The following is a 230,686-nucleotide window of genomic DNA, read 5'->3' on the forward strand; positions in this document are numbered from 1 at the left end:
TCGATTGGTATGACTCAAATGAGTTAGAAAAATTCTATTGTGAAAATTGTGGATTTGAGATTTTCCAAACTAAAGAGCAAGAAAATGATAAAAATAAATTAGTTTCAGCATTTTATAAATATAGTTAACACTCACAAAACTAGTGGGTGTTTTTGTTTTATTATATAATTTATACACATGTATTATAAATTATATAATTTTGTTGCATTTTTCATTCCACCCAAACATGTCACTGGGTGGTTTTTGTTTATTTTCTTTTTATAAGGGTACAATCGAATAATAACTTATTTACTAAATAGTATTTCCGACAGCCCACTGTATAAGTGGGTCTTTTTTTATATGAAGAAACTGGATTAAGTAAGATAAATTTAAAGGATATTGTAGAAATAAAATAGTCATTGTTAAACTAAAAAAGTATTTCAATTATCTATTTCTATTTCCCGCCCATGGTACCAATATAGAAATTAAGTTGAGCGCCTAGAAAAAGATTTGAAGAAACTTAAAAATATAAAATATAAGTACATATAACACTAAATAGTTTTGTCACATTATAAATATGACCCACACATGTGATTTCGTGATATTTTGTATTAATAGGTTGTTGATTTTCTAATATGAACTTATATTAGAACTTAAAATATAGGGTATGTATAAGTAAAGTATTTCAATGAGGTGTTATTTTTGATTTTAAATGAAACTATAAATAGATATTTGAAACTATTGTCAGACGAAAATTCAGCAGAACTAATATATTATAAAGATAAAAATATCATATCAAAGTTCTTTTACAATTTATTTAAACATCCAAGAAATAAAAGTAAAGAATTACTATATTTAGATTCTATTGATGATGATGAATTTTATCAATTATTTTGTGCATATATTATAGGTAGTGATGTTCTAACAATACCAGATTGTTTAAACCATGATATTAAAAAAATAGGGGGCATAGGAGCGTTTTTTATAGAAAGTGTTGAAGTATTGAAAACTAGATTACCTATAAAACATGAGGCAGCAATTCACTTCAAAGATAAAGACTGTAATTTTGTAATTGAATCTCTTACAGCTTTTCAACATCAATTTTTATATACAGGTAGTTTTTTAGAAAGAAAATTGTTAATAATAGAACTTTTAAGAACTGATATTAATATAAATAAAATTCACGTAGATGTAGGAATTAGTCCATTTATATTATCTAAATTAAAAATGGATAATAACAGGTTAGATTATATAGATTGTACTACTTTAGAGAAATTATACGAATACGCAAAAGCCCACCTAAATAAATAGGTGGGTATTTTACGTGTCAAATACGTGTCATTTTAGTTATATTTCTTTAATTTTAGTTAGAAACAAAATGCTGTTATTTAGCGTATTTGAGCCGTTTTAATATGAATTAGAAAGTTAACTAATGCCCTCACTCTCCGTTAATTACATAATTTGAGCTTTCTTGAAACATCGAAAACCTGGATATAATGGGGTTTCGGTGTTTTTTTATATAAGCTTTCATAGAATATGTCAACAGCATGTCAAATTGGCATAAAAAATTAAAATATCCATGTCAAAATTAAGGTTTCGTAGACGTAAATTGAAATAGAGGTACTTTTAAATGGCAACTGAACACTAGAAGGGCACAAAAGTCTGATATGATTTATTAACTAAAGGCAGTAGAATATTTGGTAATAAAATGAGAGTGCGTTCAGTTGATGAAGGTATAAAAAGGTTGTTGAGTTAGTAGAACAAGATAGAAAAAAATAAAAATATCACTTTTACAAACAATGATGGAGTTGTATCGTAGTAATTTAAAACGATTAAAAATTTTGTGCTTTTCTTTATTATTATGACTAGAAAAACATCACTTTAAACCTACTTAAATGAATAGGTGGGTTTTTAATAATTTTGTAGTCTTAAAAATCTATCCAACTTTTCTCATTACTTAATTAACTACATTTTATATTGATTATAGTTTTGTAAAAGTTGAAATAGACTTTTTATTTGGAGATTCAATAAGTACAAGTTTATTATTCTCTTTTGCAATAATTCATGATATGCGATTATTTCATATTTTAAAGCTATTCCTATTTCTTTAATAAAATTTTCATTTTATCTACTTCTCCTTGTATGTTCTAACTTATTTTCAATATTTTTTTGAAATCTTTTATGTTCTCCTTGATTGTCTGAAATAATGCGACGTTATTTATATTATGTTACAAAAGAAGTATTAAATTCAGGAATCAATCCAGAATGGCTTTATTCCACAAAAGCAAACATGATTTTGAATGCAGCATATACTGGGGAGGGTAAACAATTTTTCTTCACAAAGGATATTGTTAAAGCTAGTAAAACTATTTCATTCTTTTAAGTTAGTACTATGAAGATAACAAACTCAGACGCACCACGTGAATATAAATACGAAATTTACTTCCATAAGATATCTGGCGAAAGACTTATACTATTATTACCATAAGGTTTATAGTTAATAGACAATCATTTGTATAAATACTATTAAAGTAGTAGTCGCAAATATCGCTGTAGTGTTGTACGAGATTTTAAAATACCAATGTATTATTTATTATATTTTCTTGGTTATTTTATTCTTTAAAAATATTTTGATTTTTATAATATAGGGTATTTATAATAAAGAATATCAATGAGGTGTTATTATTGTCTTTAAATATAAATATAAATATAAATAGTTACTTAAAATTATTGGAAAATGAAAGTTTAACAGAACAAAGATATTATCAAGAAAAAAATTATATATCTAAGTTTTTTTACAAGTTGTTTAAGCATCCAAGAGATAAAAGAAAAGAATTACTATATTTAGATTCAATTGATGACGAGTCGTTTTATCAATTATTTAGCGCATACACCATAGGCAGTGAATTACTAACAATACCCGATTGTTTAAATGAAGATATAATAATTTACGGTAATATAGACGATTTTTTCAAAGATAGAGTTAAAATTATGAAAGATAGATTGCCATTAAAACATGAAGCTGCAATCCATTTTAAAGATAAAGATTGTAATTTTGTTAAGGAGAGTTTACTTGCCTTTCAAGAAAAGTTTTCTCATCAAGATATATTTTAAATTTGTCGAAGCTTATTTGTGGTTTAATGCTTACGAAGCAATTGGTTTCTCAGGTACAAACGAACAAAAATTTAGAAATGCTTTTTATAGATACAAAATATTCTCAGAAAGGATATGGCACTAAAACACTACAGTATCTAATTGAGGTATTTAACTAGTTTATTTATATTAGGTAAAATAGCATATTCAATACAGAATATACATTATTTAAAAGTTGCTTGTTAGATTTAGTATTATGAATTTTATTTCTAGATTGTTTTTCATTTATAGTATTACAGCTAATATATTTATTTAGATACATTACTGTGTGGCTTTTTTATTTATGTAGCCTACCCACTTATTTTTGAAATCATATAAAGAATAAAATTCTTCATTATTACCAAGTACGTAACTATATTTGGCATTTAAAGTTTTTCCATAGAAGTTTTTGCTTAGACCTTTTTTGTTGTCGAAATAAAAAGAATCCCAGATTACATAATTGTTTTTATTTATTTTGACTTTTTTATTCAGTAGCGTTCCTTTTAAATCAGAAACATCTCTTTTATTAAAATAACCTATCCATTTATTTTTATTATCATATAGAGATAAATAAGTTTGTCCATTGTTATGTTTGTATATATATTTCGCTTTATAAACATTACCGAGTTTAATATGAGTCAGGGGTTTCTTAATATGAAATTGAAAATCGTTCCAAACGGAAATATTACTTTTGGATACAGTGACATCTTTGTTGTAGACATGACCAACTGGAATGTTTGTCCAATTTTTTATTAATTTCAAATTTGTATCATTTATTTTGGTGGCAAAGTTTAGCGGGCTAGAACCATAAGCATGTACTCCAATAATTTTCTTGTCTGTATTCCATACTGGACTGCCACTTTGTCCACCATAAGTATCTATATCATAATAAACATTAAAATTAGTAAATTTTTTTAATAGACCGTTTCCTTTATATGATGTCCAATTGCCTTTATCAGCAGGGTATCCAGCTGTTTCTATAGGTTCGCTTAATTTCATTTTGTTAGTTATTCCTAAAGAACCTGTTTGGTATCCAAGAGAGGTTTTTAACTTAATAACTGCTAAATCATGTTGAGAAGATTGAGAATTGATCCATTCTGGTAATACATATTTTTTATCTACTTTTGCTTTACCTATAGTAGCTTTGTTAGCTCTTGCTCCAGCATAAGCTGTTATTTCAGTAGCCCAACCACCAAGTCTTGAATCGTAAACGTTATGCGCTGCTGTAAGTATTGTATCAGGAGCAATCACAGTACCTGTACCAATATAAGTTATATTGGTAAATGTCATGTTTAAAAGTACTATAGTTTTATAGGGATAAGAGGTATAATTCTCTACTAATATACGGTCATCTTTGCCTAAAATTCTTTCTATATCAATTCCAGTGGCTTCTTCTATAGGTCTAAGGTTTTCTTGCGGTATCTCATAATCAACAGGTGTAGCATCTTTTATAGGTTTTGTGGGTTCAGTTATATATGTATCATCATTGTTTGTTGATGATGCACCAACACTTCTATCTTTTAAAACATAAGAGAGGAGCAATAGAATCGATATTATTAAAAGAGATCTCCTTATTAAATTTCTCATTATTTTAAATTCTCCTAAAAACAAAATTATAAAAGTAATATTCCTAAATTAATTAATCGCTGTATGTCACATAGATTAGTTTGTCATTGGTAAAATCAAATACTACTTTTAAGTCATTAAAGTATGCTTTCGTATCTAAGTTTTTAATTCTTGCAATTTTATAATCGTTCATAATTAACCAAGGTATATCATATTTTTGGATTTTTAAGGTTATATTTTCATAATTAGCATATATCCATTCAATTTTGTTCTTGTTATTTTTTATATCTATGGCATTTAATTCAAGCTCTTTTGTATCATTATAGTTGTAATCATGCACTTTAGTTATTCTCCTTTAATGAATTTATCTGAAGCCATAACAGCTAACAAATTATTTTGTCTTATGGCTTCTAATTTCATATTGAAAATTTGTGTAACGTACTGATCGGCGCTTCTAGGCACACTATTAAGTGTTTTTGAAAAATACTTCAACCATTCAATTTTATCTTCATATTTCATTTTACTAATTGCAAAATTTTTCTTTTGCCCGTGTCTAAATAACCGCGTAGTAAATTTTCCAGCAAATTGGTCCCGTGTTTTTTGATCTTTGTAAATTGGGCTTTTGTAAATGGTGTTATAAATTTCGTTAATTGTTGCAAAGTATTGTTTCCCTGTACTTTTCTGATGTGATAAATGTGTGCCATTATCAAAATTATTGACTACGACATAGTATTCGTAATCTGTTTTTATAGCATAATTCCTAGAGTTCATTAGAAATTCTATAGTGAATAGTTGATCTTCACCAGTTTGTGAAAATGTTTTAAATCTTAACTTATTTTTATCTATAATTGCTTTTTTAAACATTTTGAGTACAGATAAAGCATAGAACATACTATTTTCAATAATATTAGCTTTCGGAACATTTCCATTTTCAAATATAGCTTTAGGTACGCTTCTACCTTTACCTTTAACGCCGTATTTTCCAATAATCAAATCACTTTTATGTTTAATTCCATAATTATATAAGTCTTCTAAAGCACGCGGGTGTAAAAAATCGTCAGAATCTAAAAAGAAAATATATTGACCAATACTCATTTCAATACCTTTATTTCTTGGTTTGCTAGCACTACCACTGTTGAATTTTAGTCGTTTGAATTTAATTAACTTACTGTATTTTTTTGTATAGGATTTAATAATATTTAATGTATTCGAGTTATTTGAATGATCGTCTACAATTATTAGCTCATAATTGCTTTTCTCCATTGTTTGATTAATAACAGAATCGATTGTACGAGAAAGAGAACAATCGTTATTGTATGTTGGCATAACTATGCTTACTTTTTTAATTTTAAACGCCTCCTTTTTTACAAAGTTAGCAAAGAAGGCATTATTAGTATATGTAGTTAGTCGTTTTTTAAAATAAGTACAAGCAAAAATAATAAAAAAATAAGTTAGATTAACGAAAGTTATATATGGAAATAAAATATTAAATAGTAATACGATTTATTTTAATTTTAGGTTATGTAAGTAAATTTTTTATTTAGTAAATGATGTAAGCGGGTTAATAATATAGGGGGAGGTATATTAAAGGGTGTGTTGTACAATTGCTATAGTAGAGTTATAAATTAAAATATAGACTGACCATTGGTAAGATATTTAGAAGTTAATATTTGTTATAGAGTGGGTGACTAAAGTGAGTCTTATGTATAAGCACCAGCTCAAGCAATTGTTTTAAAGAACCAATAATTAATTTATTAAGTTAGCAGTTCTTAAGCAAGAGCTTTGGCGCTTGTATATATAATATTAAGTTAGTGATTCTTGTGTAAGAGCTTCAACAGCAAATTAAGAAAGTGGTATTAAAGTTTTCAATACAGTTAACTTTTCCAATAGAAAACGACGGATTTCGTTTTAAATAGTTAAGGTTTCTTTCAGTACCCATATAGCACAAATGCTTATATTTAACAAAAGTGATAGTTTAATTTAAGTATTTTTCTTTCATTTATAATTTCTTAATTATGATAAAAATTGTGAATTAATAGAAATGGATTTTTTGAATCACTGACTATAATTAAATATTTAACTTAGAAATATTTAATTATCTTGTTCGTTATTTAATACTTTGCCATTCTTAGCATCAATAGTCACTTCGTGTTTTTCTTTATCTTTTTTAAGGTCTAAATCATAAACAAGTTTCCCATCGTCTTTTGATAGTGACCACTCTTTGATGTCTCCGTCAAATTCTTTTTGACCTTTTTTAATGGCGTCTTTATAATCGATGGCTTCATTATAATTAAATGCTTCGTTATTATTAATTGAATCTTCGTTCTCTTGTTCTTTATTCAAGATTTTTTTATTTTTATCAGAGATAATAACTTCTGATTCTTTCTTATCACCTTGCTGTTCAATTTTATATGCCCATTCGCCATTGCTTTTTTCATATGAGATGCCTTTTAAATTTTGGTTGTCGTATGTTTCTTGGGCTTTTTTAATAGCGTCATCAGGACTTGTTTTGATTTTGTTGATAGCGATAACTTGGTTATCGGATTTTGTATCTTTTTTATTTTCAGATTTTGAATCACTGTCAGATGAACCATTTCCACAACTAGCTAATAATAAACTAGAAAACACTATTGCTGATAAACTTTTTAACTTCATCTGTTTCACTCCTTTATTATTTTTACAATAAATAATTACCCAACCTTTGATGTAGATAAAACATTAAAGGTGAAAATTTGATTATAACCAGTTGAATGAGTTGATTTAACTAAATTTTAAAATGAAAGTAACATTTATATTTTAAAATGATAAAAATAGTTAATAAATAGGAAAAATATTAAAAATCATAGGTGGTGTGCATGAATACTGTTAAATAAACATAAACACGTTATAATAATTATAACTGAGATGGAGGAATGACAGATTGGATTTTTGGTTGAAAACACAAGCTGAACAAAATAATAAAGAAATATTTATCGATGATGGTGTGAATCAAATTACTTTTGGAAAGATGTATGATAGAGCTAAAAGACTCGCTTATAGTCTAGAACAATTAGAATTAAGCAGAATAGGTTTATATATTAACAATACAATTGAATCCATAGTATTAATTAATGCTGCATGGGTAGCAGGTATAGAAGTAGCTATGGTCAATACGAGATTAACTAAAAAAGAAATGATTGCTCAAATGAAATCTATAGATGTAAGTACAGTCATAGCGATGGAACAGCTTCATTTAAGAGATATTAAAGTGATAGATTTTCAAACATTGCAGACTCAGGAAGGGTACGAATTCGAAGCGCCGTTCTCAATTGATCGTATCGCATCGATTATGTTTACTTCTGGTACTACAGGTCCTCAGAAGGCAGTGCCACAAACCTTTTACAACCATTATGCAAGTGCATTAGGTTGTAAAGAGAGTCTTGGATTTAATCAATCTACGAAATGGTTATCGGTATTGCCGATTTATCATATTTCTGGTTTGAGTGTAGTGTTACGAGCGTTAATTGAGGGTTTTACATTACGACTTGAAGCGAAATTTGACGCTGATAAAATGATGAAGATAATTAAAGAGGAAACACCTACACATATATCATTAGTACCACAAACACTAAAATGGTTAATGGACAAAGGGTGGCATCAACCATTCTCGATTGAAAAAATATTGCTCGGTGGAGCTAAACTAACCACATCGTTAATAAATAGAGCGTTAGACTATGGTTTACCGATTTATAATTCTTTTGGTATGACTGAGACATGTTCGCAATTCTTAACAGCAACACCAGAAATGTTGAAACTAAGACCAGACACGGTTGGAAAACCTAGCGATAATGTTGAAGTGAAAATTTCGCAGCCAAATGTTAATGGTCATGGAGAATTATTGATTAAAGGTGACAATGTCATGAATGGTTATCTTTTTCCAATGCATAAAAAAGATACCTTTGTAGATGGTTATTTTAAGACTGGTGATATAGCAGAAATAGATGAAGAAGGTTATGTCGTGGTATATGACCGTCGAAAAGATTTAATTATAAGTGGTGGAGAAAATATATACCCTTACCAAATAGAAACAGTCGCTAAAAAGCACGAATCTATCGAAGATGCAATGTGTGTTGGTGTTGAAGATGCTACATGGGGAGAAGTACCTTATTTATATTATGTTGCTTCAGAAGCTATAACCAATAAACATTTAATAGAATTCTTCCAAAATCATCTAGCAAAGTATAAAGTGCCAAAACAATTCAAGCGTGTTACTTCGTTACCTTATACATCAACAGGTAAATTGCAGAGAAAACATTTATAAAAGTAATAAGGAGTTTATATGAAAATAGTTGATATGCATCTATACCTCTATGACGAGCGCTTTAATACACCAATTATTACACCTAAAATAAAACTAGAAACACGTAAAGCATTGTTTGTAGCTTTAGTTACGGAAAATAATTCATATTACTATGGAGAGTGTAATGCGTTTGAAACTGATTGGTATACAAATGAAACGATTGATGATGCCCAAATACAAGTGAAAGATTGGTTCGAAAGTATTAAAGATATAGAGTTTTATACATTCGATGAAATATTACGTAGTTTAAAACATCTATCTAAATATCCGGCAACTAGAAGTATGATTGTAATGGCTTGCTATCAAATGTTTTTCAAATTAACAGATTTTAGCGTAGCCTATGGTGCAACAATTAGCGGTTTAGCAGAAGAAAATATTTTGCAATTATCCCAAACACAACCCCAACGTGTTAAAGTGAAATGGTCTGATTCAATTTTAAGTGATATTAAATCAATTAAACAATTACCATTTAAACCAGATATTGTTGTAGATGCAAATGAATCTATAACCGATTCGGAGATATCAAAGCTAACAACAATTGGGTATAATCAATTATTGTATATTGAAGAACCGTTTAAATCTTTAAATAAGCTAAATCAGTTTGATGCATACGAATTACCACCAGTTGCTATAGATGAAAAGGCAGACACGATAAATAACATATTAGAAGTTATAGATGATTTCGCTATAGACGTTGTTGTATTGAAACCATTTAGACTAGGTGGAATCGATAAAGTGATGGATACCATTAAAATTCTTAAGGAAAAAAATATAAAAATAGTCATAGGTGGTATGTATGAGTATGGATTAAGTAGATATTTTACTGCGATGTTAGCCCAATTTTCTAGTTATCCCAGTGATATCACACCAGAAGGTTATTATTTTGAAAAAGATGTGGTTGATCGTGCGGGTATATTAAAAGGAGACTCAATCTATTTTGAGCCTCCAAAGGTTAAAAGTACAAGATTAACACGAATTTATTGATTTTTTTTGTTATCTTTTTTCTTAAGGGGAACTGGGTCAAAGCCGCCTTTATGAAGCGGATGGCATTTTGAAATCCTTTTAATACCTAACCAAGTACCTTTTAATGCACCATACACCTGAATTGCCTCTCTGGTATATTCAGAACAAGTAGGATAAAAACGGCAAGTTGCGGGCGTCAAGGGCGATATAAATCGTTGATAAATATGAATGAGTCCAAGAAATATAGTTTTCATAAATTTTGCCTCCAACAAATAACTTAGCTTTAGCATAGTTAGTTTAACATAATAAGGGGAAGAGTGATGTATATGAAGTTTAAAGATAAAGATAATGACAACGTATATTTATCATATAAAGATAAAGAAGATATTGCTGACGGAAATCATGTACTTATTATTCCGAAATATAAAAATCAGTTGCTATTTACAAACCATAAATTACGTGGTGTTGAATTCCCAGGTGGTAAAAAAGAAGACGGAGAAACAAGTGAAGTAGCTGTTGCACGGGAATTATTTGAAGAAACCGGAGCAAAGATAGCGCAATGTGAGTATATTGCACAATATGAAGTACAACGTACGAATGGCTTATGTTTCACAAAAGATGTATTTATGGTAAATGTATCAGAGATAAGTGATCAAGATGATTATTTAGAAACAAATGGTCCTTTATTTTATAAGAATATAGCTGAGATCCCAGAGAGTAAAAAAAGTTATTTGTTGAAGGATGATGCGATTTTACACTGTTTAGAGAGAGTGATATCACTTGGATTTTATAAATAGAAAGCGTATGCCAATTGAATCAATACATCATATATTTGATGAAGTCACATATTGTGTTGATAACTTAAAAGTTCGAGGCTTAATAATGACGCCAAAAGAAGACGTAAAAAGAATTGTGATATATCTACGAGGTGGTAAGGGCCAAGTAGGTAAAGTACGAGCAGCTAGAATGATGCAATTTGCAAATACAAACACTTTAGTCTTTGGTCCATATTATAGAGGGAATAATGGTAGTGAGGGTAAAGATGAATTTTATGGGGCGGATTTAAATGATGTTATGGTTGCTATACGTATACTGCATCAAAAATACCCTTATGCTGCCATTCATATGGTTGGATTTTCCAGAGGTGGACTTCAGGGTTTGCTCACATTTCAAGATTTACCTATCTCAAGTTATATTATCTGGGGCGGAGTATCTGATATATACTTAATGTATGAAGAACGCGTTGACTTAAGAGGTATGTTGAAACGCATGATTGGTCATCCTAAAAAGCAAGCTGTTGCCTATCAGCAGCGAGATGCATTAGCTCAGATTACTAAGTCAAGCCCGCCTATACTTATTGTTCATGGTGGAAAAGATAAGCAAGTAGGCATTCATCATGCCTATCATTTAGCACAGCAATTAGAGGAAAAGGGAACAACTTATCGTACGTTTTATCAAATGTTAGAAGGTCATGTACCGAGACCATTGGCTCTAAAACAAACGCTTTGTGAAATTAAACAGTGGATGATAGATGTGGAAGAGAATAAAATATAATAGAGTATATCAAAAGAGAGGATTGGTTTCTAATACCCAATCCTCTCTTTTATATCATATAAATTAACAAATATTATTTAAACCCGCCACGTGTTGCTAGATCATCAACTTCTACCCCGAATTTTTCGAAGTTGTGATTGAAACGGTTAATTAAATCTTGAGCTTGCTCTCTATAGGCTTCTGGCTTACTCCAAGCATTAATAGGATTCAATAGCGTTTGAGGTACATCCTCAACTTCAACTGGAATATCTAAACCGAACATATCATCTTTAATATATTCAGCATCTCTTAATTGCCCTGTGATTGCTTGATTTACCATTTGTCTTGTGTAACTTAGGCTTATACGACGTCCTATGCCATATTTACCGCCAGTCCAACCAGTGTTTACAAGATAAACATCTACATCGTGTTGATCGATTAAGTTACCTAATAAATCAGCATAAACTTTAGCGTTTAGAGGTAAGAAAGGTGAACCGAAACATGTAGAGAATGAAGGTTCTGGCTCAGTTACGCCACGTTCTGTACCAGCTAATTTAGCAGTGAATCCACTCAAGAAATGATACATTGCTTGATCTTTGGATAGTTTTGAAATAGGCGGTAGAACACCAAAAGCATCTGCAGTTAAGAAAATAATTGTATTAGGATGAGCTGCTTTAGATGGTGTTACAATATTTTCAATGTGGTTGATTGGGTATGCTGCACGAGTATTTTCTGTGTATTGATTATCATCGAAGTCAACGTCACCATCTTCGTCAACAACAACATTTTCTAAAATAGTACCATATTTAATAGCGTCATAAATTTGAGGTTCTTTTTTATAAGAAAGGTTAATTGCTTTAGCGTAACAACCACCTTCAATGTTGAAAATACCATTTTCATTCCAACCATGTTCATCATCGCCAATAAGTTTACGTGTTGGGTCAGCTGATAGTGTCGTTTTACCAGTACCAGAAAGGCCGAAGAATAAAGCGACGTCACCTTTGTCTCCAACGTTAGCTGAACAATGCATGCTCATAATGTTATCTTTAGGTAGTAAATAGTTCATTACGGAGAAAATACCTTTTTTCATTTCACCAGCATACTCAGTCCCACCAATGAGGATAACTTTATGTTTGAATGATATGATGATAAATGTTTCTGAGTTTATGCCGTCAATTTCTGGATCGGCTTTAAAATGCGGTGCTGAAATAATTGTGAAGTTTGGTTTGATTTCTTGAGCTTCTTCTTTTGAATTAGGACGTATAAACATATTTTGAGCAAATAGATTATGCCACGCCAATTCATTTACAACAGTTAATTTCAATTGTGAGTCGTGATCACTACCGGCATAACCATTGAATACATATAGTTCATCTTTTTTGTCTAAATAGTTTAGAACCTTATCATATAATTTTAAAAATGTTTCTTCTTCAATCGGTTGGTTAATAGTACCCCAGTCAATATCATCTCTATAAGATGGCTCATTTACAATAAACTTATCTTTTGGTGAACGACCTGTATATTTACCTGTTCTAGCGTTAATTGCACCTAATTCGGTAAGTTCGCCTTCATCATTATCTAAAATCTTGTTATACAACTGTGTTGTAGATAATTGAAATAATGAAGATTTTTTGTCTAAAATACTTTCAATTTTGTTCGTATAAGTGTATGTATCTACAGCCATACTAATCCCTCCAACGCTATTTAGTTATTGTAAGCCTTTACAATTACAGAGTATAACACATATATATCAATAGTCCATACCAATTTAAAAGGAATTTTAAATAAATATTAATAAATGTAAAATTGACATTATATCGCTGATTCTGTACTATAGGACTTAACGGATTCTCTTATCCTGAGTGGCGGAGGGACATGGACCCAATGAAGCCCAGCAACCTCTTCTTAATACGAAGAAAGGTGCCAAACCGTTTGCAGACAAATATCGTCTGAACGATAAGAGCGAATGGACGTATAAGGGCCTTCTCTCTATTTATTGATAGTGTAGAAGGCTTTTTTAATGAGCTCAACAGAGAGAGAATTTTCGTAATTTAAAACTAAAGGAGCAAATTATGACTTACAATAGAAGATTATTCACTTCAGAATCGGTAACAGAAGGGCATCCAGATAAAATAGCGGATCAAGTATCTGATGCTATATTGGATGAAATATTGAAAGATGACCCAAACGCACGTGTTGCTTGTGAAACGACAGTGACTACTGGTATGGCGTTAATTTCAGGAGAAATATCAACAACAACATATGTTGATATTCCAAAAGTGGTCAGAGAAACAATTAAAGAGATAGGCTACACGCGTGCTAAATACGGTTATGATAGCCAGACAATGGCAGTATTAACGGCAATTGATGAACAGTCACCAGATATCGCTCAAGGTGTCGATACAGCTTTAGAGTATCGTGAAGACGCATCAGAAGAAGAAATCGAAGCTACAGGAGCGGGAGACCAAGGTTTGATGTTCGGTTATGCTACGAATGAAACGGATACATACATGCCTTTACCAATCTTCTTGTCACACCAACTTGCTAAACGCTTATCAGATGTACGTAAAGATGAAATATTAAATTACTTACGTCCTGATGGTAAAGTACAAGTAACTGTGGAGTATGATGAGCAAGATCAACCACATCGAATTGATACGATTGTCGTGTCAACACAACATGCTGAAGATATCGAATTAGCACAAATTCAAGATGATATTAAACAATATGTCATTTATCCAACAGTGCCAGAAGCACTTTTAGATGAGAACACTAAATTTTATATTAATCCTACTGGTCGTTTCGTTATAGGTGGACCACAAGGTGATGCAGGGCTTACTGGACGTAAAATAATTGTTGATACGTATGGTGGTTATGCACGTCATGGTGGGGGATGCTTTAGTGGTAAAGACCCAACTAAAGTTGATCGTTCTGCTGCTTATGCTGCACGCTATGTAGCAAAAAATATCGTTGCTGCTGAATTAGCAGACAAATGTGAAGTGCAACTTGCATATGCAATTGGTGTAGCTGAGCCTGTTTCTATTTCTATAGATACATTTGGTACAGGAAAAGTTAAAGAAAATGAATTGGTTGAGGCAGTTAGACAACATTTTGATTTAAGACCAGCTGGAATTATTAAAATGTTAGACTTGAAACACCCTATTTATAAACAAACTGCTGCATATGGTCATTTTGGTCGTACAGACGTACTATTACCATGGGAAAAGTTAGATAAAATTAATTTATTAAAAGATACAGTTAAAGCTTAACTAGAACAAAAAATTTTTTAACTTTATTCTCGAATGCTATGCGTTTATCTATTATAATTAAGTTACTGAACACATAAAGGAGCGTTTTTTGTTATGAATTCATTTGGACCATTAGAGATTGGTTTAATTGTGGCAATTGTTGTAGCAGTAATTTGTTTCATTTTATTTATCATTGCTTTGAAAAGTAAGAAGAAAGCACAACAAAAGGTAGAAGAACAATACAAAACCAGAGAACAAAAACTAAGCGATGAGCATGAAGAAGAATTAGAAAAAGAAAGAATAGAAAATAAAAAAACAGTAACAAAGCAAAAAGAAGAATATAATGCTACAGTTAGTTCGAAAAATAGAGAAATTGATGCATTGAAATTATTCTCTAAAAATCAAAGTGAATATGTAACTGATATGAGACTTATTGGTATTCGAGAAAGATTAGTAAATGAGAAAAGAATTCGCCCAGAAGATATGCACATTATGGCCAATATATTTTTACCTAAGAATGAATTTAATGATGTACAGCGTATTAGTCATTTAGTGCTTACGCGTACTGGTTTATATATAATTGACTCACAATTATTAAAAGGTCACGTATACAATGGTGTGAGTGCCGCACAATTTAAAGAACAACCAACAATGGAGCAAGTGTTTAACACGTTGGACCTTGATAGACAAGAACCACAAACTCTTGTATTAGATCAAAACGAAGATGAAAACTCATTATCTTTTGTTAATTATACGACTCATTTGAATGATATTGAGAAACTAGCTGGTGATATTCAAACAGAATTGAATTTAAAATTCACACCAACAACAATTTTATATTTCAATCCTAAAAATGAGGGTGATGTAACAATTTCAAACTATGCGCAAAGTTCAAATACCAAAGTGTTAGTTGGTCCAGAACAATTGGATGAATTCTTCAATAAATTTGTATTCCATGGTCGCATTCAATATAACGTTGAAGATTTACAACGTGTTATGGATGAAATTGAATCATTTAACTAAAGACACAAATTTCATATTTTGAGAATAAATAATGCTATGTAGTATAAACTGTCAACAAAAGTATTTAGACTTTTGTTGACAGTTTTTTTTGGATTATAAAACTTTAAAAATATTATCTGATACAGCCTACATATTTAATTTAGCCATAAATTAAATATACGATTGATGACATACGCTATAAAGAATTGCAAAAATAAAAATTAATTGTAAACATATAGGCATTTTTATTTATATATTTGGGAATATTGATTAGTATAATAATTAACAAAATAAAAAGGGGATTTTAACTTGGAAAATATTACATTTTATAATGGGAATGAAATGCCGATTGTTGGATTGGGCACATTTCGTGTGGAGAATAATGACGAATGTGCAGCATCAGTAAAACATGCAATTGAAAATGGTTATACACATATCGACACAGCAATGATTTATGAAAATGAAGATAAAGTAGGTCAAGGTATTGCTGAAGGATTAGCTTCAACAGGATTAAAAAGAAGTGATTTATTCATTACTTCTAAATTATGGCTTGATGATTACGGTCGTCAAAATGTCGCTGATGCATATGAAACAAGTTTAAACAAATTAGGTTTAGACTATTTGGATTTATATCTAATGCACTGGCCTGGAATTGATGAAGCACTGATGATTGATACTTGGCAGGGTATGGAAGACCTTTATAAAAATGATAAAGTGAAAAATATTGGTGTAAGTAACTTTAATATTGAACATTTAGAAGCATTATTAGCACAAGTTTCAATTAAACCAGTAATAAATCAAGTAGAATTCCACCCATATTTATTACAATCATCTTTAAATAGATATCTGGAAGTTCAAAATATTCATATGGAGTCATGGTCACCATTAATGAATGCACAAATTTTGGAAGATGAAACAGTAAATGAGGTAGCAAATGAAGTGGATAAATCACCGGCTCAAGTAATCATTAGATGGAATATTGAACATGGTGTTGTAGTAATCCCGAAATCGGTTACTCCTTCTAGAATAGAAGAGAATATTAATGTATTTGATTTTGTTTTAACAGCTGCACAAATAGAAAAATTAGATAACCTCAATGAAGAACGTAGAATTGGACCAGATCCTGCAAAATACAGTGGTCATTAAAGTATTATATAAAACTGTATTATTATTTAAGTGTTAATAATTAAATTAATGATTTAATGATATTTACTCGTTAACTTTGATTTAGTTAAATTTGCGATATAATATTACAAGCCTAATGAAATTGTCATTATTAAGCATGGACAATGTATATGACATAAAAAAGCCACAAAAACAATTTAATGGTTTTGTGGCTTTTTATAATGAACATTATTAGGTTTTCCGTTAAAGTATGTAACCTAATAAACAAGCTAAAAAGGAAACGCCGTATTGGAGTACAGAATAAATAATGAAATAAATAACTTTCTTTTTAGTCATTAATAGTTGGACGAGTTCAGATGATAAAGTAGAAAAGGTAGTAAGCCCACCTAATATACCAACGATTACAAAGGGCTCAATCCAATCTAACTTAAGCGATGTGCCTAATAGGAAACCAATGAGAAAGCTACCAACTATGTTAACGAAAGGTGTTGCAACTGGTAATACACCATTGAATTTGCGATTGCAAAAATTAGTAATAAAACCACGGATGACTGCACCTATGCCACCACCTAACATAATTAATAAACAGTTAATCATGAGCTACGTGCCCCCAATCTAACGCCGATATAGCATAAGAAAATTCCTAAAACATAACTACTGATTGCGTAAATAGCAACAGTTAGATATTCTTGTTGCTCAAATAAATGTATAAGCTCAAATTGAAATGTTGAAAAGGTAGTCATTGCACCCAACAAACCTGTAGTAATACCTTTTTTAAAAAGTGGATTATTCTTATAATATTGTATAGTTAGCGTCCCTAGAAAACCCATTAAAAAAGCGCCTAAAATATTAGCGATAAATGTACCAGTAGGAAATGTTGAATTAACATTCATAAATGAAAACAAGTATCTGAGTAGTGCACCGACAGCGCCTCCTACAAAAATATATAAATATTGCATTGTTGGCATGCTTCCTTTCTTAAAAACAGTGCAAGTTTTAGCAACATGGCATTGCTATTAAAGCTTATTTATTGTTTTTATAATATCAAATATAACTAGAAATTTAGAGTGTATTTGTAATTGAAATGTCCGGATTGTTTAAACTGAAGCATAATTTTATTAAATTAAAGATTCACTTTAACCACAATAACAGAGGCCAAGACATCAATTGGTGTCCTAGCCCCTTAATTAGAATATTATGCCAAATGTTGATAGAGAAGCAAGAATATGAATAATAATTACGACTAAAATAACGTATGGTAATATCTTACTTGCTTTTCGTATCCAATCTGACTCTTCGTGTAGATGTTTGATTGATTTATCAGCAAAAATAATGGAAATTATTAAAATGATAGCATTTATAATACTACAAACAAATATTAATTTTATCATTGAATTAAAATGCATGTTTAATAGAGGATTTCTTGTATTAAAATAAAAACTAATAATAACCAATAAAGTAGATAAATAAAAGTAAAGTTTTGAACGTGCCATTTGTACCTCCTAATGCAATTCATTTAACAATAATACCATAAATTTACAAAAAACTAATAGAATTTATATTTATATAGTATATTAACATATTGAATATGTGCTTATGTAGGGTTAGTTCCCTTAGTATAAAAAAGTTTAATATTACTGTAAAAATATTCTGATTTTAAGCAAAAAATTAGAATTAATTCTTTATAGGTGGTATAACTAAGTTGTATGGTTAATAACCGTTATCAAATAATTCTTTGTTGAATTATTTAATTAAGTCAGGAGGAATAAGTAATGGCAAAATTAAATGTTGAAGTATTTGCAGATGGTGCAGATATTGAAGAAATGAAAGCAGCTTATAAAAATAAACAGGTTGATGGTTTTACTACTAACCCAAGTTTAATGGCAAAAGCAGGGGTGACTGACTATAAAGCTTTCGCTGAAGAAGCTGTTCGCGAGATTCCTGATGCTTCTATCTCATTTGAAGTATTTGCAGATGATTTAGAAACTATGGCAAAAGAAGCTGAAATTTTAAAACAATACGGTAGTAACGTATTTGTTAAAATTCCAGTTGTAAACACAAAAGGTGAATCAACTATTTCTCTAATTAAAAAATTATCAGCAGAAAATGTACGTTTAAACGTAACTGCTGTTTATACTTTAGATCAAGTTAAAGAAATTACAGATGCTGTAACTGAAGGTGTGCCAACTTATGTATCAGTATTTGCTGGCCGTATTGCAGATACAGGAGTTGACCCAATCCCTATGATGAAAGAAGCTGCTGAAATTACCCACAGTAAAGACGGCGTGAAATTATTATGGGCTAGTTGTCGTGAAGTAATTAATGTTATACAAGCTGATGAAGTTGGTGCTGATATTATCACATGTCCAGCAGATGTTGTTAAAAAAGTAAACAACAATCTTGGTCGTGACATTAATGAACTATCAGTTGATACAGTTAAAGGATTTGCAAAAGATATCCAAAGTTCAGGATTATCAATTCTTTAATTGTAATAGTAAAATGAGTTTTATTTTAAATTTAAATATAACTAAAAAGGTGTCTGGGACATAAATATCTCTGACTAAAGAATAAACGTCAATTTCTATTAAAATTATATAGAAATTGACGTTTTCTTTGTTTTTATAAAATTTTGTAGCTCGTTGAGCTACTATTTTTCTTATGTTTAGTGCCATTAAGACAAAACCAAGCTCTCGTTTAACCTTATTTATTCCTCGAACCGACATGCGAGTGAAACCCAAAATAGCCTTCATAAATCCAAAAACTGGTAATACATCAATTTTTCTTTGACTATAGATTTTTTAGTTTCTGTTCCTGAAAGCTTTTGGTTAACTTGAGATTTGAAATATTCCCAATTATAATTCTTCATTAACTTTTTATTTATTTTCGAATGCAATTTCATACATTGATTTTTCAAGGGACAATTTGAACAATCATCGCACTCATAGAATTTAAAGTCTCTTTAGAATCCATATCTATCTTTTTTGTAAGTGTATCTTTTAAAACCGAGTCGTTTGTAATTTGGACAAACTATACATTGTACCGATTTTGTAACTTGCTGACGCCTAGGGGAATAGTATGAGTGAGAGACTACAGGCTCGAACCATACCCCAGGTAAGCATGCATGGTCAAAATCGTAAGATTTTAAATATAAAGAGGACCAATCCATATTAAGGATTAGTCCTCTTTTTTGAGATTGGGTATTTATGTCCCAGACTCTTTTTTACACATTAAAAATGTAAAATTTTGAAATATATCTGATATACTGTATATTATAAATTTTCTGGCTAAATAACTCCTTGTTCAATGTTATGATGCATGTAATGATTAGCTGGGAAGGAGTGAAGTAATGAAGATACAGCCACCTAATATTAATGGTTATTTAGAAAAGAAAGATTTAACTGATGTATTTGATGAAGTTGATGATCTAATAGAATTAGCAGAAATCTCAAATTCATCACTGGAAGAAAAAGTATTAGATAGGTTGTTAATATATGGATCAACTATCAAAGATTGTAGTTTTGCTAATTCAGATTTAGGGCGTACTGATTTTACAGATGTTGTATTTGAAAACTGTGATTTTTCTAATTCTCAGATGGATTATGGAACGATTCATAGGGTTACTTTTAAAAATTGTAGAATGACGGGAACATTATTCAAAAACATGAGATTAAGTCATATTACATTTGAAGAAGTAAAAGCAAATTTTATAAATTTAGTAGAATCGAAAATTGCTTCATTTAGAATCAATACAAGTGACCTAGAAAATGCTGAATTTCATAATACTCTGCTTAAAAACGTAGAATTTTTAAAATCTAATCTAAATAATATGTCAATCTATCAAACGTCATTAAAAAGTTGTGATATAAGTAAATCATTTTTTGGGAATATCACTGTTGGAAAAGATGATTTAATGGGTTGTAAAGTATCGAGTGAACAAGCCGTTCAAATTGCTAAGTTAATTGGCATCGTGGTCGTTGACTAAGTATAAAGAAATAAAATAGTGGTGATACATATTTATTCTAAAAACCGTCAAATTTAATTGAATCACTCTGATAATTGATTTATTATTTAAGGAAGTAACTGAAGTGATGCGAATGTGATAAAGGAGAACATTTCAAATGAAAGCAAATATCTTTGAGCAAAAAGTGAAAAAGCAGCTATGGTTTTTAAACAAAAAAGAGAAAAACAAATTAGATGAAGTGTTATCTAAAACAGTTGATTTAAATGAAAGCGATCAATTAAATCGTCCAGTCGCTTTCTCAAATCAATTTTTGAAGGAATATATTTTTAAAGAAAAAGTCGTTTCAAGCACGCAATTATTCGTATTATTATTAGGCATTTTAGGTACGTATATCATACTTATTGGTTTATTCTTGTTCGGTTTTTTGACAAGTTTGACTTCGGTACAATATTTTATTAAGCCAGAAGTCGAGCTATCAACTGTCACTGTTGTATTAACTTTGGTGGGAGCATTGCTATTAGTTATAGTCAGTTTATACATGATAAAAGTAGTAACTGGATATTTCACTAAAAAATTACTGGAATATAAACATAATAAAACCTTATAGTAATGAAACTATTTTAAAAGGTGAGAAAGTGTTAAACTTTCTTGCCATTTTTTATATATAAAAATATATGGGGCCTCTACAGTGATAAATGTACCATTATCAAAATAAATTATTGTGGATAAACCTTTGGATTTTAAGCCGTTAATAGTACAAGCATTGATATAATATTGTATAGGGGAACGTTGAGGTTTTACAGGGAATATTGTTGTTTGATAATCGATATAAATAGGTACTAACTTCTTAATCTTTAATATTCGTTTAGACTGTTCTAGCTGTACTTTATGTGAACGTTGATACTTTTCTAAAATGTAGTTAATAGTTTGATTAATTGGAGATGGATATATAAATTGATGTGTAGTGAATTGGCATATTGTAAGTATTTGTGGTCCTATTGCCGTTTTGAAATATAATATTTTAGTTAGATTAGACATGAATGTTTCACCTCATTTATTAAGATAATAATTTTTATACTTGCTTTTGACTCTATTTTGATAATTTTTTAATGTGGAAATTGAACAATTTAATTCTTTAGCTAATTCTTTTTGTTTATAACCGGCTAATTTTAATTGTAGCCAAAGTTGTTCTTTTTCTGATAATTGAGAAAGAAAATTATCATACAGGAGCCGAGCATCATCAAAGGGAGAATTAATATTAGAAATGTTATCTAATTCAAAAATGTTATATGTTTCAAAAGTATGTTGAGAACGAAAAAGATCGATAATAAAGAAATTGAGACGACGATATAAAAATGAATTTAAAGAAGATTTTTGAGGGATGTAAACTTTTGATAATTCCCACATTTTTATCGTGAGTAATTGTACATATTCATCATTATTGTACTTAATATTATATTTTTTTAGAAGAAAATAGATAATGTGTTTGAAATTTTTATATAGTTCATCAAAGTTCATTGTTAAACTCCATCGTTGTATATACAACATAAATTTCCGGATAGATTTATTTTATTGTGAAAAATAATAAATTTCATTTGCTAAATAGTAACATAAGGTGTTAAATAGAAGTCATAAGGTAGATAAATTTAAGTTTTATAACATTAACGCGTATTCAACTTAAAGATATAGCATTTAGAGATGAATATTATCTTCGGACAATTATCAGGAGGTTTGTATGGATTACGCACATTTAAATTTAGAACATTTTTTTGCGAAACATAATGATTTAGATATAATTAAAGATAAATCAGACTTTGTTATGATTAATAATATGACGAACGAAATGATGTATCGAGATGGTGAAATAGAAGGTGCAATAGATTTGAACCGTTATTATTATAAAAATAGATCTCAAGCAGCAAGTTTTATCATAATGGAATATCGTAAAAGTCAAGAGTAATGAAATTAAGATTTCATTACTTTTTTTTATGAATATGTGACAACAATCAGATTAAATTGTACGATTAAGTATTTAGTGTTAAACTTTATTATCAGATAGTCTCAATAGTAGTATTACATAAGATTAAAGAGGCTCCATTCCTAATTATTACCTAAGAGGTGTGAACATGACGAAGCATAAAAAAGGCTCTATATTATCAATTATTGGTTTATTGATAATCTTAGGTGTAGCTGTTGTTGTTGTCTTTTCAATGATATCAGATCAAATCTTTTTTAAAGATGTAAACGAACAAGAAAAAGTTGAAAACCTAAAAGTTACTTTAGATAAAGCATCTAAAAAGCAAATTGATAACTACACAAGCCAGCAAGTTTCAAGTAAAGATAATAAAAGTTGGAGAGATGCATCATCTACTGAGATAAAAGCCGCAATGAATAGTAGTGAGTTTATAGAGAGTGACACTCAAAAATACCAATTTTTAGAGTTGGATAAATACCAAGGAATTGATGAAAACAGAATTAAACGTATGTTAATTGATAATCCAATATTATTAAAACATTCAGATGACTTTATACAAGCAGCGAAAAATAAACATGTAAATGAAGTTTATTTGATTTCTCACGCGTTGCTAGAAACAGGATCAGCTAAGAGTGAACTTGCAAGTGGTGTAGAAATTGATGGGAAAAAATATTATAACTTTTTTGGGGTCGGTGCACTAGATGAAGATCCAATCAAAACTGGATCAGAATATGCCAAGAAACATGGTTGGGACACACCTGAAAAAGCCATAAGTGGTGGTGCAAACTTTATTCATGATCACTTTTTATCAAATAAAGACCAGAACACCCTTTATAGCATGAGATGGAATCCTAAAAATCCTGGTGAACATCAATACGCTACCGACATTAAATGGGCTGAAAGTAATGCAAGCTTAATGTCCAATTTCTATAATGATATGAAAACAGAAGGTAAGTATTATAAATACTTTGTTTATAAAGATGATGAAAAGCATAAAACGCAATAAATAACCATGTGCTAAGCATATGGTTTATCCTGTCAATGAAGTGTTAACTTTGTTGGCAGTTTTTTTATTTTTTATACTTGTTTTCGTAGTTTATTGATTTGTAAAAGGGTAACTATGTAGTTTTGGATATAATACTGTTTAGAATTGTATGGGGATAGGTATTAGTTGGTCATTTAGAAAAGCTGGCTTTCATATTCAGTTTCAATAGCTATAATAAAAAGCCAAGCGTCAACTGACGTTTGGCTATTCAACATTTTATAATAGCTATAATTAGGGATGTTCTAATTTATTTAGCTTTATTTTTTTGACTAATAAGAATAAAGAACATAAGCGTAGAGATAAATACTTTTAAAATAAATTTCATAGTGTCACTTCCTACTTAAGATTGTTTAAATTAATTGAGACTGATTAACATTTTAATAGTTATCTACTTTTCATCAAAATAATTATGTTTTTTTAAGAATGTTTCAGCTACAACTGCTGGTTCTTTTCCTTCACCATCAGCTTCATAATTTAATTTTTGCATTTGTTCTGTACTAATTTTATCATCGAGTTTCGAGATTGCTTTTTTGATTTGTGGATGTTCTTTGAGTAACTTATTTGGAGCAACTGCACTGGCATCATATGGTGGGAAGAAATTTTTGTCATCTTTTAATACAACTAAATCATACGCAGCTATTCTTCCATCAGTTGTATAGCCTAATGCCACATCCAATTTATTATTTTTTAACGCATCATACACAAGACCGATTTGCATAGGTTTAAGTGAATTAAAACCGAAGCCATAGTGTTTTTGGAAAGGCGCGTATCCATCCCCACCACGTTTAATCCAAGTTGTATCTGTACCAACATTGACTTTATCTTTAATTTTTTTTAAATCTGAAACAGTTTGTAGATTATATTTTTCTGCGGTTTCTTTTGTGACCATAAATGCGAATGTGTTTTCGAAACCATAAGAATTAAAAAATGTTTGATTAAACTTTTGGTTAAATAATTTTTTAGTAATCACCATAGCTTTACTTGTATCTGTAATAGGTTCTTGTTCAAGTACACCAACTAAATCTGTGCCAGTGTAACGAGTGCTTGATATATCAGCGTCGCCATTCATTAATGCATTGTGTTGTATTGTGGCAGACCCTAAATTGTTGATGATAGTGCCAGATGTTTCGCCTTTTGTATCATGTTCAATAAGTTCTTTTAACATATAAGCCATAATTTGTGATTCACTAGTAGCTAAAGCTGATATTTTAACAGTGTTTTTTGATTGGCCGCCGCCTAATCCTGGCAAATCGCAACTAGTTAGTAAAAAGGTACTTGCTAAAATGAAAAATAAAAATCTTCTTAAATGTTTCATTATTGAACTCCTTATATATATTAAAAAACTATTATTGTAATATATTAAGATTAACACACTTAGCAAAACATTATAACACTGCTTGATAAAATACTAGCAGACCATTAATGTGTAATATACACTAAAGGACTGGTATAATAAGGACAAATAATCTTAGTAAGGAAGTGTACTATGAGAATTGCCATTATTGGAATGGGCACTGCAGGTGTCACGCTTTTAAAAGAATTAGTGAAAAGTGACTCTTTTTCTAAAATGAATATTGATGTATATGACAATCCTATAAATATGGGTCAGGGTGTCCCTTTTCAAAATGATAGTGCAGAATTATTGATAAATCTACCGGCAGCACAAATGTCTTTGAATTTAGATAACCATAGAGAGTTTTATGAATGGTATGAAATGCAATCTACATTTAAATTTTCAAATCCAGAATACTTGCCAAGATTTATATTTGGTCATTATATGAAAGATTATTTACAGAAGTTTAATCATGATTACGACAATATACATACAATCAAAGAAGAAGTTAATGAAGTATTTATTGAGTCAGAAGTAGGGCAGACAGATGTGACATATTGTGTTTGTACTTCTAAAGAAATGGAAAATTGTAAAAAGTATGATGTTGTCTTTTTGACTATTGGTACTCTGTCATACCATGATCCATATGGCTTAAAGGGGATACGCGGTTATATTAAAACACCATATCCGACCTATAACACATTAAACGATGTACAAGATTCCGATGAAATCGCTATTATAGGTACAGGATTAGCAAGCTTAGATGTTATTCGTTATGTAACGGCACATCATCCTAAACTGCCTATTACTATTGCTAGTCGAAAAGGACGATTGCCAAGTGTAAGAGGTGTGATGCCTGACATCGACTTTGAATATGTAACTCCAGAAAAATTTAATGAGATAAAGCACAAGCATTTTGGCAATGTACCTCTAGATGAGGCAATAAAGTTATTCTTGAAAGATTGTGCATTACATAATATTGATGTCGAAACATTAATCCATCGTAGTCAAGGAGATTCAATTAAAGATTTAACTTATGATTTAGAACATGCTGATGAATTAGGGAAATTACAAAGTATACTTGAATTAACGAAAGAAAATTTAAATTGGATTTGGAATAGTTTAAGTAGAGAGGACCAAAAACGGTTTTTAACTAATTATCAGCCTATATTAAAAGAGAATTCAAATCCGATGCCGCCTCAAACAGCACGATTATTGATTGATCACATTAACCATGGCACGATTAAAATTAAGAGTGATTTAGAGGATGTTCAATATAATGATAATAAGTTCAACTTTAAATATAAAGATGCGTCAGTAGAACGGTATGATATTGTAATTAATGCTACAGGATCAAAGACACAACTTGCAGATTTAGATGGCGATGACCAACTCGTATTAAATCTCGAGAACAGACAGGTTGTACAAGCGCATCCACTTGGTGGAATTCAAATTGTCGCTGAAACTAATCAAATTATAAGTCCTCGCTATGGCACACTGAAACATATGTATGCGCTCGGCCAATTAACAAATGGAATTAATCAATCACGTAATGGCGTAATGATGATTGTAAAACAAGCTGTTAATGTAGTTGACCATTTATTAACTACAAAATAAAGGAGTTTACTATTTAGGGATAAATTGCACAATGATAAATTAACTAAATCAGTTGTGAATTAATCCTGACGTCTATTCATAATTTGACTAGACGTCACTGGGTTACAACTAATTTTTTTGTGCTTTAAATTGTAGTAATGTAAAGAATATAAAAAAACAAAACCGACTTAGATAATAAGAATTGTCATTTTCTCAAAAGTGTAGTACCATTATTTTGTAACTTATTCAAAGTTACCTGACTCAATCATCGAATACAATTTCATAAATATTCTTTCGGGGCAGGGTGAAATTCCCAACCGGCAGTAAATTAAGCCTGCGACCTGCATTTGTCGAAGCAAATGTGGCTGATCTAGTGAAACTCTAGAGCCGACAGTAAAGTCTGGATGGGAGAAAGAATGAAGTATAACTTGAAAATAGCACTTGTTAAGTGTTTATTTAGCATACACTTTTATTTGAATATGTATAAGTGTATATTTTACTATTGCTAAAAATGTTATATCAATATATATCCCACACCTGAAATGTTAAGTTCAGGTGTTTTTTTATTTTTTAGAGGTGATAAAATGAGTCATTATTTGAATTACGCTATTCAATTAGCAAAAATGGTAGAAGGCCAAACGGGCTTGAACCCACCAGTTGGATCTGTAGTAGTAAATGATGGCCGTATTGTTGGCATGGGAGCCCATTTGCAAAAAGGTGGTAAGCATGCTGAAGTACAAGCTTTAGATATGGCCCAAGACAATGCGCTAGGAGGAACTATATATATTTCGCTAGAGCCATGTACGCATTATGGTTCGACGCCACCATGTGTAAATAAAATTATTGAAGCGGGTATTAAAAAGGTTGTCTATGCAGTTAAAGACACAACATTACCCTCTGAAGGTGATGACATATTAGGACAGGCCGGTGTTGAAGTGATATTCCGTCCTCAATCAGAGGCAGAATCACTATATAGGGATTTCTTTATAGCTAAGAATGAATCTATTCCAGAGGTTACAGTTAAAGTCTCATGTAGTCTTGATGGTAAACAAGCGACTGATAAAGGTGAAAGTAAATGGATTACTAATAAAGCAGTAAAAAATGATGTCTTTCACCTACGTCATAAACACGAGGCAGTGTTGACAGGTAAAGGCACGATACATGCAGATAATCCACAATATACTACACGTATTGAAGAAGGTAAGCATCCTATAAAAGTCATCTTATCTAAAACTGGTGAAATTGATTTTAATTTAGATATTTTTCAATTAAGAAATGAACCAATTTGGATTTATACTCAAAATAAAAATTTAAAAACAAATATTGAACATGTAGAAATCATAGAATTAACTAATTGTTCAATTGAAAATATATTAAAAGATTTATATCAAAGAGGGATTGGAAGTGTGCTAGTAGAGGCAGGGCCTACAGTGACTTCGGAATTTCTTCAATCTAAATTTACGAACGAACTAATATTATATTACGCCCCGAAAATAATAGGTGGTTCTGGTAGTTATCAATTTTTCCAAAGTGAAAGTATTTTTAATCTATCAGAAGTACCACAGTTTGAAATTGTAAATTCACAAATGCTTGAGCAAAATATCAAACTAGAGTTACGAAAGAAGTGATCGTCGGTGTTTACAGGAATTGTTGAAGAAATTGGAACCATAAAAAAAGTATCAACGCAACAGTCCGTAGTTAACTTAAAGATTGAGTGCCAAACAATTTTATCAGATATGCATATCGGGGATTCAATCAGTGTTAACGGTGCATGTTTAACGGTGGTGGAATTTGATCATCAAAGTTTTTCAGTTCAAGTTATTAAAGGTACCGAGAATAAAACATATTTAAACCAATTAACTCAATCTGCTGAAGTGAATTTAGAAAGAGCTATGAGTGGACAAGGTCGTTTTGGTGGCCACTTTGTTTTAGGTCATGTAGATGAAGTTGCTAAAATCACACGTATACAAGCATCAGACAACTCTAAAATCGTTACTATTAAACCATCAACTGCACTAATTAAACAAATGGTTAGTCAAGGTTCAATTACTGTAGATGGTGTGAGTTTAACTATTTTCCAACTAAAAGAAGCTGAGTTTGATATTCATCTTATACCAGAAACAAGAAAATCAACAATTTTAAATCAGAAACGTGTTGGCGATCCGGTGCATATAGAAACTGATATGTTATTCAAATATGTTGAACGAATTATAAATACTAACGAATCGGAATTGAGCCCAGAAAAACTTAGAGCATTTGGATTTTAGGAGGGGTAATATGCAATTAGATAGTATAGAAAAAGCTTTAAAAGCATTAAAAAATGGTGACAGCATTATCGTTGTAGATGATGAAAATAGAGAGAATGAAGGCGACTTAGTAGCTATAACTGAATGGATGCATAATGACACTGTTAATTTCATGGCTACGCATGGTAGAGGATTAATTTGTGCACCTATCAGTAGTGATATAGCTAAAAAATTAGATTTAAATCCAATGGTTAATAATAATTCTGATATTTATGGAACACAATTCACAGTTAGCATTGACCACGTTGATACAACTACAGGCATAAGCGCCGACGAGAGAATGTTGACAGCAAGAGCTTTAATAGATGATAGTGTAAGTGGGAATGATTTTAATAAACCAGGTCATTTATTTCCATTAATAGCACAAGATGATGGTGTGTTGACAAGACGTGGACATACAGAAGCATCAGTTGATTTAGCTAAATTAACAGGTGCTAAACCTGCCGCATTAATTTGTGAAATTATGAATGATGATGGCACTATGGCAAAAGGTGAGTCATTAGAAACATTTAAAGAAACACATGACTTAGTAATGATTTCGATAGAAGATTTAGAAAAATACCGTAAGTCTGCTATTTCGAAATTAGAAGCAAAAGCAAAAGTGAAATTGCCAACGGATTATGGTGTGTTCGATATGTACGGTTTTACAACTTCAGATAGCGACGAAGAAATAGTGGCTATCGTAAATGGCGATATTAAACAAACTGAAAATGTACGCATACACTCAGCATGTTTAACAGGAGATATATTTCATAGTCAAAGATGTGATTGTGGTGAACAATTAGAAGCGTCTATGAAATATATAAATGAACACGGTGGAATTATTTTATATTTACCTCAAGAAGGTAGAGGTATTGGATTAATAAATAAATTAAAAGCATATGAACTGATTGAACAAGGTTATGATACAGTAACAGCAAATATTGCTTTGGGCTTTGAAGAAGACTTAAGAAATTATCAAAATGCTGCCCGAATATTGAAATATTTTGGCGTTGAAAGTGTTAATTTATTAAGTAATAATCCTAAGAAGTTTGAAAGCTTAGAGAACTACGGTATTGATATTACTAAACGTGTCGAACTTATTGTACCAACTAATAAATATAATCAAGATTATATGGATACAAAAAAAGAAAAAATGGGTCACTTAATATAAGGAGGAAAATATAATGAATTTTGAAGGTAAATTAATAGGTTCTGATTTAAAAGTTGCTATAGTAGTAAGTAGGTTTAATGATTTTATAACAAATCGTTTATTGGATGGAGCGAAAGACACTTTAATTAGACATGAGGTACCAGAAGAAAACATCGATGTAGCATATGTACCTGGTGCATTTGAGATTCCTTTAATAGCTAAAAAATTAGCAGAAAAAAGTGATTACGATGCCATTATCACTTTAGGTTGTGTGATTAGAGGTTCGACTTCACATTACGACTATGTATGTAATGAAGTAGCGAAAGGTATTTCTAAAGCAAATGATGTAACTAATACACCAGTAATTTTTGGAATTTTGACAACTGAAAATATCGAACAAGCTGTCGAACGAGCTGGTACTAAAGCAGGTAATAAAGGTTCAGAAGCGGCTGTTAGTGCCATTGAAATGGCAAATTTATTACGAGAAATATAAAAACCCTCAAGTATTTAAACGAGGATTGTGGTTAATAGTTGTAAATTTATACGTTTGAAAAATAAAATATATGAACAACACATGATGACTAGAAAACTAAATTACTTGTATTAAGTTATTTAGAAATCTAGCCAACAGTGGAAAAACGGGTATGTAATATCAATTTATTAAATTTAATGTTGCATACCCGTTATTTATGTTATTTCTTAAATATACGGTATATAAATGTTGTTGCTAGCCCAAATGATGCAACAGCACCACTAACTATACCAACTTTTTTAAGAATATCGGGTTTCATAACTTCTTTAAACATTAAGTTTAAATTTTGTGGTCTCTCTGCTAGTCTGCGCATAAAGTAACTAAACCAATCATCGCCATAAGGTACGTAGATACAGAAGTTATTACCTTCCCCAGCAATTTTTTCTGCTAAATCTGTACGGAAACCATACAACATTTGAAATTCGTATCGACTTTTTTCAATATTATTATCTTTAATAAATTGTTTCATGTGTCTGATGATTTCATCATCATGTGTAGCAATTGAAGTTACATTTTTTGAATTTAAAAGCCTTTTCTCCATCAAACGAATATAATTTTTATCTATCTCTTCTTTTGTTTGATAGGCTATAGTATCGCTTTCTTTATAAGCACCTTTTACCATGCGTAGTCTTAATTCTGGATATTTATCAATAAGTGCATCAGCTTTATATAAATATGCCTGAATTACAGTGCCCACATTTTTAAATTCACCTTTTAAGCGATCTAAAACTTGGGTGATATCGAATAGACTATCATACTTTTCAGTATCTATATTAATATGCATATTATCAAATTGATTAGCCTTCAATAATATTTCACGTAAATTGCGATAAGCAAGATCTATATCAAATTCTGAACCTAACTGACTCAGTTTAATAGACATATGACCATCTAAGTTATGATTATAAATTGCATACATCACTTCTATGATTTGGTCTTTTGCTTGGATTGCTTCACCTTCAGTTAGAACAAACTCTCCAAGGCAATCTACTGTAACAGTAATCCCCTTGTTATTTAAACGTTCAATTGTGTCCACCAAGGCAGTAATAGTATTACCCGCAACTACTTTATTTGCCCCGAGCATCGGCCCGATTTCCTTGGCGCTCTTATTCAAAAGCGGATTATTTGATAATCCGATAAAAAAATTCTTCACAATTGGCATATTAATTCCTCCTATTCCGCTTATAGCTATGTTTCATTAATAGTGTAGCATGAATCAAATAGCAATGAAATCGTTTACAATAAAATATATTACACTTTAAATTATTAAATATACTCATGAGTTCCATATTCAAGAGAATTATAAATTTAGTTGTAGGAAATAAACTCACTTATAGAGTTGTATTGTTATGTTTAAAATGGAAAAACTACATGATATTTTGATACAATATAGTTAATGAATTTAAAGTAGAAGGGGAAGTAAGGATAATGTGGAAATGGGAAACCGAAAATGAAGCCAAAGGTGTTGTTGTAATTGCACACAACATGCTTGAACATACAGGTAGATACGCATATGTAATTACAATGCTTCGCCGTAATGGATATCATGTAATTATGGGTGATTTGCCAGGACAGGGGCAAACTTCACGTTCAAATAAAGGACAAATTGATAATTTTGATGTATATCATGAGCATATACTTGAATGGATCCGAATAGCGAATGAATATAAATTGCCAACTTATGTCTTAGGCGTAGGATTGGGTGGTTTAATTGTTTTAAACTTGCTTGAAAAAGTGGAGGTACCAATTGAAGGCTTGATGTTACTTTCACCTTTACTTGAGTTTAAAAAAAGCAATAAAACTAGAAAAGATAAGATTATTTCGAATATAGGTAAACTTGCCAAAGATACTAGGTTTAAAGTTGGTATTACAGTTGAAGATTTAACTAGAAATTCGGAAGTAATCGATGAAACAAATAATGATCAACTTATGCTACAAAAAGTAACAAACCATTGGTATAAACAAATTATTGAGATAATGAAGGAAACAGTAAACCACTTAAAAGATGTGAAATCTTTACCATTGCTTTTAATGTATGGTACAGAAGATAAAGTAGCTGATGTCACGGCGATGGATTTAATAAAAGAAAAAATAACTACTGAAGAATTATATTTCAAAGCTTGGGATGGGTTATATCATGAAATACATAATGAGCCTGAAAGAGATGAAGTAATGAGATATATTTTAGCTTTCTTGAATAATAGTTCAAGTAACAATGGTTTCATAGTTCATGATGAAAATGAAGTGTCATAATAATCAAGAAATCTAAATAAAGGCCAGTTGCGAATACACATTTAATAAGAAAGCGTACCATAGCGTGCGTTTTCTTTTTTAATTTTGATTGTCGAACGAAAAAAATATTTAATTTGTGAAGTATATCACAAAAACGTTGCAATTTTTCTTGCTCCCTGTTATATTTAATTTGTGAAATAAATCACAATAAAAGTTCGTATACGTAAGGAGAGTCTTATTATGGAATATATTAAAAGTAATAAAGTAGTTTTAATTGGAGATGGCGCTGTAGGCTCTAGCTATGCATTCGCATTAGTTGCTCAGGGTGTAGCGGATGAATTAGTGATTATTGATTTAGCAGAAGAAAAAGTTAAAGGTGACGTTATGGATTTAAACCACGCTGCACCTTATGGTGGGTCACCTATAAAGATTAAAGCGGGTAGTTATAAAGATTGTGATAATGCAGACATAGTTGTAATTACTGCTGGTGCTGCTCAAAAACCAGGAGAAACAAGGTTAGATTTAATTGAAAAAAATACAAAAATATTTAAAAATATAGTTTCTGAAGTTATGGATTCAGGGTTTGATGGTATTTTTCTTGTAGCTACAAATCCTGTAGATGTTCTAACTTATGTAACAAGAGAGGTTTCAGGTTTACCAAAAGAAAAAGTCATTGGTTCTGGAACGATATTAGATACTGCAAGATTTAAATACGAATTGGCAGAAGAATTTGGTGTATCAGATAGAAGTGTCCACGGACAAATTATAGGCGAACATGGAGATTCAGAATTAGCAGTTTGGTCACAAGCAAATATTGCAGGTCAACCGCTATATCAATTACTTAAAGATGATCCCGAAAGACAACACAGAATTGAAGAAATTTTTGTTAATACTCGTGATGCGGCGTATGATATTATTCAAGCTAAAGGGGCGACATACTATGGTATCGCTATGGGCTTGGTTCATATTACAAAAGCTATATTAAATAATCAAAATCTCATCTTAACAGTTTCTAGTTATTTAGAAGGAGAATATAACCAAAAAGATGTCTATGTAGGTGTGCCTACAAAAATTAACCGACAAGGTGCGGTGAAAGTATTTGAAATACCTTTAAACGAGGAAGAAGAAAGTTTATTCAACAATTCTGTCAATATTTTGAAAGAAATGCAAAATAAAATATCTCATTTAATTGCATAATTCATAGTTTGAATTTAAACTGTATATAAGATTAATTTTATTAAAAATTCTAATATTTATTCAGTGAAGATTTTATATCACAATGAATGATGATTTTTATGAATTAATTTTACATGTTTAAACTTTATTCTATGATTGGGGGATTATTATATGGGGAAGACATTTGCTGATAAAGTTGATGGCGTATTGCAATTGGAATCGGTATTAAAAGAAATTGACGATATTTTTGCCAAAGTACAAAAGCAATACAAAATGTCAAAAGAAGAAATATTGATTCTTCTTACACTTTGGAAAGAAGGTTCAATGACTTTAAAGGAAATGGATGATTTTGTTCATATTAAGTCTTATAAACGTACAAGAACGTATAATGATTTAGTTGAAAAAACTTGGATCATTAAAGAAAGACCACAGAATGATGAACGTACAGTTATTATACATTTCAATGAAGATTTAAAAGATCAACGGGAAAGTCTTTTAAACTTCTTTAAAGAAGAAATTGATGGCAAATCAACAAGCATACAAAACAGTCTTAAATCTATCATTAATCTATAGGGAATAGTAAAGCCACAATGCCTAGGCATTGTGGCTTTATTTTTTTATAGATTAGGTATTGTGATACATATATTGTTTTGTATTTGCATGTGTCTTGTTATTATCTTTTTTCGATTGCGCAAATAAATGGTGGGTCATTTTGCTGATTTATAAATTGATACTGTAAAATATGAGCTTTGTTTTGGTCAAAGTTTTTCAAATAATTTATTACAGCATCACGTTCAATTTTTCCTTCTTCATGCCCTGGATATATTACCAAGATAATGATACCTTCTGATGATAAAATATCAAATATAGCTTCGATAGCTGCAATAGTACTATTCGGTAGTGTAACAACAGATTTATCTCCTTTAGGAAGATAACCTAAATTAAATATTGCAGCATTTACCGCTCCATGTGATTCAGCAGGTATATATTTCTTCACCTCTGAATGACTTACATGATGAAGTGTCACATTATCAAAATCTTTCGTTTTTTGCTGTGTATTTAGAATTGCAGCTTCCTGTATATCAAAAGCATGCACATGACCTTTTGCAACGTGTCGTGCTAAAAATAACGTATCATTTCCATTACCGCATGTAGCATCGATAACAATGCTCTCATCATGTGTGTGTTGTTTGATAAGCGTCTTGGCAAAAGGGAGAATGCGTTCTAATTTCATGATTTCACAGTGCTTTCGAAAAATTTACCTTGATAAGATGCTCTACGTGCTAGTTCGTTATCAATTTCATTTAAAACTTCCCATTTATTGACACTCCACATTGGGCCAACCATTAAATCAATCGGACCATCACCAGTAATACGATGAACAATCATTTCTTTTGGAATAATTTCTAATTGATCACAAACTAAGTTAGTATATTCTTCTTGCGACATAAATTCAAGCATACCTTTGTCGTATTGTTTGACCATTGGTGTGCCTTTAAGTAAGTGAAGTAAGTGAATCTTAATACCTTGGACATCCATTTGTGCTACTTCCTTAGCTGTTTCCATCATCATATTATAATCTTCACCAGGTAAACCATTAATAATATGTGTACAAATATTAATGTTATGCTTACGTAATTTGGCTATACCTTCATAATAAGTTTCCATATCATGTGCGCGATTAATTAGGTCTGAAGTTTCTTGATGGATTGTTTGTAAGCCTAATTCCACCCATAGATATGTACGTTCATTAAGTTCTGCTAAATACTCAACTACGTCATCTGGTAAGCAATCAGGACGTGTACCTATAGACAGGCCGACGACGCCCGGCTCTTTTAGTGCAGTTTCATATTTTTCACGTAATACTTCAACAGGTGCGTGTGTATTAGTGAATGCTTGGAAATATGCGATATATTGTCCGTCATGCCACTTTTCGTGCATTCTATCTTTAATTTGTCTAAATTGTACTTCGATAGGATCCACACGGTTTCCTGCAAAATCACCACTGCCTGCTGCTGAACAGAACGTGCAACCGCCATGTGCAACAGTGCCATCCCTGTTTGGACAATCGAAGCCCCCATCAATTGCAACTTTAAATATCTTTTGACCAAATTTATTTTTCAAGTGATAATTCCATGTGTGATATCTCTTATTCTCGAATGCGTAAGGGAAAAATTGCCCCATATAACATTTTCCTTTCTAAATTCATTCTAGTTAAAGATTTTAACATATTTTAGTGATATAGTGTTTAGAGTAAAATGAGAAATTTAAATTTAGAAGGGAGCTTAATGTTATGAATATGCCTAAATCAGTATGGTGGTTAGTTATTGGTATGGCATTAAATATCACAGGCTCAAGTTTTTTATGGCCGTTAAATACAATTTATATGAATGAACAATTAGATAAAAGTTTGACTATGGCTGGATTAGTGTTAATGATTAACTCTTTTGGTATGGTCATTGGTAATTTATTAGGAGGTAATTTATTTGATAGATTAGGTGGCTATCGGACAATTATGATCGGCACTGTTATCTGTCTGATGAGTACAACGTTACTAAATTTCTATCACGGTTGGCCGTGGTATGCAGTGTGGTTAGTGGCATTGGGGTTTGGTGGCGGCATGATAATACCAGCAATTTATGCATTAGCAGGTGCGGTGTGGCCTAACGGTGGTCGACAAACGTTTAATGCTATTTATTTGGCACAAAACCTTGGTGTAGCAATTGGTGCAGCTTCAGGTGGTTTTGTCGCAGAGTTGAGTTTTAATTATATATTTATTGCTAATTTATTAATGTATGTGGCTTTTGCAATTGTTGCAGTTACTCAATTTAATATTAAATTAGACGTGAAAGTAAAATCGAATGATGCGATGAGTTTGTTATCGAAAGCATATCGACCACAATTTCTAGCGTTATCGTTGCTGTGTGTTATGTTTAGTATATGTTGGATAGCATATATTCAATGGGAAAGTACCATTGCTTCATTCACACAAGAAATAAATGTTTCTATGAGTCAATACAGTCTATTGTGGACAGTAAATGGTATTATGATTTTGGTAGCTCAACCATTAATTTCACCTGTTATTAGGCTGTTAAAAGGTAATCTGAAATATCAAATGCTTGTAGGGATAATTATATTTATATTGTCGTTCTTTGTTACAAGTTTTGCTGAACAATTTTCAGTATTCATGATAGGTATGATTATACTTACATTGGGTGAAATGTTTGTATGGCCAGCGGTGCCGACTATTGCTAACCAACTTGCGCCTAATGGTAAAGAGGGGTCATTCCAAGGTTATGTTAATTCTGCTGCTACGGTAGGTAAAGCCTTTGGACCGTTAATTGGCGGCGTAGTGGTTGATACGTTTAATATGCAGGCTATGTTTTTAAGTATGATTTTCTTACTTGTTATAGCGCTAATATTTTTAATGATCTATGATAAAAGATTATCAAAGGAAATTTAATTTCTAACTATGACGAAATAAATGTTATAGTTTTGTGATATTGTAAATAAAAATTAATTGTAACTAATATCCGAGTCATAAATAAATGTCTCGGACTTAATGCGTTTAATTAATATTAAAAGAAGAGCACCTGAGCTAAGACTCATGTGTAAGAACCACTAACTCAATAAATTGAGAAGTGGTTCTTTAGTTTTACTCTTGAAATAAAAGTCTTTTTCAAATATGATTAGTAATGTATATGGAGTAGTAGCTTTAAGATTTATCTACAGAGAGCTAGGGTTGGTGGAACCTAGCGTTAAACTACAAGCGAACTTACCAGGACTTATAGATAAATGATGACATCTCTTACTATTTTATTAAAATGAGTGCACAGATAATGTGAAGTTGGGTGGTACCGCGGTGAAAATCGTCCCTATGTAATTCAATAATAGTTTGAGGTGTCTTTTTATTAAATAGGAGGAGAAGTAGTGAATTACAATCATAATGAAATCGAGAAAAAATGGCAGGATTACTGGGAAGAATATAAAACATTTAAAACAAGCGATAATTTAGGACAAAAGAAATTTTACGCTTTAGATATGTTCCCTTATCCTTCTGGTGCAGGACTACATGTAGGACACCCTGAAGGTTATACAGCAACAGATATCATCTCTCGTTATAAACGTATGCAAGGCTATAACGTTTTACACCCAATGGGATGGGATGCATTTGGTTTACCTGCAGAACAATATGCTCTAGATACTGGTAATGATCCTCGTGAATTTACTAAAGAAAATATTCAAACTTTCAAACGTCAAATCAAAGAACTAGGTTTTAGTTATGATTGGGATAGAGAAGTAAATACAACAGATCCTGAATATTACAAATGGACACAATGGATTTTTATTCAACTTTATAATAAAGGATTAGCATATGTAGATGAAGTGGCAGTAAATTGGTGTCCAGCTTTAGGTACAGTTCTTTCAAATGAAGAAGTGGTAGATGGCGTGTCAGAACGAGGTGGCCATCCTGTTTATAGAAGACCTATGAAGCAATGGGTATTAAAAATCACTGAATATGCAGATAGATTATTAGAAGATTTAGATGACTTAGACTGGCCAGAATCATTAAAAGATATGCAACGTAATTGGATTGGTCGTTCTGAAGGTGCATCGGTTACATTTGAAGTTGCTAACTTGAATGAAGATATAGAAGTTTTTACAACACGTGCAGACACGATTTATGGTGCTTCTTTCTTAGTTTTAAGCCCTGAACATGAGCTTGTAAATAAAATTACAACTGAAGATAAGCGTGAAGCTATAGAGACTTATCAAAAAGAAGCGGCTAAAAAATCTGACTTAGAACGTACTGGTTTAGCCAAAGGAAAATCAGGTGTATTTACAGGTGCATACGCCATCAACCCATTGTCTGGAGAAGAAGTTCCTATTTGGATAGCTGATTATGTGTTATCTACTTATGGTACAGGTGCTGTAATGGCAGTTCCAAGTGGTGATCAACGAGACTATGAGTTTGCGAAAGCCTTTGATTTACCTATAATTGAAGTTATCGAAGGCGGGGACATGACTCAAGAAGCATTTACAGGTGATGGTCCTCATATCAACTCTGGGGAGTTAAATGGCTTATATAATGAAGCTGCGATCGAAAAAGCAGTTGAATTATTAGAAAATAAAAACGCTGGTAGTAGAAAAGTAAATTACAAACTTAGAGACTGGTTATTTAGTCGTCAAAGATACTGGGGCGAGCCGATACCAGTTATACATTGGGAAGATGGTTCAATGACAACTGTTCCAGAAGATGAACTACCATTGTTATTACCTGAGACAGATGAAATTAAACCTTCAGGAACTGGAGAATCACCTCTTGCTAACATTGATGAATTTGTAAATGTTGTCGATGAAGCTACAGGCATGAAAGGTCGTCGTGAAACAAACACAATGCCACAATGGGCCGGTAGTTGTTGGTATTATCTAAGATATATAGATCCAAATAATGATAAAATGCTTGCTGATCCAGAAAAATTAAAACATTGGTTGCCAGTAGATCTATATATTGGTGGAGTAGAGCACGCGGTTCTTCATTTATTATATGCAAGATTTTGGCATAAAGTATTATTTGATTTAGGTGTTGTACCTACAAAAGAGCCATTCCAAAAATTATATAACCAAGGTATGATTTTAGGTGAAGGAAATGAAAAAATGAGCAAATCTAAAGGTAACGTAATTAATCCAGATGATATTGTTCAATCACATGGGGCAGACACTTTACGTTTATACGAGATGTTCATGGGTCCGCTTGATGCGGCGATTGCATGGAGTGAAAACGGCTTAGATGGTTCAAGACGTTTCTTAGATAGAATTTGGCGTTTATTAGTTACAGAAGATGATTTAATTACTAGTAAAGTGGTAAATACTAATAGTAAAGCGTTAGATAAGAGTTATCATCAAACTGTGAAAAAAGTTACAGAAGATTATAATTCATTAAACTTTAATACCGCGATTAGCCAATTGATGGTATTTATCAACGATTGTTATAAAGCTGATGAGATTTATAAACCATATATTGAAGGATTTATTAAAATGTTGGCACCTATTGCGCCTCATATTTCGGAAGAATTGTGGGCTCGTTTGGGTCATGAAGAAACAATCACTTATCAACCATGGCCGTCTTATGATGAATCATTATTAGTTGATGATGAAATCGAGATTGTAATTCAAGTTAATGGAAAAGTGCGTGCTAAGGTTAATATGTCTAAAGACATCTCCAAAGAAGCAATGGAAGAAGTTGCTCTCGGCAATGAAAATGTTAAATCTGAAATTGCTGGTAAGGACATTAAGAAGGTTATCGCAGTTCCTAAAAAACTTGTTAATATCGTAGCTAAATAATAAATAGGAGGAATTAATAATGGAATCTATTACAATTGATGAATTAAAAAGTGAAATTTTAAATGCTGATCCTGTTAATATCGTTGATGTAAGAACTAATGAAGAAACAGCGATGGGAATTATCCCTGGTGCAAAAACAATTCCAATGAATGAAATACCAGAGAACCTTAACCAATTTAATGAAAATGATACTTATTATATTATCTGTAAAGTTGGTGGCAGAAGCGCGCAAGTTGTTCAATATCTTGAACAAAACGGCATTAATGCAGTGAACGTTGAAGGTGGCATGGATGCTTGGGGAGACGAAGGTTTAGAATTAAAAAGTGTTTAATTTTTACAAGAAAATAAAATGAATAATCGCATGTATATCATTGTATAATAATGATATACATGTACTGAATTTAATTTATAAGTGCTTCAAAGCGGTCACATTAAAAAGTGTCTACTTTGAAGTGCTTTTTTAATGTGAACTTTTGGAGGAGATTTCTAACTTTGAACGATTGAAATATAATAGTTTAGAATTTGTAGATGTAATGAAGTGCATATAATAAAAAACAGCCCGAACATAAATATATGTAAAATGGACTGTTTAAGTGTTTATAAAAAATTATAGATTCTCTAATTCGAAGACGTTTAATACCTTGGTTGTTTTACCGGAAATTTAATCTTTCCTATAATATTTAAAGTTAAAGTGTTTGAGTTGTGGAATCGAACGCACTTGCATTAGTACCAGCAACATGTCCAGTGACCAATGCACTTGTAATGTTATATCCACCAGTATAACCGTGAATGTCTAATACTTCACCACATAAAAATAAGCCGGGGACAATTTTGGACATCATTGTTTTAGGTTGTATTTCCTTTAGTGAAACACCACCGCCGGTTACGAAAGCTTTTTCTATAGATAAAGTGCCATTGACGTAAAAAGTAAAACCTTTTAATAACGCTACAATATTATTAATTTGAGCATTGGAAATGTGATGTGCAGTTAAATCATCAGGGATGTCCGCCTGTTCGATAATAAATAATAAATAGCGTTCTTCAATTAAACCGTGTAAACTGTTTTTGATGTACTTGTCTGGTGTGTTTTCAAGTAAATCACGAATTTTTAGTTCTAATTCGTTTTTTGTTATTTCCGGAAAAGCATCAATTTGCATTTGTATCTCTTGTCGTTTTTGGTTTTTTTGTTCTTTATAAACGAATTGGCTGCACCTTAATGCAGCAGGGCCGCTAACACCAAAATGTGTGAATAACATATCCATTTGATGTGTTATTCTTGTTTTTCCATTCTTTTTTAATACTGAAAGTGCTACATCTTTTAAACTCAATCCTTTTAGTCGTTTGTTCTTAATGAAAGACTCAGCAGAAGTAATCGGCACTTCGGTAGGAAATAATTCAGTAATGGAATGTCCTAATTGTTCAGCAAATTTATAACCATCTCCAGTAGAACCGGTTTGAGGCACACTTGTACCACCAGTTGCAATGACTAAACTTTGGCTTTCAAAAGGTTGTTGATCATTAAGCGACACTTGGAAAGTTTGATTATCGGTGTATGAAATTGAAGCAACTGTGGCCTCTTCTTTAACTTCTACCTTATTTTGTTGCAAAGTGTGAATAAGTGCATCCACTACATCTTGAGCTTTATTAGAAACTGGGAACATACGTCCATGGTCTTCTTCTTTTAAAGATACGCCCCTAGATTCAAAAAAATGAATGATTGATTCATTGTCAAAAACTGAGAATGGGCTATATAAAAACTTTCCATTACCAGGAATGTTTTTTATAATTTCATCATAAGGAAGACGATTGGTTACATTACAACGACCGCCACCAGAAATTTTTAATTTGCGACCTAGTCCTTTTTTCTTTTCAATTAATAAAACACTATTGCTGAATTTACTTGCTGCAGCAGCTGCCATAAGCCCACTTGGACCACCGCCGATGATAATTGTTTGATACATTTCATTGCCTCCCTTTACTAAATAGTGTTATTTTATAGTTTATAGTAATATAGTTTTGAAAAAAAGTGGTTATAACGTTATTATTGAAGTTACGAGTGTAAAAATTTAATTTGAGATAGGAAGATCTGAATGAGTGAAAGTAAAGAATTAGTTAGGGGTACCTTTTTAATCACCCTTAGTATATTGATTACTAAAGTTCTGGGTGTAATATATATAATTCCATTCTACGCCATTATTGGTGGGGAAGAAAAATTGGCACCTTTTAACTATGCATATACGCCTTATAATATAGCAATTGCTATTGCAACTGCTGGTGTACCATTAGCGGCGTCTAAATATGTGTCTAAGTATAATGCTTTAGGTGCATATAAAGTAAGTGAAAAATTATATAAATCCAGTTTTATTGTTATGACCATTACAGGATTTATAGGATTTTTCATTTTATATTTATTAGCGCCAAGTATAGCAAGCATCACATTAGCTCACGAATCAGGAGCTAAAGGTGGATGGTCAGTCGATGACATTACATGGATTATTAGAATTATCAGTATGGTCGTAATATTTATTCCATTACTCGCTACATGGCGTGGTGTGTTCCAAGGTTATAAATCAATGGGGCCAACAGCAGTATCAGAAGTTATAGAACAAATTGCACGTATCTTATTTATTCTAATTGGAAGTTATTTAGTGCTTAATGTCTTTAACGGTAGTGTATTACAAGCTAATGGTGTTGCAACGTTTGCTGCAGCAATAGGTGCCGTAGCTGGTATCTTTACATTGTGGTACTACTGGAGAAAAAGAAAACCTAATATTGAAAAAATGGTTGCAACAGATGTTTCAGGCATAAGCGTTTCATATGGGAAAATGTATAAAGAAATTATTTCGTATAGTATTCCATTTGTTATTGTTAGCTTGAATTTCCCATTATTTAATTTAGTTGACCAATTTACACATAATGGTGCTTTAGATTTAGCAGGTGTACCGAGCCAATTACATGACTATTTCTTTACTATTTTAAATATGACAACTAATAAAATAGTGATGATTCCAACGTCACTATCAGCTGGTTTTGCAGTAAGTTTAATTCCATTTATTACAAAAACATACGAATCTGGTGAGTTAAGTGAAATGCATAGACAAATTAGAACTTCTTTAGGTGTGTTGATGTATATCACAGTACCAGCAAGTTTAGGAATTATGGCTTTAGCATTACCGTTATATACTGTGTTCTATAGTTATAATGTTGATGGAAGTCAGCTACTATTCTATTATGCACCAGTTGCTATTTTAATTGGATTGTTAAGTGTGACAGCATCCATGCTACAAGGTATTGACAAACAAAAACTGACTGTATTTGTAATTTTATCAGCAGTTGTTTTAAAAGTTATACTCAACACACCATTCATTATGGCTTTCCATACAGCTGGAGCAATTTTAAGTACAGCGATTGCACTACTGTTTGCTGTTTTATGTAATTTTTATATACTTAAAAAATATGTGGAATTTGATTTCTCAGAGACATGGCTACACTTTGGTAAAATATTCCTATATGGTTTAATCATGATGATTATCGTTGAATTATCTTCATTTATATTACAAATGTTGATTTCACCAGAATCTAAAATAGGTTCATTAACTATTTTAATTATAAGTGTAGTAATTGGTATGATTGTTTACGGAGGCATCACTATGAAGACAAAATTAGCCGATCAATTTTTAGGTGAAATACCAAATAAACTTAGACGTAAATTAGGGATTATTAAATGAGATTAGATAAGTTTTTAGCAAATATGGGTGTAGGTACACGTACCGAAGTTAAGCAATTATTAAAAAAGAAACAGGTAACTGTGAATGATAATGTAGAAACGTCACCAAAAAGGCAATTAAATCCAGATGTTGATATTGTAAAAGCAAATAATAGGCACATCCAATATATTGATAAAGTATATCTAATGCTAAACAAACCTAAAGGTTATATTTCAGCAACTGAAGATGACAAACAACAAACTGTCATTGATTTGGTCGATGAATATAAATACTTAAATGTTTTTCCGGTGGGACGTTTGGATAAAGATACAGAAGGTTTATTATTAATTACTAACGATGGGCAATTCAACCATGACTTAATGAGCCCAACAAAGCATGTTCCTAAAACATATGAAGTAATTTCTGAAAAAAATATTACAAAAAATGATATAAATGCATTTAAAGTGGGTATTGAGTTAAATGAGGGATTGGCAAAACCAGCGGAATTAGTGAAAAGTGATGAAACGTATAAATCATTTGTTACGATTCATGAAGGACGTTATCATCAAGTTAAGCGTATGTTTCATGCGATAAATAATGAAGTTTTAGAATTGAAACGTATTAGCATTGGCGACCTTCATCTTGATTTAACATTGGCACCAGGAGAATATCGTCAATTAAATCAGCAAGATTTTAAAAGTTTAGGATTAAAATAAAGAAGAGGTGTAGTTATTATGTCAAAATTATTTAAAGCAATTGTAGGCATCGGTGGAGCAGCCACAGCCGTTGTTCTCTCTAAAAAAGAAAATAGAGATAGATTGAAAGATGAGTACAGTAAATATAAATCTAACCCAGAATCTTATAAACAAAATGCTAAAGACATCGCAAGTCAAATAAGTTCTAAAGCTGGAGAAACATATAATGAAGTAAAACAAGATCCAAAGGGATATGCTTCAAAAGTTAAGCAAAATCCTAAAGGATTTATCAATGAACAAAAAGATCGCTTTAAAAATGTTAGTGAAAATGAAGAAGAGCATATTGAAGAAGCGAGATTTACTGATGAAGGCGCTGCTGATCCGTCAAACAACCTACGCGTTGTAACAGAAGAAGAATTAAAAAATAACAGTAACAAACATGATGAAAAATAAAATTTAAAATGTGTGCATGTATAGTTAGGGTATGAACAGTGTTATCTATAGTGTGTAATTAAAACAAATTATTCACATTAGCTATTACTTAACTTAATACATTTATCATAAGTTAATTAAATATTTAGTTAGCCATAGGGGCGAGAATAAGAAATCAAATTTTGATTTCTAGCTCGCTCCTTTTACTATATTAATACAGGTATTTTATATAGTAATGTATAGCGTTTAAACTGTTTTAATACAAATCATAACAGTTAATTTTTTGAATTATTAGACACATCTCACTGTAGTTTCTTCTCTAGTTCATGTAAAATATTAAATATATTAGTTATAAGAAGGAAGTTGATTGCAAATGTGGAGAGATAAAGTAAAAGCGTATGAAGGGCAAATTATCGAGGACTTGAAAGGACTTTTATCTATCGAAAGTGTAAGAGAAGATGATAAGGCATCTTCAGAGAACCCTGTTGGTCCAGGACCACGTAAAGCCCTAGATTACATGTACCAACTTGCAGAACGAGATGGATTTGGAATACATGATGTTGATCATATTGCCGGACGAATTGAAGTGGGTAAAGGTGAAGATCTTTTTGGTATCTTATGCCACGTAGATGTTGTTCCTGCTGGTGATGGATGGGACTCAGATCCATTCAATCCATTAGTTACTGATGACAAAATTGTAGCTCGCGGCACTTTGGATGACAAAGGCCCAACAATTGCGGCTTATTATGCAGTCAAAATTTTAAATGAAATGAATGTAAATTGGAAAAAGCGTATACATATCATCATTGGTACGGATGAAGAGTCAGATTGGAAATGTACGGATCGTTATTTCGAAACAGAAGAAATGCCAGTATTAGGTTTCGCTCCGGACGCTGAATTCCCAGCTATTCATGGAGAAAAAGGCATCAGCACGTTTGATGTAATTCAAAACGACAAAGCTGAAGATCAAGATGAACCTGAATACGAATTACGTTCATTTAAATCTGGTGAAAGATATAATATGGTTCCAGACGAAGCAGTAGCACATGTTGCGGTTAAAGAAAATATGACGGATGTAATTCAAAATTTTGAACAATACTTAAATGACAATCAAATTGATGGTGAAAGTGTTGTTGATAGTGGTGTATTAGTTCTTAAGGTATATGGTAAAGCGGTCCATGGTATGGATCCATCTATTGGAGTAAATGCAGGTTTATATTTAATGAATTTCTTATCAAGTTTAGATTTAGATAAGACAGCAGCTAATTTTGTTGAATTCAGTAATAAATATTTATTTGAGTCTCATTTTGGAGAAAAAATGGGGATGAAATTCCATACAGATGTAATGGGAGACGTTACTACTAATATAGGTGTAATAACTTATGATAATCAAAAAGGTGGATCATTTGGTATCAATTTAAGATATCCAGAAGGCTTTGAATTTGAAGAAGCATTGACTAGATTTAAGAGTGAAATAAATTCATTAGGTTTTTCAATTAAATTAGGTAAGAACCAAACACCTCATTATGTGGAAAAAGATGATCCATTTGTACAAAGTTTAGTAGAAGCATATAGAAACCAAACTGGTGACCAAACTGAACCATATACAATAGGTGGCGGTACTTATGCGCGTAATTTAGATAAAGGTGTTGCATTTGGTGCTATGTTCAGCGATTCTGAAGACTTAATGCATCAAAAAAATGAGTATATTACTAAAAAACAATTATTTAATGCGACAAGCATTTACTTGGAGTCATTATATAAATTGTGTGTGGAGGAATAAATATGACAAAAGTGCTAATAAATGAAAAACTTGTGGACGAGCAAGATGCAAATGTACCGTATAATGATAGAGGTTATGTCTTTGGTGATGGCATTTATGAATATATAAGAGTTTATGATAATAATGTTTTTACAGCTAAAGAACATTTTGAAAGATTACTACGCAGTGCTAAAGAAATCGGTCTGGAACTAAAATACAATGTAGACGAATTGACGGAATTGATTCAGGAATTGTTATCTACAAACAACGTCGTTAATGGCGGTGTCTATATCCAGGTAACTCGTGGTGCTGCCCCACGTGATCATGCATTCCCTACACCATCAGTAGAGGCAAACATTATGGCATTTACGAAGTCATATGATCGCCCATACAAATTGCTTGAAGAAGGCATTAATGCTACTACAATTGAAGATATCCGTTGGTTAAGATGTGATATTAAAAGTTTGAATTTATTAGGAAATGTATTAGCTAAAGAATACGCAACAAAATATAACGCTCAAGAAGCAATTCAACACCGTGGTGATATCGTCACAGAAGGTTCTTCTAGTAATGTGTATGCGATTAAAAACGGTGAGATATACACACATCCAGTAAATAATTATATATTAAATGGTATAACACGTATGGTTATCAAATCAGTTGCTGAAGATAAAGGTATACCTTTTAATGAAGAAGTATTTACATTGGATTTCTTAAAAAATGCAGACGAAATCATTGTGTCTAGTACATCAATAGAAGTCATGCCTGTCGTTAAATTGGATGGAGAAAATGTAGGTGATGGTGAAGTAGGTAGTATTACGAAATCATTGCAAGAAGGATTTAATAGATACATTGACACACATAGTTAATATTTTCCATAAATGGATATAAAATGTCACATAAATTACGTTGAAATTATGTTATAATGCTAACTGAGCCATTTAAGAGATTTCAATATAAAATTGAAAGTAAAATGTATCTTTTTGTTTCTCATTTTTGGTTGAAATTCAACCTCAAACATTATAAAATCTTTTATGAGTCTTGAAATTGACCGTAATAAATTTAAGAAAAAAAGATATAGAAATATTAAAATAGTACTTTGTTTGAGATTGATTTATGGTATGATGTAAAAGTTGCTATAATTTGAAACTCGGTACTGTTATTAAATAACTTAACTTGAATCACATGGGACATTGTGTCAGTCATAAAACTTGAGGCGACATAAATTTGGGTTGAAGTTTAAAATATTGTAATAGAAAATGATTATATATGGCTCTCGAAATCTGTTTTCTTGAGCCATTTTCTAATTGAAAGTGAGGTGAACGTGTTGGAGCAGTTTTATCAATTGGGATGGACGCTCGATTCAGCAGGCGGTGCATCTGGTGAGGCATATATGGCTGAACAAGATGGGCAAAAGTTATTCCTAAAAAGAAATTCAAACCCATTTATTGCGGCATTATCGGCCGAAGGTATTGTACCAAAATTAGTGTGGACAAAACGCATAGAAACTGGTGAAGTGGTAACCGCGCAACATTGGAAAAATGGTAGAGAACTTACTTTCAACGAAATGCACGAACAACGGGTAGCCAATTTATTGAAAAAGATTCATAGTTCTAAAACATTACTTAATATGTTAAAACGTATGGAAATGGAGCCAATCACTCCTGATATTCTACTAAACAAGATTAATGCTTCTTTATCACGAGAAGTTTTAACGCATCATGTTGTTAGAAAAGCTTTAACTTATCTTGAAGAGCATATGCCAAACTTGGATCCTCGTTTCTTTACAGTAGTCCATGGTGATGTTAATCACAATAACTGGCTATTGTCGGATCATGATGAATTATATCTAGTTGATTGGGAAGGCGCGATGATTGCTGATCCAGCGATTGATTTAGGTATGCTGCTATACAATTACGTTCCAGAAAAGAAATGGCCTCAGTGGTTAAACGTTTATGGTACGAAAGATTCAATGGATTTACAAAAGCGTATGAAATGGTACACAGTAGTACAATCTATTGGTATGGTACAGTGGTATGAAGAACAAAAACGTTATAAAGACATGAATATGTGGCTTAAATTTTTAAATGAAGTTATGAATAACAATGCATTTATATAAGGAGTTATCAAAATGAGAATGCGCTACAAGCCGTGGGCTGAAGACTACTTAAAAAAAGAACCGAATATAGTGGATCTCGACGGTAGTCATGCAGGGCAAATCAGTGATTGGTTTGATAATGATCAACCGATTTATATTGAAATAGGTTCAGGAATGGGACAGTTTATAACTACGCTTGCTGCACAAAATCCTGAAATTAATTTTATTTCAATGGAACGGGAAAAAAGTGTAATGGTTAAAGTTCTAGATAAAGTATTAGATCAAGGTTTAACTAATATTAAACTCATATGTAACGATGCTATAGAACTTAATGAATATTTTAAAGATGAAGAAATTTCACGCATCTATTTAAATTTTTCAGATCCATGGCCAAAGAAAAGACATACTAAACGTCGATTGACTTATCATACTTATTTAGCTTTGTATAAACAAGTATTAAAAAAAGACGGAGAACTTCATTTCAAAACTGATAATCGAGGACTATTTGCATATAGTTTAGAAAGTATGTCGCAATTTGGTATGTATTTCACCAAAATTAATTTGAATTTGCATCAAGAAGATGTTGAAACTAACATAGAGACAGAATATGAAAGAAAGTTTTCTGATAAAGGTTCTAGAATTTATCGGATGGAAGCCAAATTCCATTAATTTAATAAAACCATTCCAATTGATAGGGCAAAGCCTTATCAATTTTTTTATGCTATTGTAATGTACTTTTGCATTAAATAATGAGAGGAAAGTGCTTAACATGCTTGATAGTGCATTATTTTACGTAATAGTTTGTTTGTATTAATATAAAAGATAATGAGTAACAAAGGTTTATAGGATACTGAGGAGGAATTAATTTATGAAATTAGGAGATTTTAGCGTACATTATTTAAACGGGGGTATTACAAATATTGATGGAGGGGCCATGTTTGGTGTTGTACCTCGAGTTTTATGGACAAAAAAATACGAAGTGAATGATAAGAATCAAATTCCTTTACCTACGCATCCAATATTAATACAAACTGGTGATAAAAATGTCATTATAGATACCGGTATTGGATTTGGTAAATTAACAGATAAAGAACGTAGAAATTTTGGTGCAGAATACGAAAGTCATATTAATGATGATTTAGAAGCATTGGATATGACAACAAAGGATATTGATTATGTGTTAATGACACATATGCATTTTGACCATGCTGCAGGCTTAACTGATGATGAAGGACATGCGATTTTTGAAAATGCTATTCATATCATTCAGCAAGACGAGTGGCATGAATTTCAAAGCCCGAACTTGAGAAGTAAATCAACTTATTGGACGAAAAATAACGGTGATTTCCAAAGAAAATTATTGCTATTTGATGAAAAAATGGAAGTTTTACCAGGTATTAACATCATGCATACTGGGGGACATAGCTTTGGTCATTCTATTATTACGATAGAGAGTGAAGGTGAAAAAGCTATTCACATGGGAGACATATTCCCAACAATTGCTCATAGAAACCCGTTGTGGGTAACTGCCTATGATGACTATCCTATGCAGTCAATAAGAGAGAAAGAACGCTTGATTCCAAATTATATTTTAAATGATTACTGGTTCTTGTATTATCATGATGTGAATTATTTTGCAGTGAAATTTGATAAACAGAGTATGACAGAAATTGAAACATTTATTTCTAGAGATTAAAAAAGGTTAAAGTTATGAATTTAAGCTTCGGAGTTAAAATATGAATTAAGAAATATATGTGTATATTTCTTGAGCATAATCCATTTTAATTCTTCGACTTCAATTATGTATATAGTTTTTGTGATATGAAGCAATCTCAGCTCACATCTAATAGATGAAGCGTATGCTCATACTATATACATTTTACGTTCATAACTTTAACCTTCTATCATTCACATTCAATAATATTAATGATTTCTCCACTATTTGCATCTACAAAAAAATCATATGAAGTAAGTGACCCATTGTTTTGGGTAGTAATACCTCCTTGATAAACAAGCGTAGTATCACTAGTGTTTTTATAAGTAATTGGTTCATGCAATATGTATGAGCCTATAACATTCATAAAATAGGTTCTAACTTCAGAAATGATTTTTTCTGGATCTTGATATTGTTGATGCTTGCGGCGAGTATAAAAATAAATAGATCCGACAATAGTTGTCAGCGTAATAATTAAGATGATGAACCTATTTTTTTTATTCAACATAACACAATCTACCCCCAATAAAGTCATATTTATAGTTTACCATAATGAAGATGATATAATAAATCTTAAGGAGTGAGACACGTTGGATATAAACAATAATAAAACATTAACAAGAATGAAAATATTAACAGAATTACATGGTGCACCTGGTTTTGAAGATGATGTAAAATCATATATGGAATCTGAAATGGCGCCTTTTGTAGATGAATTTATTTATAATCGAATGGGCGGCTTTTACGGAGTGAAACGCTCGAAAAAATCTAATGCTAAACGTATAATGGTTGCTGCTCACATGGATGAAATTGGTTTTATGGTGACTAATGTAACAAGCAACGGTATGCTACAGTTTACCAACTTAGGTGGCGTCGCCAATGACATATGGCAAGGCCAAAGGCTTAAAGTAAAGTCACGTCAAGGTGAAGAAATCAGTGGTGTTGTTGCAAATATACCTAAACACTTTAGGTCAGGCAATGAAGGTGCTCCTAAAATTGAAGATTTGTTGTTAGACATTGGTTCACAGAATTGTGAGGAAGTAGCGCAACGAGGTATTGAGATTGGTGATAGTATTGTTCCTGATACTACTTTCACGCAATTATCTGAATTCAGATATGCTAGTAAAGCTTGGGATAATCGTTATGGTTGTTTAATTGGTATCGAATTATTAGAATTACTAAAAGATATAGAATTGGATTTTGATTTGTATGTAGGTGCTAACGTACAAGAGGAAGTAGGACTACGAGGCGCAAGAGCTTCTGCCGAACTCATTGATCCTGATGTAGCATTTGTTGTCGATTGTTCTCCAGCAAACGATATGAAAGGCAAGCAAAACTTGTCAGGTGAATTAGGGGAAGGCACTTTAATTAGAATTAAAGATGGCACGATGCTACTAAAACCAACATTTAGAGATTATTTACTTTCGCTTGCTAAAGAGTTTGGTATAGCTCACCAATATTATGTTTCGCCAGGCGGAACAGACGGCGGAGAAATTCACAAAGCTAAGATAGGTATTCCTACAGCAGTCATTGGCGTTTGTGCACGATACATCCATAGTACAAATGCAGTTTTTGATATTAGAGATTATGAAGCTGCAAGAAAATTATTATTGGAGAGTATAACGCACTTAAACCAAGAAGAAATTGAAATATTACAATATAAATAACATAGGAGTGGTATGATGAAGCATTTAGAAAGTGAACAACAGTTTGAGCAATTAAAAAATGAAAAAACTGTATTTTTATTTACTGCAGACTGGTGTCCTGACTGTAAAATTATTGAACCAGAACTCCCTCAAATTGAAGAGAAATTTATTGAATATAAATTTATATCAGTAGATAGAGACAAATTTATTGATTTATGTGTTGAGCATGGCATCATGGGTATACCAAGTTTCCTTGTGTTTAGTGCTGGTCAACAAATTGGTAGCTATATTGGTAAAGAGCGCAAATCAATTGAACAAATTGATGCATTTTTATCTTCGTTATAAGTCAAGTCATTTTGTAGAGAAACCAAGACCAATTTATAAAAATATATACCCTTAGAACTTACATTTTTTCTGTTCCTAAGGGTACTTTTATTGTAAACTAGAACAAGGCACGTTAATAGGAGTGTTAAACATGAATGTCTTTCAAATGAGAGATAAATTAAAAGGTCGATTGAACCATCTAGACGTTAAATTTAGTTTTAATCGTGACGAAGAAACATTACGTATATCTAGATTAGATAATGATAAAGGTGTTACTGTTAAACTCTCTCAGATTGTAGCTAAATATAAATCTCAAAAAGAAAAAATAGTTGATGAGATTGTCTATTATGTGGAGGAAGCTGTAGCACAAATGAATGACGCGGCATTATCTAATACTGATGACATTAAAGTAATGCCAGTGTTAAGATCGCCAAGCTTTGATAAGAAGGACAAAAGCGGAAATGCATTTGTTATAGATGAACATACTGCAGAAACTAATATATACTATGCGATGGATTTAGGTAAGTCTTATCGTCTAATTGATGAAACAATACTAGAACAAATGAATCTCACTAAACAACAATTAAAAGAGATGGCGTTATTTAACGTAAGAAAATTAGAAAATAAATATACGACTGATGAAGTAAAGGGTAATATATTCTATTTTGTTAATACCAATGATGGTTATGATGCTAGTAGAGTATTAAACACTTCATTTTTAAATAATATACAAGAACAATGCGAAGGCGAAATGTTAGTAGCGGTGCCACATCAGGATGTATTAATCATAGCTGATATAAGAAATAAAACAGGTTATGATGTGATGGCACATTTAACTATGGAGTTTTTCACAAATGGTTTAGTGCCAATTACTTCACTATCTTTAGGATATGATAAAGGACATTTTGAACCTATTTTCATTTTAGGTAAAAATAATAAACAAAAAAGAGATCCAAATGTAATCCAAAGATTAGAAGCTACAAGAAAACAATATGAAAATAAAGATAAGAAGTAAGGAGTAAATTTAATGAATCTTTTTTATAATAAACAAGCAGTAGGAGATGTAGCATTTTTACAAATAGAGCCCGCTAACGGTGAATTTAACTATGAATATAAAGGTGATGTCGTCGAAATACAACATGAAAATAAAGTTGTAGGATTTAATATATTTAATGCCTCACAAAAATCATCTATAGATGGTAACGGCCACGTTAAATTAAATGAAACATTAGTTGATGAATTACAAACTGCTATTGAAGAAGCTGGATTCACTTATAAGTTAGATACAGATTTTTCACCTAAATTTGTAGTAGGTTATGTTGAGACAAAAGAAAAACATCCAGATGCTGATAAATTAAGTGTATTGAGTGTTGATGTTGCCACTGAAAAATTACAAATTGTTTGCGGTGCAGCTAATATTGAAGCAGGACAAAAGGTTGTTGTAGCGAAAGTTGGAGCTGTTATGCCTAGCGGTATGGTAATTAAAGATGCTGAACTAAGAGGAGTTGCATCAAGTGGCATGATATGTTCAATGAAAGAGTTAGACTTACCAAACGCACCACAAGAAAAAGGTATTATGGTCTTATCTGATGATTACACAGTAGGTCAAGCATTTTTTGAAGAATAAAAGGAGGTAATGTGCGTATGAGCTGGTTCGACAAGTTATTTGGAGAAGATAATGACTCAAGTGAAGATTATCTTAATAAAAGAAGCCAACGACGTCAAAAAGCTACACAACAAGAAGACCAAGATTCATTACTTCCTCAGAACAATGATGTTTATGAAAGGCCTAAAGGAAAGTTTAGATTTCCAATGCGTATTTTGGAAGAAGCAAATGAAACAAATAACGTAAATAACGATGCAAATGTAGACAACTCGAATACTGAAGCTAATGATAACCATACTTATCGCAAGAATGACGATAATATAAGTGTTAATCACAAACAAAGAAGACGTAGACATATGTATGAAAATGACGTTTCTAACAATGAGGATTCGCAACGTACAGAACAAAATAACACACGTGACGAAGTAGTTTCTGAACCAAAAAGTGAACAGAGAAGTCACAAAGGTAAAAGAATGAGAATTCAGACGGATGTTTTACGCGCAAATGCGACTTCAAAACATAAAACTAATACACCTAGTTACCATCAAAGTGATTTTAAAGCGAGTGAAGTTCCTTCTGCGATTTTTGGTACAAAAAAACCTAGTCCACTAGTTAATGGCGTTATAAAACAGAATCAGCAGTCTGAAACTGACTCAAATGACGATAAAGTTAGTTTGGAATTTGATAATACGGATCAGCACGATTCTCATAATTCGAGTTCAGATGATACGACATATTATAACGATCAATATGTCGATGATCTTACTAAAGATAATAATGCTGTGGAATCTTCATCAACTATTGAACAAACAGAAGATAGTGAAAGTGAAGAAGAAAAAACACAAAATAACTCGTTTGATGCAACAGAGATAGCTAAACAAGAACCTCTTGCTAAGCGTGCAAAAATTGATAATACAATTAATATTGAAAACATATATGCTTCACAAATTGTTGAAGAAATACGTCGTGAACGTGAAAGAAAAGTGCTTCAAAAGCGACAATTTAAAAAAGCATTACAACAAAAACGTCATGAACATCAAGAGAACCAAGAAGATAGTATACAAAAAGCAATCGATGAAATGTATGCAAAACAAGCTCAAAACTACATAGGTGAAAGCTCGTTAGATGCTGAAGATCAAACGACAAATGCTACTGAAATTGATTCGGAAGCATCAGTTCAAGACGCTCCAAATCCTAACGTTACGCAAAATACATCTGACAATCAGCATGAAGAGGAAATTGACTCAACGTATAATTACGAAGAAATTAATTTAGATAATATTCGTGATATACATACAATCAATGACGAATATGTAAATATTGATACTGAAATACAGACAGACAAAAGTGTTACAGAACCTCAAGCAATCGAAGATGATATGTCAGAAGATAAGGATGAAAATGTATCTTACGATTTAACCAATACGCATGACGATACGTCTACAGATGAGGTATTTAACTCACAATCTAATGAAAGTCTTAATAAAGATACAACGGAAATACAATCAGAAACAGAAGCAAGTCAAAACGCAGAAACTGTAGATAATGACATAGCTGATGCGAATTACAGAGAGTTAGCAGATAATGGCACGAGTGAATTAATTTCATCAAATAATGAGCCTTTACATTCAAATGAAAATGTAGAAACATCACAAGTGTCTGAATCCGAAGAAATGGTAAACGGGTCTATTGAATCTGCTAATCCATCGTTATCAGCTGAAGGTGATAACGAAGACTCAAACCTATCTCATTCTGAAGAAAATGCAGTAGATGATATAGACGTTAGTCTTTCAAAAGTAGCTCATGATGATAAAGATATTTCACAAGATAAAGTTTCAGAAGAACAAGAAACAAATAATACAGTAGATTCAAAAGTTGATACAGGTAAAGCAACACATCGTGACCAGTCAACTCAAGCCAAATCAGCTAATAAAAAAGGGAGTAAACCTTTCAATGTTGTCATGACACCTTCAGATAAAAAACGTATGCTAGATACAAGAAAAGCACAGAATCAAAATCGAGCTAGTTCAAATATAGAATATGCGACAGAGCATACAACTGAACGTGCAACAAACGATAATACTACTGAACTTAAGACGACAGAGCAACAGACACATACAGATCATACGGTTTCTTCAGAACATAAAAACAAAGGTGTGACAAACGAATCAGATAATGTTCAATACGGCTCTGCAAAAAGTGATCTAAATAATACGTCAGATACTGAAGATGCAACATTAACTGATGAAACGTCAACAAATGCAACGGAACATAAATATGTTGAAGCTAAAACAGCAAATAGTAACAACCAACAATCTGATAAATCAGGTGCGTCTATAGATAGCAATGTTGTTAGCAACCATCAGTCAGTTAATCCAAATGAGGACACTGGACAATCTGTCCAAGAACCATTACTAAAACCAGAACCTACCTCACAGCAAGGTGCTACAAAATCATCAAATGAGAATGAAAATAAAACAACTATACGTCGAGGACCAAATATTAAATTACCGAGTGTAGAATTATTAGAAGCACCTAAACAACATGAAGTAGATGAGTCTTGGATAGAGGATAAAAAACAAGAGTTAAATGAAGCTTTCTATTATTTTAATGTACCAGCGGAGGTACAGAACGTAACAGAAGGACCAAGTGTGACACGTTTTGAATTATCTGTTGAAAAAGGCGTGAAAGTTTCAAGAATCACTGCTTTGCAAGATGATATTAAGATGGCATTAGCTGCTAAGGATATTCGTATTGAAGCACCAATAGCCGGTACAAGTTTAGTTGGTATAGAAGTACCAAACCAAAATTCAACAACAGTAAATTTACGTTCAATTATTGAAGAGCCCGCATTTAAAAATTCAGAATCTAAGTTAACTGTAGCCATGGGTCTTAGAATTAACAATGAACCGTTATTGATGGATATATCCAAAACACCACACGCTTTAATAGCTGGTGCTACAGGTTCTGGTAAATCAGTATGTATAAATAGTATCTTAATGTCTTTATTATATAAAAATCATCCAGAAGAATTAAAATTACTTTTAATCGATCCAAAAATGGTTGAATTGGCTCCATATAATGATTTACCACATTTAGTTTCACCAGTTATTACAGATGTAAAAGCAGCTACACAAAGTTTGAAATGGGCTGTTGAAGAGATGGAAAGACGTTACAAAGTCTTTGCTAAATATCATGTAAGAAATATAACCGCTTATAATAAGAAAGCAACATATGAGGATAGAATGCCGAAAATTGTTATAGTTATAGATGAGTTAGCAGATTTAATGATGATGGCACCACAAGAAGTCGAGCAATCGATTGCGCGTATAGCACAAAAAGCACGTGCATGTGGCATTCATATGTTAGTTGCAACGCAAAGACCATCTGTCAATGTAATAACAGGTTTAATCAAAGCAAATATTCCAACAAGAGTTGCATTTATGGTATCGTCAAGTGTTGATTCCCGTACCATATTAGATAGTGGTGGTGCAGAACGCTTACTTGGATATGGTGATATGCTTTATCTCGGAAGTGGAATGAATAAACCAATACGCGTTCAAGGAACCTTTGTATCTGATGAAGAAATTGATGATGTAGTTGATTTTATTAAAGAACAAAGAGAACCAGAGTATTTGTTTGAAGAAAAAGAATTATTAAAGAAAACTGAAAGTCAACCGCAGGATGATTTATTCGATGATGTGTGTCAATTTATGTTGAATGAGGGACATATTTCAACTTCATTAATACAACGACATTTCCAGATTGGTTACAATCGTGCAGCCAGAATAGTTGATCAATTAGAACAACTAGGTTATGTTTCGGGAGCTAATGGTTCAAAACCAAGAGATGTATACATTACAGAATCAGATTTAAATGAGAATTAATATAGAGATAAAGGAGTGTTTTTATGACACATTATCATTTTGTTGGCATAAAAGGTGCCGGTATGAGTTCATTAGCACAAATCATGCGTGATCTTGGAAATGAAGTTCAAGGTTCAGATATTCAAAACTATGTTTTTACAGAAGTAGCTTTAAAAAATAATGGTATCAAAATTTTACCTTTCAATGCAGATAATATAAAAGAAGATATGGTCATCGTACAAGGTAATGCCTTTCCAGACACACATGAGGAAATTGTACGTGCACATGAATTAAAAGTTGAAGTTATTCGCTATCATGACTTCTTAGGTCATATTATCAATCAATATACGTCTGTAGCGGTTACAGGTGCACATGGTAAGACATCTACTACAGGTCTATTATCACACGTTATGAATGGTGATAAAAAGACATCATTCCTAATCGGTGATGGTACTGGCTTAGGTATACCAGCAAGTGATTATTTCGCATTCGAAGCTTGTGAATACCGTAGACATTTCTTAAGTTATCATCCAGATTATGCGATTATGACAAATATAGATTTTGATCATCCGGACTATTTTAAAGATGTTGATGATGTATTTAACGCGTTCCAAGAAATGGCGCAGAACGTGAAAAAGGCTATTATTGCATGGGGCGACGATGAGCATTTACGAAAAATTGAAGCTGACGTACCAGTTTACTATTATGGTTTTTCTAAAGATGACGATGTTTATGCAGATAACTTAAAAATTAGTGAAAAAGGTACTCAATTTGATGTTTACATTAAAAACGAATACTATGACACATTCCTTTCACCACAATTTGGCGATCATAACATTCTAAATGGTCTTGCTGTAATTACAATTAGCTATTTAGAGAGCCTAAACGTAGATAATATCAAAGCTGCGTTAGAAACGTTTGGTGGCGTGAAAAGAAGGTTCAACGAGACAAAAATTGGAAATCAAGTGTTAGTTGATGATTATGCGCACCACCCTAGAGAAATTAGTGCTACAATTGAAACAGCGAGAAAGAAATACCCTAATAAAGATGTTATCGCGGTTTTTCAACCTCATACTTTTAGTAGAACTCAAGCGTTTTTAGATGAATTTGCAGATTGCTTAAGTTTAGCTGATACAACATTCTTATGTGAGATTTTTGGTTCTATAAGAGAAAATACTGGTAATTTAACAATTCAAGATTTGATTCAGAGAATCGATGGCGCAAAACTAATCGATGAGGAAAGTGTAAGCATATTAGAACAATATAATAATTCAGTTATTCTATTTATGGGTGCTGGCGATATACAAAAAATTCAACGTGCTTATATGGAAAAAGTTGGTGTCACTTCGTCATTTTAATATGTTTATGTTAAAATGATGGGGGTATTTATATTAAATAACAACATATGATTAATAGGAGGCGTTTTTAATGGAATGGATTTTACCTATAGCTGGAATTATTGCGGCGATTGCATTTCTAATATTAGTAATTGGTATCGTTGTAGTATTACTTTCAGTTAAGAAGAATTTAGATCACGTTGCTAAAACACTTGATGGAGTTGAAGGGCAAATTCAAGGTATTACACGTGAATCTACAGATTTACTTCACAAAGCGAATCGCTTAACTGAAGATATTCAAGATAAATCTGATCGTTTAAATTCAGTAGTTGATGCTGTTAAAGGTATCGGTGATTCTGTACAAACTTTAAATGGTTCAGTTGATCGAGTTACAAACTCAATTACGCACAATATTTCTCAAAATGAAGATAAAATTTCTCAAGTTGTACAATGGTCAAATGTAGCAATGGAAGTTGCTGATAAATGGCAAAACAGAAGAAATCGCAGAGATAGTGCAAATTATAAAGCGAGCAGTGTAGCAAACGATACAAATCATAGCTATACTACACGTGTAGATAACAAATAATTCATATATTTAAAAAACAAATGCACTTAAATGAGGTTTGAAACTTATTTAAGTGCATTTGTTATAGGGGGCATTCAATTATGAAATACTATAATCGAGATAATTATGAAAGAAACTTAGAAAGTTATCAAGTACCAGAATATTTTACAAAAGGTGCCAGAAATGAATTTGTGTATGGATTTATTGTAGGTGCTGTGATTGGTTCAGCTTTAGGTTTAGTTTCCATTAGTAAATCTAGATCTTCTAATAAAAATGTTCCGGATAATAAAGAACAATTTAAATCGAATATTGTTGCACAAAGTGAACAAGAACAACAAGATGCTGAAAATAAATTAGCAGGGTTGAAATCAACTATTACAGAATCTCAAAAAAATAACACTGAAGTGACAGATGAAGAATTAGCAGCCCAAAAAGTTGCCATTCAAAAAGAAGTATCTGATAATGACTTAGCTAATATGTCACCTGAGGCACAAGAACAACAAGAAGCAAAAAGTGGAAATAATAATGATGATGTAGCATCCAATAATTTATCTACTGAACACATTGATCCAGATGCTAAACCAACTGAATATGAAATCAATGCTCAACAAGACGCTATAAAAGAAGAAACATCGGATAATTCAGATGCTAACACAAACTTTACAGATGACTCAGCTCAAAATGAAGGCATTAATGGTAAAACAGCTGCAGCAACTGCAGGAGGCGCTATTGCTGCAGGTGGCTTAGCAAGCGCAGCACAAAATAAAAAAGAAGCAATAAATAATGATTCAGAGGTTTCAGAAAACACTTCGAAACTGACTAATGAAGATAATAAACCAAAACAATCAGATAAAGCCGCACCAAAATTAGTAACGCAAGAAACAACTAACGAATCATCTTCTCATGATGGAGGTAAGTCTACAGCAGTGATTACTGGTACAGTTACTGCATCAGGCTTAGCATTAGCAGCTAATAACAAACAAAAAGCAATTAATAATAATCAAAGCATTGCCGAGAATACTGCTAATTTACTAGTTCCAGAGTCGCCAAAGCAAGCTAAACATCATTCTGTGCCAACTTTAATTACTCCAAATGTTGGAAATGCAGTAGAATCTACTGATAAAGTTGATAATAGTGCAGACAAAAGTAATAAAAAAGCAACAACAACAGAAATTTCAAAGCCAACAGCAGCTGAACAACGTGTTAAACAAACACATAAGACTGTAACATTTAAAGATGGTATTATTGTTCATGAAAATGCTACAAGAAATTTAAGCGAACAATCAGTTGGACAAAGTAGTGCAAAGCAAAATACTAATAATTCATCCACTAAATCAAATGATGGTATTATTAACCATGATGAAGCGCAGACTACTGAAAAAAAGACAAAACCAACTAAAAGTAAATCAACTAAAAAAACGTATACTAAAAACAGACCACAAATGAATAAGACAGAAAAAGCTGAAAGTAAAATTGATAAAAGAACATTCAATGATTAATTTAATCAATAACAGGATCCAAGACATAATAATTGTTTTGGATCCTTTTTGTTTATGTTATTTGAAGCAACGATTAGATTATTAATCAATTAATTCTTTGTAATTGATATATCCATAAATTCATTTCTATACATGCTTGCTTTTCGCTTTTACTTTCTTGTGGAATGTTAAATTTTATACATAGAATATTTAAATTGCTATTATGAAGAAATATTGAAAAACATATAATAGTGTAAAAAAGGCCTAGATATTGACTGAAAATTCAGTTATCATTAATGTTATTCACTTTTAAAGTGATTTTTTTCAATCGCTACTTGAACTTCTAAGTAGTTATTGTTAGAATAACGTTTAACATATATTTTATCGCTTTAAAGCAGAATAAAATATCGCTTTTTAAATTTTTCATAGAGGTGAATAAAAATGACAGACAAATTAAAAGAATACAGAGATGAGATAGTTGAGATTAATGAAGAGATTTTAGGGCTATTATCTAAAAGAGGTAAAATAGCACAAAAAATAGGCGAGGAAAAACGCAAACAGGGCACACTTGTATATGATCCTCAACGTGAAAAAGAAATGATTAATCAATTATTAGATAAGAACGAAGGACCATTTAATGACAATGTAATCAAACAATTATTTAAAGAAATTTTTAAAGCCTCTACTGATTTGCAAAAATCTGAAAATGAAAAACACTTATATGTATCTAGAAAATTAAAACCAGAAGATACTATTGTTCAATTTGATAATGGAGGTATTATTGGAGATGGCAACAAATCATTTGTATTTGGACCATGTTCAGTAGAATCTCAAGAGCAAGTTGATGCCGTTGCAGCTAATTTACAAGCTAGAGGAGAAAAATTCATTAGAGGTGGGGCATTTAAACCGCGTACATCTCCATATGATTTCCAAGGATTAGGTGTTGAAGGTCTAAAAATACTTAAAAATACTAAAGATAAATACGGCTTAAATGTCGTAAGTGAAATAGTTAACCCAGCAGACTTTGAAGTAGCTGATGAATACTTAGATGTATTCCAAATTGGTGCACGTAACATGCAAAACTTTGAATTGCTTAAAGAAGCAGGTCGTTCAAACAAACCTATATTATTAAAACGTGGCTTATCAGCTACAATTGAAGAATTTATATATGCAGCTGAATATATCGCTTCACAAGGTAATGAAAATATTATCTTATGTGAACGAGGCATCCGCACATATGAAAAAGCAACAAGAAATACTTTAGATATTTCTGCTGTACCAATCTTAAAACAAGGTACACACTTACCAGTAATGGTTGATGTTACGCACAGTACTGGACGTAAAGATATCATGATTCCAACGGCAAAAGCCGGCTTAGCAGTTGGCGCTGACGGCATTATGGCTGAAGTACATCCTGATCCATCTGTTGCATTAAGTGATAGTGGACAACAAATGGACTTCAATGAATTTGATAAATTCTACAATGAAATTAAACCACTTGCAGATATGTACAACAGCAAAAAACTTAAATAATAGTTGCAAAGTTTGAGGCAACATTGCTATATAAGGCTGGGACAAATTTAATTGTCTCAGCCTTAATCATTATATTGAGATAGCGAGGGTTCTACTCAACCTTCAGGCATGATTAATCTTTTTTATCTATTTTAAAGGTAAGATGACGTAATCTTTTTAAATAAATTAGATTTCTGTCCCACTCTTTTGGCATTTTAACAATAATATGAGATTATCTTTGAGCATAATTTATTTTCAGACATTACATTCAATATCAGTTTATATTTAAAATTGAGTAGTATTTTTATATCTTTAATTCTATCTAATTAGATTATAATGAAAATTTAAAGCGAGTAATATAAGCGGGGTTTTTAATACTATGGAATAAAAAACATTATAACAATTAAAACAAAATGATTTTACATTTTCTAAAAATGTGGTAAACTTTGAAAATGTTATGAAAACAGATTATAATAATAAAGAAATCGCTTTCAAGGAGGAAAATATGACTGTTACAATATATGATGTAGCTAGAGAAGCTAGAGTTTCTATGGCAACCGTTTCTCGTGTAGTTAATGGCAACCAAAATGTTAAGCCTGAAACACGTGACAAAGTAAACGAAGTTATTAAGAAGTTAAACTATCGTCCAAATGCAGTAGCAAGAGGATTAGCAAGTAAACGTACAACAACAGTTGGCGTTATTATTCCAGATATCTCAAATGTGTATTATTCACAATTAGCACGTGGTTTAGAAGATATCGCAACAATGTATAAATACCATTCTATTATTTCAAATTCTGATAATGACCCAAGTAAGGAAAAAGAAATTTTTAATAATCTGTTAAGTAAACAAGTGGATGGTATCATTTTCTTAGGAGGTACAATCTCTGAGGAAATAAAAGATTTAATTAATAAATCTTCAGTACCAGTAGTTGTTTCAGGTACTAATGGTAAAGATGAAGGCATCTCATCAGTTAATATTGATTTTGAAGCTGCTGCTAAAGAAATAACAGAACACTTAATCGAAAAAGGTGCTAAATCATTTGCCTTTGTAGGTGGAGATTATTCTAAGAAAGCACAAGAAGATGTTTTAGTAGGATTAAAAGATGTATTAGTTCAACATAAATTAAAATTAGACGAACAATTAATCTTTAATGGAAATGAAACCTATAAAGATGGGTTACGTGCGTTTGAATCATTAGCGACTGCAAAACCGGATGCAATCTTATCAATCAGTGATGAACAAGCTATTGGATTGGTGCATGCTGCTCAAGATGCTGGCGTAAGTGTTCCAGATGATTTACAAATTGTTAGCTTTAATAATACAAGACTTGTTGAAATGGTTAGACCACAACTTTCTAGTGTTATTCAGCCGTTGTATGACATAGGTGCAGTTGGTATGAGATTACTTACAAAATATATGAATGAAGAAGATATCGATGAGCCTAATGTAATTTTACCTCACAGAATTGAATATAGAGGTACTACAAAATAATTTATATATTTATTTGTATCAAAATGGGAGTGGGGCCATAAATCTCATTCTTCAAAATCAGAGAGTTAATCCATAATTGGTTAGCTCTTTTTTATTTGAAATTTTGCGATTAGGTTACCTACTTGCTAGGATATAGTATAGTATGGTTCGACCTTGTATAACTTTACACATACAATTACTCCGAACAATAGGCATGTTACAAAACTGCTACAAAATTTCATGAAAATAAAGAATGCATCAATTTCTATTAAAAATTATAGAAATTGATGCTTATTTTATGCTCAGAAATTTTTACGTTTCAACTTGATTATTACAACCTTATTCAAACCAGTTCAATACTTTTTGAGCCTGTTTCATATTAATCTCACTTATTTCTTTTCTTCTAGGTATTTCTATATAATTCTCTTTATCATCATTCCAATTGGTAGGTAAAGCACAAGTAGCATAAGGTTGCCATTTGCTAAGCCATCGTTCTGGAAGATTACCTGTTGGGGGTTGTTCTCCTATCAATGCTAAAAATACATGAGACCATGCACGTGGCACAACTTTCCATATATTATAGCCACCGCCACCAAACATAATAACCTTACCTTGTGTATATGTATCAGCTAGTGATTTGATAATGTATGGTATTTCATAAAGTGTATTCAATGTGCAGCTCATATGTGTAAGTGGGTCAAGATAATGTATATCCACACCATGTACACTTACAATAATATCCGGTTTGAATGATGCTACGACGGGTTCAATGGTTTGTTTAAAAACATCTAAAAAGGACCGATCTTCAGTATAAGGTTCTAACGGTATATTAACCGTATAGCCAAATCCTTTTTCGGCGCCACGCTCTGTATAATGACCTGAACCTGGAAATAAAAACTTTCCTGTTTCATGTATTGAATAGATTAGTGATTGATCATTAGTGTAGAAACTCCATTGAGTACCGTCTCCATGATGAGCATCTGTATCAATACACAGAACCCGTTGACTGTATTTTTTCATTAAATATGAAATTGTAATGGCAACATCGTTATAAATACAAAAGCCATTTGCACGCCCAGGAAGGCTATGATGTAAGCCACCACCTAAATGACAACCGTTTGTTAAGGTTCCACTCATAATTTGATCTGCTAAGTTTAATGCACCACCGACGATGCGTGCACTATGTTTATGCATCATTCTAAATTGAAGTGTATCCTCTCCATCTAAGCCATACTTTTTAGCTTCATTTTCATTTAAAATACCATGCGAAGCATGCCTTATTGCTTGTATATAATCATAGGAATGTATTAGCGATAATTCATCATCTGATGCGATTCTGGGTGCTATAAGGTGATGTCGCTTTAATTGTCCTAGTTCCATAAGTAATTCTGTTGTTAATTTTAATCTCATTTGGTTAAATGGATGTTTATTACTAAAGCGATATTGTAAAAGTTCATTAGCGTAAACATAACCTGTTGTTTGTTGCATATTACTCATATTTTTCTCCCCTTTAAAAGAAAAATCGATTCATGAATCTAATATCATCAAATGCTTGTAATTGGTCAATAGAAATTCTTGAACCGATTCTAGCCATCAAACAATTTGCTGGATGACTCGTAATTTCTGGATCGTCTGTTGCAAAAATCTCAAGGCCCCCATACCCCATAAGTTTTTGCATTAATTTTTTATATTCATATACATCGAGGCCAGAATTTTTTAAATCCCAGTGCCAATAATATTCTGTCGTTAATACAATGTAATCTTCATATTCATCTGCAGCGAGACTTACTTTAATCAATTCGCTTCCTAAATGTAAGTGCCTATAGGCTAAACTGATTTCAATTGCGCCTAATTCTATTAAGTATTCTAAATCACCGTTTGACCATCTTTCTAAAGGGTCAGGATAATGAAAAGTCACATACCCAACAATGTGTTGTTCTTTACGTAATATAAATATTCTACCTTCTTCTAATTCACTGATTTCTTTAACTGCTTCAAATTGATCTTTCGGTGGACGAAAGGCAGATAAACCTTTATCAAATGTCATTGTTTCAAGCTTTCTACATGGAATAGGGCCTTCAATGACAAACTGTCCTTCGTCTAACTGATAGGTTTGGGATTGATACGTTTTAATATGTTTCATTTTTTCACTCCAAACTACCACATGGGTATTCTATAATCAATCTTATTATTTATAGTATAAGTGATAATTGAATAAAATAACATGTAAATGAATTCGCTTACACTAATTATTTTGAAAATTTTGAAAATGTTAGTTATAATAATTTTTGAAGAGACGATTTCATTCAGAGGGGGATTTAAAATGAAAGTAGAAGTATATAAAGGGGAAAGTGGAAATTTTAACCTTCAAGACTATGAAACAGAATATAATCAATTTGATTGGAAAGAGGTAGAAAAGTCATTTTCATGGTATGAAACAGGAAATGTGAATATGGCACATGAATGTATTGATCGTCATGTAGATGAAGGTAAAGGGGAAAAAATTGCCTTACATTATAAAGATGATCAACGTAAAGAAAGTTATACTTTTAACGAAATGAAAGCAAATGCTAACAAAGCTGCAAATGTGCTTAAAAATAAAGCTAATGTTGAAAAAGGAGATCGAGTTTTTGTATTTATGCCGAGAACACCGGAACTCTATTTTGCTCTTTTTGGAACGTTAAAAATTGGTGCTATTGTCGGTCCATTATTTGAAGCGTTTATGGAAAAAGCGGTTGGCGATAGATTAGAGAATAGTGAAGCTAAAGTTATAATTACTACGAATGCATTACTACCTAGAATACCAAAAGATAAATTACCACATTTAGAAACCATTGTAGTGGTAGATGATGAAGTAGATGACGCTTACGTTGATTTTAATACTGAATTTGAGCAAGCAAGTGATCAATTTGAGACTGAATGGTTATCTTTAGATGATGGTTTAATCTTACATTACACTTCAGGTTCTACAGGACAACCAAAAGGTGTATTACATGCACAAAGAGCTATGTTATTACATTATATATCTGGTAAATATGTATTAGATTTTAAAGAAGATGATGTATATTGGTGTACTGCCGATCCAGGTTGGGTAACTGGTACATCTTATGGGATATTTAGTCCTTGGTTAAATGGTGTTACAAACTGTATTGCTGGTGGTAGATTTTCACCTGAAGCTTGGTATGGAATGATCGAAGAATTTAAAGTTACTATATGGTATACAGCGCCAACAGCATTAAGAATGTTGATGAGTGCAGGCGATGATATAATTGAAAAATTTGATTTATCATCAGTTAAAAGCATCTTATCCGTTGGTGAACCATTAAATCCTGAAGTCATCAAATGGGCTAAAGATGTCTTTGGTAAACGTGTACTAGATACATGGTGGATGACTGAAACTGGTGGACATATGATAGTGAATTATCCTTCTATGGACGTTAAGTTAGGATCTATGGGTAAACCACTACCTGGTGTAGAAGCAACAATTATTGATGACCAAGGAAATGAATTACCACCAAATAGAATGGGAAATCTTGCGATTAAAAAAGGATGGCCATCTATGATGGTTTCCATTTGGAAAAACCCAGTAAAATACGATTCTTATTTCATTGGTGATTGGTATGTATCTGGCGATTCAGCTTATAAAGACGAAGATGGATATTTTTGGTTCCAAGGACGTGTAGATGATGTAATTATGACAGCTGGAGAACGCGTAGGTCCATTTGAAGTAGAATCCAAATTAGTAGAACATGAAGCAGTAGCTGAAGCGGGCGTCATTGGTAAACCTGATCCTGTCAGAGGAGAAATTATTAAAGCGTTCGTCGCATTACGTCCTGAATATGACCAATCAGATGAATTAAAAGAAGAAATTCGTAAATTTGTTAAAGAAGGATTAGCTGCTCATGCTGCACCAAGAGAAATTGAGTTTAAAGATAAGTTACCAAAAACACGTTCAGGTAAAATCATGCGTCGTGTACTTAAAGCATGGGAGCTTGATTTACCCGAAGGTGATTTAAGTACCATGGAAGATTAAACAAAGGCTAATCCAAAAATAGAACTTGTTATTTTTGAACAGTAAGTTATATAACACTCAACCTAAACTACCTTTATATCTCTTAAACATATAAGAGATATAAAGGTAGTTTTTGAATTAGAAAACAAAATAGTGTTTATGTAATCTAAAGTTTTAATATTACACCTATGTTAGTGAAAGCGCTATCTATAAAAGTCGACAACGCAACTTAAGTTGGTTAATATAAAGTATGTAAGGATTTATTTTTGTCAGTAGTATATATGATAAATATATAGTGATTATTGATTTAAAAATTAATTTTAGAAGGGACGAATGAATTTGACATATTTATCTGATTTAGATATTGCAAATCAATCTACATTAAAACCAATTGGGGAAATTGCAAAGAAAGCTGGTATTCCAGCGGATGCATTAGAACCTTATGGTCATTACAAAGCAAAGATTGATATTAATCAAGTTCAACAAAAAAATGGTAAGGGGAAAGTAGTCTTAGTAACTGCTATGAGTCCAACGCCAGCAGGTGAAGGTAAATCAACAGTTACAGTTGGTTTATCTGATGCATTTAATCAACTTAAACAAAATGTGATGGTTGCACTACGTGAACCAGCTTTAGGGCCAACTTTTGGTATTAAAGGTGGTGCTACTGGTGGCGGATATGCTCAAGTGCTACCTATGGAAGATATCAATTTGCATTTTAATGGGGATTTTCACGCTATTACAACTGCAAATAATGCGTTATCAGCATTTATTGATAACCATATCCATCAGGGGAACGAGTTAGAAATAGATCAAAGACGTATCGAGTGGAAACGTGTATTAGATATGAATGATCGTGCATTACGCAACGTGATTGTTGGTTTAGGTGGCCCGACTCAAGGCGTACCTCGTGAAGATGGTTTCAATATTACTGTAGCTTCTGAAATCATGGCAATCCTCTGCTTAGCAAATAATATAAATGATTTGAAAGCAAAAATTAGTAATATCACAATTGGTTATACTCGTTCACGTAAACCAGTGACAGTAGCAGATTTAAAAGTTGAAGGCGCATTAGCTATGATATTAAAAGATGCGATTAAACCTAATCTTGTACAAACTATTGAAGGTACACCGGCACTTGTACATGGCGGACCATTTGCTAACATTGCTCATGGTTGTAACTCTATATTAGCTACAGAGACTGCAAGAGACTTAGCGGATATCGTTGTTACAGAAGCAGGATTTGGATCTGATTTAGGTGCAGAAAAATTCATTAATATTAAAGCACGTGAAGCAGGTTTTGAACCTTCAGCAGTTGTTGTAGTTGCAACAATCCGTGCTATTAAAATGCATGGCGGTGTAGCAAAAGATAACTTAAAAGAAGAAAATGTAGAAGCATTGAAATCCGGTATCGTTAACTTAGAACGTCATGTTAAAAATGTAAGGAAATATGGACTAGAACCAGTCGTAGCATTAAATGCATTTGTACATGATACAGATGCAGAAACAGAATTTGTACAACAATGGGCAAAAGATAATGGTGTTCATCTAGCTTTAACTGAAGTTTGGGAAAAAGGTGGCAAAGGCGGAATCGATTTAGCTAATAAGGTATTAGAAGTTATAGAACAACCGCAAACATTTAAACATTTATATGATTTAGAACAACCTTTAGAAGATAAAATCGAAACGATTGTTAAAGAAATTTATGGCGGTTCAAAAGTGACATTCAGTAGTAAAGCACAAAAACAATTACAACAATTTAAAGATAACGGTTGGGATCATTATCCAATTTGTATGGCTAAAACGCAGTATTCATTTAGTGATGATGCTACGCAATTAGGTGCACCTGAGGGTTTTGAAATTACAATCCGTGAATTAGAAGCTAAAACAGGGGCAGGATTTATTGTTGCACTAACAGGCGCAATTATGACTATGCCTGGATTACCTAAGAAACCAGCTGCTTTAAATATGGATGTGACTGATGATGGTCACGCAGTTGGTTTATTCTAAAATTAGTAACGATTGATATTGTATAAATAATGACTATAGAAAAGTATTTACGATAACTAAATTTTAATATTAACGTTAAGTATAAAATATTTTCATTTAGTTTATGATTGATAAAATTATAATGCATAAGGGAGTAGGGGTGAAATCATAGTTGATTGAATGGTTTCACCCCTACTTCCTTAAATTTAGCTGTGGTAATTTAAGTCAAAGAGCTTATTTTGATAATAAATGTTGGCGAATACTGAACCTTTCAGCTCTTTTATAATCATATTCTGTGATTTTCTCTTCTACTAACATTCGTTTTAATACATAATGTTGTCTATCCAGACCAATTTGTATATCTGCATCAGATTTTAGAGTGCCATTTTCTTCATATGGTGTATAAAAATAGGGGCTTTGTAATAAACCTACTAAATAGACCGATTCAGCAATATTTAAGTCTGATGGTGACTTTCCAAATAAACTATATGAAGCTGAAGCTATACCGGATATGTTTGAGCCATTATAATCACGTCCAAATGGTACAATATTTAAGTACGTATATATAATTTCATCTTTGGTCAATAATTTTTCAGCTCGCATTGATAGAACTAACTCATTCGCTTTTCGGTTATATGTTTTTTCGTTTGTTAGTAATTGATTCTTAACGAGTTGCTGCGTTATTGTACTGCCACCAGTGGCACTTTCAGTATTAAAAATATCTTGGGCAACTGCTCGAACCAAAGCTTTAGGTAAAATGCCATTATGTCTGAAAAACAAACTATCTTCTGAAGCTGTTAATGCTTTGATGACATTTTTGTTAACATTTTTAGGGCCAACAATTAAGGTGTTCATGGATTCGTTATACTCAGTTAAAATATGTTTATTGTCATAATCTATATCTTGGCTACCGACAATGTAAAGTAATTTAAGTTTTAAATCATCTTCAGACATATGTATTGCTTCTTTTGTGATACTCTGAAAATAAAAAACAGTAATTGCTAATATTATCACCGAGGTACATGTTAGTATCGCAAACAAGCCGATGAAAATATGTTTCAGTTTTTTATAGATGCTTTCAAATTTATCAAACCATGACGGTTGATGCTGATTTTCAACTGTTTGATGCGTCATATACAGCCTCCTCATGTATGCAATATTATAACATAAATTAACATATTGACTTTTAAATTATAGTTACTTATAATTAGTATCAATTCGATATCATTTTTTGGATAAAGGAAAAGTAACTTCTTGTGTTATCTTCAGAGAGTTAGTGGTTGTTGTGAACTAACGTTGCGCATTTTGTGAATACACCTTATTAATTAAAGTAATCCAAACGTTTTAGTTAATGAACGTATCATTAATAAAGTTGTTTGACTTAAGTATGGTGGTACCGTGCGCATGCGCCCTTACATTAATTTGTAAGGGCGTTTTTTAATTTTTAACAAAGGTACCGTTATTGCTGCATAACTTTTATCCGAAGTGAAATCATAAATTAAAACAGGAGGCTGATACAATGGCAAATGCACTATTAGAAGATTTAAAATGGAGAGGCTTGATTTATCAACAAACTGATGAGTCTGGTATAGAAGAAATATTAAATAAAGAGCAAGTCACATTATATTGTGGTGCGGATCCAACAGCAGATAGTTTGCATATTGGACATTTATTACCATTCTTAACATTGCGTCGCTTCCAAGAACATGGACATAGACCACTTGTATTAATTGGTGGTGGCACAGGTATGATAGGTGATCCTTCAGGTAAATCAGAAGAACGTAAATTACAGACCGAAGACCAAGTAGAAAACAATGTACAAGGTATCAGTAATCAAATGCATAAAATTTTTGAATTTGGTACTGAAAAAGGTGCTAAATTAGTTAATAATAAAGATTGGCTTGGCCAAATTTCTTTAATTGATTTCTTACGTGATTATGGTAAACATGTAGGTGTGAATTACATGTTAGCCAAAGATTCTATTCAAACACGTTTAGAACACGGTATTTCATTTACAGAATTTACCTATACAATATTACAAGCGATTGACTTCGGTCATTTAAATAAAACATATAATTGTAAAATTCAAGTTGGTGGTTCAGACCAATGGGGAAATATTACGAGTGGTATTGAATTGATGCGTCGTATGTATGGTCAAAATGAGGCTTATGGGTTAACAATTCCATTAGTTGTGAAGTCAGATGGTAAAAAATTTGGGAAAACTGAAGGCGGCGCAGTTTGGTTAGATGCTGTCAAAACGAGCCCATATGAATTTTATCAATTTTGGATTAACACGACAGATGAAGATGTAATCAAGTTTTTAAAATACTTTACTTTCTTAGAAAAAGAAGAGATTGAAGCATTGGAAACATCATTAAATGAAGCGCCTCATTTACGTGAAGCACAAAAAGCATTAGCCGAAAATGTAACACGTTTTATTCATGGTCAAGCTGCTTTAGACGACGCGATACGTATATCTAAAGCTTTATTTGCCGGGGATTTACAATCACTTTCTGCGACGGAATTAAAAGAAGGATTTAAAGATGTGCCACAAGTAGAATTAAATCAGGAGACTACAAATATTGTAGAAGCAATCGTTGAAGCTGGAATTTCTTCTTCTAAACGACAAGCACGTGAAGATGTAAATAATGGTGCTATTTACATCAACGGTGTTAGACAACAAGATGTTAATTATGAACTTACTAACGATGATAAGATTGAAGATGAGTTTACAATTATACGTCGAGGTAAGAAAAAATACTTTATGGTTAATTATAAATAATAATTTTTATGCAGCAATCTATTTGAACCTAGTAGATTGCTGCTTTTTTAATCTAGTTAAAATTGTGACTGATTAAACGCTAATTAATATTGATTAAACCTTGAACTATAATAAATTTTAGTTCAAGGTGATTTTTCTCACGCTTTTAATAAGCAAGAGGGCAATCTGTAATTATTGTATGGAAAGCTATTTAGGCGTAAATTTCATTAAAAAGACTATAAAAAATGTGCAAAGGAGGTAAAACCGAGAGAGGTTTGTACAATCCTAAGCACATTATGTTTAATAATTTACAAATATCTTAGATGGAATTAATTGAACGGTGAACTTTTTTCTTCGCTTGAGTCTTCAGAAGATTGTGATGTTGTTTTTTGTTCTTTTAATGTTACATCTATTTGTTGTTGTTTACCTTTACGTTCTACAGTCAATTTCACCGAATCGCCAGGTTTTTTATTTTCATAAAGATAAGAACGAATATCTGTATCTTCTTCAACTTTTTTATCATCAATTGCTGTAATAATATCGGCTTCTTTAAGACCATTATCACCATCAACTTTTGCTACGTATGCGCCATCTTTACGTGATGTTTTAAGTTGGTCTTTATATTCGTTTGGAATTTCGCTGACATTGAGTAAGCCAATACCAATAGAAGGACGATCAATCTTACCTTTCTCTACTAGTTCTTTAATAGTAACTTTAACTTCGTTACTTGGTATAGCAAAACCAATGCCTTCCACTTGTTCATTAGCAATCTTCATTGAGTTTATACCTACTAGATTACCGTTAATATCTACAAGGGCGCCACCAGAGTTACCTGGGTTTATGGCTGCATCTGTTTGAAGTACGTTGACTTTGTTTGAACCAGCTGATGTTTGTGTATCAATTGTACGTTCACTTGCTGAAATAATTCCAGAAGTTACTGAATTAGCAAATTCTAAGCCTAATGGGTTGCCCATGGCAAATACACTATCTCCAGTCTTAACTTTTGAAGAATTGGCAAAGTTGATTGCTTTTGTGCCTTTTGTTTCATTAATTTTTAGCACTGCCATATCAGTTAATGCATCTTTACCAATTAATTTAGCATCTACTTGTTTGGAGTTATGAAGTTGAACTTTGATTTCGCTCGCACCATCTATCACATGATTATTAGTAACGATGTATGCAGAACCATTATTTTTCTGATATATTACACCAGAACCTACACCGGCTTCTTGCGCTTTCGAAGATTTACCTTTTAATAAATCATCTAAGTTTTGAGCTTTTTGCATGTTGATAACACCAACAATTGCTGGAGAGACATCATTAATCATTTGATTGACGGAATTATACTTTTCGCTTTTTCCATCAAGAGTATTTCCACCATTTCCAGTGTTTGATGCTTCATTTACAGATGAGCCATTATCGTTTAATACTGTAGTTTCCATTAGTTTACCGACGCCTAATACAATAAGGGCTCCAATGATACCAGCGACTAAGGCAACTATAACTGTTCTAAACCATGGGAATTTAGGTTTTTGCCTTATCCGTTTATTTGAGGTGTATTGCGTTGTGTTTTGTTGGTGATTTTGATTGTTGTTTGTATTTTTCTCATTGTTAAATTCTGACATATTCTACCTCCAATTATTACTATATATCCTATTATGAAAGTTTTGTGCAACTTTTTCTAGTATACCACTATACGACTTTAGACTGAAATATAAATCTTCTTGTCCATAATCTTACTAAATGATAAAATCAATGAGGAAAGATAAGCAAAATGAAGTAGGTGCAAAAAATGTATAAATTTATAAGTGGTTTGTTGAAATTAATTATTATAAAATTAAGTAATTCGTTAGAAGTTCAAGGAAAAGAAAATATACCTCAACTTCATAGGTATGTAGTGACTTGTACTCACGAGAGTTATAATGAAGTAATCATGTTAGGAACAGCGATTTATCCTAACCAAATACATTATATGGCTAAAAAAGAACTATTTAATAACAAAATTTTTGGTAAATTTTTATCGTCATTAAATGCATTTCCAGTAGATAGAGATAATCCTGGACCAAGCACATTAAAAAAACCAATAAAACTGTTAAAAGAAAATAAAACTGTCGGAATCTTTCCCACAGGACACCGCATGAAGTATGATGAAGGTTCACCAATGAAAAGAGGAGCTGTAACTATAGCGATGATGGCTCAAGCGCCGATTTTACCTGCAGCTTATGTTGGACCAAAAGAAATAAAAGGATTGATTACTGGAAAGGCAATTATCAGATTTGGTGAACCAATAGAAACTAAACATCTTCCAAAAGACATGAAGCGTAATGAAAAATTAGAGTATTTAACTAAAGAATTAGAGCAAAGAACAATTCAATTACAATCAGAATTAAATGACTATGTAAAAAATAACTAAATAAAAACATTAATATATTGGAATAATTAAACTTTTTTATTTTTGATACGTAATCTTTAAATCATATGTTATTATATAACTGTACAATAACAGTTAGTAAAGAGTTTACAAACACCACGTGGACAATATTGTGCATGTGGTGATTTTTTTGGGAATTTATTTTGAAATGGGGAATATTTATGTATAGTTTCTTTCAACGTTTAGGAAGATCACTTATGCTACCTGTAGCTGTATTGCCAGCAGCAGCCATTATCGTTGGTATAGGTAATGCATTAACTGCACTTGGCATATTGCCTACAGTAGCTGCCTTTTTCTCTACGGCAGGATCAACGATTCTTGAACAATTGGGTATTTTATTTGCAATTGGTGTTGCATTAGGTATGGCGAAGAAAAATGATGGCGCAGTTGCACTTGCAGCAGCCGTTGGTTTTTTCTTAACGACAGTTGTACTCAGTCCAGAAAAACTAGCGCCATTATTAGGCGTGAAAGAATCTGGTGTAAATGCAGCATTTGAACAAATGAATAATCAAAATGTCTTAATTGGTTTGGTTATTGGTTTAGTGGCAGCATATACGTATAACAGATTTAGTACAACAGAATTGCCAACAGCGTTATCATTCTTTAGTGGGAAACGTTTGGTGCCTATTTTAACTGCGTTTTTCAGTATATTTATAGCAGTTATTATGTTATTTGTTTGGCCAATTGTGTACTCAGGAATTGTTACTTTTGGGACGTGGATATTAGATTTAGGACCTGGCGGGGCGTTTCTGTATGGATTTTTCAATCGTCTCTTAATCCCAACCGGACTACATCATGCATTAAACGCGGTATTTTGGTTTGATTTAGCTGGTATAAATGACATTGCGAAATTCCAAACTGGTGATGGTGCAGTTCAAGGCGTTACAGGGCGTTATATGGCCGGTTTCTTCCCAGTAATGATGTTTGGTGTCCCAGCAGCCGCATTAGCGATGTATCATACAGCAGAAACAAAACAAAAGAAAAGAGTTTACGGGTTAATGTTTGGTGGAGCTATTTCAGCATTTTTCGTTGGAGTTACGGAACCTATTGAATTTTCATTTATGTTTGTAGCTCCGCTATTATTCTTAATACATGCTGTATTAACTGGTTTATCTTTGTTTATAGCCGCGTTATTCCATTGGACAGCAGGATTTTCATTTAGTGCGGGATTAATTGACTTTTTATTATCTTTGATTAACCCAGTAGCAAACCATCCGATGATGTTAATGGTTCAAGGTCTTGTATTCTTTGTTATTTATTACGTCGTATTTAGATTTGCAATCAAATGGTTGAAACTTAATACTCCTGGTCGTGGTGATAACTTACTACCTGATCCAACATCAGATGAAGCTACAACAGGAGATACTGAAGATTCAACTGAGATTTCAAATTCAGGAAAATCGCAAACAGGTAAATATTCAAAGACAGCTAGTCAAATCTTAGAAGGATTAGGTGGTAAAGAAAATATTGTAACATTAACAAACTGTGCCACACGGTTACGCATGGAATTACATGATAATAATGTGATTGATGAAGCTAAGATTAAAGGCGCTGGTGCTGTTGGTGTAACGAAGAGTGGTAAACACAATACACAAGTTATCATTGGAACTCAAGTCCAACAAGTTGCTGATGAAATTGAACTTCAAATGGAAAGATAAAATAAATGTATTTTAACATCTAATTAGCTGAAATTTATAATATTACTTCAGCTTAGTTAGGTGTTTTTTTATAGCTAAAACTTATAAAAAGATCTGTTGATTTGTTTAACAAAACACAGTAAATGCATTGCTCTTTTGTTTGTAAAATAGTACGATATAATAGTATCAGAATTTTCTGATTAAAGGAGAGTAGGTAGTATGAAGTCGGTATTATTTGATGTTGATGGTGTTTTTTTAAGTGAAGAAAGGTGTTTTGATGTATCGGCGTTAACCGTATATGAAATGCTTATGAGTAATGATTATATTGGTTTAGATCCCTCGATACAATTTGGAAATTTGAGTGATGAACAAATCACAGAAATCAGGGATATTGTATTCTATCATGATGAGATACTAACTAAGCTAAAATCACTTGGTTTAAACTCAAACTGGGATATGCTATTTGTTGTAATAGCTATTCACTTCGTTGATATTTGTAAAACTTTATCTGCTGATGCGTTAGCGGAAATTTTAAATCCTGAAAATTTTGGACAAGCAACATTACAAAAATTAGGGCATCAAATCTCTGATATAACATTGAATTTTGACGCACCATTATCATTTTTAGAGCATGTACGTACAGGTAAAGACAATATTTACCAGGATCTGATTAAGTATGCGAGTGAACAATTAGACACACAACAAACAGCACTATTTGAGTTAAAAAGTCCATTTTGGTTACTTTCACAGGAAGTTTATCAAGAATGGTACTTAGGTAATCAACTTTATAATGAGGTTGAACAAAAATTGAATCGTTCTGACTTTAAAAAAGGTTACATATATAATGAGGTAGTATTAAGACCAGTTGCTGAGATTAAGCAATTGTTAGAAGACTTAAAAGCCGCAGGATATCATATCGCGATTGCCACAGGGAGACCACGCACGGAAACATTAGTTCCTTTTGATACAATTGGTATTAAAGATATATTCGAAGATAAACACATTGTTACTGCAAGCGAAGTACTAATCGCTGAAGATATTTATCCTGAATTGAAACCTTTAGGTAAACCAAATCCATTTAGCTATTTGGCAACACTTGAAGGCAATTTCGAAGAGGATTATAAAAAATATGCAACAAATCAAGAAAATCGAGTTATTAAAAATGAAGTCTTTGTAGTAGGAGATTCATTAGCTGATTTGCTTAGCGCTAAAAAAATTGGCGCAACTTTTATTGGTCCTTTAACTGGATTGAAAGGTCAATACGCTCGTGAAGAACTAGAAGCTTATGAAGCAGATTACATAGTCGATCATGTAGGCGAGATAAGAAATATTTTATTATAATGATTACTGACACATTGCAAAGTTATTTTCTGAAAACGATTATAAATTTGCAAATGTGTCATTTTTATGTCCAAATAAGTTAGGGTCAATATTTTAGTGATTATTAAGTTGAAAACATTAAAACTAATGCATATTAAATAGCGTAGCGAAGTAGCGTCTTTTAATGTCTTTAGCGACATTAAAACGAGAAGGATTTAGCATTAAAAAGCACGAGTAAGAAATTTTAATTAAATTCCATACTCGTGCTTATGTTATATCATTTATTTAAAAAGAAAAAGGATTAAATATTGTAATTAACATTGTTATCAATTTCTAATTCTACGCTTCTAATTAAATTGAAACCTTCAATTTGATATAAACCGTCGATAACATCTTCTGTTACAGGGTGGTCGATTGATAAAATCATTAGTGCATTACCACCTTGATTAGTACGACCGAGGTGCATAGAAGCAATGTTGATACCATACTCGCCTAAGATTTGACCAGTACGTCCTACAATACCAGGTCTATCATTATGATTAATAACAAGTTGATATTGTTCAGGTTTAAAGTCTACTGGATAGTCATTAATACGAACAATTCTTGGACCATACCCGTTTAATACAGTAGCACCAATCTTGATTTGTTTGTCTTTATTGATAAGTGTTAATTCAATGTAATTACTAAAACCACGGTGTTTTGCATTTTTTTCAATGTTATAAGAAACACCTTGTTCATTTAGAAGTACTAATGCGTTAATCAAGTTAACACGTTCAGCTAAATCTCGTTTTAGTACACCTGAAACTAATGTTCTAGTTAATAAACTTGTATCATCTAACGCGATGTCACCTTCGTATTTAATGTGGAGTTCACGAGGTGCTTTTTCAAGTAATTGGATGCCAACTTCACCTGTTAATTTGCTTAATTCGATATATGGCTTTAACTCATCGTTGATTTCACTGTAAGTCATACGTGGTGCATTTATTGCATTTAATACATTACCGTTTTCAAAGATATCTACGATTTCATTAGCAACTGATACAGCTACTTTTTCTTGTGCTTCAACTGTAGAAGCACCTAAGTGAGGTGTAACAATAATTTTTTCGTTTTCAACAAGAGGGGACTCAGTTGCTGGTTCAGTTTCAAAAACATCAATCGCAGCACTCTGTATTTGATCATTATCTAAAGCTTCTAATAATGCTTCTTCATCAATGATACCACCACGCGCTACATTGATGATTTGTAATGTTGGTTTTGCTTTTTCAAAAAATGCTTTACCAACGATACCTTTTGTTTTAGGCGTTAATGGTGTGTGTACAGTAACGAAATCTGCTTGTTCTGCAATTTCTTCAACTGTTGCACGTGTTACGTTTAATTCTTTAGCTTTATCTTCTGATAAATAGGGGTCAAAGGCTAATATATTCATACCGAAACTTTGTGCGCGTTTTGCAACACCAAGTCCAATTCTACCTGCACCGATTACACCAAGTGTTTTATTAAAAAGTTCCGTACCTCTATAAGTCTTACGGTCCCATTTTCCATTTTTTAATGATTGATGTGCTTGTGGGATATTTCGTGCCATCGATAAAATCATAGCCATTGAATGTTCAGTGGCAGAAATTGTATTACCATCTGGTGCATTGATTACTATCACGCCGTTTTTTGTAGCGGCATCCACATCGATATTATCCACACCAACACCAGCACGAGCAATTACCTTGAGGTTAGGTGACGCTTCAATAATAGCTTCAGTGACTTGTGTTTGACTACGTACAATCAATCCTTGGTAATCTTTAATTTCTTCTATTAATTCATTTTCAGTTAAATCTGTATTGATTTTAACTTCAAAATCTTTATGGTCAATTAAACTTTTTAAACCTTCTGGTGAGATTGGATCAGATACTAAAATTTTATACATAAGCTTTGACGACCTCCATATACTTAGTGATTGCTTTACCAACATAAGATTCATTTCTAAATTCTGTTAACAGAATTTCCAATGCTGAAACTACTTGTAAAATATCAAATGGAGAGATTTGCCCCATATGACCAATACGTAATATTTCACCTTTTAAGTGACCTTGGCCGCCAGCAATTGTGGTAGCAAAACGGTTTTTTAATTCATTTTTGATGAAATTTAATTCATCTTTTGTTTTAGGAGTAAAAGCAGTGACAGTAGGTGAAGCATATTCGTCTTCGACCAGTAAATCTAATTCTAGTGCTTTCAATGCTTCTCTAAGACCATCACGTATTGCGTAATGACGAGAGACTACATTACTAAAACCTTCTTCTTCAACTAATTTTGCATATGCGTTTACGCCTCTAAACAACGAAACATTAGGTGTGAAAGGTGTTGAGTTTTCAGATTGTGATTTTAAATATTTGTTCAAGTCTAAATAAAAACGCGGAGTTGTAACTTCACTAAAGCGATTTTTAGCACGATCATTATAAGCTATAAATGCTAAACCAGGTGGTAACATGATTGCTTTTTGACTACCTGAAATAAGGACATCAATTGCATCACGTTGTAAATCAACATCTACTGCACCGATACAACTTACGCCATCAACAACAAAGTAAATAGATTCATCATATGCTTTAAGTGCATGACCCAATTCACTTACGGGATGCAATACAGCTGTTGAAGTTTCACAATATTGGCTGTAAACAGCTGTAATATTAGTATTTAAAGATTTCAAGAAATCTATGAAGTCAGGTACATTGACAGCTTTACCCCATTCGACCTCGAAAATATGTACATTATTGTAATATGTCTCTGCAATTTGTTTAAAACGATTACCAAATGCGCCAGATACGATAATAACAATTTCATCATCTGGATTTGCAAGATTTAGCATACTTGCTTCTAGTGAGCTTGTACCACTGGAAGTAAGTATCATTACATCATTTTGTGCACCAAAAATTGGTTTAAGCGCACGAAATGATTCTTCAGCAATTGCTTCGAAATCACTTGATCGATGACCGACCATAGGTGACTGTGTAGCGTGTAAAATTTGTTCTGGTACTGGTGTAGGTCCTGGTGTTAGTAACAAAGGATGATAATATTTCATGAGTAATTCCCCCAATGCTTAAGATTGTACAAGTTTAGCAAATTTTCAGATAATATAAAAGTGCAAATATTAAAAAAACAGACGGAATAGACAGTTTATCTATCAAATGTAAGGGTATTCATTGCTAATTTAATCATATTCCGTAACACATAAAATTTTTTTTAAAATTATTTTATTTTTGGTTCTATTTTTACGGAAACATTGCCTCTAATAGAATTAGAAATCATACAATTATTGTCTGCAACCTTTAATAGTTTAGGTAATTTTTCAGTTAAAAGTTCTTTTTGATTTGTTTCAACTGAAATTATTGGATAATGTATTATTGTATCCATACGGAATTTTGCATTTTCAAAAATTGCTGTTCCAATAGAGGATTGGTTTATTGTAATATTATTGAATCCTGAGCGTTCTAATACCGCCGCTAGTGAAATGATATAACATGATGAAGCGGCGGACACTAATAACTCATCTGGGTTTGTGCCTGTTCCATTACCACCAAGTCCTGATGGTATTGATATTTGCTCACTTAAAACATCACCTTTGAGGTCACCGACTGATTCACGGCCACCTGACCAATTTGTTTGTACTACAAATTCATGTTGTACCATATAGATTGACCTCCAGTATAATTATGATAACTTTAGTTTAGACGATTCTAAGAGATAATGAAAGTGGGGCATTATAAGAATGCATAACTATTTAGACGATAGTAGAGTAATGTTGATTGCGCATCGTGGGTTTTCAACTGATTTTCCAGAAAACACACGAGCAGCTTTTGAATCTGCATTAGAAAGTAGTATAGATATGCTAGAAATAGATATACATAGAACAAAAGATAATTACTTAGTTGTAATTCATGATGACACAATAAATCGCACTTCAAACGGTAAAGGCAAAGTGAAAGATTATAGTTTAAATGCATTGAGGCAATTTGATTATGGTGTGGCTAAGCATATTAAATTTAAAGGACAACATTTGATGACATTAGAGCAAGTGTTGGTATTAATTAAAAATCACCCGCAAAAGCTTCTAATTGAAATTAAACAACCTCATATTTATCCAGAAATTGAGCAACAATTAATTGATATGCTAAAAAAACATGACATTTCTGAGGAAAAAGTAATTATACAATCCTTTGATCAAAAATGTATTCGTAACCTCTATGAAATGAAAGTGGAGTTTAAGCTTGGTGTTTTAATTAGCAAAAGGAAATATTGGTATAGAATGCCGAATTTTGACAAAATTGCAGTATATGCGGATTATGTAAATCCACATTATTCCTTAGTAAATCATAAATTTATGACTGCTGCACATAGCCTTGAACTGTCAGTTATGCCGTATACTGTTAATGAGCCGAGCATTGCTAACAAGTTAATCATGTTAGGCGTTGATGGTTTAATTTCTGATAATCCGACAAAATTAAAATAACTTAACATAAAAAATATGTGAACTTTGTAAATGAATTGATTTCAACTAAGTTCACATATTGTAATTTAACTATAGATGTATGGATTATTTACAATTAACTATCTTCATGTGTATTAATCCAATGTTTTTTTAGTAAACCCATAATATGGCAATTACTATATTTTCCTCGAGTATAAAAGTGTTCTTGTAGTGTGCCTTCAATAACAAAATTTTGACTTTTATAGATATGGACTGCTCTTTCGTTTTGAACATCTACAAAAAGGTAAATCTTATGCAAGTTCAACACTAGAAATGCATAATCAATTGCTTTTTTAAATGCATTTTTTGCATATCCTTGCCCGCTATATTGAGGGTCAACAATAATTTGAATCTCACAATTACTATGTACAAAGTTAATTTCTACTAGCTCAACGACCCCGATACGAACATTGTCATCTTCTATGATGAAGCGGCGTTCAGATTCATCCAATAAATGTTTTTTATATAGTGATTGCAGTTCACTTAATGATTGATAAGGTTCTTCAAACCAATAGGACATAATTGAATATTCATTATTTAAGTGATGTACAAACTCTAAATCAGTTTCTTCTAAAGCTCTAATAATCAAAATATACACTCCTTTAACTATATATGCTCATCATACTCAAATATAGTAAGATTGTAAATCTTGATGTAATTATAAACAGTGTATATATTTTTGATATACATGAATATGTTTACAAGTTCAATTCATACTTAAAGACGTTATATTATTGTATAGGGAGAGGGAAGTTAAAGTTTAGAAGGCAATAAAAAAACCAAGAAATCAATAAGATTTCTTGGTTCGACATAATCACGCTTATCTTGAGTAGTACTCAACGATAAGTTGTTCGTTGATTTCAGCAGGTAATTCACTACGTTCTGGAACGCGGATATATTTACCTTTTAAATTGTCTGCATCAAATTCTAAATAATCTGGTACAAAGTTGTTGATCTCAACAGATTCAGCGATGATATCTAATTTTAAAGATTTTTCGCGTACTGAGATTTCTTGACCAGGTTTTAAAGTGTATGATGGGATATCAACACTTTTACCATCAACTTCGATGTGACCGTGGTTAACGATTTGACGAGCTTGACGACGTGTACGTGCTAAACCTAATGAATATACAACTGCATCTAAACGAGCAGCTAATAATTGCATGAAGTTTTCACCGTGGACACCGTGTTGGTTACCAGCAGTTTCAAAAGTGTTACGGAATTGTCTTTCAGTCATTCCATATAAGTAACGTAACTTTTGTTTCTCACGTAATTGTAATGCATATTCTGATAATTTTTTACGTTGGTTAGGACCGTGTTGACCTGGTGCGTATGGACGCTTCTCTAATTCTTTACCAGTACCACTTAATGAGATACCTAAACGACGTGATTTTTTCCAGTTTGAACCTCTAAATCGAGCCATAGTAGACTCCTCCTTTTTCTTTTTTGTTGTTATGAAAAAACAAAAAAGAGTGTTGCATGCTTATTTGGATATATTGTTTTATGTGTCCTCGCCTCATAGCTACGGTTACACGGCACGTCCGCGTTGGGAACAACATAGCGCCAAATAATATACAACTGCTAATTTCGTTTATTCACACAAAATACATTGTACCATGATATTAAGAACTGTCAACAACTAATGAGTATTTTAATGATAGGTAGTTTTCTTTTACACTTATGCGATTTGATTTTCAATAGTTTTTACAATATTTTCTAATGCGTTCTTATCAGTTTCTGAAAAACGATTTGTGATTGGCGCATCAATATCTAATACTCCAATTATTTGTTCATTTTGATGAATAGGAACTACAATTTCTGATTTGCTGTTAGCATCACAAGCAATGTGACCTGGGAAGGCATGAACATCTGCTACTAACTGTGTTTCATCTTGAGCTACTGCAGTACCGCATACACCACTGCCAATTGCAATGTGCACACACGCTGGATGACCTTGGAAGGGGCCTAAAATCAATTCATTATTTTCTATTAAATAAAAACCAACCCAATTGACTTGATCTAAAGAATCATTTAATAAAGCAGACACATTACTGAGTATGGCGATTAAATTTGATTCATCTTCTATTAAACTATAAACTTGTTTTTCTAATAAGTTATAATTGGTTTCTTTAACCTCTGACATACAAAAACCTCACTTTTTACTTTTCATTTAGTATAAAGACTGTTTTAATAGTAATCAAACAAATGATTTGTAAGGGCTTTTTTAAATTACTTTATACATATAATTACTAGAGGTGAATTTAACGCAAATATTGAAATATTCATATGAATTAATTCATTTTCTCTTTTAATGCATAGGTAAATTACGTTATAATAAATAGTGATAAAATAGGAGGAGAAAACGTATGGTATTGTATATCATTTTAGCAATTATTGTCATAATACTGATTATTGTTGGTGTATTGTTCTATATGCGTTCAAACAAAAGCCAAATTATTGAAAAGGCAGAAGAACGTAAAGTTAAAGTAGAACAATTACCTTATGATGAAAGTTTATCTCAATTATCTGAGTTAAATTTAACTGGTGAAACAAAATCTACCTATGACAATTTAAAACAATCATCATTAGATAGTAAAAACCAATATTTAGTACCAGTAGAAGAAAAAATTCATAGTGCAGAAGGTTTGTTAGATAAATTTAAGTTTTCACAAGCTCAAACCGAAGTGGATGAAGCCCACGAAATGATGGATCAATATGAAGCGAACTATAATGAACTTACTACAAAAGTAGAAAATATTATAGAACTACATAAAGAAAGCGATCATTTATACGAAGAATGTACAACTGATTATCGTGAAATGAAACGTGATGTATTAGCAAATAGACATCAATTTGGTGAAGCAGCTACGCCACTTGAACAAGAAATTGAATCGTTTGTACCTGAAATGGAGACATATGAAACGTTAAAAAATGAAGGCAACTATAATCAAGCGCATGAACATATTAAAACTTTAAATGATGATATGAATTATTTGAAAAAAGATATGGACGAAATTCCTGACTTGATTAAAGAAGCGCAAAAAGAATTACCGGGACAATTCCAAGACCTTAAATATGGTTGTAGAGACTTAAAAGTTGAGGGTTATGATTTAGACCATGTCAAGATTGATAGCACGCTACAAACATTGAAGACTGAACTTAGTTTTGTTGAACCAATGATTAGTAGATTAGAGCTTGATGAAGCAAATGAAAAACTTAATAGTATTAATGATCGATTAGATGAGATGTATGATTTAATTGAACATGAAGTGACAGCTAAAAATGAAGTAGAAGAAACAAAAGAAGTTATTACTGATAATTTATTTAGAGCTAAAGAAATGAATTATACATTACAAACTGAAATTGAATATGTTCGTGAAAATTATTATATTAATGAAAGCGATGTGCAAAATGTACGACAGTTTGAAAATGAAATTCAAAACATGATTGCTGTATACGATGATATCCTTAGAGAAATGTCAAAATCAGCAGTAAGATATAGCGAAGTTCAAGATAACTTGAAATATATCGAAGAACATGTTGATGTCATTAACGAGAAACAAGAAAAATTACAAAATCATTTAGTTCAATTGCGTGAAGATGAAGCAGAAGCAGAAGAAAATATCTTACGTGTACAAAGTAAAAAAGAAGAAGTGTACAGAAAGTTACTTGCTTCAAATCTACCTAGTGTACCAGAGCGCTTTATTATCATGAAGAATGAAATTGATTACGAAGTAAGAGAAGTAAATAAAAAATTCAGCGTACGCCCAATACATGTTAAACAGCTAAAAGATAAAGTTTCTAAAGTAGTACTACAAATGAATAAATTTGAAGATGAAGCTACTGATGTACTTGTGAATGCTGTTTATGCCGAAAAATTAATTGAATACGGTAACCGTTATCGTAAAGACAGTTCGAATATAGATAAGAGCCTAAACGAAGCAGAACGTCTTTTTAAAAATAACCGTTACAAACGTTCAATTGAAATTTCTGAGCAAGCTTTAGAAAGCGTAGAGCCAGGTGTTACAAAACAAATTGAATCAAAAGTTATCGGTTAAGTTCGGTTATAACTCATATTATATAGTAAGTTGACACGGAATGATTTCACATTTCGTGTCTTTTCTTTTTAATAAAAGCGAGTATAATGCTAAAGGGAAAACTTAAAAAGATTACGTGAAGAAAAGTTATACACTAGATAGTTTATAATATATATAATGAATGGAGTGAACGCGGTGATATACTTAGATAATGCTGCGACGACAAAGCCCAATCCTGAAGTATTGGACACCTTTGTTAAAGTGAATCAGTCACTATATTTTAACCCTAACAGTCCACACCAAGCTGGATTACAAGCAGAACAATTACTACAACAATCAAAGCAACAAATTAAAGACCTATTTGATTTGAATCAATCATTTGATATTATCTATACAAGTGGCGCTACTGAAAGTAATAATATAGCAATTAAAGGTATTGCATATAAGAAAAAAGCATTTGCCAATGAAATTATTACTTCAGTGTTGGAACATCCTTCAGTTTTAGAAGTAGTTCGTTCGCTTGAAGCAGAAGGTTTTATTATTAAATATGTGAATGTTTTAGATGATGGACAAGTAGATTTGAACCATTTAGAAACGTTAATGACAGACAATGTGGGATTAGTAACTTGTATGCATGTTAATAACATAATGGGGCAAATACAACCTATTAAGGATATTGCTAATGTTGTTCATCAATACCCTAAAGCACATTTACATGTAGATGCAGTACAAGCATTGGGTAAAATACCGTTAATATTTGACGGCGTAGATACACTTAGTTTAAGTGGTCATAAATTTAATGGGTTAAAAGGGCAAGGTGTACTCTTTGTTCGTAATATTCATCAATTAGAACCCATTGTACATGGTGGCGGTCAAGAATATGGTGTGAGAAGTGGCACGGTGAACTTGCCAATGGATATAGCGATTGTAAAAGCGATGAAAGCAGCCGTAAATCAAACGTCTGCATTAAATAGCCAGTTACGTCGCTTCCATGATGAACTTAGCCAGTTCTTAACTAACTTTACGGGTGTGAAAATTAATTCACCGCAATCAGGTGCACCGCATATACTGAATGTTGGCTTACCAGGTGTTAAAGGAGAAGTTTTAGTAAATGCGTTTTCTAAAAATGACATTATGTTATCAACAACAAGTGCCTGTTCATCTAAAAAAGCGAGTCTTAACGAAGTGTTATCGGCTATGAATGTACCGGTAAAACAAATTGAAGGTAGTATTCGAATTTCTATGGGAAGTCATACTACATCAGAAGATATACAAGGGTTTAAAGATAAATTTAAATTAGTTTATGAAGAAGTGAGGGATTTATTAGTATGATATATGATCATATATTAGTTAGATACGGGGAGTTAACATTAAAAGGAGCTAACCGTAAAATATTTGTGAACAAATTACGTTCAAATGTAAAGCGTTCACTAATGCCATTACAAGGATACACGGTAAAGGCAAATAGAGATAGAATGTATATAGAATTAGCAGAAGGTGCAGATATTGAAGAAATGTGCAACAGATTAAGAAAAGTCTTTGGTATTTATTCAATAAGTCCTGTATTAAAAATTGATAAAACAGTAGAAGCGGCAAAAGAATTAGCTGTCCGATTCGCTAAAGAGTATGCACAAGATGACACTTTTAAAATTGATGTAAAGCGTTCGGATAAAAACTTCCCATATGACACGTATGAATTACAAAGAACTTTAGGTGGAGCTGTATTAAGAGAAACTGATCATTTAAATGTAGATGTACACAATCCAGATCACGTGATTAAAGTTGAAGTGCGTTTAGATGCCATTTACATGTATGATCAAGTGATTGCAGGCTCTGGCGGATTACCTGTTGGTACTGGAGGAAAAACTTTATTAATGTTATCTGGTGGTATTGATTCTCCAGTTGCCGGTATAGAAGTTATGCGTAGAGGTGTTACCGTAGAAGCGATACACTTCCATAGTCCACCGTTTACAAGTGAAAAAGCAAAAGAAAAAGTAATCGAACTAACGAGAATTTTATCAGAACATGTTGGACCAATTAAATTACACATCGTGCCATTTACAGCACTGCAAAAACAGGTGAACAAAGAAGTTCATGAACGTTATACCATGACTTCGACACGTCGTATGATGATGCGGGTAGCCGACAAAGTTGCGCATGATATTGAGGCGCATGCGATTGTAAATGGAGAGAATTTAGGGCAAGTTGCTAGTCAAACATTAAAGAGTATGTATGCGATAAATCATGTCACATCTACTCCTGTATTACGTCCTTTACTGACTTTAGATAAAGAAGATATTGTTAAAAAAGCAAAAGATATAGGTACATTTGATGTATCTATCCAACCATTTGAGGATTGTTGTACAATTTTCACTCCTAAAAATCCAGTTACTGAACCGGAATTAGAAAAAGTTGAAAAATATGAAAGTGGTTATGATTTTGAACCACTTGTACAACAGGCTGCCGACGAAATTGAGACATTATATATTACAAGCGATTACCAAAGTGAGAAAGATTCAGCTACACAAGCGCTAGCTGACGATCTATTTTAGCTTTAAAAATTAATTAAACAATCAAGGGGAGTGATGGGATGTTGGAATGGGACATATCTATCGTAGTCATCATTATTCTTTTAGGGTTTTTGGCAGCATTTATTGATGCTGTTGTTGGGGGTGGCGGTTTAATTTCTATTCCTGCACTGTTAGCTGTTGGAATGCCAGCGTCTATGGCCTTAGGTACAAATAAATTAGCGAGTGCATTTGGTTCAATGACAAGTGCTTTTCGATTTTTACGGTCAGGTAATGTAGATTTAAAAATTGTAGGGAAGTTATTTCCAATTGTATTTATTATGGCTATGGGAGGCGCAAGTATTGCAACATTCTTGCCCTCTCAGTTATTAAAACCTGTCGTAATTGTCGTATTAACAGTTGTAATGATTTATACGATTATGAAGAAAGATTGGGGTAATGTACGAACTTTCACAAAATTAACAGTACCTAAAGCGATTTTATTTACATCTTTAATGGGTTTGATTGGTCTTTATGACGGCTTTCTTGGTGGCGGTACAGGGTCATTTATGCTATTTATATTATTGATGTTTGGTTTTGATTTTTTAGGTGCAGCAGGAAATGCAAAAGTACTTAATTTTGCATCTAACTTAGGCGCATTAATTCTTTTTATCTTTTTAGATCAAGTAGATTATTTTTATGGCTTTATTATGGCAGCAAGTATGATTTGTGGTTCGTATATCGGGGCGATGTTTGCTATTAAAAAAGGCGTTGGCTATGTTAAAGCCTTATTCATTATTGTTACTGCAATTTTGATTTTGAAAAATACATATGATTATATCATGCAAATAATATAAAAGAATCTAATTTAATAAAACTAACACAGTGATAAAATGTGAGTTTAGCAGTTATTAAATAGAAAAATATACAAATGTAATACACATTTTTCTTGAAAATTAATTGTTGCAAAATTTACATTCACCATATGACAAGGCAGAACACTGAAATCAACTTTACGTTTACGATTTCTGTTCTGCCTTGTTTTCAATTGTTTGGTAAAAAGGTATACACTAATGAATTAATTGTGTTTAAATTAAGCGTGAGATAACAAGATTATTAAAATATAGGAGTGACTAGTAAATGTCGAAAAAACGTATTATTGCTATAATAATTGCAATTGTTATAGTGGTTGGTGGTATTGTTATGAGTTCTATATCAGCTTTTGTAACCACAATGTTTAATGATTCGTCTTCTACAGCGATGGATCCCTTTACAGAAGAAATAGAAAAAGAAGGGAATTCTAGCAAACGTATCGCACATTTAACATTAAATGGAGAAATCGCTGAAGGTACGGGCGGTGGTTTGTTCGGTGGAAGTGGCTATAATCATGAGTCTTTTCTTAAACAGTTAGAAAACGTGAAAAAAGATGACACTATTAAAGGTGTATTATTAACAGTCAATACACCTGGTGGTGGCACATACCCAAGCGATGAAATATATGAAAAAATAAAAGAAATTAAACAGAAGAATAAAAAAGTTTATGTACATATGGAATCGATGGCAGCATCAGGAGGCTATTATATTTCAGCGCCCGCCGATAAAATTTATGCAGGACCACAATCAATGACAGGTTCTATCGGAGTAATTATGTCCAGTGTCGATTATTCTGAATTACAAAAGAATTTAGGGATAAAAGAAAATGTGATTAAATCTGGCGACCATAAAGATATTTTAAGTAGTTCAAGGGAGATGACTTCAGAAGAAAGAAGTATATTACAATCTGTATTAGATGATAGCTTTGATCGTTTTGTAAATATCGTTAAAGAAGGCAGAGACATGTCAGAAAGTAAAGTTAGAAAGTTAGCTGATGGTCGCATTTACAGTGCACAACAAGCTAAAAGTAACGGCTTAATTGATGAAATAGGTTATGAAGATAAGACTATAAAAGCTTTACAGAAAGATATTAAATCTAAAGATGCTGAAGTATTTGAATATACAGAAGGCGGTGGATTTTTCTCTTCATTTTCAGATATGAAGACGAGCGTTTCTCAGTTTACAGATAGTTTTAAAGATATCAAATCAATAATTAATAATGATACTAAAACTGAACCTATGTATCTATACGAAGGTTAGGTGTGACAATGGAAAATATACAAAATGAATATAGAGATAATGAGAAAATAAGTAATGACGGCAAGCAAGTCGAAACAAGTGATCTTTACCACGAACAAATATCAAAAGCATTATATGCAGGATTTGGAATAAGATTTTGCGCATTTATCATAGATTTACTAATTATTTTTGGTGTAGAGAGTTTTATTTTGAAACCTATTTATCATTTTACGAACATTGATTCTTTAAAGTTGTGGATTGATTATTTTAGTGTTGGACACTTGCTAAATGCATTAGTATTTTACTTGTATTTTGTACTACTTACGAAGTACTTTAAACAAACATTAGGGAAAATGATATGTAATGTAAGGGTTGAGCGTATAGACAGACAACGTTTGACTTGGCAAGATGTATTATTTAGAGAGTGGATAGGTCGTATTATTAGTGGTGTATTTATGAATTTACCATACTTGGTAGTTATATTTGCGAACAAACATAGAGGTATTCACGATTATTTTGCAGATACGGTCGTTATAAAAAATAAATTAGATAAATTGTTTTATTTGAAGTAGTTTAACACAATTTATAAGTTGAATAGTTTATTTCAGAAACACAAACAGTTATAATTACAAAGTAAACACTTTTAATTTAGGAGGCGTTCTAATGGCGCAAATTACATTCAAGCAAGATCCAATTACTTTATTAGGTTCACAAGTGAAAAAAGGAGAAACTGCACCGGATTTCGCTGTATTAGATAATGATTTAAATGAAGTAAACTTATCAACTTACGATGGTCAGAAAAAACTTATTAGTGTTGTACCATCTATAGATACTGGTGTTTGCGATCAACAAACACGTAAATTCAATGAAGAAGCTTCAAAAGAAGACGGCGTTGTATTAACTGTTTCTGTTGATTTACCATTTGCACAAAAAAGATGGTGTGCCTCAAACGGATTAGATAATGTTATTACATTAAGTGATCATAAAGATTTATCTTTTGGTAAAAGCTATGGCGTTGTGATGGAAGAATTACGTTTGCTTGCACGTTCAGTTTTTGTCTTAGATAAAAATAATAAAGTTGTATATACTGAAATTGTTTCAGAAGGTACAGATTTTCCGGATTTCGATGCTGCTTTAGAAGCTTATCGTAACATTTAATTCGATTAGTTTTAATAAAAATATCATATGTTAAAATATTGTTACACAGAAAAACAGTATCATTGACATTATAAAATTTACTGTCCATAATTATTTGGTAAAATAAGTTAGCTGAAGCTAACTTGATTTCAATTAAATTATGGACAGTTTTTTTAGAAAGGACTATTAAATGACACAAGAAGAAACAGTAATGGAGAAGTTATTCCAGACATTAGATGAAAAAGCTAAATCGTTAAATGAAGATAATGGGCAAAGTTTTATTGAAAATTTAGGACTTGCAATGGAGCATGTTTATACGAATAAAAGAGACTTGTTAGAACAAGCTACTTTGCAAGATAGAAGAAAAGCATTTCAGTTTGCTTATTTAAGTTTGATGCAAAATGAAGATATCCAAGCGAATCATCAAATTACACCAGATTCTATAGGTCTAATCCTAGGTTTTCTATCTAAGCGTTTCTTGAAAAATAGTGAAGCCATGCATATCGCTGATCTTGCTAGTGGAGCAGGGCATTTAAGCGCCTCTGTTCATGAAGTACTTTCTGATCATACGTTAATGCATCATTTGGTAGAGGTCGATCCAGTATTATCTAGAGTAAGTGTACATTTAGCTAATTTCTTAGAAATTCCATTTGACGTATATCCGCAAGATGCTATTATGCCGTTACCGTTTGAAGATGCTGACGTTGTTATTGGTGATTTACCGATTGGGTATTATCCGGTAGATGATAGAAGTAAAGAAATGGCACTTGGTTTTGAAGAAGGACATAGTTATTCACATTTCTTACTCATCGAACAAGCTATTACAGCAATGAAACCATCTGGTTATGCTTTTTTAGTTGTACCAAGCAATATTTTCGAAGGCGAAAATGTGAAACAGTTACAAAATTTCATTGCTACAGAAACAGAAATGCAAGCTTTTTTAAATTTACCAGCGACATTATTTAAAAATGAAAAAGCACGTAAATCTATACTTGTATTACAGAAAAAAGAAACGAATGTAACTAAATCTGTAGAAGTTTTACTAGCAAATATTCCCGATTTCAAAAGCCCACAACAATTCCAAGGATTTTTACAAGATTTAAATGCATGGATGCAAGAAAATCACCCTGAAAATTAAGCTGTAATATTCTTGTGTTTGAACTGTATTAATGATTAAATAGATATGGATATTAAAAACTTAAAAAATGGAGGCATTATGCTTATGTCAAAATTAATTTTGGCCATTAACGCTGGTAGTTCATCTTTGAAATTTCAACTTATTGAAATGCCGGAAGAGAAAATTGTAACTAAGGGACTTATTGAACGTATTGGGTTAAAAAATTCTATTTTCACTATTGAAGTGAACGGGGAAAAAGTAACTGAAACAAAAGACATTGAAAACCATGAAGATGCAGTTAATATTATGTTAGAAAGTTTTAAAGAACATGGTATTATTGAAAGTATTTATGATATTGATGGTACTGGTCACCGTGTCGTTCATGGTGGGGAAATATTCCCATCATCAACTTACGTAGATGATGAAGTTGAAAAACAAATTGAATCATTAAGTGAGCTTGCACCATTGCATAACCCTGCTAACTTAATGGGAATTCGTGCATTCCGTAAGTTACTTCCTGAGATACCTCATGTTGCTGTGTTTGATACTTCATTCCATCAAACTATGCCAGAGAAATCTTATCTATATAGTTTACCGTATCAATATTACGAAGATTTCGGAATTCGTAAATATGGTTTCCATGGTACGAGTCACAAATATGTATCTCAACGTGCTTCAGAAATCTTAGGTAAGCCTATTGAAGAGTTACGTATTATTTCATGTCATATTGGTAATGGTGCTTCTATTGCCGCTATTGATGGTGGTGAATCTGTAGATACTTCTATGGGCTTCACGCCATTAGCAGGTGTGACAATGGGAACACGCTCAGGTAACATTGACCCAGCATTAATTCCATTCATCATGGAGAAAACTGGTAAAAATGCTGAAGAAGTCTTAAACACTTTAAATAAAGAATCTGGTTTATTAGGTATTTCAGGTACTTCTAGTGACTTAAGAGATATTATTGATGAAGCTAAAGAAGGTAAAGAACGAGCGCAATTAGCACTTGATGTATTTGCTTCTCGTATTCATAAATATATTGGTTCATATGCAACGCGTATGCATGGTGTAGACGTGATTGTATTTACAGCTGGTGTTGGTGAAAACTCAGATCCAGTTAGAGCGAAAGTATTAGAAGGCCTAGAATTTATGGGCGTTTATTGGGATGCTAAGAAAAATGAAGCAATTCACGGTGAAGAAGGATTTATTAACTACCCACATTCACCAGTTAAAGTAATTGTTATCCCAACAAATGAAGAAGTTATGATCGCACGTGATGTAGTAGAATTTGGTGACGTTAAATAATATTTATAAAGATAGAATATTAGATGTAAGATCAAATAGATCTGATTAAGATACAAATATTGTATCTTATAAGCGAGCATTAAAAATTAAAGCACCACGGGAACCTTATGCATAGCATGAGATTGCCGTGGTGCTTTTTGTGAATGATAACCTATATTGTAGTGTAAAAAATTACGTCTTGTTGTTTATTACTTCAAATACAATGAATTGTGATATTTGTGATTTGTTGAAGTTATTATCTGATACAACTACAAGTGAATCATTACCATTTGCTAGTTTTTTTCCAAATGTCATTCCTTCGATATTATCTACTTTATCTAATTGCTCATTGTTTAAATTAGCAACTAATTTCTTTTTAACAGGTTTTACTTCAGCATTTTGCAAAGTCTTTGTGTCTTTTATGTCAGATGCATGATTAACATCTATTTTATAAATTCGTACATAGTTATTAAATGAACCATCTGATGACTGAACACTAGCCCTTTCTAATGTTAAAAACTCATGCTTATTAATGGCTAACATTTCAGAAACACCGTTTTCTGCTGTTTTAGCGTTGTCTCCTACATTTGGCACTGAATCGATATGGTAGGCATATTCTGATAATACGTTACCTCTACGATCATATTGTGTGATGCGTGATAGGGCGCCTAAATCGGCTGTAGGAACAGGTCCGTCTTGTATTACTGGTGCTTCCATAGATGTCCATATAGATGTGCCATCAACTGAAAAAGTACTGCCTTCAATGGCTAGATTATTACGGAATCCTTTTTTTGATTGAGTATCCATTTTTAATGATTCGTTAATAGGCAATTCAGAAATGAAGTTACCGTTTAAATTACTAAACCTGATAAATGGATTTAATCCTAAATTTCGATCACCTTCACTTGTATATAAAATATTGTTCGTCAAAGGATCAAAACGGATTGATTCTGGGTCCACCACAATATCCTTTGATTTATTATTAAATTGTTTTTTACTAATATAATTATTTCCATTTGGCTGTTTTAAGTTATTAACATTTTTAATATTTATGTTATTAAACTGACGAAGATTATAATTTAAATTCGCTTCATAAAATCTGGAAGGGCTATGTTCCGAACGGTCGTCACTAAGGAGATACCACTTATTAGATTTTGGATTATATGTAATACCTGATATACCACCGACTTTAGTTTTATTATAGGTTTGTTCATGTGGTATTGTTTTACTGTCTATAAGTCTTAGCTTATCTACTTGATGAGAGTGTGGCGTAACGTCCTTTGCACTTGTTGTGAATGCATTAAGTGATATCATATTTGTCATTACAATAGCCAGTAATGTAATGAAGGTGATTTTTGTGACTAGTTGCATAACTGTTATGCTCCTTTCATATGCTTACTAATTAAAGGATAAGTTATGATTGTGAAGGATACTTGAATTTTGGATAACAATGTTGTAAAAGTGAGAGTTTTAAAAATATTCGTTATGTAATGCTAATCAATTAAGCCATAAAAAGCAGGATAAAATGCCCAGCTAATATGAACAAAATATCCTGCTTCAAACCTTATTATGTTTTAAGTGAATAATATCATTCACTATTCGTATCGACTTAACGAGCTTGGTATTGTGATCTGAATTCATCAGTAGCAACTTGTGGTTGGAAGTCTTCTGGAAGTTCTTCTGTACGTACAACTAATACATCACAAGGAGAATGACGCACAATAGCCTCAGACACAGAGCCAACAATGAATCTTTCTACTGCATTTAAACCAGACGTACCACACATAATTAAATCTGCATCGACATCAGCAGCTAATTTTTTAGGAATAATTGCTTTTGGTGAACCGAATTCTAAACGTGTTTCAACATCAGGAACACCTGCATTTGTAGCGACTTCTTTATAACCTTTTAACAAATCTTCAGAGAAATTTTTAGATTTCTCAGTAAATTGCGCATCATATACTTCGTATGAAGAATATGTTCTTGAATCAATAACATTCACAACAGTAAGTTTTGAATCGTTACGTTTTGCTACGTCTACAGCCTTGTTAAAAGCCCACTCTGCCTCATGTGATCCATCGACTGCTATTAAAATATTTTTATAAGTTAGCATCGTAATTACCTCCTTATTTTTCTTACTTATATTATACCACTGTTTACAGAATATTAACACAATTTGTATGTTGTAAAACTACCCTAAACTATGATTGCGCTTTCATTGGATACGCGTTACTATGAATTTGGAGGTGGATGAAATGATTATAGGTATTCCTAAAGAGATTAAAAATAATGAAAATAGAGTGAGTTTGTCTCCGAGTGGTGTACATGCACTTGTTGAACAAGGTCACACTGTTATCGTTGAAAAATCTGCAGGTTTGGGTTCATATTTTGAAGACGTGGACTACACTGCAGCAGGGGCTAAAATTGTTAATGAGCAAGCAGAAGTTTGGAACGTAGATATGGTCATGAAAGTTAAAGAACCATTAGCAGAAGAGTTCCAATATTTTAAAGAAGGCTTAATTTTATTTACTTATTTACATTTAGCGAACGAACCAGCGTTAACTCAAGCTTTATTGGATAATAAAGTTGTTGGTATTGCATATGAAACTGTGCAATTGCCAGATCGTTCGTTACCATTGTTAACTCCAATGAGTGAAGTAGCGGGACGTATGTCTGCTCAAATTGGAGCTGAATTTTTACAAAAATATAAAGGCGGTATGGGTATACTTCTTGGTGGCGTACCGGGCGTTTCTAAAGGACGCGTATCAATTATCGGTGGGGGTCAAGCAGGTACAAATGCTGCAAAAATTGCGCTTGGACTAGGTGCAGATGTTACGATTTTAGATGTTAATCCTAAACGATTACAAGAATTGGAAGACTTATTTGATGGTCGAGTACACACAATTATGTCTAATCCTTTGAATATAGAGCAATGCGTGAAAGATAGCGATTTAGTCATTGGTGCAGTATTAATTCCTGGCGCTAAAGCTCCTAACCTTGTAACTGAAGATATGGTTAAACAAATGAGAGATGGTGCAGTCATAGTTGATATAGCAATTGATCAAGGTGGTATATTCGAAACAACTGACCGCATTTCTACACATGATGACCCAACTTATAAGAAATATGGTGTTGTACATTATGCAGTAGCAAATATGCCTGGTGCAGTGCCTCGTACTTCAACGATTGCTTTAAATAATGCAACACTACCTTATGCGCAACAACTTGCTGGAAAAGGTTATTTAAAAGCATTACAAGATAATCAAGCATTGTCATTAGGTTTAAACACAATTAATGGTGAGCTCACTAATAAAGGTGTAGCTGAAGCATTAAAATTATCATATACCGATATTGAAAGTGCATTAAAGTAATTATATTAAAAATTAAAAACAAAAACTGGTAAACCAATGTGAATTGACACATTATGGACATTACCAGTTTTTTATTGATAAATATTTTATCCGAATTTAAAAATTGATCTTATTAGCTTTAAATTGATTTAGACGATTTTTGTCCCGTGTACCTCTTGAAAAGGGAAAGTTTCAAGAAGTTCTTGTAAATTATCCTTATTTAATCCGCCTCCAGGCATAATTTCAATGTTGCCACCTGAATTAACGACTAATTTACCTAGATGATTTAAATTATCAAAGATATCAGTGTCACTAGGACCACCATGTGTTAGCAATCTAGTGAATTTAAGGTCAATTAGTTGGTGTAGCGCTTTAATTTGACCATGCTGATGAATTTCATCGAATGCCATATGACAAACAACGGGAATAGTATCAGCAAGTTGTTTTAATGTTTTCATTTGCCATTCATTTAAAACTGCATCTTGCGTCAGACAGCCAAATACAAAATAATCAACATTAAATTGTTTTAGTGCCTTTATATCTCGTTGCATAATCTCAAAATCATATAGATTATAGATAAAATCTCCACCGCGTGGTCGAATCATTACTGCTATTTCTACGTGATTTGCGTGACATATTTCTGTAGCAATTTCGACCATACCAACACTTGGCGTTGTGCCCCCAACAGTTAAGTTGTCACATAGTTCAATACGATTCGCCCCGTTACTTATCGCTTGTTCGACTTGCTGAATTGTTTCAACTACTGCCTCTTTAATCATTTTTCGTATCCAGTCAAGCTTTCATGTCCATCTTTGGTAACAAGAATGTCGTCTTCTATACGTACACCTGCTACCCCAGGTACATAAATACCTGGCTCTACTGTAACTACCATACCAGCGACAAATTGATTTGTATTTGAACTAGAAATATCTTGATATTCATGTTCTTCTAGACCTAAACCATGACCTAATCTATGAGGGAAATATTCACCATAACCAGCTTCACTAATGATATTACGCGCAATATCATCAACATCTTTAATTGTTACCCCAGGTTTTATAGCAGCGATAGCCTCTTGTTCTGCTTTTAATACGATATTATAAATTTCTTGCGCTTCATCACTTGGCGTGCCAAATCTAACAGTTCTTGTCATATCACTGCAATAATTATCATAAATTACGCCCAAATCAAATAATACAAATTCATCTTTTTGAAGTTGACGGTCACCTGGAGTGCCGTGAGGAGAAGCTGCGTGATCACCAAATAATACCATTGTATCGAAACTCATTTCGTTTACACCATAAGCTTTAATTTCATTTTCTATATGGTTAACAACTTGACGTTCTGTGATACCTTCTTTTAAAAATGCTACACCAATTTCAATACATTTATCTGCGAGTTCACACGCTTTTTTAATAGTAGCGATTTCATGTTCACTTTTAACATTTCGTAATTCTTTAATTGTTTGATCGATATCGCCAAATTGTTGAACCCCAAATGCATCTATAAGTGCACGTTGACGATGAAGTGTTAAGTGTTCTGCTTCAACAAGTAATTTATTGATTTTAAGAGGGTACTTATCTAAACCATTTTCTGTGTCCAAATAGCCAATAACTTCTCCTTCAAATGGCGAATTTTTAACATCTTCCATTTCTAACTGTGGGCAAAATAAAATTTGCTCTCCGTTAGCTTTAATTAATAAAGCTAATAAACGTTCGTGTGGATCACTTAAGTAACCTGTGAAATAAAAGATATTCAGTGGTGTAGTAATCCAAGCTGCATCAGCTTGTTGTGTTTGTAATTCTTTAGTAATCTGTTCTAATTTCATTTTTATTCGTCCTCCTAAAATTATAATCATTTTAATTTTATGCCACTTCATGGAGGAATTCAAAAGTTAAATATTATATCATTCATATTTCATTCGTTTATGCATTAATTTAATATACCTCATAATTATTTAAAATTAATTAGTGTGTTATATGATAGTGATATCGTGGTATAAGTATAATAAATAGATTTATGGGAGGAATTAAAATAATGAAACTTTCATTTCATGGACAATCAACAATATATTTCGAGGCGAATGGTAAGAAGGTCATCGTAGATCCATTTATAACGGGCAACGGTATGTCAGATTTAGATGCATCGACATTGGAAGTTGACTATATCATTTTGACACATGGTCATGGTGACCATTTTGGTGACACAATTGAACTTGCTAATAGAAACCACGCAACGGTTATTGGGTCCGCAGAATTAGGAGATTATTTAACTACATATCACAATGTAGAGCATGTTAGACCGATGAATATAGGTGGGAAAGCAGAGTTAGACTTCGGAAGCGTAAAGTTTGTACAAGCATTTCATAGTTCAAGTTTAACAGATGATAATGGGGTGCCAGTATATTTAGGTATGCCAATGGGAGTTGTTATAGAAGCTGAAGGCAAAACGATTTATCATACTGGAGATACAGGTTTATTTAGCGATATGAAATTAATTGCTGATCGTCATCCTGTTGATGTATGCTTTATTCCAATTGGTGATAATTTTACAATGGGTATAGACGACGCTAGTTATGCAATAAATACTTTTATTAAACCTGAAATTACAGTGCCAGTGCACTATGATACGTTTGAACTTATTGAACAAGATCCTAATGCATTTAAAGAGGCTGTTGCAACAGGAGAGGTTCAAATATTGAAGCCAGGAGAAGCAGTAAAATTTTAAATATGATATAAAATATAGGCTAATTTATATAGAAAAGCCTGAAGTACTTTATAGAACTTCAGGCTTTTTATAATTACTTTACTATTAATACAGGGATGCGTGCTCTTTTAGCAACCTTATGACTTACACTACCTAAGACAAACTTTTTCTTATCTTCAGCTTTTCGGTTACTAAGTACAACAATTTCATATTTACCACTGTTAGCTTCTCTGACTAATTGCTCTTTGGCATTCCCGCGGACTATGATTTCGTCATAATCAATACCGTATTCTTTTAAAGCGTTACGTGTACTCTCGAGACCTTCGCTACGTTTTTCTACGAGTTTATCTAAATGAACACCAGATTTGATTGATGCTTGTGCATCCTGTTCGCTAATTGCATTTAAAATTGTAACCTTTGTACCTTCTCCTGCTAATTTTGAAACTTCATCAAGTGCTTTTTCATTTTTAAGTGTTGTATCAACACCAAGTAATATATTTTTGAACATTGTTCATCCCTCCTTACCTCCATTCTAATAAAAGTTCATTGATAAAGCCAACTAAAATATTGGATTTAACATATTAAAATTATTAATAAAGCTGTTATATATAATTTTAAGGAAATCTTTTTACTTAAATCGATATAAATTATTTTATTTGGTTTGTTACATCGCAATTTTAGTTATAAAAAGTTATAATATGATAGAAACTGTTCAAAATAAATGAGGTTATTGAAATGACAAAGCATGAACAAATTTTATCATATATAGAATCTCTAGCAGTTGGTCAAAAAATTTCTGTTAGAAAAATTGCGAAAGATCTCAATGTCTCTGAAGGGACAGCTTATCGTGCTATCAAAGATGCTGGCCAAATTGGTTTAGTAGCTACAATTGATAGGGTCGGTACTGTTCGCATTGAGAAGAAATCACGAGAACAAATTGAACAATTAACTTTTGCTGAAATTGTAAAGATTATAGATGGTCAAGTACTTGGTGGTAGAAATGGATTAATTAAAACTCTCACTAAATTTGCAATAGGTGCGATGGAAATAGAGGATGTCGTAAAATATTTAAGTGCGCACACTTTACTAATTGTTGGTAACCGTAAAGACGTGCAATTAGCAGCATTAAAAAGAGGAAGTGCAGTACTTATTACAGGTGGATTTAATACTTCACCTGAAATAATCAAGTATGCAGATGACCATGATCTACCTATACTTTCATCGAATTATGATACATACCTAGTTGCAAATATTATTAATAGAGCAATGTATAACCAAATGATTCGCAAAGAAATTTTAGTCGTTGAGGATATCGTTAAACCTGTAAATGAAGACACAGTGGTATTCGATCATATGACTCTCAATGATTATAAAGTTAAAGCAAGTGAAACAGGTCATTCAAGATTTCCAGTTATAGATGATGAATGGCGACTTGTGGGTATAGTGACTAGCAAAGAGATTATAAAGATGCAAGAAAATGATACCCTTGCACAATTTATGACAAAAGCGCCAATTAATGTACAATTATCAACAACTGTTGCTAATTGTGCACATATGATGATTTGGGAAGGTATTGAATTGTTACCAGTGGTTACACCGAGCAAGAAGCTTATAGGGGTTATCACAAGAAAAGATGTACTGACAGCCATGCAACTATTGAGTAGACAACCTCAAGTCGGTGAAACAATCAATGATCAAATTGCAAAGCATATTACTATTGCTAATGATGGCATACAAGTGCAAACCACTCCATTACTAACTAACCAATATGGTACATTAAGCAAAGCAGTTTTTGTAGCAATCATAGAAGAAACAGTACGTTATGAAATGAGAAAACTAAAAAAACTAGAAGTTATGATAGAAAGTTTGAATATTATATATATCAAAACAGTTCAAATTGAGTCAGAAATACATGTACATTATGAAATGTTAGATGTTGGAAGAAATTTTGCTAAATTAGAAATAACAATGACAAGTGATAATCAACAAGTAGCTAAAGCAATGATAATTTGTCAGATGATAGATTAAATATAAAAGTGAAAAGGAAGTATAGAGATGACTAAAGCGTTTAACCAAATTATGCAAGAAGTAGAAGCAGCAGAAACGATTATTATACATAGGCATGTAAGACCAGATCCAGATGCTTATGGTTCACAATTAGGATTGAAAAATTATCTAAAATTAAAGTTCCCAGATAAGTTTATATATGCAGTAGGAGAGCCAGAACCTTCATTAGACTTTATAGGGACATTTGATGAGATTGCTGATGATCAATATAAAGATGCACTCGTGATTGTTTGTGATACTGCTAACGCTCCTAGAATTAGTGATGAACGTTTTGACAAGGGACGTATGTTAATCAAGATTGACCATCATCCAGCAGTAGATCAATATGGTGATATTAACTACGTGAATGATCAAGCATCTTCAACAAGTGAAATTATATTTGATTTTATAGAACATTTTAACGATTTATCAATTATAGATGCTTCAGTAGCGAGAGTACTTTATTTAGGTATTGTAGGTGATACAGGACGTTTCCTATTTAACAATACGACTTCTCATACAATGAGTGTGGCAAGCCAATTGTTGACCTTCCCATTCAGCCATAATGAAGAACTTAATAAAATGGGTGAAAAAGATCCCAAATTATTACCTTTCCAAGGTTATGTATTGCAACATTTTGATTTGAATGACAAAGGCTTTTGTAAAGTCATCATTACCAAAGATATCCTCGAGCAATTTGATATTGCAGCAAATGAAGCGTCATTATTTGTAAATACTATTGCAGATATACAAGGCTTGAAAATATGGATTTTTGCTGTAGATGAAGGATCTGAGATTAGATGCCGTATTAGATCTAAAGGTATCATTATCAATGATGTTGCTAGTGACTTTGGAGGTGGCGGACACCCAAATGCTTCAGGTGTGTCGGTGAGCGATTGGGAGCGTTTTAATGAATTGGCAGACGCATTAAATAATAAATTGTAGAAAGATTGGAGGTATTTGCTGATGGTAGTACATTTAAATGTTCATACGACGTATGACTTGTTGTATTCTAGTTTGAGAATTAAAGATGTCGTTGCTAAAGCTGCTAAAGAAGGTTATACAGCGTTAGCTATAACAGATACAAATGTATTATATGGTTATCCACAATTTTATGATGCGTGTATCGCAGCAAATATTCATCCTATCTTTGGTATGACTGTTAACGTTACAGATGGATTAGATGTCGTTGAAACAATAGTATTAGCACGAGACAATATAGGTCTTAAAGATTTATTTAAGTTATCTTCTGCTATAAAAATGAAAGAAAAAACAGAAACCCCTGTAGAATGGTTGAAAAAATATATAGAACACCTTGTCGTTATTTTTAAAGATGTCTCGTCATCTAATGAGGCATTAGTAACAAAATTTGAGGATTACTCATACATATATGTCAACCACACGAGTCAATATACATTTAATTTGCCAGTTGTATGGGCACAAAGTACGCGCTATCTAAATCAACAAGACTCAGATACACTAACCGCATTATCAGCTATTAAAGATAATAGTAAACTGGATTTGGTGAGTGAACCGATAGATTATGATGCACATCTATATTCAAAAACACAACTAGATAATTTAGAATTAAGTGAAGCAGTATGGGAACATACAAATCAGCTTGAAAATATCTGTCAGGCTGAAATAACTTATAACCAATCTCTCTTGCCTAAATTCAAAACACCAAATAATACACAATCAAAACAATATTTATGGCAAATATTGGAGACGAAATTAAATGATTTGAATTTAAAGCAAAAGCATTTTGAAACTTATAAGCAACGGTTATTACATGAATATAAAGTTATTACTGACATGGGCTTTGAGGATTATTTCTTAATTGTAAGTGATTTGATTCATTATGCTAAGACACATGATGTGTTAGTAGGCCCAGGACGTGGTTCAGCAGCTGGTTCTTTAGTTAGTTACCTATTAAATATTACAACGATAGATCCTATTCAATACAATCTTTTATTCGAACGTTTTTTAAATCCAGAGCGTGTGACGATGCCAGATATTGATATAGATTTTGAAGATACACATCGAGATAAAGTGATTCAATACGTCCAAGAGAAATATGGTGATAATCAGGTTGCGGGTATTGTTACTTTTGGGCATTTACTTGCAAGAGCTGTGGCCAGAGACGTGGGTAGAATTATGAGTTTTGATGAAATAACATTGAATGAAATTTCGAAACTAATACCTCATAAATTAGGAATTACATTGGATGAGGCTTATCAACAAGAAGATTTTAAGCAATTTGTTCATCGTAATCATCGTAACGAACGTTGGTTTGAAATTTGTAAGAAACTAGAAGGGCTTCCACGTCATACTTCTACACATGCGGCGGGCATAATTATAAATGACCATCCACTTTACGATTATGTGCCACTCACATTAGGAGATACAGGCTTGTTGACACAATGGACGATGACAGAAGCAGAGAGAATCGGATTGTTAAAAATTGACTTCTTAGGATTAAGAAACCTCTCAATTATTCATCAGATTGTAAAACAAATAAAACATGACATGCAGATAGATATTGATATTGAACAAATACCTTTCGATGATAAACAAGTGTTTCAACTATTATCCCAAGGCGACACGACTGGTATTTTCCAGTTAGAATCTGATGGGATTAGAAATGTATTGAAGAGGTTACAGCCTGAATATTTCGAAGATATAGTTGCCGTAACTTCACTTTATCGTCCTGGACCAATGGAAGAGATACCAACTTATATTTCTCGTCGACATAACCCAGACAAAGTACAATATTTACATCAAGATTTAGCACCAATATTATCAAAGACTTATGGTGTTATTATTTATCAAGAACAAATTATGCAAATTGCGAGTAAGTTTGCGAATTTCAATTATGGTGAAGCGGATATTTTACGCCGAGCTATGAGTAAAAAAAATCGTGCTGTACTTGAAAGTGAAAGACAACATTTTGTAAATGGTGCAATGAAAAATGGTTATGAAGAAGCATTGAGTAAACAGATTTTCGATTTAATCTTAAAATTCGCTGATTATGGTTTTGCTCGTGCTCACGCAGTTAGTTATTCAAAAATTGCCTATATTATGGGTTATCTAAAAGTGCACTATCCAAATTATTTTTATGCGAATATATTAAGCAACTCAATTGGTAGTGAGAAGAAGACTGCACAAATGATTGATGAAGCAAAACATCAAAATATCAATATTTTAGCACCCAATATTAATTATAGTCATTGGTTTTATAAAGCGACTAATAAAGGAATATACTTGTCTATTGGGGCGATAAAAGGTGTTGGATATCAAAGTGTCAAACTTATCGTTGATGAACGAAAAGAAAATGGAAACTACAAAGATTTCTTTGACTTTACGAGACGCATTCCTAAAAGAATTAAATCTAGAAAATTATTAGAAGCATTGATACTTGTAGGGGCTTTTGATACATTAGGTAAAAATCGTGCGACATTATTACAATCTATAGACCAAGTGTTAGATGATGTTTCAGATGTTGAACAAGATGGTTTTATATTTGATGTACTCACACCTAAAACGAATTATGAAGACAAAGAAGAATTGCCTGATAAGATGCTTAGCGATTACGAAAAAGAATACTTAGGATTTTATGTGTCAACTCATCCTGTTGAGAAAGCATTTGAACAAAAACAGTACTTAGGTATTTATAAATTATCCAACGCGAGAGATCATCAACCCATCTTTATTCAAATCGACGGCTTTAAAAAGATTAGAACGAAAAATGGTCAGAACATGGCTTTTATAACTTTGAATGATGGCATCAATAATTTAGACGGTGTTGTTTTTCCTGAGACATTTAAAAAATATGAAACAGAATTGAACAAAGATCAAATGTTAATAATAAGTGGGAAATTTGAAAAAAGAAATAATAAGCAGCAACTTATTATAAAGAAAATCGAATCAATTGAAAGTTTTGAGCAATCCAAGCTTCAACATGCACAAAAAATTGTTATTCGTAATCAAATTGATGAGTTAGAGATAGATCAAATTTTAATAAAAGATTCAAAGGAAAGTAATATTCCTGTACAGTATTTTGATGAAAGTCAAAATGTAATAAAGACAATCGGCTTTATTCCTAGAGAAAATAATATAATAGAAAAATTGATTCAACACTTTTCACCATGGGATATTCGAATTATTTAACTTTAATAGCGCTATAAACTATGGTATAGTAAACTGATGGTTGAGCATAAATTTGCCATCAGTTTTTATTTTCTATAAATTAAGATTCTAAAAATATATAATAATTTAGCTGTATATATATTTTTATTACAAATAATAACTTCAAGCGTAATTTGGCAAAAATGTTAACGATATCATTTGTAATTTGAGTTGCTTTGTAATAAAAATATATATGAAATGATATTTATACTAATCGAATGTAAAGGGGTAGGTTTACATGACTTTGAGAGACGACGCTTTAGAAATGCACAGAAGAAATCAAGGAAAATTACAAGTTTCACCAAAAGTAAAAGTTACAAATAAAGAAGAATTGAGCTTAGCTTATTCTCCAGGTGTAGCAGAACCATGTAAAGAAATTCACGAAGACAAACGAAAAGTTTTTGAGTATACAATGAAAAGTAATACAGTAGCAGTTGTTACTGATGGTACAGCAGTTTTAGGTTTGGGCGATATTGGACCTGAAGCGAGTATACCAGTAATGGAAGGTAAAGCTGTACTCTTTAAGAGCTTTTCAGGAATTGACGGCGTACCTATTGCGTTAGACACAACTGATACAGACGAAATTGTTAATACAGTGAAATTACTAGAACCTAATTATGGTGGTATAAACTTGGAAGATATTTCTGCACCACGTTGTTTTGAAATCGAGGAACGTTTGAAAAAAGAAACGAAAATTCCTGTTTTTCATGATGATCAACATGGAACAGCCATTGTTACGGTTGCAGGGATGATTAATGCATTAAGAATTGTAGACAAAGATCTATCTGACATTAAAGTAGTATTAAATGGTGCTGGAGCAGCAGGTATAGCTATCGTAAAATTACTTTATTCTTATGGAGTAAGAGATATGATTATGTGTGATTCAAGAGGTGCGATTTATGAAGATCGTTCATTTGGTATGAATGATACAAAATCTTATGTCGCAAGATGGACAAACAGAGATAAAATTGATGGTAGTTTAAGTGATGTTATTAAAGATGCTGATGTATTTATTGGTGTATCAGTAGCAGATTTATTATCAAAAGAAATGGTCGAATCGATGGCAGATGACCCAATTATCTTTGCTATGGCAAATCCAAATCCAGAAATAAACCCAAATGTAGCAAAAGAAGCTGGTGCTAAGGTAATTGGTACGGGTCGTTCAGATTATCCTAACCAAATTAATAATGTGTTAGCATTCCCAGGTATTTTCAGAGGAGCTTTAGATGTAGAAGCTACACATATTAATGAATCAATGAAGCAAGCTGCAGTTGAAGCAATTGCTGATTTAATTAAACCTGACGAGCTAAACGCGGATTATTGTATACCAGGTCCTTTTGATAAACGAGTAGCACCTTCAGTAGCTAGAGAAGTTGCGAAAGCTGCAATGGAATCAGGTGTTGCTAGAATAGACGTTAATCCTGAAGATGTTTATGACAAAACAATGAAATTAACAGACTTAGATAAATAATATTCATTAACGCTGATCACATATATTATGTAAAAATAATATTGAACTAAGATCGCGATGGTTAAGTGGAGGTTTACAATGTTTAAAGATTTTTTCAATAGAAGCAGTAAAAAGAAAAAGTACGTAACTGTATCTGATTCGAAACAAAGTGATGTACCAGCAGGGATTATGACAAAATGTCCTAAATGTAAAAAAATTATGTATACAAAAGAATTAGCAGAAAACTTAAATGTTTGTTTTAATTGCGATCATCATATTGCTTTAACGGCACATAAACGCATTGAGGCTATTTCAGATGAAGGTACGTTTACTGAGTTTGATAGAGGAATGACCTCAGCTAATCCATTAGATTTTCCGAGTTATGAAGAAAAAATTCATAAAGATCAGCAAAAAACTGGTTTGAATGAAGCTGTCGTTACAGGAACAGCACAGTTGGATGGCATTACATATGGCGTCGCTGTAATGGATGCTCGGTTCAGAATGGGCAGTATGGGATCAGTATTAGGTGAGAAGATTTGCAGAATTATTGAACACTGCATCGAAAATCGTTTGCCATTCATTTTGTTCTCAGCAAGTGGTGGCGCAAGAATGCAAGAAGGCATTATTTCGTTAATGCAAATGGGTAAAACAAGTGTATCATTAAAGAGACATGCTGATGCTGGTTTGTTATATATTTCTTATATAACAAATCCAACAACAGGTGGAGTCTCTGCAAGTTTCGCATCTGTTGGTGATATCAATATTAGTGAACCTAAAGCATTGATAGGCTTTGCGGGTAGACGTGTCATTGAACAAACTATCAATGAAAAATTACCTGATGATTTCCAAACATCAGAGTTTTTATTAGAGCATGGACAATTAGATAAAGTTGTACATAGAAAAGAAATGAGAACGACACTCTCTAATATTCTAAAAATGCATCAAGAGGTGAAAATAAATGCTTGATTTTGAAAAGCCACTTTTTGAAATAAAAAATAAAATCGAATCCCTAAAGGAATCTCAAGAAAAAAATGATGTGGATCTCCAAGAGGAAATAGAAATGCTTGAAGCATCTCTAGATAGAGAAACTGAAAAAGTATATACTAATCTTAAACCATGGGATCGTGTGCAATTAGCACGCTTACAAGAGCGTCCAACATCATTGGACTATATTCCGCATATCTTTGATTCATTTATTGAATTACATGGAGATAGAAATTATAGAGATGATCCAGCAATGATTGGCGGTATAGGTTATTTAAATGGTCAACCAGTTACTGTTGTAGGACAACAACGTGGTAAAGATACAAAGGATAATATTTATCGTAATTTTGGTATGGCGCATCCAGAAGGTTATCGCAAAGCTTTGAGATTAATGAAACAAGCTGAAAAGTTTAATAGACCTATTATTACTTTTATCGATACAAAGGGTGCTTATCCAGGTAAAGCTGCAGAAGAGCGTGGTCAAAGTGAATCTATTGCACGAAATTTAGTGGAAATGGCTGCATTAACTGTACCTGTTATTTCAATTGTTATTGGTGAAGGTGGTAGTGGTGGTGCTCTAGGATTAGGTATTACAAATCGAATATTAATGCTTGAAAATAGTACATATTCAGTCATATCGCCAGAAGGTGCATCAGCATTATTATGGAAAGATAGTAACCTCGCAAAAATAGCAGCAGAAACGATGAAAATTACTGCAGAAGATTTACATGAATTAAAGATTGCAGACGAAGTAGTAAAAGAGCCTTTAGGTGGAGCGCATCAAGATGTTGAAACACAAGCTCAAAACATTAAACGTACTTTTGAGGCACATTTAAAAGAATTAAATTCGTTCAGTAAAGAACAACTTGTCGAAGATCGCTATCAAAAATTTAGAACGATAGGTTCTTATAAAGAATAAAATAGTAAACAAAAGGAAGTTCTAATAACTTAGGGCTTCTTTTGTTTTTTTAAGTAAAAACTATTTAATTTGTTTAATTATTTTAAATAAAAGGTATTAAATAAAAGGTCTAAAGTTCTATTTATAATTAAATTAAAGGAAACGCTTTCTAAAAGATTCGTTGGATTAAAAACGTTTACATTAGTCACAAAGCCTTATTTTAATGGCACCAGGCTAAATTTTATGGTATTTTTAGAATAAGAAATACATGTTAGAAAGGTATGTCGTCATGAAAAAAATTGCAGTGTTGACAAGTGGTGGAGATTCTCCAGGCATGAATGCAGCAGTAAGAGCTGTAGTTAGAAAAGCGATTTACAATAACATTGAAGTTTATGGTGTTTACCAAGGCTATCAAGGTTTGTTAAACGATGATATCGAGAAACTTGAACTCGGTTCAGTGGGAGACACAATTCAACGAGGCGGAACTTTTTTATATTCAGCAAGATGTCCTGAATTTAAAGAAGCAGAAGTTCGTAAAAAAGGTATTGAGAATTTACGTAAAAGAGGCATCGAAGGACTTGTAGTTATTGGTGGTGACGGTAGCTATAGAGGTGCACAACGTATAAGTGAAGAATGTGAAGAAATCCAAACGATAGGTGTTCCAGGTACGATTGATAATGATATCAATGGTTCAGACTTTACAATTGGATTTGATACAGCATTAAATACTATAATTGATTGTGTTGATAAGATTCGTGATACAGCATCAAGTCATGCCAGAACGTTTATCATTGAAGTCATGGGCCGTGATTGTGGTGATTTAGCACTTTGGGCTGGTCTTTCAGTCGGTGCAGAAACAATCATTGTTCCTGAAGTTGAGACAGATATTAAAGATGTAGCTGAAAAGATTGATAATGGTATTAAACGAGGCAAAAAACATTCAATAGTTATGGTCGCTGAAGGTTGTATGTCAGGTGAAGTTTGTGCTCAAGAACTGACTAAATATATTAATGTTGACGCTCGTGTTTCTGTGCTTGGACACATCCAACGTGGTGGTAGCCCAAGTGGTGCAGATAGGGTTCTAGCTTCACGTCTTGGCGGCCATGCAGTGGATTTGTTGTTAGAAGGTAAAACTGCGATTGGCGTTGGGATTAGAAATAATGAACTTACTGACACGTCATTTGAAGAAATATTTAGATCAAATGAACATGAATTTGACTTTGAAACTTTTGAATTAACGAACGAATTATCTATATAAAATACTGGGAGGAAATAATAATGAGAAAAACTAAAATTGTTTGTACAATTGGACCTGCGTCTGAATCAGAAGAAATGCTTGAGAAATTAATTAAAGCTGGAATGAATGTGGCGCGTTTAAACTTCTCTCATGGCGACCATGCAGAACATAAAGCGAGAATCGATACTATTCGCGAAGTTTCTAAGAGATTAGGGAAAACAGTTGGAATTTTACTAGATACGAAAGGTCCTGAAATCCGTACACACAACATGCAAAATGGTGTGGTTGAACTTGAAAAGGGCAATGAAGTAATCGTTAGTATGACTGAAGTAGAAGGCACTTCAGACAAGTTCTCAGTAACTTATGATAACCTTATCAATGACGTAGACGAAGGTTCTTATATCCTTTTAGATGATGGTTTAATTGAATTACAAGTTAAATCAATTGATAAAGCTAATGGCGAAGTTCTTTGTGATGTTTTAAACACAGGAGAATTAAAAAATAAAAAAGGCGTTAACTTACCAGGAGTAAAAGTTAGTTTACCAGGCATCACAGATAAAGATGCTGAAGATATTAAATTCGGTATCAGTGAAGGCGTAGATTTTATCGCTGCAAGTTTCGTACGTCGTCCAAGCGACGTATTAGATATTCGTAAATTATTGGAAGCTCAAAAAAATACAAATATAAGTATTATTCCTAAAATTGAAAACCAAGAAGGTATTGATAATATCAAAGAAATTCTTGAAGTTTCTGATGGTTTAATGGTTGCCCGTGGTGATATGGGTGTTGAAATCCCACCTGAATCAGTGCCAATGGTCCAAAAAGATTTAATTAGACAATGTAATAAATTAGGTAAACCTGTAATTACAGCAACACAAATGTTAGATTCTATGCAACGTAATCCACGTGCTACACGTGCGGAAGCTAGTGACGTTGCTAACGCAATTTATGATGGTACAGATGCTGTTATGCTTTCTGGTGAAACAGCTGCAGGACAATACCCTGAAGAAGCTGTTAAAACTATGCGTAATATCGCAGTTTCAGCAGAGGCTGCTCAAGATTATAAAAAACTATTATCTGATCGTACTAAATTAGTTGAAACTTCATTAGTTAATGCAATTGGTGTATCAGTTGCCCATACTGCTTTAAACTTAAGCGTTAAAGCAATTGTTGCTGCTACAGAAAGTGGTTCAACTGCACGTACAATTTCTAAATACCGCCCTCAATCAGATATTATTGCTGTGACACCTAGTGCAGAAACGGCACGTCAATGTGCTTTAGTATGGGGTATCTACCCAGTAGTTAAAGAAGGACGTAAGACTACAGATGCATTATTAAATAATGCGGTAGCAACTGCAGTTGAAACTGAAAGAGTTCAAAATGGTGATTTAATTATTATCACTGCAGGTGTACCAACAGGTGAAAAAGGTACTACAAACATGATGAAATTACACCTTGTAGGGGACGAACTTGCTAAAGGTCAAGGCGTTGGAAGAAACTCAGTTGTCGGACAAACTTTAGTTGTGAATGACGCTAGTGAATTAGAAGGTAAAGATTTATCAGAATCAATTATCGTTACAACTTCTGTAGATGAAACGCTTGTACCTTATATTGAGAAAGCAATCGGTCTTATTACAGAAGAAAATGGTATTACATCACCAAGCGCGATTATTGGTTTAGAAAAAGGAATTCCTACAATTGTTGGTGTTGAAAATGCTACTTCAAATATCCAAAATGACGTTTTAATTACTGTAGATGCTAATCAAGGAAAAATCTTCGAAGGTTATGCAAACGTACTATAATCTAAACAAGTTTTCCATCAGCAGCTTAGTTTAAACCTTATAATAATTAGGGATAAACTTGTCTAAGTATAAAGTAAAAGACGAAGTCATTAAAAATGATTTCGTCTTTTTTGTAGAGGTTTATATTAAACCATAAATTCTGTTAAGAATAAAAACTGGGACATCAATTGATGTCCCGGTTTTTATTTTTTATCTGTTATTACTGTTTATAGATTACTATTGCTTACGAGACACCTGTTTATATCTTAGATACATTAGAGTTAATAAGATAAACCAGATAGGTGTTAAAAATACTGCTATTCTTGTATCAGTGTTTACAAATAATAAACAAAAAACTAATAAGAAGAAAGTTAAAATAGCATATCCCATATATTTTCCACCAGGCAATTTAAACGTTGCTTTTTTATGTAGTTCAGGATTTCTACGGTGATAATTAATATAAGCTACAGTGATTAAGCCCCAAACAACAATAAATAATACAGTTGAAACTGTGGTAATGTAGGTGAAAACAAGTGTTGCATTTGGAATAATATAGTTTAACAGTGCTGCAATCATAAGCAACGCACACGATACAAATATTGCAATATGTGGCACGCCATTTTTATTTGTCTTCTCAAAGTAAGGCGGCGCTTGTTTTTGTGTTGAAAGCCCAAATAACATACGACTATTTGAGAATATACCACTATTACAAGAAGAAGCCGCAGCTGTTAATACCACAAAGTTTATGATTCCTGCTGCAAAAGGTATACCAATCAGTGCAAACAGTCTCACAAATGGGCTTTCTTCAGGATTAATTTGATTCCATGGAATGATGGACATGATAACAGCTAACGCACCTACATAGAATACTAAGATACGAATAGGCACACTGTTAACAGCTTTAGGTAAGGTCTTTGATGGATCTTTCGTTTCTCCAGCTGTGACTCCTATAAGTTCAATACCTACAAACGAGAATAATGCCATTTGGAAAGACATTACGAAACCACTCATACCTTTAGGGAATATTCCATTGTTATATAGGTTGGATAATGATGCATGGCCAAATTGTGTGTCATAAGCCATAATAATCATTATTGCACCAACTACAATTAAAGCAATAATAGTAAATATTTTAATAAGTGCAAACCAAAACTCTAACTCACCAAATAGTTTAGCGCTTAATAAATTTAGTGACATTAATACAAGTACACAAAATAATGCGCTTATCCAATTTGGTATGTTTGGAAACCAAAAGCTAACATACTTTGCAACAGCAGTTACTTCTGCCATACCTGTAATGATCCAACAGAACCAATAAGTCCAACCTGTTACAAAACCTGCAAATGGGCCAATATAGTGATTAGTGACATCTGCAAATGATTTGAAATTCGTGTTTGTTACTAATATTTCTCCCAGTCCACGCATAAACATAAAAAGCATAAAACCAATTATGATATATGTAAGTAAAATAGAGGGGCCAGTTAACGCAATAGTTTGACCTGCTCCTAAAAATAGTCCTGTACCAATTGCTCCCCCGATTGCAATTAGCTGGATGTGACGATTACTTAGTTCTCTTTGTAATTCATGATTAGCCATAAAATTATACTCCTTTATTTAGTTAATTATTATTATGCTATGCAATATAAAATAAAACAACTATTTTTTTAAATAGAGTCTATGGCGTTTAGTATAATAATACATTAATTATTTGTTATTAATCATGATAACCAATTAAAATGCTATAAAAATTGAAGTGAGACAGTTTCCATATTAAAATGAACTTATAACAATGCAAGTGATAGAAGTGTGTTAAAGGGCATATAAATAAATAAGTATTTCATATTGGTTTGATAAGAAAATATACTCAAAATATTCACAAAAGAGTCAAGATTGGATATAATGAGTTGTGAAAGCCATTTCATAATGAAATAGAAAAGGGGAATTTATATATGGCAGAGTTACAGAAAGGTTTAGAAGGGGTAATTGCATCTGAAACAAAAGTAAGTTCTATTATCGATAGCCAATTAACTTATGCTGGTTATGATATTGATGACTTAGCACAGAATGCTGAATTTGAAGAAATCATCTTCTTATTATGGCATTATCGATTGCCAAATGAGGATGAATTAAAAGACTTAAAACAAAAGCTTTTTGAATATATGACTTTAAATCCTAGAGTGTATAACCACTTTAAAGAATACGCAACAGGCAATGTTCATCCAATGACAGCTTTAAGAACTTCAGTTTCATATATTGCTCATTTTGATGAGCATGCTGAAGATGAAGACGAAAGTCAAACACTGGATCGTGCTATACGTATTCAAGCCAAAATTGCTTCATTAGTTACGGCTTATGCACGTGTTAGGGAAGGAAAAGAAATTGTTAAACCAAGTAGTGATTTAAACTATGCGGGTAACTTCTTATACATGTTAAGAGGGGAACTACCTTCTGAAATTGAAATTGAAGCATTTAATAAAGCACTTGTATTACATGCAGATCATGAATTAAATGCATCAACATTTACAGCTAGATGTGCAGTATCATCATTATCTGATATGTATTCAGGAATTGTAGCGGCTGTTGGTTCATTAAAAGGACCACTTCATGGCGGTGCAAATGAACGTGTAATGAGCATGTTATCTGAAGTGAAATCTATTGATGAAGTCGATGAATATATTGATAATAAAATTAAAAACAAAGAAAAAATTATGGGCTTTGGACATCGTGTATATAAAGATGGCGATCCAAGAGCTAAATACTTAAAAGAAATGAGTAGAAAAATCACTTCTGAAACAGGACAAAGTCAATTATTTGATATTTCAGTGAAAATAGCAGATAAAATGAAAGCTGAAAAAGGTTTGATTGCAAATGTCGATTTCTTTAGTGCTACTGTATATCATAGTATGAATATTGAGCATGACTTGTTCACTCCAATCTTTGCAGTGAGTAGAACTTCTGGTTGGATTGCACATATCTTAGAACAATATAGAGATAACAGAATCATGCGTCCAAGAGCTCAGTATATTGGTGAAACAAATAGAACATATGAACCAATCGAAGAAAGATAATTAAATTATTAAATAAATAATTTTATTTATAAAAATTTAAAATATTATTCATTTATGTATGTATAGTTGTTAGTACAACTAAAATAGAACTCAAAATGACGGAGGTTTTTTACATGGCAGGAGAAAAAGTAGTTAAAACAAATGAAGGTTTAACAGTACCAAATAATCCAGTAATTCCATTTATAATCGGTGACGGTATCGGTCCTGATATCTGGAATGCAGCAAGTCGCGTAATTGACGCAGCAGTTGAACAAGCTTATAACGGCGAAAAAAAAATCGAATGGAAAGAAGTATTAGCTGGTCAAAAAGCTTATGATGAAACTGGCGAATGGTTACCTAAAGAAACACTCGAAACAATTGAAGAATATTTAATTGCTATTAAAGGCCCTTTAACTACTCCAATTGGTGGTGGTATTCGTTCACTAAATGTTGCATTACGTCAAGAGTTGGATTTATTCACATGTTTACGTCCAGTACGTTGGTTCCAAGGGGTACCTTCACCTGTAAAACGTCCTGAAGATACAGACATGGTAATTTTCCGTGAAAACACTGAAGATATCTATGCTGGCATTGAATTTAAAGAAGGTACGCCAGAAGCGAAAAAATTAATTGACTTTTTACAAAACGAAATGGGCGCTAAAAACATTAGATTCCCTGAAACATCAGGTATTGGTGTAAAACCAATTTCTAAAGAAGGTACTGAGCGTTTAGTTCGTGCTTCTATCCAATATGCTATAGATAATAATCGTAAATCATTAACTTTAGTACATAAAGGTAATATTATGAAATTTACTGAAGGTGCTTTCAAACAATGGGGTTATGATTTAGCACATAATGAATTTGGAGACAAAGTATTTACATGGCAACAATATGATGAAATTGTTGAAAAAGAAGGTAAAGACGCTGCAAATGCTGCGCAAGATAAAGCTGAACAAGAAGGAAAAATTATTGTTAAAGATTCAATTGCTGATATCTTCTTACAACAAATTTTAACACGTCCAGCTGATCACGATGTAGTCGCTACTATGAACTTAAATGGTGATTATGTATCAGATGCATTAGCTGCACAAGTCGGTGGTATTGGTATTGCTCCTGGTGCCAATATCAACTATGAAACTGGACATGCCATTTTCGAAGCTACACATGGTACTGCACCTAAATATGCCGGATTAAATAAAGTGAACCCATCATCTGAATTATTAAGTGCTGTATTAATGTTAGAGCATCTTGGATGGCAAGAAGCTGCTGATAAAATTACAAGTTCAATTGAAAAAACGATTGCTTCTAAAGTTGTAACTTATGACTTTGCACGTTTAATGGATGGTGCAACAGAAGTTTCTACTTCTAACTTCGCAGACGAATTAATTAAAAACCTATAATTATATATAATCAAAGGTAATTTACCTTGAATTAAAATCAACAGATAAGTCTGGGGCATGATTAGATGTCTCGGGCTTTTCTTTTTCTAGTTAGCCGACATATAACAAATGAAAATTTTTAATTCTTTTATATTCAAATTTATAGGGATAAAAGAACTAGAGCGAGTAAAAATAAAATCTTTGATTTATTGTAAAAGTGTAATTTTTTCATGATGTTAGTTGAGGCTCGCTTGACTACCATGTAATAAGTGTTCATATTATTAATTAAATGTTAAGATTTTATTAATAATGGGTAATTAGTATGGTGTAATAATTCAAGTGGATTTGTTTGATTCTTTGTATAGGCTAATATTGCAAAAATCGCGTGTATATTGGCATAGTTTAGTAACAAACGCATTGTAAAGTTTATGTTAAAAAATTTTAAACTATGTTATTTTTATTAAAATATAAGTTATAATTAATTTGTAAACACAATTATGGAGGTATACTATGTCACAAAAAGTACTTGTAGTAGATGATGAACAATCAATCGTAACCTTATTAAAATATAATTTAGAGCAAGCCGGATACATAGTAGAAGTGGCTTATGATGGAGAGGATGCATTAGAAAAAGTTAACTCTACAAATCCTGAATTGATTGTGTTAGATGTCATGCTTCCCCAAAAAGATGGTATAGAAGTTTGTAAAACAATTCGTTCTGATAAAAACTTAGTACCTATTTTGATGTTAACTGCCAAAGATGATGAATTTGATCGTGTTTTAGGACTTGAGTTAGGAGCAGACGATTACATGACTAAACCATTTTCACCAAGAGAAGTGGTAGCAAGAGTAAAGGCGATATTAAGAAGATCAGCCATAGTCAATGAAGCAGTACCAGTTGAAAATGATGAAGACGATATACTAATTGGCTCAATAAGAATTAGACCAGAATATTTCGAAGTGTACAGAGAAGATGAATTGCTAGAATTGACTCCAAAAGAGTTTGAATTATTATTATATCTTATTGAAAGACAGGGCAGAGTGATTACCCGCGAGCATATGTTGAATTCAGTATGGAATTATGAATTCGCAGGCGACTCTAGAATTGTGGACGTACATATTAGTCATTTGAGAGATAAATTAGAAGAAAACCCTAAACAACCGAAACTCATTAAAACAGTTCGTGGATTAGGGTATAAATTGGAAAGACCTAAAGTCTAATGCTTAAGTTTCACCAAAGACTTTTATTTTTATTATGTACCATCGTTATTATTAGCTTTTTAATATTGGGTACTATTATTACACACGTAATCCATAACACTATTACAACAGGTCAAGAAGGCGATTTAGAACATCAAGCTCAGCATTTTGTTAATCTTTATAGCGATCATAAAAAAGATGAGATGAGAGATGTCGCTAAAAGCGAAGAACTTACAGTGTATATTAAAGAAAATAACGATGTCTTGTTTTCGACAAAACAAGGGACGCAAATTAATAATGATATAAATAATCCTGCTATTCCTTCTAAATTGACTTATGATAAGCAAAATGATGACCATAGATTTACATTTAAAACATCTATAAATGATAAAGATGTTTTAATTAGTGGTATAAATAATGAGATTTTAGAAATACAGATTGAAGTCTGGAAATATATAGCGATTATTGGTTTATTTGTATTAATCATCATATTTTTAGTTGTTAGAAGCATTAATCGAACTTATATCAGACCAATCAATGAGGTGACCTACGCCACAAATTTATTGGCTGAAGGCTATTATCATGTAAGAGTACCAGAAAGCAATGTCAAAGAGACAAGAGAACTGTTTGTAACTACTAATGAGCTAGCGCGTAGGTTGCAAAGACTAAATCATAAACAGAAACTGCAATCAAATAGGTTGAAAACAACTGTTGAAAATATTCCAAGTTCGATTTTAATGATTGATAAATATGGTGAAATTGTTGTAGCAAATAAATCGTTTTATCATGTATTTACGCCAGATGAAGCTGTTGAACATAAAAGCTATGTTGACTTTACAGATGTTAAATTACAAAAGTTAATTACTGAAGCTTTTAAAGTTGAGAAACCTATTTATGATCAAATTAAATTAACTATAGATCAAGTGCATGAGAAATATTTTGATACAGCCTGCGTTCCAATATTATCAAGAACTAGGAAAAACCTTTATGGTATGGTCATTGTTTTACATGATATAACAAATCTAAAAAAACTTGAGAATTTAAGACGTGAATTTGTAGCTAATGTATCTCATGAATTGAAAACACCTATTACGTCAATTAAAGGATTTGCGGAAACATTATTAGATGGTGCTAAAAACGATGAACAAACACTCAATGAGTTTTTAAAAATTATTTCTAAAGAGTCCGATCGTATAGAGACTTTAGTATTTGATTTATTGGATTTATCACATGTAGAACAACAAACAGAAATAGAAACAGCGTATATGAGTTTGTCAGATATTGCAGAAACAACAATTAAAAACATGCAAAAAATTGCAGAAGACAAAAACATTACTATAATTAATGAAATCGATTCTGATATTGTTATTGATGCAAATCAAGACAAAGTATCTCAAGTTGCGCTTAACTTATTATCAAATGCAATTAGTTATTCTAAAGAAGATAGTGATGTAATAATTCGTGTTTATAAAGATGAACAGAAGCGTATCATGGAAGTACAAGATTTTGGTATTGGCATAAGCAAAGAAGATCAAAAACATATTTTTGAACGCTTTTATCGGGTTGATAAAGCACGAAGTAGAGATTCAGGTGGTACTGGGCTTGGTTTATCTATTACTAAACATATTATGGAAGCGCATGGTGGAAGAATTAATGTCTGTAGTGAAGTTGGTAAAGGTTCGACATTCAGAGTTACTTTTTTTAAATAGTGGTTGTAAATAAAAGTTATGATGATTGAGTTATAAATATGACAATTTTAATGATGTGTATTGAATTCAAACAACATATAAAAAAGCATCGTATTTGTGTACTGAACTGACACTATTAAGTATTGTGCATGAGGTAGAAATCGACGTCTGAAATTTAAATTCGGCGTCGGTTTTTTATGCTTTTTAAGAGTAATACTTGGCATAACATTGAAATTTTAAACATATATTTAAAAAGGATAAACGTGTTATGCTAGTAATAGAATTAAAATCCTTATATATGATAATTGCAAGAAACTACATGCTTACAATTAAAATGATGATTACAAAATAAGTTATGATAATGTTTCGATATAGGTAAGTTAGTAATTTATGCTAAAATGTTAAATAAATATGTGTTGGAGGTTAAAATAGTGAATAAATTAATTCTAATTGATGGTAACAGTCTGAGCTTCAGAGCCTTTTATGCTTTACCATTATTACAAAATAAAGCAGGTATACACACTAATGCTGTGTATGGATTTGCAATGTTACTAGAAAAAATAATCAAAGAAGAACAGCCCACACATTTTCTTGTTGCGTTCGATGCAGGAAAGACTACATTTAGACATGATAAATATAGTGAATATAAAGGTGGACGTCAAAAAACGCCACCCGAGCTGAGCGAGCAATTTCCTTATGTAAGACAGTTATTGGATGCTTATCAAATTAAGAGATATGAATTAGAAAACTATGAAGCTGATGATATTATTGGGACATTAAGTAAAGAGGCTGATGACGCACAATTTGAAACTATTATCGTTACAGGTGATCGCGACTTAACACAATTAGCGACGGATGATGTTACTATTTATTATACTAAGAAAGGTGTGACAGATGTTGATCATTACACACCTGATTTTATTGCGGAAAAATATGATGGTTTAATTCCAAACCAAATCATAGATATGAAAGGTTTGATGGGTGATGCATCAGATAATATCCCAGGTGTAGCTGGAGTTGGTGAAAAAACTGCAATCAAGCTACTAAAACAATTTTCAACCGTGGAAAATGTTTATGAACATTTGGATGAAGTTTCGGGTAAGAAATTGAAAGAAAAACTAGAAAATAGTAAAGATGATGCCTTGATGAGTAAAGAACTTGCAACAATTAATTGTGCAAGTCCTATTGAAGTATCACTCGAAGATACAAAGCTGCCAGAAAATCCAGATACTTCAGCTAAAATTGATTTATTCAAAAAACTAGAATTTAAACAATTGCTTGAACAAATAAATGTAGATGGGACACATTCTACGGCTGAGGAAAAAGAACTAAATGTAGAATCTGATTTTACAAATATTGACTTTAAATCTTTAACTTCTGCAACTGTTCATTTTGAATTGGACGGCTCCAATTATTTGAAAGATGATATTTTGAAATTTGCATTGTTTGATGGTGACCATCATGTTGTTATTGATGCAACAACCATTCATGATTATCCTGAACTTATAGCTTGGTTAGAGGATGATACAACAGAAAAAAATGTTTATGATGCTAAAAAGACGTATGTTGTTGCGCACAGGTTGGATATATTGATTAAAAATATTATTTTTGATGTGATGCTTGCAAGTTATATTATCGATCCATCTCGAGCTATTGATGATGTAAACTCTGTAGTTAGCAATTACGGTCAACATTATGTTCAACAAAGTATTGAGGTATATGGTAAGGGTAAAAAGAGACATTTACCTGAAGACGATGTTTTGAATCGTTATGTTGCAACAGTGATAGAAGCGATTAATCAAGTTAAACCAATCATGCAAGAACAATTAACCGAATATAATCAAACGGATCTATTAAATAATTTAGAACTACCATTAGCGCGCATATTAAGTGATATGGAAGAAACAGGAATTTATACTGCGGTTAGTGATTTAGAAGAAATGGAAAAAGAAATTCAAACAAAATTGGATGTATTGATTGATAATATATATCAAACTGCAGGAGAATCATTTAATATTAACTCTCCAAAGCAATTAGGTGTCGTATTGTTTGAAACATTAGAATTACCAGTAATTAAGAAAACAAAAACAGGATATTCTACTGCAGTAGATGTGCTCGAACAATTACAAGGACAACATCCAATCATTGAATATATATTAGAGTACAGACAACTTGCAAAGTTACAATCCACTTATGTTGAAGGTTTACAGAAAGTTATAAGTGGTGATAATAGAATCCACACAAGATTTAATCAAACATTAGCACAAACAGGTAGATTATCGTCTATCGACCCAAATTTACAAAATATCCCTGTCCGTTTAGAAGAGGGCAGGAAAATAAGAAAAGCATTTAAATCTACTGATGAAAACAATGTAATTTTTTCTGCAGATTACTCGCAAATTGAACTCCGAGTGTTAGCTCATATCACACAAGATGAAAGTATGAAACAAGCGTTTATTAATGATGATGATATTCATACGGCAACGGCAATGAAAGTATTTGGGGTGGAGCCTGATGAAGTAGACGGCATGATGCGAAGACAAGCTAAAGCAGTTAACTTTGGAATTGTTTATGGTATCAGTGATTATGGTTTGAGCCAAAGTTTAGGAATTACTCGGAAACAAGCTAAACAATTTATTGATGATTATTTAGATAGTTTTCCTGGCGTAAAACAATATATGGAGGATATCGTCAAAGATTGTAAAGCACAAGGATATGTAGAAACCTTGTTACATCGTCGTAGATATATTCCGGATATAACAAGTAGAAATTTCAATTTACGTGGTTTTGCTGAGAGAACTGCAATGAATACGCCAATTCAAGGTAGTGCTGCTGATATAATTAAATTAGCTATGGTTAACTTTGATAAAGAAATTAAGAATACAGATTTTCACGCAAAATTATTATTACAAGTACACGATGAATTAATATTTGAATTACCGAAGAATGAAGTGGAAGCATTCAGTAAATTTATAGAAGAAATCATGGATAATGCCCTTGAACTAGATGTTCCATTAAAAGTAGAGGCTAGTTATGGTGCTACATGGTATGATGCAAAATAGAAAGAAGGTACTTAAATGCCTGAACTCCCAGAAGTAGAACATGTAAAAAGGGGTATTGAACCGTTTGCTACCGGTCAAAAAATTGAATCTGTTATATTTTCAGAGAAAGTTAAAGAAGGTAAGGCGAGTCAACGTGAAACCATAATTAAAGGTATGGCATTAGATACATTCCAAAAATTCACAGAACAATATGTGATTAAAGAGATTGAACGTCGTAGTAAATATATTGTGTTTCACCTCGAAAAAGATAACGAAGAAAGAATACTCATCAGTCATTTAGGTATGGCTGGTGGATTCTTTGTGGTTAATAAAATTGAAGATATTAGTGTGCCAAATTATAGAAAGCATTGGCATGTCATATTTAAGTTAGATAATGATAAATTGCTAGTTTATTCAGATATTAGACGATTTGGAGAAATTAGGAATGTACCTGATTTTGAGGCGTATCCTTCATTTTTAGAAATTGCTCCAGAACCTTTTGAGGAAGATGCAAAAGGGCATTATTTAGCTTGGTTTGATAAAAAGATGTATCAAAATAAGCCTATTAAACAAATGATTTTAGATCATAGAGTGGTTTCAGGTTGCGGTAACATATACGCTTGTGAAGCATTATTTAGAGCGGGCATACATCCAGCTCGGTTATCAAAATCATTAAACAATCAAGAGCGCGACATATTATTTTATTATGTTCGAGATGTGTTAGAATCGGGTATAAAACATGGTGGAACAAGCATCTCCGACTATCGTCATGCAGATGGCAGTATTGGGACGATGCAACAGCACCTTAATGTTTATAAACAAAAGGTTTGTAAGGTTTGTGGAAATGACATAGAAACACAAGTAATTGCAACTAGAAACAGTCATTTCTGCCCTACTTGCCAAAAATAAAGGAAGAGTGAGAATATGCCAAAAGTTATAGGACTAACTGGTGGTATCGCATCAGGTAAATCTACAGTATCAGAACTTTTAACAGCACACGGATTTAAAGTTGTAGATGCAGATATTGCATCTCGACAAGCTGTTGAAAAAGGAACTGAAGGACTAGCACGCGTCAAAGAGGTATTTGGCGATGAAGCAATAGATGAAGATGGGAATATGAATAGATCGTATGTTGGTGAAGTTGTTTTTAATCAACCAGAGAAGAGATTGATTTTAAATGAAATCGTTCATCCAATTGTTCGTGATATAATGGAAAAAGAAAAGGAAGAATATCTTGAGCAAGGTTATAATGTGATTATGGATATTCCATTGTTATTTGAAAATGATTTACAAGAAACTGTAGATGAAGTGTGGCTAGTGTACACTTCTGAGAGTATTCAAATAGACCGATTGATGGAACGCAATGACTTATCGATGGAAGAAGCGAAAGCACGTGTATATAGTCAAATATCAATTGATAAAAAACGTAGAATGGCAGATCATGTCATAGATAATAGAGATACTAAATTAGAACTTAAACAAAACTTAGAAAATTTGTTGCTTGAAGAAGGTTACATTGAGAGTGACACTGAAGAAGCACAATAATAGAATTGTAAAATCATCCAGTTTTCATTAAGAAATTGGGTGATTTTTTAATATATAACAACACAAAGTAGTTATTTAACAGCGTATACTATAACAATCAATAAAATTACATTTGATGTTTTAAAGAAGAAAATTGAAATTGAATTGTATGTATTTGTGTAACTAAAAGTATAGATTATTTGAAATTAAAAAATTTTACATTTGTTTTAGAAAACGCTTTCTTAAAATCTAATTTATGTTATACTATTTCCATAAAGTATAACACTAAAACGAGGGGTGCTTCGAATGACGACAAATATTGCGATTAACGGAATGGGTAGAATAGGTAGAATGGTATTGAGAATTGCGCTCAATAATAAAGATTTGAATGTAGTAGCGATTAATGCTAGCTACCCAGCTGAAACAATTGCTCACCTAATTAACTATGACACAACACATGGTGCTTATGATTTAAAAGTAGAGTCAACGGAGGCGGGTATTAAATTGAATGACCATGTCATCCAATTGGTATCTGATAGAAATCCGGAAAATTTACCTTGGGAAGAATTGAATGTTGATATAGCAATAGAGGCAACAGGTAAATTTAATCATGGAGATAAAGCAATTGCGCATATTAATGCAGGTGCTAAAAAAGTATTGTTAACAGGACCATCAAAAGGTGGCGATGTGCAAATGATCGTCAAGGGTGTAAATAATGATCAATTAGACATAGAGCAATACGATATCTTTAGCAACGCTTCATGTACAACAAATTGCATTGGACCAGTCGCTAAAGTTTTAAATGATGAATTTGGTATTCAAAATGGATTAATGACTACTGTTCATGCTATTACTAATGATCAGAACAACATCGACAACCCTCACAAAGATTTAAGACGTGCACGTTCGTGTAATGAGAGTATTATACCAACTTCTACAGGTGCTGCAAAAGCGTTGAAAGAAGTCTTACCTGAATTAGAAGGAAAATTACATGGTATGGCTTTAAGAGTACCAACAAAAAATGTATCTTTAGTAGACTTGGTTGTAGATTTAGATGCAGATGTAACGGCAGAGCAAGTTAATCAAGCATTTAAAGACAATGATTTACAAGGTGTTATTTCAACTGAAGATGCACCATTAGTATCAATGGATTTCAATACTAATTCACATTCAGCTATCATTGATACACAGAGTACAATGGTTATGGGTGATAATAAAGTAAAAGTAATTGCATGGTACGATAACGAATGGGGCTATTCAAATAGAGTTGTGGATGTTGCCGTTCAAATTGGTCAATTATTGAAAAGTGATGTTGCAGCAGTAACATATTAAAACTAAAATCATACCTGTAATAACAATATGATTGTATTAATTTATAAACTCCTTCTAAGTTAGTTTGCATTTAAGCATACTAATTTAGAAGGAGTTTTATTAATGTTATTAACACATCGATGAATAAGAAGCTAGATATATTCAAATATTTGGTGTAATGAGAGTATCCTTTTATAGTAAGAGTTGTCATCAGAAAAAATGTGTAAGAGTTAGTTTAAAATAATTTAGCATTAATTCATATATGCTAAATTGTGTAATAGCGATTCTTTTGTGACATGCATATTTATAGTATAATAGAAGATAATCATAAATGAGAGGGTGATAATTCGATGAAATGCCCGAAATGTAATTCGACTCATTCTCGTGTTGTAGACTCTAGACATGCAGATGAAGTTAATGCGATTCGTCGTAGAAGAGAATGTGAAAATTGTGAAACAAGATTCACAACCTTTGAACATATAGAGAAAAGACCACTTATCGTGGTGAAAAAAGATGGAACACGGGAGCAATTTTCGCGTGAAAAAATATTAAATGGTTTAGTACGTTCTTGTGAAAAGAGACCAGTTCGTTACCAACAATTAGAAGATATTACTAATAACGTAGAATGGAAGTTGCGAGATGAGGGACACGCAGAAATTTCTTCTAGAGAAATAGGAGAGCATGTGATGAATTTACTTATGCATGTAGATCAAGTGTCCTATGTACGATTTGCTTCTGTTTATAAAGAATTCAAAGATGTAGATCAATTATTACAATCAATGCAAGGTATATTAGTAAATAATAAACGGAGTGATTCGTAAATGGGGTTACAATCATATGATTATGGATTGAGACCACATGATAATTTTACTATCGTGCGTGAATTTTATTTAAATAATAATCATTTAGAAATCTTGAACAGATTGTTCACACCGATGATAGGCGCTAATGCGACAGGACTATATCATTATTTAAACCAATTTGTTGACCACGAAGTAGATGCTGTGTTGACGCACTATATTATTATGAGTGAGTTGAAAATTAATCTATTAGAATTCAGAAAAGAAATGGATTTGTTAGAAGGTATTGGATTGGTAAAATCTTATGTAAATCATAACGAGCAGCATTCCTCATTTGTTTATGTTCTTAATCAACCACCTACTGCGAAACAGTTTTTCAGTGATCCTATGCTATCAGTTTATCTATATAGTGAGGTGAGTAAACAACGTTACCAACAATTAAAACGTCACTTTGAAACTAAAACTTCTTTAGACTTAAGTAGTTATCAAGATATAACACGCACATTTACTGATGTTTTTAAAATTCCTAATAAAGCATTAGCGCAAGATACAGCATACATCCAAGATGATAAGTCGTATGAAGGTTTAGACCTTACACGCGTTCACTTTGACTTTGAAACATTATATGATTTGTTACAAAATCATTTTATTAGTTCAAAAATAGTTACGAATGATGCTAAAGCGTTAATAACACAAATTGCAACATTATATGGTTTGACGCCTGAATCGATGAAGCGTATTATTTTAAAATCGATAACCAGTGCTCAAGAATTATCTTTTGAAGAATTAAGAAAACACGCACGTACTTATTATTTAATGGAACATGAACAACAGTTACCCAATTTACAAGTTAAATCAGAAAAAGATAATGTCCTTTCTTCACAAGTAACTACTTCTGAAGAAACGTCAAGTCAATCTGATAATTGGTTGGTACAATTGGAGCAAACAAGCCCGATTGATATGTTAGCATCGTGGTCAGAATCAGAACCTACTACACAGCAAAAATTCATGATTGAAGAATTGATTGAACGTGAAAACTTATCTTTTGGTGTTATTAATATTCTATTGCAATTTGTTATGTTGAAGGAAGATATGAAATTACCTAAAACTTATATTTTTGAAATAGCATCAAATTGGAAGAAAAAAGGTATTAAAACGGCTGAACAGGCATATGAATATGCAATGAAAGTTAACCAACCTAAAAAAGAATCTTATCCTACCAAAAATAGATATAAACAAAAACAATTAGCTTCTAGGGAAATGACACCGAAATGGTTAGAAGAGCGAGATGAGAAACCAGAAAAAGATAACCAACAGCATAACGACGAAGAAGATGAGAAGTTAAAAAATGACAGAGAGCAATTTTTAAATCAATTAAAAAATAGATGGAAGGAGGACGAATAAATGAAATCTTTTAATAATATCATGGGGGAGTCAGATGATTTATCAAAACGCATAGAAAAAATAAAAAAAGATGTGATTAATGATTCTGATGTTAAACGCTTTTTAAATGAGCATCAATCAGAATTGACAAATGCCATGATAGATGAAGACTTAAATATTTTACAAGAATACAAAGACCAAGTGAAACACTATGATGGACATGCTTATAAGGATTGTCCCAACTTTGTAAAAGGTCATGTTCCAGAACTATATATTGAAAGTAACCATATCAAAATTCGTTATTTACCATGCCCGTGTAAGATAAAGTATGATGAAGAAAGGTTTAACTCTCATCTAATTACTTCGCACCATATGCAACGTGATACTTTAGACGCTAAACTTGAAGATATTTACATGGATAGAAGAGATAGATTAGATGTTGCAATGGCAGCAAACAAAATTTGCGATAAAATCACGAAGCACAATCCTCAAGTTAAAGGATTATACTTGCACGGCCCATTTGGGACAGGGAAGTCATTTATTTTAGGTGCAATTGCAAATCAGTTAAAAACCGAAAAAATTCCTTCTACTATTGTCTATTTACCTGAATTTATTCGTTCACTTAAAGGCGGTTTTAAGGATGGAAGTTTTGAAACAAAATTATCCAGAGTACGAGAAGCGAATATTTTAATGTTAGATGATATCGGTGCTGAAGAAATTACACCATGGGCTAGAGATGAAGTAATAGGACCGCTATTACATTACAGAATGGTACAGGAATTACCAACATTTTTTAGTTCTAACCTAAGCTTTGAAGAATTAGAGTATCATCTTTCTGTAACACGGGATGGTACTGAAAAGACTAAAGCGGCTCGAATCATGGAACGTATCAAAACTTTGGCGACACCTTATTATTTAGAAGGAAAAAATTATAGGAACGATTGAAATCTAAAATAAATGTTGTATAATTAAATTAAATCTAAATCAAACGAAATTAAACGAAGATACGATTGATATTTCACTACTTCACAGAGAGCCATTAGATGTTGAGATATGGTAAGTATATTTATTGATTACTCCTTCGTCAGTGATGTTGTAATGAACATCCGGCTCAAGACCGTTATCTTACGTAGAGAGAAGCTATTTTGTAAAATGCAGAAAAGCTTTAATTTAGGGTGGTACCACGAAGACCTCGTCCCTTTTTTAGGGATGGGGTCTTTTTATTTTCTCTGCAATTATTGATAAATTGTATTTCGCTTTGATTTAAGTGCTTGAATAAATAGGAGGAATGTTAAATGGACCAAATTAATATAAAATTTCCAGATGGTAATACGAAAGTGTTTGATAAAGGCACAACAACAGAAGATATAGCACAATCAATAAGTCCAGGATTAAGAAAAAAAGCCGTAGCTGGAAAGTTGAATGGTCAATTAATTGATTTAACTAGACCAATTGAAGAAGATGGCGATATAGAAATCGTTACGCCTGGTACAGATGAAGCTTTGGAAGTGTTACGACATTCAACGGCCCATCTTATGGCGCAAGCGTTAAAACGTTTATATGGAAATGTGAACTTTGGTGTTGGTCCCGTAATTGAAGGTGGTTTTTATTATGACTTTGATATGGAAGAGAGTCTTTCTTCGGATGATTTTGAGAAAATTGAAAAGACAATGAAGCAGATTGTTAATGAGAATTATCAAATTGAACGTAAGGTTGTTTCTCGTAATGAAGCTAAAGCATTTTTCTCAGAAGACCCTTATAAATTAGAACTTATAAATGCCATCCCTGAAGATGAGAATGTCACATTATACACTCAAGGTGAATTTACAGATTTATGTCGTGGCGTGCATGTACCTTCAACCTCAAAAATCAAAGAATTTAAACTATTATCGACAGCTGGAGCTTATTGGCGTGGTGATAGTAACAACAAAATGTTGCAACGTATTTATGGTACAGCATTTTTCGATAAAAAGGACTTGAAAGCACACTTACAAATGCTCGAAGAAAGAAAAGAACGTGATCATCGTAAAATTGGTAAGGAATTAGAGCTATTCTCAAACAATCCATTAGTAGGCGCTGGTTTACCACTTTGGTTACCAAATGGTGCAACAATCCGTCGAGAAATTGAACGTTACATCGTAGACAAAGAAGTAAGCATGGGTTACGATCATGTTTACACACCAGTTATGGCTAATGTTGATTTATATAAAACATCTGGTCACTGGGATCATTATCAAGAGGATATGTTCCCTACAATGAAACTTGATGAGCATGAAGAAATGGTGCTTAGACCAATGAATTGTCCACACCATATGATGATCTACGCTAATAAACCACATTCATATCGTGAATTGCCAATTAGAATTGCTGAATTAGGCACAATGCATCGTTATGAGGCAAGTGGAGCTGTGTCAGGTTTACAACGTGTACGTGGTATGACTTTAAATGATGCACATATCTTCGTTCGTCCAGATCAAATTAAAGAAGAATTTAAACGTGTTGTTAATCTAATTATTGATGTATATAAAGACTTTAACTTTGAAAACTATAGCTTCAGACTAAGTTATAGAGACCCAGAAGACAAAGAGAAATACTTTGATGACGATGAGATGTGGAATAGAGCAGAGAGCATGTTGAAGGAAGCGGTTGATGAATTAGGCTTAGATTATGAAGAGGCCATTGGTGAAGCGGCATTCTATGGTCCAAAACTAGATGTACAAGTGCAAACTGCAATGGGTAAAGAAGAAACATTGTCTACAGCGCAACTTGATTTCTTATTACCACAAAAATTTGATTTAACTTATATTGGTAATGATGGAGAACAACATAGACCAGTTGTTATTCATCGTGGTGTTGTTTCAACTATGGAACGTTTTGTTGCGTTTTTAACTGAAGAAACAAAAGGAGCTTTCCCAACTTGGTTAGCACCTAAACAAGTAGAAATCATTCCTGTAAATGTAGATTTACATTATGATTATGCGAGACTTATTCAAGATGAGCTTAAGTCACAAGGTGTTCGAGTTGAAATTGATGACAGAAATGAAAAAATGGGTTATAAAATTAGAGAAGCACAAATGCAAAAAATCCCATACCAACTTGTCGTAGGTGATAAAGAGGTAGAAAATAGTGAAGTTAATGTGAGAAAATATGGCTCACAAGATCAAGAAACTATAGAGAAAGACGAGTTTATTTGGAACTTGGTCGATGAGATTAGATTGAAAAAGCAAAGATAGTCTTGAAAGTAATGTAGAAATCATGTATATTACAGGTTAGTGAGTTAAATATAAAATTAAATTTGAGTTAGAGGTTGCATTTTTAAAGAGTAAGTATTCAGAAGCTGTATGGGGCGTATGTTGAATTCATGAAAGGTAAAAATGCCGAAACTGGTATTGACCATTTACACATTATCAGTTGGGACAGTTATCGAAAGAGACTGGACTGTCACATATGTGATGTGCTACCTATATAAATGCTATTATTAAAATGGTTGCATATCTAATAGGTATGCAACCATTTTGTTTTGGTTGAGTGATTAAAATAATACTTTTACGGGATAGAGTGAAAATTGTAGTAAATGTAGTTGAGCAAATATTTAGCGCTGCGTTTAGGTTTTTCATATTAAAAATTGTATTCTTTAATCATAATAGTAAGTTAGCCTCTAAGTTTAAAGAAAGGACGCTTCTATGGCAAAACAAGAAAATCAAAGCAATGGAGTTCAAAGAGGATTAAAAGATCGTCATATTTCCATGATTGCGATTGGTGGATGTATTGGAACAGGACTATTTATGACTTCGGGTGGAGCGATTCACGATGCCGGAGCCTTAGGTGCATTGTTAGCTTATGCAATTATTGGGGCGATGGTCTTCTTCCTTATGACGTCATTAGGAGAGATGGCGACATATTTACCAGTATCGGGATCATTTAGTACTTATGCCACACGTTTTGTTGATCCTTCATTAGGATTTGCATTAGGTTGGAATTATTGGTTCAACTGGGTTATCACGGTTGCGGCAGATGTTACAATTGCAGCGCAAGTTATACAATATTGGACACCTTTAACTGGGATGCCAGCTTGGGCTTGGAGTTGTCTATTCTTATTAATTATTTTTGGTCTTAATGCATTATCTGTTCGCGTATATGGTGAAAGTGAATACTGGTTTGCATTAATTAAAGTAGTTACGGTTATCATATTTATAGGAATTGGTTTACTAACAATCTTAGGTATTATGGGTGGAGAATTTGTTGGTTTTGATACCTTTACTAAGGGTGGCGGACCAATACTTGGTGATGGACTGGGTGGTAGCTTATTAACTATCTTAGGTGTATTCTTAGTTGCTGGATTCTCCTTCCAAGGAACTGAATTGATTGGTATAACTGCAGGTGAATCAGAAAATCCAGAACGTGCTGTACCAAAAGCAATTAAACAAGTATTTTGGAGAATATTGATTTTCTATATTATGGCAATTTTTGTTATTGGTATGTTAATTCCTTATGACAGTGCAGCATTAATGGGTGGAGGCGATGATATTTCAACATCTCCATTTACACTTGTATTCCAAAATGCAGGATTGGCATTTGCGGCATCATTTATGAATGCTGTAATATTGACTTCAGTTCTGTCTGCGGGTAACTCAGGTATGTACGCATCAACGCGTATGTTGTATTCAATGAGTAAAGATAAATTAGCATATCCTGTATTTGGTAAAACAAACAAATATGGTGTGCCTTATGTATCATTATTTGTCACAGCACTTATTGTAATAGGCATATTTGTATTACAACATTTAAGCGGTGACGCTTATGAATATATTGTTGCTGCTAGTGGTATGACTGGATTTATTGCATGGGTTGGTATTGCAGTTAGCCATTATAGATTTAGAAAAGCGTTTGATAAACAAAATTATGATAAATCAAAATTAAAATACAAAGCTAAGTTATTCCCGTTTGGTCCAATATTTGCAGGTGTACTCTGCGTACTTGTTATAATAGGGCAAGACGTAGACTTTATAAAAACGGGTGATTTCAATCTAAATAGATTCGTTATAACTTATATGGGCATACCTGTATTTTTAGCATTTTTCATTTATCATAAATTGAGATACAGAACGAAAATCGTTCCGCTAGAACAAGTGGATTTACGTCAAGATGTTGATATGGATGAAATTAATAAATAGTAAAAAAACAGTTGACTAATGTCATTATTGTTGTTATGATAGGTAACGTTGAATACGAAACGAACCAAGTAGAAGCTCCCGCTTCTCACCTGTTGCGACGCAAAAGCTGTTGGCAGGTCTTATATATGCATGATGTAGTCATGCGTAGAGAAGAGCGGGTATATTATATACTCGCTCTTTTTGCTTGGGATAATTTCGTAAAAATCTTGGAGGTGTCAACCATAGCAAAAGATCAGACTCAAGTTAACGAAAAGATTCGTGCAAAAGAATTACGCTTAATCGGTCAAGACGGAGAACAAATTGGTGTAAAAACTAAGACAGAAGCTCTAGAAATGGCAGATAGAGTAGGTTTAGACGTAGTTATCATGGCTCCGAATGCTAAACCACCTGTTGCTAGAATTATGGATTATGGTAAATATAAATTTGAACAACAGAAAAAAGAAAAAGAAATGAAGAAAAAACAAAAAACAATTAACCTTAAAGAAATACGTTTAAGCCCAACTATTGAGGAACATGATTTCCAAACTAAGTTGAAGAATGGACGTAAATTCTTAGAAAAAGGCGACAAATGTAAAGTTTCAATTCGTTTCAGAGGTCGTGCGATTACGCATAAAGAAATTGGTCAACGTGTTTTAGAAAAATTTGCAGATGAATGTAAAGATATCGCTACAGTTGAACAAAGACCCAAAATGGATGGACGCCAAATGTTTATTACATTAAGTCCAATCAATGAAAAATAATAATAAGATATTACAGGAGGAAATGAATCATGCCTAAAATGAAAACACACCGTGGAGCAGCTAAACGTGTTAAAAGAACTGGTTCAGGTAAATTAAAACGTTCTAGAGCTTTCACATCTCATATGTTTGCTAACAAAACAACTAAACAAAAACGTAAATTACGTAAAGCTTCATTAGTATCTAAATCAGATATGAAACGCGTAAAACAATTATTAGCTTATAAAAAATAATGACTAAAATGTCATAACGTATCAATTTGAAAGATTGAACATATTTAGAGGAGGAATTTATTATGCCACGAGTTAAAGGTGGAACAGTAACAAGAGCGCGTCGTAAAAAGACGATTAAATTAGCTAAAGGTTACTTCGGTTCAAAACGTACATTATATAAAGTTGCAAAACAACAAGTTATGAAATCAGGTCAATATGCATTCCGTGACCGTCGCCAAAGAAAGCGTGATTTCCGTAAATTATGGATTACACGTATCAACGCAGCAGCTCGTCAACACGACATGAGTTATTCAAGACTTATGAACGGTTTGAAAAAAGCTGAAATCGACATTAACCGTAAAATGCTTTCAGAAATTGCTATTTCAGACGAAAAAGCTTTCGCTGAGTTAGTAACTAAAGCTAAAGATGCTTTAAAATAGTATCTAATTATAGAGGGAGTGCGACAGAAATACTATTATAAAAAATAGATTTCTGTCGCACTCCTTATTTTTAGTTAATAAACAGTTTTAAATATGTGATATAAGCGCCAATAAATTTATCTGGTTGCATTTTAAGATACGAATTATCATTTTGATAAATAACCATCATTTGATAAAATAGCTTAGAAGTCATAAATGGAGGAGAAACTAATGTCTAAATTCGATGAAATGATTACAGTAGTTCCGAGAAATATTTTATTTAATGATGAAAAAAATAAATTCAATGGTTTCTTAGATAAAAATACTGTTAAAGGGCAAGAAATTTTTGACACACTTTCTAAATTTGAAGTTAAACGTCGTGGAGATATGGAAGAAGACCCGGCATACAAGCAGTTAATTTCTTATTGTATATTGGAAAATGAAAACGATGAGTTATTAGTATATGAACGTTTATCTGGTGGAGGGGAATCTCGTTTGCACGGCCAATCATCTATTGGTGTAGGTGGTCATATGAATGATGTTAAAGGTGCCGAGTCAATTAATGAAGTATTGAGAGTTAATGCGCAAAGAGAATTAGAAGAAGAAGTAGGCTTATCAGAAAGTAAGTCTCAGAATTTAGCTTACATAGGTTTTATCAATGATGATACGAATGAAGTCGGTGAAGTCCATCTAGGTGTAGTGTTCAAAATTCATGTAAACAGTAATGACGTAGAAGCTATGGAAACCGACACACTGCGTATAAAATGGGTAGACCAAAGTAAAATTGAAGATTATGATGAGTTTGAAACATGGAGCGCTTTAATATTACAAGCTATAAAATAGGGGTGTCTGAAGATGTCTGATATCATTCCTTTTCCACGTTCAAAAGATAAATTAGTGAGAGAAATTAAGCAATCATTTAATGATAACAATTTTGAGCATACTTATGACTTATTTGAAGACTTTGAAGAACAATTTGAACTAGATGAACAACTGTCTTTGTTAAAATGTTCAATGTTATATAAGATGGGGCATTTTCTTGAACTACGTGAAGAAGCTATTATTTTATTAAAACAAGGAACAACTAAGTATGATGATTTGATGATGTATTATATTAAAAGTTTGAATGGTCTAGGGCAGTATTTTGAAGTAGTGGAAGTTATTAATCAAATTATTGATGAAGTCCATGATCACAGAACACGTATGGAATTGTTTCCAATTAAAGAATATGCATTAAGCCAAATCGATAAACATAACGAACATGCTACACATATGTTGCAAAATTTTGACGTTATCTCTCTTAGAGAACAAATCAATACTATATTAACGTTAATTGACCATAGTCAATTTAGATATCAAGAAACGATTGTCAATATTATCAATGAAATGACTTTACCACCTAATGTGGTAAGTATAATGCTTGAATATTTACGTTTTGGTGGTTACAATCAGACCATTCAAATTCAAAAATTTGGATTTAATATAGAAGTTGTTCCAGCCAAATTATCTGGTTTAGAACATACAGTGTTTAAAACAAATTTAATACCGAAAGTAATTGACCAAATTGAAGATAGTGCGCCACAAATGATTGAAGAGGCATTTCGCTTAATGAATAATCATGCGATTTTATTTTATCCATTAGAATTAGAACGCATAGCATTAGAACCAGTATGGATTGAAGCATACGTAAATTATTTTAAATCTATGCTAGGTTTAGAAAGTTTAGATATGTCAAATGAGGTTGTGAAATTCATAACTAACATTGATAGTGTAGAATAATTAATCATTTGATTTTCGGGTAATGGAAGAAAGTAGCTATAATAAAAATTTTCAAGTTTACATTTTAAATCACATGTTATAAACAGAGTGTTTGTGTAGAGCATAGACGTGTGCTATAATAATGAAGTTGAAAAAATAAAATAGGATAATCATGGAGGTTTTTATACATGACAGCAACTTGGGAAAAAAAGGAAGGTAACGAAGGTGTTTTAACCGTTACAGTTCCAGCAGAAAAAGTAGACAAAGCAATTGATCAAGCTTTCAAAAAAGTGGTTAAACAAATAAACGTACCGGGCTTCCGTAAAGGGAAAGTACCTCGTCCAATCTTTGAACAACGCTTTGGTGTAGAAGCATTATATCAAGATGCAGTTGATATCTTATTACCAGAAGCTTATGGTGAAGCTATAGATGAAACTGGCATAAAACCAGTTGATCAACCAGAAATTAATGTAACATCTATTGAAAAAGGTAGCGAAATGACATTTGAAGCAAATGTCGTTGTAGAACCAGAAGTACAATTAGGTGATTACAAAGGTTTAGAAATTGAAAAACAAAACGTTGAACTAACTGATGAAGAATTACAAGAATCAATCGATCATCAATTAGGACATTTAGCTGAAATGGTAGTTAAAGAAGAAGGCGCTATTGAAAATGGCGACACTGTTAATATCGATTTCGACGGCTATGTTGACGGCGAACAATTTGAAGGTGGACAAGCTGAAGGCTATGATCTTGAAATTGGATCAGGTTCATTTATTCCTGGATTTGAAGAGCAATTAGTAGGCGTTAAAACTGGTGAAGAGAAAGACGTTAACGTTACTTTCCCAGAAGAATACCACGCTGAGGAATTAGCTGGAAAAGAAGCTACTTTCAAAACTAAAGTAAATGAAATTAAATTCAAAGATGTTCCAGAATTAACAGACGAAATTGCTAACGAATTAGACGCAGAAGCAAACACTGTTGACGAATTCAAAGAAAACTTACGCAAACGTCTAACTGAACAAAAAGAAACTGACGCTGAAAACAATCAAAAAGAAGAAGCAATTAACAAAGCAGCAAATAATGCTACAATTGATGTTCCAGAAGCAATGATTAACACTGAGTTAGACCGTATGGTTCAAGAATTTGGTCAACGTATGCAACAACAAGGTCTTAATCTAGAAACTTATTTCCAAATTTCTGGCCAAGATGAGTCACAATTAAGAGAGCAAATGAAAGATGATGCAGAAGAACGTGTTAAAACAAACTTAACATTGACTGCTATCGCAGATGCTGAAGAAGTTGAAGTATCTGATGATGACATCGACAAAGAATTAGAAAAAATGAGTGGACAATTTAATATCTCTGTTGAAGATATTAAACAAACACTTGGTAATACTGACATTGTTAAAAACGATGTACGTATCCAAAAAGTGATTGACTTATTAGTTGATGAAGCTAAATTAGTAGAACCATCTAAAGATGACTCAGAAGCGTAACTAAATATAGAGTAAGCAAATTATTTTGTGAATTATATGTTAGTCGTTTAATATAGTAAACTAGTAGCAGATGCATTCAAAGATGTATCTGCTACACTATTTTGTGCAAATAACTTGTGAAAGGTGCAAGTTGCATATTAAAATACTATCTAGTATAGTCTTTAGGGAATAGGGGTGTAAATAGAATGTTCAAATTCAATGAAGATGAAGAAAATTTAAAATGCTCTTTCTGTGGCAAAGATCAAGACCAAGTAAAAAAATTGGTTGCAGGAAGTGGCGTGTATATTTGTAATGAATGTATTGAGCTATGCTCAGAAATTGTTGAAGAAGAATTAGCTCAAGTAGAACCTGAAGGTTTAACTGAATTGCCAACACCTAAAGAAATTATGGACAAATTAAATGATTATGTAATTGGACAAGAAAAAGCTAAGAAATCATTAGCTGTTGCAGTTTATAATCACTATAAGCGTGTTCAACAGTTAGGTCCAAATGAGGATGAAGTTGAACTACAAAAAAGTAACGTAGCATTAATTGGTCCAACTGGTAGTGGTAAAACACTTTTAGCACAAACATTAGCTAAAACATTAAATGTTCCATTTGCGATTGCAGATGCTACTAGTTTAACTGAAGCTGGTTATGTCGGTGATGATGTTGAAAACATTTTACTCCGTTTAATACAAGCAGCAGATTTTGATGTAGATAAAGCTGAAAAAGGTATTATTTACGTCGATGAAATTGATAAAATTGCAAGAAAATCAGAAAATACATCAATTACCCGTGATGTTTCTGGTGAAGGTGTACAACAAGCCTTGCTTAAAATTTTAGAAGGTACAACTGCAAGTGTTCCGCCACAAGGTGGACGTAAACATCCAAACCAAGAGTTAATACAAATCGATACTACAAATATCTTGTTTGTACTTGGTGGTGCATTTGACGGAATAGACGAAGTTATCAAGCGTAGATTAGGCGAAAAAGTTATTGGTTTCTCAAGTAGTGAAGCTTCTAAATACGATGAAGATGCTATTCTTGAACAAATTAGACCAGAAGATTTACAATCATATGGTTTAATTCCTGAATTTATTGGTCGTGTGCCAATCGTAGCTAATCTTGAAACGTTAGACGTTGATGCGTTAAAAAATATCTTAACGCAACCTAAAAATGCATTGGTAAAACAATATACTAAAATGCTTGAATTGGATGATGTTGAGTTAGTGTTTACAGACGAAGCGTTATCTGCAATTAGTAACAAAGCAATAGAACGTAAAACAGGTGCACGTGGATTACGTTCAATTATTGAAGAAGCTTTAATTGACATTATGTATGATGTACCATCTACAGATGGTGTTGTAAAAGTTGTCATTACTGACCAAACAATAACTGAAGAAAAAGATCCTGAACTATACGATAAAGAAGGTAACCTTGTAAACAAGGAACAAACTTCTGCGTAATTTATCTATAAAGTAAGAAAGTATTTATAGTATATACTTTTTAAAAGTATTCATTTTATAATGCAAACTTGGCATAAGAAACAAACGTTGAATTGAGTTTAAATAAATACTTTTTCAAACTTGTTTATTATTGTCAATATCATATTTGAGGCCGACACGTTTATGATGTCAGGCCTCATTTTTTATGAAAATAATACGATATTTAAAAAATACATATTCATATTAGACTTTGTGTAATATAATTAACAAGTGAATTTAGAAGAAAAGAGGGTCGATAATGAAAATTAATCCTAACGAAATAGAATTATTAATAAGTGCTGTGAAGCCAGAACAATATCCAGAAACTGGATTAAGTGAAGTTGGCTTAAGTGGTAGATCTAATGTGGGAAAATCAACATTTATAAATAGTATGATTGGCAGAAAAAATATGGCGCGTACGTCACAACAACCAGGTAAAACTCAAACACTGAATTTTTATAATATAGACAACCAACTTGTATTTGTAGACGTGCCTGGTTATGGGTATGCAAAAGTAAGTAAAAAGCAACGTGAAGCTTTTGGAATAATGATAGAAAAATATATCTCACAAAGAGAAGAATTAAAACTAGTTATACAACTTGTAGACTTAAGACATAATCCGACTGAAGACGATATCTTAATGTATAATTATTTAAAATATTATGAGATTCCAACCTTTGTCGTAGCTACAAAAGAAGATAAGATTGCTAAAGGTAAAGTGCAAAAACATTTAGCTAATGTACAACAAAAATTAGAAATGGAACCTGAAGATGAAATTATAAGCTATTCTTCAATCAAAAATAATAATCAACAACAGATTTGGAATATTATTGCTAAATATCTTTAGTAACTAATAAAAAAGTTATTAAAACTATTAAGGATGAGTTGTATTTGAGTTTAATTATGACAACAATATGAATGTAAATTATAATTCTTCTAATTTACTGGTGCAAGTTACTTAACTCAAGCTATAATTGTGTTATAATTTACTTATTGTAATATGTATGGAGGGCGTTATAAATGCATTTAATTGCGGTTAGCATAAATCATCGCACAGCAGATGTAGCACTTAGAGAAAAAGTTGCTTTTAAGGATGATGCCATACGTTCAGCCAATGTTGGTTTATATGAAACGAAATCTATATTAGAAAACGTGATATTATCAACTTGTAATCGCACAGAAGTATATGCTGTAACAGATCAAATTCATACGGGTCGCTATTATATTCAAAGATTTTTAGCGAGATCCTTTGGTTTTGATGTTGAAGAAATTAAACAAATGACTGAAGTAAAAGTGGGGGACGATGCAGTAAAACATTTATTGCAAGTTACTTCAGGGTTAGATTCTGTAGTTCTAGGAGAAACACAAATTCTTGGACAAATAAGAAATGCATTTTTTATTGCTCAAGAAGAAGATACAACAGGTACAATCTTTAATCATTTATTTAAACAAGCAATTACTTTTGCGAAAAAAGCACATAATGAAACAGATATTGCTGATAATGCAGTAAGTGTTTCGTATGCTGCAGTTGAACTAAGTAAAAAAGTGTTTGGCAAAATTAATAACAAGCAAGCTTTAATCATTGGTGCAGGGGATATGAGTGAACTATCACTTCTTAATTTAATCGGTTCAGGTGTAACAGATATTACGATTGTAAATAGAACTTTGAGTAAAGCTCAAAATCTAGCAATGAAACATAACGTAAAATTTGAAGCAATGACATCTTTACCGCAACTTTTAGCAAACGTGGACATAGTAATCAGTTCAACAAGTTCTGATGAATATATTGTAACGAATAAAATGTTGCAATCATGCGCGTCTGAACGTAAAAATGATTCTTTAGTATTAATTGATATTGCAGTTCCCAGGGATATTGAACCTACAATTGATGCAATAGAAGATGTGTTTAATTATGATGTAGATGACTTAAAAGGTTTAGTAGATGCCAATTTGAGAGAACGTCAAAATGCAGCTGATCAAATTATGCAAAGTATTCCAAATGAAATTTCATCGCATAATGAATGGGTGAACATGCTAGGTGTTGTACCAGTTATTCGTGCATTAAGAGAAAAAGCAATGAATATTCAAGAAGATACTATGGATAGTTTAGATCGCAAATTACCTGGATTATCAGAAAGAGAACGAAAAATAATCTCAAAACACACGAAAAGTATTATCAATCAAATGTTGAAAGATCCTATAAAACAAGCTAAAGAATTAAGTAGTGATAAGAAAAGTACCGAAAAATTAGAGCTATTTCAAAACATTTTTGACATTGAGGCTGAAAATGCATATGAACCTAAAAAAGAAACTACTAATAAGGTGGTAAACAGCCAAATATTGAGTTTTGAATAAGCATATTCAAATGGTGATGATATGCAAGAAATTATGTTCATAAGGTTAAATGAACTTATATTATTATTTTATTTTTTTAGTATCGCTTGTTACTTTTTTGATTTTATCAAAAAGTTTTATAAAGTAAGAAGAATTGGATTTGTTACATTAGGGATTGTTTGGGTGTTACAAACAATCTCTTTATCATTTTATATTAATGCTACGAAACAAGTACCCTTAGGTAATATTTTTGATGTGTTTTTTGCATTGGCATGGTTGATTATTTCTATTTCAATTGTAATTAGTGTCATTAAACAAATAGATTTTTCAATTTTTTTATTCAATTTAATTGGTTTTATATTTATTGCGATGAGTACTTTTCAACCAATGCATTACCATGGTACAGGTGAAAAATTAAACCTAATCAACGAATTGCTTATTGTACATGTCACATTTGCAATTATTAGTTACGCATTATTTGCTTTTGCTTTTGTAAATAGCATTTTATACTTAATTCAGTATAAAAATTTAAAACAAAAGCGATTTGATCAAAAATATTTTAGAATAGCAAGCGTCGCTACGCTTGAGCAAATTGTATTCTATAGTAGTTTAATTGGTTTTTTATTTATCATTTTAAGTATTATCTTAGGTGCTCAGTGGGGATTCAATGCTTTAGGATTAAATATTTTGATTGATCCTAAAGTGGTTATGTCGATAGTTATCACTTTGCTATATGGCATTTATATCATTTTTAGAGTGAAGCATACGTTAACTAAACATAAATTAATTTATTTTAATATCATCTTATTTTGTTTGAGTATGATAAATTTACTTTTTGCTTCACATGTTTCTGATTTTCATCAATGGACAGGGATATAATTATAAAAATTAAATGATAAATAGTTGTATTTTTAGGAGGTTGCGCATGATGCGTAAGTTAGTCGTTGGTTCAAGAAGAAGTAAATTAGCTTTGACACAAAGCCAACAGTTTATAGATAAATTAAAAGCAATAGAGCCTGAGTTAGATATTGAGATTAAAGAAATAGTAACAAAAGGCGATCGAATAATAGATAAACAGCTATCAAAAGTTGGGGGCAAAGGATTATTTGTTAAAGAAATACAAAACGAATTATTCGACCATTCAATAGATATGGCGATTCATTCTTTAAAAGATGTACCAAGCGTTATACCTGAAGGTTTAACATTAGGTTGTATACCAGATCGTGAAAATCCATATGACGCCTATATAGCTAAAAATCACATTAAATTGGATGAACTTCCAGATAATAGTATTGTAGGTACTAGTTCGTTGCGACGCGGCGCACAAATTTTGGCAAAATACCCGAATTTACAAATTAAATGGATTCGAGGTAACATTGATACGCGATTAAGTAAATTGGAAACTGAAGATTATGATGCTATTATTCTTGCTGCTGCTGGTCTTAAACGTATGGGATGGTCTGATGATATCGTCACGACTTACTTAGATAAAGAAACATTAATCCCTGCAATTGGACAAGGTGCCTTAGGTGTTGAGTGTCGTTCAGATGACAAAGAGTTGCTAGATTTGTTAAGCAAAGTTCACAACGATGATGTAGCTTCATGTGTGACTGCTGAAAGAACATTTTTAACGCGTATGAACGGTAGTTGCCAAGTGCCTATCGGTGGCTATGCAACTAAAGAAAGCAATGGTACAATTGAGTTCACCGGATTAATTATGTCGCCTGATGGCAAAGAACGTTATGAACACACAGAGCGTGGTACAAACCCAGTTGAACTCGGGGAAAAAGTTACTGATGTATTAAATGCGCAAGGCGCTTACGAAATAATTAAAGCACTAAACGAAGAACAATAATCCTTCGAGGTGAAAATAATGAGACCAGTTATAGTTATGACACAAACCAGTGAATTTAAAAGAAATGATGCATGTATCATACACAGACCATTTATCCGTGTAGAGCCATTATCATTCGACTTAAATTTATTGAATGTGAACTATGACTGGCTTATTTTTTCGTCCAAAAATGCGGTGAAGTTTTTTCAACCGTATCTAAAACATGTTAATGTCGGTAAGATAGCAGTTATTGGTGAGAAAACTGCAAACTATTGTAAGTCATTGGGATTAAAGGTATCTTTCTGCCCAAAAGACTATTCTCAAGAGGGATTTCTTGAGTCGTTTTGTGCTGAAGAAGGTAGTAGAATATTGTTGCCTTCCAGTAATGCGGCAAGGCCTTTGTTACAAGATGAACTATATAATCAAAATTATATAGTTCAGAAAATTGACTTGTATAAACCAGTTCCACATACTGATAATATTAGTGATGTTAAAATGATGATTAAAAAAGGTGAAATAGATGCTGTAGCTTTTGCAAGCTCATCAGCTGTACGTTATTATTTTAATCATGAAACGACAGTTAACTTTGATCATTATTTTGTAATTGGTTTACAAACATTGGAAACATTACATCAATATCATGCTAAAGGTATAGTATCAGAAATTCAAACGTTAGAATCATTAGTTAGCAAAATAATAGAAAGTTGGGAAACAAATGCAATTTGATAGACACAGAAGATTACGTAGTAGTAAATCAATGAGAAGTATGGTACGTGAAACACATATAAGAAAAGAAGATTTAATTTATCCTATTTTTGTTGTAGAGCGTGATAATGTTAAAGAAGAAATCAAATCAATGCCAGGTATATATCAAATAAGTTTAAATTTACTTGGTGATGAAATTAAAGAAGCTTATGATTTAGGTATTAGAGGTATTATGTTTTTTGGTGTACCAAATGAAAAAGATGCTGTAGGTACTGGCGCTTATGACCATAACGGTATAATACAAGAAGCTACTAGAAAAGCAAAAGCAATGTACAGTGATTTATTAATTGTAGCAGATACATGTCTATGCGAATACACAGACCATGGACATTGTGGTGTTATCAATGAAGCAACGAAAGATGTCGACAATGATAAATCATTACCATTACTAGTAAAAACTGCAATCTCTCAAGTTGAAGCAGGAGCTGATATCATTGCCCCAAGTAACATGATGGATGGTTTTGTAGCAGAGATTCGTGAAGGATTAGATGAAGCAGGTTATTATAATATACCAATTATGAGCTATGGTATTAAATATTCATCAAGTTTCTTCGGGCCATTCCGTGATGCTGCTGAATCTGCACCACAGTTTGGTGATCGTAAAACATACCAAATGGATCCAGCAAATCGTAGAGAAGCTTTAAGAGAATTGGACAGTGACTTAAATGAAGGTGCAGATATGATGATAGTTAAACCTGCATTAAGCTTTTTAGATATTATTAGAGACGTTAGAAATACAACAAATGTCCCTGTCGTTGCATATAATGTAAGTGGCGAATATAGTCTGACCAAAGCTGCAGCAATTAATGGATGGATAGATGAAAAAGCAGTAGTTATGGAACAAATGGTTTCTATGAAACGTGCAGGTGCAGATATGATTATTACTTATTTCTCAAAAGATATTTGTCGATATTTAGATGAAGAACAATAGGAGGATGGATATAATGCGTTACAATAATTCTAAAAAAGCAATGGAAGAAGCTGAACATTTAATGCCTGGTGGTGTAAATAGTCCAGTCAGAGCCTTTAAATCTGTAGATACACCAGCAATTTTTATGGATCATGGTGAAGGTTCAAGAATATATGATATTGACGGCAACGCTTACATTGATTATGTACTAAGTTGGGGGCCATTAATTTTAGGTCATAAAAACAAACAAGTTATTGATAAAATTCATGAAGCAGTAGATAAAGGTACAAGTTTTGGTGCATCAACAACACAAGAGAATAAATTAGCAGAACTTGTTATAGAGCGAGTGCCATCTATTGAGAAGGTACGTATGGTATCATCTGGTACAGAAGCGACATTAGATACTTTGCGTTTAGCACGTGGTTATACTGGAAAAAATAAAATCATTAAATTTATTGGTTGTTATCATGGTCATAGTGATTCTTTATTAATTAAAGCTGGTTCCGGCGTTGCGACTTTAGGTTTACCAGATTCTCCAGGCGTGCCTGAAGGTATCGCTAAAAATACAATTACAGTGCCTTATAATGATTTAGAGGCGATTAAAGTTGCATTTGAAGAATTTGGTGATGACATTGCAGGCGTTATTGTAGAACCCGTTGCTGGTAACATGGGTGTCGTTCCACCGATTGAAGGTTTTTTACAAGGACTGAGAGATATTACAACTGAATATGGCTCATTATTAATTTTTGATGAAGTTATGACAGGCTTTAGAGTAGGATATAATTGTGCACAAGGATACTTTAATGTGATACCAGACTTAACTTGTTTAGGTAAGGTAATTGGAGGAGGTCTACCAGTAGGTGCCTTTGGTGGCAAAAAAGAAATCATGGACCATATTGCCCCAGCAGGTGATATCTATCAAGCTGGTACTTTATCAGGTAATCCTTTAGCTATGACTAGTGGGTATGAGACTCTGGTACAACTTAAACCAGAAACATATGACTATTTTAATAAATTAGGCGATCAATTAGAAGCAGGATTAAAAGCAGTGTTTGCAAAACATAATGTGCCAATCACTGTAAATCGAGCAGGTTCTATGATAGGATATTTCTTGAATGAAGGGCCTGTTACAAACTTTGAAGAAGCAAACAATAGTGATTTAGAAATGTTTAGTCAAATGTACAGAGAAATGGCAAATGAGGGAGTATTTTTACCACCATCACAATTTGAAGGTACATTTCTTTCAACCGCGCACACCGAAGAAGATATTAAACAAACTATAGAAGCGTTCGATACTGCTCTAAATCGAATTGTATAAAGTTTAAATTATGCCCGAACAACCAATGCGTTGATCGGGTTTTAATATGGATAGCTCAGTTAAGTATGACGATAACTACGAAAGTTGTGAGAACATGAGTAAGCAATTAAGAAATAATATCATCGTTTTATTGCTAGCTATTTTATTAAGTCTAATCTTAAATGCAGCAAATATACTATTACCATTTATGTTTGGACCTATAATTGCAAGTGTCATTTGTGTTAGATGCTTTCACATGGAAGTTGAATGGCCGTTTTGGCTAAGTCAAATTGGATTGGTATTATTAGGTGTCCAAATAGGATCAACTTTTACCGAAAATGTAATCTTTGATATCAAAGATGATTGGCTGACTATTATATTAATCACAGTTATGCTATTAGGACTTGCATTAATAATAGCCTTTTTCTTTAAAAAAATTGCTAAGGTAAATACTGAAACTGCAATATTAAGCGTGATTCCAGGTGCGTTAAGTCAAATGCTTATAATGGCAGAGGAAAATAAGAAAGCGAATATTATGGTCGTCAGTTTAACACAAACATCAAGAATTATATTTGTTGTTATTCTTGTACCATTTATTTCGTATTTCTTTAAAGACAGTGGTGGTAATCGTTCGGCAGAGGATAGTGTAGTCAATACACTAACCGAAGCATTGACTATTCCAAATATACTTTTATTAGCACTTGCAGTATTTTTAGTATATGTCATTATGGGGAAAATTAATTTTCCTACCAGACAATTACTTGCACCGATATTAGTACTTATCTGTTGGAATTTATTAACTGGTGTTACATTTACCTTAGACAATTATATTATTGCGGCAGCACAAGTTATTTATATGATACGTATAGGTATACAAATTGCTAAATTATTAGACCAAATGAAAGGTAGAATCGCTGTAGCAATTGCATTTCAAAATATAATATTAATATTACTAACTTTTGTAATGGTGCTATTTATTGCAATGGTTTCCGACCATTCTGTTAATGAATTGTTTTTAGGTGCTGCGCCAGGTGGTATGAGCCAAATAGTATTAGTGGCAATCGAAACAGGTGCAGATGTAGCATTGATTTCAAGCTATCACATCTTTAGAATATTCTTCATACTATTTCTAATTGCTCCTTTACTAAGTTATTTCCTAAAATACAGAGTAGCGAAAGATTCTATTAATAAGAAATCTTAAAAATTACGATGAAATATAATAAAACCACAGTAAACACTATGTGTTCGCTGTGGTTTTATCTATAAATGATAAGTATAATACTTATTTCCAACTATAAAAGTAGTGTGTTGGAATATCTTAATACGTAAGGTGATCTATTAAAGTTTTTGCAAATTATTTAGCCGAAACCTTTTCCATTATATACTTTAGGATTGTTCGGACAACTTTGAAGATGTGCATTGTATAGACCTGCAGCTTCTAAAAAAGAAAAAACAGTAACAGGACCTAAAAATTTAAAACCATATTTTTTAAGTTGCTTTGAAAGTTTTGTAGCACGGTCATCTACTGTAATGCGTTCACTTGGTGTAGCATAGGCGCAATCAATCGGTTTATAATCTACGAAGGACCATAAAAAGTCACTAAAGCTTCCATAATCCTTTTCTATATTGAAATAACCTTGTGCTTGACTAATTATTGCTTCTATCTTTTTACGATTATGCACGATATTGGGAAAAGTCATTAATCGATCAACATCTTCAGTTGTCATTTTTGAAATTTTAGTTGGATCAAAGTTATAAAAAGCTTGTTCGTAAGATTCTTTTTTCTTTAAAATAGTTAACCATGAAAGACCTGCATGTTGTGATTCAAGTGCAATTAATTTAAATAATTTCAAACTATCATAAATAGGTTGTCCCCATTCCTCATCGTGATAGTGGAGATAAAGTGGATCTTTTGTTCCAAATGCGCATTCATTCATAAATTTCACTCCAGTGCCATTGACTTATTTTAACATCCATTATACTATAATTAAGTAAAAGAATATTGTCTACTGGGAAGAGTAAATAAGCTGAAATTTAGAAGAGAGTACATGGTTGGTGTAAATGTACAATTTCACTTATTGAAGGTAGCCCACATTGAACTTTAGCTGAAATATAATGCTCTTAAATAATTATAGTATAGGCTAAAGCGTGTTTGAGCGTTAATCATATAATTAAGTGCTTGAAATTATACTATAATTTCTTGAATTTAGGTGGTACCACGGAATATCCGTCCTATATTGATAGGGCGGATATTTTTATTTTTAAGGAGGATTTTAACGAATGGAAATGAAACCAAAATATAATCCGAACGAAGTCGAGTCCGGACGTTATGACCAATGGGTTAACAATGGTTATTTTAAAGCGACAGAAGATAGTTCGAAAGAGACATATACAATTGTAATTCCACCACCAAACGTAACTGGTAAATTACATTTAGGGCATGCATGGGATACTACATTACAAGATATATTAACGCGAATGAAACGTATGCAAGGCTATGATACTTTATATTTACCAGGCATGGATCATGCAGGTATTGCTACGCAAGCAAAAGTAGAAGCAAAGTTAAACGAGCAAGGTTTATCAAGACATGATTTAGGTCGAGAAAAATTCCTTGAACAAGCTTGGGATTGGAAAGAAGAATACGCTACTTTTATCAGAGAACAGTGGGCGAAACTTGGCCTAGGCTTAGATTACAGTAGAGAACGTTTCACGTTAGACGAAGGTTTAAGTAAAGCTGTGAAAAAAGTATTTGTGGATATGTATAATAAAGGTTTAATATATCGCGGTGAATATATTATAAATTGGGATCCAATCGCACGTACTGCTTTATCTGACATTGAAGTAATACATGAAGATGTTGAAGGTAAGTTTTACCATTTTAAATATCCATATGCAGATGGTGATGGATTTATTGAAATTGCTACAACACGTCCTGAAACAATGTTAGGTGATACTGCGATTGTCGTAAACCCTAATGATGAACGTTACAAAGATGTTATTGGGAAGAAAGTAATTTTACCTATCATTGGTAGAGAACTACCTATATTAGCAGATGAATATGTTGATATTGAATTTGGTAGTGGTGCAATGAAAGTAACACCAGCACATGACCCTAATGACTTTGAAATAGGAAATCGCCATGATTTAGAACGCATTATCGTAATGGATGAATCAGGCAAAATGAATGATAAAGCTGGCAAGTATCAAGGCATGGATCGATTTGATTGTCGTGACCAATTAGTGAAAGATTTAGAGGCTGAAGACCTTGTTATTAAAATTGAGGCACATGAACATTCAGTAGGTCATTCAGAGCGTTCTGGCGCAGTTGTAGAGCCGTATTTATCAACACAATGGTTTGTTAAAATGAAACCACTTGCTGAGCAAGCACTAGATAATCAAAAAACAGACGATAGAATTGATTTTGTTCCTGCACGTTTTGAAAAAACTTTTAATCGTTGGATGGAAGAAATTAGAGACTGGACGATATCACGTCAACTTTGGTGGGGGCATCAAATTCCAGCTTGGTACCATAAAGAAACGGGCGAAATTTATGTGGGTGAATCAGCACCTGAAAATATTGAAAATTGGACTCAAGATGAAGATGTATTAGATACTTGGTTCTCAAGTGCGTTATGGCCATTTTCAACATTAGGTTGGCCAGATACAGAAGCAGAAGACTTCCAACGTTACTTCCCAACTAATGCATTAGTGACTGGATATGACATTATCTTCTTCTGGGTTGCAAGAATGATATTCCAAGGTTTAGAATTTACTGGAAAACGTCCTTTTAACGATGTATTATTACACGGATTAGTCCGTGCAGAAGACGGTAGGAAGATGAGTAAATCACTTGGCAATGGTGTGGATCCTATGGATGTCATTGATGAGTATGGTGCAGACAGCTTAAGATACTTCCTTGCTACTGGTTCATCTCCTGGTCATGATTTACGTTATTCTACTGAAAAAGTTGAATCTGTATGGAATTTCATTAATAAAATATGGAATGCTGCGAGATTTAGTATTATGAATATTGGTGAAGACTTTAAGGTAGAAGATGTAGATTTATCAGGAAACCTTTCTCTTGCAGATAAGTGGATTTTAACTCGATTAAATGAAACCATTGCAAATGTTACGGATTTAAGTGATAAATATGAATTTGGTGAGGTTGGTCGTACCCTTTATAACTTTATTTGGGATGAATTCTGTGATTGGTATATCGAGATGAGTAAGATACCTATGAACGGTGAAGATGAAGCGCAAAAGCAAGTTACACGTTCAGTACTTACGTATGTTCTCGATAACACAATGAGAATGTTACACCCATTTATGCCATTTGTTACAGAGCAAATTTGGCAAAACTTACCTCATGAAGGTGAAACAATTGTAAACGCATCTTGGCCAAAAGTGAATGATGAACTCACATTTGATGACAGTAAAGAAACGATGCAACAACTTGTTGAAATTATTAAATCAGTTAGACAATCACGTCTTGAAGTAGATACGCCGCTTTCAAAGGCAATTCCAATCTTTATTAAAGCGAAAGATGATAATATCAAAGAGACATTGTTAAACAACTCGAATTATATTGATAGATTCTGTCATCCAAGTGAATTGACAATTGATATGGATATTGAAATTCCTGAAAAAGCCATGACTTCTGTTACGACTGCTGGTGAAGTTGTGTTACCATTGGAAGGTCTAATAGATATGGATAAAGAAATTGAGCGTTTAGAGAATGAACTCTTGAAATGGGAAAAAGAGCTCGATCGCGTGAATAAAAAATTAGCAAATGAAAACTTCGTCAATAAAGCACCTGAAAAAGTTATTAATGAAGAACGTGAGAAGAAACAAACATATCAAGAGAAATATGATGGTGTTAAATTACGAATTAATCAATTAAAAGCATAGGAGTCCTTAAGATGAATTACCTAGATAGCTTATATTGGATACATGAACGAACTAAATTTGGTATTAAACCAGGCGTCAAACGTATGGAGTGGATGTTGGATAGACTAAATAATCCTCAATTTAATATAAACGGTATTCATGTTGGTGGCACAAATGGCAAAGGGTCCACGGTGTCGTATCTACGTTCAGCACTTGTTGATAACGGATATGATGTGGGCACTTTCACATCGCCATTTATTGAAACATTCAACGAACGTATTAGTTTGAATGGTGTACCCATAAATGATGATGATATTGTTAAATTAGTTCAAAGAGTAAAACCAGTAAGCGAAGCCTTAGAAGTGGAAACTGACCTTGGAATTGCAACCGAATTTGAGATTATTACAACGATGATGTTTTTATATTTTGGTGAAATCCACCCAGTTGACTTTGTAATTGTTGAAGCGGGATTAGGTATTAAAAATGATTCTACCAATGTTTTTAAACCAATCTTATCAATATTGACAAGTATAGGTTTAGACCATACTGATATATTGGGCGACACGTATGTAGATATTGCAAAAGACAAAGGTGCGATAGTAAAACCAAACACACCTATCATTTATGCTGTAAAAAACGAAGAAGCGCTTAAAGTTATTCGTGATTATGTGGAACAACAAAATGCTGAAGGAATTGAGTTGGATAGAGATATTAGTATTATCTCTGAAGATGAAGAATTCACTTATCGCTATAAAGATTATGAACTTGAGACGCTTTTATTAAATATGTTAGGTGAACACCAAAAAGAAAATGCCGCGTTAGCAATTACCGCACTTATTGAATTAAATGAGTCAAATATCGTTGATTTAGATTTCAATAAAATGATTGATGGTATTGAATCGGTGAGTTGGACTGGTCGAATTGAACAAGTGAAAGAACGTCCTTTGATGATTGTCGATGGCGCACATAACGTTGAAAGTGTAGAAGCGCTAATTAGTACGATGAAAAATTATTATCACACTGAAAATATTGATATTTTATTTTCTGCAATCAAAGGAAAACCTTTAAATGCTATGGTGGATCAACTAAAAACGATTGCTTCTACATTCTATATAACAGATTTTGATTTTCCGAAAGCTTTAACAAAAGAAACGATTTTTGATGAAGTTCGATTTGATCAAAAAGCACTTGTTGATGATTATGTGAAGTTTATCGAATCATATGAAGGTGACGGTTTAATCATTACTGGAAGCTTGTACTTTATAAGTGAAGTAAAAGCTAAAGTTAATTTTAGTTAAATATATATTTTATAAATAAGCGAACGGTTCGATAGGTTGTTGAACCATTCGCTTATTTTTGTGTTAAATAAAAGAAAAGTGGTATCCAAATATAATTTTAATAAAGAGTAAAAAGTTAGTTTGAAAATTTGAGGTTTGTCAATTTTTTGACGAGTCTATTTTGATTAAATTAGGTGACAAGCATTTCCTATTTTATTTTGTAATTATATGATAATATTTAATAAAAGGGGAGGTATTAGATTAAAATGACTGAAAAGAAATTCCCAAAAGATGCAATGCGTGTTTTAAAAGAAACAAGTCGTACTTTTTATATTCCGATAACTTTTTTAGAAAAAGAGTTAAAACATACGGTAGCATCTGCTTATTTAGTATTAAGAGCAATAGATGAAATTGAAGATCACGAGGAATTGAATAATGATTTAAAACATTCAATATTGATGCAAGTAAGTGAGTTATTTAAAGCTCCTTTTGATGAAGAGAAATACATGCAAATTATTGAACCCGTGAAGGATAAAATGCCTGAAGTCACTTTAAGATTAGGTGAGTGGATAGAAGCTTGTCCAAATAAGACAGTATCAATTGTATTAGAGGCTTCTAGCGAAATGGCATTTGGTATGGCAAAATGGGCTAAAGCAAACTGGGATATCCATACCAAGGATGATTTAGATGATTATACATATTATGTAGCGGGACTTGTCGGTGTCATGCTCTCGCAATTGTGGGACTTATGTGCAAATGTTAAAACAGATAGAGAATTGGCAATTGGATACGGACGAGGCTTGCAAGCTGTTAACATTCTTAGAAATGAACAAGAGGATTTAGCAGAACGTGGTGTAAGTTTTGTACCGGATGATTGGACACGCGATGATTTGTTTAAATATGCTGAAGATAACTTAGCTAAAGCAGATGAATATATGAAAGATATTAATAAAAAAACCATTTTACTATTTTGTCGTTTACCATTAGCACTGGCTCACAAATCACTTAAAGCAATGAAAAATGGTAGAGAGAAGATATCCAGAAAAGAAGTAGAAGAAACTGTCGATGAAATTCAACAAGATTAGATGCTAAAATCCTTTTTATGAATGATTCATTTTTATTAATATTACAAAATTAAAAACCATTAGTAACTTTATACATATAAAACCAGCTCATTATATTGTTGAGCTGGTTTTATTATTCTAAAATATAATTCGTAAACGAAATAATGTGTGGTGACAATGCACAATCAACAAACCGAACTATATACAAAATTTGGTTTGTTGATTGCGCATTGTTGAAATTATTTCAATAGTGTTATTTTTCTTATTGGTATTATGGATTGATGCTATAATACTTGTTAGGAGGTGAAGTGTTGATAACGCTGCTTTTAATTTGTCCTATATTATTTAGTTTTTTATATCAGCTATGTTTTGTAGAAAACCTGAAATTAAGTTATCTCACAACCCATTCAAGATGTGATTATTGTCGCAAAAAAATAACTATAATAGAAACAATACCAATTTTAAGCTTTATTTTTTTAAGAGGCACTTCAAGATGCTGTAATCGCAGAATAAGTGTTTTTTATCTGCTTGGGGAGTTTCTTTCTTTGGTTCCTGTATTTTACATGATTTATTTACCTCACAAACTAACGATTGATAACACTACTTTAATACTAATTTATTTATTCCTCCTCGTCTTTTCTATATTTGATATTAAGACATACACAGTTCCTTTGCATGTGGTAGTCGTTTTTGCTATTTGCATTTGTTTTATTACTCCAATTCATATCATGTCATTTTTCTTCGTAACGAGCTTGCTTCATATATTTTATTTACTATTTCATAATGCCATTGGCTATGGAGATATAATTATCTTTTCTTTGCTAGCTTTAGCTTTATCCTCTTCAGAGTTTTTAATCACACTTTTGTTTACATTTATCTGTGGTGGTGTTTTTGCTTTGCTCGTGTTACTTCTTTCTCGTAATGAAAGAGCAAGAATTCCACTTATTCCTTTTATTTATATAGCATTTAATATAATGCTTATAACATCTCAAAATTTAAACTTTGGAGGTTTTTAATAATGAAAATAAAAGAACTTGCCAATAATCAGAAACCTAGAGAAAGGTTGTTAAACAATGGACCTGCACATTTATCTGATGGTGAACTACTAGCCATTTTAATTAATACAGGTAGAAAAGGGTTTTCAAGTTTAGATATAGCTAATGAATTGTTAAAGTCAGTAGAAAGTTTAAAACAGTTAAAGGCATTATCCATCAATGATTTGAATAAAGTGAAGGGAATTGGTTTATATAAAGCATTGATACTAAAAGCTGCTTTTGAGCTAGGGGAACGCATGCATTCGGGTAGTTTAGATGAGAAGATACAAATTACTAGTCCTCAAGATGTTGCTAATTTTATGATGGGAAAAATGGAGCATTTAACTCAGGAAAAGTTTATTGTGTTATTTCTTAATTCTAAGAATGTTGTTATTAAGCAGAAAACAATATTTATTGGAACATTAAATTCATCAATCGTTCATCCTCGAGAAATATTTAGCGAAGCTATAAAATGTGCAAGTAATGCAATTGTGGTGCTTCACAATCATCCATCAGGTGATACTACACCGTCCAAAGAAGATATTAGGACAACTAATAGATTAAGAGAATGTGGAGAAATTCTCGGAATAGATTTACTAGACCATATTATTATTGGAGATCATACTTATATGAGTATGGTAGAGGACGGCTATTTTGATTAAAACATGATATACGAAGTTGCTTACATAAACGCATAGACTGATTAACGCATTATTATATTTTTATTGCATGCTTTAGTATTAATTTTGGCTTTCTGTACTCACTCAGTTACGGTATAATCAAGTTGATAATTAAGGAGGCGTTATCAAGTGGGAACGATATTATTGATTGGTTTGTTACTGCCGGTAGTTTATTTAATGCAATTAGTTAAAATTAAAAAACCTATTGATTTTAACAGTACTAAAAAAACAGTAGTTATTTCAATTGTAGGTGTCTTATTAACTACTATGCTATTCTTTATTTTTAGTACAAATCACACATCTTTTTGGCTATACTTAATAGGTGCATTGATTATAGCTGTTATATGGGCACTATTGTTGTGTGCTTGTTATTATTTTTATCAAGTGCTATCAAATAATGTTAAAAAATAACTATAATGTTTGTGAAACATTAGTTTTTATATTAAGGTTAGAAAATATCTTTGATTATGAAATACGTTTGATATCTCAATTTTCATAGATGTAACTATAGTTGAATGTTAAAAGACGGAGCAAGGAATCCATTTTTGATTCCTTGCTCCGTCTGAACGACCAAATTATAATATTACAAGTATATTTAAGTAATACTATACTCTGCTACTGGAATAATCTATATCTGTGATAACATGCATAGATTGTGTTATTTATATAAAATTAAAGTAATTATTAAAGTTTTCCATTATCCAAAGAATACCTTGATAACCTAGATATATACATAATACGATAATTCCAACGTATATTAAAAATCTTAAAATTGATAAACCTACTCTAAATAATAATATAACTAAGAGGACAAGTAGGATTATAGATATAATACTCATATTATATTTCACTCCCTTTGTACATAATTGTACTATGAAAAAAGCATGTATGCATCAGTCTATCGTTAACTTTTGAATACTACTACAGACTGATGATATTTAAATTAATTGATTTTATAATATAGGGTGAAATTATGGGAGGGTGGTTCATGCGGTTTATATTTAGTATTATTAAAAACTTTATAGCTATTATAGCAATTATAATCATTGTATTCTTCGCGTTGAAATATGCGCCGTTTTTAAAAGACCAGCAATGGAACCTAGTACATAATAATGAGCCACCTACAAGCAACACCCAATCAGAAGGTGATTTAACAGGTGGTCAACGTTATTCTGTAGAAGACAATGATATTTTAAAAAATGTCCCGCGCAGTCAGGCTAAAAATGTATTTGATTGGATAGATAAGAAAGAATTTATGTCTGTATCGGGAATTGGTAGAATGGGGTATAGCGATAAATATCTAGCAGGCCAACGTGGCGATGAATTTATAATTTATAAATTTGGTTCAGACTCCATTCGTGTTTATAAAACTGAAATAGAAATGGAGCAAGACCTAAATCAACTTGGGGAGCATATCGAACTACAGCCACCATCTAATTACGAGTAAGTGGTTTGAATTCTCAGCAAAAATGCGTTAGCCTTATATAAGTAAAAACGTAAAAGGTTGGTGTCTAATTATGAGTGAACAGTCTAAAGATAAAAAAGTAGATGAACAAGCAAAAGCACAAAATCTATTCGCACGTTGGCGTAAAGAGGAAACTTTATATAAAGAAGACGAAAAAGAGGCTGAAAAAGAAGCTGAAAAATCTGCTGAAACAGAAAAAAACGACGCAGAAGAAAAATAATTATATTTTTGCTGAAACTAATGGACGTTAAATTATTTCTAAGAAATGAATTTATTTGAATCAAAGCTGAAATTTAAAATTTTAGCGGATATTCAATGACTTGACGTTGACAAGTCTAAATTTAAAATTTGCAATAATCGAAAACGCAATTTCCATTCTAGTACTGTTGTAAAAAATATACCGAAAGCTGAGACATGATTTCATGTGTCAGCTTTTTTGCTTTTATACAAAACGTTAATATATATAGTTAATGATAAATAAACTTAAACTGTCTAAGGGCAAAAGCATGAGAATATAAATGGTAGGAAAAATAATAAAACTCACTATTTAACTAGCATAAATTTATTATCTTAGCAATTTTTCCTTTTTTAGTTAAAAACATATTTAATTTATATACATAATTTTGAATTTAAAAAATTGTAAAATCCAAGACTTTAGTACACTATTTACTTTGAAACTTGTTATAATACAAATTAACACTACATTTTATGTTTTAAAGTAGAATCTCAGCAATATTTGTTCTAGCTTTAATATATTAAATGAGTGGTTAGAATTTAATTTGTGAATAATAAGGTTACTACTTTATTTCGATCTATGAGTAATATAAAATAATATCAAGTAGTAAAATAGTCGGGTAATAGAGGTGTTTAGGTTGTCAAAGTTTTTTAAAAACAACAAGTTGATTGTTATTTTATGTGCAATCATTGTATTTATTGCCTTAATTGGTGTATCTTTACGTTCGCAATCACAATCACCAGTAGAACAATACGTAGGAGATTCAGTTGCATTCGGTCAAAAGGCGGTTAGTTATCCTGTTCATTTCGTAACAGGTTCAATCAATAACCTTTTTGCAAAAGATAGTTCAAAAGAGCAACAAAGCAAGGTTAAACAATTGGAAGCTGAAAACGAAAGACTGAAATCAGAAAACAAAAAGTATAAAAAAGAATTAGATATAGAAGATATATCTAAATTCGAACCAATTTCTAGTACGGTATTATCTAGAAATCCAGATCAATGGATGAATACACTAGTTATTAACCAGGGTGCTAAAGATGGTATAAAAAATAATATGGCTGTGATGACTTCAGAAGGATTGGTAGGTCGAATCTCTAAAGTAAATCAATTTTCCTCACAAGTTGATTTAATTTCAACAAACACACGCGCTAACCGTTTATCAGTAAATATTCAACATGATGATAAAAATGTATTTGGGTTAATCGATCATTATGATTCTAAAAATGAAGAACTTATTATTACTGATATTAATAATAAAGACAGTGTGAAAAAAGGAGATAAGGTTGTTACAAGTGGTTTAGCTGATCAATTACCAAGTAGTATATACATAGGTGAAGTTTCAAAAGTAGAAAATGATGAATATGGCTTATCAAAAGAAGTTAGAGTTAAAACAGCTGCTAATTTATCAGATTTAAATCATGTATATGTAGCTAAAAGAGACCCTAAGACAATACCGGATAATGAAAGTGGTGATAATTAATGCGTGCGTTATACTACTTTCTTATCGGTATTGTATTATTTTATATTGATACTGCAATTGGGTTAATTATACCAATGCAAATTGGCACGAAAGACATAATTTTTGTTCCACACTTGACTCTAATGTATTTACTAATAATATGTGTTCACAGAAGTTTTGGTGTAGCTATTATATTATCTACGGTGTTAGGCTTAATTACTGATTTATATTTTGGTAGTTTTTATGGCTTGTATTTATTTGGTTATATATTGTTCGTTGTAATACAAGACTTTTTCTTCAAAACATTTTATAGAGACTATACAATGTTATTCTTTATAGTATTATTAAGTACAATTTTCTTAGAAATTTATGTAGCTACTATTTATAGCATATTGGGATTGATAGCATTTAATTTATTTGATTTTGTGTTGTATAGATTAATACCTACATTGGTGCTTAATTTTATATTACTTACTATTTTCTATCCGATTATTACTAAATTCTTTAGAAAAGTGCAATTGAAGATTGACAGTAAGAAACCCTAATGCTAGAATGCAGTAGTTGAGTAGTTTTTAGCTACATACAACCGCTCGGATTTAGGTTAAAGAACATGTATGTCACCTAAATTTGGCGTGACTTAAATTATAGGAGGTGCAAAGTATGTTTGCTATTATTGAAACAGGTGGAAAACAAGTTAAAGTAGAAGAAGGACAAGAAATCTTTGTTGAGAAATTAGATGTTAACGAAGGTGACTCTTTCACATTTGACAAAGTATTATTTGTAGGTGGAGACGCAGTTAAAGTTGGTGCGCCAACTGTTGAAGGTGCTTCAGTTACTGCTACTGTTAAGAAACAAGGTCGCGGTAAGAAGATCACTGTATTCACATATAAACGTCGTAAAGACTCAAAACGTAAAAAAGGTCATCGTCAACCTTACACTAAATTAACAATCGACAAAATCAACGCATAATTATGATTACTGTTGATGTTACATTGAACGATGTCGGTCAAATCACTGATGTTATCATGGATGGCCATGCAGAACATGGCGAATATGGACATGATATAGTTTGTGCAGGTGCATCCGCAGTGCTTTTCGGAAGTGTTAATGCTATAATGGGATTAACAAATGAGAAGCCCGATATTGATTACAATGATGACGGTGGACATTTCCATATTAGAAGTGTTGATACTTCTAATGAACAAGCGCAATTAATTCTTCAAGCAATGTTAGTTTCGTTGCAAACCATTGAAGAAGAATATAAAGAAAATATCAGATTAAACTATAAGTGAGGTGCAATCATAATGTTAAAATTAAATTTACAGTTCTTCTCATCTAAAAAAGGACTTGGTTCTACAAAAAACGGACGTGACTCAGTTTCTAAACGTTTAGGAGCTAAACGTGCTGATGGTCAACACGTTACAGGTGGTTCAATCTTATTCCGCCAACGTGGTACTAAAATTTATCCTGGTGAAAATGTAGGTCGTGGTGGCGACGATACATTATTCGCTAAAATCGACGGCGTGGTTAAATTTGAACGCAAAGGTCGCGACAAAAAACAAGTTTCTGTTTACGCAGCAGCTGAGTAATTTGTCATCGTTAACACCAGAAGTGATCACTTCTGGTGTTTATTTTTTGTCTTTATTTTCTAGTTAATGAGATAATGATATAATATACAGAATGATATAAAAAAATAAATTTTAAGAAAAAGAGGTGAAATCATGTTTGTCGATCAAGTAAAAATATCACTTAAAGCAGGTGATGGTGGTAACGGTATAACAGCATATCGTAGAGAGAAATATGTTCCATTCGGTGGTCCAGCTGGCGGTGATGGTGGCGATGGTGCATCTATTATATTTGAAGTAGATGAAGGTTTGAGAACATTATTAGATTTTAGATACCAAACACATTTCAAGGCCAAAAGAGGCGATGCCGGGCAAAGTAGTAATATGCATGGTAAAAATGCGGAGGAACTCGTATTAAAAGTTCCACCTGGTACGATTATTAAAAGCGTTGAAACAGAAGAGGTTTTAGCTGATTTAGTTGAAAATGGTCAACGTGCAGTAGTGGCTAAAGGTGGTCGAGGCGGTCGAGGGAATTCACGTTTTGCATCTCCTAGAAACCCAGCACCAGATTTCAGTGAAAATGGTGAACCTGGTGAAGAAATTGACGTTACCTTAGAATTAAAATTGCTAGCTGATGTTGGGTTAGTAGGTTTCCCAAGTGTAGGTAAATCTACTTTATTATCTATTGTATCTAAAGCTAAACCTAAGATAGGTGCATACCATTTCACAACAATTAAACCTAATCTTGGTGTAGTTTCTACGAAGGATCAAAGAAGTTTTGTAATGGCGGACTTACCAGGATTAATAGAAGGTGCGTCTGAAGGTGTAGGATTAGGACATCAATTTTTAAAACACGTTGAACGTACAAAAGTAATAGTTCACATGGTAGATATGAGTGGATCTGAAGGTCGTGATCCTTATGAAGATTATAAAGTTATTAATGAGGAATTAAATGCCTACGAACATCGTTTAGAGGAGCGACCTCAAATTGTGGTTGCTAATAAAATGGATATGCCTAACGCAGAAGAGAATTTAGAAGCATTTAAAGAAGCTTTGAATGATGATTCTGTGCACATTATCCCACTTTCAACATTTATGCATGACCATATTGATGAACTGCTTTATGCTATAGCAGACAAATTAGAAGAAGTAAAAGACATTGACTTTAGTAAAGATGAAGAAGAAGATTTAGGTGTTAATAGAGTGATTTACAAACATACACCTAGTCAAGATAAATTCACAATTACACGTGATGATGATGCTGCATACGTTGTAAGCGGTAAAGCAATCGAAAGAATGTTCAAAATGACTGACTTTAATAGTGACCCTGCTGTACGTAGATTTGCGCGTCAAATGCGTTCTATGGGTATTGATGAAGCATTGAGAGCACGCGGATGTAAAAATGGAGATATTGTTAGAATCCTTGGTGGAGAATTTGAATTCGTTGAATAGGAGTGCTTGAAAATGGACAAAAAAGATTATAAAAAGTTTTACTTAATTCGCGAGGATGTATTACCAGAATCTGTTGTAAAAACCTTAAAAATTAAAGAAGTTTTAAAAAATGATCCGTCACTGTCCATATTTGAAGCAGTTAAACAATTCGATTTATCAAGAAGTGCTTTTTATAAATATAGAGATACAATATTCCCTATTGATGAAAAAATGGAGTCTACACGTGAATTTACATTAATATTATATGTGAATGATATCGTAGGGATGTTGGCAGAAGTTTTAAATACTTTATCAAGTTTAAGTTTGTCAGTATTAACAATTCATCAAAGTATACCAATGGAGAGTAGAGCAACGATTACACTTTCATTAGATGCTAAAGGTACAAATTTAGAAATTGATGATGTTATGGAAGCGTTGCGAGTTATTGATCACGTTTCTAAAGTAGAATTAATTAGTATGACAATATAAGGAAGTGTAACTATGTATGCATATATAAAGGGGACGTTAGCAGTTTTGAACCCTACACACGTGGTTGTAGAAGCCTCAGGTGTAGGATACGAAATTCAAACGCCCAATTCTTATCGTTTTCAAAAATTTATGGAACAAGAGGTTGTAATTCATACGTCATTAATAGTTAGAGAAGATGCTCAACTTCTTTATGGATTCATAAATCAAGAAGAAAAAGATATGTTTTTAAGCTTAATTAAAGTAACAGGTATTGGACCAAAATCTGCGTTAGCTATATTAGCTAGTAGTTCGCCTAATGAAGTTAAGATAGCTATAGAGAACGAAAATGATGCCTATTTAACAAAATTCCCTGGTATTGGTAAAAAAACAGCACGTCAAATCGTATTAGATCTTAAAGGAAAAGTTCAAATAAACGAAGTAGATAGTAGCCAAATATTAAATGTTGAAGCTTCACTTAGTGATAATACACCGATTATTAAAGAAGCACTCTTAGCATTGGAAGCGTTAGGATACTCAAAACGAGAGCTAACAAAAGTAGAAAAAGTATTAGCTAAAGACTCGTTCGAATCTGTAGATGATGCAGTTAAAAAAGGATTGCAATTATTGATATCATAATTACAAATAATATTTTAAAGGGGTGTAATCAATGGACGATAGAATGGTAGATCAATCTATACATGATGAGGAATCTTCATTTGAATTTTCATTGCGACCGACTAAATTACGTCAGTACATAGGTCAATCAACAATTAAATCGAATTTAGAGGTGTTTATAAAAGCAGCTAAAATTAGACAAGAGCCATTAGACCATGTGCTATTATTCGGCCCCCCTGGATTAGGTAAAACGACTTTGTCTAACATTATTGCAAATGAAATGGATGTTAACATTAGAACGATTTCCGGGCCTTCGATAGAAAGGCCAGGAGATTTAGCTGCAATTCTCTCTAGTTTACAACCTGGTGATGTTTTATTTATAGATGAAATTCATAGACTAAGCAGTGTGGTAGAAGAAGTTTTGTACCCAGCTATGGAAGATTTCTTTTTAGATATTGTTATAGGCAAAGGTGAAGAAGCGCGTAGTATACGTATAGACTTACCACCATTCACATTAATTGGTGCGACGACTCGTGCTGGTAGCTTGACGGCCCCATTGCGAGACAGGTTTGGTGTGCACCTCAGATTAGAATATTATAAAGAACATGAATTAAAAGAAATTATTGTGCGTACTGCAGAAGTACTTGGTACTTCAATTGATGAGGAAAGCGCTATAGAATTAGCGAAACGTAGTCGTGGTACACCTAGGGTAGCCAATAGGTTATTAAAGCGGGTTCGTGATTTTCAACAAGTCAATGATGACGAATTAATCTGTATTGCAACCACGAGAGCATCATTGCAATTGCTACAAGTTGATGATGAAGGATTGGATTACATTGATCATAAAATGATGAATTGTATTTTGGAGCAATATAAAGGTGGCCCTGTTGGGCTAGATACTATTGCTGTTTCGATTGGTGAAGAGCGGGTTACAATTGAAGATGTTTATGAGCCTTTTTTAATTCAGAAGGGTTTTATCGAACGTACGCCCCGTGGTCGTAAAGCGACACCTTATGCATTTGAGCATTTTAGTAAGAAGAATGAAAAGAGGGAATAAGTTTGGATATTGAAGCATTTGATTATCATTTGCCTGAATCATTAATTGCACAAACACCTCTGAAAAACAGAGATGAAAGTAGATTGCTAATTCTTGGCAGACAATCTGGTAATATTGAACATCAACAGTTTAAAAATGTTATTGATTATTTAGAAAGTGGGGACACCCTTGTATTAAATGATACGAGAGTAATGCCTGCAAGGCTATTCGGTTTAAAAGAAGAGACTGGTGCAAAAGTAGAAATGTTGATGCTTACTCAAATCGAGGGTGATGATTGGGAAGTGTTACTAAAACCAGCTAAAAGAATTAAAGTAGGCAACAGATTAACTTTCGGTGAAGGTAAAATTGTTGCCGAGTGCATAAAAGAGCTTGATCAAGGTGGTCGTATTATGAGACTGCATTATGATGGCATCTTACAAGAACGTTTAGATGAATTAGGCGAAATGCCTTTACCTCCTTATATTAAGGAACGTTTAGATGATCAAGAGCGCTATCAAACTGTATATGCAAAAGCATCGGGTTCTGCAGCGGCACCAACAGCAGGGCTCCATTTTACAGATGGATTATTAGCCAATATTAGAGATAAAGGTATTAATATTGCTTTTATCACATTACATGTAGGACTAGGAACATTTAGGCCAGTTAGTGTAGATAATATAGATGACCATGAAATGCATAGCGAATACTATCAAATGGATAGAGAAACTGCGGAACTATTAAATGAAACGAAAGATAATAGCCACCGTATTATATCGGTTGGTACAACATCTACAAGAACACTAGAAACAATTATGCAATCAAATGACAAATTTGTAGCACAAAGTGGTTGGACGGATATATTTATCTTCCCAGGATTTACTTTTAAAGCTATTGATGGATTGATTACAAATTTTCATTTGCCGAAATCTACGCTTGTAATGTTAGTTTCAGCTTTTAGTTCGAGAGATAATATTTTAAATGCTTATAATCAAGCAGTTTCTTCAGAATATAGATTCTTTAGCTTTGGAGATGCAATGTTAATTATTTAGGGAATGAAAGGAGCGTTTATATGCCAGCAGTCACGTATGAGCATATTAAAACTTGTAAACAGTCTGGTGCGAGATTAGGCATCGTGCACACACCACATGGCTCTTTTGAAACACCAATGTTTATGCCTGTTGGAACAAAAGCGACAGTAAAAACGATGAGTCCAGAAGAATTAAATCAAATGGAAACAAAAATCATTTTAGGAAACACATATCATTTGTGGTTACAACCAGGAAATGATATCATCAAAAAGAGTGGGGGATTACACCAGTTTATGAACTGGAAAGGTCCAATACTGACTGATTCGGGTGGTTTTCAAGTATTTAGTTTAAGTAATTTGAGGAAAATTAGTGAAAAAGGCGTAGAGTTCCGTCATCATACAAATGGTTCGAAATTGTTTTTGAGCCCAGAAAAAGCTATGCAGATACAAAATGATTTAGGTTCTGATATTATGATGGCTTTTGATGAATGTCCACCTATGCCTGCTGAATATAAATATGTGAAAGACTCAATTGAAAGAACAACGAGATGGGCAGAACGTTGCCTCAAAGCACATAAGAGACCCGATGATCAAGCCTTATTTGGAATTATACAAGGCGGAGAATATAAAGATCTAAGAAAACAAAGCGCTGAAGAATTAGTTGCTTTAGATTTTCCGGGATACGCAATTGGTGGTTTGTCTGTAGGTGAACCTAAGCCAGTTATGTATGATATGGTAAAGCATACTGAACAATTTATGCCGAAAGATAAACCACGTTATTTAATGGGTGTGGGTTCACCAGATGCATTAATAGAATGCAGTATCAGAGGTATGGATATGTTTGATTGTGTGTTACCAACACGTATTGCACGTAATGGTACTTGTATGACATCGCATGGTCGTGTGACTATTAAAAATGCTAAGTATGCAGAAGATTTAGGTCCGCTTGATGAAAACTGTGATTGTTATACTTGTAAAAATTATAGTAGAGCATACATAAGACATTTAATAAAAGCAGAAGAAACTTTTGGTATCCGTCTTACTACTTATCATAATTTACATTTCTTGCTTAAATTAATGGAAAATATCCGACAAGCAATTCGTGAAGATCGACTTCTTGATTTTAAAGAAGAATTCTTTGAACAGTATGGACTGAATGTTGAAAACCCAAAAAACTTTTAAAAAGGGAGAAATAAAATAATGCAATTTACTTCATTGATATTACCAATTTTATTATTAGTATTAATGTGGTTCTTCTTAATAAGACCACAACAGAAAAAGGCTAAAGAGCATCGTGAAATGATTAGCCAAGTTACTTCTGGCCAACGTGTAACAACTATCGGCGGTATCAAAGGTACTGTACGCAGTGTTGATGAAACTACAGTTGTATTAACTTTAAATGGTAATGGTACTGAAATCACTTTAGAAAAACCTGCTATCAAACAAGTTGATCCTTCATAATAAATAATGTATTGATACATGGGAATGTATTAATTTTGAAATAAACAAACCTTAGGGGATAATTCGCCTAAGGTTTGTTTATGTTTGCATAGTTATTTTTAGAAATAGCAGTGAAGTGAACTTTCAAACCGAATTTGGCTCTGTTATCAATTGATTTATTCAACATAATAAACACCACAACGGTTTAATTTATATATACTATAAACTTTTGTGTAATATTGGCAGTGATTTGGTTTGACTCCTTTGAGAAAAGCACTAGTAGAAGACTACAAGATAAGGCCGTGCACACGGAAAGCGTGCACAAAAAATGCCAACAAAGTCTGAGACAAACCAAATGCTAATTTTTAATATTTGGTTTATTTATTTAATTCTAATTAAATAAATTAAATAAATAAAATAAATGACATAACTTTATTTACTTAAAGGCCATTTTATTCAGGTCATGTTATACTTTAAGGTATATCTTACGCATCATATGCCTATATCTTTAAAACATTTAATACTAATAGATCCTATAATTGTAACGCTTACAATTAAATTTTCTAACAATATTTAATAGAGTTAGTTTTTACACAGGATGTAATATGTTAAGATATATAGGTCGTTTAGATAATTTAGCGTAGTTTAATAAAACTTGCAATAATTGATATTAGAAGCGTATTCTTAAAACATAAGCTTAGAATGAGGTGTTTAAGTGAAGAAAAGTAATCGAATAGTTGCGTTTATATTACTTGTAGTGCTCCTGTTTGCAGGCATGGGACTCACGTATAAGAGCGTAGTTAAGGATGTTAATCTTGGTCTTGATTTGCAAGGTGGATTTGAAGTCTTATACCAAGTAGATTCTTTACAAAAAGGTGATAAAATAGACGATAAAGCGGTAAAAGCTACGGCTAAAACGCTTGAAAATCGTGTAAACGTCTTAGGGGTTTCGGAACCTAAGATACAAGTAGAAGATAAAAATAGAATTCGCGTACAACTTGCCGGTGTTAAAAACCAATCACAAGCACGTGAGATATTATCTTCTCAAGCGAATTTAACAATTCGTGATGCTGATGATAATATCAAACTAACTGGTAAAGATATTCAGCAAGGATCTGCAAAACAAGAATTTAAACAAAATACGAATCAGCCAGCGGTTACATTTAAATTGAAAGATAGTGCTAAATTTAAAAAAGTAACTGAAGAAATTTCTAAAAAAGATGAAAATGTTATGGTCGTATGGCTAGATCATGAAAAAGGTGACACTTATCATAAAGAAATGAATAAGAAAGATCCTAAATATGTTTCTGCAGCTTCAGTTGATCAGCCAATAAACTCCGATAGCGTTGAAATTTCAGGTGGTTTTAATGGTGAAGAAGGCGTAGAAAAAGCAAAACAAATTGCAGATTTACTAAATTCTGGTTCACTACCAGTTGACTTGAATGAAATATATTCAAATTCTGTAGGGGCTCAATTTGGTCAAGATGCTTTAGATAAAACGGTATTTGCTGCTGCAATCGGTATTGCTGTTATTTATCTATTCATGTTAGGATTCTACCGTTTGCCTGGTTTAGTTGCTATAATTGCGTTAACAGCATATATTTACTTAACGTTATTAGCATTTAACTTTATTTCAGGAGTATTGACGCTCCCAGGTCTAGCAGCATTAGTACTAGGTGTTGGTATGGCTGTTGATGCTAATATAATCATGTATGAGCGGATAAAAGATGAACTGAAGATTGGACGTACACTTAAACAGGCATATAAAAAAGCGAATAAGAGCTCTTTCTTAACTATAGTAGATGCCCAGTTAACAACAGTAATTGCTGCTGCTGTACTATTTTTCTTTGGTGAAAGTTCAGTTAAAGGTTTCGCTACAATGTTATTATTAGGTATTTTAATGATATTTGTAACAGCTGTATTCCTATCAAGATGGTTGCTAACTTTACTTGTATCATCTAATTACTTTAAAAAATCAAATTGGTTGTTCGGTGTAAGTAAGAAAAATATTCATGATATTAACGATAAAAAAGAAATTCATGATTTGAAAACGCCATATGAACGCATTGACTTTATGAAACTTGCTAAACCATTGCTAGGACTAAGTGTACTTATAATCGCCGTAGGTGCAATTATTTTATTTGTATTTAAGTTAAACTTAGGTATTGATTTTACAAGTGGTACTCGGGTTGACTTTGAATCAGATAATAAAGTCACTGAAACTAAGGTTAAAAATACTTTAGAAGATAATGATTTTAGACCTAACCAAGTATCTTTAGGTGAAAATGGTAAAACGGCAACGGTTCAATTCAAAAAAGATTTATCTAAAGATCAAGTATCTAAAATACAGGGTACGATAGATGATCAATTTGGTCACAAACCAACTGTTAATACGGTTTCACCAGTAATAGGCCAAGAACTTGCTAAAAATGCTATGCTCGCATTACTATATGCTGCAGTCGGCATTATCATCTATATTACATTTAGATTCGAATGGCGCATGGGACTTTCATCTGTGCTCGCATTATTACATGATGCATTTATGATTGTCGCAGTGTTCAGTTTATTTAGATTAGAAGTAGATATTACATTTATAGCAGCTGTGTTAACAATTATTGGTTATTCAATAAATGACACTATTGTTACATTTGATAGAGTTAGAGAAAACTTACACAAAATAAAAGTAATTACTAAGAAATCTCAAATTGATGATATTGTTAATAGATCGATTCGTCAGACAATGACACGTTCTATTAACACAGTACTAACTGTAGTTATCGTAGTTATTGCATTATTGTTACTTGGTGCTCCAAGTATATTTAATTTCTCACTAGCATTATTAATCGGATTAATTACAGGCGTATTTTCTTCTGTATTTATCGCAGTACCGCTTTGGGGTATTATGAAGAAACGTCAACTTAAAAAATCTGATGATAATAAACTTGTAGTTTATAAAGAGAAAAAATCAAATGACGAAAAAATCTTAGTATAATTGAATATTAAATTTCAAAAGACCACAATTTTTGCAAATGCATTAATTGTGGTCTTTATCTGTTTAATTGTTTTGAGAGTATATGAATTGATATGTTATAAAATAGTGAATTTAAAATAGTATATGACAACTTTATTATCAAATAGTCGATTCAATCGATTCTATAAAAGAAACTACTTTTTATTTTGGTATATCTTTTGTATAATGACTTGTGGAAATGAGGGAGAATAGTATGATTAAATCAAAATATACTTGGGACGTTAATTTACCAGAATATGAAATTGCAGAAGCAGATTCTTCGGATTTAAAACTAACTCCTATTGTAAAAAAAATCCTAGAGAGTAAAGGATTAACAAATAAAAACACAATTAATAATCTCCTTAATGGCACACCTGAAATGCATGATCCAATGTTGATGAGCGATATGGATAAAGCAATAGCACGTATAAATTTTGCGATAGATCAGAATCAAAAGATTTTAGTTTATGGCGATTACGATGCAGATGGTGTTACCTCTACAACAATTTTAGTGAATACACTAAAAGAATTAGGTGCACATGTAGGTTGGTATATACCCAATCGTTTTTCAGAAGGCTATGGGCCTAATGAAATGGCTTTTAAAAATGCATATGAAGAAGGTATCTCTTTAATCATTACAGTCGATAATGGAATTCAAGGTCATGATGAAATTCAAATGGTTCAGGATTTAGGTGTTGATGTAATAGTAACCGATCACCATGAAATTGGTCGTACAATGCCAAACGCATATGCAATTGTTCATCCTATGCATCCAGAATTTGATTATCCATTTAAGTATTTATGTGGCGCAGGTGTCGCGTATAAATTGGCACAAAAATTATTGGACGAACCTCCAGCATATTTCTTAGGATTAGTTGCGATTGGAACAGTAGCAGATTTAGTATCATTGACAGATGAAAATAGAGCTTTAGTTCAAAAAGGATTGGAAGTATTAAACGATCATTGCCCAGCATCTATAAGAGCTGTATTAAGCCAAGCAGGTTACAGTGATAGTATTACGGAAGAAACAATTGGTTTTATTATAGGCCCAAGACTAAATGCGGTAGGTAGACTTGAAGATGCAGGACTTGCCGCAGAATTATTGATGACCGATTCAGATGAGGAAGCAGAATTTCTTGCGGAACAAGTGGAATTTTTTAATCAAGAACGTAAAGACATTGTATCTCAAATTACTGAAGAGGCGTTAGCAGCAGCGGAAATTCAAGTAAATCAAGGAGCGAAATTTCTACTTTTAGCTCAGTCTGATTGGCATGAAGGTGTATTAGGTATCGTTGCTTCCAAAATAGTAGAAACTTATAGTCTGCCAACTCTAATTTTAAATATAGATGAAGGGCAAGATCATGCTAAAGGTTCTGCACGTAGTATTGAACAAATGTCTATGTTTGAAATTTTGAATGCGCACACAGATTTAATAACAAAATTTGGTGGACATCATATGGCTGCAGGTATTACTATGCCAATTGAAAATATTGATTCGTTACGAAATGGTTTAAATGATTGGATGGAACAACTGGCAAGCACAACTTCATTGGAACCACGTAAAAAAGTTGACGTGAAAATTGATGAATCTGATATTACTATTAAAAATATTCAAGATATCCAAAGGTTACGTCCGTTCGGTACAGATTTTTCTAGCCCATGCTTTGAATTAGAAGATATTACAGTCAATCAAAGTAAAGCGATCGGTCAAGAAAGTAAGCATTTAAAGCTAGTTATGGGAGATAGTAAGTTACAAGCTATATTTTGGCAACATGGTCACTTAGTTAAGGAATTGGGTGAGCAACAGCCAATTAATGTAATAGGAACATTACAAATTAATGAATGGAATGGCTTCCAATCTCCTCAATTTATGATACAAGATTTAGCTAGTAATAATTTACAGATTTTAGATTATAGAAGTAAACGTAATATTAGTAGTTTTGAACAAGATAATAATGATGTCGCATATTTAATCCATAATAAGAATGAAAAATTAGGAGATAATTATTATTATTATGGGGAAACGATTTTACAACAATATGATAAGTATGTATTTCGTGATTTACCAACGTCTATTCAAGAAATTAAAGACACGCTTAAAACGATGAGTGTTTCACAAATTTATTTAGTTTTAAATCATGAGCAATCAATATACTTTGAGGGTATGCCAAAAATTGAAACATTCAAAAAATGTTTTAAAGCATTAGCAACGAAAGGTGAAACCAATTTAGCTAATGATGGAATGCAATTATGCCAGTTTTTAAATATACAGCCGAGTATGCTTAAATTTATCTTAAAAGTTTTTCTCGATTTAGAGTTTATAAAAGAGGAAAATGGTATAATTATGATGAACAGTGTTTCCACAAAGAGAGAAATTGAATCTAGTAAATATTATCAAGGTCGACTAAATAGAATAGAAGTTGAAAAAGTTCTATTATACGACGACTTTAGTAACTTAAAAAAATGGATTAAATCAGAGCTGATAGATAAATAGGAGGAAGTTTGCATGGATTTAAAACAATATGTGTCTGAGGTTGAAGATTGGCCAAAATCAGGCGTTAATTTTAAAGATATAACAACGATTATGGATAATGGTGAGGCATATGGTTATGCTACTGATCAAATCGTGGAATACGCTAAAGATAGAGATGTTGATGTTATCGTCGGGCCAGAAGCACGTGGATTTATCATTGGTTGCCCGGTAGCTTATTCAATGGGGATAGGTTTTGCTCCAGTAAGAAAAGAAGGTAAATTACCAAGAGAAGTAATTCGCTATGAATATGATTTGGAATATGGAACAAACGTACTTACAATGCATAAAGACGCTATTAAGCCAGGTCAACGTGTGTTAATCACAGATGACTTACTTGCGACAGGTGGAACTATAGAAGCGGCTATTAAACTTATAGAACAATTAGGCGGAATTGTGGTTGGTATTGCATTTATTATTGAACTTAAATATTTAAATGGAATAGAGAAAATAAAAGACTACGATGTTATGAGTTTAATCTCATATGATGAGTAATTATCTCAATTAAGTTAAAGGATTGAATTACCAACTTTACTTAAAATAAAAATGCATCTTCATTTTCTAAATGGGGATGTATTTTTTTAATTTAATTACGTTAAACAAAAAGTGGCCTGAGTCATCAATTATTTCTGGAAAAATAACTTTATTTTGTATTTACATGATAAAAATAAACCCATATTTTACTATTAGTATCGCATACTCATTTATTTCTTTATTAACATGTAGTATTATATAACTATTATACATAATTTGGCCGAATAACGTTAAAATACGTTACAATCATAATTAAGCAAAAATTAATTGAAGCTAACGAAATATAATACTGGGTATCTAATAGCGATTAATATTTAGTATAGGGGTGTCTTAAGTGAACAATGAATATCCATATAGTGCCGATGAAGTACTATCCAAAGCAAAATCATATTTATCTAAGGAAGAGTATGAATATGTGTTGAAAAGTTACCACATTGCCTATGAGGCACATGAAGGCCAATTTAGAAAAAATGGTTTACCGTATATTATGCATCCAATTCAAGTTGCGGGCATTTTGACTGAAATGCATTTAGATGGTCCAACCATTGTTGCAGGTTTTTTACACGATGTTATAGAAGATACACCTTATACATTTGATGATGTGAAGGGCATGTTTAATGAAGAAATTGCAGTTATCGTTGAGGGTGTAACTAAATTAAAAAAAGTGAAGTATCGTTCAAAAGAAGAACAACAAGCAGAAAATCATAGAAAATTATTTATAGCGATTGCTAAAGATGTGCGGGTAATCTTAGTTAAATTAGCAGACCGCTTACATAACATGAGAACATTGAAAGCAATGCCTAGAGAAAAGCAAATTCGAATTTCAAAAGAAACACTTGAAATTTATGCTCCTTTAGCACATAGATTAGGTATTAACACTATTAAATGGGAATTGGAAGATACTGCGCTGAGATATACAGATTCTGTCCAATATTTCAGAATAGTAAATCTTATGAAGAAGAAACGTAGCGAACGAGAAGAATACATTCAAAATGCTATTAACCAAATACAAAATGATTTGTCCAATATGCATATTATTGGCGACATAAACGGGCGTCCCAAGCATATTTATAGCATTTATAGAAAAATGGTTAAACAAAAAAAACAATTTGATCAAATCTTTGATTTATTAGCAATTAGAGTTATTGTTAATTCAATTAACGATTGCTATGCTGTTTTAGGCCTTGTTCATACATTGTGGAAACCGATGCCTGGAAGGTTTAAGGACTATATTGCCATGCCGAAACAAAATATGTATCAATCTTTACATACTACTGTAGTAGGTCCTAATGGTGATCCACTAGAAATCCAAATTAGAACTTATGAAATGCACGAGATAGCAGAGCATGGTGTGGCAGCACACTGGGCGTATAAAGAAGGCAAAAAAGTTACTGAAAAATCTCAAAGTTTCAATAAAAAATTAAATTGGATCAAAGAGTTAGCTGAAACCGATAATACTACTTCTGATGCAGAAGAATTTATGGAAACTCTAAAATTTGACTTACAAAGTGATAAAGTTTATGCCTTTACGCCTGAAAGTGATGTCATTGAATTACCATATGGTGCAGTACCAATTGATTTTGCTTATGCAGTTCACAGTGAAGTTGGTAATAAAATGATTGGTTCAAAAGTAAATGGCAAAATTGAACCAATCGACTATGTGTTACAAACAGGAGATATTGTTGAAATAAGAACAAGTAAACATTCATATGGCCCTAGTCGTGATTGGTTGAAAATAGTAAAATCATCAAGTGCTAAGAGTAAAATTAGAAGTTTCTTCAAAAAACAAGATCGTTCTTCAAACATTGAAAAAGGTAAATTTATGGTTGAGGCTGAAATTAAAGATCAAGGTTTTAGAGTGGATGCAGTCTTAACAGACGAAAATATAGAAATTGTCAACAATAAATACAATTTTGCTAATGAAGATGATTTGTTTGCTGCAGTAGGTTTTGGTGGTGTGACAGCGTTGCAGATTGTTAATAAATTGACTGAAAAGCAACGTATTTTAGATAAACAAAAAGCATTAAATGAAGCTCAAGAGATAACTAAATCAGTGCCTATTAAAGAGGATATAACGACTGATAGTGGCGTCTATGTTGAAGGTATTGAAAATGTTTTAATTAGATTATCAAAATGTTGTAATCCAATCCCTGGTGATGATATTGTAGGATATATCACAAAAGGCCATGGTATAAAAGTGCATCGTACAGATTGTCCAAATATAAAAAATGAAAATGAACGTCTGATTCATGTAGAGTGGGTACGTTCTAAAGATTCGACCCAACGTTATCAAGTAGATTTAGAAGTTACTGCATATGATCGAAACGGTCTGTTAAATGAAGTATTACAAGCAGTTAATTCAACACAAAGTAATCTAGTAAAAGTATCTGGACGCTCTGATATTGATAAGAATGCAGTAATTAATATCAGTGTAATGGTTAAAAATGTAAATGAAGTATATCAAGTTGTAGATAAAATTAAGCAACTTGGAGATGTGTATACAGTAACAAGAGTTTGGAATTAGAGGTGTAACTAAATGAGAATAGTAGTCCAGAGAGTCAAAGAAGCATCAGTTTCAAATGATTCTATTGAAAACAAAATAAATAAAGGCTACTGTTTGCTTGTGGGTGTTGGTAAAACTTCAACAGAAGCAGATATAGCTACATTAGCTAAAAAAATCCTCAATGCAAGACTATTTGAGGATGAGGATGGAAAATTAAACTTAAACCTTCAACAAATTGGTGGAGAGATTTTATCTATTTCTCAATTTACACTTTATGCAGATGTTAGAAAAGGTAATAGACCTGGGTTTACCAAATCCATGCCTCCAGAACGTGCTAATGAATTATATGAAAAATTAAATGAAACACTCCGTTCTTATGGAATAAATGTGTTGACAGGTGAATTTGGAACAGACATGTTAGTTAATATTGCCAATGATGGACCTGTAACAATTATTTATGAAAGTCAGGATGGCAAAATCATATGAAAAAAATCAATACTTGGCTAGAAAAAAATAAACTTAAAAATTTCCCCGCGCTAATTGTCATTGTAACATTTGTTGTCTTTATCATTATGATTATCTCTTTCTTAAATCATAATGATGAGAATAGTAGTAGTATCTATGTTACTGAAGATGCAGAACTAAGAACTGGTCCAAGCTCAGCTTATCCAGTTATTAATAACATCGATAAAGGACAAAACTTCCAAAAAATAGGTAAGACAGGTAAGTGGATAGAAGTAGAATCTTCTAACAAGAAGGAAAAAGGTTGGGTAGCAGGATGGCATACGAATTTAGATATTGAAGCAGATGCTAACCATAATACCAAACCCTTAAAAGATAAAACGATAGTACTTGATCCTGGTCACGGTGGTAGTGACCAGGGAGCTTCAAGTAATACAAATAAAAAAAGTATCGAAAAAGTATATACTTTAAAAACTGCTAAAGAACTAAAATCACTTTTGGAAAAAGAAGGTGCTACGGTTAACATGACTCGTGAGAGCGATGAATACGTTAGCCTTGATGAGCGAAACATAAAAGGTGATGCTTATATTAGTATACATAATGACTCATTAAAGTCATCTAAAGCAAACGGCAGCACAGTCTATTGGTTCAAAGATAATCAAAAGGCGTTAGCCGAAACATTAAGTGCCAGTTTGCAAAAGAGAGCATTACTGACAAATAAAGGCGCTAGACAGGAAAATTTCCAAGTATTGAGACAGACAGATGTACCAGCTGTATTATTAGAATTAGGTTATATTAGTAATCCTACTGATGAAGATATGATTACGGATCAATTGCACAGGCATATACTTGAAAAAGCAGTTGTCGATGGCTTGCGTGCATATTTTTCAGAATAAAAAGGTTGCATAATTCTCATAAACTGGTTATTATTAAATATGAATTCTATATTAAAACCGATATGATTCTTGAATTTTCTTTACGAAATGGTAGCAAAATTTGCGAAGAGACATAATTCCTGGCTGAAAAATTATGCATAGTAGTTTTGAAAAATTGAACACAAGAATAGGTGCTTTTATAAAAGCCGTTTAGAGAGCGTTATTCGTATGAAGTGGATTATAAATCTAACGTTTATAATCAATTAGGGTGGCAACACGGAAATTCGTCCCTTGTATGACTTATTAGTCATGCAAGGGTTTTTTTATTGCATAAAAGGAGAGATTCTATGATAAATATACCTAGAGGGACGCAAGATATTTTACCAGACGAAACAAAAAGATGGCGTTTTATTGAATCAAGGTTAGATGAGTTAATGGAAGTTTATAATTATCAAGAAATTCGTACACCAATTTTTGAAAGCACGGAATTGTTTGCACGTGGAGTAGGTGATTCGACGGACGTAGTCCAAAAGGAAATGTATACGTTTAAAGATAAAGGAGACCGTAGTATTACTCTACGCCCAGAAGGCACAGCAGCGGTAGTACGTTCTTATATTGAAAATAAGATGCAAGGTTTGCCTAATCAACCAATTAAATTATATTACAATGGACCAATGTTTAGATATGAACGTAAACAAAAAGGGCGTTATCGCCAATTCACACAATTTGGTGTTGAAGCAATTGGTGCTGAAGATCCAGGCATAGATGCTGAAATTTTAGCGATGGCAATGCACATTTATCAATCATTTGGATTGAAGCATTTAAAATTAGTGATTAATAGTATCGGTGACATTGAATCACGTCGTGAATACAATGATGCACTAGTTAGACATTTTGAACCTGTAATTGATGATTTCTGTAATGACTGTAAGGCGCGTTTACACACAAATCCAATGAGGATATTAGATTGTAAAGTTGATAAAGACAAAGAAGCTATTAAAACTGCTCCTAGAATCACTGACTTTTTAAATGAACAATCTCAAAAATATTATGCTGACGTTAAGCAACATTTAGATGATTTAGGTGTACCTTATGTAGAAGATCCTAACTTGGTTCGAGGTTTAGATTATTATACGCATACAGCATTTGAATTAATGATTGATAATCCAAATTATGATGGTGCGATTACAACATTATGTGGTGGTGGTCGCTACAATGGTTTACTAGAATTGTTAGAAGGACCAAGTCAAACGGGTATTGGGTTTGCGTTAAGTATAGAAAGATTATTACTAGCTTTAGATGAAGAGAAAATCGAACTTGACGTTGATCATGATTTTGATTTATTTATCGTAACTATGGGTGAAGAAGCAGATCGTTATGCCGTGAAATTACTTAATGATTTACGTAGAAAGGGCATTAAAGCCGACAAAGATTATTTACAACGTAAAGTTAAAGGGCAAATGAAACAAGCTGATAGATTAAAAGCAAACTATACTATTGTTATAGGTGAGCAAGAATTAGAAGATAATAAAATAAATATTAAAAATATGCAATCAGGTGAAAGTGAAACTATTCGTTTAGATGCAATTATAAATTATTTTAAAAACTAAGGAGAAGATATCATGAGTAAGCGTACAACATACTGTGGTTTAGTAACTGAATCATTATTAGACCAAGAAGTAATATTAAAAGGTTGGGTACACAACCGTAGAGACTTAGGCGGTCTGATTTTTGTTGATTTAAGAGACCGTGAAGGATATGTACAAGTCGTATTTAATCCTGGTTTTTCTGAAGAAGCATTAAAAATAGCTGAGACAGTGAGATCTGAATATGTAGTTCAAGTCAAAGGTATCGTCAAAAAACGTGATCCTCAAACTGTGAATCCAAAAATTGCTACAGGTCAAGTAGAAGTACAAGTTTCAGAAATTGAAATTATAAACAAAGCAGAAACACCTCCATTTGCATTGAATGAAGAGAATCAAAACGTTGATGAAAATATCAGGTTAAAATATAGATATCTAGATTTAAGACGTCAAGAATTAGCACAAACATTTAAAATGAGACACCAAACTACACGTTCAATCAGACAATACTTAGATAAAGAAGGCTTTTTCGATATTGAAACTCCAGTATTAACTAAGTCAACACCTGAAGGGGCACGTGACTATCTGGTACCTTCACGTGTGCATGACGGTGAATTCTATGCATTACCACAATCACCACAACTATTTAAACAATTATTAATGATAGGCGGTTTCGATAAATATTATCAAATCGTAAAATGTTTCCGTGATGAAGACTTACGTGCTGATCGTCAACCTGAATTTACACAAGTCGATATTGAAATGAGCTTTGTAGATCAAGAAGACGTTATGGAAATGGGAGAAGAAATGCTCCAAAATGTAGTCAAAGATGTAAAAGATGTCGAAGTTCCAAGACCTTTCCCTAGAATGACATATGGTGAAGCAATGCAACGCTTTGGTTCAGATAAACCAGATACACGTTTCGGTATGGAATTGGTAGACGTATCAGAATTAGGAGAAATCATGGATTTCAAAGTGTTTAAAGATGCTGTGACTAATAATGGTCAAGTTAAAGCGATAGTTGCAAAAGGTGCGTCAGATCAATACACAAGAAAAGATATTGATGGTTTAACTGAATTTGTAAATATTTATGGTGCTAAAGGTTTAGCATGGGTAAAAGTCGTTGATGAAGGTGTGAATGGTCCAATTGCTAAATTCTTTGAAGCAGACCATGTTGCTAAACTACAAACATTAACTGAAGCAGAGCCAGGTGACTTAGTATTATTTGTAGCGGATAAACCAAGTGTAGTTGCACAAAGTTTAGGTGCGTTACGTCTTAAGTTAGCTAGAGAGTTAGATTTAATTGATGAATCTAAATTAAACTTCCTATGGGTAACAGATTGGCCCCTACTAGAATATGATGAAGACTTGAAACGTTATACTGCGGCTCATCACCCATTTACTGCACCAAAACAAGAAGATATCGCTAAATTAGACACTGAACCTGAAAATGCACAAGCTAATGCTTATGACATTGTATTAAATGGTTATGAATTAGGTGGCGGATCTATCAGAATTCATAATGGTGATTTACAGTCTAAAATGTTTGAAGTATTAGGATTTACCGAAGAACAGACGCAAGAACAATTTGGTTTCTTGCTAGATGCATTCAAATATGGTGCGCCACCACATGGCGGTATCGCACTTGGATTAGACCGTCTAGTAATGTTATTAACAGGTCGTACAAACTTACGTGATACAATTGCGTTTCCTAAAACAGCTTCAGCTACATGTTTATTAACAAATGCACCAAGTGAAGTTTCTGAAAATCAATTAGAAGAATTGTCATTACGTATTAGGCATTAATTTTTGTTATAAGCTTTTATTCTTGCTAATTTCAAATATTGTGTTATTATTAATCCCATAAGATAGTCATCTGTAGTGTTCGTATGTTTGCTTTATATTTGGGCCTAACACTCTTTGATCCGGGAGCCCAATGGGTTTTCTTGCAGCGCACACGCCTCACTAGGAGGACTTGCAAAACAAGAAACAGGGCACCCACCTGTTTTAAGCAGGCCGAATGATCAAGCATTTTATAACTACGGCACTTATGGACTCTATCGGTACGCAAGACTTCGGTCTTGCGTATTTTTTTGATATAAAATGCAAAACTTGATATTTTTAATTAAATTGAAATAAAATAAATATATCAAATTCAATAAGAGAAAAAATTTCAAATGTACAAATTATATTTAATTGCTCTTATTATTAAGGAGAATGGCATGAAACATCAATTTTCAAGAAATGAATTGGCTTATGGCCAAGAAGGTTTAGAATTATTAAAACAAAAAACTGTGGTGATTTTAGGCGTTGGAGGAGTCGGCTCATTTGCTGCCGAAGCTCTAGCACGTACTAATATTGGACATATCATTTTAATAGATAAAGACGATGTAGACATCACTAATGTGAATCGTCAATTACATGCATTAACAACTACTGTTGGACAAAGTAAAGTTACTTTGATGGAAGAACGTATAAAATTGATTAATCCTGAGTGCAAAGTAACTTCATTACATATGTTTTATACAGAAGAAACATATGAAGCTTTGTTCAATAATTATGATATTGACTACTTTGTTGATGCAAGTGATACTATCATGTATAAAGTGCATTTAATGAAAGAATGCTTGGAAAGAGGCATATCTGTTATTTCCAGTATGGGCGCTGCAAATAAAACAGATCCGACACGGTTTAAGATTGTTGATATTTCTGAAACGTATATGGATCCAATGGCTAAAATTATTCGTCGTAAATTGAAAAAACTTGGGATATATAAAGGAATCCCTGTCGTATTTTCAGATGAAAGTCCCATAGTAATAAGAGAAGATGTTAAAGATACTGTAGGTGATGCAAACGCACCAACGAGAAAAGGTCAAATCCCACCGTCTTCTAACGCATTTGTCCCAAGTGTAGTTGGTTTGATTAGCGCCAGCTATGTTGTTAATGATATTTTAAAAGATATACCTGTATCACGTATTAAAGATAAAATGTAAAGTCATACCTAGTATGCAGTTATCAAATATTTTATATTTAAAAAACAGAGGTTGAGATGTAATAATCTCAATCTCTGTTTTTCTAATTTAAATCTAGAGTTTTTATTATTTTTGTTGTGCTTGGGTGATGTTTTCATAAACCGATTTGAATTGTTGTTCACTTTTAGAAGTCGTTTTCGGTTCATAATAAATTCTACTTTTTAGTTTATCAGGTAGATATTGTTGAGGAATAAATCCACTGTCATAACTGTGAGGGTACTTATAACCAATAGCACGTCCTAGTTCTTTAGCTCCAGCATAATGACCATCTTTTAAATGATCAGGAATTTGTCCTATACGCCCTTTGCGTATATCAGAAAGAGCAGCATCAATAGCAGCGATCCCCGAATTAGACTTAGGTGATAAGCAGAGTTCAATAACAGCCTGGCTTAAGGGTATTCTAGCTTCAGGAAAGCCTAAACGTTCAGCTGATTCAATAGCGGCTAATGTGCGTTGTCCCGCATTAGGGGATGCAAGACCTACATCTTCATAACTTATTACTAACAATCTCCTAACGATTGTAGGTAAGTCGCCAGCTTCAATTAAGCGCGCTAAATAATGAAGTGCAGCATTTACATCACTACCGCGAATTGATTTTTGAAATGCACTCATCACATCATAATGCATGTCACCATCTTTATCACTTACAAATGCTCCTTTTTGTAAACAATCTTTAGCATCTTGTAAGGTGATGTGACGTTGATTATCCGTTATGTCTGAACTTAAAACTGCTAATTCTAGTGCATTTAAAGCACTTCTCACGTCACCTTGACTTTGAGTTGTAAAATAAGTCATCGCGTCTTCGTCTACAATCGGATTATAGCTTGCTAAACCACGTTCTTCGTCATTTAGAGCTCTATTCAATGAAGTTTTGATGTCATCTTCATCTAATGGATAAAGTTCAAATATTTGAGCTCTAGAACGGATGGCAGGGTTTATTGCGTGATATGGATTTGATGTCGTAGCCCCAATAAGAACAATTTTTCCATCTTCCAAATGTGGTAATAGGAAATCTTGTTTAGCTTTGTCTAAACGATGAATTTCATCTAATAATAAAATAACTTGCCCAGACATTTTAGCTTCTTCAACTATAAGTTGCATGTCTTTTTTTGTATTTGTAACTGCATTTAATTGACGAAATTTAAATTGAGTACTTCCTGATATAGCTTTAGCAATACTTGTTTTACCGATACCAGGTGGTCCATAAAAAATCATTGAGGATAATCTTTTTGTTTCTACCATCCTTCTGATAATGCCTTTTGGACCAACTAAATGCCCTTGAGATATAATCTCATCAATGTTGCTTGGTCGCATTCTTGAAGCTAGTGGTTCGTTTAACACAATGTTTCACACCTTTCTAATTCTATATTAACGTAAAAAGTGATAGAATGTTATTATATAGTATTCGAATTAAGTGAGGTAATATAATGAAAATTTCAACTAAAGGAAGATATGGGTTAACACTAATGATATCTCTTGCTAAAAAAGAAGGCCAAGGGTGTGTTTCTTTAAAATCTATTGCGGAAGAAAATAATTTGAGCGATCTGTATTTAGAGCAATTAGTCGGTCCATTGAGAAATGCCGGATTAATTCGAAGTGTTCGTGGTGCAAAAGGCGGTTACCAGTTAAGAGTACCATCTGAAGAGATAACAGCGGGTGATATTATTCGTTTATTAGAAGGTCCAATTACATTCGTTGAAAGTATTGATTCAGAACCACCTGCTCAAAAACAACTTTGGATTAGAATGAGAGACGCAGTAAGAGATGTGCTAGATAACACATCATTAAAATATTTAGCAGAATATAAAGATACAAATAATCTAGATGGGTATATGTTCTATATCTAAATTATACAGAAGTATCATTTTACATTAATGATATAATAATTTTGGAAAATATTTATTAATCTATGTTTGAGATGTTTATTTATTAAAATTAGTGGTAAGTACAATATATACATCATTAAGGAGGTAATTTACATGGCAGACGAAAACAAAGTAGAACAAGCAAAAGGTAACGTGAAAGAAACATTAGGTAACGTTACTGATAATAAAGATTTAGAAAACGAAGGTAAAGAAGATAAAACTTCTGGTAAAGCTAAAGAATTTGTAGAAAATGCAAAAGATAAAGCTAATGATGTTATCGATAAATTTAAAAAATAACCTATAGTTTATGACTAATAAAGGAGAGATTTTAAATGGCGGAAAACTTTTTAGATAAAGCAAAAGAAGCTGCAAAAAATGTATCAGATAAATTAAAAGATACAGACAATGAAAAAGCAAAACAAGCATCTGAACAAATCGATAAATTCGCTGGTGGCAGTGAGAACGATAAAAAAAATGACAAAAATGACGATAGAAAATAATATTTGTTGTAAAAAATATTATTATGAAGAGGGGTTAGGACAAAATGTTGTCTTGGCCCTTTTTATTTGCAATTAAAAAATATTATAAATAATGCCTACTAACATCGGATAAGAACTAGACTTAAGCTTTCCATTGTTTAGTAGGCATTAATTTTTATGATAGATTTTGACAAAGTGCGAAGGCAATAATATAGAATATGGCATTCTAGTATTAACGACCCAAATTTTATATTTCGTATATTCACTTACTTAACTACTATTTTGATGAATATTAAACATTGAATTGTGAAAAGTCTGTACTTATTTAATAAATTATATCTCTTCGACAATTGTTTTCAGTTTTTTATAAGAATCTAACTGTGCGTCTTGATCATAAATATAACTAATCGCCATCAGTTCATCTATTTCACCGTGTTCTTTGATAAAGTCTTGAATTTTAACTTTAACTGTCTCTTTAGATCCGATTAAGGATTGTTGCATTCTTTGTTTTGCAATTTCATATTCTGTAGGCGTTAAGAGCCCTTTTAAATCATCAGTTGGTGGTTGTACAGGTTGCATTCTGCCTCTAGTGATGCTCACCATTACTTGTGCTTGCGTAGTTGCTAAGTATTCTGCTTGTTCATCTGTATCTGCAACAATTGCATTAAGGCAAACAATAACATAAGGTTTGTCTAGTACGTCAGATGGCTCAAATAGTTCTTTATATATTTGAATCGCATCTTTCATTTGTTGCGGTGCAAAGTGGCCAGCAAAGACATATGGTAGGCCTTTACGTGCGGCTAAATGCGCTGAATCTGTAGAAGAACCAAGTATATAAAGTGGTACTTGCTTATTAACAGCTGGATAGGCACGTACATATCCTTGCTGATTAGCTGGGCCAAAGTAAGTTGAAAGTTGTTCAACTTCTTCAGGGAATTCATAAACGCCGTTATGTTGATCTCTACGTAAAGCGCTAGCAGTCATCATGTCTGTACCTGGCGCGCGTCCTAACCCAAGGTCTACACGGTTTGGGAAAACAGTTTCCATTGTTCCGAATTGTTCTGCAACAACTAATGGTGCATGATTTGGTAACATAATACCACCAGAACCGACACGTATTTTTGAGGTATGTTCTAGTGTGTGCTGAATTAATAATGCAGTTGCCGAACTAACTAGATTAGGAGCGTTGTGGTGTTCAGCTATCCAATAACGTTCGAATTCAAGTGCTTCTAAATCTTGCGCAAGTTTAACCATATCTTTGATTGCTGCTTGATCATCTTGACCTTCGCGAATTGGTACTAAGTTAAGCGCAGATAATTTTAAATTGTTCATTTTATATCGTAATCCTCCTTGAGCTTGTTAATACAAAGTAGTATAACAGGCGATTTAAAACTTGCGTAAGAAATTGCTCATTGTTATACTTGTATGAAATTAAAACGTTAGGTGGCTTAATTAAGACAATGGATAAATCTCATAAGGAATATACAAACCAATTAAATTTAAATAAAAGTTATGGGATATGACCCTGTCTAAATTACGTGAAAATACTTAAGCAACCACATACAAAGTAATATATAACACGGTAAAGATATGTCATGTCCTAAAAGTGGGGGAATTGATATGTCTTTTTATTATGAACAAAAACCATTTGAACAGTATGGACGAATACTGATTGATAAGGTGCTAATTGAGATAGAAGAAGGAGAACATGTTGCATTTTTAGGAGACAATGGTGTTGGAAAATCAACACTCTTGCATGCGCTTAAGGATACTTATAAAGAAAGCGCATATTTAATGGAACAAGATATGACTGATTATTATGAGATGACAGCAATGGATTTTATCCTATTTATAAAACCACAATTAGCTCAATTGAAAAAAGAAATACTATATAATTATGAAAAAATAAGTGATTACGTTGCATTGGAAGGCTATGAATTTGAACAAGAAATCATTACGCAAGCAAAATTATTTGATTTAACGGAAATCGACTTAGATAAAAAGGTTGCGTCGCTTAGCGGAGGACAGCAAACACGTGTAGCGATATTAAAAGCATTCTTATCAAAAAAATCGTTAATATTACTTGATGAACCTACTAATCATCTTGATATGACAATGCTAGATAATTTGATAACGAATATAAATAAATCTAAACAGACTATCGTTTTTGTGTCTCATCACAGAGGTTTCATCAATCAAACGGCATCACACATTTATCAAATAACACGTGACGGAACGAGAAAATTTCAAGGTAATTATGATCATTATAAACAAGTTGTAGATTTGGCTCATCAATCACAAGTCAACGCTTATGAAAAACAACAAAAAGAAGTCAAAGCACTTGAAGCGACTATTAGACGAGTGAATGAATGGCATTCAGCATCACAAAAATCAACTAGTGTGCGCGACCCAATACAACAAAAAAGGTTAAGTAAATTAGCTCAAAAAGCTAAAGTAAAGGAATCACAACTAAAACAAAAGATTAATGAAAAACAAATTGAAGCACCCGAAAATGATAATAGGGATTTTCATTTTAATGAGCAAACGCGTTTACGAAAGCGTAGCTTAATTAGATTTGAAAATGTTAGTATAACTATAAACCAACAGGAAATTTATAGGAATGCTAACTTTGAAATGAAAAATAAAGAAAATATACTTTTAACGGGTCCGAATGGTAGTGGCAAATCATTATTTATCGCAATGATTAAACAAGACATAAAACCGGATAAAGGTGATATATATATTACGCCATCGCTTAAAATGGCTAGTTTTGACCAGCAAAATAACAACTTGAATTTTAACAGCAGTCCATTAGACATGGTGATGGCATTGGACAGTGTGACTCGTAGTGAAGCGCAAACGATTTTAGCTTCTTTTGATTTTAATAAGGAAAAAATTAATCAACCTATCGCATTTTTATCCATGGGTGAGAAAAGTAGATTGCAGTTTGTATTATTATATTTCTCTAACCCACATCTTCTTATTTTAGATGAACCAACCAATTATTTTGATATAGCTACGCAAGATTTAATATTAAAAATGATTGAAAGTTTTCAAGGTCAAGTACTTATCGTTACACATGATCAGTATTTACAATCAAAAATCATTGCTACACACTGGCACATCACTAATAAGCGATTGCAAAATATGTCATTGAATAGTAAACGATCATCAGATATCAAAGACACTATGAAATTATTAGAGGATTTTAAAGATATTGATGAAAATGGTCATTTTGAAACAGACAACTAGAAAAATTAATTATATGGTGCTATCATTGGAACATTGATAAAAAATTAAGGAGTGTCAAGCATGGAAGTATACGCAGATTATGCTGCTACAACACCAGTTAAGCAAGAAGTAATTGATAAAATGATGGATATTTATTCTGTTCATTATGGTAATCCGTCTTCCATTCACAGTATAGGAAGAGATGCACGAAAGTATTTAGATGAAGCACGTCGTACAATTGCATCTTCTTTTAACGCAAAACCAAGTGAAGTGATTTTTACAAGCGGTGCGACAGAATCTAATAACACTGCTATTAAAGGGATGGCTTATGACCAAATGCACAGAGGAAAACATATTATCACTTCCAAAATTGAGCACCATTCTGTACTCCATGTATTTGAGCAACTAGAAAAAGAAGGCTTTGAAGTCACATATTTAGATGTTGATAAACAAGGCATAATCAACCTTCAGCAATTAGAAAATGCTATTACAGAACAGACGATTTTAGTTTCAATCATGTTTGTTAATAATGAAGTAGGTACTGTCGAACCAATGTACGATATTGAAGAAATTGTTGGTAAATCTAATGCACTGTTTCATGTTGATGCAGTACAAGCGATTGGTCATTTAGAAATAGATTTTCATGAATTTGATATTGATGCTATGAGTATTACTGCACATAAATTTGGTGGTCCTAAAGGTGTTGGAATACTACTACTAAAAGAAGGCACTTCATTAAAATATCAACAATTAGGTGGAGAACAAGAGGCTAAACGTAGAGCTGGAACTGAAAATTTACCACAAATTGTTGGATTAGCTGAAGCTGTTACGCTTGCAAACCAATATAGAGACGAAAACAATGTCCATTTAATGAATCTTAAAAATTTATTCTTGGTTTCATTACAAGAACGCTCAATCCCATTTGAATTAAATGGTTCTATGACAGATTCAACTGGTCACATTGTAAATTTATATTTACCATTTATAGATGTAGAAACAATGCTAACTTTATTAGATTTATCCAATATATATGTTTCATCAGGTTCAGCTTGTACTGCAGGGACTACAACACCATCACATGTATTACAAGCAATGTATGATGAAGAAAATAATCGAGCAAAACATTCGGTAAGATTTAGTTTTAATGAACAAACAACTGAACAAGAAATAAAATATATAGCTACAGAAATTCATAAAATTTATCATAAATTTAAGGAGGACGTGTAAGTGTCAAATAAAGATACACGAGTTGTTGTCGGGATGTCTGGTGGCGTAGATAGTTCCGTTACAGCACATTTGTTAAAAGAACAAGGTTATGATGTCATAGGTATATTCATGAAAAATTGGGATGATACAGATGAAAATGGCGTATGTACAGCTACTGAAGATTATAATGATGTCATCGCAGTATGCAATCAATTAGATATCCCATACTATGCAGTGAATTTTGAGAAAGAATACTGGGATAAAGTATTTACGTATTTCCTAGATGAATATAAAAAAGGACGTACGCCAAATCCTGATGTAATGTGTAATAAAGAGATTAAATTCAAAGCATTTTTAGAACACGCATTAAAACTTGGTGCTGACTATGTTGCTACTGGTCATTATGCACGTGTGCGTCGTCATGAGGATGGACACGTTGAAATGTTAAGAGGCGTGGATAACAATAAAGATCAAACTTATTTCTTAAACCAATTATCACAAGATCAATTATCTCGTGTAATGTTCCCAATAGGTGATATCGATAAAAAAGAAGTACGTCGTATTGCTGAAGAACAAAATTTAGCAACTGCTAAAAAGAAAGATTCAACAGGTATTTGTTTTATTGGGGAACGTAATTTCAAAGAATTTCTTTCACAATATTTACCAGCACAATCTGGAGAAATGCGAACACTACAAGGTGAAAAGATTGGTACGCATGCTGGACTAATGTATTATACAATTGGACAACGTCATGGCCTAGGTATTGGTGGAGACGGTGATCCATGGTTTGTAGTTGGTAAAAACTTAAATGATAACATATTATATGTTGAACAAGGTTTCCACCATGAAGCATTGTACAGTGATTACTTGATTGCATCAGATATCTCATTTGTAAATGATGTTGACCTGGAAAATGGATTTGAATGTACTGCAAAATTCAGATACCGTCAAAAAGATACCAAAGTATTTGTACAAAAAGAGAGTGATAACGCAATTCGTGTAGTATTCGATGAACCTGTTCGTGCGATTACGCCTGGTCAATCTGTTGTACTTTATGATGGTGATGTCTGTCTTGGTGGTGCTACAATTGATGATGTTTTCAAAGAATCTGGACAATTAAGTTACGTTTTATAAACCAAAAGATGAAGTATTATTTAGAAATCGTTAGTAGACTATATAATATAGTATCTAGCGATTTCTTTTTTTGAAATTAATATTTCAAAAAAATGAGTAAATGTTATAATTAATAGTCAGAAAAGAGGGTTAAAGTTGAATCAAGAGCAAATATATAAATTAATTAAACAGGGTAATTTCGAAGAAGCGCTTAAAGCATTATTTGAAAATATAGAAGCTAGTCCAAAAGAAGTTGAAAATTACATAAATGCCGGAATATTATTGGCTGAAGCGGGAGAAGTAGGAAAAGCTGAAAAATTCTTTCAAAGAGCAATCACTTTAGATCCGGAAAACGGTGCAATTTATTATAATTTAGGTAATGTATATTACAATGAAGGTCGTTTTAATGAAGCGATAAAATTATACCAACAAGCGCTGAAATTTAACGTTGATAAAGTTGATACAAATTACATGATTGGAATGTCTTTCAATCAACTAGAGGCATTTAACGAAGCTTTACCATTCTTAATGACTGCAGCGGAACAAGATAACCGTGATGATGCTGAGGTACAATTCCAATACGGACTTGTGTTATGTCATTTAGAAATGTTTGAACCAGCTATTGACCAGCTAAACCGAGTATTAGCAATCGATAAAAAACATGCAGATGCTCTTTATAATTTAGGTTTAGCGACTTATATGCAAACGGAGAATACTGACGAAGCTATTCGTCACTTTGAAGCGGCTGTCGATGCCAATCCAGATCATGTCATGAGCCACCATGCTATTAAAACTTTTAAATCTATCGCAGAGGAGGAATAACTTATGGAAAACCCTACACTATTTAATAATTCAATGATTAAAGGGACCGTTGATGCGATTTTGTTTCAAAACAAAGAAAATTTTTATACGGTTTTAAAAGTTGATACGATTGAATCCAACGAGACATTCGATTCAATGCCTACAATTGTAGGGTTTTTCCCAGATATTGCAGAAGGTGACGTTTATACATTTAAAGGCCAAGTCGTTACGCATGCGAAATATGGTAAACAATTAAAGGCTGAAACATTTGAAAAAGAGTTACCACAAACGAAAGAAGCAATTATAAGTTATTTATCCAGTGATCTTTTTAAAGGAATAGGTAAAAAAACAGCACAAAGTATTGTAAATAAATTAGGTGAAAATGCAATTAGTGACATATTAAATGATCCAACTGTATTAGAAAAAGTACCTAGCTTACCCCAAAAGAAACAAAAACAAATTGCTGAACAAATCGCAAGTAATCAAGAAACAGAACAAATTATTATTCGTCTTCATGATTTAGGTTTTGGACCTAAGCTAGCAATGGCAATATACCAAGCATATTTAGGCGAAACGCTCAACGTAGTTGAAAACAAGCCTTATCAACTTGTATATGACGTCAAAGGTATTGGTTTTAATAAGGCGGACACATTAGCGCGTAATGTCGGCATTCAATTTAACGATGCAGAACGTCTTAAAGCAGGTTTACTTTATGTGCTAGAAGAAGAATGCATAAAACAAGGCCATACTTATTTACCAACTCATAATGTACTAGAGATGACTCAAGATATGTTATCACAACCACCAGCTGAATTAATAGAAACACAGCAACTTGAGCAAGTTTTACAGGATTTAGTAAATGACACTAAATTAATCCAGCAAGAAAATGAAGTCGCTATTCCAAGTCTGTATTATTCAGAACTGAAAAGCGTACAAAATTTATACCGTAATTTTACTTATACAAACAAACTTAAAGAAATAGAGCAATCTGATTTACTGCTTGAAATCGGTGAAATTGAAGATCGCAATAAAGTGACTTATGCAGATTCGCAAAGAGAAGCCTTGCAAACAGCGATTAACTCTAAAATAATGTTGCTGACAGGTGGTCCAGGTACAGGAAAAACTACTGTTATTAAAGGAATTGTTGAACTGTATGCAGAGTTGCATGGTTTATCATTAGATTATGACGATTATCAAAATGATGATTATCCAGTAGTTCTAGGTGCGCCAACCGGAAGAGCATCGAAGCGTTTATCAGAGTCAACTGGTTTGGAGGCTATGACGATACATCGTCTAATAGGTTGGAATCAAGATACGCAACCAGAAGATATATTAGACAATGAAATTTCTGCAAAACTTATCATAATTGATGAAATGTCAATGGTTGATACATGGTTATTTCATCAATTTTTAAGTGCTGTACCTATCGATGCGCAAGTTATACTAGTCGGGGATGAGGATCAATTGCCATCTGTTGGACCGGGTCAAGTATTTAAGGATTTAATTGATTCGAAAGTGATTCCTCGTGTGAATTTAACTGAAGTTTACCGTCAACAAGATGGTTCAAGTATTATTGAATTAGCGCATAGGATGAAGCTAGGAGAAGAAATTGATATTACACAACGTTTTCATGATCGTAATTTTATAAACTGTACAACAGAACAGATACCCTCTGTTGTTGAAAAAGTAGTATCAAGTGCAGTGAATAAAGGTTATGATATGAGTGATATTCAAGTATTAGCTCCGATGTATAAAGGATCTGCAGGTATAAAGAAACTAAATACAGTATTACAAGATATCTTGAATCCTAAAGAACAGGATACTCGAGAAATTGAGTTTGGTGACATTGTTTTTAGAAAAGGTGATAAGGTATTACAACTTGTTAACCGACCAAGCGATAATATATTTAATGGTGATATTGGAGTTATTGTAGGTATCTTCTGGGCTAAAGAAAATGCGTTAAACAAAGATGTTTTGGTAGTTGATTTTGAAGGTAACGAGATTACATTTGTTCGGCAAGATTTAATGGAATTAACACACGCTTATTGTACATCAATTCATAAGTCACAAGGTTCAGAATTTCCAATCGTTATTATGCCAATGGTTAAACAGTACTTTAGAATGCTTCAAAAACCTATATTATATACAGGTTTAACACGTGCTAAACAGTCACTTGTGTTCTTAGGAGATCCACAAGCATTTGATATTGGCCTAAAGACGCATGGCCAAGTGAGAATGACACAATTATGTGCTTTTCTTCAAGCATATTTTAATAATGATGAAGAAACTGAAAGTGCTGATGTCAGTAAATCCTTTGATTCAGATATTATATTGTCTGAAGAAAATATATTTAAAATAAATCCTATGATTAATATGGGGGAGTTTTCCCCATATGACTTCGTTGAAGATTGACATTGTCGCTGAAAATAAATACAATATAAATAACTTCGCATGAAGATAAGTAAACTATGTTTTATCCCTAGAGATGTACTGGTCGGTGAAAAGTACAATGAATATAGTTGAAAGCTACTTTGTGTCAGTAAGCATAATAACTAATTGAGTGATAAGTGTATGTTAGTAAATTTGTTAAGACTGTTGAATTGCAATAATTTTAACAATGACGTCTATAAAGATTTACTGATGCTTATAACTAGGGTGGTACCGCGAAACGTTCGTCCCTTTTATGAGGATGGGCGTTTTTTATTTTCGTTTTTTATGAATTACTGTTATAACTTGAGTTGAGATGGAGGAAATTTAAGGTATGAAAAACTTAAAAGCAAGTGAAATTAGACAAAATTTTATCGATTATTTTGTAGAACAAGGTCATATGGTTGAACCATCAGCACCATTAGTTCCAATTGATGATGATTCTTTACTATGGATTAATTCTGGTGTAGCAACGTTAAAAAAATATTTTGATGGTAGGGAAACGCCAAGAAAACCACGTATTGTGAATTCACAAAAAGCAATTAGAACAAATGACATTGAAAATGTAGGGTTTACTGCACGTCATCATACATTTTTTGAAATGTTAGGTAATTTCTCAATTGGTAATTATTTTAAAAAAGAAGCAATTGAATTTGCATGGGAATTTTTAACTAGTGAGAAATGGATGGCAATGGACCCTAAAATGTTATATGTGACTGTACATCCAGAAGATATTGAAGCGTATCGTATATGGAATGAGGACATTGGCTTAGAGGAAAGTAGAATTATTAGAATTGAAGGAAATTTCTGGGACATTGGTGAAGGTCCTTCAGGACCTAATACAGAAATTTTCTATGACCGTGGAGATAGTTATGGTAAAGATGATCCGGCTGAAGAAATGTATCCAGGTGGAGAGAATGAGCGTTTCCTTGAAGTGTGGAATTTAGTGTTTAGTGAATTTAACCATAATAAAGACCACACATACACACCACTCCCAAATAAAAACATTGATACGGGTATGGGATTAGAAAGAATGGCATCATTAGCTCAAAATGTACGTACAAATTATGAAACAGATTTATTCATGCCAATAATCCGTGAAGTAGAAACACTATCAGGGAAAAAATATTTAGAAAAAGATGCATATGATGTTGCATTTAAAGTTATATCAGATCATATTCGTACGATTGCATTTGCAATTGCTGATGGTGCATTACCAGCTAACGAGGGTCGTGGTTATGTATTACGTCGCTTGTTACGTCGTGCTGTAAGATTTAGCCAATCTTTAGATATCAATGAACCATTTATGTATCAATTAGTTGATATAGTTGCTGATATTATGGAACCGTATTATCCAAACGTAAAAGAAAAGTCTGATTTTATTAAACGTGTAATCAAATCTGAAGAAGAACGTTTCCACGAAACATTAGAAGAAGGGCTCGCTATTTTAAATAATCTTGTGGCTCAAGCAAAAGAACAATCTAATGAAATTAGTGGTAAAGATGCTTTTAAACTGTATGATACTTACGGGTTCCCTGTAGAACTAACTGAAGAGATTGCAACACAAGAAAATTTAACAGTAGATATGGCCACATTTGAATCTGAAATGCAGCAACAAAGAGATAGAGCTAGACAAGCAAGACAAAATTCACAATCAATGCAAGTGCAAAGTGAAGTGTTGAAGAAAATTACGACTGAAAGTAAGTTTGTTGGTTATGATGTAATGGACAGAGCTACTACAATAACTGATATCATTCATAATGGCGAATTAGTTGATACTGCAGAAGCTGGTGAGATTGTTTATTTCATCCTTAAAGAGACGCCATTTTATGCAGTAAGTGGTGGTCAAGTTGCCGATCAAGGTAAAGTAAGTAATGAAAACTTTGAAATTGCAGTAACTGAAGTTACGAAAGCACCTAATGGTCAAAACTTACACAAAGGTGAGATTCAATTTGGTACAGTAAAAACAAATACAGAAGTGTCTGCAAGTGTTAACCATAAAGACCGTAGTGCAATTAAGAAAAACCACAGTGCAACACATTTATTACATGCAGCACTAAAAGAAGTGTTGGGCGAACACGTTAACCAAGCTGGCTCATTGGTTGAAGCAGAGCGTTTAAGATTTGATTTTTCACATTTCGGTCCTATGACTCAAGAAGAAATTGATCAAGTGGAACGCAGAGTTAATGAAGAAATATGGAACAGCATTGAAGTTAACATCCAAGAAATGCCTATAGAAGAAGCTAAACAAATTGGTGCTATGGCATTATTTGGTGAGAAATACGGTGATGTAGTCAGAGTAGTAAATATGGCACCATTCTCAATTGAGTTGTGTGGCGGTATTCATGTTAATAACACTTCTGAAATCGGTCTATTTAAAATCGTAAGTGAATCTGGTACTGGTGCTGGAGTTAGACGAATAGAAGCTTTAACTGGTAAATCAGCTTTTCTATATTTAGAAACGATACAAACGCAATTTAATGCTGTTAAAACTCAAGTAAAAGTTAAAACAGATGACCAAGTATTAGATAAAGTAATACAAATGCAAACAGAAGAAAAAGAATTAGTGAAACAACTAGAACAAAAAAATAAAGAAGTTACTTCACTGAAAATGGGAGACCTTACAAACCAAGTTGAAGAAATTAACGGTTTGAAATTCCTTGCTACCGAAGTTGAAGTGCCTAATGCTAAAGCTATACGTGAAACGATGGACGACTTCAAATCAAAATTACAAGATACAGTGATAGTACTTATTAGTAATGTAGACGGCAAAGTATCTTTAGTAGCAACTGTACCAAAAGCGTTTACTGATAGAGTAAAAGCTGGTGATATCATTAAAAATATGGCACCAATTGTAGGTGGTAAAGGTGGAGGTCGCCCAGACATGGCTCAAGGTGGCGGAACTCAGCCAGAAAACATAACAGAAGCATTACGATTTATTAAAGATTACATTAAATCGCTATAACTTCAAGCCATTCTCATGTAGAATGAGAATAAGAACTTTTTTATCTCGATACAAAAGGAGTGTTGTACATGGAAAATTTTGATAAAACAATGAAATTTAATTATGATGAAATTCCAAAAGAAGATGTCAAAACAGTGTTACAAAATGTCTATAATACGTTGAAAGAAAAAGGATATAATCCAGTAAATCAAATCGTAGGTTATTTACTATCAGGTGATCCTGCCTATATTCCACGTCATAATGAAGCTAGAAATCAAATACGTCGCATTGATCGTGATGATATTATGGAAGAATTAGTTTCTAGTTACTTACAAGAGAAAACTAACTAATTTATGTTAAAACATAAAATCGTTGGTTTAGATGTAGGTAGTAAAACTGTTGGCATTGCAATAAGTGATCTTATGGGTTGGACAGCCCAAGGATTAGATACACTCCGTATAGACGAAGAAAAAAATGAATTAGGTATAAATCAACTTGTAGATATTATACAAAAAGAGAAAGTTGGTACCGTAATTATCGGATTACCAAAAAATATGAACAATTCTATTGGATTTCGAGGCGAGGCTTCGTTACAATACAAGGAGCAACTTCAAGAAGCACTGCCATCATTAGAGATAATCATGTGGGATGAACGCTTAAGCACTATGGCTGCAGAACGTTCACTGCTTGAAGCAGATGTTTCTAGACAGAAACGAAAAAAAGTAATTGATAAAATGGCTGCGGTTTTTATATTGCAAGGCTATTTAGACTCATTACAATAAAAAGGAGCGTTTAATTATGACCGAACACAATCACGATTCTCAATTAGAAATTAACAACGAAGAGGAATTACTTACTCTATACGATGAGGAAGGTAATGAAGTCTTATATCGTAAAGTATTAGAATTCTTCCACCCAGAATTTAAAAAAGAATATGTGATTCTTGCTGAAGAAGGCGCAGAATCTGATGATGATGATTTAATAGAATTGGTACCAATGATTAATGAACCAGATGAAAATGGTGAAGGTGGTAAATTCTTACCTGTAGAAACAGATGAAGAGTGGGACATGATTGAAGAAGTAGTTAATACTGAAATGGACGATCATGATCACGACCACGAATAATAAATAGTAATTAATTAAAATGCGAAAAGCATAAGAGTTTGGGGTTAAAATACCTATTCTCAAAATAAGAGGGCTAACCCATTAGGGATTAGCTCTCTTTTATATTTAAAATCTTATAAGTTTGAACACATATAGTTCCTTTGGATCTGATTTTGAGCTTATAGTCGGTACTATAATCCTCCTCAGTTATATTTCTCAGTTATTAGTACGTTAGTAGAATATGTAATTTTATGCAAAGAAATATGTTGTTCTATACCGTGAAATTTCTATATTATAACATTAAAGCGAGGCGTTTTTTAAATCATGTTTATGACATGATTTTAATTTTATTACCAATGGAAAATACAGTACTAAATACTTATGAAAAATAGATAAAACAATGACATGTATTATAATTCTATTTTTAAATTTAGTATTCGCTGTGACTTTACACTTATATTATCTATGTGTTTGTGATAAAATATATAAAGTTAAATTTGTGCGTACATACATAAAAGAAAAAATTTTATACTGAATCATAATTAAAATAAATACGCATATTGAATTTAGGATTTAATATTTTGTTTAAATTATTTAATCAGTCACTAAATGACTGATTTATTTTATTGCTTGAATCCAAAGTATGATTTTACAACAAAGGAAGTTATGAAGAAATGGATAATAATCAATCCTATTTATTAAATTTGCACAAGCAAACAGATGAAAACATAGAAACTCTAAGAACGTTTGCAGAGGAAAATAATGTCCCAATTGTAGATAGACTGACGCTTGAGATGATAAAACAAGTAATCAGATTACATAAACCAACAAACATATTAGAAATTGGTACTGCCATTGGCTATAGCGCAATGCAATTTGCTTCGATATCTAAAGAAATTCAAGTGACAACAATAGAACGTGATGAAGAAATGATAAATAAAGCAAAAGAAAATATAGAATTATATGGTTTTAATAACCAAGTAAATATAATAGAAGGCAATGCGTTAGAACAGTTCAATAAGGTGAACGGTCAAACATACGATATGATATTTATTGATGCTGCTAAAGCACAATCAAAGAAATTTTTTGAACTTTATACGCCTATCTTAAAAGATGGCGGTGTTGTTATTACAGATAATGTTCTATATCACGGTTTTGTTTCGGATATATCTGTGGTACGCACACGTAATGTACGTCAAATGGTTAAAAAAGTAATAGAGTATAACGAATGGTTAATTAATCATGAAGGCTATACAACTAATTTTTTAAACATAGATGATGGTTTAGCAATTTCAATTAAAGGAGAATCACAATGACAGAATTATTAGTTACACCCAAATCTGTTAAACATATTGAAGTGTTGATTGAAAAAGGCGCTGATGCATTTGTGATAGGCGAGCAGAAATTTGGATTGAGGCTTGCTGGTGAATTTAATAGAGAGGCTATGCGAGAAGCTGTAAATTTGGCACACAGTAATGATAAAAAGGTTTATGCAGCTGTGAATGGGCTTTTTCACAACTATCATTTAAATGCCGTTAAATCCTATATAGAATTTTTGCACGAAATTAAAGTAGATCGTATTATTTTTGGTGACCCTGCTGTAATTATGTTTGTTAAAAATCAGGATAATCCGATTCCACTAAATTGGGATGCGGAAACGTTAGTGACAAATTATTTTCAGTGCAATTACTGGGGGAAAAAAGGAGCCAAACGTGCTCAATTAGCAAGAGAGTTGAATTTAGAAGAAATCCTAAATATAAAAGCTAATGCAAATGTGGAAATTGAAGTACAAGTACATGGTATGACATGTATGTTTCAATCTAAGCGCATGTTGTTAGGCAATTATTACACATTTCAAGAACGACAATTAAAGATTGAGCGTAATCTAGTAGCTGATGAATTATTATTATATGACGAAGAACGTGATAACAAATATCCAGTCTTCGAAGATTATAATGGCACACATATTATGTCTCCGCATGATATATGTTTAATAGAAGAATTAGAACCATTATTAGAGGCTAGTATAGATGCATTGAAAATAGATGGTGTGTTACAGTCAGAAGAATATATAAATGTGTGTACTGAACAATATAGAGAAGCCATTGATTTATATAATGAAGATCCTGAAGCTTATGATGACGAAAAATTTATGCTTGTTGATCCAATTGAAGCAATACAACCAGAACATCGTCCATTTGATGAAGGATTCTTATATAAACAAACGGTATATTAATGGAGGTTGAACAGTGGAAATTTTAGAAGAAATTAATATTCAACATATACCTAAAATAAAAAAGCCTGAACTTCTTGCACCAGCTGGAAATTTAGAAAAACTGAAAATAGCCGTACATTATGGTGCAGATGCTGTTTTCTTGGGTGGACAAGCATATGGTTTAAGATCAAACGCCGATAATTTTACATTAGCAGAAATAAAAGAAGGCGTTGAATTTGCCAAACGATATAATGCTAAAATTTATGTTACTACGAATATAATCGCTCATGATGAAAACATGGAAGGTCTAGATGACTATTTACGTGACTTAGCATTGGCGGGTGTTACAGGAATCATTGTTGCAGACCCGTTAATTATTGAGACTTGTAAAAATGTTGCGCCAGAACTAGAAATTCATCTATCTACACAACAATCTCTTTCAAATTATAAAGCGGTTGAATTTTGGAAAGACGAAGGTCTAGACAGAGTTGTTTTAGCACGTGAAACCGGTGCAATGGAAATGAAAGAAATGAAAGAGCAAGTAGACATTGAGATTGAATCATTTATACATGGAGCTATGTGTATTGCTTATTCAGGTAGATGTACTTTAAGTAATCATATGACTGCAAGAGATTCAAACAGAGGTGGTTGTTGTCAAAGTTGTCGTTGGGATTATGATTTACTGCAAGTGGAAGCTGACGGAGAATTAGACTTATATTATGGAGATGAGGAAGTCACACCATTTGCAATGAGCCCGAAAGATTTAAAATTAATAGAATCTATTCCAAATATGATGGATATTGGTGTTGATTCATTGAAAATAGAAGGGCGCATGAAATCAATTCACTATATTGCTACAGTTGTTTCTGTTTATAGAAAAGTGATTGATGCTTATGCCAATGACCCTCAAAATTTCAAAATCAAACCAGAATGGTTGATAGAATTAGATAAATGTGCCAACAGAGATACTGCTTCTGCTTTTATAGAAGGTACACCTGGTTATGAAGAGCAAATGTTTGGACATCAGAATAAGAAAAATTCAGCTTATGACTTCTGTGGGTTAGTATTAGATTATGATGAGAAAACTAAGATTGCAACGATTCAACAACGAAATAAATTTGAGCCTGGACAAGAAATAGAATTTTTCGGCCCAGAAATTGAGACTTTTCGACAAGTTGTAGAGACAATTTATGACGAAGAGGGTAATGAACTTGATGCTGCCCGTCACCCATTACAAATTGTGCAAATTAAAGTTAATCATCCAATTTATGCAAATAACATGATGAGAAAGGAAATTGGATAATGAAAAGTACAACAATAATCGGTATAGCTGGTGGGTCTGGATCAGGTAAAACATCAGTCACAAATGAAATTATGAAAAATTTAGAAGGTCATAGTGTTGCACTATTGGCTCAAGACTATTATTATAAAGACCAATCGCATTTAACTTTTGATGAACGTTTGGAAACCAATTATGACCATCCCTTCGCTTTTGATAATGACTTGTTAATTGAAAATTTAACCGACTTACGAAATGGTAAACAGGTTGAAGTGCCAACATACGATTATACTAATCATACAAGAAGTGAGGAAACGATTGCATTTGAGACAAAAGATGTTATTATCGTAGAAGGTATATTTGCGCTTGAAAACAAAACATTAAGAGATTTAATGGATGTAAAAATTTATGTCGATACAGATGCTGATTTACGCATATTAAGACGTCTTCTTAGGGACACTGAAGAAAGAGGACGTACAATGGATTCTGTAATCAATCAATATCTAAATGTAGTTCGACCAATGCACAATCAATTTATAGAACCTACAAAAAGATACGCAGATATTATTATTCCAGAGGGTGGAAGTAATAAAGTAGCAATCGATATAATGACAACTAAGATTCAAACTTTAGTAAGTAAACAATAGTATTTATATGTAAAGGAAGATGACATAATGGAAAATCAAAAACAATATCCAATGACTCAAGAAGGATTTGAAAAGTTAGAAAACGAACTTGAAGAGTTAAAAACAGTTAAGCGACCTGAAGTCGTGGAAAAAATTAAAGTTGCACGTTCTTTCGGAGATTTATCAGAGAACTCAGAGTATGATGCCGCTAAAGATGAACAAGGTTTTATTGAACAAGATATCCAACGTATAGAACATATGTTGCGTAATGCACTTATTATTGAAGATAATGGTGATAATAACCAAGTGCAATTAGGTAAAACTGTAACTTTTGTAGAACTACCTGGTGATGAAGAAGAAGAATATCAAATTGTCGGTTCTGCAGAATCTGATGCATTTAAAGGAAAAATCTCTAACGAATCACCAATGGCAAAAAGCTTAATTGGGAAAAAATTAGATGATGAAGTACGTGTACCATTACCAAATGGTGGAGAAATCAACGTGAAAATTGTTAATATTAAATAATATAATTAAGTACCCCCTAGTAGTGCTCGTACTGCTGGGGGGTACTTAAAATATATTGTAGTATTTCTATACTTATGGATAGTATTTAAAAAACGTTAAAAGTTATTTTATAGTGTATTTATAAAAAATGACTCTACTTAATAATTAAATATTAAGGATTTTATGTATTTGCATTTATTATTATTATTGATAATTATTTACTATTAAACAGGAAAATAAACTGAATGATATAATGATATTGTTAATCACGTAATTAAGTTTTTATTTAAAATTAATTGTAGAAAGCATAAAGGGGGATACGTTTCTGGAGTATAAATTAATAAATGAACAAACTATTATGATTTATTTCGAAGCTCAAATAAATCATCATATTTTTAATAAAGTTCAACAGATCAGACAGTATATTATAAATCAAAAACATCCTGCTATTATAGATATTGTACCGAGCTATAGAGCAATTATGCTTAGTATTGATATCGCACAATGTGATGTTAACCAAGTAGTTGAAGAACTTAAATTGGATCAATTAGACAATAAAATGGAAGCGCATACAAGTAGAGGAGCTAAGCAAATCAATATCCCTGTCTTTTACGGCAGAGAATATGGTCAAGATTTAAGTGAAGTTGCTTCATATAATAATTTATCAGAAGAAGAAGTTGTGCAATTACATACAGAAAATACATATTTAATATACATGCTTGGCTTTATGCCTGGTTTTCCATTTTTAGGAGGTTTGAATCCACAATTACATACTCCAAGAAGGCAAGAACCAAGAACAAGTATACCTGCCGGTTCAGTTGGTATTGCTAATAATCAAACTGGTTTATATCCAATGGAATCGCCTGGGGGATGGCAGATAATTGGTCGCACACCAATTCGAGTATTCGATATCAATCGCTCTCCAATGTGCTTGTATAATTCAGGAGATACAATTAAGTTTTATTCAATTGATGAAGAAACGTTTAAGCATATACAACAGTCACAACTACAAGATGATTTCGAAATTTCAAAGTGGGTGAATATATAGTATGAGTATTAAAATATTAAATCCTGGCTTATTTAGTACAGTTCAAGACTTAGGTAGAGTTGGTTATCAAGATCAAGGTTTCTCAACAGCTGGTGCTCTAGATACTTACGCTTTAAGAATAGGGTATACATTAATAGGTAATGATGGACCGGCCATTGAATTCACTATAATTGGGCCAACAATACAATTTCTAAAGGATAATACATTTGTGTTAACAGGTGGGCTTTTTGAAGCGACATTAAACGATCAAGCTATCTCTCATCAAACAGTTATTTTTGTTAAGAAGGGTGATGAATTAAAAATAAGCACAGTTGTTGATGGGGCAAGAGGATATATATTGTTCGGAAAACCACTCGAAATACCGAAAATAGCTAATAGTTATTCAACACACACCAGAAGTAAGATAGGTGGCTATCATGGCAGAGCATTAAAGTCTTCTGATGTAATCACATGTCGACAAAATAATATGTACACAGAACGTATAGGTTTGAGTTGTCCAGTTGAGGCGTTAAACCAAGAATTAATTCAGATAATAGAAGGCCCTCAAATAGATAGCTTTAGTGATGAAACTAAACAAAAGTTAGTAAACGAAGACTTTGAAATTTCAGAAAAATCTGACCGCATGGGTTTTCGTTTACAAGGCGAAAAAATTGCACCAATGGAATCTGCAGATATTATTTCTGAACCTGTAGCTTTAGGTAGTATACAAGTTCCAAATGATGGTAATCCTATTATTTTATTAAATGATAAGCAAACGGTTGGTGGCTATACTAAAATCGCAACAGTGTGTGCTGCCGATTTATCGATACTTGCACAGAAAAAGCCTAATGAAAAGATTAAGTTTGAATGGATTACGGTAGCAACAGCTACAGAAAAGCTAAAGCAAAAAGAGCAAGAGCTTAATGAAAAGCAAAATCAAATATTAAAAGCACCTATTTTCGATTTGTCTCAACTGAGAAAGACTTCAAATCGAATTAATAAATTACTTAAAGGAGAATAATAATGAATTTAGAAAAAGTAGAACAATTAATTAAATTAGTTAAATCAAATGAAGTTAAGAAATTCACCTATAAAGATTTTGAACATGAAATATCAATAGATTTTACAGAAGGTGTAGCTAATAATGTTGTTTCAAATCAACCATCGAATCAGTCAAGCGAAGCATATTCAAACGATACATCTAATGGTGAAACAAATGAATCAAGTTATCAATCAGTCAAATCACCTATGGTCGGAACATTTTTCTTACAAGATGAGAAAGAGTTAACCAATCCAACCGTAAACGTTGGTGACGAAATTAAAAAAGGAGATACGATTGGTTACATAGAAGCGATGAAAGTTTTAAATGAGGTAGTAAGTGACGTTTCTGGTGTGGTTGATGAAATTCTTGTCGAGCATGGATCTAATGTTGAATATAATCAACAGATTATAAAAGTGAAATAAGTTTGAAAAAGGGGTGTTCGTATGTATCGTTGTTTAATCGCAAACAGAGGAGAAATTGCAGTAAGAATTATTCGAGCTTGTAGAGAACTAGATATTGAAACGGTTGCAATATACGCTCTAGGGGACGAAAAAAGTTTACATGTCAGTTTAGCGGATCAAGCAGTTTGTATTGGTGACGCTAACCCATTAGAAAGTTATTTAAATCAGGACAGAATTATAAGTGCAGCTAAAATTACAGGCGCGAATGCGATTCATCCTGGGTATGGATTTTTATCAGAAAGTTCATCTTTTGCACGAAAAGTAGAAGATAATGATATCTACTTTATAGGCCCTACGCAAAAAACAATGGAAATGATGGGGGATAAAATTACTGCAAGGCAAACTGTAGATAATGCAGGCGTTCCAATTATTCCAGGATCGACTAAAGCTGTAGAATCAATTGGTGAAGTGCAAAGCATTGCACAAGAAATTGGCTATCCGCTTGTGTTGAAAGCTGCTAGTGGTGGCGGCGGTAAAGGAATTAGAATTGTTAAAACTGAAGATATGCTTGCTAAATCTTTTAAAGAGGCAAAAAGCGAAGGAAAAAAATATTTTGATGATGATCGTATTTATGTAGAAGCCTTTATACCAGTTGCAAAACACGTTGAAGTTCAAGTGATAGGCGATGGAAACGAAAATTACATACATTTAGGCGAAAGAGATTGTTCAGTACAAAGAAAAAATCAGAAGTTGATCGAAGAATCACCGTGTGCAGCTATAACTGATGAAATGAGAGAATCTATGTGTTTAGATGCAGTTAAGGTTGCAAAAGCTTCAAATTATAGGAGCGCAGGCACAATAGAATATTTAGTTACTAAAGATGCATACTATTTCATTGAGATGAATGCGCGTATTCAAGTAGAGCATACTGTAACTGAAATGAGAGCTAATCGCGATTTATTACAAGCGCAACTTTATTTGATGCAGCATAGTACGTTGCCATTTGATCAAGAAGATATTATTTTTGATGGTCACGTAATAGAAGCAAGAATTAATGCTGAAAATCCAGAAAGACAATTTCAACCTTCACCAGGTACAGTCCAATCTTTACATTTACCACAAGGTTTTAATATTCGTGTAGATAGTTTGTTATATCATGGTTACACAGTTTCCCCTAATTATGATTCGTTGGTTGCTAAGGTAATTGTTAAATCATCGACTCGCCAATTAGCAATTAAGAAATTGAAAGTAGTACTTGATGAAATGGTGATAGATGGATTTACAACCACCGCAGATTTCCTATATGCTGTATTATCATATCCTTTATATGCGAAAGGAAATGCTGAAGAAGTAGATATCAAGTTTTTAGATAGGCATCAAATCATTAAGGAGGAAACAAAATGAAAGTGGATTTAAATTGCGATTTAGGTGAAGCATTTGGTAATTATTCTTTTGGTGGTGACAAAGATATTATCCCACTCGTTACATCAGCAAATATTGCTTGTGGTTTTCATGCTGGTGATCAACATGTTATGAATCAAACGATTGCACTCGCAAAACAACATAATATTGGAATTGGTGCACATCCAGGTTTACCGGACTTGCAAGGGTTTGGTCGCAGAAATATGGATATTACACCGAATGAGATTTACGATATTGTAGTTTATCAACTTGGTGCACTTTCTGGATTTTGTAAAATACATGATGTTTCATTGAATCATGTCAAACCTCATGGAGCGCTATATCAAATGGGAGCAAGAGATAAAGCAACTGCACAAGCAATTGCGCAAGCAGTTTATGACTTTGATGAATCACTGATATTTGTTGGACTATCAAATACATTGCTTATATCTGAAGCTAAATCAGTAGGGTTAACAACTGCTTCAGAAGTGTTTGCTGACAGACGTTATGAAGATGATGGACAGCTTGTAAGTAGGAAAGATACCAATGCACTTATTACAGATACAAATGAAGCTATCGAACAAGTTATAAATATGGTAAAATCACAAAAAGTTATTACCAAAAATAACAATACAATAGATATAGAAGCTGATACTATTTGCGTACACGGAGATGGTGCGCATGCGCTTGAATTTGTATCGCAAATAAGAGAAAGATTATCGAAAGAAGGTATTTCTATTTCAAGGCTGGAGGGCTAAATTATGGGGGAAAGATTAAAGTCAGATGAGCAAGAATTTAAGTTTACTAAGAACCACAAAAGACTACTATTAGGGTCAGTATTTTTAATGGCGACATCTGCAATAGGGCCAGCATTTTTAACACAAACCGCTGTTTTTACTGCACAATTTTCTTCAAGTTTTGCGTTTGCAATTTTGTTATCAATAATTATTGACATAGGTGCACAAATCAATATTTGGCGTGTATTAGTTGTAACCGGAAAACGAGGACAAGAAATAGCTAATGAAATATTCAATGGACTAGGAACATTTATTTCTATTCTTATCGCAATAGGTGGTCTCGCATTTAACATTGGTAATATTGCTGGTGCTGGACTAGGACTAAATGCCATATTTGGGTTAGATGTTAAAATTGGTGCAGCCATTACCGCCATCTTATCAATTGGTATTTTTATTAGTAAAAGCGGACAGAAAATAATGGATGTAGTTACAATGTTCTTAGGCGTATTGATGATTATTGTAGTAGCATTTGTTATGTTCAAAGCTAATCCACCTTATGCTGAAGCGGCTAAACATTTAGTAATGCCTGAACAACCACTTGCACTAGTCTTGCCTATTATTACTTTAGTCGGTGGTACGGTTGGTGGTTATATTACTTTTGCAGGAGCACATAGAATATTAGACTCAGGCATTCAAGGGAAGGCATACTTACCATTTGTAAATAAAGCAGCCATCTCAGGTATTTTAACAACAGGTGTTTTAAGAACATTGCTATTCTTAGCAGTACTAGGTGTAGTAGTTACCGGCGTAACATTAAACTCAGAAAACCCACCAGCTTCTGTGTTTGAACATGTTCTAGGACCGATAGGACGTAATATCTTTGGTGTTGTATTATTTGCTGCAGCCATGTCATCAGTCATTGGTTCTGCATATACGAGTGCTACGTTCTTAAAAACACTTCATAAATCAGTCTATAATAAAACAAATATTATTGTAATTAGTTTTATTGTGTTTTCAACTTTAGTGTTCTTATCACTAGGTAAGCCTGTAACACTATTAATAGTTGCAGGGGCGTTAAATGGTTTGATTTTACCAATTACGTTAGGTACAATATTAATTGCTAGTAAACGTAAATCTATAGTTGGAGATTATAAACACCCAACGTGGATGCTGATTTTCGGTATTGTTGCAGTCGTAGTAACTATTGTAACAGGAGTGTTCTCATTACAAGGACTAACTGAATTATTTGGTAGTTAATAAATAATTTTATAAAACCCTGTAAGTAATGTCATTGACGCATACTTACAGGGTTTTAACTATTAATTGCGTAATAATTAAATATGATAGAAATAGTTTAGATTAATAATCGAAATAGATAATGAATTGAATATTTGTAATTTGAATAAAAACATAGAACTAATATCGAGCTATTTCTTTAAATGTGGTAGAATAACAAAGGCTAGGATTTTTTAAGATGAGGTGAATGAATGTGATTGGTATTATAGGTGCTATGGAAGAAGAAGTAGCAATCTTAAAAGATAAAATAAAAAATTTAGAAGAAATTAAAATCGCGCATGTAATCTTTTATAAAGGGAATTTAGAAGGTAAAGACATAATTCTCACACAGAGTGGTATTGGTAAAGTGAATGTAGCGATTTCAACTACATTATTAATTAATCAATTTAAGCCTAACTTAATTATTAATACAGGTTCTGCTGGTGCACTAGACAAATCATTAAATGTAGGAGATATTGTCGTAAGTGATATGGTTGCCTATCATGATGCAGACGCAAGAGCTTTTGGCTATCAACTAGGACAAATCCCACAAATGCCTGCGCAATTTGTTGCAGATAAAGAATTAATAGATAAAGCAATTGAAGCTATTAAGCAACAACAAATCAATGCCAAGACAGGCTTGATCGTTAGTGGCGATAGTTTTATTGGTACAAGTGAACAACGCACGGCAATTAAAGCAAACTTTCCGCAAGCTATGGCAGCGGAAATGGAAGCCACGGCGATTGCACAAACTTGTCATCAATTCAACATGCCATTTATAATTACTCGAGCAATTTCAGATTTAGCAGATGGCGATGCGGGAATTACATTTGAAGCATTTTTAGAAAAAGCAGCAATATCTTCAAGTGAAATCGTAGAACACTTAATTAAAACTATATAAAAAGGTGAAAATAAAATGGGTATGATAAAGCATTATTTTATGCCAAATGAATATGTTCAATCTATTTTTCAAATAGATATTGAAAAACTTGCAGCATCTGGTGTTAAAGGTATAATTACAGATTTAGATAATACACTTGTAGGATGGGATGTAGCAAATCCAACAGATGCTGTTAAGCAATGGTTTGAACAAGCAAAAGAAGCAGGTATTACAGTAACAATTGTTTCTAATAATAATAAACAACGTGTTGGAAGTTTTTCAGAATCATTAAAAGTTGATTATATATTTAGGGCGAAAAAACCAAGAGGTAGAGCTTTTAACCAAGCATCAAAATTAATGAATTTGAAACCTTCTGAGATTGTAGTAATAGGAGATCAAATGCTAACAGATGTATTTGGTGGTAATAGAAGAGGCTTATTTACAATTATGGTTGTTCCTGTAAAGCAAACAGATGGTTTTATAACAAAATTCAACCGTTTAATCGAGCGAAGATTGTTACAACATTTTAGAAAAAAAGGTTATATTACATGGGAGGAAAACTGATTGGCTGAAACTGAAATATTGAAATGTATTGGTTGCGGTGCACCATTACAAGCTGAAGATCCAAATGCGCCCGGTTATGTACCAGAACATAATTTATACCGCGAGGATGTCATTTGTAAGAGATGCTTTAGATTGAAGAATTACAACGAAGTACAAGATGTAGGGTTAGATAGTGAAGACTTCTTAAAATTACTTAATGGCTTAGCTGATAGAAGCGGTATTGTTGTGAATGTAGTTGATGTATTTGATTTTGAAGGTTCATTTATTAATGCAATTAAACGTATTGTAGGTAACAAAAAGATTATTTTAGTAGCCAATAAAGTAGATTTATTACCTAAACAAATTAATAAGCGTCGTGTGAAAGAGTGGCTGAAAAAGACAGCTAGAAAATATGGCCTAGAAGCTGATGATGTTGTACTTATTTCTGCTGAAAAAAATGAAGGGATTGAAGATTTATTAAATTCAATCAATACATTAAGAAACAGTGAAGACGTATATATTGTAGGTACGACAAATGTAGGTAAATCAACGCTTATTAATAAATTAATTGAACGAAGTGTTGGCGAAAAAGACGTAGTAACAACATCAAGATTTCCAGGTACGACTTTAGATATGATTGATATTCCTTTAGACGATACTTCTTTCATGTATGATACACCTGGTGTTATTCAAGAACATCAGATGACACATTATGTCACTGAAAATGAACTTAAGACAATCATGCCGAAAAAGGAAGTTAAACAACGTATATACCAATTAAATGAAGGTCAAACTCTATTCTTTGGTGGACTAGCAAGAATCGATTACGTAAGTGGTGGGAAACGGCCACTAGTCTGTTATTTTTCTAACGAATTAAATATACACCGTACCAAAACTGAAAATGCTAATGAATTATGGCGCAATCAGTTAGGTGCTGTACTTGCGCCACCTAATAACCCAGAGAATTTTGACTTAAAAAATGTTAAAGCGGTAAGGTTGGAAACTGGAAAAGAAAAACGCGACGTGATGATTTCTGGTTTAGGGTTTATTACAATTGATGAAGGTGCTAAAGTTATAATTCGCGTACCTAAAAATGTTGATGTAGTATTAAGAAATTCAATAATGTAAGGTGGCATAAACATGAAATATGCGGTAATAGGTAACCCAATAGTACATTCATTATCCCCAATCATGCATAATGCGAATTTTGAAGCGTTAAACAATCCATCATCTTATGAAGCAATTAACATACCAGAAGACCAATTTCACCTAATCAAAGAAATTATTGATGAAAAAGCACTTTCTGGATTTAATGTGACGATTCCTCATAAAGAAAATATATTGCCATATCTAGATGAAATAGATGATCAATCCAAGACAGTTGGCGCTGTTAATACAGTGAAAATTGAAGATGGTAAATGGATTGGTTACAATACAGATGGTATTGGGTATGTAACTGGTTTACAACAGGTATATCCAGATTTGGAAAATGCTTATATATTAATTTTAGGCGCTGGCGGTGCAAGTAAAGGTATTGCAAATGAATTAGTTAAGCATGTACACTCTAAATTAACAATTGCTAATAGAACTTTGAAACGTTTTGAAAATTGGGATTTAGATGTGAACCAAATTACTTTGGAAGAAGCTGAAAAAGCACTAGATGAATTTGATATCGTGATTAATACAACACCTGCCGGTATGCATGAAAACAAGGAAGTAGTTATAAATCTAGATAATTTAGATTCGCGAACTTTAGTTAGTGATATTGTGTATGTACCTTTTAAAACGCCTATTTTAGAAATAGCAGAAGCGAAAGGAAATCCAATTCACAATGGCCTTGATATGTTTGTATATCAAGGGGCAGAGAGTTTTAAAATATGGACAAATGAACTACCTCAAATCCAAATTATGAAAGAGGCAGTTTTAAAGCATTTATAAAGGAGCTAATTATGTTAACAGGTAAGCAAAAAAGATTTTTACGCAGTAAAGCCCATAATGTCGACCCAACTTTTCAAATAGGTAAAGCGGGTATAAATGATAATATGGTAGATCAACTACAAGATATTTTAGAAAATAGAGAACTAATTAAAATACATGTGTTACAAAATAATTCTGAAGATAAAAATGATTTAGCACAGACTTTAAGTGATGCAACGCGTAGTGACATTGTGCAAGTAATCGGGTCTATGATTGTGTTGTATAAAGAATCTCAAGACAATAAGCAAATTCAATTACCATAATGACAAAATCAATCGTAATATATGGTGGGCAGTTTAACCCGATTCATCTTGCTCACATGGTAGTAGCTAGTGAAGTTAATGATGTCATTAAACCGGATGTATTTTATTTTTTACCAAGTTATATGTCACCTTTAAAGGTTCATGATGAATACTTAGATGCAAATCATAGGGTTACAATGATTCACAATGTTATTAAAGAACTTGGATTCGGCGAAGTTTATTTAGACGAAATAGAGAGAAAGGGACAGAGTTATACATTTGATACCGTTCGTTCTATGTTAGAAGAAAACCCCGAAGCTAAAATATATTTGGTAATTGGCACTGATCAGTATAATCAGCTAGATAAGTGGTATAAAATAGATGAATTAAAAGAGCTCATCACATTTGTAATTGTTAATAGAGACAAGGCACAACAAAGTGTTGATGCAGATATGATAGCAATTACAATCCCGCGCATTGATATTAGTTCAACGTTAATTAGAGATAGAATAAAATCTAATAGGAATATTCAGGTTTTGGTTCCTCCAAGTGTTGAACAATATATCCGAGAGGAAGGATTATATGAAAATTGATCAAGCAGTTGAAATTGTTAAGGAGAAATTGCCTGAAAAAAGGTTTAACCATTCATTAAGAGTAGCAGAAACAGCTGTGAAATTAGCAGATATTTATGATGGTGACAAAGATAAAGCTGAACTTGCAGGTGTTTTACATGATTATTCAAAGTATGATGACCTAGGTTCAATGTATCAAATTGTTACACAACAAGATTTAGATCGCAATTTACTAAGTTATGGCTCTGAAATATTACACGGCCCAGTTTGCGCAGTAATTATGAAAGAACACTATGGTATTAAAGATGAAGAAGTATTACTCGCAATTAAAAATCATACGACTGGCCGTGCCCAAATGACGAAAACCGAAAAACTTGTATTTATTGCAGATTATATAGAACCAGGCCGTCAGACCCCAGGCGTTGAAGAAATTAGAGATTTAGCATACAATCAAGGTAGCTTAGATAAAACTATATACGAAATATCTAAGCGAACAGTGTTATATTTAATTAATAAAGATATTAATGTTTATGACGCAACGATTGCATGTTTAAATTATTATAATTACAGTGACGAAAGAGTAAAGGATGATTAGATGAAATCAGATCAACTATTAAAGCTAGCTGTCGAAGCAACAGAGAATAAAAAAGCAGAAGATATTATTTCATTAAATATGAAAGGTATTAGCGATATGACAGATTATTTCGTAGTTTGTCACGGAAATAATGAAAAACAAGTTCAATCAATTGCACGTGCAGTTAAAGACGCAGCTAACGAAGCAGAAATTGAAGTTAAGCGTATGGAAGGCTTTAATGAAGCGAGATGGATTCTTATTGATTTAGCAAATGTAGTCGTACACGTTTTCCACAAAGACGAAAGAGATTATTATAATATTGAAAAATTATATAGAGATGCACCATTAGAATCATATAGACAGGTAGTTTATTAACTATGTCTCAATATCAAGAAATGAGCCTGTTTTACGATCAGTTAACGCTTGATCAACCTTATGAGTCTTGGTTAGAGATTGTAAATTATTTTGCAGAAAATAAAGGCTCTATCCTAGATATAGGATGCGGTACAGGTAGCTTAACGTCATTATTTAATGAATTTAAACAAGTGACTGGTATGGACCTCAGTATCGATATGCTTGCGATAGCAACACAAAAATCAGAACATGTTAATTGGCTAGAAGGCGATATGACTGATTTTCAACTCAACACATCATTTGATGTTATCACTATTTTTTGCGATTCATTAAATTATCTACCAGAGACAGAGCATGTTGTTGCTACTTTCAAACGTGTTTTCGAGCATTTAGATAATAATGGTGTATTTATGTTTGATGTACACACAAGTTTTAAAATGGATACTTTATTTAATAATCAAAGTTATATTGATGAATCGGATGATGTATTTCTTGGATGGGAAGCTGTTAAAGGTGAAGAACCATTAAGTGTATGGCATGATATGTCATTTTTCATTAGGCAATCTGATGGTAAGTATAATCGATTTGATGAATCTCACTATCAGCGTACCTATCTAGAATCAGAATACAAGGATATGCTTGCCCAAGTAGGTTTTAAGGATATTCAGACATTTGTTGATTTTGAAATTGATAATCATGATGTTGAAGGACACCGCTTGTTTTTCATTGTTAAAAAATAAAAGTAAAATCACTCCTTTGTACGTGTATTGTATAAAGGAGTGATTTTTATGTTGTTTCAATGGGAAAGATGGAAAGAAATTATTAACAAATATAAAATTATATTTAGCATTATTTTAATCGTTTTATTACTAACACTTATTTTATTAGGCAATAAATTTATTCACATGGATGACAAAGAGATGAACGAAATTTCAACAGTATCTATAAATAAAGCTGCAAGTGAATCTCAATCTAATGAAACTGAATCCAATATTAAACGCAAAGAAAATCCTAGAAAATCCGAAAATGAAGTTATTATTGTAGATGTAAAGGGTGCGGTTAAACATCCTAATATCTACGAGATGAAGTCTACAGATAGAGTCAAACAGTTATTAGATAAAGCGCAGATTTTGGATAATGCAGATCTTTCAACAATTAACCTTGCAGAAAAGTTGTTGGACCAAAAAGTTATATATATTCCCCAAAAGGGAGAAACACCAGTCGCAAATACTAATGGTTCAAGTAAATCAAATAACCATCAACAAGACCAAACGCTAGCTTTGAAAACTGAATTGCACGATAGCCAACAAGGGAAAATAAACTTAAATAGTGCTAGCGAAACTCAATTGTTAAGTGTAAATGGTATTGGTCCTACAAAAGCTAAATCTATTATTGAATATAGAGAGCAACATGGCAATTTTGAATCAGTGGATCAATTGAAAGAAGTTAAAGGCATAGGGTCAAAAACACTGGAAAAGATAAGTGATTATTTTGTAGTTTAAGTTTTTGTTGCATTTTTAAATGATACAAATTAACCTATAATTAAATCAAAATTTTATTTTAATCAAAAGACGGAGGCTATCATCATGGATCGCATTAAATGGGAAGAATATTTTATGGCACAAAGTCATTTATTGGCATTACGCTCTACGTGTCAACGCTTGTCAGTAGGTGCTACTGTTGTAAAGGATAATAGAATTATAGCTGGAGGATACAACGGGTCTGTATCAGGTGAGGTTCATTGCATTGATGAAGGTTGTTTATTAGAAGATGGTCACTGTATACGTACTATACATGCTGAAATGAATGCATTATTACAGTGTGCTAAACAGGGAGTATCTACTGATGGTGCAACAATTTATGTTACGCATTTTCCTTGTTTGAATTGTACGAAGTCAATTATACAAGCAGGAATTAAAACAATTTATTACGCTGAAGATTATCACAATCATGATTATGCGTTGAAATTATTAGATCAATCAGGTATCGAACACATGAAAATCCCTTTCAATCAAGAACATGTAGCACAATACTTAATGAATCAATAACTTCTTGATTTTTTATGCATTAGCATATTTAGTCGGTATTTTATGGCTACATGTCAAATCATTGTCGATGCTGATCTTTGTAATCATAATGGTAATAGGTATTAGAAAAAGATTAAGATGGTTTCAAATACTATTCATTATATTAATGCCAATATTATCAAATGTTTATTTTCAATATCATTTAAAAGTGACAGTTGAACAACATAACTTTTTAACGAAACAAACTGTGCATACTCAAGCTTATTTTATAAATAAGCCAAATTTGAACAATAAAAAGTTAACTGGAAATGTCAAAATAGGAAAGCGTACATTTAAATATTATTATCAAATAAAAAGTGAAAATGCTAGGGCAGTACAATCAAAAATTTTTCGGCAAAATTGCAAAATTGATGCCATATTTAAGTCGTACAACAAGCACCCGTACAGCCAACTATCACTTTTTATAAATAATATTGATTTTAATAGTTGTTATAAATCCAAAAGCGATTATTCATATATTTTAGATTATCACAAGCAGTACGTATTAGAACGACTTAAGCATTTACACATAGAACCTACGGGTAAGGTTTTTGCACTTATAAGTGGTGACGTATCAGAAATTAGTAAAGACGACATTGATAAATATAAAGATATTGGGATATATCATCTATTAGCCATTAGTGGGATGCATATAGGTACATTAACAAGCATATTATATTTTTTGTTAAACCATATGAAATGCCCAATCGTTATCATCAAAATAGCCATTTGCGTTATTTTACCATTATATGTTTTTTATATAGATTTAGCTCCAAGTGCTATAAGAGCAACTATGACTTGCCTCTTGTTAATTATATTATCTAAATCAATTGCAAAAAATGCGCTTAATTTACTATCACTATCATTTATTTTTATGACTTCGCTTCATCCACCTTTTATTTATCATTTAGGCTTTCAATTTTCTTTTCTTATCACATTTTTTATTTTGTTTGCTCTTCCAATATTAGAAAAAGCTCATTTGATAAAAAATATTTTCTATCTATCTTTAATTGCGCAACTGGGTTCATTTATTATAAGTGCTATTTATTTTAATCATATTCAATGGATTGGTATTATAACTAACCTATTTTTTGTACCTTTCTATACATTTATCCTATTTCCATTTGTTATTTTCATCGTTATCCTCTTACATTTCCCCCTAGAACTAAGCTTTCTTAGCACACCACTAAATTTATTAATGACGTTTCATGATGTAGTTATCAATCTATTCATACACATGAACATATATAAATGGCATGTACCTGAACTTAATGAAATATTTATTACTTTAACTTTTGTTACAGTTTTTATAGCATTAGTTTTTTTAGTTCATAAATATTATGTATGTTTTATCATAACTGTGCTTATTTTGTATATCATTTCTACAATCATTCCACATGATGATTCTTATAAATTAACAATGTTAAATGTGAATCAAGGTGATGCATTTTTATTCGAGACAAATGAACGAGAAAGCATGCTTATTGATACTGGCGGCACATCGATGAGCTCAGCTATGGATTCAGCAATGAAAGAAAATCATAATATTGCTAAATATCATATAATACCTACACTTAAAAAGCACGGTCTAGCATCTTTAGATTATATTATTATTTCACATCCTCATGTGGATCATATGGGTGAATTAAGTTACTTAATAACTAAGTTCAAGATAAAAAATATAATCATTAATACAACAAGTTTTAATATAAATAAATTAAAGACTTTAATCCACCAAAGTGAGAGAAATCATATAAAGTTAATTGATTTTAAAAATATACAACAATTTAACTTAGGTAAAGCAAATATTACTTTACTTGATACAACAATTAAGCATTCAGAGGATTTAAATGAACATTCTATTGTAACTTTTATAGAATATAATAAGATTAAAATGTTGTTTATGGGAGATGCTACCACTAATAATGAACAAATACTTTTGCGTAATTTTAAATTGTCAAAGATAGATATACTAAAAGTGGGTCATCATGGAAGCAAAACAAGTACTAGCAATGAATTTTTACAAAAAATACAACCAACAATTTGTCTTGTTTCTGTAGGTAAGACAAATCGGTATAATTTACCCAATCAAGAAGTTATAACTAAATTAAAAAAGTTAGGTGCTCAAGTTTTCCAATCAAATGAGTATGGAGAGGTAACTATAAAATTAAATTCCCAATTAACTATAAATACTGTAATGAACCAATGATTTTATGTAGAGAGATCAACCTCTCCATGCTATAATAATTAAATGCGTAATAGTGATGAAAGGGTGCTAAAGATGAGCGATAAGATAATTACAATTTACGGTGAAGTACCTGAACTTATTGAAAAAAAGTCAGCTGAAGTCATTAACCGTTACTTGAATGCCCCTAAAGATGATTTTAACTTTGTTAAATATAATTTATATGAAAGTGATTTATCTCCTGTAATTGAAGAAACACTAACCTTACCATTTTTTTCTGACAAAAAAGCAGTATTAGTTCAAAATGCATATGTGTTTACAGGCGAAAAAGCGCCAAAAGACTTAAATCATAATACTGATCAACTAATTGAATTTATTGAAAAATATGATGGGGAAACTTTAATAATATTTGAAGTCTATCAATCAAAATTAGATGAAAGAAAAAAGTTAGTTAAAACTTTAAAGAAACACGCTAATTTAATCAAAATTGAACAAATGACCGAAGAAGAGATAAAAAAATGGATGAAAAATGAACTTCACGAAAATTACAAAGATATAAAACAAGATGCGTTAGACTTATTTTTAGAACTTACGGGTATTAATTTTAATATTGTAAAACAAGAACTTGAAAAAGTAATACTATTTTTAGGTGATAGGGCTACGATTAATAAGCAAGATGTGCATCAAATTGTTAATAGAAGTTTAGAACAAAATGTCTTTTTATTAACTGATTATATTCAGAAAAATAAAAAATCCCAAGCTATACAATTGGTGAAAGACTTGATAGCAATGAAAGAAGAACCAATTAAATTATTAGCATTAATTACAAGTAATTATCGCTTATTTTATCAATGTAAAATATTAGGTCAAAAAGGCTACAGTGGCCAACAAATAGCTAAAACAATCAATGTACATCCATACCGTGTTAAATTAGCTTTGAACCAATCAAGAAATTACCAATTAGAGAAGTTATTAAACATAATTGATACATGCGCAGAAACAGATTATAAATTGAAGTCATCATATATGGATAAACAATTGATTTTAGAACTGTTTATATTGTCACTTTAATTATATACAGATAGTTACGCTTAACTTAATGGAATGAGATTTGACAGTATTAAAATAGTTTTTCTAGTGGATTTTTAACTAATTGATTTTGGATTTTTAAATAGTATCATTTTATGTTTAATCTAAATGATATATTGAATTTGTACATAGAATTTGGCTGTTGATAATACTTTTATATTGTCGACAGTCTATTTGTTTAATAAACAAATACCAAGAGATAGATGTTTGATGAGTTCTTGAAAGAAAAGTTTGCAAGACTGATCACACTTAAAAGATTATGATATATAAATAAACAAACCTTAGGCGAACTATCACCTAAGGTTTGTTTGATTAGTAGATTCGAGCAGTTGCTTGAATCTGTTTATTATTTAGCAGCTGTCATTAATGAAGACTTGATACGAGCAGCTTTGTTAGTGTGGATTAAGTTGCGTTGTGCAGCTTTATCTACTTTTTTCAAAGCAAAGCTCACTAAGTCAGCTTTGTTATCAGCACCAGCTTCTATAGCTGAATGAGCTCTCTTAACTGCTGTACGCATTTCATTTTTTTGAGAAATATTACGAGCTTCAGCAGTGTGTGTTGTGTTAACACGTTTAATTGCAGATTTAATGTTTGGCATGTGTGTCACCTCCTAAAAGTGATCTTCGCTATCAAAGTTAATTTGATTACAACAAGAAATATTTTATCAAAACAAGCAACTTTCTGCAATCATTTATTTATCTAAGGCGCGTAAAATAGATATAAATGATACAATATATGATAGAAAGATAAGAAAGTAACATAAAAGTTCAATTCAAAATCTCTTTAAAATGTTATGACTTAATAAGTATTACTATTAAAATACTTTGCAAGTTTGCAATTAACTATTAAAAACGTTATTATATCAAAGAATGTCATACATATTACGGGCTAGAATTATGAAAGTGAGAAGGATAATACATGGATAAACAAGAACGCTATAATCGACGTAAAAATATTAGAAACTTTTCCATTATCGCACATATAGACCATGGTAAATCTACGTTAGCTGATAGGATTTTAGAAAATACAAAATCAGTCGAGACTAGAGACATGCAGTCTCAATTATTGGATTCTATGGATTTAGAAAGAGAACGCGGTATAACAATTAAATTAAATGCAGTACGTTTAAAATATGATGCTAAAGATGGGGAAACATATACGTTCCACTTAATCGATACACCAGGGCATGTCGATTTTACTTATGAGGTGTCTAGATCACTTGCAGCATGTGAAGGTGCTATATTAGTTGTGGATGCGGCACAAGGTATAGAGGCACAAACTTTAGCGAATGTGTATTTAGCACTTGATAATGATTTAGAATTACTACCAGTTATCAATAAAATAGATTTGCCAGCGGCAGAACCTGAACGAGTAAAACAAGAATTAGAAGACGTTATCGGTATCGATAAAGATGATGTGGTACTTGCAAGTGCAAAATCAAATATTGGTATTGAAGATATCTTAGAGAAAATCGTTGAAGTAGTACCACCGCCTGAAGGTGACCCAGAAGAACCTTTAAAAGCACTTATATTCGATTCAGAATATGATCCATATAGAGGGGTTATATCTTCTATCAGGGTGGTGGAAGGTATTGTAAAAGCAGGCGATCGTATTAAAATGATGGCAACGGGCAAAGAATTCGAAGTGACTGAAGTTGGTATCAATACACCAAAACAATTACAAGTTGATGAATTGACTGTCGGTGATGTTGGTTATATCATTGCTAGCATTAAAAATGTAGATGATTCACGTGTAGGGGATACAATTACCCATGCCGATAGACCAGCGGTTGAACCATTACAAGGTTACAAGAAAATGAATCCAATGGTCTTCTGTGGTCTATTTCCAATTGATAACAAAGATTATAATGATTTAAGAGAAGCACTAGAAAAATTACAATTAAATGACGCTTCGTTAGAATTTGAGCCTGAATCATCACAAGCTTTAGGTTTTGGTTATCGTACAGGTTTCTTAGGTATGTTGCATATGGAAATTATCCAGGAACGTATTGAGCGTGAATTTGGAATAGAGCTTATTGCCACAGCGCCTTCAGTTATTTATGAATGCATCTTAAAAACAGGCGATGAAGTAACGGTGGATAATCCTGCGAACATGCCTGATAGAGATAAGATAGAAACAATATACGAGCCATTTGTGCGCGCGACTATGATGGTTCCTAATGACTATGTAGGTGCAGTAATGGAGTTATGCCAACGCAAACGTGGTCAATTTATAAATATGGAATATATGGATGATATCCGTGTGAATATTATTTATGAGATTCCATTATCAGAAGTAGTGTTCGATTTCTTTGATCAGTTAAAATCTAATACTAAGGGGTATGCTTCATTCGATTATGAATTTATCGATAATAAAGAAAGTGATTTAGTGAAGATGGATATCTTGTTAAATGGTGAGAAAGTAGATGCTTTAAGCTTTATCGTGCATAAAGAATTTGCATATGACCGAGGAAAAGCTTTAGTCGAGAAACTTAAAACGCTGATACCTAGACAACAGTTCGAAGTTCCTGTACAAGCAGCTGTAGGACAAAAAATCGTAGCAAGAACGAATATTAAATCAATGGGTAAAAATGTTTTGTCTAAATGTTATGGTGGCGACATTACTCGTAAGAGAAAACTTTTAGAAAAACAAAAAGCTGGTAAAGCTAAAATGAAAGCAGTAGGTAATGTTGAAATTCCTCAAGACGCTTTCTTAGCTGTACTTAAGATGGATGAAGATTAATATAAATTAAAAATTGGGGCCTTAAATCCAAAAGATTTATGGCCCAGTTTTTTGTGATGATTCTAAGTCTTCAATAAACGAAAGAAGGTGGACACAATATGGAAGTGAAAAGTGCATATATCCATATTCCATTTTGTGTAAGAATATGTACATATTGTGATTTCAATAAATATTTTATACACAATCAACCGGTAGATGAATATTTAGATTGCTTAATTAAAGAGATGTGCGATAGCGAGGTTAGAGTTTTAGAAACTTTGTTTGTAGGCGGCGGAACACCAACAGCATTAAGTTATAAACAACTCAAGCGATTACTAATTGCAATTACTGATACGTTTAAAATTAAAGGTGAATTTAGTTTTGAGGCTAATCCAGATGAATTGACAATTGAAAAAGTTCAATTATTAAAAGATTTTGGTGTTAATAGATTGTCAATGGGCGTACAAACGTTTAAACCTGAACTTTTAGAAATATTAGGTAGGACACATCATACTACTGATATATATCAAGCTGTTACTAATGCGCGTGCAGTAGGCATTCCCTCTATAAGTTTAGATTTGATGTACCATTTACCGCAACAAACGTTAGAAGATTTTAAGGATAGTTTAGAAAAGGCATTGAGCATGGATATTGATCATATTTCAAGTTATGGGCTTATATTGGAACCTAAAACACAATTTTATAATATGTATAAAAAAGGTAAGTTGAAAATTCCAAATGAAGATATTGGTGAAGAAATGTATGAGTATCTAATTGAGAGAATGAATAAGTCTGATTTGCATCAATATGAAATTTCAAATTTTGGAAAAACAGGCCATGAATCGGAACATAATAAAGTTTATTGGAAAAATGAAGGGTATTATGGCTTTGGTGCAGGTGCAAGTGGCTATGTGAATGGTGAACGTTACAGTAATGTTAATCCTGTAAATCACTATATAAAAAAAGTGAAAAGCAATGAAAGACCTATATTACAATCAACTTATCCAACGAAAACAGAGCAAATGGAAGAAGAAATGTTCTTAGGTTTGAGAATGAATAAAGGTGTAAGTAAAAATAGGTTTTTTGAAAAATTTGATCAAACAGTTGAGCAAGTTTATGAGCAGTCGCTTAAAGATTTAACTCAAAAAGGACTTATTGTTGAACAAGATGACTACATTTCTATGACTGATCGCGGAAAAGTCGTCGGAAACTTAGTGTTTGAATCTTTTTTACTTAATGTATAAAAATTTATAAAAATCCAGTGCTTTAACATTGACTTACTTTGACCAATTTGATAAATTATAATTAGCACTTGAAACAAAGGAGTGCTAATGAGGTGAAAACATGATTAGTGATAGACAATTAAGCATACTAAATGCAATTGTTGAAGATTATGTTGATTTAGGTCAGCCAATTGGTTCAAAAACACTGATTGAACGGCATAAATTGAATGTTAGTCCTGCTACTATTAGGAATGAGATGAAGCAATTAGAGCTTCTCGAACTAATAGAGAAGACGCACACGTCGTCAGGACGATATCCTTCAGAATCAGGTATCAGATATTATGTGAATCAATTATTACAAGAAACATCTCATCAACAACAAACTAAAATTCAACGTTTGAGAGATTTATTAGTTGAAAACCATTATGATATTGCGACTTCACTCAGTGATTTTGCAAATGAACTTTCAAATCAATCTCAGTATACAACGTTGGTAATGCGTCCAAATCATAAAAAAGATATTATTAATAACATTCATTTGTTTAGAGCAAATGCTTATTTGGTTATAATGGTTGTTGTATTCTCATCAGGTCATGTTGAAAACTTACATTTAGCATCTCAAGTTCCATTATCAAATAATGAACTTACGAACGTTTCTAATTTTGTTACTGCTAAATATAACGAGTGGAATGATCATCATTTCGAAAACGACTTGAATGCTTTTGTGAAATCAGATATTGAAAAAGATTTTATAAAAGACATGTTGAATACAATAGATATTCATTTTGATAATCAAAGTAATGGCATTTTTATGGGCGGAAAGGTTAAACTCATAGATGCGTTGAATGAAACGAACGTATCATCAATTCAACCGATTCTACAATATATAGAATCGAATAAAATCACACAATTACTTGATGAAATGTCTAATTCAGCTATTAATGTCAAAATTGGTCATGAAATTGAATCAAGTTTAAGTGATATTTCAATCGTTACAAGTGAATATCACATTGATGATAGACTTAAAGGTCAAATTGCGGTTATCGGACCAACGGCAATGAATTATCAGAACGTAATCAGATTACTAAATACGATTTGGTAATTAACAATTGTATTGGAGGGCAGACAATGACAGAAAAAAATGAATCAGTTTTCGACCAAAACGAAGACATAAATGAACAAACTTCAGAAGAAAATACGGTTGAAAACACTGATAAAACTACAGAAACATCACAAGATAATCTGCAGGAGGACGATTCACAAAATATCTCAGAAGACGTAGATCCTAAAGATGAAGAAATTCAACAATTGAAAAAAGATGTTCAAGAAAATGAAGAAAAATATTTAAGATTATATGCTGAATTTGAAAACTATAAGCGTAGAATTCAAAAAGAAAACCAGACAATGAAAGAGTATAAAGCACAAGATGTTTTAAATGATATCTTACCAACAATAGATAACATTGAACGTGCTTTACAAATTGATGGCGAAGATGAACAGTTTAAATCACTTAAAAAAGGTGTGGAAATGGTTCATGAAAGCTTATTAAATGCATTGAAAAATAATGGTTTAGAAAAAATAGAAACTGAAGGTCAACAATTTGACCCTAACTTCCACCAAGCTGTAGTTCAAGATGATAATCCTGATTTCGAATCTGGACAAATTACTGAAGAGCTACAAAGTGGTTATAAATTGAAAGAAAGAATTTTAAGACCTTCAATGGTTAAAGTAAATCAATAAATTATTTTATTGTTGAAAACACCAAATTTTCAAACATAACAGGAGGAATTTATTTATGAGTAAAGTAATAGGTATTGACTTAGGTACAACAAATTCATGTATTGCAGTATTAGAAGGCGATGAGCCAAAAGTAATTCAAAATCCTGAAGGTGCTAGAACAACACCATCTGTAGTTGCGTTTAAAAATGATGAAACTCAAGTAGGTGAAGTTGCTAAGCGTCAAGCAATCACTAACCCTAATACAATTCAATCTATCAAACGTCACATGGGTACAGATTACAAAGTAGACGTTGAAGGTAAATCATATACACCACAAGAAATTTCAGCAATGGTATTACAAAACCTTAAAAGTACAGCAGAAGATTACTTAGGCGAAAGCGTAGATAAAGCTGTAATTACAGTTCCTGCATACTTCAATGACAGTGAACGTCAAGCTACTAAAGATGCTGGTAAAATTGCTGGTTTAGAAGTTGAACGTATTATTAACGAACCAACTGCAGCTGCATTAGCTTACGGTTTAGACAAAACAGAACAAGATCAAAAAGTTCTTGTATTTGACTTAGGTGGCGGTACTTTCGACGTATCAATCCTTGAATTAGGTGACGGCGTATTTGAAGTACTTTCAACAGCAGGTGACAATAAACTTGGTGGGGACGACTTTGACCAAGTAATTATTGATCACTTAGTTGCAGAGTTCAAAAAAGAAAATAGTGTAGACTTATCAAAAGATAAAATGGCTTTACAACGTCTTAAAGATGCTGCTGAAAAAGCTAAAAAAGACTTGTCTGGTGTTTCTCAAACACAAATTTCATTACCATTCATCTCAGCTGGGGAAAGCGGTCCATTACACTTAGAACTTACATTAACTCGTTCTAAATTTGAAGAATTAGCAGATTCATTAATCAGAAGAACTATGGAACCAACTCGTCAAGCAATGAAAGACGCTGGTTTATCTAGCTCTGACATCGATGAAGTTATCTTAGTTGGTGGTTCTACAAGAATCCCTGCAGTACAAGATGCAGTGAAAAAAGAAGTAGGTAAAGACCCTCATAAAGGTGTTAACCCTGATGAAGTAGTAGCAATGGGTGCAGCAATTCAAGGTGGCGTTATCACAGGTGATGTTAAAGACGTAGTATTATTAGACGTTACACCATTATCATTAGGTATTGAGATTATGGGTGGACGTATGAACACACTAATTGAAAGAAATACTACAATTCCAACATCAAAATCACAAGTATACTCTACAGCTGCAGATAACCAACCAGCAGTTGATATCCATGTATTACAAGGTGAACGCCCAATGGCAGCGGATAACAAGACACTTGGTAGATTCCAATTAACTGATATCCCAGCAGCCCCTCGTGGTGTACCTCAAATCGAAGTTACATTCGATATTGATAAAAATGGTATTGTAAACGTTACTGCAAAAGACTTAGGTACTAACAAAGAACAAAACATTACAATACAATCAAGCTCAGCACTTTCAGACGACGAAATTGATCGCATGGTTAAAGATGCAGAAGAAAATGCAGAAGCAGATAAAAAACGTCGCGAAGAAAGTGATTTGAGAAATGAAGCAGATAGTTTAGTATTCCAAGTTGAAAAAACAATCACTGATTTAGGTGAAAATATTAGCGAAGAAGATAAAACAAATGCTGAAGATAAAAAAGAAGCATTAAAATCTGCGCTTGAAGGCGAAGATATAGAAGATATCAAAGCTAAAAAAGAAGAATTAGAACAAGTTGTTCAAGACTTATCAACTAAAGTTTACGAACAAGCTGCACAAGCTCAACAACAAGCTCAAGGTGAAGATGCAAACGCTTCTCAAGATAGCAATGTTGAAGATGCAGATTTCACAGAAGTTAAAGATGACGACAACGAAGATAAGCAAAAATAAGTGTAGTCATGGACTAATTAATTGTTATTGAAAGAAATATATGACACAATTGCTTAGCCAAATTAAGTCAAAGTCAATTGAACATTGGCTTTGACTTTTTCCTTTTTTATAAAAGATTTAATAAAACCGTAAAAGGAGAGATAACAGTGGCCAAAAGAGATTATTATGAAGTCTTAGGTGTTAGTAAAAGCGCTTCTAAAGATGAAATTAAAAAGGCTTATCGTAAATTATCAAAGAAATACCATCCTGACATAAATAAAGAAGAAGGTGCAGACGAGAAGTTTAAAGAGATCTCAGAAGCATACGAAATTTTAAGCGATGACAACAAACGTGCTAATTATGACCAATTTGGCCATGACGGACCACAAGGTGGTTTTGGTGGTCAAGGATTTGGTGGTCAAGATTTTAGCGGATTCGGAGGCGGCGGTTTCGAAGATATTTTCAGTTCGTTCTTCGGAGGCGGCAGACAACAACGTGATCCAAACGCGCCAAGAAAAGGTGACGATCTACAATATACGATGACTGTTACTTTTGATGAAGCAGTTTTTGGTAGCGAGAAAGAAATTTCAATACGTAAAGATGTTACTTGTCACACATGCGATGGTGAAGGTGCTAAACCTGGCACTAAGAAAAAAACATGTCATTATTGTAGTGGTGCTGGTCATGTTTCAGTTGAACAAAATACAATACTTGGTAGAGTTAGAACTGAAAAAGTTTGTCCAGTATGTAGTGGCTCAGGTCAAGAATTTGAAGAACCATGTCCAACATGTCACGGAAAAGGTACTGAAAACAAAAATGTTAAAATCAATGTGACAATACCCGAAGGTGTTGATAATGAACAACAAATTAGATTAGCTGGTGAAGGTGCTCCAGGTGAAAATGGAGGACCACAAGGTGACTTATATATCGTCTTTAGAGTTAAACCTTCAGAAAAATATGAAAGAGATGGCGACGATATTTATTATTCTCTTGACGTTAGTATTGCCCAAGCAACGTTAGGTGACGAAGTTAAGGTTCCGACGTTAAATGGCAGTGTAATGTTGACTATTCCTGCAGGCACTCAAACAGACAAACAATTCCGTCTTAAAGAAAAAGGTATCAAAAATGTGCATGGCTATGGATATGGTGACTTATTTATAAATATTAAAGTAGTTACACCAACTAAAGTAAGTGAGCGTCAAAAAGAATTGCTTAGAGAATTTGCAGAAATTGATGGCGAAGAGATTTCAGAACAACCATCAAATTTTAGAGATAAAGCTAAAAGATTCTTTAAAGGAGAATAATATATGGACTGGACTGAAGTATCAATCAACATTAATCACGAGGCATCATCAATTATTTCTGATATATTAGAAGATTTTGGCTCAAATGGTGTAGTTATAGAAGATTCTAAAGATTTGGAACAAGCGTTTGAGGATAAATTTGGTGAAATTTATGCATTAAATGCTAATGATTATCCTCAAAAAGGTGTAAGAATAAAAGCGTACTTCAATGAAATTAAATATACAGAAAAGTTTAAATCTGAACTTATTAATACAATTAAGCAAGTTACTTCTCTGGATCTTTCACTTTTTGAGTACGAAGAACAAACATTACGTGAGCAAGATTGGGAAAATGAATGGAAAAATTATTTCCATCCATTTAGAGCTTCAGAACAGTTCACAATTGTTCCTAGTTGGGAAACATATCAAAAAGAAGATGAAAGTGAATTATGCATTGAGTTAGATCCAGGCATGGCGTTTGGTACTGGTGACCATCCTACAACTAGTATGTGTTTAAAAGCAATAGAATCATATGTGAAGCCAAGCTATTCTGTTATTGATGTCGGCACTGGTTCAGGTATATTAAGTATTGCTGCTTATTTGTTAGGTGTAAAACGTATTAAGGCATTAGACGTAGATGAAATGGCAGTAAGAGTTGCTAAAGATAACTTTGAGAAAAATAATTGTGACCATGCAATTGAAGCCACGACTGGAAATTTATTAAAAGAAGAAGCTGAAAAATTTGATGTTGTGATTGCTAATATTCTAGCTCATATTATTGAAGAAATGATCGATGATGCATATAATACCTTGAATGAAGATGGTTATTTTATTACGTCTGGTATTATAGAAGAAAAGCACGAAGCGATTGTAAGACGCATGGAAAGCACTGGTTTTAAAGTGTTGTCTATTAACCATGAAAATAGCTGGGTCTGTATCGTAGGGCAGAAAGTGAGCGATTGACATGCAAAGATACTTTATTAATCAAAACGCTGATTCACTTCAGCGTTTTTCCATTATCGAAAAAGGTGACATCCATCACATTTTGAACGTAATGAGGTATCAAATGGATGATGAAATTATTATTACTTTTTCGGATCAATTTGTTTATAAATGTAAAATTAGCAATATAGGTACTGATGAAATTGAAATCGAGCTAGTTGAACAGATTGATATAGATTCAGAATTACCTCAAACCATTACTATATGTAGTGGTTTAATCAAAGCGGATAAATATGAATGGTTGTTACAAAAAGCAACTGAACTAGGTGCTAGTGAATTTTTAGCTGTCGGAATGAAACGCTCCGTTGTAAAATTAAATGATAGTAAGATAACTAAAAAATTAGAGCGCTGGCAGAAAATTATCAAAGAAGCTGCCGAACAAAGCTATAGATTAGCAATACCTTCTGTCGATTATAAAGCATCACTAAAAGAAGTTTTTCAACAAAGTGATTTATATGATTATATTTTGATAGCATACGAAGATGCTGCCAAACAAGGTGAAGTTAGTAATCTTAAAAAGTTGATAAAAAAATTTCAGCCAAATGATCGTGTTTTAGTGATTTTTGGGCCTGAAGGTGGTTTAGCAGAAGAAGAGTTAGCATTGTTTAATGACAATGCATATCAAGTTGGGCTTGGTCCTAGAATATTAAGAGCTGAAACAGCACCTCTATATGTGCTAAGTGCCATCAGTTATGAATTAGAACTGTTAGATTAATCCTAATTCAAACAGATGTTGGATTAAGCTACACATTTAAAAATAAAACTTATTACAGTACTATTTGTAAGGTAAGTGATAAGAATTATTGTATTAAAATGGAATTGAAATGATTAACAGAAATAAAGAAAGGACTAACTCAGAATAAAATCTGTTTTAGTCCTTTATAATTAATGTGAAGCGCTTACATTTTTACTTAGGGATAGCAGCGATGATTGCTTGGATGATAGTGATAATTGTATTAACGATGTCTGTAATCATGATTTTCACCTATTTATATTTTATTTATTATATTGTATTGTACGATAATCAATAAATAAAATGTTTAAATATTGCATAATTGAATGATTTGAATACCTAATTGTTATAATTGTCTAAAATGTAATGATTTCATGTGATTATAAATAAGGTAGGCACTTACGTGCTCGCCTTAATTTTGTGTTTTAATATTGAAATTAATTTATAAAGGAGAAAATAATGTATTTAGAGTATTGGAAAAATATATTTAATTATAAGGGGACATCGAAATTAAGTCATTTGGGAGTTAGTATTCTAATAAACATAGTAATATTATTTTTGATTATGTTAAGCGGTATTTTTGTTCCACTTAAATGGGAAAATACTGTCGTAGATATATATTATATTGTCTTACTTATAATGTTTTTGCCTACTATATCTATGATGGTTAGAGTAGTTAGAAGTTTCGCTCGAAAATATTAGCTATGATGGGATAGGGAATCATGTGCTTATTCTATTTATAATTAAATTCTAAGATTAAAACGTTATGAAATCTATATTATTCTACTCATACTTGCATGGTTAAATGTGTCATTTGGAAATGATATATATAAAAGTGTAGTCACATTAATCACTATGTTGCTAATAATTAAAGTATATAAAAGCAAAAAAGGTGCTAATAATGTACACGATTAAAGAAACCAATCAGATGATGAATAAATTATTCGAAACCGAAACATCTTATAGTATACCTGAAAACTTGGTTTATCACGTCAAAATTTGGTTGACCTAGTGACTAGAAAATCAAATATCAGAAAAGCGGAATTCATTACAATAACAATACTACATGAATACACAAAAACCCACCTAAATGAATAGGTGAGCTTTTTTAGATGAAAATAATTAATACCCAAATGCAGCCATACCTAGAACAAATCCTAGAATTGCACAAGCTATAGCAGCTATCATCATTATAGTTCCATGTTGTACTTGTCCTTTATTTCGCAATAAATAACTAAAAATCACACCTCCAGCACCAAATAAAATTGGAATAAATAACAATGACATTGCAGTACATACCCAACCTAAGATGATGAATAATTGAGTATTATCTTTGTTTTGTTGTGACATATTATATTCTCCTAACCTTTATTCTTTAATCGTACAATAAATAAATCATAAAAAGTAGGTTTTGTAATATAATTATATAATTGTCCAAATTGTTAAATAAGTATACATTTAAAAAATCAAAACTTCCATTTAATATGCAGCTTTATCATAATTTTAAAAATTAAAAACATTGATTTAACGGTATTTTAAATGTAGTGTGTAATATGATTCATTAAATAAAAATTTTACTAATTGACCACATTAATCAGATATATTATACTAAGTTATACATGGTTAGTACCATGTGATGATAATAAAGTTTCGTTGATATTTGGAGGGAGGGAAATACACATGTCTAAAACAGTAGTCAAAAAGAACGAATCACTTGAA

The 230,686-nt window shown here is 32.4% G+C and carries 211 protein-coding genes, 1 other RNA gene, 1 pseudogene, 3 riboswitches and 3 other annotated features (1 of these 219 cut by a window edge); of the genes and pseudogenes, 173 read left to right on the plus strand and 40 right to left on the minus strand.

Annotated features, from left to right (window positions below; translation table 11 throughout):
- Positions 1-681: 681 nt before the first annotated feature.
- The 3 genes from ACSUE0_RS02760 to ACSUE0_RS02770 all read left to right on the plus strand — a co-directional run bounded on the left by ACSUE0_RS02760 (position 682) and on the right by ACSUE0_RS02770 (position 3,093).
- Positions 682-1,290 (plus strand): hypothetical protein, encoded by a 609-nt coding sequence (locus tag ACSUE0_RS02760; RefSeq protein ID WP_119615071.1) that lies wholly within the window; start codon positions 682-684, stop codon positions 1,288-1,290.
- 895 nt (positions 1,291-2,185) lie between these two features.
- The gene (locus ACSUE0_RS02765) at positions 2,186-2,362 is read left to right on the plus strand and encodes a hypothetical protein (RefSeq protein WP_436956001.1); all 177 of its coding nucleotides are present in this window, start codon (positions 2,186-2,188) and stop codon (positions 2,360-2,362) included.
- Positions 2,363-2,664: 302 nt separating this feature from the next.
- Positions 2,665-3,093, plus strand: coding sequence for a hypothetical protein (locus ACSUE0_RS02770; protein WP_436956003.1), 429 nt, complete (start codon positions 2,665-2,667; stop codon positions 3,091-3,093).
- 300 nt (positions 3,094-3,393) lie between these two features.
- Here ACSUE0_RS02770 and ACSUE0_RS02775 read toward each other — a convergent pair whose 3' ends face one another.
- The 4 genes from ACSUE0_RS02775 to ACSUE0_RS02790 form a co-directional block, all read right to left on the minus strand.
- Positions 3,394-4,698, minus strand: a complete 1,305-nt coding sequence (locus tag ACSUE0_RS02775; protein ID WP_436956005.1) for a trypsin-like serine peptidase — start codon at positions 4,696-4,698, stop codon at positions 3,394-3,396.
- 52 nt (positions 4,699-4,750) lie between these two features.
- Positions 4,751-5,017 carry a hypothetical protein gene (locus tag ACSUE0_RS02780; protein ID WP_436956007.1) on the minus strand — a complete coding sequence of 89 codons (267 nt, stop codon included), beginning with the start codon at positions 5,015-5,017 and terminating at the stop codon, positions 4,751-4,753.
- Between the two features lie 5 nt (positions 5,018-5,022).
- Positions 5,023-6,024: a glycosyltransferase family 2 protein gene (locus ACSUE0_RS02785; RefSeq protein WP_119614686.1), complete on the minus strand. Its 1,002-nt coding sequence runs from the start codon at positions 6,022-6,024 to the stop codon at positions 5,023-5,025.
- A gap of 744 nt (positions 6,025-6,768) precedes the next feature.
- Entirely contained in the window at positions 6,769-7,332 is a 564-nt protein-coding gene (locus tag ACSUE0_RS02790) for a PepSY domain-containing protein (protein WP_119614685.1), read from the minus strand.
- Positions 7,333-7,597: 265 nt separating this feature from the next.
- On the opposite strand from ACSUE0_RS02790, the gene menE reads away from it, so the two are divergent.
- Both menE and menC read left to right on the plus strand, forming a co-directional pair.
- Positions 7,598-8,977, plus strand: a complete 1,380-nt coding sequence (gene menE, locus ACSUE0_RS02795) for an o-succinylbenzoate--CoA ligase (RefSeq protein ID WP_436956010.1) — start codon at positions 7,598-7,600, stop codon at positions 8,975-8,977.
- Positions 8,978-8,995: 18 nt separating this feature from the next.
- Positions 8,996-10,000, plus strand: coding sequence for an o-succinylbenzoate synthase (menC, locus tag ACSUE0_RS02800; RefSeq protein ID WP_119614683.1), 1,005 nt, complete (start codon positions 8,996-8,998; stop codon positions 9,998-10,000).
- Here menC and yidD read toward each other — a convergent pair.
- Entirely contained in the window at positions 9,994-10,233 is a 240-nt protein-coding gene (yidD, locus tag ACSUE0_RS02805; RefSeq protein ID WP_119604210.1) for a membrane protein insertion efficiency factor YidD, read from the minus strand. The genes menC and yidD overlap by 7 nt on opposite strands.
- Positions 10,234-10,305: 72 nt before the next feature.
- Here yidD and ytkD point away from each other — a divergent pair, with 72 nt between their 5' ends.
- The gene (gene ytkD, locus ACSUE0_RS02810) at positions 10,306-10,776 is read left to right on the plus strand and encodes an RNA deprotection pyrophosphohydrolase (RefSeq protein WP_430459423.1); all 471 of its coding nucleotides are present in this window, start codon (positions 10,306-10,308) and stop codon (positions 10,774-10,776) included.
- The gene (locus tag ACSUE0_RS02815; RefSeq protein ID WP_182475173.1) at positions 10,760-11,533 is read left to right on the plus strand and encodes an alpha/beta hydrolase family protein; all 774 of its coding nucleotides are present in this window, start codon (positions 10,760-10,762) and stop codon (positions 11,531-11,533) included. Before ytkD ends, ACSUE0_RS02815 begins: the two co-directional genes overlap by 17 nt.
- 73 nt (positions 11,534-11,606) lie before the next feature.
- On the opposite strand, the gene pckA is transcribed toward ACSUE0_RS02815, so the two are convergent.
- A complete protein-coding gene (gene pckA, locus ACSUE0_RS02820) occupies positions 11,607-13,196 on the minus strand; it encodes a phosphoenolpyruvate carboxykinase (ATP) (RefSeq protein ID WP_436956013.1) in 1,590 nt (529 codons plus the stop codon).
- 166 nt (positions 13,197-13,362) lie between these two features.
- Positions 13,363-13,475: riboswitch (SAM riboswitch) on the plus strand.
- 109 nt (positions 13,476-13,584) lie between these two features.
- Here pckA and metK point away from each other — a divergent pair.
- The 3 genes from metK to ACSUE0_RS02835 all read left to right on the plus strand — a co-directional run bounded on the left by metK (position 13,585) and on the right by ACSUE0_RS02835 (position 16,908).
- Positions 13,585-14,781: a methionine adenosyltransferase gene (gene metK / locus ACSUE0_RS02825; protein WP_119614680.1), complete on the plus strand. Its 1,197-nt coding sequence runs from the start codon at positions 13,585-13,587 to the stop codon at positions 14,779-14,781.
- A 93-nt stretch (positions 14,782-14,874) separates the two neighbouring features.
- A complete protein-coding gene (locus tag ACSUE0_RS02830; protein WP_029376984.1) occupies positions 14,875-15,783 on the plus strand; it encodes a nuclease-related domain-containing protein in 909 nt (302 codons plus the stop codon).
- Between the two features lie 288 nt (positions 15,784-16,071).
- Complete coding sequence (locus ACSUE0_RS02835) at positions 16,072-16,908, plus strand: aldo/keto reductase (protein WP_436956016.1); 837 nt, start codon at positions 16,072-16,074, stop codon at positions 16,906-16,908.
- A 222-nt stretch (positions 16,909-17,130) separates the two neighbouring features.
- On the opposite strand, the gene ACSUE0_RS02840 is transcribed toward ACSUE0_RS02835, so the two are convergent.
- From ACSUE0_RS02840 to ACSUE0_RS02850, 3 genes are all read right to left on the minus strand, one after another.
- Positions 17,131-17,484, minus strand: coding sequence for a fluoride efflux transporter FluC (locus ACSUE0_RS02840; RefSeq protein WP_119614678.1), 354 nt, complete (start codon positions 17,482-17,484; stop codon positions 17,131-17,133).
- Positions 17,481-17,846 carry a fluoride efflux transporter CrcB gene (gene crcB / locus ACSUE0_RS02845; RefSeq protein WP_119614677.1) on the minus strand — a complete coding sequence of 122 codons (366 nt, stop codon included), beginning with the start codon at positions 17,844-17,846 and terminating at the stop codon, positions 17,481-17,483. Before crcB ends, ACSUE0_RS02840 begins: the two co-directional genes overlap by 4 nt.
- A 228-nt stretch (positions 17,847-18,074) precedes the next feature.
- Positions 18,075-18,380 carry a hypothetical protein gene (locus tag ACSUE0_RS02850; protein WP_436956018.1) on the minus strand — a complete coding sequence of 102 codons (306 nt, stop codon included), beginning with the start codon at positions 18,378-18,380 and terminating at the stop codon, positions 18,075-18,077.
- 279 nt (positions 18,381-18,659) lie between these two features.
- Between ACSUE0_RS02850 and ACSUE0_RS02855 the strand changes: the two genes are divergently transcribed.
- The gene (locus ACSUE0_RS02855; protein ID WP_017722201.1) at positions 18,660-19,373 is read left to right on the plus strand and encodes a transaldolase; all 714 of its coding nucleotides are present in this window, start codon (positions 18,660-18,662) and stop codon (positions 19,371-19,373) included.
- On the opposite strand, the pseudogene ACSUE0_RS02860 reads toward ACSUE0_RS02855, so the two are convergent.
- Positions 19,362-19,915: pseudogene (locus tag ACSUE0_RS02860) on the minus strand (transposase); the annotation flags it as partial. The gene ACSUE0_RS02855 and the pseudogene ACSUE0_RS02860 sit on opposite strands and share 12 nt — an antisense overlap.
- Before the next feature lie 318 nt (positions 19,916-20,233).
- Between ACSUE0_RS02860 and ACSUE0_RS02865 the strand changes: the two are divergent.
- Together ACSUE0_RS02865 and ACSUE0_RS02870 are read left to right on the plus strand one after the other, a co-directional pair.
- Complete coding sequence (locus ACSUE0_RS02865) at positions 20,234-20,869, plus strand: pentapeptide repeat-containing protein (protein ID WP_436956020.1); 636 nt, start codon at positions 20,234-20,236, stop codon at positions 20,867-20,869.
- A gap of 136 nt (positions 20,870-21,005) precedes the next feature.
- Entirely contained in the window at positions 21,006-21,455 is a 450-nt protein-coding gene (locus tag ACSUE0_RS02870) for a hypothetical protein (protein WP_119615298.1), read from the plus strand.
- 8 nt (positions 21,456-21,463) lie between these two features.
- Here ACSUE0_RS02870 and ACSUE0_RS02875 read toward each other — a convergent pair whose 3' ends face one another.
- Positions 21,464-21,886 (minus strand): competence protein ComK, encoded by a 423-nt coding sequence (locus ACSUE0_RS02875; RefSeq protein WP_436956022.1) that lies wholly within the window; start codon positions 21,884-21,886, stop codon positions 21,464-21,466.
- Positions 21,887-21,898: 12 nt separating this feature from the next.
- On the minus strand, positions 21,899-22,366 hold the full coding sequence (locus tag ACSUE0_RS02880) for a sigma-70 family RNA polymerase sigma factor (RefSeq protein WP_436956023.1): 468 nt from the start codon (positions 22,364-22,366) through the stop codon (positions 21,899-21,901).
- 217 nt (positions 22,367-22,583) lie between these two features.
- On the opposite strand from ACSUE0_RS02880, the gene ACSUE0_RS02885 reads away from it, so the two are divergent.
- On the plus strand, positions 22,584-22,808 hold the full coding sequence (locus tag ACSUE0_RS02885; RefSeq protein WP_017722196.1) for a hypothetical protein: 225 nt from the start codon (positions 22,584-22,586) through the stop codon (positions 22,806-22,808).
- A 166-nt stretch (positions 22,809-22,974) separates the two neighbouring features.
- Positions 22,975-23,829 carry an N-acetylglucosaminidase gene (locus ACSUE0_RS02890; RefSeq protein WP_119615280.1) on the plus strand — a complete coding sequence of 285 codons (855 nt, stop codon included), beginning with the start codon at positions 22,975-22,977 and terminating at the stop codon, positions 23,827-23,829.
- 427 nt (positions 23,830-24,256) lie between these two features.
- On the opposite strand, the gene ACSUE0_RS02895 is transcribed toward ACSUE0_RS02890, so the two are convergent.
- A complete protein-coding gene (locus ACSUE0_RS02895; protein WP_119614331.1) occupies positions 24,257-25,183 on the minus strand; it encodes an osmoprotectant ABC transporter substrate-binding protein in 927 nt (308 codons plus the stop codon).
- 171 nt (positions 25,184-25,354) lie between these two features.
- Here ACSUE0_RS02895 and ACSUE0_RS02900 point away from each other — a divergent pair, with 171 nt between their 5' ends.
- The 5 genes from ACSUE0_RS02900 to ribH all read left to right on the plus strand — a co-directional run bounded on the left by ACSUE0_RS02900 (position 25,355) and on the right by ribH (position 30,728).
- The gene (locus ACSUE0_RS02900; RefSeq protein ID WP_119614330.1) at positions 25,355-26,818 is read left to right on the plus strand and encodes an FAD/NAD(P)-binding protein; all 1,464 of its coding nucleotides are present in this window, start codon (positions 25,355-25,357) and stop codon (positions 26,816-26,818) included.
- A 265-nt stretch (positions 26,819-27,083) separates the two neighbouring features.
- A riboswitch (FMN riboswitch) is annotated at positions 27,084-27,217 on the plus strand.
- 164 nt (positions 27,218-27,381) lie between these two features.
- Positions 27,382-28,425 (plus strand): bifunctional diaminohydroxyphosphoribosylaminopyrimidine deaminase/5-amino-6-(5-phosphoribosylamino)uracil reductase RibD, encoded by a 1,044-nt coding sequence (gene ribD / locus ACSUE0_RS02905; RefSeq protein WP_119614329.1) that lies wholly within the window; start codon positions 27,382-27,384, stop codon positions 28,423-28,425.
- A gap of 6 nt (positions 28,426-28,431) precedes the next feature.
- Positions 28,432-29,064, plus strand: coding sequence for a riboflavin synthase (gene ribE / locus ACSUE0_RS02910; protein ID WP_017722191.1), 633 nt, complete (start codon positions 28,432-28,434; stop codon positions 29,062-29,064).
- A gap of 10 nt (positions 29,065-29,074) precedes the next feature.
- Positions 29,075-30,256, plus strand: coding sequence for a 3,4-dihydroxy-2-butanone-4-phosphate synthase (gene ribB, locus ACSUE0_RS02915; RefSeq protein ID WP_119614328.1), 1,182 nt, complete (start codon positions 29,075-29,077; stop codon positions 30,254-30,256).
- A 13-nt stretch (positions 30,257-30,269) separates the two neighbouring features.
- Positions 30,270-30,728: a 6,7-dimethyl-8-ribityllumazine synthase gene (gene ribH, locus ACSUE0_RS02920; RefSeq protein ID WP_119614327.1), complete on the plus strand. Its 459-nt coding sequence runs from the start codon at positions 30,270-30,272 to the stop codon at positions 30,726-30,728.
- Between the two features lie 199 nt (positions 30,729-30,927).
- Here the strand turns inward: ribH and ACSUE0_RS02925 are convergent, their stop codons facing one another.
- Entirely contained in the window at positions 30,928-31,929 is a 1,002-nt protein-coding gene (locus ACSUE0_RS02925) for a proline dehydrogenase family protein (protein ID WP_017722188.1), read from the minus strand.
- A gap of 266 nt (positions 31,930-32,195) precedes the next feature.
- Between ACSUE0_RS02925 and ACSUE0_RS02930 the strand changes: the two genes are divergently transcribed.
- The 3 genes from ACSUE0_RS02930 (at position 32,196) to ACSUE0_RS02940 (ending at position 34,748) form a co-directional block, all read left to right on the plus strand.
- Positions 32,196-33,020: an alpha/beta fold hydrolase gene (locus ACSUE0_RS02930; protein ID WP_119614326.1), complete on the plus strand. Its 825-nt coding sequence runs from the start codon at positions 32,196-32,198 to the stop codon at positions 33,018-33,020.
- Positions 33,021-33,239: 219 nt separating this feature from the next.
- A complete protein-coding gene (locus ACSUE0_RS02935) occupies positions 33,240-34,196 on the plus strand; it encodes an L-lactate dehydrogenase (protein ID WP_107551458.1) in 957 nt (318 codons plus the stop codon).
- A 150-nt stretch (positions 34,197-34,346) separates the two neighbouring features.
- Positions 34,347-34,748, plus strand: a complete 402-nt coding sequence (locus ACSUE0_RS02940; protein WP_029377004.1) for a transcriptional regulator, SarA/Rot family — start codon at positions 34,347-34,349, stop codon at positions 34,746-34,748.
- Positions 34,749-34,848: 100 nt separating this feature from the next.
- On the opposite strand, the gene ACSUE0_RS02945 is transcribed toward ACSUE0_RS02940, so the two are convergent.
- Together ACSUE0_RS02945 and ACSUE0_RS02950 are read right to left on the minus strand one after the other, a co-directional pair.
- Entirely contained in the window at positions 34,849-35,409 is a 561-nt protein-coding gene (locus tag ACSUE0_RS02945) for a tRNA (mnm(5)s(2)U34)-methyltransferase (protein ID WP_119614325.1), read from the minus strand.
- The gene (locus tag ACSUE0_RS02950) at positions 35,406-36,359 is read right to left on the minus strand and encodes a TIGR01212 family radical SAM protein (RefSeq protein ID WP_017722183.1); all 954 of its coding nucleotides are present in this window, start codon (positions 36,357-36,359) and stop codon (positions 35,406-35,408) included. The genes ACSUE0_RS02945 and ACSUE0_RS02950 overlap by 4 nt, the downstream gene beginning before the upstream one ends.
- Before the next feature lie 109 nt (positions 36,360-36,468).
- On the opposite strand from ACSUE0_RS02950, the gene ACSUE0_RS02955 reads away from it, so the two are divergent.
- The 3 genes from ACSUE0_RS02955 to ACSUE0_RS02965 all read left to right on the plus strand — a co-directional run bounded on the left by ACSUE0_RS02955 (position 36,469) and on the right by ACSUE0_RS02965 (position 40,851).
- Positions 36,469-37,638 carry an MDR family MFS transporter gene (locus tag ACSUE0_RS02955; protein WP_436956029.1) on the plus strand — a complete coding sequence of 390 codons (1,170 nt, stop codon included), beginning with the start codon at positions 36,469-36,471 and terminating at the stop codon, positions 37,636-37,638.
- Between the two features lie 467 nt (positions 37,639-38,105).
- The gene (gene leuS / locus ACSUE0_RS02960) at positions 38,106-40,520 is read left to right on the plus strand and encodes a leucine--tRNA ligase (protein WP_119614323.1); all 2,415 of its coding nucleotides are present in this window, start codon (positions 38,106-38,108) and stop codon (positions 40,518-40,520) included.
- A gap of 19 nt (positions 40,521-40,539) precedes the next feature.
- Complete coding sequence (locus ACSUE0_RS02965) at positions 40,540-40,851, plus strand: rhodanese-like domain-containing protein (RefSeq protein WP_119614322.1); 312 nt, start codon at positions 40,540-40,542, stop codon at positions 40,849-40,851.
- Between the two features lie 355 nt (positions 40,852-41,206).
- On the opposite strand, the gene ACSUE0_RS02970 is transcribed toward ACSUE0_RS02965, so the two are convergent.
- Complete coding sequence (locus tag ACSUE0_RS02970) at positions 41,207-42,481, minus strand: NAD(P)/FAD-dependent oxidoreductase (RefSeq protein WP_436956031.1); 1,275 nt, start codon at positions 42,479-42,481, stop codon at positions 41,207-41,209.
- A gap of 129 nt (positions 42,482-42,610) precedes the next feature.
- Between ACSUE0_RS02970 and ACSUE0_RS02975 the strand changes: the two genes are divergently transcribed.
- The 8 genes from ACSUE0_RS02975 (at position 42,611) to ACSUE0_RS03010 (ending at position 50,910) form a co-directional block, all read left to right on the plus strand.
- Positions 42,611-44,248: a putative polysaccharide biosynthesis protein gene (locus ACSUE0_RS02975; RefSeq protein WP_436956033.1), complete on the plus strand. Its 1,638-nt coding sequence runs from the start codon at positions 42,611-42,613 to the stop codon at positions 44,246-44,248.
- Positions 44,245-44,943 (plus strand): pseudouridine synthase, encoded by a 699-nt coding sequence (locus tag ACSUE0_RS02980; protein ID WP_119614891.1) that lies wholly within the window; start codon positions 44,245-44,247, stop codon positions 44,941-44,943. Before ACSUE0_RS02975 ends, ACSUE0_RS02980 begins: the two co-directional genes overlap by 4 nt.
- An 18-nt stretch (positions 44,944-44,961) precedes the next feature.
- Entirely contained in the window at positions 44,962-45,375 is a 414-nt protein-coding gene (locus tag ACSUE0_RS02985; RefSeq protein ID WP_119614892.1) for a YtxH domain-containing protein, read from the plus strand.
- A gap of 352 nt (positions 45,376-45,727) precedes the next feature.
- A complete protein-coding gene (pepV, locus tag ACSUE0_RS02990) occupies positions 45,728-47,137 on the plus strand; it encodes a dipeptidase PepV (protein WP_119614893.1) in 1,410 nt (469 codons plus the stop codon).
- A gap of 2 nt (positions 47,138-47,139) precedes the next feature.
- Positions 47,140-47,985 carry a D-amino-acid transaminase gene (gene dat / locus ACSUE0_RS02995; protein WP_436956036.1) on the plus strand — a complete coding sequence of 282 codons (846 nt, stop codon included), beginning with the start codon at positions 47,140-47,142 and terminating at the stop codon, positions 47,983-47,985.
- A 458-nt stretch (positions 47,986-48,443) separates the two neighbouring features.
- Positions 48,444-49,235, plus strand: a complete 792-nt coding sequence (locus ACSUE0_RS03000) for a phosphotransferase family protein (protein WP_017722173.1) — start codon at positions 48,444-48,446, stop codon at positions 49,233-49,235.
- A 12-nt stretch (positions 49,236-49,247) separates the two neighbouring features.
- Complete coding sequence (gene trmB / locus ACSUE0_RS03005) at positions 49,248-49,883, plus strand: tRNA (guanosine(46)-N7)-methyltransferase TrmB (protein WP_017722172.1); 636 nt, start codon at positions 49,248-49,250, stop codon at positions 49,881-49,883.
- A gap of 199 nt (positions 49,884-50,082) precedes the next feature.
- Complete coding sequence (locus ACSUE0_RS03010) at positions 50,083-50,910, plus strand: YtnP family quorum-quenching lactonase (protein ID WP_436956039.1); 828 nt, start codon at positions 50,083-50,085, stop codon at positions 50,908-50,910.
- Between the two features lie 208 nt (positions 50,911-51,118).
- On the opposite strand, the gene ACSUE0_RS03015 is transcribed toward ACSUE0_RS03010, so the two are convergent.
- Positions 51,119-51,436, minus strand: a complete 318-nt coding sequence (locus ACSUE0_RS03015; protein ID WP_119614896.1) for a PepSY domain-containing protein — start codon at positions 51,434-51,436, stop codon at positions 51,119-51,121.
- 115 nt (positions 51,437-51,551) lie between these two features.
- Here ACSUE0_RS03015 and ACSUE0_RS03020 point away from each other — a divergent pair, with 115 nt between their 5' ends.
- From ACSUE0_RS03020 to ccpA, 10 genes are all read left to right on the plus strand, one after another.
- On the plus strand, positions 51,552-52,595 hold the full coding sequence (locus tag ACSUE0_RS03020; RefSeq protein ID WP_430459425.1) for a M42 family metallopeptidase: 1,044 nt from the start codon (positions 51,552-51,554) through the stop codon (positions 52,593-52,595).
- A gap of 15 nt (positions 52,596-52,610) precedes the next feature.
- Entirely contained in the window at positions 52,611-52,919 is a 309-nt protein-coding gene (locus ACSUE0_RS03025; RefSeq protein WP_119614898.1) for a thioredoxin family protein, read from the plus strand.
- A gap of 130 nt (positions 52,920-53,049) precedes the next feature.
- Positions 53,050-53,913 carry a DUF1444 domain-containing protein gene (locus ACSUE0_RS03030; RefSeq protein WP_119614899.1) on the plus strand — a complete coding sequence of 288 codons (864 nt, stop codon included), beginning with the start codon at positions 53,050-53,052 and terminating at the stop codon, positions 53,911-53,913.
- Between the two features lie 12 nt (positions 53,914-53,925).
- Positions 53,926-54,525 (plus strand): YtpR family tRNA-binding protein, encoded by a 600-nt coding sequence (gene ytpR, locus ACSUE0_RS03035; RefSeq protein ID WP_436956042.1) that lies wholly within the window; start codon positions 53,926-53,928, stop codon positions 54,523-54,525.
- Between the two features lie 17 nt (positions 54,526-54,542).
- Complete coding sequence (locus tag ACSUE0_RS03040) at positions 54,543-58,391, plus strand: DNA translocase FtsK (RefSeq protein WP_436956044.1); 3,849 nt, start codon at positions 54,543-54,545, stop codon at positions 58,389-58,391.
- A 23-nt stretch (positions 58,392-58,414) separates the two neighbouring features.
- Positions 58,415-59,728 (plus strand): UDP-N-acetylmuramate--L-alanine ligase, encoded by a 1,314-nt coding sequence (gene murC / locus ACSUE0_RS03045; protein WP_119614986.1) that lies wholly within the window; start codon positions 58,415-58,417, stop codon positions 59,726-59,728.
- Positions 59,729-59,798: 70 nt separating this feature from the next.
- Complete coding sequence (locus ACSUE0_RS03050) at positions 59,799-60,293, plus strand: DUF948 domain-containing protein (protein WP_017722163.1); 495 nt, start codon at positions 59,799-59,801, stop codon at positions 60,291-60,293.
- Positions 60,294-60,373: 80 nt separating this feature from the next.
- On the plus strand, positions 60,374-61,771 hold the full coding sequence (locus tag ACSUE0_RS03055; RefSeq protein WP_436956046.1) for a hypothetical protein: 1,398 nt from the start codon (positions 60,374-60,376) through the stop codon (positions 61,769-61,771).
- Between the two features lie 420 nt (positions 61,772-62,191).
- Positions 62,192-63,283: a bifunctional 3-deoxy-7-phosphoheptulonate synthase/chorismate mutase gene (locus ACSUE0_RS03060; protein WP_017722161.1), complete on the plus strand. Its 1,092-nt coding sequence runs from the start codon at positions 62,192-62,194 to the stop codon at positions 63,281-63,283.
- A 484-nt stretch (positions 63,284-63,767) separates the two neighbouring features.
- Positions 63,768-64,757, plus strand: coding sequence for a catabolite control protein A (gene ccpA / locus ACSUE0_RS03065; RefSeq protein WP_107551384.1), 990 nt, complete (start codon positions 63,768-63,770; stop codon positions 64,755-64,757).
- A gap of 318 nt (positions 64,758-65,075) precedes the next feature.
- Here the strand turns inward: ccpA and ACSUE0_RS03070 are convergent, their stop codons facing one another.
- Positions 65,076-66,233, minus strand: coding sequence for an acetoin utilization protein AcuC (locus ACSUE0_RS03070; RefSeq protein ID WP_436956048.1), 1,158 nt, complete (start codon positions 66,231-66,233; stop codon positions 65,076-65,078).
- Between the two features lie 13 nt (positions 66,234-66,246).
- Complete coding sequence (locus ACSUE0_RS03075; protein ID WP_436956050.1) at positions 66,247-66,879, minus strand: GNAT family N-acetyltransferase; 633 nt, start codon at positions 66,877-66,879, stop codon at positions 66,247-66,249.
- A gap of 180 nt (positions 66,880-67,059) precedes the next feature.
- Here ACSUE0_RS03075 and acsA point away from each other — a divergent pair, with 180 nt between their 5' ends.
- Both acsA and ACSUE0_RS03085 read left to right on the plus strand, forming a co-directional pair.
- Positions 67,060-68,769, plus strand: a complete 1,710-nt coding sequence (gene acsA, locus ACSUE0_RS03080) for an acetate--CoA ligase (protein WP_436956052.1) — start codon at positions 67,060-67,062, stop codon at positions 68,767-68,769.
- Positions 68,770-69,087: 318 nt separating this feature from the next.
- Complete coding sequence (locus ACSUE0_RS03085) at positions 69,088-70,755, plus strand: formate--tetrahydrofolate ligase (RefSeq protein WP_119613496.1); 1,668 nt, start codon at positions 69,088-69,090, stop codon at positions 70,753-70,755.
- Between the two features lie 213 nt (positions 70,756-70,968).
- Here ACSUE0_RS03085 and ACSUE0_RS03090 read toward each other — a convergent pair whose 3' ends face one another.
- Complete coding sequence (locus tag ACSUE0_RS03090; protein WP_436956054.1) at positions 70,969-71,868, minus strand: transglycosylase domain-containing protein; 900 nt, start codon at positions 71,866-71,868, stop codon at positions 70,969-70,971.
- 385 nt (positions 71,869-72,253) lie between these two features.
- Here ACSUE0_RS03090 and tyrS point away from each other — a divergent pair, with 385 nt between their 5' ends.
- Positions 72,254-73,516, plus strand: coding sequence for a tyrosine--tRNA ligase (tyrS, locus tag ACSUE0_RS03095; protein ID WP_119613490.1), 1,263 nt, complete (start codon positions 72,254-72,256; stop codon positions 73,514-73,516).
- Positions 73,517-73,824: 308 nt separating this feature from the next.
- Here tyrS and ACSUE0_RS03100 read toward each other — a convergent pair whose 3' ends face one another.
- The gene (locus tag ACSUE0_RS03100; RefSeq protein WP_119613489.1) at positions 73,825-75,120 is read right to left on the minus strand and encodes a S1C family serine protease; all 1,296 of its coding nucleotides are present in this window, start codon (positions 75,118-75,120) and stop codon (positions 73,825-73,827) included.
- 167 nt (positions 75,121-75,287) lie between these two features.
- Between ACSUE0_RS03100 and ACSUE0_RS03105 the strand changes: the two genes are divergently transcribed.
- The 3 genes from ACSUE0_RS03105 (at position 75,288) to ACSUE0_RS03115 (ending at position 78,904) form a co-directional block, all read left to right on the plus strand.
- Positions 75,288-75,908, plus strand: a complete 621-nt coding sequence (locus ACSUE0_RS03105) for a lysophospholipid acyltransferase family protein (RefSeq protein WP_436956056.1) — start codon at positions 75,288-75,290, stop codon at positions 75,906-75,908.
- Positions 75,909-76,087: 179 nt separating this feature from the next.
- Positions 76,088-77,584, plus strand: a complete 1,497-nt coding sequence (gene nagE, locus ACSUE0_RS03110) for an N-acetylglucosamine-specific PTS transporter subunit IIBC (RefSeq protein ID WP_436956058.1) — start codon at positions 76,088-76,090, stop codon at positions 77,582-77,584.
- A gap of 198 nt (positions 77,585-77,782) precedes the next feature.
- Positions 77,783-78,904, plus strand: coding sequence for an HAD family hydrolase (locus ACSUE0_RS03115; RefSeq protein WP_119613487.1), 1,122 nt, complete (start codon positions 77,783-77,785; stop codon positions 78,902-78,904).
- Between the two features lie 280 nt (positions 78,905-79,184).
- Here ACSUE0_RS03115 and serA read toward each other — a convergent pair whose 3' ends face one another.
- The 3 genes from serA to ACSUE0_RS03130 all read right to left on the minus strand — a co-directional run bounded on the left by serA (position 79,185) and on the right by ACSUE0_RS03130 (position 82,562).
- Positions 79,185-80,801, minus strand: coding sequence for a phosphoglycerate dehydrogenase (gene serA / locus ACSUE0_RS03120; protein ID WP_119613486.1), 1,617 nt, complete (start codon positions 80,799-80,801; stop codon positions 79,185-79,187).
- Entirely contained in the window at positions 80,794-81,954 is a 1,161-nt protein-coding gene (locus ACSUE0_RS03125) for a pyridoxal-phosphate-dependent aminotransferase family protein (RefSeq protein WP_119613485.1), read from the minus strand. Before ACSUE0_RS03125 ends, serA begins: the two co-directional genes overlap by 8 nt.
- Before the next feature lie 167 nt (positions 81,955-82,121).
- Positions 82,122-82,562, minus strand: coding sequence for an SACOL1771 family peroxiredoxin (locus tag ACSUE0_RS03130; protein ID WP_119613484.1), 441 nt, complete (start codon positions 82,560-82,562; stop codon positions 82,122-82,124).
- A 79-nt stretch (positions 82,563-82,641) separates the two neighbouring features.
- Between ACSUE0_RS03130 and ACSUE0_RS03135 the strand changes: the two genes are divergently transcribed.
- Positions 82,642-83,382, plus strand: coding sequence for a glycerophosphodiester phosphodiesterase (locus tag ACSUE0_RS03135; RefSeq protein WP_119613483.1), 741 nt, complete (start codon positions 82,642-82,644; stop codon positions 83,380-83,382).
- A gap of 94 nt (positions 83,383-83,476) precedes the next feature.
- On the opposite strand, the gene ACSUE0_RS03140 is transcribed toward ACSUE0_RS03135, so the two are convergent.
- The 3 genes from ACSUE0_RS03140 to ACSUE0_RS03150 all read right to left on the minus strand — a co-directional run bounded on the left by ACSUE0_RS03140 (position 83,477) and on the right by ACSUE0_RS03150 (position 85,543).
- The gene (locus ACSUE0_RS03140) at positions 83,477-83,989 is read right to left on the minus strand and encodes a GNAT family N-acetyltransferase (RefSeq protein WP_107558250.1); all 513 of its coding nucleotides are present in this window, start codon (positions 83,987-83,989) and stop codon (positions 83,477-83,479) included.
- 231 nt (positions 83,990-84,220) lie between these two features.
- Positions 84,221-84,823 (minus strand): 30S ribosomal protein S4, encoded by a 603-nt coding sequence (gene rpsD, locus ACSUE0_RS03145; protein ID WP_436956062.1) that lies wholly within the window; start codon positions 84,821-84,823, stop codon positions 84,221-84,223.
- Positions 84,824-85,078: 255 nt separating this feature from the next.
- Positions 85,079-85,543: a GAF domain-containing protein gene (locus ACSUE0_RS03150; protein WP_017722143.1), complete on the minus strand. Its 465-nt coding sequence runs from the start codon at positions 85,541-85,543 to the stop codon at positions 85,079-85,081.
- A gap of 223 nt (positions 85,544-85,766) precedes the next feature.
- Between ACSUE0_RS03150 and ezrA the strand changes: the two genes are divergently transcribed.
- From ezrA to ACSUE0_RS03195, 9 genes are all read left to right on the plus strand, one after another.
- A complete protein-coding gene (gene ezrA, locus ACSUE0_RS03155; protein WP_017722142.1) occupies positions 85,767-87,458 on the plus strand; it encodes a septation ring formation regulator EzrA in 1,692 nt (563 codons plus the stop codon).
- Between the two features lie 174 nt (positions 87,459-87,632).
- Entirely contained in the window at positions 87,633-88,769 is a 1,137-nt protein-coding gene (locus ACSUE0_RS03160) for a cysteine desulfurase family protein (RefSeq protein WP_119613482.1), read from the plus strand.
- Complete coding sequence (gene thiI, locus ACSUE0_RS03165) at positions 88,766-89,989, plus strand: tRNA uracil 4-sulfurtransferase ThiI (protein WP_119613481.1); 1,224 nt, start codon at positions 88,766-88,768, stop codon at positions 89,987-89,989. The genes ACSUE0_RS03160 and thiI overlap by 4 nt, the downstream gene beginning before the upstream one ends.
- Positions 89,990-90,027: 38 nt before the next feature.
- Positions 90,028-90,801: a sulfite exporter TauE/SafE family protein gene (locus tag ACSUE0_RS03170; RefSeq protein ID WP_119613480.1), complete on the plus strand. Its 774-nt coding sequence runs from the start codon at positions 90,028-90,030 to the stop codon at positions 90,799-90,801.
- Positions 90,802-91,084: 283 nt separating this feature from the next.
- The gene (gene sppA / locus ACSUE0_RS03175) at positions 91,085-92,077 is read left to right on the plus strand and encodes a signal peptide peptidase SppA (protein WP_119613479.1); all 993 of its coding nucleotides are present in this window, start codon (positions 91,085-91,087) and stop codon (positions 92,075-92,077) included.
- A gap of 8 nt (positions 92,078-92,085) precedes the next feature.
- Positions 92,086-92,628, plus strand: coding sequence for an RDD family protein (locus ACSUE0_RS03180; RefSeq protein ID WP_436956065.1), 543 nt, complete (start codon positions 92,086-92,088; stop codon positions 92,626-92,628).
- Between the two features lie 91 nt (positions 92,629-92,719).
- The gene (gene tpx, locus ACSUE0_RS03185; RefSeq protein ID WP_119613477.1) at positions 92,720-93,214 is read left to right on the plus strand and encodes a thiol peroxidase; all 495 of its coding nucleotides are present in this window, start codon (positions 92,720-92,722) and stop codon (positions 93,212-93,214) included.
- 169 nt (positions 93,215-93,383) lie between these two features.
- Positions 93,384-94,331: a class I SAM-dependent methyltransferase gene (locus tag ACSUE0_RS03190; protein ID WP_436956067.1), complete on the plus strand. Its 948-nt coding sequence runs from the start codon at positions 93,384-93,386 to the stop codon at positions 94,329-94,331.
- Positions 94,332-94,415: 84 nt separating this feature from the next.
- Positions 94,416-95,615, plus strand: a complete 1,200-nt coding sequence (locus ACSUE0_RS03195; protein WP_017722134.1) for an acetate kinase — start codon at positions 94,416-94,418, stop codon at positions 95,613-95,615.
- 171 nt (positions 95,616-95,786) lie between these two features.
- On the opposite strand, the gene ACSUE0_RS03200 is transcribed toward ACSUE0_RS03195, so the two are convergent.
- Together ACSUE0_RS03200 and ACSUE0_RS03205 are read right to left on the minus strand one after the other, a co-directional pair.
- Entirely contained in the window at positions 95,787-96,965 is a 1,179-nt protein-coding gene (locus tag ACSUE0_RS03200; protein ID WP_436956069.1) for an esterase-like activity of phytase family protein, read from the minus strand.
- 238 nt (positions 96,966-97,203) lie between these two features.
- Positions 97,204-97,707, minus strand: a complete 504-nt coding sequence (locus ACSUE0_RS03205) for a universal stress protein (RefSeq protein ID WP_119613474.1) — start codon at positions 97,705-97,707, stop codon at positions 97,204-97,206.
- A gap of 142 nt (positions 97,708-97,849) precedes the next feature.
- Between ACSUE0_RS03205 and ald the strand changes: the two genes are divergently transcribed.
- Positions 97,850-98,965 (plus strand): alanine dehydrogenase, encoded by a 1,116-nt coding sequence (gene ald, locus ACSUE0_RS03210; RefSeq protein WP_119613473.1) that lies wholly within the window; start codon positions 97,850-97,852, stop codon positions 98,963-98,965.
- 128 nt (positions 98,966-99,093) lie between these two features.
- On the opposite strand, the gene ACSUE0_RS03215 is transcribed toward ald, so the two are convergent.
- Both ACSUE0_RS03215 and ACSUE0_RS03220 read right to left on the minus strand, forming a co-directional pair.
- Positions 99,094-99,723, minus strand: a complete 630-nt coding sequence (locus ACSUE0_RS03215) for a copper homeostasis protein CutC (RefSeq protein ID WP_119613472.1) — start codon at positions 99,721-99,723, stop codon at positions 99,094-99,096.
- Positions 99,720-100,772, minus strand: a complete 1,053-nt coding sequence (locus ACSUE0_RS03220) for a M24 family metallopeptidase (RefSeq protein ID WP_119613471.1) — start codon at positions 100,770-100,772, stop codon at positions 99,720-99,722. Before ACSUE0_RS03220 ends, ACSUE0_RS03215 begins: the two co-directional genes overlap by 4 nt.
- Positions 100,773-100,981: 209 nt before the next feature.
- Between ACSUE0_RS03220 and ACSUE0_RS03225 the strand changes: the two genes are divergently transcribed.
- Positions 100,982-101,671: a metal-dependent hydrolase gene (locus tag ACSUE0_RS03225; protein ID WP_436956072.1), complete on the plus strand. Its 690-nt coding sequence runs from the start codon at positions 100,982-100,984 to the stop codon at positions 101,669-101,671.
- Between the two features lie 73 nt (positions 101,672-101,744).
- Here ACSUE0_RS03225 and ACSUE0_RS03230 read toward each other — a convergent pair whose 3' ends face one another.
- A complete protein-coding gene (locus tag ACSUE0_RS03230; protein ID WP_107556207.1) occupies positions 101,745-102,158 on the minus strand; it encodes a universal stress protein in 414 nt (137 codons plus the stop codon).
- A 227-nt stretch (positions 102,159-102,385) separates the two neighbouring features.
- On the opposite strand from ACSUE0_RS03230, the gene ACSUE0_RS03235 reads away from it, so the two are divergent.
- The 8 genes from ACSUE0_RS03235 to pyk all read left to right on the plus strand — a co-directional run bounded on the left by ACSUE0_RS03235 (position 102,386) and on the right by pyk (position 114,255).
- Positions 102,386-103,678 (plus strand): DRTGG domain-containing protein, encoded by a 1,293-nt coding sequence (locus tag ACSUE0_RS03235; RefSeq protein WP_436956073.1) that lies wholly within the window; start codon positions 102,386-102,388, stop codon positions 103,676-103,678.
- A 27-nt stretch (positions 103,679-103,705) separates the two neighbouring features.
- On the plus strand, positions 103,706-104,641 hold the full coding sequence (locus tag ACSUE0_RS03240; protein WP_119613469.1) for a DHH family phosphoesterase: 936 nt from the start codon (positions 103,706-103,708) through the stop codon (positions 104,639-104,641).
- A 21-nt stretch (positions 104,642-104,662) separates the two neighbouring features.
- A complete protein-coding gene (locus tag ACSUE0_RS03245; protein ID WP_436956075.1) occupies positions 104,663-107,866 on the plus strand; it encodes a DNA polymerase III subunit alpha in 3,204 nt (1,067 codons plus the stop codon).
- 256 nt (positions 107,867-108,122) lie between these two features.
- Entirely contained in the window at positions 108,123-109,355 is a 1,233-nt protein-coding gene (locus tag ACSUE0_RS03250) for an NAD(P)-dependent malic enzyme (protein WP_119613606.1), read from the plus strand.
- Between the two features lie 78 nt (positions 109,356-109,433).
- On the plus strand, positions 109,434-110,300 hold the full coding sequence (gene accD / locus ACSUE0_RS03255; RefSeq protein ID WP_017724723.1) for an acetyl-CoA carboxylase, carboxyltransferase subunit beta: 867 nt from the start codon (positions 109,434-109,436) through the stop codon (positions 110,298-110,300).
- Positions 110,293-111,237, plus strand: a complete 945-nt coding sequence (locus ACSUE0_RS03260; protein WP_119613605.1) for an acetyl-CoA carboxylase carboxyltransferase subunit alpha — start codon at positions 110,293-110,295, stop codon at positions 111,235-111,237. Before accD ends, ACSUE0_RS03260 begins: the two co-directional genes overlap by 8 nt.
- Before the next feature lie 268 nt (positions 111,238-111,505).
- Positions 111,506-112,474, plus strand: coding sequence for a 6-phosphofructokinase (pfkA, locus tag ACSUE0_RS03265; RefSeq protein WP_436956078.1), 969 nt, complete (start codon positions 111,506-111,508; stop codon positions 112,472-112,474).
- Between the two features lie 20 nt (positions 112,475-112,494).
- Positions 112,495-114,255: a pyruvate kinase gene (gene pyk / locus ACSUE0_RS03270; protein ID WP_119613603.1), complete on the plus strand. Its 1,761-nt coding sequence runs from the start codon at positions 112,495-112,497 to the stop codon at positions 114,253-114,255.
- Between the two features lie 216 nt (positions 114,256-114,471).
- Here the strand turns inward: pyk and ACSUE0_RS03275 are convergent, their stop codons facing one another.
- The gene (locus tag ACSUE0_RS03275) at positions 114,472-115,830 is read right to left on the minus strand and encodes an amino acid permease (protein ID WP_119613602.1); all 1,359 of its coding nucleotides are present in this window, start codon (positions 115,828-115,830) and stop codon (positions 114,472-114,474) included.
- Positions 115,831-116,183: 353 nt separating this feature from the next.
- Here ACSUE0_RS03275 and ACSUE0_RS03280 point away from each other — a divergent pair, with 353 nt between their 5' ends.
- The 28 genes from ACSUE0_RS03280 to ACSUE0_RS03415 all read left to right on the plus strand — a co-directional run bounded on the left by ACSUE0_RS03280 (position 116,184) and on the right by ACSUE0_RS03415 (position 149,213).
- A complete protein-coding gene (locus ACSUE0_RS03280; RefSeq protein ID WP_119613601.1) occupies positions 116,184-117,302 on the plus strand; it encodes a citrate synthase in 1,119 nt (372 codons plus the stop codon).
- 113 nt (positions 117,303-117,415) lie between these two features.
- Complete coding sequence (gene icd, locus ACSUE0_RS03285; RefSeq protein ID WP_119613600.1) at positions 117,416-118,681, plus strand: NADP-dependent isocitrate dehydrogenase; 1,266 nt, start codon at positions 117,416-117,418, stop codon at positions 118,679-118,681.
- 489 nt (positions 118,682-119,170) lie between these two features.
- Complete coding sequence (locus tag ACSUE0_RS03290) at positions 119,171-119,881, plus strand: response regulator transcription factor (protein ID WP_017724716.1); 711 nt, start codon at positions 119,171-119,173, stop codon at positions 119,879-119,881.
- Entirely contained in the window at positions 119,881-121,569 is a 1,689-nt protein-coding gene (gene pnpS / locus ACSUE0_RS03295; RefSeq protein ID WP_119613599.1) for a two-component system histidine kinase PnpS, read from the plus strand. The genes ACSUE0_RS03290 and pnpS overlap by 1 nt, the downstream gene beginning before the upstream one ends.
- 410 nt (positions 121,570-121,979) lie before the next feature.
- Positions 121,980-124,610, plus strand: a complete 2,631-nt coding sequence (polA, locus tag ACSUE0_RS03300) for a DNA polymerase I (protein ID WP_436956081.1) — start codon at positions 121,980-121,982, stop codon at positions 124,608-124,610.
- Positions 124,611-124,625: 15 nt separating this feature from the next.
- Positions 124,626-125,498 (plus strand): bifunctional DNA-formamidopyrimidine glycosylase/DNA-(apurinic or apyrimidinic site) lyase, encoded by an 873-nt coding sequence (gene mutM / locus ACSUE0_RS03305; protein ID WP_119613597.1) that lies wholly within the window; start codon positions 124,626-124,628, stop codon positions 125,496-125,498.
- Positions 125,499-125,513: 15 nt separating this feature from the next.
- Complete coding sequence (gene coaE / locus ACSUE0_RS03310) at positions 125,514-126,134, plus strand: dephospho-CoA kinase (RefSeq protein ID WP_119613596.1); 621 nt, start codon at positions 125,514-125,516, stop codon at positions 126,132-126,134.
- Between the two features lie 285 nt (positions 126,135-126,419).
- A complete protein-coding gene (gap, locus tag ACSUE0_RS03315) occupies positions 126,420-127,445 on the plus strand; it encodes a type I glyceraldehyde-3-phosphate dehydrogenase (protein WP_436956084.1) in 1,026 nt (341 codons plus the stop codon).
- Between the two features lie 329 nt (positions 127,446-127,774).
- Positions 127,775-128,245, plus strand: coding sequence for a transcriptional regulator NrdR (nrdR, locus tag ACSUE0_RS03320; protein ID WP_017724710.1), 471 nt, complete (start codon positions 127,775-127,777; stop codon positions 128,243-128,245).
- Positions 128,246-129,628 carry a replication initiation and membrane attachment family protein gene (locus ACSUE0_RS03325; protein WP_436956086.1) on the plus strand — a complete coding sequence of 461 codons (1,383 nt, stop codon included), beginning with the start codon at positions 128,246-128,248 and terminating at the stop codon, positions 129,626-129,628.
- A complete protein-coding gene (dnaI, locus tag ACSUE0_RS03330) occupies positions 129,629-130,552 on the plus strand; it encodes a primosomal protein DnaI (RefSeq protein WP_436956088.1) in 924 nt (307 codons plus the stop codon).
- A 350-nt stretch (positions 130,553-130,902) separates the two neighbouring features.
- A complete protein-coding gene (gene thrS, locus ACSUE0_RS03335; RefSeq protein ID WP_436956090.1) occupies positions 130,903-132,840 on the plus strand; it encodes a threonine--tRNA ligase in 1,938 nt (645 codons plus the stop codon).
- A 60-nt stretch (positions 132,841-132,900) separates the two neighbouring features.
- Positions 132,901-133,075, plus strand: a riboswitch (Lysine riboswitch).
- A gap of 215 nt (positions 133,076-133,290) precedes the next feature.
- Positions 133,291-134,781 (plus strand): amino acid permease, encoded by a 1,491-nt coding sequence (locus ACSUE0_RS03340; protein ID WP_119613592.1) that lies wholly within the window; start codon positions 133,291-133,293, stop codon positions 134,779-134,781.
- 60 nt (positions 134,782-134,841) lie between these two features.
- Positions 134,842-134,970: a sequence feature (ribosomal protein L20 leader region), on the plus strand.
- 23 nt (positions 134,971-134,993) lie between these two features.
- Positions 134,994-135,521, plus strand: a complete 528-nt coding sequence (gene infC, locus ACSUE0_RS03345; protein WP_039069398.1) for a translation initiation factor IF-3 — start codon at positions 134,994-134,996, stop codon at positions 135,519-135,521.
- A 29-nt stretch (positions 135,522-135,550) separates the two neighbouring features.
- Positions 135,551-135,751 carry a 50S ribosomal protein L35 gene (gene rpmI / locus ACSUE0_RS03350; RefSeq protein WP_002507378.1) on the plus strand — a complete coding sequence of 67 codons (201 nt, stop codon included), beginning with the start codon at positions 135,551-135,553 and terminating at the stop codon, positions 135,749-135,751.
- A 62-nt stretch (positions 135,752-135,813) separates the two neighbouring features.
- Positions 135,814-136,170, plus strand: coding sequence for a 50S ribosomal protein L20 (gene rplT / locus ACSUE0_RS03355; RefSeq protein WP_017724704.1), 357 nt, complete (start codon positions 135,814-135,816; stop codon positions 136,168-136,170).
- 210 nt (positions 136,171-136,380) lie between these two features.
- Positions 136,381-136,992 (plus strand): NUDIX domain-containing protein, encoded by a 612-nt coding sequence (locus ACSUE0_RS03360; RefSeq protein ID WP_119613591.1) that lies wholly within the window; start codon positions 136,381-136,383, stop codon positions 136,990-136,992.
- A 12-nt stretch (positions 136,993-137,004) separates the two neighbouring features.
- Positions 137,005-137,928 carry a hypothetical protein gene (locus ACSUE0_RS03365; RefSeq protein ID WP_119613590.1) on the plus strand — a complete coding sequence of 308 codons (924 nt, stop codon included), beginning with the start codon at positions 137,005-137,007 and terminating at the stop codon, positions 137,926-137,928.
- Between the two features lie 167 nt (positions 137,929-138,095).
- Positions 138,096-139,406 (plus strand): trigger factor, encoded by a 1,311-nt coding sequence (gene tig, locus ACSUE0_RS03370; protein WP_119613589.1) that lies wholly within the window; start codon positions 138,096-138,098, stop codon positions 139,404-139,406.
- A gap of 185 nt (positions 139,407-139,591) precedes the next feature.
- Entirely contained in the window at positions 139,592-140,854 is a 1,263-nt protein-coding gene (gene clpX / locus ACSUE0_RS03375) for an ATP-dependent Clp protease ATP-binding subunit ClpX (RefSeq protein WP_119613588.1), read from the plus strand.
- 277 nt (positions 140,855-141,131) lie between these two features.
- Positions 141,132-141,719, plus strand: coding sequence for a ribosome biogenesis GTP-binding protein YihA/YsxC (gene yihA / locus ACSUE0_RS03380; RefSeq protein WP_017724699.1), 588 nt, complete (start codon positions 141,132-141,134; stop codon positions 141,717-141,719).
- A gap of 173 nt (positions 141,720-141,892) precedes the next feature.
- Positions 141,893-143,227: a glutamyl-tRNA reductase gene (hemA, locus tag ACSUE0_RS03385; protein WP_119613587.1), complete on the plus strand. Its 1,335-nt coding sequence runs from the start codon at positions 141,893-141,895 to the stop codon at positions 143,225-143,227.
- Between the two features lie 21 nt (positions 143,228-143,248).
- The gene (locus ACSUE0_RS03390; RefSeq protein ID WP_119613586.1) at positions 143,249-144,085 is read left to right on the plus strand and encodes a cytochrome C assembly family protein; all 837 of its coding nucleotides are present in this window, start codon (positions 143,249-143,251) and stop codon (positions 144,083-144,085) included.
- 49 nt (positions 144,086-144,134) lie between these two features.
- Entirely contained in the window at positions 144,135-145,061 is a 927-nt protein-coding gene (hemC, locus tag ACSUE0_RS03395) for a hydroxymethylbilane synthase (RefSeq protein ID WP_119613607.1), read from the plus strand.
- A gap of 18 nt (positions 145,062-145,079) precedes the next feature.
- Complete coding sequence (locus tag ACSUE0_RS03400) at positions 145,080-145,766, plus strand: uroporphyrinogen-III synthase (RefSeq protein WP_119613585.1); 687 nt, start codon at positions 145,080-145,082, stop codon at positions 145,764-145,766.
- Positions 145,756-146,736, plus strand: coding sequence for a porphobilinogen synthase (gene hemB, locus ACSUE0_RS03405; RefSeq protein ID WP_436956095.1), 981 nt, complete (start codon positions 145,756-145,758; stop codon positions 146,734-146,736). The genes ACSUE0_RS03400 and hemB overlap by 11 nt, the downstream gene beginning before the upstream one ends.
- Before the next feature lie 13 nt (positions 146,737-146,749).
- Positions 146,750-148,033 (plus strand): glutamate-1-semialdehyde 2,1-aminomutase, encoded by a 1,284-nt coding sequence (hemL, locus tag ACSUE0_RS03410; protein ID WP_119613583.1) that lies wholly within the window; start codon positions 146,750-146,752, stop codon positions 148,031-148,033.
- 94 nt (positions 148,034-148,127) lie between these two features.
- Complete coding sequence (locus ACSUE0_RS03415) at positions 148,128-149,213, plus strand: AbrB family transcriptional regulator (protein WP_436956097.1); 1,086 nt, start codon at positions 148,128-148,130, stop codon at positions 149,211-149,213.
- Between the two features lie 157 nt (positions 149,214-149,370).
- On the opposite strand, the gene ACSUE0_RS03420 is transcribed toward ACSUE0_RS03415, so the two are convergent.
- Positions 149,371-149,949, minus strand: coding sequence for a DNA-3-methyladenine glycosylase I (locus ACSUE0_RS03420; RefSeq protein ID WP_119615098.1), 579 nt, complete (start codon positions 149,947-149,949; stop codon positions 149,371-149,373).
- Between the two features lie 59 nt (positions 149,950-150,008).
- Positions 150,009-150,250: a binding site (T-box leader), on the plus strand.
- A 42-nt stretch (positions 150,251-150,292) separates the two neighbouring features.
- Between ACSUE0_RS03420 and ACSUE0_RS03425 the strand changes: the two genes are divergently transcribed.
- The 6 genes from ACSUE0_RS03425 to ACSUE0_RS03450 all read left to right on the plus strand — a co-directional run bounded on the left by ACSUE0_RS03425 (position 150,293) and on the right by ACSUE0_RS03450 (position 157,368).
- Positions 150,293-152,923 carry a valine--tRNA ligase gene (locus tag ACSUE0_RS03425; RefSeq protein ID WP_436956100.1) on the plus strand — a complete coding sequence of 877 codons (2,631 nt, stop codon included), beginning with the start codon at positions 150,293-150,295 and terminating at the stop codon, positions 152,921-152,923.
- A gap of 11 nt (positions 152,924-152,934) precedes the next feature.
- The gene (locus tag ACSUE0_RS03430; protein ID WP_436956102.1) at positions 152,935-154,200 is read left to right on the plus strand and encodes a bifunctional folylpolyglutamate synthase/dihydrofolate synthase; all 1,266 of its coding nucleotides are present in this window, start codon (positions 152,935-152,937) and stop codon (positions 154,198-154,200) included.
- A gap of 245 nt (positions 154,201-154,445) precedes the next feature.
- Positions 154,446-155,264 (plus strand): squalene/phytoene synthase family protein, encoded by an 819-nt coding sequence (locus ACSUE0_RS03435; protein ID WP_436956104.1) that lies wholly within the window; start codon positions 154,446-154,448, stop codon positions 155,262-155,264.
- A gap of 290 nt (positions 155,265-155,554) precedes the next feature.
- Positions 155,555-156,259, plus strand: coding sequence for a prepilin peptidase (locus ACSUE0_RS03440; RefSeq protein ID WP_436956106.1), 705 nt, complete (start codon positions 155,555-155,557; stop codon positions 156,257-156,259).
- A gap of 2 nt (positions 156,260-156,261) precedes the next feature.
- The gene (gene radC / locus ACSUE0_RS03445; protein WP_119615239.1) at positions 156,262-156,939 is read left to right on the plus strand and encodes a RadC family protein; all 678 of its coding nucleotides are present in this window, start codon (positions 156,262-156,264) and stop codon (positions 156,937-156,939) included.
- A 147-nt stretch (positions 156,940-157,086) separates the two neighbouring features.
- Complete coding sequence (locus ACSUE0_RS03450; RefSeq protein WP_119615237.1) at positions 157,087-157,368, plus strand: hypothetical protein; 282 nt, start codon at positions 157,087-157,089, stop codon at positions 157,366-157,368.
- A gap of 251 nt (positions 157,369-157,619) precedes the next feature.
- On the opposite strand, the gene ACSUE0_RS03455 is transcribed toward ACSUE0_RS03450, so the two are convergent.
- Positions 157,620-157,796, minus strand: a complete 177-nt coding sequence (locus tag ACSUE0_RS03455; RefSeq protein ID WP_119615270.1) for a hypothetical protein — start codon at positions 157,794-157,796, stop codon at positions 157,620-157,622.
- Positions 157,797-157,945: 149 nt separating this feature from the next.
- On the opposite strand from ACSUE0_RS03455, the gene ACSUE0_RS03460 reads away from it, so the two are divergent.
- The 24 genes from ACSUE0_RS03460 to ACSUE0_RS03575 all read left to right on the plus strand — a co-directional run bounded on the left by ACSUE0_RS03460 (position 157,946) and on the right by ACSUE0_RS03575 (position 182,188).
- On the plus strand, positions 157,946-158,404 hold the full coding sequence (locus ACSUE0_RS03460) for a DUF4930 family protein (protein ID WP_436956108.1): 459 nt from the start codon (positions 157,946-157,948) through the stop codon (positions 158,402-158,404).
- Positions 158,405-158,474: 70 nt separating this feature from the next.
- Positions 158,475-158,642 carry a hypothetical protein gene (locus tag ACSUE0_RS03465; RefSeq protein WP_182475198.1) on the plus strand — a complete coding sequence of 56 codons (168 nt, stop codon included), beginning with the start codon at positions 158,475-158,477 and terminating at the stop codon, positions 158,640-158,642.
- 652 nt (positions 158,643-159,294) lie between these two features.
- The gene (mreC, locus tag ACSUE0_RS03470) at positions 159,295-160,137 is read left to right on the plus strand and encodes a rod shape-determining protein MreC (RefSeq protein ID WP_017724679.1); all 843 of its coding nucleotides are present in this window, start codon (positions 159,295-159,297) and stop codon (positions 160,135-160,137) included.
- On the plus strand, positions 160,137-160,661 hold the full coding sequence (gene mreD / locus ACSUE0_RS03475; protein WP_119614984.1) for a rod shape-determining protein MreD: 525 nt from the start codon (positions 160,137-160,139) through the stop codon (positions 160,659-160,661). Before mreC ends, mreD begins: the two co-directional genes overlap by 1 nt.
- Positions 160,662-160,690: 29 nt before the next feature.
- Positions 160,691-160,764 (plus strand) — a sequence feature (ribosomal protein L21 leader region).
- A gap of 12 nt (positions 160,765-160,776) precedes the next feature.
- Positions 160,777-161,085 carry a 50S ribosomal protein L21 gene (gene rplU / locus ACSUE0_RS03480; RefSeq protein ID WP_017724677.1) on the plus strand — a complete coding sequence of 103 codons (309 nt, stop codon included), beginning with the start codon at positions 160,777-160,779 and terminating at the stop codon, positions 161,083-161,085.
- Positions 161,086-161,087: 2 nt separating this feature from the next.
- Positions 161,088-161,408 carry a ribosomal-processing cysteine protease Prp gene (locus ACSUE0_RS03485; protein ID WP_026113597.1) on the plus strand — a complete coding sequence of 107 codons (321 nt, stop codon included), beginning with the start codon at positions 161,088-161,090 and terminating at the stop codon, positions 161,406-161,408.
- A gap of 12 nt (positions 161,409-161,420) precedes the next feature.
- A complete protein-coding gene (rpmA, locus tag ACSUE0_RS03490) occupies positions 161,421-161,705 on the plus strand; it encodes a 50S ribosomal protein L27 (RefSeq protein ID WP_017724675.1) in 285 nt (94 codons plus the stop codon).
- A 132-nt stretch (positions 161,706-161,837) separates the two neighbouring features.
- Entirely contained in the window at positions 161,838-163,133 is a 1,296-nt protein-coding gene (gene obgE / locus ACSUE0_RS03495; RefSeq protein ID WP_107530513.1) for a GTPase ObgE, read from the plus strand.
- 12 nt (positions 163,134-163,145) lie between these two features.
- Positions 163,146-163,601, plus strand: a complete 456-nt coding sequence (locus tag ACSUE0_RS03500; RefSeq protein ID WP_017724673.1) for an ACT domain-containing protein — start codon at positions 163,146-163,148, stop codon at positions 163,599-163,601.
- Positions 163,602-163,613: 12 nt separating this feature from the next.
- The gene (gene ruvA / locus ACSUE0_RS03505) at positions 163,614-164,216 is read left to right on the plus strand and encodes a Holliday junction branch migration protein RuvA (RefSeq protein ID WP_436956111.1); all 603 of its coding nucleotides are present in this window, start codon (positions 163,614-163,616) and stop codon (positions 164,214-164,216) included.
- Between the two features lie 31 nt (positions 164,217-164,247).
- Positions 164,248-165,252 (plus strand): Holliday junction branch migration DNA helicase RuvB, encoded by a 1,005-nt coding sequence (gene ruvB / locus ACSUE0_RS03510; protein ID WP_017724671.1) that lies wholly within the window; start codon positions 164,248-164,250, stop codon positions 165,250-165,252.
- A gap of 2 nt (positions 165,253-165,254) precedes the next feature.
- Positions 165,255-166,280, plus strand: coding sequence for a tRNA preQ1(34) S-adenosylmethionine ribosyltransferase-isomerase QueA (queA, locus tag ACSUE0_RS03515; RefSeq protein WP_436956113.1), 1,026 nt, complete (start codon positions 165,255-165,257; stop codon positions 166,278-166,280).
- 20 nt (positions 166,281-166,300) lie between these two features.
- Positions 166,301-167,440: a tRNA guanosine(34) transglycosylase Tgt gene (tgt, locus tag ACSUE0_RS03520; protein ID WP_119614982.1), complete on the plus strand. Its 1,140-nt coding sequence runs from the start codon at positions 166,301-166,303 to the stop codon at positions 167,438-167,440.
- Positions 167,441-167,458: 18 nt separating this feature from the next.
- Positions 167,459-167,719 (plus strand): preprotein translocase subunit YajC, encoded by a 261-nt coding sequence (gene yajC / locus ACSUE0_RS03525; RefSeq protein ID WP_017724668.1) that lies wholly within the window; start codon positions 167,459-167,461, stop codon positions 167,717-167,719.
- 694 nt (positions 167,720-168,413) lie between these two features.
- Positions 168,414-170,690, plus strand: coding sequence for a protein translocase subunit SecDF (gene secDF / locus ACSUE0_RS03530; protein WP_119614517.1), 2,277 nt, complete (start codon positions 168,414-168,416; stop codon positions 170,688-170,690).
- 232 nt (positions 170,691-170,922) lie between these two features.
- A complete protein-coding gene (gene recJ / locus ACSUE0_RS03535; protein ID WP_436956116.1) occupies positions 170,923-173,202 on the plus strand; it encodes a single-stranded-DNA-specific exonuclease RecJ in 2,280 nt (759 codons plus the stop codon).
- Between the two features lie 12 nt (positions 173,203-173,214).
- The gene (locus ACSUE0_RS03540) at positions 173,215-173,733 is read left to right on the plus strand and encodes an adenine phosphoribosyltransferase (protein ID WP_436956118.1); all 519 of its coding nucleotides are present in this window, start codon (positions 173,215-173,217) and stop codon (positions 173,731-173,733) included.
- Positions 173,734-174,106: 373 nt separating this feature from the next.
- The gene (locus tag ACSUE0_RS03545) at positions 174,107-176,296 is read left to right on the plus strand and encodes a RelA/SpoT family protein (RefSeq protein WP_017724664.1); all 2,190 of its coding nucleotides are present in this window, start codon (positions 174,107-174,109) and stop codon (positions 176,294-176,296) included.
- Positions 176,297-176,308: 12 nt separating this feature from the next.
- Positions 176,309-176,761 (plus strand): D-aminoacyl-tRNA deacylase, encoded by a 453-nt coding sequence (gene dtd, locus ACSUE0_RS03550; protein ID WP_119614514.1) that lies wholly within the window; start codon positions 176,309-176,311, stop codon positions 176,759-176,761.
- Positions 176,758-177,633, plus strand: coding sequence for an N-acetylmuramoyl-L-alanine amidase (locus ACSUE0_RS03555; protein ID WP_436956121.1), 876 nt, complete (start codon positions 176,758-176,760; stop codon positions 177,631-177,633). The genes dtd and ACSUE0_RS03555 overlap by 4 nt, the downstream gene beginning before the upstream one ends.
- A gap of 326 nt (positions 177,634-177,959) precedes the next feature.
- Positions 177,960-179,222 carry a histidine--tRNA ligase gene (gene hisS / locus ACSUE0_RS03560; protein ID WP_436956123.1) on the plus strand — a complete coding sequence of 421 codons (1,263 nt, stop codon included), beginning with the start codon at positions 177,960-177,962 and terminating at the stop codon, positions 179,220-179,222.
- Positions 179,223-179,234: 12 nt separating this feature from the next.
- Positions 179,235-181,001, plus strand: coding sequence for an aspartate--tRNA ligase (aspS, locus tag ACSUE0_RS03565; protein WP_436956125.1), 1,767 nt, complete (start codon positions 179,235-179,237; stop codon positions 180,999-181,001).
- A 64-nt stretch (positions 181,002-181,065) separates the two neighbouring features.
- Positions 181,066-181,256: non-coding RNA, 6S RNA (gene ssrS / locus ACSUE0_RS03570), on the plus strand.
- Positions 181,257-181,417: 161 nt separating this feature from the next.
- On the plus strand, positions 181,418-182,188 hold the full coding sequence (locus tag ACSUE0_RS03575; protein WP_119614510.1) for a tRNA threonylcarbamoyladenosine dehydratase: 771 nt from the start codon (positions 181,418-181,420) through the stop codon (positions 182,186-182,188).
- A gap of 105 nt (positions 182,189-182,293) precedes the next feature.
- Here ACSUE0_RS03575 and ACSUE0_RS03580 read toward each other — a convergent pair whose 3' ends face one another.
- A complete protein-coding gene (locus ACSUE0_RS03580; protein WP_182475171.1) occupies positions 182,294-183,568 on the minus strand; it encodes a replication-associated recombination protein A in 1,275 nt (424 codons plus the stop codon).
- 86 nt (positions 183,569-183,654) lie between these two features.
- Between ACSUE0_RS03580 and cymR the strand changes: the two genes are divergently transcribed.
- From cymR to ACSUE0_RS03595, 3 genes are all read left to right on the plus strand, one after another.
- Positions 183,655-184,074, plus strand: a complete 420-nt coding sequence (cymR, locus tag ACSUE0_RS03585; RefSeq protein WP_017724657.1) for a cysteine metabolism transcriptional regulator CymR — start codon at positions 183,655-183,657, stop codon at positions 184,072-184,074.
- Between the two features lie 132 nt (positions 184,075-184,206).
- A complete protein-coding gene (locus ACSUE0_RS03590; RefSeq protein WP_017724656.1) occupies positions 184,207-184,389 on the plus strand; it encodes a CsbD family protein in 183 nt (60 codons plus the stop codon).
- A 35-nt stretch (positions 184,390-184,424) separates the two neighbouring features.
- Entirely contained in the window at positions 184,425-184,592 is a 168-nt protein-coding gene (locus ACSUE0_RS03595; RefSeq protein WP_436956128.1) for a hypothetical protein, read from the plus strand.
- 312 nt (positions 184,593-184,904) lie between these two features.
- Here the strand turns inward: ACSUE0_RS03595 and ACSUE0_RS03600 are convergent, their stop codons facing one another.
- A complete protein-coding gene (locus ACSUE0_RS03600; RefSeq protein WP_119613899.1) occupies positions 184,905-185,903 on the minus strand; it encodes an LLM class flavin-dependent oxidoreductase in 999 nt (332 codons plus the stop codon).
- A 288-nt stretch (positions 185,904-186,191) separates the two neighbouring features.
- On the opposite strand from ACSUE0_RS03600, the gene sal reads away from it, so the two are divergent.
- The 33 genes from sal (at position 186,192) to holA (ending at position 218,368) form a co-directional block, all read left to right on the plus strand.
- On the plus strand, positions 186,192-187,823 hold the full coding sequence (sal, locus tag ACSUE0_RS03605; RefSeq protein ID WP_436956130.1) for a Sal family ABC-F type ribosomal protection protein: 1,632 nt from the start codon (positions 186,192-186,194) through the stop codon (positions 187,821-187,823).
- A 60-nt stretch (positions 187,824-187,883) separates the two neighbouring features.
- The gene (locus tag ACSUE0_RS03610) at positions 187,884-189,029 is read left to right on the plus strand and encodes a cysteine desulfurase family protein (protein ID WP_436956132.1); all 1,146 of its coding nucleotides are present in this window, start codon (positions 187,884-187,886) and stop codon (positions 189,027-189,029) included.
- Positions 189,030-190,142, plus strand: a complete 1,113-nt coding sequence (mnmA, locus tag ACSUE0_RS03615; RefSeq protein ID WP_436956134.1) for a tRNA 2-thiouridine(34) synthase MnmA — start codon at positions 189,030-189,032, stop codon at positions 190,140-190,142.
- A 135-nt stretch (positions 190,143-190,277) separates the two neighbouring features.
- Positions 190,278-190,943, plus strand: coding sequence for a tetratricopeptide repeat protein (locus ACSUE0_RS03620; RefSeq protein ID WP_119613903.1), 666 nt, complete (start codon positions 190,278-190,280; stop codon positions 190,941-190,943).
- Between the two features lie 3 nt (positions 190,944-190,946).
- The gene (gene recD2 / locus ACSUE0_RS03625) at positions 190,947-193,334 is read left to right on the plus strand and encodes an SF1B family DNA helicase RecD2 (RefSeq protein WP_436956136.1); all 2,388 of its coding nucleotides are present in this window, start codon (positions 190,947-190,949) and stop codon (positions 193,332-193,334) included.
- 349 nt (positions 193,335-193,683) lie between these two features.
- Complete coding sequence (alaS, locus tag ACSUE0_RS03630) at positions 193,684-196,314, plus strand: alanine--tRNA ligase (protein ID WP_119613905.1); 2,631 nt, start codon at positions 193,684-193,686, stop codon at positions 196,312-196,314.
- Positions 196,315-196,382: 68 nt separating this feature from the next.
- Positions 196,383-196,643, plus strand: a complete 261-nt coding sequence (locus ACSUE0_RS03635; RefSeq protein ID WP_017724647.1) for an IreB family regulatory phosphoprotein — start codon at positions 196,383-196,385, stop codon at positions 196,641-196,643.
- A 3-nt stretch (positions 196,644-196,646) separates the two neighbouring features.
- A complete protein-coding gene (ruvX, locus tag ACSUE0_RS03640) occupies positions 196,647-197,075 on the plus strand; it encodes a Holliday junction resolvase RuvX (RefSeq protein ID WP_119613906.1) in 429 nt (142 codons plus the stop codon).
- Positions 197,076-197,091: 16 nt separating this feature from the next.
- Entirely contained in the window at positions 197,092-197,418 is a 327-nt protein-coding gene (locus ACSUE0_RS03645) for a DUF1292 domain-containing protein (RefSeq protein WP_017724645.1), read from the plus strand.
- A 653-nt stretch (positions 197,419-198,071) separates the two neighbouring features.
- On the plus strand, positions 198,072-198,713 hold the full coding sequence (locus ACSUE0_RS03650; protein WP_436956139.1) for an O-methyltransferase: 642 nt from the start codon (positions 198,072-198,074) through the stop codon (positions 198,711-198,713).
- Positions 198,710-199,633 carry a peptidase U32 family protein gene (locus tag ACSUE0_RS03655; RefSeq protein WP_436956141.1) on the plus strand — a complete coding sequence of 308 codons (924 nt, stop codon included), beginning with the start codon at positions 198,710-198,712 and terminating at the stop codon, positions 199,631-199,633. The genes ACSUE0_RS03650 and ACSUE0_RS03655 overlap by 4 nt, the downstream gene beginning before the upstream one ends.
- A 13-nt stretch (positions 199,634-199,646) precedes the next feature.
- Positions 199,647-200,915: a peptidase U32 family protein gene (locus tag ACSUE0_RS03660; protein ID WP_436956143.1), complete on the plus strand. Its 1,269-nt coding sequence runs from the start codon at positions 199,647-199,649 to the stop codon at positions 200,913-200,915.
- On the plus strand, positions 200,915-201,538 hold the full coding sequence (gene udk, locus ACSUE0_RS03665) for a uridine kinase (RefSeq protein WP_119613910.1): 624 nt from the start codon (positions 200,915-200,917) through the stop codon (positions 201,536-201,538). Before ACSUE0_RS03660 ends, udk begins: the two co-directional genes overlap by 1 nt.
- Before the next feature lie 27 nt (positions 201,539-201,565).
- Positions 201,566-202,042, plus strand: a complete 477-nt coding sequence (gene greA, locus ACSUE0_RS03670) for a transcription elongation factor GreA (RefSeq protein WP_119613911.1) — start codon at positions 201,566-201,568, stop codon at positions 202,040-202,042.
- 304 nt (positions 202,043-202,346) lie between these two features.
- Positions 202,347-203,069 (plus strand): 5-oxoprolinase subunit PxpB, encoded by a 723-nt coding sequence (pxpB, locus tag ACSUE0_RS03675; RefSeq protein WP_436956436.1) that lies wholly within the window; start codon positions 202,347-202,349, stop codon positions 203,067-203,069.
- Between the two features lies 1 nt (position 203,070).
- The gene (locus ACSUE0_RS03680; protein WP_436956145.1) at positions 203,071-204,069 is read left to right on the plus strand and encodes a biotin-dependent carboxyltransferase family protein; all 999 of its coding nucleotides are present in this window, start codon (positions 203,071-203,073) and stop codon (positions 204,067-204,069) included.
- Between the two features lie 2 nt (positions 204,070-204,071).
- Positions 204,072-204,512 (plus strand): acetyl-CoA carboxylase biotin carboxyl carrier protein, encoded by a 441-nt coding sequence (locus ACSUE0_RS03685; RefSeq protein ID WP_119613914.1) that lies wholly within the window; start codon positions 204,072-204,074, stop codon positions 204,510-204,512.
- Positions 204,513-204,533: 21 nt separating this feature from the next.
- Positions 204,534-205,895 (plus strand): acetyl-CoA carboxylase biotin carboxylase subunit, encoded by a 1,362-nt coding sequence (locus ACSUE0_RS03690; RefSeq protein WP_436956147.1) that lies wholly within the window; start codon positions 204,534-204,536, stop codon positions 205,893-205,895.
- Positions 205,892-206,650 carry a 5-oxoprolinase subunit PxpA gene (pxpA, locus tag ACSUE0_RS03695; protein WP_119613916.1) on the plus strand — a complete coding sequence of 253 codons (759 nt, stop codon included), beginning with the start codon at positions 205,892-205,894 and terminating at the stop codon, positions 206,648-206,650. The genes ACSUE0_RS03690 and pxpA overlap by 4 nt, the downstream gene beginning before the upstream one ends.
- A gap of 3 nt (positions 206,651-206,653) precedes the next feature.
- Positions 206,654-207,886, plus strand: coding sequence for an NRAMP family divalent metal transporter (locus ACSUE0_RS03700; protein WP_436956149.1), 1,233 nt, complete (start codon positions 206,654-206,656; stop codon positions 207,884-207,886).
- Positions 207,887-208,118: 232 nt separating this feature from the next.
- A complete protein-coding gene (gene mtnN, locus ACSUE0_RS03705; protein WP_119613918.1) occupies positions 208,119-208,805 on the plus strand; it encodes a 5'-methylthioadenosine/S-adenosylhomocysteine nucleosidase in 687 nt (228 codons plus the stop codon).
- Positions 208,806-208,820: 15 nt separating this feature from the next.
- Positions 208,821-209,348 (plus strand): YqeG family HAD IIIA-type phosphatase, encoded by a 528-nt coding sequence (locus tag ACSUE0_RS03710; protein WP_119613919.1) that lies wholly within the window; start codon positions 208,821-208,823, stop codon positions 209,346-209,348.
- Positions 209,349-210,455, plus strand: coding sequence for a ribosome biogenesis GTPase YqeH (gene yqeH / locus ACSUE0_RS03715; protein WP_119613920.1), 1,107 nt, complete (start codon positions 209,349-209,351; stop codon positions 210,453-210,455).
- Positions 210,456-210,467: 12 nt separating this feature from the next.
- On the plus strand, positions 210,468-211,265 hold the full coding sequence (gene aroE, locus ACSUE0_RS03720) for a shikimate dehydrogenase (protein ID WP_119613921.1): 798 nt from the start codon (positions 210,468-210,470) through the stop codon (positions 211,263-211,265).
- Positions 211,266-211,276: 11 nt separating this feature from the next.
- Positions 211,277-211,567, plus strand: a complete 291-nt coding sequence (gene yhbY / locus ACSUE0_RS03725; protein ID WP_017724629.1) for a ribosome assembly RNA-binding protein YhbY — start codon at positions 211,277-211,279, stop codon at positions 211,565-211,567.
- The gene (nadD, locus tag ACSUE0_RS03730) at positions 211,567-212,139 is read left to right on the plus strand and encodes a nicotinate (nicotinamide) nucleotide adenylyltransferase (RefSeq protein WP_119613922.1); all 573 of its coding nucleotides are present in this window, start codon (positions 211,567-211,569) and stop codon (positions 212,137-212,139) included. Before yhbY ends, nadD begins: the two co-directional genes overlap by 1 nt.
- Complete coding sequence (yqeK, locus tag ACSUE0_RS03735; protein WP_107551137.1) at positions 212,129-212,713, plus strand: bis(5'-nucleosyl)-tetraphosphatase (symmetrical) YqeK; 585 nt, start codon at positions 212,129-212,131, stop codon at positions 212,711-212,713. The genes nadD and yqeK overlap by 11 nt, the downstream gene beginning before the upstream one ends.
- Positions 212,714-213,067 carry a ribosome silencing factor gene (gene rsfS, locus ACSUE0_RS03740; protein WP_017724626.1) on the plus strand — a complete coding sequence of 118 codons (354 nt, stop codon included), beginning with the start codon at positions 212,714-212,716 and terminating at the stop codon, positions 213,065-213,067.
- 2 nt (positions 213,068-213,069) lie between these two features.
- A complete protein-coding gene (locus ACSUE0_RS03745) occupies positions 213,070-213,786 on the plus strand; it encodes a class I SAM-dependent DNA methyltransferase (RefSeq protein WP_119613923.1) in 717 nt (238 codons plus the stop codon).
- 48 nt (positions 213,787-213,834) lie between these two features.
- Positions 213,835-214,548, plus strand: a complete 714-nt coding sequence (locus tag ACSUE0_RS03750; protein ID WP_119613924.1) for a helix-hairpin-helix domain-containing protein — start codon at positions 213,835-213,837, stop codon at positions 214,546-214,548.
- Positions 214,549-214,632: 84 nt separating this feature from the next.
- Entirely contained in the window at positions 214,633-215,094 is a 462-nt protein-coding gene (locus ACSUE0_RS03755) for a ComE operon protein 2 (protein ID WP_119613925.1), read from the plus strand.
- Between the two features lie 4 nt (positions 215,095-215,098).
- Positions 215,099-217,321, plus strand: a complete 2,223-nt coding sequence (locus ACSUE0_RS03760; protein WP_436956154.1) for a DNA internalization-related competence protein ComEC/Rec2 — start codon at positions 215,099-215,101, stop codon at positions 217,319-217,321.
- A 72-nt stretch (positions 217,322-217,393) separates the two neighbouring features.
- Complete coding sequence (holA, locus tag ACSUE0_RS03765; protein WP_436956156.1) at positions 217,394-218,368, plus strand: DNA polymerase III subunit delta; 975 nt, start codon at positions 217,394-217,396, stop codon at positions 218,366-218,368.
- A 364-nt stretch (positions 218,369-218,732) separates the two neighbouring features.
- Here holA and rpsT read toward each other — a convergent pair whose 3' ends face one another.
- The gene (rpsT, locus tag ACSUE0_RS03770) at positions 218,733-218,984 is read right to left on the minus strand and encodes a 30S ribosomal protein S20 (RefSeq protein WP_017724620.1); all 252 of its coding nucleotides are present in this window, start codon (positions 218,982-218,984) and stop codon (positions 218,733-218,735) included.
- A 320-nt stretch (positions 218,985-219,304) separates the two neighbouring features.
- On the opposite strand from rpsT, the gene lepA reads away from it, so the two are divergent.
- The 8 genes from lepA to ACSUE0_RS03810 all read left to right on the plus strand — a co-directional run bounded on the left by lepA (position 219,305) and on the right by ACSUE0_RS03810 (position 228,949).
- Positions 219,305-221,128: a translation elongation factor 4 gene (lepA, locus tag ACSUE0_RS03775; RefSeq protein WP_436956158.1), complete on the plus strand. Its 1,824-nt coding sequence runs from the start codon at positions 219,305-219,307 to the stop codon at positions 221,126-221,128.
- Between the two features lie 98 nt (positions 221,129-221,226).
- Positions 221,227-222,351: a radical SAM family heme chaperone HemW gene (hemW, locus tag ACSUE0_RS03780; RefSeq protein ID WP_436956160.1), complete on the plus strand. Its 1,125-nt coding sequence runs from the start codon at positions 221,227-221,229 to the stop codon at positions 222,349-222,351.
- Positions 222,352-222,451: 100 nt separating this feature from the next.
- Positions 222,452-223,432: a heat-inducible transcriptional repressor HrcA gene (gene hrcA / locus ACSUE0_RS03785; protein ID WP_119614819.1), complete on the plus strand. Its 981-nt coding sequence runs from the start codon at positions 222,452-222,454 to the stop codon at positions 223,430-223,432.
- A 26-nt stretch (positions 223,433-223,458) separates the two neighbouring features.
- Positions 223,459-224,070 carry a nucleotide exchange factor GrpE gene (gene grpE / locus ACSUE0_RS03790; RefSeq protein ID WP_436956162.1) on the plus strand — a complete coding sequence of 204 codons (612 nt, stop codon included), beginning with the start codon at positions 223,459-223,461 and terminating at the stop codon, positions 224,068-224,070.
- 55 nt (positions 224,071-224,125) lie between these two features.
- Entirely contained in the window at positions 224,126-225,970 is a 1,845-nt protein-coding gene (dnaK, locus tag ACSUE0_RS03795; protein ID WP_017724615.1) for a molecular chaperone DnaK, read from the plus strand.
- A 146-nt stretch (positions 225,971-226,116) separates the two neighbouring features.
- A complete protein-coding gene (dnaJ, locus tag ACSUE0_RS03800; protein ID WP_017724614.1) occupies positions 226,117-227,253 on the plus strand; it encodes a molecular chaperone DnaJ in 1,137 nt (378 codons plus the stop codon).
- 3 nt (positions 227,254-227,256) lie between these two features.
- The gene (prmA, locus tag ACSUE0_RS03805) at positions 227,257-228,195 is read left to right on the plus strand and encodes a 50S ribosomal protein L11 methyltransferase (protein ID WP_436956164.1); all 939 of its coding nucleotides are present in this window, start codon (positions 227,257-227,259) and stop codon (positions 228,193-228,195) included.
- Between the two features lies 1 nt (position 228,196).
- On the plus strand, positions 228,197-228,949 hold the full coding sequence (locus ACSUE0_RS03810) for a 16S rRNA (uracil(1498)-N(3))-methyltransferase (RefSeq protein WP_436956166.1): 753 nt from the start codon (positions 228,197-228,199) through the stop codon (positions 228,947-228,949).
- A gap of 1,140 nt (positions 228,950-230,089) precedes the next feature.
- On the opposite strand, the gene ACSUE0_RS03815 is transcribed toward ACSUE0_RS03810, so the two are convergent.
- Complete coding sequence (locus ACSUE0_RS03815; protein WP_436956168.1) at positions 230,090-230,317, minus strand: hypothetical protein; 228 nt, start codon at positions 230,315-230,317, stop codon at positions 230,090-230,092.
- Between the two features lie 330 nt (positions 230,318-230,647).
- On the opposite strand from ACSUE0_RS03815, the gene rpsU reads away from it, so the two are divergent.
- A protein-coding gene (gene rpsU, locus ACSUE0_RS03820; RefSeq protein WP_002483157.1) for a 30S ribosomal protein S21 crosses the window boundary here: on the plus strand, positions 230,648-230,686 show its 5' end (the start). Its footprint extends 138 nt past the window's final position; only the first 39 of its 177 coding nucleotides appear in the window; its start codon is at positions 230,648-230,650; its stop codon lies beyond the right edge, outside the window.

Source organism: Staphylococcus sp. AS1337 (genome assembly GCF_051408735.1).
GTDB classification, from domain to species: domain Bacteria; phylum Bacillota; class Bacilli; order Staphylococcales; family Staphylococcaceae; genus Staphylococcus; species Staphylococcus xylosus_B.

Excerpts from the sequence above, each read along its gene's own strand:
- hemC (WP_119613607.1), top strand. The coding sequence starts at position 144,135 with ATGCGTAAGTTAGTCGTTGGTTCAAGAAGAAGTAAATTAGCTTTGACA.
- ACSUE0_RS03710 (WP_119613919.1), top strand. The coding sequence starts at position 208,821 with ATGGGTATGATAAAGCATTATTTTATGCCAAATGAATATGTTCAATCT.
- pnpS (WP_119613599.1), top strand. The coding sequence starts at position 119,881 with ATGCTTAAGTTTCACCAAAGACTTTTATTTTTATTATGTACCATCGTT.
- ACSUE0_RS03645 (WP_017724645.1), top strand. The coding sequence starts at position 197,092 with ATGACCGAACACAATCACGATTCTCAATTAGAAATTAACAACGAAGAG.
- ACSUE0_RS03435 (WP_436956104.1), top strand. The coding sequence starts at position 154,446 with ATGACTGAAAAGAAATTCCCAAAAGATGCAATGCGTGTTTTAAAAGAA.
- ACSUE0_RS03390 (WP_119613586.1), top strand. The coding sequence starts at position 143,249 with ATGCAAGAAATTATGTTCATAAGGTTAAATGAACTTATATTATTATTT.
- murC (WP_119614986.1), top strand. The coding sequence starts at position 58,415 with ATGACACATTATCATTTTGTTGGCATAAAAGGTGCCGGTATGAGTTCA.
- hemW (WP_436956160.1), top strand. The coding sequence starts at position 221,227 with ATGGAAGTGAAAAGTGCATATATCCATATTCCATTTTGTGTAAGAATA.
- ACSUE0_RS03755 (WP_119613925.1), top strand. The coding sequence starts at position 214,633 with ATGGATCGCATTAAATGGGAAGAATATTTTATGGCACAAAGTCATTTA.
- nagE (WP_436956058.1), top strand. The coding sequence starts at position 76,088 with ATGTATAGTTTCTTTCAACGTTTAGGAAGATCACTTATGCTACCTGTA.
- gap (WP_436956084.1), top strand. The coding sequence starts at position 126,420 with ATGACGACAAATATTGCGATTAACGGAATGGGTAGAATAGGTAGAATG.
- ACSUE0_RS03150 (WP_017722143.1), bottom strand. The coding sequence starts at position 85,543 with ATGTCAGAGGTTAAAGAAACCAATTATAACTTATTAGAAAAACAAGTT.
- ytkD (WP_430459423.1), top strand. The coding sequence starts at position 10,306 with ATGAAGTTTAAAGATAAAGATAATGACAACGTATATTTATCATATAAA.
- ACSUE0_RS02975 (WP_436956033.1), top strand. The coding sequence starts at position 42,611 with ATGAGTGAAAGTAAAGAATTAGTTAGGGGTACCTTTTTAATCACCCTT.
- ACSUE0_RS03025 (WP_119614898.1), top strand. The coding sequence starts at position 52,611 with ATGAAGCATTTAGAAAGTGAACAACAGTTTGAGCAATTAAAAAATGAA.
- rplU (WP_017724677.1), top strand. The coding sequence starts at position 160,777 with ATGTTTGCTATTATTGAAACAGGTGGAAAACAAGTTAAAGTAGAAGAA.
- rpmA (WP_017724675.1), top strand. The coding sequence starts at position 161,421 with ATGTTAAAATTAAATTTACAGTTCTTCTCATCTAAAAAAGGACTTGGT.
- cymR (WP_017724657.1), top strand. The coding sequence starts at position 183,655 with ATGAAAATTTCAACTAAAGGAAGATATGGGTTAACACTAATGATATCT.
- ACSUE0_RS03205 (WP_119613474.1), bottom strand. The coding sequence starts at position 97,707 with ATGCTAACTTATAAAAATATTTTAATAGCAGTCGATGGATCACATGAG.
- alaS (WP_119613905.1), top strand. The coding sequence starts at position 193,684 with ATGAAAAACTTAAAAGCAAGTGAAATTAGACAAAATTTTATCGATTAT.
- ACSUE0_RS03040 (WP_436956044.1), top strand. The coding sequence starts at position 54,543 with ATGAGCTGGTTCGACAAGTTATTTGGAGAAGATAATGACTCAAGTGAA.
- ACSUE0_RS02775 (WP_436956005.1), bottom strand. The coding sequence starts at position 4,698 with ATGAGAAATTTAATAAGGAGATCTCTTTTAATAATATCGATTCTATTG.
- ACSUE0_RS03430 (WP_436956102.1), top strand. The coding sequence starts at position 152,935 with ATGAATTACCTAGATAGCTTATATTGGATACATGAACGAACTAAATTT.
- hrcA (WP_119614819.1), top strand. The coding sequence starts at position 222,452 with ATGATTAGTGATAGACAATTAAGCATACTAAATGCAATTGTTGAAGAT.
- ACSUE0_RS03230 (WP_107556207.1), bottom strand. The coding sequence starts at position 102,158 with ATGTTCAAAAATATATTACTTGGTGTTGATACAACACTTAAAAATGAA.
- ACSUE0_RS03195 (WP_017722134.1), top strand. The coding sequence starts at position 94,416 with ATGTCAAAATTAATTTTGGCCATTAACGCTGGTAGTTCATCTTTGAAA.
- ACSUE0_RS03500 (WP_017724673.1), top strand. The coding sequence starts at position 163,146 with ATGGACAAAAAAGATTATAAAAAGTTTTACTTAATTCGCGAGGATGTA.
- ACSUE0_RS03135 (WP_119613483.1), top strand. The coding sequence starts at position 82,642 with ATGCATAACTATTTAGACGATAGTAGAGTAATGTTGATTGCGCATCGT.
- ACSUE0_RS03125 (WP_119613485.1), bottom strand. The coding sequence starts at position 81,954 with ATGAAATATTATCATCCTTTGTTACTAACACCAGGACCTACACCAGTA.
- accD (WP_017724723.1), top strand. The coding sequence starts at position 109,434 with ATGTTTAAAGATTTTTTCAATAGAAGCAGTAAAAAGAAAAAGTACGTA.
- ACSUE0_RS03235 (WP_436956073.1), top strand. The coding sequence starts at position 102,386 with ATGACAAAGCATGAACAAATTTTATCATATATAGAATCTCTAGCAGTT.
- ACSUE0_RS03600 (WP_119613899.1), bottom strand. The coding sequence starts at position 185,903 with ATGAACAATTTAAAATTATCTGCGCTTAACTTAGTACCAATTCGCGAA.
- ACSUE0_RS03020 (WP_430459425.1), top strand. The coding sequence starts at position 51,552 with ATGAAAATATTAACAGAATTACATGGTGCACCTGGTTTTGAAGATGAT.
- ACSUE0_RS03070 (WP_436956048.1), bottom strand. The coding sequence starts at position 66,233 with ATGAGTAATATGCAACAAACAACAGGTTATGTTTACGCTAATGAACTT.
- ACSUE0_RS03225 (WP_436956072.1), top strand. The coding sequence starts at position 100,982 with ATGAAACTTTCATTTCATGGACAATCAACAATATATTTCGAGGCGAAT.
- ACSUE0_RS03200 (WP_436956069.1), bottom strand. The coding sequence starts at position 96,965 with ATGCAACTAGTCACAAAAATCACCTTCATTACATTACTGGCTATTGTA.
- obgE (WP_107530513.1), top strand. The coding sequence starts at position 161,838 with ATGTTTGTCGATCAAGTAAAAATATCACTTAAAGCAGGTGATGGTGGT.
- ACSUE0_RS03575 (WP_119614510.1), top strand. The coding sequence starts at position 181,418 with ATGAAACATCAATTTTCAAGAAATGAATTGGCTTATGGCCAAGAAGGT.
- ACSUE0_RS03245 (WP_436956075.1), top strand. The coding sequence starts at position 104,663 with ATGGTAGTACATTTAAATGTTCATACGACGTATGACTTGTTGTATTCT.
- ACSUE0_RS03170 (WP_119613480.1), top strand. The coding sequence starts at position 90,028 with ATGTTGGAATGGGACATATCTATCGTAGTCATCATTATTCTTTTAGGG.
- ACSUE0_RS03810 (WP_436956166.1), top strand. The coding sequence starts at position 228,197 with ATGCAAAGATACTTTATTAATCAAAACGCTGATTCACTTCAGCGTTTT.
- ACSUE0_RS03275 (WP_119613602.1), bottom strand. The coding sequence starts at position 115,830 with ATGGCTAATCATGAATTACAAAGAGAACTAAGTAATCGTCACATCCAG.
- ACSUE0_RS02855 (WP_017722201.1), top strand. The coding sequence starts at position 18,660 with ATGGCAAAATTAAATGTTGAAGTATTTGCAGATGGTGCAGATATTGAA.
- ACSUE0_RS02965 (WP_119614322.1), top strand. The coding sequence starts at position 40,540 with ATGGAATCTATTACAATTGATGAATTAAAAAGTGAAATTTTAAATGCT.
- yihA (WP_017724699.1), top strand. The coding sequence starts at position 141,132 with ATGAAAATTAATCCTAACGAAATAGAATTATTAATAAGTGCTGTGAAG.
- ACSUE0_RS02890 (WP_119615280.1), top strand. The coding sequence starts at position 22,975 with ATGACGAAGCATAAAAAAGGCTCTATATTATCAATTATTGGTTTATTG.
- ACSUE0_RS03280 (WP_119613601.1), top strand. The coding sequence starts at position 116,184 with ATGGCAGAGTTACAGAAAGGTTTAGAAGGGGTAATTGCATCTGAAACA.
- ACSUE0_RS03340 (WP_119613592.1), top strand. The coding sequence starts at position 133,291 with ATGGCAAAACAAGAAAATCAAAGCAATGGAGTTCAAAGAGGATTAAAA.
- ruvA (WP_436956111.1), top strand. The coding sequence starts at position 163,614 with ATGTATGCATATATAAAGGGGACGTTAGCAGTTTTGAACCCTACACAC.
- ACSUE0_RS03240 (WP_119613469.1), top strand. The coding sequence starts at position 103,706 with ATGACTAAAGCGTTTAACCAAATTATGCAAGAAGTAGAAGCAGCAGAA.
- yqeK (WP_107551137.1), top strand. The coding sequence starts at position 212,129 with ATGAAAATTGATCAAGCAGTTGAAATTGTTAAGGAGAAATTGCCTGAA.
- mutM (WP_119613597.1), top strand. The coding sequence starts at position 124,626 with ATGCCTGAACTCCCAGAAGTAGAACATGTAAAAAGGGGTATTGAACCG.
- ACSUE0_RS02970 (WP_436956031.1), bottom strand. The coding sequence starts at position 42,481 with ATGTATCAAACAATTATCATCGGCGGTGGTCCAAGTGGGCTTATGGCA.
- ACSUE0_RS02945 (WP_119614325.1), bottom strand. The coding sequence starts at position 35,409 with ATGAAATTAGAACGCATTCTCCCTTTTGCCAAGACGCTTATCAAACAA.
- ACSUE0_RS03090 (WP_436956054.1), bottom strand. The coding sequence starts at position 71,868 with ATGACGCATCAAACAGTTGAAAATCAGCATCAACCGTCATGGTTTGAT.
- pfkA (WP_436956078.1), top strand. The coding sequence starts at position 111,506 with ATGAAAAAAATTGCAGTGTTGACAAGTGGTGGAGATTCTCCAGGCATG.
- ACSUE0_RS02875 (WP_436956022.1), bottom strand. The coding sequence starts at position 21,886 with ATGTCTAATCTAACTAAAATATTATATTTCAAAACGGCAATAGGACCA.
- ribH (WP_119614327.1), top strand. The coding sequence starts at position 30,270 with ATGAATTTTGAAGGTAAATTAATAGGTTCTGATTTAAAAGTTGCTATA.
- ACSUE0_RS03290 (WP_017724716.1), top strand. The coding sequence starts at position 119,171 with ATGTCACAAAAAGTACTTGTAGTAGATGATGAACAATCAATCGTAACC.
- ACSUE0_RS02955 (WP_436956029.1), top strand. The coding sequence starts at position 36,469 with ATGAATATGCCTAAATCAGTATGGTGGTTAGTTATTGGTATGGCATTA.
- ACSUE0_RS02880 (WP_436956023.1), bottom strand. The coding sequence starts at position 22,366 with ATGAACTTTGATGAACTATATAAAAATTTCAAACACATTATCTATTTT.
- coaE (WP_119613596.1), top strand. The coding sequence starts at position 125,514 with ATGCCAAAAGTTATAGGACTAACTGGTGGTATCGCATCAGGTAAATCT.
- ribD (WP_119614329.1), top strand. The coding sequence starts at position 27,382 with ATGAGTCATTATTTGAATTACGCTATTCAATTAGCAAAAATGGTAGAA.
- ACSUE0_RS03060 (WP_017722161.1), top strand. The coding sequence starts at position 62,192 with ATGACAGACAAATTAAAAGAATACAGAGATGAGATAGTTGAGATTAAT.
- ACSUE0_RS03420 (WP_119615098.1), bottom strand. The coding sequence starts at position 149,949 with ATGAATGAATGCGCATTTGGAACAAAAGATCCACTTTATCTCCACTAT.
- ald (WP_119613473.1), top strand. The coding sequence starts at position 97,850 with ATGATTATAGGTATTCCTAAAGAGATTAAAAATAATGAAAATAGAGTG.
- ribB (WP_119614328.1), top strand. The coding sequence starts at position 29,075 with ATGCAATTAGATAGTATAGAAAAAGCTTTAAAAGCATTAAAAAATGGT.
- ACSUE0_RS02935 (WP_107551458.1), top strand. The coding sequence starts at position 33,240 with ATGGAATATATTAAAAGTAATAAAGTAGTTTTAATTGGAGATGGCGCT.
- ACSUE0_RS03010 (WP_436956039.1), top strand. The coding sequence starts at position 50,083 with ATGAAATTAGGAGATTTTAGCGTACATTATTTAAACGGGGGTATTACA.
- yajC (WP_017724668.1), top strand. The coding sequence starts at position 167,459 with ATGCAATTTACTTCATTGATATTACCAATTTTATTATTAGTATTAATG.
- nrdR (WP_017724710.1), top strand. The coding sequence starts at position 127,775 with ATGAAATGCCCGAAATGTAATTCGACTCATTCTCGTGTTGTAGACTCT.
- ezrA (WP_017722142.1), top strand. The coding sequence starts at position 85,767 with ATGGTATTGTATATCATTTTAGCAATTATTGTCATAATACTGATTATT.
- ACSUE0_RS02840 (WP_119614678.1), bottom strand. The coding sequence starts at position 17,484 with ATGATTAACTGTTTATTAATTATGTTAGGTGGTGGCATAGGTGCAGTC.
- pckA (WP_436956013.1), bottom strand. The coding sequence starts at position 13,196 with ATGGCTGTAGATACATACACTTATACGAACAAAATTGAAAGTATTTTA.
- dat (WP_436956036.1), top strand. The coding sequence starts at position 47,140 with ATGACAAAAGTGCTAATAAATGAAAAACTTGTGGACGAGCAAGATGCA.
- ACSUE0_RS03325 (WP_436956086.1), top strand. The coding sequence starts at position 128,246 with ATGGGGTTACAATCATATGATTATGGATTGAGACCACATGATAATTTT.
- ACSUE0_RS02925 (WP_017722188.1), bottom strand. The coding sequence starts at position 31,929 with ATGCCAATTGTGAAGAATTTTTTTATCGGATTATCAAATAATCCGCTT.
- tgt (WP_119614982.1), top strand. The coding sequence starts at position 166,301 with ATGCCAGCAGTCACGTATGAGCATATTAAAACTTGTAAACAGTCTGGT.
- crcB (WP_119614677.1), bottom strand. The coding sequence starts at position 17,846 with ATGCAATATTTATATATTTTTGTAGGAGGCGCTGTCGGTGCACTACTC.
- ACSUE0_RS03115 (WP_119613487.1), top strand. The coding sequence starts at position 77,783 with ATGAAGTCGGTATTATTTGATGTTGATGGTGTTTTTTTAAGTGAAGAA.
- dtd (WP_119614514.1), top strand. The coding sequence starts at position 176,309 with ATGAGAATAGTAGTCCAGAGAGTCAAAGAAGCATCAGTTTCAAATGAT.
- ACSUE0_RS03220 (WP_119613471.1), bottom strand. The coding sequence starts at position 100,772 with ATGAAATTAGAACAGATTACTAAAGAATTACAAACACAACAAGCTGAT.
- hemA (WP_119613587.1), top strand. The coding sequence starts at position 141,893 with ATGCATTTAATTGCGGTTAGCATAAATCATCGCACAGCAGATGTAGCA.
- ACSUE0_RS03540 (WP_436956118.1), top strand. The coding sequence starts at position 173,215 with ATGGATTTAAAACAATATGTGTCTGAGGTTGAAGATTGGCCAAAATCA.
- ACSUE0_RS03360 (WP_119613591.1), top strand. The coding sequence starts at position 136,381 with ATGTCTAAATTCGATGAAATGATTACAGTAGTTCCGAGAAATATTTTA.
- sppA (WP_119613479.1), top strand. The coding sequence starts at position 91,085 with ATGTCGAAAAAACGTATTATTGCTATAATAATTGCAATTGTTATAGTG.
- ACSUE0_RS03460 (WP_436956108.1), top strand. The coding sequence starts at position 157,946 with ATGCGGTTTATATTTAGTATTATTAAAAACTTTATAGCTATTATAGCA.
- ACSUE0_RS02950 (WP_017722183.1), bottom strand. The coding sequence starts at position 36,359 with ATGGGGCAATTTTTCCCTTACGCATTCGAGAATAAGAGATATCACACA.
- ACSUE0_RS02940 (WP_029377004.1), top strand. The coding sequence starts at position 34,347 with ATGGGGAAGACATTTGCTGATAAAGTTGATGGCGTATTGCAATTGGAA.
- ACSUE0_RS03700 (WP_436956149.1), top strand. The coding sequence starts at position 206,654 with ATGGGGGAAAGATTAAAGTCAGATGAGCAAGAATTTAAGTTTACTAAG.
- serA (WP_119613486.1), bottom strand. The coding sequence starts at position 80,801 with ATGTATAAAATTTTAGTATCTGATCCAATCTCACCAGAAGGTTTAAAA.
- ACSUE0_RS03075 (WP_436956050.1), bottom strand. The coding sequence starts at position 66,879 with ATGAAACATATTAAAACGTATCAATCCCAAACCTATCAGTTAGACGAA.
- ACSUE0_RS03215 (WP_119613472.1), bottom strand. The coding sequence starts at position 99,723 with ATGATTAAAGAGGCAGTAGTTGAAACAATTCAGCAAGTCGAACAAGCG.
- ACSUE0_RS03750 (WP_119613924.1), top strand. The coding sequence starts at position 213,835 with ATGTTGTTTCAATGGGAAAGATGGAAAGAAATTATTAACAAATATAAA.
- ACSUE0_RS03260 (WP_119613605.1), top strand. The coding sequence starts at position 110,293 with ATGCTTGATTTTGAAAAGCCACTTTTTGAAATAAAAAATAAAATCGAA.
- ACSUE0_RS02765 (WP_436956001.1), top strand. The coding sequence starts at position 2,186 with ATGCGACGTTATTTATATTATGTTACAAAAGAAGTATTAAATTCAGGA.
- clpX (WP_119613588.1), top strand. The coding sequence starts at position 139,592 with ATGTTCAAATTCAATGAAGATGAAGAAAATTTAAAATGCTCTTTCTGT.
- ACSUE0_RS02885 (WP_017722196.1), top strand. The coding sequence starts at position 22,584 with ATGGATTACGCACATTTAAATTTAGAACATTTTTTTGCGAAACATAAT.
- ACSUE0_RS03610 (WP_436956132.1), top strand. The coding sequence starts at position 187,884 with ATGGAAGTATACGCAGATTATGCTGCTACAACACCAGTTAAGCAAGAA.
- hisS (WP_436956123.1), top strand. The coding sequence starts at position 177,960 with ATGATAAATATACCTAGAGGGACGCAAGATATTTTACCAGACGAAACA.
- ACSUE0_RS03650 (WP_436956139.1), top strand. The coding sequence starts at position 198,072 with ATGGATAATAATCAATCCTATTTATTAAATTTGCACAAGCAAACAGAT.
- recJ (WP_436956116.1), top strand. The coding sequence starts at position 170,923 with ATGATTAAATCAAAATATACTTGGGACGTTAATTTACCAGAATATGAA.
- ACSUE0_RS03745 (WP_119613923.1), top strand. The coding sequence starts at position 213,070 with ATGTCTCAATATCAAGAAATGAGCCTGTTTTACGATCAGTTAACGCTT.
- menC (WP_119614683.1), top strand. The coding sequence starts at position 8,996 with ATGAAAATAGTTGATATGCATCTATACCTCTATGACGAGCGCTTTAAT.
- grpE (WP_436956162.1), top strand. The coding sequence starts at position 223,459 with ATGACAGAAAAAAATGAATCAGTTTTCGACCAAAACGAAGACATAAAT.
- thrS (WP_436956090.1), top strand. The coding sequence starts at position 130,903 with ATGGACCAAATTAATATAAAATTTCCAGATGGTAATACGAAAGTGTTT.
- ACSUE0_RS02930 (WP_119614326.1), top strand. The coding sequence starts at position 32,196 with ATGTGGAAATGGGAAACCGAAAATGAAGCCAAAGGTGTTGTTGTAATT.
- dnaI (WP_436956088.1), top strand. The coding sequence starts at position 129,629 with ATGAAATCTTTTAATAATATCATGGGGGAGTCAGATGATTTATCAAAA.
- prmA (WP_436956164.1), top strand. The coding sequence starts at position 227,257 with ATGGACTGGACTGAAGTATCAATCAACATTAATCACGAGGCATCATCA.
- mreD (WP_119614984.1), top strand. The coding sequence starts at position 160,137 with ATGCGTGCGTTATACTACTTTCTTATCGGTATTGTATTATTTTATATT.
- greA (WP_119613911.1), top strand. The coding sequence starts at position 201,566 with ATGGAAAATCAAAAACAATATCCAATGACTCAAGAAGGATTTGAAAAG.
- ACSUE0_RS03250 (WP_119613606.1), top strand. The coding sequence starts at position 108,123 with ATGACTTTGAGAGACGACGCTTTAGAAATGCACAGAAGAAATCAAGGA.
- ACSUE0_RS03655 (WP_436956141.1), top strand. The coding sequence starts at position 198,710 with ATGACAGAATTATTAGTTACACCCAAATCTGTTAAACATATTGAAGTG.
- aroE (WP_119613921.1), top strand. The coding sequence starts at position 210,468 with ATGAAATATGCGGTAATAGGTAACCCAATAGTACATTCATTATCCCCA.
- ACSUE0_RS03680 (WP_436956145.1), top strand. The coding sequence starts at position 203,071 with ATGAGTATTAAAATATTAAATCCTGGCTTATTTAGTACAGTTCAAGAC.
- radC (WP_119615239.1), top strand. The coding sequence starts at position 156,262 with ATGAAAATAAAAGAACTTGCCAATAATCAGAAACCTAGAGAAAGGTTG.
- udk (WP_119613910.1), top strand. The coding sequence starts at position 200,915 with ATGAAAAGTACAACAATAATCGGTATAGCTGGTGGGTCTGGATCAGGT.
- ACSUE0_RS03055 (WP_436956046.1), top strand. The coding sequence starts at position 60,374 with ATGAAATACTATAATCGAGATAATTATGAAAGAAACTTAGAAAGTTAT.
- ACSUE0_RS03685 (WP_119613914.1), top strand. The coding sequence starts at position 204,072 with ATGAATTTAGAAAAAGTAGAACAATTAATTAAATTAGTTAAATCAAAT.
- ACSUE0_RS02790 (WP_119614685.1), bottom strand. The coding sequence starts at position 7,332 with ATGAAGTTAAAAAGTTTATCAGCAATAGTGTTTTCTAGTTTATTATTA.
- holA (WP_436956156.1), top strand. The coding sequence starts at position 217,394 with ATGAGCGATAAGATAATTACAATTTACGGTGAAGTACCTGAACTTATT.
- thiI (WP_119613481.1), top strand. The coding sequence starts at position 88,766 with ATGATATATGATCATATATTAGTTAGATACGGGGAGTTAACATTAAAA.
- ACSUE0_RS03455 (WP_119615270.1), bottom strand. The coding sequence starts at position 157,796 with ATGAGTATTATATCTATAATCCTACTTGTCCTCTTAGTTATATTATTA.
- ACSUE0_RS02900 (WP_119614330.1), top strand. The coding sequence starts at position 25,355 with ATGAGAATTGCCATTATTGGAATGGGCACTGCAGGTGTCACGCTTTTA.
- yidD (WP_119604210.1), bottom strand. The coding sequence starts at position 10,233 with ATGAAAACTATATTTCTTGGACTCATTCATATTTATCAACGATTTATA.
- ACSUE0_RS02985 (WP_119614892.1), top strand. The coding sequence starts at position 44,962 with ATGTCAAAATTATTTAAAGCAATTGTAGGCATCGGTGGAGCAGCCACA.
- ACSUE0_RS03690 (WP_436956147.1), top strand. The coding sequence starts at position 204,534 with ATGTATCGTTGTTTAATCGCAAACAGAGGAGAAATTGCAGTAAGAATT.
- rpsT (WP_017724620.1), bottom strand. The coding sequence starts at position 218,984 with ATGCCAAACATTAAATCTGCAATTAAACGTGTTAACACAACACACACT.
- icd (WP_119613600.1), top strand. The coding sequence starts at position 117,416 with ATGGCAGGAGAAAAAGTAGTTAAAACAAATGAAGGTTTAACAGTACCA.
- ACSUE0_RS02870 (WP_119615298.1), top strand. The coding sequence starts at position 21,006 with ATGAAAGCAAATATCTTTGAGCAAAAAGTGAAAAAGCAGCTATGGTTT.
- tyrS (WP_119613490.1), top strand. The coding sequence starts at position 72,254 with ATGGCAAATGCACTATTAGAAGATTTAAAATGGAGAGGCTTGATTTAT.
- trmB (WP_017722172.1), top strand. The coding sequence starts at position 49,248 with ATGAGAATGCGCTACAAGCCGTGGGCTGAAGACTACTTAAAAAAAGAA.
- ACSUE0_RS03555 (WP_436956121.1), top strand. The coding sequence starts at position 176,758 with ATGAAAAAAATCAATACTTGGCTAGAAAAAAATAAACTTAAAAATTTC.
- pepV (WP_119614893.1), top strand. The coding sequence starts at position 45,728 with ATGTGGAGAGATAAAGTAAAAGCGTATGAAGGGCAAATTATCGAGGAC.
- nadD (WP_119613922.1), top strand. The coding sequence starts at position 211,567 with ATGACAAAATCAATCGTAATATATGGTGGGCAGTTTAACCCGATTCAT.
- ACSUE0_RS03180 (WP_436956065.1), top strand. The coding sequence starts at position 92,086 with ATGGAAAATATACAAAATGAATATAGAGATAATGAGAAAATAAGTAAT.
- ACSUE0_RS03400 (WP_119613585.1), top strand. The coding sequence starts at position 145,080 with ATGAGACCAGTTATAGTTATGACACAAACCAGTGAATTTAAAAGAAAT.
- ACSUE0_RS03635 (WP_017724647.1), top strand. The coding sequence starts at position 196,383 with ATGGAAAATTTTGATAAAACAATGAAATTTAATTATGATGAAATTCCA.
- ACSUE0_RS03815 (WP_436956168.1), bottom strand. The coding sequence starts at position 230,317 with ATGTCACAACAAAACAAAGATAATACTCAATTATTCATCATCTTAGGT.
- ACSUE0_RS03485 (WP_026113597.1), top strand. The coding sequence starts at position 161,088 with ATGATTACTGTTGATGTTACATTGAACGATGTCGGTCAAATCACTGAT.
- tig (WP_119613589.1), top strand. The coding sequence starts at position 138,096 with ATGACAGCAACTTGGGAAAAAAAGGAAGGTAACGAAGGTGTTTTAACC.
- ccpA (WP_107551384.1), top strand. The coding sequence starts at position 63,768 with ATGACTGTTACAATATATGATGTAGCTAGAGAAGCTAGAGTTTCTATG.
- ACSUE0_RS03595 (WP_436956128.1), top strand. The coding sequence starts at position 184,425 with ATGGCGGAAAACTTTTTAGATAAAGCAAAAGAAGCTGCAAAAAATGTA.
- rpsD (WP_436956062.1), bottom strand. The coding sequence starts at position 84,823 with ATGGCTCGATTTAGAGGTTCAAACTGGAAAAAATCACGTCGTTTAGGT.
- ACSUE0_RS03030 (WP_119614899.1), top strand. The coding sequence starts at position 53,050 with ATGAATGTCTTTCAAATGAGAGATAAATTAAAAGGTCGATTGAACCAT.
- rsfS (WP_017724626.1), top strand. The coding sequence starts at position 212,714 with ATGAAATCAGATCAACTATTAAAGCTAGCTGTCGAAGCAACAGAGAAT.
- ACSUE0_RS03100 (WP_119613489.1), bottom strand. The coding sequence starts at position 75,120 with ATGTCAGAATTTAACAATGAGAAAAATACAAACAACAATCAAAATCAC.
- lepA (WP_436956158.1), top strand. The coding sequence starts at position 219,305 with ATGGATAAACAAGAACGCTATAATCGACGTAAAAATATTAGAAACTTT.
- ruvB (WP_017724671.1), top strand. The coding sequence starts at position 164,248 with ATGGACGATAGAATGGTAGATCAATCTATACATGATGAGGAATCTTCA.
- ACSUE0_RS03415 (WP_436956097.1), top strand. The coding sequence starts at position 148,128 with ATGAGTAAGCAATTAAGAAATAATATCATCGTTTTATTGCTAGCTATT.
- ACSUE0_RS03425 (WP_436956100.1), top strand. The coding sequence starts at position 150,293 with ATGGAAATGAAACCAAAATATAATCCGAACGAAGTCGAGTCCGGACGT.
- ACSUE0_RS02980 (WP_119614891.1), top strand. The coding sequence starts at position 44,245 with ATGAGATTAGATAAGTTTTTAGCAAATATGGGTGTAGGTACACGTACC.
- ACSUE0_RS03465 (WP_182475198.1), top strand. The coding sequence starts at position 158,475 with ATGAGTGAACAGTCTAAAGATAAAAAAGTAGATGAACAAGCAAAAGCA.
- yhbY (WP_017724629.1), top strand. The coding sequence starts at position 211,277 with ATGTTAACAGGTAAGCAAAAAAGATTTTTACGCAGTAAAGCCCATAAT.
- acsA (WP_436956052.1), top strand. The coding sequence starts at position 67,060 with ATGAAAGTAGAAGTATATAAAGGGGAAAGTGGAAATTTTAACCTTCAA.
- hemB (WP_436956095.1), top strand. The coding sequence starts at position 145,756 with ATGCAATTTGATAGACACAGAAGATTACGTAGTAGTAAATCAATGAGA.
- ACSUE0_RS03015 (WP_119614896.1), bottom strand. The coding sequence starts at position 51,436 with ATGTTGAATAAAAAAAATAGGTTCATCATCTTAATTATTACGCTGACA.
- ACSUE0_RS03190 (WP_436956067.1), top strand. The coding sequence starts at position 93,384 with ATGACACAAGAAGAAACAGTAATGGAGAAGTTATTCCAGACATTAGAT.
- sal (WP_436956130.1), top strand. The coding sequence starts at position 186,192 with ATGTCTTTTTATTATGAACAAAAACCATTTGAACAGTATGGACGAATA.
- dnaK (WP_017724615.1), top strand. The coding sequence starts at position 224,126 with ATGAGTAAAGTAATAGGTATTGACTTAGGTACAACAAATTCATGTATT.
- tpx (WP_119613477.1), top strand. The coding sequence starts at position 92,720 with ATGGCGCAAATTACATTCAAGCAAGATCCAATTACTTTATTAGGTTCA.
- ACSUE0_RS03050 (WP_017722163.1), top strand. The coding sequence starts at position 59,799 with ATGGAATGGATTTTACCTATAGCTGGAATTATTGCGGCGATTGCATTT.
- ACSUE0_RS02865 (WP_436956020.1), top strand. The coding sequence starts at position 20,234 with ATGAAGATACAGCCACCTAATATTAATGGTTATTTAGAAAAGAAAGAT.
- rpmI (WP_002507378.1), top strand. The coding sequence starts at position 135,551 with ATGCCTAAAATGAAAACACACCGTGGAGCAGCTAAACGTGTTAAAAGA.
- ACSUE0_RS03365 (WP_119613590.1), top strand. The coding sequence starts at position 137,005 with ATGTCTGATATCATTCCTTTTCCACGTTCAAAAGATAAATTAGTGAGA.
- pxpA (WP_119613916.1), top strand. The coding sequence starts at position 205,892 with ATGAAAGTGGATTTAAATTGCGATTTAGGTGAAGCATTTGGTAATTAT.
- pyk (WP_119613603.1), top strand. The coding sequence starts at position 112,495 with ATGAGAAAAACTAAAATTGTTTGTACAATTGGACCTGCGTCTGAATCA.
- ACSUE0_RS03130 (WP_119613484.1), bottom strand. The coding sequence starts at position 82,562 with ATGGTACAACATGAATTTGTAGTACAAACAAATTGGTCAGGTGGCCGT.
- ACSUE0_RS02830 (WP_029376984.1), top strand. The coding sequence starts at position 14,875 with ATGAATTCATTTGGACCATTAGAGATTGGTTTAATTGTGGCAATTGTT.
- hemL (WP_119613583.1), top strand. The coding sequence starts at position 146,750 with ATGCGTTACAATAATTCTAAAAAAGCAATGGAAGAAGCTGAACATTTA.
- rplT (WP_017724704.1), top strand. The coding sequence starts at position 135,814 with ATGCCACGAGTTAAAGGTGGAACAGTAACAAGAGCGCGTCGTAAAAAG.
- ytpR (WP_436956042.1), top strand. The coding sequence starts at position 53,926 with ATGAATCTTTTTTATAATAAACAAGCAGTAGGAGATGTAGCATTTTTA.
- ACSUE0_RS02850 (WP_436956018.1), bottom strand. The coding sequence starts at position 18,380 with ATGGCACGTTCAAAACTTTACTTTTATTTATCTACTTTATTGGTTATT.
- ruvX (WP_119613906.1), top strand. The coding sequence starts at position 196,647 with ATGTTAAAACATAAAATCGTTGGTTTAGATGTAGGTAGTAAAACTGTT.
- metK (WP_119614680.1), top strand. The coding sequence starts at position 13,585 with ATGACTTACAATAGAAGATTATTCACTTCAGAATCGGTAACAGAAGGG.
- recD2 (WP_436956136.1), top strand. The coding sequence starts at position 190,947 with ATGGAAAACCCTACACTATTTAATAATTCAATGATTAAAGGGACCGTT.
- ACSUE0_RS02895 (WP_119614331.1), bottom strand. The coding sequence starts at position 25,183 with ATGAAACATTTAAGAAGATTTTTATTTTTCATTTTAGCAAGTACCTTT.
- ACSUE0_RS03105 (WP_436956056.1), top strand. The coding sequence starts at position 75,288 with ATGTATAAATTTATAAGTGGTTTGTTGAAATTAATTATTATAAAATTA.
- aspS (WP_436956125.1), top strand. The coding sequence starts at position 179,235 with ATGAGTAAGCGTACAACATACTGTGGTTTAGTAACTGAATCATTATTA.
- ACSUE0_RS03590 (WP_017724656.1), top strand. The coding sequence starts at position 184,207 with ATGGCAGACGAAAACAAAGTAGAACAAGCAAAAGGTAACGTGAAAGAA.